Raw genomic sequence first — 230,686 nt, forward strand, 5'->3', positions numbered from 1 at the left:
CTTGGTCGCACGATCAAGCGTTATGCGGATGAGATATTTACGCTCGGTAGCGAACTAGCCGAAGTCGCGCGGGGCAGACCCACGGGGCGACCGCATCGACTGTCAATCGGTGTATCCGACGTGCTTGCAAAATTGATGGTTTATCGCCTCGTCTTGCCAGCACTCAAGTTGCCTGAAGCGGTGAAATTAGTTTGTCGCGAAGGGCATTTTGAGGATTTGCTGAAAGGGCTGGCCACGTTCGAACTTGATGTCATTCTCAGCGATGCTCCGCTCAGCCCCGGTAGTCCAATCAAGGCCTTTAGCCACTTGCTGGGTGAATGCGGCGTCACGATCTTTGGCACGGCAAAGTTAAGCCGGGCTTATCGGAAGGGATTTCCGCAGTCACTGAATGGAGCTCCGCTATTACTTCCCGGATCGCAGTCGTTGCCACGCCGTGCGCTGGACCAATGGCTGGACGAACAGCAAATTCATCCGCTCATCGCCGCGGAGTTTCAGGATACCGCGTTAATGAAAGTGTTCGGGCAAGAGGGAATTGGCCTCTTTCCAGCACCCTCCGCAATCGAAGCGGAGGTCTGCCGACAGTACTCGGTGAAAGTCGTTGGCCGCATCGACCAGGTCCGCGAGCGATATTACGCCATCTCGGTCGAACGCCGGCTCAAGAATCCAGCCGTGCTGGCTATCTCGCACGCCGCCAAGTCGGACGTCTTTCCGAGTAAAGTCGTTAGCCGCGTGAAGACTTCCTAGTATTTGCTGCGCTGTTTTGGGCAATCCCCGATAACTTGGCCGCAACTTGTAACCGTTCACACTTTTTTCAACTGATCTTGTTGGGTTCGGGGGTGGGTGGGTTAGCTTGTGGCCATCATGGCTGAACAAGCGGAAGTATCTGCCTGTCCGACGTTCCGCAAACCGGCCACGAAGCAAGCTCGCAACCTGGCCAATCGCTTTCACGAACATGGGCGAGAATACTTGCGCTTCATCACCACACCGGGCCTCGAACCCACGAACAACCTCGCCGAACAAGCCATTCGCTTCGTGGTCCTTGACCGCAAAGTAACCCAGGGACCCCGCAGTCTCGCCGGCCGCCAATGGTCCGAACGCATCTGGACCGCCATCGCCACTTGCACCCAACACGGCCGCAGCGTCTTCGACTTTCTCCGTCAATCGGTCGGGGCCTTCTTCAGCGACACCCCGCCGCCAACCTTGCTGCCAACCAATTGAACCGCCAGCCCTCAACACGCCAATGCTCAGGCAACGGTAGAAAGGTGTGAACGGTTACCTAGAATCCGCGTGCTTTGATCGCAGCTATTTATCTCTTAATATCTGGACGGTAGCCCTTGCCCGGTTGATAGCGCGAGGTCTTGTCTTTCTTGCGTAGCGGGCGGTTCGGTTGGGCACTGTTTTGGCCGGTGCCTTGCTTGTTTCCTGGTGAAGCATTGGCCGAACTGGTAGAGGGATTCGGCTTGCGACCGGGTTTGGTTCCTTCGTTGCGAGCGCCGCTGCCGGGAGCCTGGTGGACGTAGTTGCCCGCGAAGTTGCTGTTGGCGTCGGAGCGGCGCTTGAGGAGGGCTTCTTTCGGTGGTTTGCTGGAGATGAGGCTGTCGCAGCCATCGCCGACGAGGTCCATCCGCCCAGCTTGTCGCAAGGCCTCGCGAACTTCGAAGTAGTTTTCCGGCTTGAAGAACTGCAGCAACGCGCGCTGCATCTTGCGATCGCGCAGGGCCTTGGCAATTTGCACCGGTTTCTTCGTGAACGGATCGATCCCCGTGTAGTACATGGCCGTGGCGACATCGAACGGCGCGGGAATGAAGTCTTGCACCTGGTCGGGCTTGTAGCCGTTCTGCTTTAGGAACACGGCGAGATGAATCATCTCGTCGAGGCCGCTGCCGGGATGGCTGGCGATGAAATACGGAATGATGAATTGCTTCTTCCCCGCCTTGGCCGATTCCTTTTTGAACGCGTCTGAAAACATCTCGAAATCGTCCGTCGCCGGCTTGCGCATCAGCCCGAGCACACCGGGATCGACGTGTTCGGGAGCGACCTTCAAGTGCCCACCGACGTGATGCCGCGCCAGGTCGCGCATGTACTCGGGACTGCGACGAGCGAGGTCCATGCGAATGCCGCTGGCGACAAGCACTTTCTTGATGCCTGGCGTTTCGCGGGCCGTGCGCATCATGTCGACGAGGGGCCCGTGATCGGTTCCCAATAGTTTGCAAATCGTCGGATGAACGCACGACTGGCGGCGACAGACAGCTTCTACTTCGGGCTGCGTACACTTCATCTGGTACATGTTGGCCGTCGGGCCGCCGATGTCGCTGATGGTTCCTTTGAACTGCGGATCGACAGCCATCCGCTCGATCTCTTGCTGCACGCTGTCGGGGCTGCGGCTTTGAATGATCCGTCCCTGATGCGTCGTGATGCTGCAGAACGTGCAGCCACCGAAGCAGCCGCGCATGATCGTGACCGAGTCCTTGATCATGTCCATCGCGGGAATCGCTTCGGTGTACGAAGGATGGGGCCGCCGCGTGTAGGGCAAGCTGTAAACCACATCCATTGACCGTTCACTGATCGGCAAGCGCGGTGGATTGCAGACGACAGCCTGGCGATCGTGAAATTGCACGAGCCGGCGGGCGTTATACGGATTCTGCTCGTTGTGAATGATGCGAGTGGCTTCGGCAAACTTCGGTTTTTCGGCAACGACCTCTTCGTAGGTTGGCAGCACCAGGCAGTCTTCGGGCGGATTCTCACTGGCACCCAACGCATAGGCAATCCCACGCAACTCGCGCAGTTCCTTGACTGTTTTTCCCGCCGCGAAACCACGGGCGAGTTCTACAATCGCTTCTTCGCCCATGCCGTAAACGAGCAGATCGGCTTTGCAGTCGAGAATGATCGAGCGGCGGACTTTGTCGGACCAATAGTCGTAGTGCGCGAGTCGCCGCAGCGAAGCTTCGACGCTGCCGGCAATCACCGGCACGCCGGGATAGGCTTCGCGAGCACGTTGGCAATAGGCGAGCGTCGCGCGATCGGGACGCAGACCGATGCGGCCCCCGGGCGAGTAAGCATCGGCGTTGCGCACTTTGCGATTCGCCGTGTAGTGGTTGATCATCGAGTCCATATTGCCGGCGCTGATCGCATAGAACAGCCGCGGCTTGCCGAACCGTCGCCAGTCATCGACCTTCCGCCAATCGGGCTGGCTGACGATGCCCACACGAAAGCCGGCCGCTTCCAGCACGCGGCCGAGAATGGCCATCGCAAAGCTGGGGTGATCGATATAAGCATCGCCGGTAATGATGACGACATCGACTTCGTCCCACCCGCGTTTTTTGGCTTCGTCCATCGTCATGGGAAGCGCGGCGAACGGTGCCGGCTGCTTCTTCGGCGGCTGAGGCTTTTTGCCGGAACTCAATTGCAGCAATCCGCCCGACGAAGCTGGCGGCAGCATTGCCGGCGCGAGTGCTTCGAGCATCGTCCCCATCGCGCCGGGCGCGGGGCGGGTAGCGCAGGAAGACCCTAAGGAACCACAGCCGGAGGTAGAACAAGAAGACGAAGCAGCCCCAACAACGGGCAATTCGTGAGACATGAAAGAGCATTTTCCGCTCGCTCGTTGGTTCGCTGCCGTTACTCGCGAGGAATAACGACGTCCCTGAACTCTGAACGGCAATCAACAAGACGGACAAAATCCCGCCGCAGAATCCGCCGACTATCCTTAGCCTGGCTCGCTCTAGGGGGCACTGGTGAGGTCCATTCTACAGAGACACTGCCGCGCCCGGGAGGGGCAAAATGGAGCGAAGGAGCCAGAGTTTAGCGTCCAGGAATCAAGTTCTAAACAGTTAGCGATTCGTCACAGATTTCCCTGCCCCTGACCTCTAACCTTTAATCCCTTAACTCCCGCAACTTGCGGCAGCCATTGAACTAGCGAATAATGAACCGCCACGCCCGCTTCCACTCCCACGGGAACTTGGTTCCGTCTTTCTTTTGGAGAAGCCCGCCCGATGTCGAATGCATCTTTGCCTGCCGAAACGTCGCCCGAAAAGAGTCGCCGCAGTTTCCTCAAATCGTCCGCTGCTTTGGCGGTGGCTGGTTCGGTGGTCACAACCATGACCGGTGCCCGCGCGGTGCATGCCGCCGGCAGCGACATGCTGAAAGTAGCCCTGATTGGCTGCGGTGGACGTGGCAGCGGAGCTGCTGTCGACTCGATGGCGGCCGACAAGAACGCCAAGATCACGGTGCTGGCAGATGCGTTCGGCGACCGGGTCGAGATTGCCCGCAACGCGCTCAAGGGGCCACTCGGCGAACAACTCGATGTGAAGCCAGAGAATTGCTTCGTCGGCATCGATGCCTACAAACAAGTGATGGCCAGCGATGTCGATGTGGTCTTGCTCTGCTCGCCCCCCGGCTTTCGTCCGGCACATTTGCGAGCCGCAGTCGAAGCGGGTAAGCACGTCTTCTGCGAGAAACCGGTCGCCGTCGATGCTCCGGGCGTGCGCAGCGTATTGGAATCGAGCGAAATCGCGCGGCAGAAGAATCTCAACCTTGTCTCGGGTCTGTGCTGGCGCTATGACTACGGCGTGCGCGAGACGATGAAGCAGATTCAGGACGGGATGATCGGTGATATCGTCGCCATTCAAGAAAATTATCTCACCGGCGGACTCTGGCATCGCGGCCGCGAAGAGAAGTGGTCGGAGATGGAATACCAGATGCGCAACTGGCTCTATTTCACCTGGCTCTCGGGCGATCACAACGTCGAGCAGCACATTCACAGCCTCGATAAGGCAATGTGGCTGATGGGCGATAAGCCGCCGAAGCTGTGCTACGGCATCGGCGGACGGCAAGTCCGGACGGGTGAGAAGTGGGGCAACATCTACGACCATCACGCCGTCTGCTACGAATGGGACAACGGCGTAAAGTGCTTTGCCTTCACGCGGCAAATGCCGGGCTGCTTCAACGAGACCGAAGACTACGTCCTCGGCACCAAAGGCAAAGCCTCGCTGATCAAGCACGAAGTGACCGCTGGCGATACCAAGTGGAAATATCGCGGGCCGAAGCCCAGCATGTATAAGGTCGAACACGTTGAACTGTTCGGCGCCATCCGCGCTGGCTCGCCAATCAACAACGGCACTTACATGTCGTACAGCACGCTGCTTGCCATCATGGGCCGCATGGCCACTTACACCGGCCAGAACATCACCTGGGACATGGCCATGTCCTCGGTCGAAGATCTCACCCCGCGCAAGCTCGTCCTCGGCGATACGCCGGTCCCGAAGGTGGCGATTCCCGGCGAGACGAAGTTTTCGTAGTGGACTGAGACACTAAGTAGCCGCAGATCCGCGAGCTTGTCGATTCGGCAAGCTCGCATTTTTGTTGATTAGGCTGCAGGATTGTCTGCTCAGCACTTAGTGGTGAGCATTTCCATTGCCGACTTCCCCCCGCAGCATCCGCTTGGCGAGGCTGGTGCAGGCTTCGTCGTCGTTGTTCCATAGGCTGGCAAGCCAACCGTTGACGCGGCGGCGCGACAGGGTGAGCCAGTAGCGGCCCGTTTCGAGTTGCATCCGCAGCGGGCCATCGTCGCCGTGATGTTCGCGAATCGCGTAGTCGAGGCGATTCAGCACGCAACTGCTCGCGTAAAGATCCGTTGCCACGTCGGCAATGCGAGCCAGCTGATACTGCCGTTCGACAACCTCTTTCTGATGCGTGATGAGGAGCCGTTCGACATTCGCGCCAAGGGCGGAAATTTGACTCGACAACTGATGGGCATCGGGCTCGAGTTCGGCGCTGCGAACGGTGATTGTCGGCGAAGCGAGCAGCGAACCGATCTTTCGACCGCCGAACCGCGCGAGCTTCGTGAGCTTGCCGAGCGGATGGTAAATGGCGTGCAGAATGCTTTCCAGTTCCAGGCCGACGTCGCGCATGCCAACCAGCGCGCTGAAGCCACGCAATACGTCGTTGGCTCCTTCGCCAATCGTGTTGATTCGCGCGTCGCGCACCATGCGTTCCCAAGGCTGATCGGTGAAGTAGGCCAGCCCGCCGTGGAGCTGGAATGTATCGTTCAGCGCGGTCCACAGCAGTTCCGTGGCGAATACTTTGAGCATTGCCGTCTCGAGCATGAAGTCGCCATGCCCCGAGTCCATCAGCGCGGCCGTCTGGTAGGTACACGATTCCATCGCGAAGGTCGCGGCCTGCATGAAGGCCAGCTTCTGTTTGACAAGTTCGAAGTTCGCCAGTGGCTCGCCGAATTGCACCCGCTGCTTCACATGCGCGAGAGCGCCAGCGACACAGAACTTCGCTGCGCCAGTGCAACTGGCGCCGAACGTGGTACGACCGTAATCGAGCACGGTGAGCGCCACGCGCAGGCCCTTGCCGAGTTGCCCCAGGACGTTTTCGCGCGGGACATAGAGGTCTTTGAAAGCCAGCCGACTGGTGGCGGTTCCGCGGACCCCCATTTTCTCCATCCGTTTTTCAACCACGCTGAAGCCTGGCATGTCAGGCGTGACGACGAAGGCAGTAATCTTCGAATCACCACCTTTCGGATCGGGTGTGCGGGCCATTACGGTTAGCACTGTCGCGATGCCGCCGTTGGTGATCCAGCGCTTCTCGCCGTTGAGCACATAGCCTTTGCCGTCAGCGGTTGGCGTTGCCGTCGATTGCACATTCGCCGCGTCGCTCCCCGCTTGAGGCTCGGTGAGCGCGAACGCGCTGATCCATTCACCGGTCGCCAGTTTGGGCAGATACTTGTTGCGCTGATCCTGGTTGCCGAACAAAACGAGTGCCCGCGGACCAATCGAGTGATGCGCGTTCACAAACAGGGCCGTGCTGCCGCAATGGCCGCCGAGAATTTCCAACACGCGGCAATAGCTGGTTTGCGACAGCGACAAGCCGCCGGCACTTTGCGGCAGACAGGCGCCTAGAATGCCGATGCGCCCCAGGCCGTCGATCACCGCTTGCGGAATCTCGGCCTGGCGGTCGATGGCGACAGGATCGATCTGTTCGCGACAAAACTGCTGCAATTGATTCAGCAGAATCGGCACTCGCTGGTCGGGCTCACGCACAGGATAAGGAAGGAGCGCCTCGCGTCGATACTCACCAAAAAATAGCCCCTTGGCAAAACCGGGCTCCGCCGGCTCATGACCAAGGATTTCTTCGGCTTGCTTGATCTGCTTTTCACGGTCAACAGCGCTCATGGGGCACTCCTTGCGATCGATCTCGTTGGTTGCTCTTGCCTGCTAACATCATACGGGCAAGTGGGCCAAAGTCACTGCCCGAAACTGGCAGGTCAATCTCACTCGGCCGGTTTGTCCGCGCGCACGACAAGCACTGCGTCGTGCCGATCATCCAGGGACCAGTCTTCGACGAAATAACAGTTCTTCAAATAGTGCCCTTTGCATTCTTCTGGCGAAAACCGACTACCTAACTCTCCCGGCTGCAGCAAGAAATCGCGAGGAGGCTTTTCGTGTTTCGTCAAATTGATCGTCGTCGGTTGAATCATGACAAACACGCCGTGCGGCGAAAGTGCATCGACCATAAGTCGTGGTGTCGGTCGCCACAGGTAACAGATCGAAACAATCAGATCCCAGGGGCCAACGGGAAGTCCGTGGCGTTCGAGATCGTGCTCGATGGTGGTGATTTTCACACCTGAGTCGGATGCGCGTCGCTGGGCAACTTGCAGCCCCACTGCTGAGACATCGGCCAACGTCACCTCGAACCCAAGTTTCGCCAGCCAGATAGAATGCCGCCCTGCGCCGCCGGCAACATCGAGTGCACGGCCGCGCGTGGGTGGTAGCCAATCAACCAGACTCAGCAGTGTCGGCGAGGGATTGCGCGGCGCAAACGCGGGGTCGCTATACTTGGCATTCCATTTCTCTCGATCTTCGGCAGACATGCGCGCCCCTTTATTTTAACGGCCTCAATTGGCGACTTTGCCGCTCGCGATTGATCCACTGCCACGCGGGCGAAGACTGCTGCAGGAAGCGAACGAGTTGCGTTGTCGAAACGCCCAGTTGCGTGGCAGCAGCTGATAAATCGAACTCGTGCGCGTTCGCACAGTCGAGAGCTTCGGCCAGTAGCGCGGGAAAATCAGCATGCTCGTCGCTGATCGTTAGCTTGCGCCCCTTGGCCCGCGACTGCCAAAGCAAGCTCGGTTGGGTTGGCAATGGATACGGCTGTCGCACGCTCAGTGCCAAGGCCAATCGTAGGCGGAAGATGGCCATGCTCTTATTTTGAGCCTGACTCCGGCGCTCGCTGGCCTCGGTTCGCACCCCCGTCGGACGATGCGTAACCACGACGGCCGTCTCAACTTTATTGCGATGCTGCCCGCCTGGCCCACTCCGCCTGGTGGTTTGAAACGAACAAGCTGACAAAAGCTCGTCTTCGCTAAGTGCGGCGGGATGCGTCGTGGGCTGAGGCTCGGGCATTTCGTTCCCGCTGCGGGGGGCGGCAAATGTTAAACTGCCAAATGTAACCCACGTGCCGACAATTGCGAAAGGAAACTACTCATGCCGGAAGTCACCATTCGCGTTCGCGAGCACGGGCCGCTGGTCGTCACCGGCGACGTGAAACTTGTCGATGCAGCGGGTAATCCAATCGAAATACCTGCAGGTAAACCAAACGTGGCACTCTGCCGCTGCGGGGCATCGCTTAACAAGCCCTTCTGCGACGGTGCGCACAAGACTTGTGAGCATTTTCTCCACAGTTTGGGCATTGCCGCTCCAACACCGGAGTAGCTGGGTGTGAAGTTACGCTTCGTCACCGGCAAACAAATGACAGAAGCTTTCGTAGCGGCGAACATCGAGCCGGCCATCAGCGACTGCGTCTTTCACCGCACAGTCCGATTCGTGCTGGTGCGTGCAATTGGCAAAACGACATTGGCTGACGTAAGGGCGCAGGTCACGGTAGTAACCGGCCACTTCCTCGGGTACGACATCCCATAACTGAAACTGTCGAATTCCCGGTGTATCGACTACATAGCCGCCCGCTTCGAGCGGAATCAGCTTGGCAACCGTGGTCGTATGTCGCCCCTTTTCGTTTTCCGTACTGACGCGGCCGACCTTGAGTTGCAGCCCCGGCTCGATCAGATTCAGCAGCGAGCTCTTACCGACGCCGCTCTGCCCTGCCACAACGCTTTCCTTCCCTTTCACCAACCGACGCAGGCGATCGACGCCGAGCCCTTGCGTGGCCGATAGCAACAGCACTTCGTATCCCATTTGACCGAACACACCCGCCAGCGGTTGCAAGTCGGCGGGATCAACCAGGTCGACCTTGTTAATGCAGATGATCGGCGGAATCTGCATCCGCTCGGCCTCCACAATCAGGCGATCGATCAGATTCGGCTTGAGGGCTGGCTCTGCGGCACTGGTGACGATCAGCAACTGATCGACATTCGACACGAGCACGTGCTGGCGGTTGCGACTAGTGCGACAGACAATGGTCCGCCGCGGCTCAACCCGCTCGATCACGCCCTCTTCTGGCCCCGATTGTGCGAAGATGACCTGGTCGCCAGCCACCACCACATGCCGTAGATCGGTACTCAAACTCTTGAGTACGCCGCGCGTGGAACATTGAAAGATTCGACCGTCGGGTGCCTGCACCACACTCGCCAGGCCATGGACGCTCAACACGCGACCGGGCATGGTCGCTGCGTCGGCCTGTGGTTGCACGGCAAAACCAGCTTCCGAGGTTTCGGCATCGTGCCCGACGACGGTCCTGCGGCGCGTGAGATCACCCTTGCCGCTGACTCGCTCTTCTTTCACCTGGTCGTCGGCCAGATTCTCTTTGAGAAAATCCCGTGTGAGATCGCCACGGCGCACCCGTCCCTGGTGATTTTTGCGGAAGTCGGTCCGAATTTTTCGTTTGCGCTCGGTCATACCTGCCCGTTGACGGAAGATGTTGTCTCCCCTTCACTTTGGACGATCCCGTCAGTGAAAGCAACGCCCCACCGCCGCCCTTGTACACCAGCGACGATTTGCTAAAATCCGTGCTTCCCGGCTCCGTAGCTCAACTGGTCAGAGCATCTGACTCTTAATCAGAGGGTTCTCGGTTCGAGTCCGAGCGGAGCCACTGCAAAGCCGCCCACCAGCAATGGTGCGCGGCTTTCTTTATGCGCGTATGGTAAGCAGAAACTACCGGACCAGGATCTAACGAGCTACCGGCGTTTCTGGTTTCTTCTCGACGATGAACGAGAGGTCGCCGCCGGCGCGCATGGTAATGAGGTAAGAAGCGCCCTTTTGCAACTTGATGGAGAGGGCCAGGCCGTGGGCAGCGCGAATGCCGAGATCTTCGGCCAGCTGTTTGTTGTTGGCGATGTTCCAGAAGTCGCCCCAGATTTTCTTTTCGAGATCGGTCATTTGGCTGCCGCGGGCATACGCTTGGGGGCGCGTGCCGACTTCGTCGAGCGGAAAGCCATCGGCGGGCTGTTGCTTATCGCCAAAGATGCGGTGAAACAGAATGAGCGAAGTGCCTCGTTCGAGGTCGGCGCGCTCGATGTACTTGTCGTCGAATTTGACAATCCAATTGTCGACGTAGACCTGCTCGCCTGGGATGCGAAACTCGCGCGGCGTGTCGATGGGCTTGCCTTTGTCGTCCACTTCGACAAACTCCACAAGCGAAAACGTCTGGCCGCTACTTTGATCGACCCCTTGATCGAGGACGGTTAGCCGGGCAAGTCGATAGTCGACTTTGATGAGCGCCAGGGTTGTTTCCAGGCGTTCGACATCTTTATTGAGCGTGTCGATTTTGACGACTTGCTCCTTGATCGTGCCATCCTTCACGACGAGTTCGGCTTTTGCAGCGTCCAGACCCTTCTTCGTCGCTTCCAACTGTTCGTTAGCTTGAAGCAGTTGCTTGGCGGCGATTTCGCTCTTGTTGAAGGTGGTATAACCGAACCAACCCGCCACGCCAGCAGCTGCGAGGACGACCGTGGCCAGTACCGTGCGAATAAAACTGTTGATCGTCGACAGATTTTCCATCGTAGACGGCATGACTAAGCTCCCGTACCGAGAAGTTGGCGGACGGCAGCGGCAATATCCGGCTGACGCATCAGGCTCTCACCTACCAGCATGGCATCGACGCCAGCATCCTGCAAACGTAGCACATCCTGCCGGGTGAAGATGCCGCTCTCGCCCACGAAGACGCAGTCGAGGGGGACACGCTGACGCATTCGCAAGGTCCGATCTAAGTCAGTCACAAACGTGCGTAAGTCGCGGTTATTCACACCGATCAACTGGGCTCCGGCTGCGAGGACGCGGTCGAGATTTTCTTCGTCGTAAAATTCTACGAGAGGAGTCAAACCGAGTTCGATGGCTTCGTTATGAAGTTTGCGCAAATTGCAGTCGTCGAGACACTCGGCAATCAGCAGCACTGCATCGGCTCCAGCCGCCCGAGCTTCGAACAACTGATAGGCGTCGAGAATGAAGTCTTTGCGCAGGAGCGGTAAGTTCACTGCCGCGCGAATCTGCCGCAAGTATTCGAGACTGCCTTGAAAAAAGTGCTCGTCAGTGAGCACACTCAAGCAGGTGGCACCGGCCGATTCGTAAGCCCGGGCAATTTCGACCGGATCGAAGTCTGCCCGGATCACACCTTTGCTGGGGCTCGCCTTCTTTACTTCGGCAATCAGTTTAATAGGACCGCTCGCTGCGAGCGCCGCGAAGAAGTCGCGGCGCGGCGGAGTATCAGCGGCGGCAGCGCGAACTTCCGCTTCCGGTCGCGCGAACTTGGCAGCCGCGATTTCTTTCCACTTCTGAACGACGATTTTTTCGAGAACGTTGGTCATGCGATTAGATGTAATACATCCCTTCGCCTTGCTCTTTTAATTGTTGCACCAGATCGGCAAACGAGATATCGCTGAGCATGTCGCGCTCCTGGCGCGCCACATCTTGCCAACGATGGAGCAGAATCTTGGCCGTGGCCGAAGGATGTTCGGCGAACGAGCGGATGGTCCCAGATTGGCTATCGACAACCGACATCACATCGCCGAGGGAAATCTCGCTCGGATCACGGGCCAACTGATAGCCACCCGCTGCGCCGCGCGTACTATTCACGAGTCCGGCGCTCTTCAGTTGCAGCAGAATTTGCACGAGAAAACGCGAGGGAATGCCGTGAGAATCGGCAATTTCGCGAATGCGCACCGGTTCGCCGCTGTCGTGACGCGTGGCCAACTCCAGTACGGCGATGCAGGCGTATTCAGTTTTGGCCGAGACAATCACTGGGTATGCAACCCGCATTCGGTCTTGGCCAGGCCGCTCCAGCGACCGGCCCGTTCGTCTTCACCAATGCCGACCGCGCGCGTGCAGGGCCAGCAGCCAATGCTTGTGTAACCCGAATCGTGCAGCGGGTTATAAGGAACGTTGTGCTGGGTAATGAAGTTCCACACCAGCTTCTTCGTCCAGTTTGCCAATGGACTGATCTTCACGAGGCCGAACTTCTTATCCCAGCCTACGATGGGAGCCTTGGCGCGGTCGGGGCTTTGGTCGCGGCGAATGGCGCTCGACCACGCATACATGCCGAGGGCCGATTGCTGGAGGACTTTGATTTTGCGCTCGAAGCAGCAACGATCGGGATCGGTTCGATAAACGGGACCACCGTTCGCTTGCTCGAATTGTTCGACGGTCAGTTCCGGCTTTTTCAGTTCGACTTCAATACCGTACCGGCGTTTGATCTCTTCCCGCAGTTCGAGTGTTTCTTTGAACTGATAGCCGGTATCGAGATTGAAGATCGGCGTCTCGGGCGCGATCTCGGCCAGCATGTGAATCAGGACCATGCCTTCCGGACCGAAGGCCGTCGCCATCGTGAACTTAGGAGCATAGTGCTCGACCGCCCAGCGCAGGATCTCTTCGGGCGAAGACGATTCCAGTTGCTGGCTGGCAGCATCGAGTTCTGCTTGCAATTCCGACGAATAGGCCAGCTTGCCTTCGGCTGTCTCAGCGGGCGGATTCAACACGCGCAGCGAGGGCTTCGTCGAAGTTAGCGACATGGTGGATAACGATGATCTGGACAACGCAAGACTCATATAGGTGGTTCCCGGGGCTCGAGTCTCCAACCTCGGTTGCGGGGCAATGATACGAATGTTGGTCAATAAAGTCAACAATCGATTCTCGCCCACCATTTCATCGGTTGCGGTCGTAACACTTCTGCACGATGGACATTCAGGCGGAGCAATTATTTGGGCAAAATGCCAATGACTGGTAGCGCAGGCGAAGACTGCGGCACGCTAAAACAGATTTGCTAGCGGCTTAAGGCTCTTCATCGAGCCATAAATGGTCACTTGTGGCACGCGGCGGACCATTAGTAAAGTTCTGTCGATAAGGGCGGAATATCTCGCGTCCGACGGCATTTTGGCCCCTTGGACGCCGGTTTCGCGGCCGATAGAATATCGCAAAATTACTCAGTTGCCAACCTTCTCGGAGACTTGTCATGGCGGTTCGTGTCGCAATCAACGGTTTTGGTCGCATCGGCCGCTTGGTTTTCCGGGCGATGGTTGAACAGGGGATCGTCGGCAAGGACGTCGAAGTAGTCGCCGTCGGCGATATTGTCCCGGCCGATAACCTGGCTTACCTGCTCAAGTACGACTCCATCCAAGGTCGCTTTGGTGGCGAGTTCAGCTCGAAGAAGTCAGCTGCTGACAAGGCTGAAGACGATGTGTTGGTCGTCAACGGCAAGGACATTGCCGTTGTCAGCGCCAAGTCTCCTGCCGAATTGCCTTGGAAGGCCATGAACGTCGATGTCGTCATCGAATCGACCGGCCTCTTCACCGAAGCTGAAAAAGCTAAGGGGCACATCACTGCTGGTGCCAAGAAGGTCATCATCACCGCCCCCGCGAAGGGCGAAGACATCACGATCGTGATGGGTGTGAATGATGACAAATATGATGCCAAGGCCCACAACATTGTCAGCAACGCCAGTTGCACGACAAACTGCCTCGCACCGCTCGTCCACGTGCTTTTGAAGGAAGGCTTCGGCATCGACGAAGGTCTGATGACCACGGTTCACTCGTATACCGCCACGCAAAAGACCGTGGACGGCCCAAGTAAGAAGGACTGGAAGGGTGGTCGCGCTGCCGCTCAGAACATCATTCCCAGCACCACCGGTGCCGCTCGCGCTGTGGCTCTCGTTTGCCCCGAAGTGAAGGGCAAGCTGACCGGCATGGCCTTCCGCGTGCCGACCGCCACCGTTTCGGCCGTCGACTTGACCGTGAAGACCGTCAAGGAAACCAGCTACGCCGAAATCGCCGCCGCCTTCAAGAAGGCCAGCGAAACCTACCTCAAGGGCATTCTCGATTACACCGAAGACGAAGTCGTCAGCAGCGACTTCATCCACTGCAAGAGCTCGTCGATCTTCGACAAGGGCTCGGGCATCGAACTCAACAGCAAGTTCTTCAAGATCATCAGCTGGTACGACAACGAATGGGGTTACAGCAACCGCGTTTGCGACCTGCTCAAGCTGATGATCAGCAAAGGCCTGTAAGCCGTTGGTCGATCGCTAATCACTAAAACAAAAGCCCGGCTGAAGCATCTTCAGCCGGGCTTTTTCGTGAGTCGAATTCGAATGGGCTACTGAACGTTGCTGACCTTAGCCCAGAACGGATGCTGGCGGTCGCCGCGCGTGCGCACATCTTCGAGCAGCACGCTCACATCGGGTTGTATATTCTGGAACCGCTTGCCGCGGATACTGACGAATGGCTTGGCGTTGAAATTGATCATATCGGGCGAAAGCCAAACGGTGATCTTGGCCGCCGAACTATCGACGGAGATTCCGTTCGTCGGCAAGATCGAAGCCTCGACCTTCGTCGCGATGACGCCGCGGCCTGGTGGCCACTGGATCGGCAGCACCATCCCCACGGGAGGCATCCGGTCCATTTCGACGTACCAGAAAAAGTTATCCCACGGCCGCAACGTGTTCGCGGCGAATTTCTTGGGAAAGAAATTGCGCTGATGCAGATTCATCCATTCGAACAGGTTTTGAATCTCATCGTGAAAGTGCTCGTGTCCACGACCCTGATATTGCACGACCAGGGAATCGTAACCGACATACTTTAAGTAGCGTTCCCAATCGGGCGAGTTGTTCTGCCACTTGTCGCCGTCCTTCTCACCGCACACAAAGTACATGGGCAGGTTACGACCATTTTCGGAGTAGCGCGAAATGTACTTGTCGCCCCGCGCGACAATCGGCATCACGCCCGCCCAGAGATCGGGATGAGCCAGCCCGATGTCCCAGGCAGCATCGGCCCCCATCGAGTGCCCACTGAGAAACACCTGGTCGGTATCGACAGCAAACCGTCGGCTGGCATCGCGCAGAGTATAGAGCACGGCAGCGTGTTCGCGGGCTGAGTATTCGTATTCGCGTTGGTGTTCGCGTGTCCAAACAGGCGCGATGACGATGTAGCCATGACGCGTGGCCTGACCATATCGCATGGCTGCTGTGCCCGAATGCGGACCAGCCCACCAATCGACTTGTTGCAGCGGCGTCGTCCCGGCACCATTGAGCGAAATCACGCAAGGATACCGCCGATACGGATCGTACTCGGGCGGCAGTTGAACGTAGTAATCAATGATGGGATCTTCCGAGAGCCCAGGTGTTTGTATCTTCAGCAGGCCGGAGATTCCGTTGACGGTAGCTTGGGCTCCGACGGGTGTGCCATCGCGGTCATCGACTGGCTCTGGCAGCAGAACCTTGTTCACTTGCAGCGCGCCAGGGGGAGCGGGACGGGCCCGCAGATCGCGATTCAAGAGATCGAGCGGATTGCCCTTGGCACCGGCGGCTGGCGGGATTGCGGCCGGCGCGGGCGCAGCTGGTGCCGGCGCAACGGGAGCAACGACTGGAACAGCCGCGGGGGCAGCGGGCTTTTCCGGTTCGGTTTGAATGTCTGTCTTGGGTTTGGGGTAAGTTTCGAGTGGCGGCTTCATGTGAGCCAGGATCTTGGCGATGTACTCGGGAGTGCTACCTTCCAAGCTTTGTATTTCGGCTAAGATCACATCGCGATCGGCCTTGCGCCGCGCGAGCAGATAGGCCCGCACTTTATCGCGGACCTGCACCAGCGAAAGAGTGACCGCCAGATTATCGATGCCGCTGCCGCTCCCCATCAGCCAACCGCTGATGGCGAGTGACAATTTTTGCTCGGCCGAAGTCTTGTCGTCGTCGGACAATCGGAGGTAGTCCGCCATGCGCGCGAGCGAATGAATGTTCATTTCAGTCGCAATTTCGTTGCATATTGGCTGGACACGATCGCGAGTGGCCTGCGCTTTGATTTGTGAGGCATGTTCACTCATCAGCGCTAGGACTCGTTCTCCTTTGGCTTTGACATCGTCGTATTCCGCGAGCATGTCGCGCGCTTTGAGCTGCGACTCGCCAGCCACGCCTTCAGCCGGATAATTCGTCAGCATGCTGATGGCCAATTGATGCTGCCCCGCATCGCGCCGCAGCTGAATTTCTTTCAGCAGCATGTTCGCGCCGGTTTGACGCAACGCCTTCACCTGATCCTGCAAGTTGGCCAGGTTCGGAAAGTCGCGAATGATCGCTTCGAGTTCGGTGCGAGCATCTTGAATGCGTTGAGCTTGCAGATAAAGCTTGACGATGCTCAGCCGCTGTTCGGGGTTCTTGGGATCGATGCGGTGCATCAAGATTTCGCTGAGCGTCTCGCGCGGGATCGACGTTGTCGCAACCTGCATCGACCAAACGTACTGATAACTGCCGCGGGTCAGCGCTTCGACCTTGGTATAGCGCGGCGTGATCTCGGTGATTCCTTGAATGACGTCGATGTTTCCCTTATTGCCCGCCATGGTGAAGATGCGGCGGCCGTACTTATCGAAGGGGGTGACCTTCACAATTGGACCGACCGAGGCGATGCCCGGGCCAGCTGACGCAACGGCTTGCTGCAGTTTGATTCGCTCGAAACTGCTGAGGGGCGAGTCGCCGAAGGTGAGTACTTGCTTTTGGCCGACGAAGACGCGGCGGAGATCGTCGTCGATGATGACGATCTCTTTCGTTGCCACATCGCCCACCGTGTTGCCCTGCAGCGGATTGGCTCCGAGATTGCCGAGCTTGTCGACCTTGCCTTCGATACGCAGACCGTTCTTAAGCGTGATGACTTCTGCCAAAACAGATGGTGGCGAAATGTAGAATGACACCATCAGCAGGACAAGAAGTGTCCGCTGGGAGAGACGACGATCGTGCATTGCAGCCACTCCTATCGGCTGAGAGACAGCCGGCTAATCGACAAGCCCGCACGATTCTATTGTGACCGGTTGGGAAGGCAAGTCAACGTAAGTCGGGAGTTTGCCGGGCGGAAACAAATGCAGCCGCGACATTCCGTCACGGCTGTAAGGGTTAGTTAAGTCGTCGTGCAAGCACCGACTAGTCGTTCTGTTCGCGAACCATCGGTTCGAGAACCTTCGTGTTGCGCTCTACGGCGATGACTACGGTCCGTTGTTCGACGCCATCGGCACTGCTCGAGACAACAGGCAGAACCTGCCGCTTATCGGGCATGCTCAAGCGAATCGTAAAGCTGCCGTCGGGACGGAGCTTGACGGGTTCGCCAGCCAGAGTGACGCGAGCATCGGGCTTGGTGGCACCGAAGACGATCATTTCGGCATCGACGTTGAAGCGGAAGTCGCGATGCTTGTTGATAACCCGATCGGCACCCACGCCAAACTGATTGCTCGAAGGCGGAGTCATCGGCCGTTGCAGGCGTTCTTCGAATAGTTCCTGCAATTCACCACTGGAGCTTTCTTCCGAGTAGCCACCGCTCATCGCGTAGACCTTCTCGTAGTTCTCGGCAATGTCGCTCCAGTTTTCGTCGATCGCGTCGGAAGTGTCCGGAGGCGGCGTCGAAACCGAGTTGCTACGACAAATCGAAAAGAACTTGCCGTTGGTCGCGATGTAACCGAGATCAGCCCGGTAGCTGTGCGGAGGATTCGGCACATCGATGTACCAATTCGTCACGCCGCCGTGGACATCAATTTCGCGAACCACACGTTCAGCGGTGCTGGTTGTGGTGCCGCCATCGACCTCCATCAGACGCAAGATCGGTCGTGCTCCGTGCCATTGTTCGGCCAGGGCAGCTTCAGCGCGTTTCACGCTGACGCGAGTCACCTGCCACGAAACCTGCAGCCAGTAGGGGTCGCGAACCATCAGCACCAGGCGATCCTTGTCGGTACCCTTCTTGGCGATGGTGCCGGCCTTGGTGTAGGCCGTCGACAAATCCTTTAACCGTTCACGGAAGGCTTGCTGCTCGTGAATTCTCTGGCTGATTTTTTCTTCGCGCTTGGTGGCAACTGGCTTGGCCTTGCTATGGGGCTTATGCACACCATTGGAATGCGCGGCGTGGGCCTTGCCGTTGGTGGGGCGCGGTGGAGCCTTAGGAGCTGGCGATTTTGGTCCAGGTGACTTCCGATTGGCCGAAACACCTTGAGGTTTAGCGACGATCGACTTCGGAGCGGGCTTTGCCGGCATTGACTTGGCGGCCACAGCTTTGCCAGAAACCGCTTTGGCTGCAACCGGTTTGGCAGCAACCGGTTTCGCAGCGCTGACTTTGGCGGCAATGGCCTTGGGGGGTGCCTTCTTCGGCTTCGATTTGCGCAGGAGGGCCTTCACCAGGTCGTCCTTTCGCATCGACTGACCAACGGTTACACCGTTCTTCTTGGCGAGGCGCGTAAGATCTTTTAGCGATTGGCTTTTCAGCGACGAAGCAGTGGTAATCAAGACGCTAACCTCCATCCTTTGCCCCAACGCGTGCCACTGAGTGGTTACAAGCGTCGGGTTCTGGTGTTCAGCGCCATCCATGACCGGTCAAAACCAAGCCGACCAACGACGGAACTTCAATCCCGCCAAGCTTTAACGTCATTGGTCGTCAGACTGCCCATCTCCTTGACGGCAGCTAGCAATACAAATCGATTCGGTGGAATTCCGTAGACCTTGTCAAGAGCCTAACGGACTGCACCCGGTGCTCAGCACCGATTGTCAGAGTCCCATCGAACCTGCTCTCTTCAATGTAATTGAACTCCCCCCAGACTGCAATCTCCCCGAACTCGGTTGTAAGCGTTTGTGGCGGATAATCTTCCCTCGTGTCACGGTGTCGTACCTACAGGACGCATTATCGGAATTTAAGGGCGCTGCTATCACAACAGATCACCACTTGTTGATGACTTGCTGATTTGAGCCGGGAGTTCACTTCTTTTGGTCAAATCGCGAACCTTCTGAATGTTCACAAGTCTTTACTATTAAGATGGTTGCAGTCCTGAGGTCGGACTTTGTGAAAAATTACACGAATTACCCCTCCTGGTCGGTTGACCATTGCTACCACCGTCGTTACATTTAGCCTCTTTCCCCAGCCGCTTAAGGAATTGTCATTCCACGGCACGTCCCGTTGGTTCCAGTTTCAGTCGAGCCTGACGATCGCCTACCAATTATCGCGCCCCTTCCCGCTCTTCTCCCAAGCGGTGTCTTGTGCGTCCCTCTGATGCCCAAAACTCCTACGGCGAGCTGATGCATCTGGCTGTTTCGGCCAGTTCCATCGCGGTGGGGATGGTGGTTCCCGGATTGATTGGTTGGTACATCGATGGCCGGCTCGGAACGCAGTTTTGCGTTCTGGTTGGAATTGGGCTGGGGGTAGTCGTTGGCACCATTCAGTTGCTCGCTTTGGCTAAACGTGGGTCAAAGAAACGAGCTCCTGACGAGGATCCTGATCGTGACGCAGGCACGTGAAGCTGCTGCTCAGCCGGTCTCGCTCTTACGAGGTTGGGTCAGCGCGTGCGCGATCTTCAGTGGCTTCGTGATCTTGGCTCTGGCCGGTTCGCTCTTTATTGCCTGGCTGCTGGGCGGTAATCGCTTCTTTTCAGGGGCAGCTGTTGGCTGGGCGCTCTGTTGGGGCGCAGCGTTTTTCTCTTTGATCTTGGTCCTGCTGGGCAAGCAACTGGGCCAAGGCCTGGGGGCTGTGCTCTTCGCCATGATGTTCCGCATGATTCTGCCACTGGCAGCTGCCATGTACCTTGTTAATCAATCACCCTTTTGGGTTGATGCATTCTTGTTGCCGTTTCTGCTGGGTAACTACTTTCTCGCTTTGTTTGCCGAAACTGGCCTGGCAGTTCACCTACTGGGCGGCACTTCGCCCTTGGTGAAGAAGCCGCTGGCACCTGCGGGCGATGCCACAGCGAGCGAGTTGGCGGGCAAGCTTACTCCCTAGCGAAATTCAAGTTAACGCTACGGCGTTCAAAAAAACCTATGGCTGATCCCATTCTGCATATCAAAGACGCGTACTTCTTCGAAGTTCCGAAGGTCTTGTGGCCACGGACTTTCAAGTCGGCCGCTGACGTGGCGGAATTGAGCCCGGTGTGGGTTGAACTCGATGGCCAATTTCAAGACTTCGAATTCCATAAACAGTACCATGAACTGACGCACAACTTGGGCGTCGTCCTGCCGCCCGAAGAAACGGCCCATCACGATTGGCACGAATGGGCACACGGCGACGCTGCCCATCACGGCAAGCCCTTCGATGAATTCCTCAAGGCCAAGTACGACGCAAAAGTTGCGGAGTTCAATACGTGGAAGGCCAAGCAAGTTGCTCTGGCCAAGCGGCAGCCAGCGAGTACGCGATCGGAAGCCGTGCGCGATGCTAATAAGTACACGTTTGAACAGTTTTTGAAGTCGGGCGATAACGTCCCCGGCGATTACCATGCCTACATGCTGAAGTATGGGACCGATCCGGCTTTTCCTGCAGCGTGGGAAAAAGCGAAGGCGGCCATCGCGACGCAGGGCGTGAAAGACTTCGTCAAGTCGGAAGAGAAAGAGTTTCAGTGGAGCCCCGAGAAGCTCGCTGGGTACAGTAACAATCTCTCCGGCAAAATCTTGATTCCACAGCCCTTCGGTCGGTTGCGCAATCTGCACGAGCGCGAATCGGGCGTGACCATTTCGAAGTACATGCTGATCGAATTGGCCGTCGGTTTGATTCTGGCCATTCTGTTCAGCTGGCTCGCTCGCCGCGTGATTAAAGGCGGCGCACCCAAGGGGCGAATTTGGAATCTGCTGGAAACGTTCGTGGTCTTTATTCGCAAAGAAATCGCTGAACCGGCCATCGGCGGCGGTCACCACGACGAACATCATGATGAGGGCCATGCGCATGGCGACCATGCCGAAGTAAAGCACGGCCACAAGGTCGACGCGGCCGGCAATGCTGTCGCTCTTTCGCATGATGACCACGCTCATGGTGCCTATCCCCATGCCGGGCCAGGCCATTCGACGAAACCGGGTCACCACGAACATCACGTCAGTCCGGCCACTCGTTTTACACCGCTCCTCTGCACAATTTTCTTCTTTGTGTTGGGTTGCAACCTGGCGGGCATGCTCCCCTGGGTCGGCGCGCCAACAAGTGCTTGGGGTGTGACGTTCGCCCTGGCTTTAATCACCTTTGCCACCGTCGTAATTGCTGGCATGGGCGAATTCGGATTCATTGGCTTCTTTGCCAATCAAGTGCCGACCATGGACATGCCCTGGTACATGGCAATTGTCATGAAGCCCGCCATTTTCCTGATTGAAATTCTCGGTCTGGTCATCAAGCACGCTGTGCTTTCCGTACGTTTGCTCGCCAACATGGTGGCCGGTCACTTGGTGCTGCTTGCCATCATGGGTGTGGCTTTTGGTGCCCAAGCTGCCATGACCTTCACCGCGCCCGATGGCACGGTGGGCGTGATGTGGTGGGTGGCCGCCTCGGCAGCTGTCGTTGGGTGTGCCTTGCTCAGCATGCTCGAATTGTTTGTGGCCTTTTTGCAGGCTTATGTGTTTACGTTGCTCTCGGCGCTCTTCATTGGTGCCGCGATCCACAAGCATTAAAGCTGATTTTGATTTCCCTTTCCTGGTAACGCATATTCGTTTCTGTTCAAGGAGTTTTGTTGTGAAGAAGACCGCTCTGCTGACCGCTCTGTTTTTCGCTCTCGTTCTTTGTGCGACGCCTGGCTTCGCTCAAGAAGCTAAAGAACTTGTCGAAAAGGCCCCGCTGATCCGTTTTGACCGCTACTTTGGTGCTGCCATCACCACTGTGGGTGCAGCCATGGGCATCGGCAAGTTGGCCAGCTCGGCTCTCGAAAGCATGGCCCGTCAGCCTGAAGTCGCCGGCAGCATTCAAACCGCGATGATTATCGCCGCGGCTCTGATCGAAGGTTTCACCTTCTTCGCACTGGTCGTTTGCTTCCTCGGTACCTAAGTATCGGCGGCAGTTAGCGTCGCTGCTTTGTCTGCGCTCTTTGTGGGCCCCAGGATTGGTTAGCCATGTTGCGAAAGCTTTGTTTGTCGGTAGTCGCTTTGTTCGCCGTCGTGGCCGTTGTGGGTGGCACGCTGCAAGCTCAGGAATCGAAAGAACCTGAAGCCAAGTCAGCTGCTCCCGCTGAGGCTGGGAAGGTCGAAGCGAAGAGTGAGGAATCGCCAGCCGAGAAGAAGGCTGACGACCACGGCCACTCACATGCTGCTGGCGGCGATCATGCGCACCACGATGAGTTCGACAATACGCATGCCAATGCTTCGGCCGGCTTGAAAGCCCCGCAGGAAATGCGGTTCGATCTGGCAATTGCTACGTTCGTCATCTTCATCCTGTTGCTGGTGTTGCTTGCCAAGTTTGCCTGGGGACCGATCATTTCGGGCCTCGACAGCCGCGAGAGCCACATCGCCAGCATGATCGATCAGGCGCGGCTAGCTCAGGAGCAGGCAGAAGCTCAGCTTCGTTCGTACGAAGCGAAGTTGGCCGCTGCCACTGAGGAAGCTCGGCAGATTGTGGGACAGGCTCGCACCGATGCCGAAGCAGCTAAGGATCGGATCCTGGCAGAAGCCAAAGATGCGGCCACCAAGGAACGCGAACGCGCCATCGACGACATCACCATTGCCAAGAATGCAGCCCTGCAGCAAATTGCCGAGAAGAGCGTGAACACGGCCATTTCACTCGCCAGCAGCATCGTGCGGCGCGAGCTGAAGCCCGAAGATCACGACCAACTCGTCACCGACGCTTTGGGCAAGTTTTCCAAGTTGAACTAGTTCGCTCCGTCTCCGACACGATTCGTCTCGTTTGACTTCACTGCAGCAAGGCACCACCTCCGATGGCTGACACCGAGCAGTCCGAAAGCACGTTCGACGCAGGCCGCGAGAAATTGGGCTTGGTCTACGCCAAGGCGCTATTCGGCGCGGCGGAGTCGAGCGGTAAGGTGGCTGACGTGCTGGAAGAACTCGAGTCGTTTCAAACCGACGTGCTCAAGAAAGTGCCCGCGCTGCGAATGACCCTGTCGTCGCCACGAATCGCACTCGAAGAGAAGGTCGCGCTGCTCGATAAGGCCTTTGCCGGCAAGATGAGTGGCGTACTGCTCAACTTCCTCAAGGTCCTCGCTCGTCACAACCGTTTTGAATGCCTCGCCGACATCCTGAAGGCCTATCGCAAGCTGCAAAGCGAAGTGCTGGGCCAGATCGAAGTCTCGATTCGTGCTGCCTATCCCCTCAGCAATCCGCTGCGGGACCGAATCGCGGCCAGACTCGGCGAAGTACTCAAGCGGAAGGTCACGCTCAACGTACAGATCGATCCGGAATTGCTCGGCGGTTTGGTCGTCCGCATTGGCGATACGCTGTACGACGGCAGTGTGTCGTCGCAACTGCAACGGATGAAAACGGTCGCCCTGCAGCAAACGTCGCAGGCCATTCGCGATTCGCTCCCGCGCTTCACCGCGACTTAATCTGCTCCCCCCAAATTACAACCATTCACGAACACGAATAGCTCGCACAACTAGAACATCCCACGACTGGTCAGCAGTTCCCTTCGATTCGAAGCAAAACTGAAGTCAGTCGATTAGAGGTTTGCCATGAAATTTAATGCTGATGAGATTGCCTCGGTCATTCAACGCGAGATCGAGCACTACGAAAGCCAGATCGACGTTCGCGAAGTCGGCACCGTGCTCGAAGTGGGCGACGGTATGGCGCGAGTCTACGGCCTATCGAGCGCCATGAGCGGCGAAATGGTCGAATTCCCCTCTGGCGTTCGCGGCGTGGTGTTCAATCTCGAAGAGAGCAGCGTCAGCATCGCCGTGCTGGGTGACTACCTGGCGATCAACGAAGGGGACGAAGTTCGTTCGCTGGGCAAGCTGCTTAGCGTGCCGGTCGGTGAAGCCGTCATCGGCCGCGTGGTCGATCCCCTCGGTAACCCGCTCGATGGCAAGGGCCCGATCGTCACCACCGAGTTCCGCAACGTCGAAGGTACCTCCCCCGGTGTGGCCGAACGCCAACCGGTGAAGGAACCGCTGCAAACGGGTATCAAGGCCATCGACGCGATGACGCCGATTGGTCGCGGACAACGCGAACTCATCATTGGCGACCGCAAGACGGGCAAGACGACGATCGCCATCGACACCATCCTCAATCAAAAGGGGAAGGGTGTTAAGTGTTTCTATGTGGCAATTGGCCAAAAGGAATCGTCGGTTGCCAATGCTGTCCGTGTGCTCGAAGAAAAGGGTGCGATGGAATACACCACCGTCGTGCTCGCCGGTGCAAGTGCTCCTGCTGCGTTGCAGGTGTATGCTGCAGCAGCGGGCACCGCGATGGCTGAGTTCTTTATGTACAAGGGCGAACACGCTCTGATTGTCTACGACGACTTGTCGAAGCAAGCTCAGGCCTATCGCCAGATTTCGCTGCTGGTGCGTCGTCCGCCGGGGCGCGAAGCTTATCCGGGTGACGTGTTCTATAACCACAGCCGTCTGCTCGAACGTTCTTCGAAGATGTCGAAGGAACTGGGTGGTGGTTCGCTGACTTCGCTGCCGATCATCGAGACGCTCGAAGGCGAAGTTTCGGCCTACATTCCGACGAACGTGATCTCGATCACCGACGGTCAGATTTACCTGCAGCCCGACTTGTTCTTCAAGGGTGTGCGCCCGGCGATGAACGTCGGTATCTCGGTTTCTCGCGTGGGTGGCTCAGCTCAGATCAAAGCCATGAAGGCGCGCGAAGTGGCCGGTGGTTTGCGTCTGGCCCTCGCTGCGTTCCGCGAACTGGAAGCCTTCGCTCAACTCGGTACCGACCTCGACGCTGCCACGCAGAGCAAGCTCGACCGCGGTTACCGAATGGTCGAACTCCTCAAGCAACCGCAGTACTCGCCGCTCGACGTCATCGACCAGATTCTCGTCATCTACACTGCCAACGCTGGCGGTATGGACGATGTGCCGATTAATCAAGTGCGCCGCTTTGAAACCGAATTCCTCGCGTACATGAAGGATCAAAAGTCTGCCGCCCGCAACCTGCTGGCTGAGAAGAAGGAACTAACGGCCGAGGTGAAGGACGCGATCAATGCAGCAATCGCCGACTTCAAGAAGCTGTTCAAGAAGGTCTAATGATTCAAAACCGCCCCCGCCCCTGCGGCGGGGGCTCACCGGTTTTTGCACTACTGCGGGTGGCGCAACAAACTTGTGCAAAAGCCGCTAAACCCCCGGCACAGGGCCGGGGGCGTGACACAGTAAACATTTTCGAAACTAGAACGTCATGGCCAAAGCGCGGGCACTCGATAAACGCCGCAAGTCCATCCGCAATATCCGCAAGATTACGCGGACGATGGAATTGATCGCCACCGCGCGATTCAAAAAGGCGATGGACCGGGCCACTGCAGCCACGGCCTACACCAAAAAGATTACCGAAGTCGTCGCCGGGCTCGCCAAGGCGGGCCTGCAAGTCAGCCATCCGCTGCTGGAAGCACATCCCGAGACGAAGAACGCGACGCTGCTGATTCTCACCGCCAATCGTGGTTTGTGCGGCGGTTACAACGGCAGCGTGCTTCGAGCCGGTCTGGCTCGGCTCGAAGAATTGAAGCGGTCGGTTCCGAGTGTGCGAGTCGAAGTCTCGGGCAAGCGTGGTCTCGCGGCGTTCAAATTCCGTAAGTTGAACGTCGACGAAAGCTATACAAAGTTCGAAGATCAACCGAAGTTCGAAGATGTCGAGGCGATCGCCAATCGCTTCCTCGAAATGTACATCACGGGCAAGATCGACCGTCTGGACGTCGCCTACGTCAAATTCATCAGCAGCTCGCGGCAGGTGGCGGTAGTCGAAACATTGCTCCCGTTCGATTCTCTGGCGGTTCCCGGTGCAGCCAGTGGTAAAGACGCGGCAGGCGGAGCCAAGGCCACCGGCGATGTGATGTACGAATTCATGCCTTCGGCCGAAAGCATTTTGGAAGAAGTGGTACCGGCCAGTTTCCGGGCCAAGCTGTTCAAATGCTTTCTCGATGCGGCGGTCAGCGAACAGATCGCCCGCATGGTCGCCATGAAGTCGGCCACCGAGAACGCTTCGGAAATGATCAAGTCTTTGTCGACCACTTACAACCGCGCCCGCCAATCGCAGATTACGGGCGAAATCATGGAAATCATCGGCGGTGTCGAGGCTCTCAAGAAGTAACCCTACCGGGTTCGTAGCCTGCTCCTCCTTCGCACACATTTAAACAACGCAATCGATTTTAGTAGAGCAAACACATGGCAACTGCAACCGCTCCCACCACGAACGTCGGCCGCATCACTCAAGTGATCGGTGCGACTTTCGACGTCGAATTCCCCGAGAATCAGATGCCGGCCATTTTCAATGCCGTCACGGTCACTTCGAAGCACAAGGGAATCGAGATCGACATCACGGGCGAGATCCAGGCCCAAATCGGTGGCGGTCGCGTTCGCTGCGTGGCTCTCGGGAGCACCGAAGGTTTGTTTCGCGGCATGGAAGTGATCGACACCGGCGGCCCTGTGAAGGTGCCCGTTGGCGATTGCACGCTGGGTCGCGTGTTCAACTTGCTCGGCAAGCCCATCGATGGTCGCGGTCCTGTGAATGCGACCGAACATTGGGCCATCCATCGCGATCCGCCGAAGCTCACCGACCTGTCGTCGAGCGTCGAGCTGTTCGAAACCGGTATTAAGGTCATCGACCTCCTCACTCCGTTCGTCCGCGGTGGTAAGGCCGGTTTGTTCGGTGGTGCCGGTCTGGGTAAGACGGTTATTCTCACCGAACTTATCGCTCGTATTGCTTCGAAGCACGGTGGTTACTCGGTGTTTGCCGGCGTCGGTGAACGAACTCGCGAAGGAACCGATCTGTGGCTCGAAATGCAAGAGGCCGAAATTGGCAAGACGGGCCGGCACGTGATCGACCAGACCTGCATGGTGTTCGGTCAAATGAATGAGCCACCAGGTGCTCGTCTCCGAGTGGCGCTGTCGGCACTCACCATGGCCGAATACTTCCGCGATACGACCGGCAAAGACACGCTGCTGTTCGTCGATAACATCTTCCGCTTCTCGCAAGCGGGTTCGGAAGTATCCGCGCTTCTCGGGCGTATGCCTTCGGCGGTGGGTTATCAACCGACCCTGGCGACCGAAATGGGTGCGCTTCAAGAACGGATCGCTTCGACCAACAAGGGCGCTATCACGTCGGTACAAGCCGTTTACGTTCCTGCTGACGATCCGACCGACCCTGCTCCGGCCACTGCGTTCGGCCAGCTCGATGCGTTCCTTTATCTCGAACGTTCGATCTCGGAAAAAGGTATTTATCCTGCGGTGGATCCGCTCGCATCGTCGAGCCGAATTCTCGATCCGCAGGTGGTGGGCGAAAAGCATTACGCGGTTGCTCGTCGCGTGCAGACCACTCTGCAACGTTATCGCGAATTGCAAGACATCATTGCAATTCTCGGTGTGGACGAATTGTCGGAAGAAGACAAACTCGTCGTGCATCGTGCCCGCCGCATCGAACGCTTCCTCTCGCAGCCGTTCTTCGTCGCCGAAGTCTTCACCGGTAAAGCTGGCGAATACACCAGCATTGCCGATACGATCCGTAGCTTCGATGAACTCTGCAGCGGCAAGTGGGATCACCTGCCGGAAGATGCATTCATGTATGTCGGCCCCATCGAACAGGCCGAAGAGCAATACAAGAAGTCGCTGAAGAAGTAGGATTCAAAACCGTAGCTGGATTCGCCAGAATTCAGTGAGCCCAGGTACATCTCGGAATTCTGGCGAATTCCGCTACTTGTTTTGTTATCAGACTCGCTATGGCCAAGATGTTGCAAGTCGTCGTCGTCACGCCGGAACAAACGGCCCTCGAACAAGAGGCCGAGTTTGTCGCGCTGCCGCTGTTCGACGGCGAAATCGGCATCGCCGTGGACCACAGCCCGCTAATCGGTCGCCTGGGCTTTGGCGAGATGCGGATTAAGACTGGCGGCAAAGAGCTGCACTACTATATCGACGGCGGCTTCGTGCAAGTCGTCGATAACGTGGTCTCAGTCCTAACTAACCGAGCCGTTCCCGCCGCCAAGCTCGACGTGACCGTTGCCCAGGCGGCGCTCGTTACCGCCCAAGCCAAGCCCGCCACCACCGACGAACTGCTCGCCCTTCGCGACCGCGCCATTCTTCAAGCCCGCGCTCAAATCCGTGTGGCAAAACACGCCAAGGCATAGGCATTATTGCCTGCAAAAGAGGCGCAGAAGTTTGACGTAACTCGGAACCGCCCTAATCGGGTGGTGTTCAACAATTCGACTCTTTTTCGGCCGTGATCGTCAATATTTCTCGGCAAAAGCGCAAATTACCACCCATTAGAGTGGGTTGATAATTGGACATTTAGGACGTGCTGGCGACGCGATTACAAAAGTTACGTCGACGCGCTACTAAGTGACGCCAGTACTCTCAGCAGTGCCCGAATGCTGGAACCAGATGTGCCGATTCCAGTAGGCATCGTCAAGCTTAGGGAAGTCGGTGCGGAGGTGGGTGCCACGAGATTCTTCTCGTGCCAGGGCCGCTTGGATCATCACCCGCGCCAGGCAGAGGAGGTTCTGCAGTTCCCAGCCGGCGACGTCGTTAAACTGTCGCAACAGTACATAGCGCCGCCATTGATCGACGGCTTCTAAAGCTTCCTGCAAAAGTTCGGCGGTGCGACGAACGCCGCAAGCCCGCCACATGAGGGCTTTGAGGCTGTTGCGAATGTCGGTGACGTCGAGCGGTTCTTGCGACTCGATCGAATCGGCCAGCGGGGGCGACTCGATGGGAAAGACGCGAAAGTCGCCAGGCATGGCAAGGGCTGACTGCGACGCTCCGTGCCCCGCATGCGCGCCGTAGACCAGGCCTTCGAGCAGGCTATTCGAAGCGAGCCGATTCGCACCATGCAAGCCTGACGAGGTTGCCTCTCCCGCAGCCCACAGACCAGAGATGGTGGTCCGTCCGGCCAAATCGACTGTCACACCCCCAATCATGTAATGTGCCCCGGGGCGAACCGGGATCCGATCGCGGGTGATATCGAGCCCGAACTGCTTGCAGGCGGCAGCGATGCCAGGGAAACGTTCGAGGGTGAACTGGCGATCGAGATGGGTCACGTCAAGATAGACGCAAGGATGCCGCGTCTTCTCCATCTGCGTAACGATGGCTTGCGAGACGATATCCCGCGGCGCGAGTTCCAGACGCGGATCGTACTGCGACATGAACCGTACGCCGTCGCGGTCGACCAACTTGGCCCCTTCACCCCGAATGGCCTCGGTGATCAAGCTGCGGCTTCCTCCCGCGATATAGAGGACCGTCGGGTGAAACTGCATGAACTCCATATCGCGCAACTCTGCTCCAGCGCGATAGGCCATGGAGTGACCATCGCCAGTCGCTACAGAGGGATTGGTTGTTTCGCGATAGACCTGCCCCGCGCCCCCGGTGGTGAGAACTGTTTGCTTCGCCCAGACCAGCATCTGGTCGCCGTGGCGATTGGCAACGATGGCTCCCTGGCACGAATTCTCGTAGGTGAGCAGATCGATGGTGAAGGTGTTTTCCCAAATCCGCACATTGGGGAGTGCGATGGTATGTTCGGCCATGGCCCGCATGACTTCGCGGCCGGTCATATCTCCCAATGCATGGACTATGCGGTTGTGGCTGTGCCCCCCTTCACGGCCAAGCAAAATGCGGCCAGCTTTCTCGTCGAACTTGGTGCCCCATTCAACGAGTTCGGCAATTCGCTCCGGCGCTTCGCGGACGACCATGTCGACGACACGTTTGTCGCAGAGCGAGCCGCCGGCTATGAGCGTATCGCTGACGTGATCTTCAAAACGATCGATCGGGTCCATGACCCCCGCAATTCCCCCCTGGGCATAGTTGCTGTTCGATTGCAGCAGGGCGTCTTTGGTGACCACCAGCACCGACAGGCGAGGATCGATCGCATTCGCCGCCCGCAACCCAGCCAGACCACCGCCAATAATCAGCACATCGGCGAAGAAATGAGGCAACCGACGCGGAGTGAAGGAAACCAAATAGCGAGGCGTTACGGGCATTGCGCTGTCAATTCGTAGAGGGCAAAGAAGAGGATTACCCGTGCGGGAGGTTCAGCAACCCTGCACTGTACGCCGGTGGGATCGGGAAGGAAAGTCTCGCCTGAGTCGCGACCTATTCCCTGGACGATAGCGAAGATTAAAATTGCGTCTTCTAACGATTTTGCTGCTTGCGTCAGGCATGGCACGGCGGCCCCGCGGGCGAGTACACTACAGCCTCCTCTAATCGGCTGATGCCTTGCTCGCCAAAACCGCGGCAAGCTGAACTCGCGCTGGTGGTTGCGCGAGTGCGCAGTGCTCGTTTTGGCGATCGCACTCTTGCCAGAAGTCTGGCTGGCCGATGGTATTTTCTGGCATTGTTCGGCACATCATCCACCTCTCCCAATCCTCTCCCCAACTTTTTGACCGACAGGTCCCGCGACCGCCCTGAACCATGAAAAAGATCAACAAGCTGCTTGTCGCTAACCGCAGTGAAATCGCCATCCGTGTGTTCCGCAGCGCTCACGAGTTGGGCATTCGGACGGTCGCCATTTATGCCCACGAAGATCGCTACGCACTGCACCGCTTCAAGGCGGACGAAGCGTACCAGATTGGCAAACCGGGCGAGCCAATCCGCTCGTATCTGAACATTGCCGAAATCATCGCCATTGCCAAGCAGCACGAGGTCGATGGCATTCACCCGGGCTACGGTTTTCTCTCGGAAAATCCCGAGCTGGCTCGCGCGTGCCATAAGTCAGGCATTATCTTCGTGGGACCGCACGACGAAGCGCTGGAAAAACTCGGGGACAAGACTTTTGCCCGCAACATTGCCCAGCAAGTGAATGTGCCGGTGCTCAGCGGCAGCGATGCCATCCCAAACGCGCAGGATGGCCTGAAGAAGGCCACCAAGATGGGCTTTCCTATTATCCTCAAGGCGGCCCACGGCGGCGGCGGGCGCGGCATGCGGGTGGTTCTTAAGGAATCTGAATTTGTCGGGGCCTTTGAATCGGCCCAACGCGAATCGATGTCGGCCTTCGGCAGTCCCGATGTCTTCATCGAAAAATACATCACTAGTGCCAGCCACATCGAGGTACAATTGCTCGGTGACAAGCATGGCAATTTGCTGCACTTGTACGAGCGCGATTGCTCGGTCCAACGGCGGCATCAGAAGGTCGTCGAAATTGCGCCGGCACCACTGCTCGATCCGAAAGTGCGCCAAGAGTTGTGCGATGCAGCGGTAAAGATCGGCAAAGCTGTTCGTTACGAGAACGCGGGGACCGTTGAGTTTCTGGTCGATCGCGATACGAACCAGTTCTATTTCATCGAGGTCAATCCGCGGATCCAGGTGGAACACACGGTCACCGAAGAAGTGACTGGCATCGACATCGTGAAGTCGCAACTGCTGATTGCACAGGGAATGCTGCTGAGCGATCCCGAAATCGGGCTGCCGTCGCAAGAAGGGGTAAAGTGTAACGGCTTTGCGATTCAGTGCCGCGTGACGACAGAAGACCCGGGCAACAATTTCATGCCCGATTATGGCCGCATTGCCCACTATCGCTCGGCAGCGGGTATGGGCATTCGTCTCGACGCCGGAAGTGCTTTCAGTGGGGCGACCGTGAATCCGTTCTACGATTCACTTCTCGTGAAAGTGAGCGCCCGCGGCCGGCGATTCGTCGATGCGGCGCGGCGCATGGAACGCTGCCTGCAAGAGTTCCGTATTCGCGGGGTGAAGACAAACATCCCATTTCTGATTCAGCTTATTACGCACCCGACGTTTCTCGCGGGCACCTGCACGACCCGGTTTATCGATCAAACGCCCGATCTGTTCCACTTGCCACGGCGGCGCAATCGCGCGACGAAACTCCTCACCTACCTGGGCGAAGTGATCGTCAATGGTCATCCGCTGGTGAAAGGTTTGCCCAAAGCGACTCGCCGCTTGCCCGCGCCGGTTCCTAAGCTGGAAAAAGGAACGACGCCCCCGCCGGGAACCCGCGACAAGTGGAAGGAACTCGGGCCCGCAAAATTTGGCGAATGGGTATCGAAGCAGAAGCAACTCTTTTTGACCGATACTACGTTCCGCGATGCTCACCAGTCGCTGCTGGCCACGCGCATGCGCACGAAGGACTTGCTGAACATTGCCGAGGTGTATGCTCACCAGGCAGCGGACCTGTTTTCGCTGGAAATGTGGGGCGGGGCAACGTTCGACACCACGATGCGGTTTTTGAAGGAGTGCCCTTGGCAGCGCCTTGCTGACATGCGCGAGAAGGTGCCGAATATTCTCTTTCAAATGTTGTTTCGCGCCAGCAATGCCGTGGGCTACGCCAGCTATCCGGACAATGTCGTCCGCGAGTTCTGCAAAGAGGCCGCCGATGCGGGGATGGACATCTTCCGCATCTTTGATTCGCTCAACTGGGTGCCCAACATGAAGGTGGCGATGGAAGCCGTCCTCAAAGCGGGCGGCCTCTGCGAACCGGCCATCTGCTATACGGGTGACATCCTCAATCCGCAGCGCAACAAATACAGCCTGCAGTATTACGTCGACTTGGCGAAGGAACTGGAATCGCTCGGCGCGCACATCCTGTGCATTAAGGACATGGCGGGACTTTGCAAGCCGTACGCGCTGGAGTTACTCGTCAAAACGCTGAAGCAGGAAATCGGCATCCCGATTCACTTCCACACACACGATACGAACGGCATGCAAGCTGCGTCGATCATCAAAGGTTCGGAAGTGAAGCTCGATGTCGCCGATGCTGCGATGGCTGCCATGTCTGGTGGCACCAGTCAGCCCAACTTAAATGCAATCGTCGAGGGACTTCGCTTCACCAAGCGTGATACTGGCCTGAGTGCAGATGTGCTCAATCGAATCAGCGACTACTGGCACGCGGTGCGTGAGTTCTATCTGCCGTTCGACAGCGTGATGCCGCCGGCCACGGCCGAACTGTATGAGCACGAAATGCCTGGCGGCCAGTACACGAATCTGTTCCAGCAAGCGCGGGCGATTGGCCTTGCCGATCGCTGGACGGAAATCTGCAAGATGTATGCGGAAACGAACCAACTGCTCGGCGATATCGTAAAAGTCACACCGTCGTCGAAGGCGGTCGGCGACCTGGCATTATTCCTGGTGGCCAACGATCTGCAGCCGAAAGACATCGTCGAAGGAACTCGCGATTTTGCATTCCCCGAATCGGTCATCGATCTGGTCGGTGGAATGATGGGGCAGCCGCCGGGAGGTTTCCCCAAGGCGGTGGTGAAGCGAGTATTGCGTGATCGCAAGCCGATGAAGGGGCGTCCCGGTGCAACTTTGCCCCCCGCCGATTTAGATGCGGCCACCACGAAGGTGAAGGGACTATTACTGCGAGATCCGTCGCGGCGCGAAGTTCTCTCCCATATCCTTTATCCCAAGGTGTTCGAAGAATTTGCCAATCACCAACGAATCTATTCCGACACGAGCATCTTTCCGACTCCGGTCTTTTTCTTCGGCCAGGACACTGGCGAAGAAATGGCCATCGATATCGAAGAAGGTAAGACGCTGATCGTCAAGTTCTTAAACATTGGCGAACCCCATGCCGACGGCAAACGAACCGTCTTCTTCGAGTTGAATGGGCAACCCCGCGACGTGACCGTGGTCGACAAGTCGCTCGAAGGGGGCAGTAGCAAGACAGTGAAAGCCGATCCTGCGAACAAGCAGCAAGTCGGAGCGAGCATGCCGGGCATGATTGTGTCGGTTGCCGTGAAAGTCGGAGACACAGTTGCCAAGGGACAGAAGCTGTTGTCGCTCGAGGCGATGAAAATGGAAACCACGGTAATGGCGGAAGGAGATGGCAAGATTGCCGAACTCTTCGTCAAGCCAGGCACACGTGTGGAGACCGGGGACTTGATGCTAACGTTTGCGTAATGCCAGGAACGAGACTCGGGGACGAGGAAGAGATGAAACGCGACAGGTTCGACCTTCCCCAGCTGGCGCGCAGTGGACTTATTGAGCGGCTGGAATTTCACCAGTCGCTCGCCAGCACTAACGACCGCGCGGCCGCACTGGCTGCTGAAGAGTGGTTGGCTTGCCCCGCACTCGTGCTCGCTCAGGAACAGACGGCTGGGCGTGGCCGTGGCAGCAATCGTTGGTGGTCAGTTCCCGGCAGTCTGATGTTCTCGCTCATCATTTCAGGCTCGCCAGGAGAGCTAGGTCCGGCACAATGGCCGGGATTTTCGCTCGTTGCCGGCCTGGCCGTTTGCGAAGCATTGGCCAGCCACTGCCTGGCCGCAGACATTGCCGTGAAATGGCCAAATGACGTCTACGCCAACGAGCGGAAAATCTGCGGAATTCTGATCGAGTCACCGGCTCCAGCGCGGGGCAGGATGATCGTAGGGATCGGGGTGAATGTGAACAACTCTTTTGCCGACGCGCCGGAAGAGTTACGAGATTCGGCCACCGCACTTTGCGATGTCGATGGCCAACCGCATGACCTTACCGACGTGTTGCGCAGCATCCTCGGCAGCCTCGACCAACGGTGGCAGCAATTGCGCGAACAGGGTTTTTCGTCGCTTCGCCAGGAATGGCGAGATCGCTCGCTCCTTACGGGACGGATCGTGCAACTGCAAGCAGGGGCGCAGCGGCACACAGGACGCTGCTTAGGCATTGATGACGACGGGGCTTTGCTCCTGCAGACCGAGCGCGGTCGGCAAAGTTTTCACGCGGGGAGCATCGTCAGCTTCGAGTAGGTTGCGCGTGTTCACCAACTGCGCAAGCTTGAACGGTTCACTGCCAGCATGGATTGGCGCGAATCACGGGAGTGCCAACCATCGCGAAGTGTTTGCCGAAGAGGCTCAAAAACGCCTGCATTTCCGCTGGTTCTTACGTGGAGAGTTGTTTGGCATAGTCTTTGCTTTAGTGCGGCTTGTCAAATGGAGAGGACGACGTGGCCTCTCACTACAATGAGCATTCCAGCGGAGCAAAGTCATGGGCAGCAAAGCAATTTGGGCATTTTTCTGGGTAATCGGCGTACCTCTACCGGTGCTAATCGTGCTTTACTTCCTGACCGGTGGCGGCTGTAGCTAACGCCGGCTTGAAGATGACCGAGGCACTCCGCTCAACTGTGGATCATGCCTAATCGAATTGGAAACCCAGCTCCCGGAGTTCTTTCTCACGGGAATTGAGGATGGGCGTGTACTTCGCCTTGGCTGCAGAAATATTGGCACGCGCCAGGCCGGTGAAGTTGTTTTCGTCCAGCAGAAAGATCGGTTTCACGCAATCGTGGGCCAGCTTGAGCAATGCCAGCTTCTCCTTATCATCAGTGGACAGATTTGAGAGTTGCAGCGCGACGAGGTGCAATGCGTCGCGCAGCGTTAATGTTCCTTGCACCAGATTAATGATCTGCCGCGTTTCGACATTCGGCCTGTTGTCGAACTTGCCGGCCAAGATTTCTTCCAATAGCGTTCGATTTACCTTCTCAAGCAGTGCCCGAGTCTCTGCATCGACCGTAGCATCGTTGGCAGTCAAAGCTTCGCGAAATTTGGGCAAGCAGGCGAGTAACTCCTTTTTTATTGTTTGATTCTTTTCAGGACCTGCGGGAACAGAGATCAAGCTCTTGCTGACCACATCCGTCGCGCGGCGTTGCTGGTCGGCAATGAAGTTGAGCAAGCTGGCGTTGGCAATTGCCTTGAGTTGTGGATCGGCAATGGATGCCACGAGTGCTGCCGCCTCTTGTTCGTCTTCTTTGCTGCCCAGCAGCAGTGCGCACATCAAATAAAGCTTGGCAGCTTCGTTTTTGGCAGCGTCATTCGACCGCCAATGGGCGTGGAGCGGTCCCGACGAAGGAAGCCAACGCTTCAATTTCTGCTGATCTTGCGGGAAGGTGGCGTTCGATTGGCCCACTAGCAGCGAGAGGGTGGTGATGGTGAATTTTTTAGGATCGGCCGCAGCTGCGGCGAAGATCGCGTCGGTTGAAGTTTTTGCTCGTTGCTGCGCGGCCGACTGTTGAACAGCGGGTGTTCCTTCGTTCGACTTCCGCATCAAGGCTACACGGATTTCCTCCACTTTGTAGTAATTGGCCTCAGTCGTGCCAAGATCGGTGGCAATTTGCGCGGCCTCAGCAAAGTCGTTCTCAGCCATCTGCAACAGCTCGTCGGCTTTGGTGGGTTGATAAGCAATCAGGGCGACCTGCGAGGTGGCGCGCCAGTAAAGGGTCTCGGCCCGTAGGCGATTGCGAGCCTTCGCCTCATCCAGCGAGGTGGTCAGGTGCGCGACTCCACGTTCCAGAATCGCGGCTCGGTTTTTCGCTGATAACCCCGAGAGAAAATCACGCCCGTAGCGACAAAGACAGCGACCCAGGTGCATTTTCGCTCGGGCTGAGATTCGCTCTTCCTGTTCGGCGAGTTGAATGCCGGTCTCAAATGTATCAACCGACTGCTGATAGTACTCCGACATTCCCAAATAAAAGGCCATGTCTTCGTAAGCATTGCCCAGCGCATTGTGGGCGTTTTCCTGCTGCGTCCGTCCAGGCATGCGCACGGCTTCGAGCGCCGTCGCCGAAGCTTGCTGCAGATGAAACGCCTTGGTATTCGGCGGCGGCGTCTTCTGCGCCAAGAGTGCGGTGACTTCACTGGCTTCTACTTTGGAAATCCAGAACGCGCGGCGCAAGTGGGCGTCGCTCAAGCCTTCCAGGCAGACTGCGCGAATCTCGAACGGATCGTTGTTCTTGGTCCCATCAAGCACCAACTGGTAACGGCGAATGGCCTCGTTCGAGAGTCGGAGTTGCTGCGCTTGAACTGTCTGTTCGTGCGCTTGGTAGCGGCGTACGTATGCACCAAGAGAGAGCATTCCCAAGTTGCTCGATTTGCCGTCGGGATCATATTGGTCGACGATTTGCGAGATCAGTTCGGCCCGCTTTTCCGGGTCGATATCGGTCGAAGGCAACTCAATCAGGGTACGACCAAAGCCGACCACATAATTGATGTAGTCTGGCTGGCATTCGCGAGCGCGGCGAAAGGCATCGTGGGCGAGAACCAGTGCGACGGTCGTTGTATCTCGCTTATCGACCTTGCGAAGCGGATCGTGTACCACCACTTTGTTGTCGCGTTGCAAGAGCCGACCCTTGGCACCCCAGATTGCTCCGAGCGCGAGTCTAGCCTCGGGGGTCGTCTTCGTCGACTTGCTGAACGAAGGATGGCTGACGATTGGCAGAACCAGGTTGCGAAAAATTCCGCCATCATCCGTTGTTTGAGCACTATCGAACTGAAAGAACCGCGGTTCATTCCCTTCGCGGGCAAACAGGATGCGTTGGAAAGCGAGAATGATCTGGGGTGGCAGGTCTCTATCTTGCGGAGCCAGGCGCAAGTTCGATAAAGCCTCGACATAGTCCAGCAGGAGGAGCCGGTTTTGCGATTGCAGAAGTTCGCGGGTCTTGCTGTCCTGCTGGCAACGGCGGGCAAGCTCACCCACCTTCTTCCAATCTGACTTCTCGGCGTGGGTGGCTTCGACAATGGCCGACACGGCGAGCAGAGCGTTCGTTTGCAAGCCTGCTTTGGCAACGACGGTTTGCACCTCTTCCAGTTGCGTCTGCGCACTTAGGTTCAGCACGTGGAATTGCAGAATGTCGCTATCGTCCTTGCCGAGGGCCGAGAGGGCGATGCCGGAGAGGATGTCTCCCGCGGCTTGCTTTCGCCAGCTCGTTAGCCACGCGGGAGTTTCAGTCTGTTTGAACATGGCGAGCACAATCTTGCCGGCATCGTCGCGGTCGAACGACTTGCTGCTGCTGGCGAGCAAACGGGCGCGGAGGAATTCGCCGTAGCCAGCAAGGTAAGAATCGGTTTCTTCCAATTCTTCTAGCGTGGCGCGAATGCGGGCCAACCAGCCGCGGCGCTGGTTGTCATCTGGCTTGGGAGTGGTAAGCAGTTCGCATTCGATTCGCACCAGTGCAGGCAGTGGGCGGTTTTGATCGGCTGCCTGATCGAGCCGGTCGATAATTTTTTTCACCGCGGCAGGTGAACCAAGGTCGGCTGCGAGAATGCCGGTAAGCGTCAAATTGTTGGCATCGGCTCGCCAACGATCGAAGTTTTCGTCAAGCGCCAGGTCCTCGGTGGGCTCCAGGCTCAGTTCCTTAAGTGCCGGAATCGCGGCATCCACCCAGACCGGATTCTGCTGAGCGCGGTCGAGCAACCGCTTCATCCATTTCGCTCCGTGCCGCGAATCGCGCACTCGCTGCACAAAGTCCTTGAGCGCGACCTCGGGTTTCTCCTGCGGATCGGCAAAGCTGACGCTCAAGCTAAGATCTTTGAGGTCGGCGGCTTCGGCCGAGTCAAGCTTGTAATCCAGGGTCAGCAGCTTGTTCAGATCGGCCCAACTGGCTTGAACAGCCAGCAACTGTTTCTCGCCAAGCGTTTTATCTTCCAAATGCTTGTTCAGCCGGTGGCGGAGCAGATCGAACGTCTCAAGTTTGCCGCACAAGGCCGTGACGGCGGGGAAAGCCGCCTCGGGAATGGGCTCCGCCCAGTCGCGAATTTCGTTTTTGAAGCGCTGCCGCAGGTCTTTGAGCGCGTTGATTTCGGGGATCGAAAACAGCGAATCAGACGTCTCTTGTAGTTGAGCCAGTCCGCCGTCGGTGTAAATGATGGTGAGGTAAATGGGCTCTTCGAAAAACGACGGTTGCGAAGCTTTTAGTTCGCTGAGAATCAACAGCCGGAGCAACTGGCCGCGGATGATTGCCTGGCGATCTTGCTGCAGGCGATTTGCGAGCAGTGCATCGAGCGAGCGTAGATTCTGCTCATGGTTGGGCTCGGGATGCTTGAATGCTAGGTGTAATTCTTCGAGCTTGATCGCGTGCCAGAACTCATCTTCCTCACTGAGCGATTCCTTGGCGACGGCCAGCATTTGCGCCAGGCTTGCCTTCGCCTTCTGAAAATCTTCGGGCGACACTATAGCTTTGCGCTCAGCAATCACCGTGCGCAGCGATTCCTTCAGATTCGGCGGCACCCGCCGATCTTCGATCGAAGCTTGCAAAGCACGCGCCCACAAAGCTCGTTCCCAAGATGCCAGGGCCTCTTGAGCCGGCGCACTATTCGGATCGAGTCCACCAATGGCAAGTGTCTTGCGTTTGGCAATCAACTGCAGGTAATAAACACGCAACTTCTGTAGGTCGCTCAGCGGTGGCTGTGGATCGGACGGCAACTCGTCGATTCGACGACCGATGGCGTCCTGCACTTGCGCGTCTTGCAAGGCATCTTTGCCCCCCAATTCCGCCCGCGCCCGCCCAATGATTGCGTCGTAGCGCAGCGAGTTATCGTCCGGCGAGAGTCCCGGAAAATCTCGATAGAGCGATTCAAACTCGCCTAAAGCATCGGCGTGTTTCTCGTCCATTACTTGGCGTTCGGCAACACGCAGCCGTCGTTCAAATTCCTTGGCATCGGTGGAACGAAAGCTATCGATAATACTGAGCATCCGGGCTTGAATATCAGGATGCGTAGCTGCGGCGGCGAGAAGTACTGTAACGATCGCGATGATCGCCAAAACGAACTGCACCATGGCAAATACGCTCGAGCGTGAATGTTCGGCCTTGGTCAGCTGTTTGACGAACTCGCCGCACGTGGAATAGCGGTCGTTCGGGTTCTTGAAGAGGGCCTTTTTCAGTACCGCACGTACGGCCCGCTTGGGCACGAACTTTAAGTGATGGTTGCCGCTTTCCTTGGCACCATAAACGGCCGTCGCTGTATTGCTGACAAAGGGCCAGCGCCCCGTGCGCAGTTCCACATAGCTGACGGCTAACGAATACTGGTCGCTGGCCGGGCACGGACGATTGTTAATTGCCTCTGGCGCGGCATAGGGCAAGGTAAACGCGTTGGTAGTTGCGCGCATGTCTCCCAATTCGCTGGCTAAGCCATAGTCGCAGACCTTGGCCACGTCGCCCACCAGCATAATGTTCTGTGGCTTGACGTCGCGATGCACTATTTCGCAGCGATGAAGATAATCCAGTCCACGGGCTGCTTGCTCCATATAGGGGAGCACTTCATCGGCGGGGAGCGAGGCCAGCAGGTCGTCTTCCGCGTCCGGTTTCGGAGGATGTTTGTCGAACGCCGTGTGCGATCCAGGCGAAGTATCTCCCTTGGCATCGATGGCGGTGACACCACGGCGGGAAACTTTCGACAAGGTCTTGTGATTAAGCTCGGTTGTGTGTTCTCGTTGACGATCGTGCAACGTCTTGTGGCCCAGTTCCATTGCCACGACGAGCCAAATCGCGCTGTTGTTGATCTCTTCGGTCGTGTCTGTCAACCGTGATTGCTGGAAGGTATCGCGAACATTGAAGGCAGTGTCCCCTTCGCCGCCGGGCATCATCGTGCCGGCCAGCGGCGTTAGCTTGGCAGGCTGCGTTTTTGCCGGCTCCGTGGTGGCAGCCAGGTTGCCGGGGGCTGAGCCGGCTTTGTTGAGCGGCGAGATTTGAGTATCGAGATTGACGTTGCCCGGCGTGGCGATAATGGTGCCATCGCGATCAAGCAGCCAATAATCGATTAAAGTGAGCAGATTGCCGTGCAGAATCTTGCGGTCTTTAATCAACCGCAGCGCACGGAATTCCTTCTTGCCACCCTTCTGCTCCAGATTGACGACTTTAAGCGCCCGCTCGAAACCGTTCTCGGTCACGGCTAGCCAAACCACGCCGAATGTGCCACGCCCCAACTCGCGAACTAGCCGATAGCCGGGGACCGGCTGATCGCCAATTTTGAAGCTGAGGGACATTCGAGATGGTGCCATGAGCTGACTCGCGGGCGACAGCCGAGCTGACGCGTCGGGCAAAAATCCTGGAGGGGCTAAATCCCGCGCAACATCCGTGTGGGACAAGCCTTAGGACAACATAAGCCATTCAGCCAAAAATGGCAATTGAAAGTCTCGCTAGCGAAGCGCAAATTCCGCGTCTACGAGGGCGTTTTTAGCGGGCCCGGGGCGGCAGACCCCAAAGCTTGTTAGCGTGCGAAGGGCGAATTTGTTACGTCGCCGGTTTGCGCACCAGCCGCAGCGCTATTATGTGAGGGGAATGCGCTGGCCGTCATAGCCCATTTCGATGCCAGGCGGGAGTTTGGCGTTGGTCTCTGCATGCCCAAGTTCGTGGCAAATGTGCGTGAAGATGGTCCGCTTGGGACGCAGTTGCTGGGCAACGGCAATTGCCTCGTCGACACAAAAATGAGTGACGTGGGGCCGCCAGCGCAGGGCATCGATCACCAGCACATCGAGCCCCTGCAATTGGGCCATCGTATCGCCGGGAATGTGATTGGTATCGGTGCAATAGGCGATATTGCCGACGCGAAAACCGAGCACCTCAAACCGCGGTCCGTGCTTCAGCCGCAAGGGAATGACTTCGGCACCCAGCAGCGACAAGGGTTCCAGATCGAGGGGGCGAATCGACAACTGCGGCGCTGCCCCTTGATGAGTGTGCTCTTCGTGAAAAGCATAGTCGAACGCGCGGCGAATGCGACGCTCGACCGGCTCTTCGCAATAGAGGGGAATTGGATGCCCCAGGTAAAAGGGGAACAGCCGCAGATCGTCGAGCCCAAACAGGTGATCGGCATGCTCATGTGTATAAACGACCGCGTGGACAATGCCGACGTTCTCGCGGAGCAACTGAAAGCGCAGATCGGGGCCCGTGTCGATCAGCAAATTTCCTTCTGGCAAGCCGATTAGAGCACTGGCTCGCGTCCGCTTGTCGTGCGGATCGGTACTTAAGCAAACATCGCAGCCGCAGCCCAGTGAAGGAACACCGACGCTCGTGCCAGTCCCCAGCAGGATGAACTGGCCGCGAATATCGGTGGTAAGAATCGTTTTCACTGGCGAAGGACTATAAGCTGGGAATGAGAGATTCGAGGCGGTCGGTTGTTTACTGTGAGTTTCGCCCTGCTCGAGACATTGATGCAGTTAATTTGAGAGTCAGAGTCGATTCGCAAGATTGTCAAATATTCGCTTCGTTCTGATAGTGGGAAATTACTTTTTGGCCGGAGTAGGCTGCGGGTCGCCAAGTTTGCTCTCGAAGCTGAACCTGGCTGGCTCGCTCCGCTTGATCAGGTAATCGTCATTCAACTTATCGCACGACCAGAGCAGGCCGCGGCTGATAAAATTCAAGAAGACTGGATCTTGCATTTCGCTGCTGTAATGACCAATGGTGGTGCCGAAGACGCGCCCCTTGCCATACGTGTTCGTCCAGATGCAAACGTGATCGCTTTTGGTTTCCGGGCTATGGGCATGTGCGAGCGGCGTGCAGTTTTCCCAAATCTTGGCGATGTGATACAACTCGCCGGCTGGCGTTTTCCATTTTTCACCAAAGCCCGCCATGATTGGGCTATCGGCTTTGAGATTGATGGCTTCAAACGGAAAATGTCCGCCGTGCCTGTGCGACGTGACCCCGATAAACTTGAACCACTCGTCCGTTTTGTCGCGGTAACAGTGCATGGCGCAGTGAATCACAATCGCCGGCTTTCCTTCGCGATGTGGCTTGAGGATCTTTTCGGTGAAGCCGGGTTCCTTCACATCGGCAAAGCATTCGTTGTGGATCACAACATCGTAAGGGTCAGCCCAGCCTTCCTTTTCGTAGATCGAAACCTTGTGGTTGGTGCTCTTACCCCCTTCATGGACGATGGTGAATTCCGTCTTCGCGTGGTAGGCAATTCCCTCGCTCAGAATCAGCTTTTGCCGTTCATAGTCGTGACAACAACCACCGGTCACCAGCAGCACCTTCAGCGGTTTAACCTCATCCTTTTTCTCTTGTGCCTGTGAAGTACCAGGGAGCAGGCACAACCCGTTGACGAACAGAACCAACAACGCAACGAAACCAGCAGCTCGCTGAAGAGGTAGAACGGCAGGCATAGTAGCAAACTCCCAAAAGTGACGATGAAGGCAAGTGCCCATTGTAGCGGTGCAGAACGTGGCAGCGGAACGAGGTTCCATCAGCCATCTTTGAGTTTGGGCCGAATGAGCCAGTCGCGCAGGCGGTCGTATAGCCAATACTGCAGAAAAAGTAGCAGGAGCGGCCCGATAATCACGATCGTTTGGGCAATGCGTGGATCGCGCCTGCTGCTGGACCTGATCTCTAGCCACGATTGATAGGCAATGGAGACGGCAAGTGTGTTGAAGAGCAGAAGCACTCCTGTAATCGCGAGAATGCCCAGCAGATGAGCACACCCGAGTTGCAGCACGGCTGGAACCTGCCGGGAATTGCTCCGCTGAGTCTCGACGCGCGGCTGATTGGAGTCATTGGCCATTAGGGCTGGGCCCAATAGTCGAAGACGATCACCTTTTCGCGCCGGTCTTTCACCACTTGCACATAGGCCGTATGCGCAGGGTGCTTCAAATATTCGTCGCGCCCCGCTTCATCTCGAAACGTCACGACAAAACAGTGCGTGAAACCTTCGGACTTCCCTTCTGGGCTGACGTTTGTTCCCATTTCGAAGTCGATGATCTTATCGATCTTTTTGGGGAGCGCCGCAAAGGTATCGCCCACTTCCTGAATCTGGGCCGGAGACATCTCGGCTTTGAATTTGTACATCACGATGTGCCGCAGCACTTTGGCATCTTTCGCCGGAGCTTGGGCAGCAGCCATGGTGGAACCAGCAAGTGCAAGTAAGGCGGTGAACAGACAAACAAAGGTAGGTAGTTTCATGAGATCGCCGGGAAAGTGCCAAGAATAGGGTTCGTCAAAAATTAATCTTTTGTAAGTCGTAGGCAATCGAAACTGGCAGGTCCAGGTCGTTGCGCAGTTCCAGTCCCAGGGGATCATCATCCTCAGCCATCGGGTTGATGTGAATGAGAACCAGTTTTTTCACTGCTGCCGCGCGGGCCACCGCCAATACCGGCGACAAGCAGCTGTGACCGGTCTTTAAGGCCATCTCTTCTTGTCCATCGGGAAAGTAACATTCGTGAATGAGCAGGTCGACGCCACGAATCTCGTCGATGTAGGGCGAATCGGCTCGTGCCGTGGTGTCGGTCACGTAAGCCAGCGAGCGATCGGGCCAATCCAATCGATACCCAAGCGAGCCACCGGGGTGCTCCAGCGGAAAATACCTTAATGTTCCGCCGCCTGAAGTATCACCCCCAATTTTCAGCGGGCCGGTGAGAGGTTTGAAGGTGAGCGGAGGCATGGCGGGAAACAGTGGCCGGGCAAATAAGTGGTCTTGAACGGCTTGCAGATGCGTGGAGGTTCCATGCACCCGCGTCGCTTGCAAGCCGGATTCATGAGCCACATCGAACAGAAACGTCAGCCCGATCACATGGTCGAGATGAGCATGCGTGACGAAGACATCGAGTTCGGCGGTTTGCAGCCAATCGCGCACGCGAAAGAAGCCGGTGCCAGCATCGAGCACCAGGCCAATTTCAGGAAACATCAAACACGCGGTGTGACGTCGCGCGCTGGGATGATAGCCGGTGGTGCCGAGAAGAATGAGTTGCATCGCCGGTAAGTCTAACGAACTGCTGAGGCAAAGCAACGAGTTCTGGCCAGTTGGAGGGGTGCGCGTAAGCAAGGAGAACCTTGACAAGATGTCGTTGCAGCGCTAGATTGCGCGGCTTGTATTTTGCGCGGGGCATTTGCGCGCAATGTCGTTTCTGGTTTTTCTTTACGTCCGCGGCACTGTTGAGTTTTGCATGACCGAGCCTTATCGCGTCGACCTGAGTCAATTGGCTCGCGACGTCAACCTGCCAGCGGAAAAAGTAGAGCGAACCGTAGCGCTGCTCGATGACGGCAACACGGTCCCGTTCATTACCCGATACCGCAAGGACGAAACCGGCGGTCTCGACGAAGAACAAATTCGCGAAATTCAAGGCCGTGTGATCAAGCTGCGAATGCTCGCCGAGCGTAAAGCGACGATCCTCAAGTCGATTGAAGCTCAGGGCAAATTGACCCCGGAACTCGCCGAGCAGATCCAGAATGCTCACACGCCTAAGCGGCTTGAGGATCTATATCTGCCGTTCAAGCCGCGCAAACAGACGTTGGCAACCATCGCCCGCGAGCGCGGGCTGGAACCACTTGCGCGCGAAATTCTGGAAGCTGATCCGGCGGCTGCCGACCTCGACAAACGGGCTGCCGATTTCGTTTCTGCCGATAAACAGTTGAACTCCATTGGCGATGTACTGCTCGGCGTTGGTCACTTGCTGGCGGAGAAGTTCGGTGAAAACCCCGAATTGCGCGGCCGGTTACGGCGAATTTTTCAACGCAGCGGCAAGCTCGTCTGCACCAAAATTGAAGTGGCTGAACCGTCCGCAGCAGCCTCGTTGCCAGCAGGCGAAGTGTCGGCCGAAGAACAGGTTGAGCTTGAAGCTTCAGCTGTCATAGTTGCGGCTGACGAAGAATCTGCGACCGAGGTCGTCGAGACACTGCCTGCTGAAACGTCGGCTGTCGAAACTGCGACCGCTTCGCTTCAGCAACCTCCACCCGACAGTGATCTGCCCGTCGATCCGGCCCTGGCACCGGAGCAAGTAGAAGATACCTCGTCATCGGCCACTTCTGCCGCGATTGACATTGTGGCTGCTGGCGAAGCTGCGCCTGCTGGCGATGTACTCCCAACAGGTCGCTTGTTCGAGAAGCCCGCCGCGCCGCTGGTGGCTCCCGATGTAAAGTCGCAGAAAAAGAAGAAAAAAAAGAAGAAGAAGAAGGTCGTCGCCGAAAACGCCTTCAAGGATTTTTATAGCTACGCCGAGCCTTTGGCCAAGATTCCGCCCCATCGCATTCTGGCGATCAATCGGGGCGAACGAGCTCGCGCGATTCGCGTCAAAGTCGAAGCCGATGTCGACGCGATGACTGCCGAAGCGGAACAATTCCTGGTGCCCGCCGACCATCCGCACGCAGTGTTTCTGAAGGGTTGCGTCCGCGATGCTTTGCAGCGGCTAATTCTGCCTAGCTTGGAACGTGAAGTTCGCCGCGAACAAACGGATCACGCCGAAGAGCACGCCGTCGATGTGTTCATTCGCAACCTGCGCAAGTTGTTGCTGCAGCCACCGACCCATAGCCGCCGCGTGCTGGCCGTCGATCCGGGTTTTAAGAGTGGCTGCAAGCTTGTTGCGCTCGATGAGTTCGGCAACGTGCTCGGCCACAGCATGATGTACGTGATTGGCAAAGACGACCGGCACGAAAAGGCTCGGACCCGTCTGGCCGACATGGTCAAACAATACAACGTCTCGGTCATCGCGATCGGCAATGGAACGGGTTGTCGGGAAACCGAACAACTGGTGGCCGACGTTCTGGCGTCGGAGTTGAAGGACCGGGACGTCGCCTACGTGATTGTGAACGAAGCGGGCGCGAGCATTTACAGCACCAGCCCGCTGGGGCGTGAAGAACTGCCGCATCACGATGCACTGCAGCGCGGAGCGATTTCGATTGGCCGCCGGCTGCTCGATCCGCTATCGGAAATGGTGAAGATCAATCCGGCGAACCTGGGTGTGGGCTTATATCAGCACGATATGAAGGCCAAACATCTGAAGGATTCGCTCGACGCAGTAGTTGAATCGTGCGTGAACTTCGTCGGCGTGGACGTGAATTCTGCGAGTCCCGCGCTCCTGCGGTATGTCTCGGGCATGAACGCGCTGACCGCTCGCCGCGTGTATGAATATCGCCGCGAACATGGCCCATTCAAGAACCGCGAACAGTTCAAAGAGGTGCCCGGATTTGGGGATGCTACGTTCGTGCAGGCGGCCGGGTTTTTGAAGATCATCGGTGGTGAGAATCCGCTCGATGCGACCTGGATTCACCCAGAAAGCTACGAAACGGCCCGCGTTGTCCTGCATAAGATGGGGACCGACGAAAACGAACTGGCTAAGGTCGTGCCTGCTCCGCCGCCGAAGCCGCAGAAGAGCGAATTCGGCGCTTTGCCTGAAGAGAAATCAGCTGAAGGTCAGCCCGCGGAAGTTGCAGTCACTGAAATGCCGATGGCAGACGGCATAACGGTCGAAACAACTGCGCCAGTGGAAGCAGCGTCATCAGAACCAACCGCTGCTGCTGCGGTTACTGAACCGGTTGTTCCTGCCGCGCCCATGGTGAGTGAACCTGGCGAGAATACGGCCGCGAGTTCGTTAGCAACAACAGAGCCACTCGTTCCTGTCGAAATTTCTAACGAGCAGCCTTCGGCGGGATCGGCAGCAGATGCTGTTTCGCCACAGCCGGTGAAGAACCGGATCGCAGAACTTGCGGCCCAAGTGATCGTCGACCAGTTAGCTGCCGAGTTGAACACCGGCACACACTTGCTGCGCGACATTTTGAATTCGTTCAAACGTCCGGGCCTCGATCCGCGCGAAAGCTTTCCCGCGCCGGTCTTCCGCCGCGGCATCATGAAGCTGGAAGACTTGCAACCTGGCATGGAACTGCAGGCTTCGGTGCTCAACGTGGTCGACTTCGGTGTGTTTGTGGATATCGGCTTGTCGGACAGTGGCTTGATTCACATTAGTCGTCTGGCCGACCGTTACATTCGCGATCCACACGAAGTGGTCGGCGTCGGTGACGTGCTGAAAGTCTGGGTCGTGGAGGTCGATAAGAATCGGCGTCGCGTCTCGCTGACGGCAATCGCTCCCGGAAGTGAAAAACCTCAACGTCCGCCGCGCGAGCGCGGCCCACGTAGGCCCCGGCAAGAAGGTGCTCCGCAAGGAGGCGCACAAGGCCGTGGACCGCAACCAGCCGGAGTCGGCAGTGGCGAGCGTCCGCCAGGTCAGTTCGAACAGCGACCAGCTGGCGATCGGCCAAACGATAATCGTCGGCGCGACGATCGTCCCCGAGGCGATGGTAGGCGGGATCAAGGTCCACCTCGCGAGGGGCAAGGTGGTGGTCAACGACCATCGCGTCCGCCGCAAGGTCGGGGACGTGGACAAGATCGACGCCGCGATGAACCGGCCCAACCACGCGTGATCGAGCGGGCTCCCACCAAACCCAAGGTAGAGAAGCCCATTACCAAGGCCCAGCAGGAGGGGCGCGCACCGATGCGTTCCTTCGGCGACTTGCAGCAGTTCTTCGAGAAGAAACGCCCCGGCAAAGATGGCGAAGGGGACTCGAAGAAGTAGTTCGCGGCAGTATTTGCCGCGAAGTATGGCACCCAAGCCGGTTCACTATTGAAACGGCTGTTTTGGGGGGTGATAAAGTCGCATAGCTCTCGCGACGATTGGGAAATAGTCTGTTAGGCTTCCAGGTCTCTCGTGTTCGAAGGACTTCGACCACACCTAGGCGACTTCGTCTCCAGAGCGACTCTCCGCAGCATTCGTTGGTAACCAATCACCGTTCTGCAGGCTGGGCGCTGAATCGTTCGGATGGCTCCAGGCGCGCGACATTTCGTTCAGGTTTTGCTCTTTGGCATCACCTATTTAGCCTTCATTGTGGCAGGGCACGCCCTGTCGTTTCCGGAACTCCAGTTCGCCACGTTCTGGCCCGCGGCTGGATTATTTTTAGCCACACTCGCGCTCTGCCCCCAACGACATTGGTGGCAGTACGTGTTTCTGGCGACGGCGCTGAACATCGCCACCGAACTAGTTTTGTTCGAGCAGCCAGTGTGGCTGGCTTTGGTGTTCGCCCTGGCCAATGGATTTGAGGCTTGTTGCGGAGCGGCGTTACTACGCTGGTGCCATGGTGGGCCGGTACAGTTTCTAAAGTTGAGGCATGTGCTCGAACTGGCGGCGGTGGCCCTGCTGATGCCGCTCGTGGGGGCTGCCATCGGTGCCTATGGCTTGCTGCGTAATGATACCACGGTTAGTTTCTGGCGCACCTTTCAACTATGGTGGCAGGCTGACTCGGTGGGCATCTTGCTCGTCTGCCCGGTGCAGATTGCATTTGCAAATCTGAAAACCGGCCGCCTTACAGTCCGCGGTTTCGGCAAGAACTTCAGGCTTGCCGAGGCGGCTTTGGTGCTGACGCTCACCATTGCAGTGGCGTCGATCGCTTTTGGAACCAGCACGCCGTCGGTGGCCTGGGGCTTGATCGGACTGATCTATCTGGCACCGTGCCTGGTCTGGGCCGGGTTGAGGCTGGGCCGAACCGGCGCGGCTGTCAATTCGGCGGTGGCCGTAGTTATTGGCTTGTTCTGTACGGTTCACGGCTTAGGGCTGTTTGCAATTTCCTCTCCGCAGCCGGACCTGCAAGCGCTCGCATTCCAGTCATTCACTCTGGTCGCAATGCTAACACCGATCGTCTTCGCAACCGTGATCGACGACCGTCAAGCTGTCGAAGAACAGCTGCGATACAACCTTAACATCTTGCAATCGGTGCTGAACAACACGACAGATTTGATATACGTCAAAGATAGGGAAGGCCGGTATCTGTTGATGAATCAGGCCGGGGCCGATTTGATTCATCGATCGGTGAGCGACATTGTCGGGCGATTTGACTACGAGATTATCCCCGCACACCTGGCCGATGGTGTCAGGCAGCGCGACCAGTTGGTATTTGCAGCCGGCCATGCCCTGACGTTTGAAGAGACCGCTCAATTAGAGAATCGCAAGTATTGGTTTTTGACGACGAAGAGCCCTTATCGCAACACAGCAGGTGAGATTGTCGGCCTGGTGGGCTTGTCGCGCGACATTACCCAACGCGTGGAACAACTGGAAGCTTTGGCAGAAAGCGAGCGCCGCTATCGCACTTTGGTGACTTCGTCAAACGTTGGTATCTACGAGACCGATCGTGACGGCCTGTGTAAGTATCTCAATCCGCGCTGGGCGGAACTCACCGGTCGACCTGCGGATTTTGGAGAAGAACACGGTTGGGTCGAGTGCTTGCATCCAGCTGATCGAGAACCGGTGGCGCGCGCTTTTCAGCAAGCGCTTGAACTAGGTGGAAATTTCGAGATGGAGTATCGCTACCTCACGCCGCAGGGGCAGATCACTTGGGTCTATGGCACCGCGGTGCCGATTCGAGATGAGCACGGTGTGGTTACCGGCTACCTTGGCAATGTGATCGATATCTCGGACAAGAAACGCGTGGTGCTCGAACTGCAAGCCAGCGAAGAACGGTTTCGGCGCATGGCGGACTCGGCACCGGTGCTCATCTGGACGAGCAATACCCGAGGAGAGTTCACCTATTGCAACCTGCGTTGGTTCGAATTCACGGGACGCACGTTGGAAGCAGAATTGGGGCGAGGCTGGCTCGACCATGTGCAGGACGAAGATCGCGCCGCCTGCGAACAAGCCTACTCAGAAGCTGCGGCGACGCAAAGTTCCTTTCGCTTAGACTATCGCCTCCGCCGGAACGATGGCGAATATCGCTGGATGCACCACGAGGGAACGCCCAAACTCCTGAGTAACGGTGAGTTTCGCGGATTCATTGGAAGTTGCTTCGACATCACCGACCAACGTCGCGCGACGGAAACTTTGCTTCGCGCGAAGAGTGAACTTGAACGCCATGTGGCCGAACGAACAGCCGCCCTGCAGGTAGCAAACAACCAGTTGCACGAGGCTCTGGTGGAACAGGCTCGGGCTGAAGAGCGATTGCAGCAACAGCAGGCGCAGCTGGCGCATGTATCGCGTTTGAGTGTGATGGGCGAGATGGCTGCAGGCCTCGCGCACGAAATCAATCAGCCGCTGTTCGCCATCCAAAACTACACGGCGGGGATTCTCCGACGCTGGTCGGGGCCCGATGATTTCAGCCCCGAACTGCGCGACATCCTGGCCCAAATCTCGCAAGAATCCAATCGTGCCGCGGAAATTGTGCGGCGCGTGCGCGTGTTCGCACGCAAGCAATTGGGCGAACGTGCCTCGCTGTCGCTCAACGGCGTCGTGCAGGAGGTATTGCAACTTCTCGCCAGCGAAATCCGCAAGCAGCATGTCGAAATCAAGCTCGCCTTAGCTCCGCACCTGCCTACAGTGCTTATCGATCGCGTGCAGATTCAACAGGTGCTCGTCAATCTCATTCGCAACTCGCTCGACTCGATGGAATCGCTGCCGGCCCGTTTGCGGATCATCACGATCAGCACATATCTCGGCGCGGACGAAGTTCATTGCCAGGTGAACGACGCAGGGCCGGGAATTTCAGCAGAAGTCAAACAGCGGCTGTTCGAGCCGTTCTTTACTACTAAACGATCGGGCCTAGGGATGGGCTTGTCGATCAGTCGGTCGATTATTGAAGCGCACGGAGGAAGCCTGCAAGCCGAACCAACGACTGCCGGGGCGGCATTCCATTTTTCAATTCCTTTGCTTGAGGATCAAGCTGATGACGCCAGCCACAGTCACGCAGACAGTATTCTTGGTTGATGACGATCCGGGTGCATTGCGTTCGCTATCGTTCCTGATCCAAACCGACAACCTCAACGTCGAGAGCTATCAGTCGGCCCAGGCGTTCCTAGATCAATTCGACATGGAACGCTCCGGTTGTCTGGTGGCCGACGTGCGCATGCCGGAAATGTCGGGGCTCGATCTGCAGCGCATCTTGCGCGAACGGGGCTCGCAGATTCCAATCATCTTTTTGACCGCTCACGGCGACCTCGCTGCCTGTCGTCGCGCCTTTCGCGACGGCGCAGTCGACTTTCTGGAAAAGACGCAACTGGACGATCAAGCGCTGCTGAATCTAATTCGCACTTCGCTCGAGCGCGACCTAGCTGCCCGCAAAGCGAGCCGCGGTCAGCACGAACTGCTTCCCATGCTGCAGACTCTCACCGATCGCGAACGCGAAGTAATGGACCGACTTGTTGCCGGCCGAACCGTCAAACAGATTGCCACGGAGTTTGACGTCAGCATTCAGACGATCGCAAAACATCGGACCAAGTTGTTGGAAAAGTTAAAGGTTGAAAATGATATCGAATTGGTCCGAATGATCCTAGGCGTCGCGGCCACTAAGTAGCCATAGACAACAACGCCAAACGGGTGGTTTTCGCTGTCATGGTTCGTGCGTGCCGTGACATGCGCCCGGACAACCGACTGGCTTGTGGCCTAAATGTGCCAAACGGTGATAATTTCAAGTCTATTGCTGCACGATTAGTGGCGATATTTATTCTCAACAGTCACCTCGCACCTGATGATGACGCGCTGGATCTCCGCCGGGATTCCTGGCAGGAAAAACCAGCGTTCGCACAGAGGTGCCTTCCGGGCTCTGGTGCTGCCCCTCCATCCCGGTTGGCACCTCCCTTGGTTATGCTGGGGAGATGCTTACGATCGGTCTTATTGGCGGCATTGCGAGTGGCAAGAGTGCCGTCGCGCAAGCATTCGTTAAGCTTGGGGCCGTGGTGCTCGATGCAGACCGTGCCGGGCATGCAGTTCTCCGCGAACCGCCGGTCATCGCAACCCTCGTTGATCGCTGGGGGCCAGGCATCCTGACGTCCGATGGTCAGGTTAGTCGCTCGGCTGTTGCCAAAATTGTATTTGCCGAGGGAAGCGAGTCGGAACGACTGTTTCTCAATCGGCTGACTCACCCACTCATCGCCGAAAAGTTGAAAACAGAGTTGAATTTGCTTCAGAGCGAAGGACATCCGGCTGCGATCCTGGACGCGGCCCTCTTGCTCGAAGCGGGTTGGGATCGGCTGTGCGACCGGGTTCTGTTTGTCGATGCCCCTCAGTCGGCCAGGTTGGAGCGTGCGAAGGGCCGTGGCTGGGATGCCGCGGAGTTAGCGCGTCGCGAAGCGACCCAACTTCCACTGGGCGAGAAGAAGCAACGCTCGACCGCGGTGATCGAGAATGGCGGCACCTTGGACGACTTGAATCGACAGGTCAAAGCGTTTTGGCTGGCCTGGATTCCGACCGACGTTAACTCGTGATGCGATCACGGTTCTGCGGAACGTGAAGATTCAGTGAACCGCCCTCTGCTGATCGGTGCCGACTAGTTACCGGGCACTGATCGGATAGAATCGACGAACAGAGGGTGATTCCGCTAGTCTGCATACTTCCCCGATACTACTTCTCTGAGCTTGTGTGGGCATGGATTCAACGCAACCCGATCGCTGCTGGGTAGGATTTGACCTCGGCGGCACGAAGATGATGGCCACCGTCTTCGACGAGCAGTTTCGCCCGCTCGGCCGCAAGCGCCGCAAGACCAAGGGGGCCGAAGGTGCCCGTCCCGGCATGGAGCGCGTGATCGAAACGATTCACGATGCCTTGCGCGAAGCGGGGCGTTCGCCGCAGCAGTTACGTGGCATCGGTATTGGCTGCCCGGGCACGGTCGATTTAGAGCGAGGTGTCATTGTCGATTCGGCAAATCTCGGCTGGAAGAACGTTCACGTTCAAGAAATTCTGCAGAAGGAATTCGACTGCCCGGCCGTCGTGCTCAACGACGTCGATGCTGGCGTGTATGGCGAATATCGGTTTGGCGCGGGGAAAAGTGCCCGCTGCCTGATCGGCGTCTTCCCGGGGACCGGCATCGGCGGCGGCTGCGTGTACGACGGAGTGATTATTCGCGGACGGACATTGTCGGCCTTTGAGTTTGGGCACATGCAGGTAAATCCGAGTGGCTTGCAATGCGGCTGCGGTCGTATCGGCTGTCTCGAAACCGAAGCAAGCCGGCTCGCCATTTCAGCTGCGGCGGCGATGGCTGCTTTTCGCGGCGAAGCCCCTTATCTGTATCAACATGCTGAGACCGATCTGGGCAAGATTAGAAGTGGCGTCTTGGCGGCAGCGATCAAGGCTGGCGACAAGTCCGTCGAGCGAATTATTCAGCGCGCCGCAAGATTGATTGGCCAGGTCGTGGGGGATACCGTAAACCTGCTGGCTCCAGACATCGTGGTGCTCGGCGGTGGTCTCGTCGAAGCGATGCCGGAACTCTTCGTCCACGGCGTGGAAGAAGCCGCGCGTGCGCGGGCTGCCCCACCCTATGCCAAAAGCTTTAAGGTGGTTGTGGCCAAACTGGGCGACGATGCAGTCGCTCGCGGCACTGCTGCCTGGGCCGAACATTGTTTTGGCGCCGCACCAGTTCCCGCGTAATCTCGTGGCCCAATCTCCTTGGTTTTCGCCATGACTTCCCCCATTTCCGAAACTCCTGTACCGGCTCCTGCTGCCCGCGGCGTGAAGCCAGTCGCGGTGATCGATATTGGTACGGCCGCGATTCGCATGGCGATTGCCGAAATTACGGCCGCCGGCGAAGTCCGAAATCTCGAATCTTTGTCGCAAGCTGTTAGCTTGGGGCGCGATACGTTTACGCGTGGGGCAATCGCCAAAAGTACCATTGAAGATTGCGTACGCGTGCTGCGCAGTTATCGTCGCATTCTGCGCGAATATCAGATCGAGTCGGCCGAGCAGATTCGCTGCGTGGCGACCAGTGCCGTGCGCGAAGCAAGCAATCGCCTGGCCTTCCTCGATCGCGTTTATATCGCGACCGGCTTGCAGATCGATTCGCTCGACGAATCGGAAGTGAATCGAGTCGCTTATCTGGGTATTCAGCCGCTCATCGCCCGCGATGAACAACTGAGCAAGTCGCAAGTGGTGGTGGTCGAAATCGGCGGCGGCAGTACTGAACTGTTGCTACTCAAAGGTAGCGACGTGGTATATGCCCACACCTATCGCCTGGGTTCGCTGCGTCTACGCGAAACACTCGAAGCTTTCCGCGCGCCGACTCAAAAGCTGCGCAACATCATGGAGAATCATATTCAGCGGACGGTGGAAGAAATTACTGAGACTGTAGCCATCGAAGGGGCTGTGAAATTGGTCGCCATGGGGGGCGATGTCCGCTTTGCGGCCCGCACGCTTCAGCCAGGCTGGGATGGAAAGCATCTCGCACGGCTCAAGTTATCGGCACTTGAAGATCTGACAAACAAGCTGCTCGGGCAGTCAGAAGATAGCCTGGTCCGCAAGTATCACCTGACCTATCCCGAAGCTGAAACCATCGGCCCTGCGCTGCTCGCCTATGTGATGCTCGCCCGGCAATTGCAGTTAAAGGAGTTGCTGATCACAAACCTCACACTCCGCGACGGCTTGCTGCTTGAAATGGCCGCCGGTGCGGGCTGGTCGAAAGAATTCAGCAAACAGATCGTGCGCTCGGCCATGGATTTGGGCCAACGATACGATTACGACGATGTTCACGCTGGGCATGTGGCCGCGCTCTGTTCCACGCTGTTTCACGAATTGCGCGAGGAGCATCAACTTTCGCCGCGGGCCGAGGTGATCTTGTGCGTGGCCGCGCTGTTGCATGAGATCGGGCTGTTTATCAGCAATCGTAGCTATCACAAGCATTCGATGTATCTGATTCGCAACAGCGAACTCTTCGGTCTCGGTCGCAAAGAGCAACTCCTGGCATCCCTGGTCGCGCGTTATCACCGGCGTGCTTCTCCCCAGCCCACGCACGAAGGATATGCCACGCTCGATCGCGACGAACGCGTGGTTGTGGCCAAACTGTCCGCGATTCTGCGAGTCGCCATCGCGCTCGACGAGTCGCGCAGTCAGCGGATCCACCAAATTACCTGCTCGCGCGAAGATGGCCGGCTGGTCATTTCGATTCCGCTTGTCGAAGACTTATCTCTGGAACAACTCGCGCTGAAGCAGAACGGTTCGCTGTTTGAAGAAGTGTTTGGCCTCCCCGTACTGCTGCGGATGGCTCGCAAGTAAAGGTCCGTCCTCTCATGACCGAATCGAACTCAAAATTCTTCAATCGTGAACTGAGCTGGCTGGAGTTCAACCAGCGCGTGCTCGACGAGGCTACGGATGACACCACGCCGCTCCTGGAACGGTTGCGGTTTCTGGCGATCACGGCGTCGAATCTCGACGAATTCTTTATGGTCCGCGTTGGCGGCCTCAATTTGCTGATCGAACAAGGAATCACTTCGCCCGATCCGTCGGGGCTGACGCCGCAACAACAGATGAAAGCAATCACGGTTCGAGCACATCAGTTCGCGCAGGACCAGCAAGGAATTTTTAAGGACGTAGAAGCGAAACTGCAGGAGGCAGGCATTCGCCGACTGCGCGGCAGCGAACTCACCGAGCGCCGCCTGAAATCGGTCGAGCAAGTTTTTGAAAGCGAGATCTTTTCGGTTCTCACCCCGATGGCCGTTTCGCCGGGGATTGAGTTCCCGTTAATTCTCAATGTCCATTTGCACCTGTGCGTGCAATTGAAGGCCGATCCCGCGACGCCACAGCAACCGCGATTTGCATTGATACCGCTCGGGCGGACGCTGAGCCGGTTTCTCACGGCGGGTGCCGAGCGCGGCTATTCGTACGTGCTGCTCGAAGATGCCGTCGCTAAATTCCTCGACCGGTTCTTTCCGGGCGAAACGATTGAAGCACATGCTGCGTTTCGCATCACGCGCAATGCCGACTTCAGCTTGCGGGACGACCTGGCCCCCGATGTGATGCTCGGCATGCAGGGGATTCTTACGGCCCGCAAGCATGGTCAATGCGTAAGACTGGAAGTAGCTGCCGACGTTCGTCCCGAGATGTTGGCCTTCTTGCAGCAATCGCTGGAAGTTACCGATGACGGTGTGTTTCGCGTCGAAGGCCCACTGGAACTTTCGGGCTTCATGTCGCTGGCCGACTTGCCCGGCTTCGACGCGCTGCGGAATGAAGCATGGCCGCCGCAACCTTCGCTCGATATCGAACCGGGTGCGAAACTGTTCGACATCATCGCCCGCCGCGATGTGCTGCTGTATCACCCTTATCAATCGTTTGAGCCCGTCGTGCGTTTGGTGCAGGAGGCGGCAGTCGACCCCGATGTGCTAGCGATTAAACAAATTCTGTATCGCACCAGCCGCAACAGCCCGATTGTGGCTGCGTTGGCCGAAGCGGCGCGGCGCGGCAAATATGTCACGGCCATTGTCGAATTGAAGGCTCGGTTCGACGAAGCCCGCAACATCGAATGGGCTCGCAACCTGGAAGAAGCGGGCGTACAGGTGATTTATGGCGTGAAGGGACTGAAGACGCACGCCAAGCTGTGCATCATTGTGCGGCGGGAACCGCACGGCGTGCAGCGGTATGTTCACATTGGGACAGGCAACTACAACGAAATGACGGCCCGCTTGTATAGCGACGCCAGTCTGCTCACCAATAACGAAGAGCTAGGGGCCGACGCGGTCAGTTTTTTCAACGCGATCACCGGTTACTCGCAGCCCCAACGATATCGCAAGATCGAAGCGGCACCGACGGGCCTGCGCACGCGTCTGCTGGAACTAATTGAAGGGGAAACGCGGCGGAAGAAGGAAGGGCAGAAGTCTCTCATTGATGCCAAGATCAATTCGCTGGTGGACCCCGAGTTGATTTCGGCCTTGTATGCCGCCTCGCAGGCGGGTGTCAAGATTCGGCTGAACATTCGCGGCGTTTGTTGCCTCAAGCCGGGGGTGGAAGGACTGAGCGAGAATATCTCGGTAATCAGCATTGTTGATCGCTATCTGGAACATGCCCGCATCTTGCGTTTTCATCATGGCGGCGACGACCTGGTGTTTATCTCGAGCGCCGACTGGATGCCGCGCAATTTGGATCGGCGCATCGAGTTGCTCGCGCCCATCGAAGATGCGCAGTGCAAACAACGGCTAATTTCGATTCTGGATACGTACTTCGACGACACCGTGAAATCCCGCCAGTTGAAGGCGGACGGTTCTTACGTCCGGCCGAAAAAGGCGAAGACCAAGCGCCGTCGCAGCCAGGAATTGCTGTATGAAGATGCGCGGCAGCGCGTGAAGGAAGCAGAGCAATCGCAGCGAACCACGTTCGAACCTCATCGCTCAGCGACCGCAGCGGGCTGATTTCGCGGCCGATTGTGCCCGTAGTTTAACGAACATCGATTGACCAACCATGAAAACCTTGTTGCTACTTCGACACGCAAAATCGAGCTGGAAAGACTCGGACTTGGACGATCACGATCGGCCGCTAAACAAACGCGGCAAACGCGATGCGCCACGTATGGGAAAGCTGTTGCTCGATGAAAACCTGCTTCCCAATTTGATTGTCTGTTCGTCGGCCAAGCGGACGCGGCGCACGGCGGAACTGGTGGCCGAGGCGAGTGGCTATCGCGAAGAAACCCGCATCACTGGCGATCTGTACGAGGCCTGGGCCGACCGGTTGCTGGCGATCATCAATGCCTTACCAGCTGAGGCGGCGCGGGTGCTGTTGGTGGGTCACAATCCGGGGCTGGAAGAGTTGCTCGAAAGCGTGACCGGTAACTATCGCCCACTGAGTACCGCGTCGCTCGCCTGGCTGGAGTATCCTGTCGAACATTGGCGGGAAATTACCAGAGAAACAAGGGCAGAATTGAAGCAACTCTGGCAGCCGCGCGAATTAGAATAAAGTGTCGTTTGGACGCTTGTTTTGCACCCGACTCCGACCAACGCTGTTTATGCCGAAGCTGGACCGCATTCCCGCCGCCGCTCGCGCCAGTGCGCCCGTCGATCGTCTTGCGCGCGAAGTGGTCAAACAGCGGGTCCGCGCAGTGGTCAGTTATTGGCAGAAGGCAGCACAGCGGAAGTCGCCGCGAGTTGAGGATATTCATCAACTGCGAGTCTGGTCGCGGCGGTCGTTGGCAGCGCTACAGTTGTTCGCCTCAGTCCTGCCGCCGGAGCCAATGGCCGATCTCGCCAAAATACTGAACAAGGCCCGCAAACGCGCCGGCAACGCCCGTGATTGCGACGTGCTGAAGCGAACGCTCGATAAGCGGGCCCGCAAGCTGTTGGCCGAATTTCTGGTGGTGCTGAAGCAGCAGCGGCAAGAAGCGGCAGACAAGCTGCGGCACGCATATGAGAAAAAAGTGAAGTCGGGCCACTTGCGCGACTGCTGTAAAGCAGTGTTGAAAAAGCCATCGACGGCAAACAACGGCAAAGTTCATCCGCAACTCTCGTTTGGCCCCTGGTTCCAATCGCAGTTCGACAAAGTAACGGAACCATTCGTCAAGCAACTGCGGGTGAGCAAGCCGGCTCAGCGCAAGATTCATGCCCTGCGAATCGAAGGGAAGCGGGTTCGCTACGCGCTGGAGATTGGCCTGCCATCGCTGCCCAAAACCCAGGGGAAGCAGCTGTATGCGGCCCTCGAAGGATTGCAGCAACAACTGGGTGATGTTTGCGACGACCTGGCGCTCGCCGCCAAGTATCGCGAGTTGGCCGGTGAACTGAAGGCCGCTGATCGCGCGGCATTAAGGGACACGAGCGAGCAGCACGACCAGCAGGCTCAGGCAGGCTTTGCGAAGTTCGCCCGCTGGTGGCAGGCCCCGACAGGAAGAAAAAAGCTGCTGAAGTTACTCGCGGCAGTTACTTCCCCAAGCAAAAATTCGCCCACGGCAGCCAAGCCTGCTCAACGGCGAAAAAGCAAACTAAAATAAGCCATCAGCACTGCTAGGCCTGCGATCAATCCCAGCAGCAGCACCCAGGCCAATTTGCTCTCGTGTTCCTGCTCTTCCACACGCAGGGGCGGCGTATAGCCATCGCCAAAATCGTATTCGCAGCGATGGCAGCGGCGATAGAACCGTAGCTGGGCGACATCGTCGCAGTCGGGGCAGAACCGCAAAGCTTCGGCCTGCTCATCGGGCTGATAGGCGGTCGGAAAAAAATCGGTCGCGTTGCCACACACGAGGCATTCGGCTTGCCGGCTGGCCCCGCACTCCGGGCACTTTGGCCAAATTTCGATTATCTCTCCCTCGGTGGTCATCGTCAGCTCGGCAGGTGGTGAAGTGCGGTTCAGGCCTAGGTATAGAACCGGCTGCCAGTTAGGACAAGCTCACAATGGGCCCACGGAAAAAGCCGCTCGCTGCCGGTGCCTGATAGCGGATATTGAGGGCCGCGGCAGAGATCGATTCCTTCTTCTCGTGAGCAGCGCGGCAGGCAAAATCCAGGATGGTCGAAGTCAGCAGTGTGCGCTCGACCGGGTATTGAGGCACTCCGCTTGCCAAAAAGCGTTCGATGTGCCACGTCAGTGGATTGAAGAACGCGGCCCCCGGCGGCGCGGGCAAATAGAAGCAGGACGAAACGGGCTCTTTCGAACCCTGCAGCGTGCCGGCAAAGGCAAACTCCGAAACTTGTTCGATGATGTTGATTGCCGCGCCCCGGGTGCCATCGTTGTATTCGATGAGAATCGCCTGCGGGTGCCGAACATTTTCGCGAATCGGGCCGACATTCATGCTCGCACAGCGCCGTACGGCAGTCTGGAGCAGATCCCACGACCAGCGGCCAGCATCGCCGGCCTTCCAGACGTCGGCACCTTCCAGCCAGGTCACTTTCTTCACACCCGTTTCGCCACCAGCTCGGCGTTCGAGCATGCATTGCAAAGTTTCGAGCGCATGAAAGAAGTAGATCTCCGGCACTCCCCGGTCGAACCCGAAGACGCACAGGCCGTCGGTGAACTTGGTCCCTAGTGGCGGCTCGATTTCCGGCATCCGCCAAGTCACCGGCAGCGACGAGCCAGCCATCAGGCCGAACTTCATGTCCTGCGCGGTGGCCACCATGGCGGCGGCCTGTTCGTGGTCGTAGCTCAGGTGCTTATCGACAAATACCGGCACGCTGCGGCCTGCCTTACGAAACGCTTTCACAATCTCGGTGAAATACTTGTAGCGTGGATAAAGCATCTGCTGGCGCTCATTCACGGGATAGTCACCGTGTTCGATGATTAGCACCACGCCATCAATGTCGAGCTTGTCGCTACTCAGCAACGTCTCTTCGACCGTCTCGCACAGTTTAATGCCATGTTCCTGGCAAAAGCTGCGGCTCAGGTCTCCCTCCGGGTACTGGTCGTTGAACATCCGCACCACTTCGACGTTGGGCTGATGGTGAAAGCCATCGACGGGATAACCGTGGACCAGGCGACCCACGATGTGATAAGCGTGGGAGCGAAGGCGAAAGATCGAGTTAATCGCCGCCACGCGCAGTCGCCGGGCAGGTTTGCCAGCTGGCAATTGCCCCTCCGCTGCTTTGGGCGCGGCCACTTGTCCGGCCGCGGCGCCGGCGAGAGAGGTTCCGGCCATCGCAGCTGACGAAATTGTCAGAAACCGGCGGCGCGAAAAATCGGAACGAGGCTCGGGAGACGAGGCATTTGGCTGCATAATCGTTTCTTTCGGTAAAAGTTCGCCGTAGCGTAGCCGTCGCGGCAGAAAGGTTCAACAAAATCCCGCTGAAACCGACTTGCCGCGGTTGCTCTTTCGGGCGGTGTTGCTTACGATTCCGCCGTCCCTCTTGCCTGTCCCCTCTTCACGCCGCGCCCCGACTGCTCACTGCATGAAGCCCGTCAAATTCGACGATCAACTGGCTGGATTTCTGACTCTGGCAGCTAATCTCTGCCAAGAGCAGAACGCATCGGCAGTGCTGGTGCTGCTGCCCGGGCCGACCGATTGGGATGCGCTTAAGGAAGTGCTCGACGGCCGCAAGATTGTAATTACGGCCGATAAAGCAGAAGAAGTTGAAGGGGCCGCCGAAGCGGGCCTGCAGACCATACTGCTCGATATGTCGGAAGCGCCGGTCTTCGAGCGCCTGACTCAGGCCCTGCTGACCGGCGTGGCGCGCGAAATCCTCGCCCCCGGGGCTGGCGTGGTTGTGGCCTACTCAGGCTTCGATTCCGCGATGATCGATTCCATCAGTTTCATTCGTCTGGACGAGCATCTCGGCCGGCTGACCGCCCGCGACCTTCGTCAGCTGGAGACAAGTGTCCCCCTCGATACGCTCAAGGTCGTGGTCGATCTGGCTGTTGAAATTGGTCGCGAGGGGCGCGAAGGGAAAGCGGTCGGCACGATGTTCGTCGTCGGCGATACGCGCAAAGTGCTGCAGCACAGTCAGCCCGCTGGGTTTGACCCCGTGCGCGGCTATCCACGGGCCGAGCGCGACCTGCATGACCCGCGCGTGCGCGAGGCCATTAAAGAAGTCGCCGTGCTCGATGGCGCCTTCATCGTTTCGCCCGAAGGGCTGGTCGAAAAGGCTGCCCAACTGGTCGACGCACCGTATGCCGACCTCACGGTCTCCAAGGGGCTCGGTGCCCGCCACTGGGCTGGGGCGGCCATCAGTAAGGCGACGCACGCAATTGCGATTGTGGTCAGCCAATCGAGCGGTACCGTTCGCATTTTTCAGGTGGGCGAAGTAATGCTGCGGATTGAACCATTTCGCCAGGCCATGAAGTGGAAGGAGTTCGAATACGAACGTCCTTCCGACGGTGAGTAAAACGTCATGCAAGTACGCCTCGCCAATCTGCACGACGCCACCGATGCCCGCGCGGTCGTCGAACTGCTCGACATGTACTCTCAGGACGAATTTGGCAGCAGTGCCCCGCTCTCGCCAGCAGCCCGCGAAAACCTTATTCCCGGCCTCATCAAGCACGGCGGGGCGCGCGTTTTTTTGGCAAGCGACGACACCATCGCTCAGCAACCCATCGGCCTGGCGATCTGCCTGCTGGGTTTCTCGTCGTTTCGAGGCGCTCCGCTACTCAACATTCACGATATTGCCGTTTCGCCCGCGGCTCGCGGCCACGGTGTGGGTACAGCCCTGTTGCTGGCCTTGGAAGAAGACGCCAAATCGCTGGGTTGCTGCAAAGTGACGATGGAAGTTCGCAGCGACAATCACCGCGCTCAGGCCGTCTATCAGCGGGCCGGTTATCACGGCAGCCAGCCCGAAACCTGGTTCTGGTCGAAAAGCTTGGGATAGCGCAGTCCGTCAGGACAAGCCAAACTCCGCCAATAGGCACCGCGGCACACCGATCTCAACAACCTGAACTGCTCCCAGGTACTCGCTGGCTGCGGGATTCTCAAAACCCTTCTTGGCCGCGACGAATGTGCAGGTCTGATCTGCGCGAATAGTCGGTTCGGCAGGACGGCCGGTATCGCAATCGAGCCCACTGGGGAGATCGACGGCCAGGACTCTGGCTGACGACAAGTTCATTCGCTGAATCAGCGACGAATAGGGCGGCTTAGGATTGCCCGTGGCACCGGTCCCGAGCAGTGCATCGACAATCCATTCGGCACCCTGCAATGCTAAATCGAGATCGGCACCAGTCACCTGGCCGTTGATGATCCTAATCATCAGACGGCTCTTGGCAGCAATCTGATAATTCGCCAGCGCGTCTCCTTGTAGTTCCGCCGGATCAGCGAGCAGCAGCAGGCGAACAGCGATTCCCGCTGCATCCAAATGCCGCGCGATCACAAACCCATCGCCGCCGTTGTTTCCCTTGCCACAGCAAATGACAACTGGCCCGCGACAACCGGCGGCGAGCAACGCATTCACGCATCCCCGGCCCGCATTTTCCATCAGCACGAGGCCCGTGATGCCAAACTCGGCAATCGCCCGGCGATCGACGTCGCGCACTTGGTCGCGGCTGAGTGATTTGGTCATGCGCTACGATTTCCAATCGCGGACTACTTCCGCTTGGCTGCGACGATCCGCTTGTGTCCTGCTAGATCCTTGATGACATAGGCGGGCTCGAAGTTGCCATCGCTGGCCACGAGGTCGACCACGCGGTCGGCGATCATGGGGCTCAGTTCGAGCGCGAGTAAGCCGCCGGAGACTAATTGGGCCGCAGCTTGCGGAATCAGTTTGGCGATTAACTCGGTGCCGATGGGACCGGCTACGAGAGCGGACGTTGGTTCAAAATCTTTCACGGTTTTGTCGAGCTGCTCGAACTCGCTGTCGCTGACGTAGGGCAAGTTCGCGGCAATCGCGAAAAACTGCTCGGCCGGGTCAATCCCGCTGAGTAGATCGCCGACGCAGGTCTTGACTCGCGCATCGACCCCAAGACTCGCGGCATTCTGCCGAGCAATCTCTACGGCCGCGGGGCTCTTGTCGATGGCGAGCACGGTGCTGGACTTGGCGTGTTTGGCAATCGCAATCGCAACGATCCCACTACCGGTACCCACATCGGCCACATGATGGGGCGCGAGTTCGGGAGTGGCCTTGATGGCGTCGAGCACGGCCATCACCAGGTGCTCGGTCTCGGGGCGGGGGATGAGTGTATCGCGCGTGACGGTGAAGTTGAGCGAATAAAATTCTTTCTTGCCGACGATGTACGCCACCGGCATGCTCTGGACGCGCTGCTTGACGAACTCGCGAAACTTCGCCCGCTGCTCGTCGGTGACGACTTCGCCAAACCGCGTATAGAGTTGAATCCGCTCGCAGCCCAGGGCGTAGCCCAGCAGAACTTCCACCTCTAACCTTGGCTGTTCAATGTTCTGCTTTTTAAAGTAGTCCGCGGTCCACGTGAGCAGCCGATTGATCGTCCAGGCTTCTTCGGTGCTCATGTATTCTCATCCGTGACTGATATTAAAGCCCGATTCGGTGGGCCTCGCGATGCTCGGCTCACCCTACGGTTCGCAGAGATTAATCCAACCCACCCATCATGCTGCGGAGGGCGTTGCGGTCGTGTTCGATGAGCGCATCGGTAACGGGCTGCAAGTCGCCGTTGATGATCTGGTCGAGCTTGTAGAGTGTGAGACCGATGCGGTGGTCGGTCAGGCGATTTTCCGGGAAGTTATACGTGCGAATTCGTTCGCTGCGATCACCGCTGCCGATGAGCGACTTCCGTTCGGCGGATCGCTTAGCTTGCTCGCGTTGCTGATAGAAGTCGTACAAGCGACTCTTGAGAATGCGCATCGCTTTGGCCAGGTTTTTGTGCTGGCTCTTTTCTTCCTGCATGAAGACGGTGATGCCCGTTTCGTAGTGGGTCAGCCGAATCGCCGATTCGGTCTTATTGACGTGCTGACCACCGGGGCCGCTCGCGCAAGTCTTGTCGATGCGGTACTCGTCTGACTTCAGATCGACTTCGACGTCTTCGACTTCGGGCAGCACCGCCACGGTCGCTGCCGAGGTATGCACACGCCCTTTGGCTTCGGTCTCGGGGACTCGCTGCACGCGATGGCCACCCGATTCGTACTGCAGTTCGCGGTAACAGCCTTCGCCTTCGAAGGTGAGTATGACTTCTTTGAAGCCACCCATTTCCGTGGGCGAAGCTTCCATGATTTCCATTTTCCAGCCGCGCTTGTCGGCGTGCCGCTTGTACATCTGGAACAAGTCGTGCGCGAAGAGGGCTCCTTCGTCGCCGCCGACACCCGCGCGAATCTCCATCACGCAGCGATAGCGGTTGGCGTCGGCACCGCCAACGGTCATGTCGAGCAGTTCGCCCCACAGCTGTTCGCGATGCTCGCGAATGGAAGGGAGTTCGGCTTCGGCCAGTTCTCGTTCTTCTTCGTTCGGGCTGGTGAGCATGCGGCGCAGCTCTTCGATTTCGGCTACGAGCTGCTTGAAGCGGCGATACTTACTGGCCACTTTGGCAATCGAACCATGTTCGCGCGCGATGGCGGCGAACTTCGCTCCTTCGGCGAGGATCACCGGATCGGACATTTGGTGTTCGAGTTCTTCGAACCGGGCCAGACTTTTTTCGAGATCTTCGCGCATGACAAGCACCTACTTCAATCAGAAAGCAGGGCAAGAAAGAATCGCGGCAATTGATTGTACCGCGGAGCCAGCGGATTAGTTCGGCGCTGGCATTCCCACTTCGCCCCGACCCACAAAGACTGCTGCCGGAGTGCAGCGAGTCTGATCCATCGACACGACGGGCGGGGGCTGGTAGCTACGATTCGTCGCTGACGGGGGCTGCCTTCTTCTTGGCGGGCTTGGCCAGGCTGGCGTACGAACCGGCTTGGAACTTGTTTTGGAACTTCTCGATACGGCCGGCGGTATCGAGGAACTTCAGCTTGCCGGTGTAGAACGGGTGGCAGGCATTGCAGATGTCGATCCGCAATTCCTTCTTCGTGGCCCGGGTCTTGAACGCGTTGCCGCAGCTGCACGACACGGCGCAGTCGACGTAATTGGGGTGAATGCTGTCTTGCATGGCCGTAAGTCCTAACTGGATTTGCCGCACGCCTTTGCTGCGTGCACGAATAGCATCCGCTGGATGATTGCAGCGGAAACATACCAATATATCGGTCGCTGGCAGGGTGAACAAGTGCGGAATGAGGGCCGGACTAAACATCCGTTGCGACGTTGCGAACGAAACGCCGTTAAGGCAAGTAACAGCAGAGGTTCATACAGCGGGCGCAAAAAACAACACCCGCTGCTGAGATTCAGGAGCGGGTGTTGAAAATATTACGATAGCAGGTTCGAATTCGAAGACTCTAATCGTAGACAATTATCAGGTGCGTCGTAATGATCGCAGCTTAACGACCGCCGTAGCCACCACGGCCACCGCCGCCGCCGCCACCACCGTAGCCGCCGCCACCGCCACCTCGGCTGCCACCGCGACCGCCGCCACCGCCGCCGTAACCACCGCCACCGCCGCCGCCACGATCTTCACGTGGGCGAGCTTCGTTGACAGTCAATGGGCGACCATCGTGTTGCTGTTCGTGCAGGCCTTTGATGGCCTCACGGGCAGCGTTATCGTCAGCCATTTCGACGAAGCCGAAACCCTTGCTGCGACCAGTGTCGCGATCCTGAATCACCTGGGCGCTACGAACTTGGCCGTACGCCGAGAAAAGCTCTTCAAGCTTCTCGTTCGTTACGCCGTAACTCAGGTTCCCGACATACAACTTCATTGCCACCGCTCAACTCCTGACAAAAAACTTCCGGTCCTCGCTAACTTTCAGGACCGATGAAAGGGACCGATTCATGGTCCGCCAAACGGAACAGGCGATGGGAGCAGCTACAGATTCGACAGAACCAACGCTACAGCTTTCGTCGACCAATTGGCCAACGGCAGTTATACACCTGACCGCCAAAGAAATGCCAGCGTCATTTTGCAGAAATTTACTAAAATCTCCCCCGCCTCGGTTGACTTCCTACCATAAGCTACCTAGACACGTCTAAATAACTGCCCTTAGTTTGGGAGACACTTGTTCCAGGGCATTCATGACGGCCAGGACCACATCTTCTCGCCAGGCCGGGGCGATCACTTGTACCCCCACGGGCAGCCCAGCACTTTCCGCATCGACCGCCATTGCCTGCTGTAAGACGCGATCACGACTGAGTTTACGGGCATTCTGCTCGGTCGCTGCCACGCTCGTTACGGGAGTTACGCCAGCGGGCCAACCCAGCAGGTTGGGCAAGAATGCGTAGCTGGCGGCCGACATCAAATCGATGGCCTTGGTGTGCTGAGGTGCTGGCAAGGCATGGGGCGGAGAAATCACAGTGTCTAGCTGTTTATTTTCCAGCAGCGAACGGAATTCTTGCCGCAGCGCATCGCGCTGGCGGACGAGTTGCCAGTATTCATCGGCCGAGCGGGGTCGCGCCGCCTGAATCAGCCGGCTGAGATAACCTTGCCCCAGCATTTTCAACGTGCCCACAACCGCCGCGCGCGAGACTCTGCTCAAACCGCCAACTGTGAGCATTCGGCTGATGCGCCAATCGAGTTGACTGCTTGCGGCGATTCGCCGCAGGTCGGCGCAACCGTCGGCTTCAATCAGACCAATATAGAGATCGAGAATCTCTTCGCCGCGCGGGAAGTGTAGTTCTTCAATCGTGGCTCCCGCATTGGCAAGCGAATCTGCTGCCGCTCTGGTCGCGCGCTGAAGGGCCGGCGAAGGACTGAGATAGCCGTCATCGAGCCACAGCCCGATGCGCAGCTTGCCGATGTCGACTGCGCGATAGTCGCGCCAAGGCCAAGGGACAATTTCGGGCAACGCCTGGTCATCGGAATAATCCGCCAGCACGCGCATGGCCAGATCCAAATCGGCGACCTGCCGCCCCAGTGGCCCGACGGAACTTCGCATTCCTTCGAAGCCCCGAAAATTGCTCTGAGTGCCGGCGTTGGGCAAGCGTCTTGCCGTCGGCATCAGTCCAGCAATACCGCAAAAGTGTGCGGGCAGTCGAATGCTGCCGCCCAGATCGTTGGCAAGTCCCAGCGCCGATCCACGCGCTGCGATGATGGCCGCTTCCCCACCGCTGCTGCCGCCGCAAGTACGAGCGAGATTCCAAGGATTGTTCGTGCGTCCATAGACCGGATTGTCGCACTCGTGCATTGCCATCAACTGTGGAACATTCGTCTTACCCAGCACGATTGCGCCTGCGCGCTGCAGCCGCTGCACAAGCGGACCGGTTTCGGTCGAGACCTCGTGTTGCAGTGTCGACAGGCCGATGCTCGCCGTAGAGCCGGCGAAGTAAAAGCAATCCTTCACCGTGATCGGCACGCCGGCGAGCGGTCCAAGCGTTTCGCCCCGCGCGAGTCGTTCGTCGATGGAAGTGGCTTCGCTGAGGGCCTGCTCGAAGCGTTGCCAGGTGAAGGCGTTGAGCTGCGGATTCACTGCCTGGCAGCGAGTTACAAAGGCCTGGCAGACGTCCTGGGCCGAGATCGATTTCGCCGCGATGCGCCGGGCGATTTCCGCGGCGCTCCAGTCGATCATCTCGCCAGTGATTTCGCCCGTCGCTGAAGACACGGGCTTAGCGGTCAATCTTCGTCAGCCCCGGTACGGCCTGTTGCAACTCGGCAATGCCGTCGTCCGAGATGCCGGCCACGAAGGTGACCACCAGATGCTTCAAGTTCTTCAGTCCGTGCAGTTCTGCCAGACCAGCATCGGTAATCATCGTATTGCCTAAGTGCAGGTACTCCAAATTCTCAAGCTCCTTGATGCTCGCGAGTCCCATGTCGGTGACTTCGGTCTTATCGAGATTCAGCCGCTTGAGATTCTTCAACTGACCAACGGCTGGCATGTCGGCATCGGTGAAGCTGGTCTGCCACAAGTTCAAATCGACCAGCGCAGGCAATTGAGTGATCGCTTCGAAATTTTTGCCCACGCCGATGACCGATTCCGACAGATCGAGTTCTTTCAGCTTCTTCAGCGGTACCAAATGCTGCATGCCGTCGTTCTTCACGGCCGTTTCGCGCAGGCCCAGGATCTCGAGGTTTACAATCGTGCCGACCGACTTCAGCCCGTCACTCTTCACGTTGACGCAGCCGTACAAGTCGAGTTCTTTCAGGTTCGGGTGCCCTTCGAGATGGACGAGGCCGTCTTTGCTGACCGAAGTTTGCACCAGTCCGAGAACCTTCAGTTTCTTGAGCTTGCCAATGTGCTCCATCACGCGGTCATCGAGGTTGCTGCGGCCATAGAGCTTGAGCATTTCGAGATTCTCGAGGCCGGCAAGGGGGGCGGCCCCTTCGGAAGTGACCAGGTTGCAGTCGGTCAGGTCAAGCGCGACCAATTGTTTCATCCCGCCGATTGCCTTGAGGCAGTCGTTGTCGAATGCCGTCTGGGGGGCGCGAATCTTCTTCAGCGTTTTGCTTTTGGCGAGGGTGACGTAAGCATCAGCGCGAAAATCGGTCTTCTTCAGGTCAAGTTCTTCCAGCTTAGGAATTTCGATCAAGATCGCAGCGTCTTCATTCTTGACGTCGCTCTGTTCCAGGCGAATGACTTTTAAGCTGGGGTGCCCTTTGAGGTGGGCCAGCCCTTCGCCGGTAATGCCCCGAACTTCGGCCGAGAGCACGGTCACGTGGGGCAACTTTGCCAGGTGTTTCAGATCGTCGTTGTTCCCTTGCGTAAGGGCGACTTCGCCGACATTGCCAGCCTTGTCCATTTTCAAGGTCGCACCGGCCGCTTTGAGGGCATCGATCGCAGCTGGGTCATCCTTGGCTGCTGCAGTTGCGCCGGGAGTTTCAATTTCCGGTGTTTGGGGGCCACCGTTGGCCGGTTGCTTGGGTTCGGGGGTCGGGCAGCCCGTTAGCAGGAAAGCCGAACCCACGCTCCACACGAGCATTGCCACCACCGCCAGATTTGCCCTACTCATCGCCCGCTTCATGATGACACCCAGATCCAAATCGTGATCGAAGCCTGCCCGCAAAATCGCCCGCAGCCCAACTAGACAGAGTACCCCGATCCACCCGCCGCGCGAAGTGCCGCCAACACAGTCGCGGGGAGTCCTCAGCCTAGCATTACCAGCGAAGTTCTGGCTCAAACAATTCCCTCCCGCCTTTGACCGAACTAGTCACGCGGACTGCATCTAATGTTTGCAGGGTGTTCATTTTCAATTCCGCAGTACGTGCATGCGATTTACGCAAATACTCGCGCATTAGTCCATCGCAAGTGCCAAGTTATCGATTGACATTCGAGGCCCGAGTGGGCACTTATCAACGGCGGCAAGTGCTTCGCAAAAAGTCTTTGACCGTGAACATGGATTGGAATTTGGTCGTGCAAACAGGAAATTGAATTTGGAAATTTCCGTTATGTCGGGAAAGGTTGGGTGGACCTATTTCGTTACCAGGCAAGCAATTCGGCGAGATGTGTTCTGATTGCGCAAGTTGTGGATTATGGAAATTTATGGCAGCCATCGTCATGCGGGGCGAGTCGCAGTTGGGCGGCGCTGAGCTGACTGCGTCTTTGCCGTTAACGGGCCCCTGACGGTCCACTGGACCGTTGCCGCAACGGCAGGGAGACGTCGGGTAGTTTTTCAACAAACAGGATGAAAACCACACCCTGCAATTACGACGCAAGTTGTTGCTCGCGAGTCACTTGCCGTCAGCCCCCAGACCAGACCCGTGTTGAAAAATGGCCCTTTCGGCCATTGTTGGGGTCGAGAGGTCGAATCGCGGCTGCAAATTGGCTCCCACTTAGGCCGCTTTGGGAGCCACGACGCGTTGACGAGATAGCAAACATCTGGTACAAGATTTGATTCGCCAAAAAGATTGATTCTGGCGCGGACAAGACAACAAGCGGCAATTAAAAAGGCAGCAAGCATGGGTGGCACGATCCATCGGATGAAGGAACTTCGGCAACGTCGGCATCGCAAGAAAAAGCTGGCCGTGCTCAAGCGTCGGGCGGCTAAGGCCAGCCCTTCGGAGAAGGCAGTTCTGGCTGCGAAGCTGCGCCGCATGACTCCGGGTGCCGAAGTGATCATTGCGACCATGGGCCTGGAAGAAAAGCGCTAAGCTGATTGGCAATGATTGCTGGGCAGAAACTGCCGCAGTGTGATTTGCCAGTTTGTCTGCCTCGCGCGGCAGTTAGTTGCCGCGCTCAAGGGACTACCCGTAGCCAAGGTTTCTCTCGCTAGGACTTTATCGATGGCCGCCCATCAGACGCCGACTCACGACGATCACTTTGACGAATCGGAAAGCAACCAGCACCTGGCCGACGATTCGGAAGCCTGGAATGGCGTGACAGGACTACTGCTGTTCATTGTCTCGATTGGCCTGTCGCTGGCCATGCTCACGCTTTATCTTTCGCGCAATCCGTAGTCGGCACGGCCGGGACTTCCATCTTCGCCACGCGGGGCGCGAAGTAGCGGTGGCGAATGAATTCGACGATCGCAGGCAATATCGAGACAAAGATAATTGCCAGGACGACCACCTCGAAATTCTTGCTGACCCATTCGATGCGGCCAAACCAGTAGCCCGCAAAGGTCATACTCAGGACCCAAAAGATTCCGCCTGCGACGTTGTAGATTAAGAAGCGGCGATAATCCATTTGCCCCACGCCGGCGACGAACGGGGCGAACGTTCGCACGATCGGAACAAAGCGGGCGATGACGATGGTCTTTGGTCCGTAGGTCGCAAAGAACTCTTGTGTCTTTTCTAAGTGCTTGGGATTGAGCCAGCGCGAGAGTTTGCCGCTGAGAACCTTCGGCCCCAAGTAGCGACCAATGTGGTAGTTCACCGTGTCGCCCAGAACCGCGGCGATGGAAAGCAACAGGCAGACGATGCCGACGTTCAGTCCTGAGTCTGGGTTGGCTGCAATGGCACCGGCGGCAAACAGCAAGGAGTCGCCCGGCAGGAACGGCATAATGACGAGGCCGGTTTCGACGAAGATGATGGCGAACAGAATACCATAAGTCCACACGCCATAGTCGGCTGTGATTTTGATCAGTTCATCATCAATATGTAAGAAGAAGTCGATGATCTGCTGCACGACTGCGATCCTATTCGGTTGACTGCCAACGGTCCAAAGTTGCGCGTCCCGCGCTGGCCCACCGCAGTATAGGTTTTTCTCATGATCGTCCCCAGGCGAATCAGCCCGCACAATCGGCACGGATGGCACAATTGCGGCAGAACATCATTCTTCCTTTTTCGCGCCGATCTGTTCGACGCCAACCTGCGGACAAAACTTGAGCATCAGGCAGTCGTTGCACAACGGTTTGCGAGCCTTGCAGATGCGGCGGCCGTGGTGGATTAACCGATGCGAGAAATCGATCCAATCTTTCTTTGGCACGATTGGCATCAGATCTTTTTCGATCTTCACGGCGTCTTGGTTGGTAGTCAGGCCCAAGCGATTGGTCAGTCGCGTGACGTGGGTATCGACGACGATGCCCGACGGAATGCCGAATGACGTGCCCAGGACAACGTTGGCGGTCTTGCGCCCGACGCCGGGGAGTTGCACCAGTTCTTCGAGCGTACGCGGAACTTCGCCGCCGTGTTTCTCGGCCAACTGCTGACAACAGCCCTTGATGTTCTTCGCCTTCATCCGAAAGAAGCCGGCGCTTTGAATAGCTTTCTCCAGCTTGGCGATGGGCAAATCGACGATCGCCTGCGGCGTGGAACACTGAGCGAACAGTCCCTTGGTCACAATGTTCACGCGCTCGTCGGTACATTGAGCCGAGAGGATCGTCGCGATGAGGAGTTGGAATGGGCTATCGTGAACGAGTGCGCATTCGGCGTTGGGATATCCCTGCGCAAGGGCCTTCACCACTTTGGCGGCCTGGCGTTTGGTTTGGGCGACGGGGGGCGGAGTCATAAATGGCCAGCAGTTTTCGACGAAGCAGATTCAGCGCAGGTAAGGCAAACTTTAGTTGACCATCATAGCGAAATCGCTCATAACGAACGCGTGCCACGATAACGGCCGGACGTTGGGGCTGACGTCCGCAGGAGGCTAAGGCGATGAAATCTTTCCGATGGCAATTTCTACCAGCGATCAAGTCGCTGACAACTGCGTTTCTGGTCTGCGCCGGCATGCTTAGTACGCGTAGTGCGGCGGCGCAGCAGGTGAACGTCGGCGGGCCATTCAACACTGTTGGCCACGGCTTTTATGAGAGCATCGGCACGCGTTGGGGCGCACGTGGCCCGGGTTGGTTCTTCAACTTTGGCGGTGCACCGCCACCGGCCTTCGGTGGTTTCGATCCCAATGCGGGAGCTAACGTTGGCGGCGGCTTTCGAGCCGGGAACACGAGTGGGTTCTTCAACCTGAATGTCGGCCAAGGTGCCAATTCGACGATGGTTTCCCAGACGCCGAGCGTCACGATTCCCAATGGCGGCAACGGCTACTTTATTGACGGCACGTTTCGCCCCTTCGTTACTTCAATCATTCCCGTCGTCGGCGATCAATCCGATCCCAGCCCGCTCCGCGAACGCCTGCGAAGGTTACAAGAGCAACAAGAGGCCAGCCTTACTTCACCGGCGAATGCACCTGCTCAAGCCGAAGTTGGTGGTGGCGGAGTGGCCCGGCGAAGCACGGCCGAGCGCGGCGACCTGAGTGTGGCGGAAATTAAGTCCGCTGCGAATGCGCAGGGCAGTTCGCAGGATGAAGAGTTGGCCGCGATTCTTGAAAAAGCCAGGGGTGCAGAAGAAGCAGGCAAGGCAGGAGTCGCCCGCATCTACTATCAGATGGCCGCACGCCGCGCAACCGGAGAGCAGCAACAAAAGATCCTGGCGCACTTGCAAACTTTGCCTCGGTAGTACCTCCCCCTCGTTTATTCTTGCCACGAGTTCCCTTCATGAACAAGTCGCTGCTGCTACTGGCGATGCTTCTGGTCGCGCCGGTGGCCAGCCCGTTGATGCCAATAATTGCCCGAGCTCAGCAACCCAACGACGCGTTCCCGTCGGTGGCAGCAGCCATTCGAGCGCTCGGTGCCGATGAGTTTCAGACTCGCGAATTGGCCAGCCGCTATCTGTGGTACGCGGGTGCCGCCGCGCAGAAAGATCTCGAGCTCGCAATTAAGCACGACGATCCCGAAGTTCGCCTGCGCGCCTCGTTGGTCCTTCGCAAAGTCCGTCTGGGAATTACGCCCGATACTCCGGCAGAAACCCAGCAACTAATCAACCGTTTTTACGACGGTGACCGCAATGGCCGGCAGCAAGTCATTAGCGAGTTACGACAAAAGGGTTCTTACACAACCCTTTTTGCGCTGCTGCAAGGCGAGACCGACGCAGCCAGTCGGCAACTTTTTTTCAGCACGATGCAAGCCGATATGCAGCGCCTCGCGCCACAGATGGTGGCCAGTAGCGATTGGTCGCTGCTCGAGCAATGGCTCGACCTGGGCAAGGCCACCGAAGCCGGACAGGTCCATTTCATCACCTATGCGTTATTGCGCGGCAAGTTGAACGAGGAAATTAAGCGAGTCGAAGACGAATTGGAAAAGAGAAGAGATGATTCGGCACTCGTGAATCGACTGGCACTCATGTATCGCGCCGGGGGGAATGATAAGAAGGCGCTCGAAGTGATCCAGCGCGGGCCCAGCGATGCAAAATTGGTCGTGGCCATGTATCGCGAGCAAATGCAATGGGACCAAGCGCGGGCGAGTATCTCGCCACTCCCGAACAAAGTTCCGCGTGACACAATGGCCGACAGCGCCTTGCAAGCAGCCTTGGCCCGTTTGAGCGGCAAGGCCACAGACTCCCTCGAGGCAACACAAGCCTTTTCAAAGCTTGTCAAGACCGAAGACGTTTGGTTCGGTGCCAAGACACTGCTCTTGAATGAACGACCGCAACTAGCGCTCGACTTGCTGAAAGATGGTCTGCAGCCGATGGCTTTCGATTTGTTGTCACAGCTTCAGCAGCATCAAGAGGCCTTGGACCTGGCTGGAATCAAGGATGACACCAGTTTCAATCAAGCTTGGCTGAACGGGCTCACCGGGCAGCAGCCTGTCCGCACCAGCCGCTCGGTTGATCGCTTCACTTATGCAGTCAGCATCGCGGCGCAATTGCGAATGCTCGGTAAAAAGCAGCAGTACGATGATCTACGTGCCCTACTAGAGTCGACCGCCACCCTCGACGATCAGCGGGGGCAGTACTGGCATCAACTGGCGAGATTAGAACGACAACCAGGACGGCAGCAGGAACTGCTGCATTTGTACGGTCGCGGCGTAGCTCAGAATCCCCAGAGTGTTTGGTCGCAGCTATTCGGCAAGAAGTTTGCCCGCGCTCAAACGTGGTGGGAAGCTTTGGATGCAGATGTGAGATGGCAGGATCCACAGGAGCGATTGAATGCAGTGGCAGTCTCCATGCAGCCGGCGACCTTTGCGCGTCATGTTGAAGTCGATTGGCCAGCAGTTGAGAAGCACGTCAGTGCCAAGGCGGATAATCTGGGCACTGCGGCAGCAGTTCGTGTACGGCTGCATGCTGCCCTTGCCGAGGCCTGGGCCGCGCGCAGCGACAAGCTGCGTGCCGAAGAACACTGGAAAGCAGCCGTCGCGGCCGATCCCACAACGGCTACCGATTACGGTGACGTGCTACTCGCCGAGCAACGTTGGAACGAAGCAGCGACTCAGTATCAGCGGGCCTACGAACTGAATCAGGGGAATTCGCTTGCACTTTTTTTGCAGAGTGTCGCCTTGATACGGGCTGGGAAGGAAGCCGAAGGGAAAAAGTTACAGTCGACGGCAAGCCTGATGGCCCTCGATACCAACGCTCGCTATCTCCTGGCCACCGCTCTGCAAGATCGTAACCTGCGAGCGGAAGCTCTGGAGCAGTGGCAGCTATTGCGAAGGACAGGCGGTCCCGACCATTCGTACGTGATGATTGCCAATCAGCACTTGGGCAACCTCATCGCCGAGAAAGAGCCGCTGGCTGCCGCCGATCATTGGGAGCAACTCCGCTTTCACTTGCTCAAACCTGCCCTAAATCTGGTCGAGCAATCTGGCTATTTAAATCTGGCTGTGTCGCTGCACCGGACGCGAGCCCGCGGCCTGCTTTCGGCAGGTGACAAGGCTAAAGCGCTCGAGGAGTTGGCCATTTGCGAGGCCATGCTGCCGGGACATATCAAATTGGTCGAAGACTTTACTGCCCCACTCCGGAAGGCCGGAATGGAGCAAGAGGCAGATGCGTTGTTTGAACGGACGTATCAGGTCTATCAGCAGGGAGTGAAGCAGTTTCCCGAGAGTGCGGCCCTGCACAACCAGGCGGCGTGGACTGCGGCAATTGCCGGACGCCGCTTGGACGAAGCATTGGCCTTTGCCCAGAATGCGGTCAAACTGGCCCCCGAGAGTGCGGCCTATGCGGATACGCTTGCCGAAGTTCACTTCGCCCGTGGCGATCGTGAGCAAGCATTAACCTGGGCACGTAAGGCGGCGTCGCTTGCGCCCGAAACAAAAGCATACGATGAACGGCTGCAGAGTTTTTCCACCCGAGAGTTGCCGGCTGGTAGTCGCTGAGCGAATTCGTCGTCGAGTTGAGAAATGGACCAAGAATGGATTTGAAACTAACGGGAGACACCGCGCTCGTGGTGGGTGGAGCGAGCGGCATAGGGCTGGCCATCGCCCGCGCCTTTGCCCGCGAAGGAAGCAATGTGCTGCTTTGGGACCGCAGCGCCGAAACACCGGCTCGCGCGGCGGAACTGGCGACCGAATCGAGCACGACTTGCCTGGGACAGATTGTGGATGCCACTGACTTTGTGCAAGTGAAAAAAACAGCAGCTGAGATCAACGCTTCATTCGGCCAGATCCAGCATGTTGTCTACGCAGCGGGGATGGGTTCGGGTAAATTCGGATTTCCGTTTTGGAAGTTAGAGCCGAGCGACTGGGACCGGGTGCTGCGAGTGAACTTGCTCGGAGCCGTGAATGTCGCCCATGCCCTCGCGCCCGGTATGGCGGAGCGGCAGCAAGGGACTTTTCTTTTCATTTCGTCGGTCGCCGGGCAAATTGGTTCCCAGACCGACCCACCCTACTCGGCCGCCAAAGCAGGGTTGATTAACTTTGCCCAGGCTGCTGCCAAGGATCTTGCGCCCCATAACGTGCGAGTGAATACCATCTGTCCCGGCATGATTCAAACACCACTCAACCGTGCCGTCTGGCAGGCCTGGAACGACCAGCAGCCAGCAGATGCCAAACGGGCGTACGATGATTGGGCCGGCGAGAAGGTCCGCAGCGTAATTCCGCTCAAACGCTGGCAGACTCCCGATGACATCGCCGCCTATGCCGTCTTTCTCGCCTCCTATCAGGCCCAGAACATCACGGGGCAAACACTCAACGTCGATGGCGGCTGGGTAATGCACTGGTGACCAAGGAGATGCGACTCGCAACTTGCAAAGAGCCAGCATAGAGTGGTGATATGAGCACATCATTTCCAATTCCGCTTCCCTCCAGCGAGGGCCTGACCTCGGTCGGCACACTCGGGGAACTGGCAAATCGATTCGGTGATTTGCCACTGACGAGAATTTGTTTCTCACCGCTACCTGGTCTGGCCACCGGAGAGGACTTGCTTCGACTTCGTGCTGAGCAAGGTAAACGCTTTGAACTTGTTGACGGTACTCTCATTGAGAAGGCTATGGGTGCATACGAAGGATTGTTGGCGAGTTGGCTGGTCACGCAATTGCATATCTACCTGACGACGAATCCGATCGGAATTGCTTTCGGCGATGGCACTCCTTTGCAGCTCGCACCCAAGTTGATTCGCCTTCCCGACTGCGGATTTATTGCCTTGGATCGCCTGCCGGGTGGCGAGTTTCCAATTGACTCTCCTACTCCACATATCGTACCCAATCTGGCCGTCGAAGTAGTAAGCGTCACCAATACGCGAGGCGAAATGGAAGCTAAAATGGCCGAGTATTTTGGCCACGGCGTACAAGAAGTGTGGTACCTTTACCCCAGAACCAGGCAATTATTTCAGTTCACTCCGGGTACACAATTTCGAGTAATCGAGATTGACGAATCGATAACAACGGAGCTCCTGCCGGGGTTTTCGCTAAGCATGAAATGCCTCTTCAGTCCTCCTGGCAGACCCAAGCTGTAAGTCAATGACGGTGTTACACCCAGAGCTACCGCTCAAAGCGAAACACTTCTGCATCTGGGTTCGGTCGGCCGAAGTAGAGATCGGTAATCACCTGCGAAGCAATCACACTAAACGTGATGCCATTTCCGCCGTAGCCGAGGGCGAAGTAAGCGCGCGGCCGATCGGGCGGTGAGCCGATGTAGGCAAGTCCGTCCTTCGTTTCGGCAAAGGTTCCCGCCCAGGCATAATCCGGAACAAATGTTGCCCCGGGAAACAGTTCTTGAAAACGTTCCACTAACTTCTCAACCTTTCGGTCTACTAAGCCATCGCGCTCATGATCGTTCGAGAAGAGGGTGTCGCCACCGCCGATGAGCGCGCGGCCATCATCAGTACGCCGAGCATAAAAATAGGGGCGTGCGGTCTCCCAGAGCAGGCATTGGTTGGGCCAGCCGGGAACCTCTCCCAAGGGTTCGCTGATGACGGCATAAGTGCTATGCAATTTGCCGGCCGATTCCCCTGCTAGAAAGGGCTTCGTCGCGTAACCGGTGGCGTAGACAATCTTGTCCGCTATGATTCGCCCCGTTTCGGTAACGAGCGTGACGCACGAATCTGCTTCACACACACTGACCACTTTGGTTTTCGCATAAGCGCGCAAGCCTTGCCTGACTGCCGCGCGCAGAAGTTCGCGCGTAAAGCGATAAGGATCGATTTGCGCATCGCCGCGTGACAAGATTGCTCCGGCGGCCTGAAGTGTCGAGATTTCAGCCAGTTGTTCGCGATTCAGAAACTCGACATCAAAACCGACCTGGCGGCGCAGTTCGCACTCGCGTTCGAGACTGCTGCGGTGCCAAATGCTGGAGGCAAAATAGAGGCTCTCGCGTCGCGAGAATCCGCAATCTAGTTCGAGCTCCCCCACCAGTTGTTCGATTTCATCAATCGCGGTTAACCCGCGACGATACGCGCGCACTGCATTCTGCTCACCAACCTGGTCGATCAATTCTGCTAACGGCGTATCGACCTCATATTGCAATAATCCCGTACTGGCCGCGCTGCTGCCGTGACCAAATTCGCGCTCATCCACTAAGACGACGTCCACCCCCTGCGTCGTAAGTCGGTAGGCAGCCAACGCCCCGGTAATCCCTCCCCCAAGTACGACCACGCTACAGCGCACATCACCCGAGAATAGAGCCTCGCTTCCAATCGAACGGGCGTCGCAGTCGACTGCGAGCCAGTATGGTTTGCCAGTGCGCAATTTCACGGTGCAACTTCTCGTTAGTAGGGCTCAAGGAACGAATGTTGCCGTCAGTGCACGCGGCATGCCGAACGCCGGTGAGTGCTGAGAAACTGAGGCGTCAGCTTTGCCTGACCACAGCCACTGTACGGTAGACGACACAAGGTAGATTCAGTGGCTTGAGGTTGTCGCCGCAAGAGGGCCCTGATTACAATGGCTCTCGAATTGAATGTCTCGCAGGGACTGCGAGTTACGTCCACAGAACTGGATGAAACTGCGCGCCCCGGAGATTGATTGTGAAACGACTTACGTCGCCGTTTCTTCCCCAGCGACCTTCTCTAGATCAGCATCCTCCGCGCACTGCGGAATGCCCTCTCAGTCCGTTCTCACTGCAATCCGTTTCTGCGCGCTCGACAGTGCGGTTTACGTACCACATGCAAGCTTGAGCAGTCGACGAGCAGACACGCCCCGCCTCGTTAATTTTATCAGTTGCATTTCAAATCATCGCTTGCTCATCAAGGATTCTTTCATGGTTGCTTCACTGGAAACCACGCAAGCCATCGACCTCCCCGTTCTGCTGAATGCAATGAGCGCGCTCAAGCGGGGCGATTTTTCGGTCCGGTTGCCGCACGATTGGACCGGAGCAGCTGGCAAGGTCGCCGATGCCTTTAATGAAGTCATCGAGTTGAATGAGCGCATGGCCCGCGAACTCGAACGGCTGGGGCGAGTGGTCGGTAAAGAAGGAAAGCTGACGCAGCGAGCTTCGCTGGGCGATGTGCGCGGCAGTTGGGCCGCTTCGATTGATTCCGTCAATGATTTAATCGGCGACCTTGTACGCCCCACGCGCGAAACGGCTCGCGTGATCGGTGCCGTGGCTCAAGGTGATCTGTCACAGACGATGGCGCTGGAGCTTGACGATCGTCCGCTGCAGGGCGAATTCCTCGGCACGGCCAAGACCATTAATAAAATGGTGGATCAGCTCAGCTCGTTCGCGTCAGAAGTGACCCGCGTGGCTCGTGAAGTGGGTACGGAAGGCGAATTGGGTGGGCAGGCCCAGGTGAAGAACGTCGCCGGTACTTGGAAGGATCTTACCGATTCGGTGAACTCGATGGCCGGTAACTTGACCGGCCAGGTACGTAACATTGCCGAAGTGACGACCGCCGTCGCGAATGGCGACTTGTCGAAGAAGATTACCGTCGACGTGAAGGGTGAGTTCCTTGAATTGAAGAACACCATCAACACGATGGTGGATCAGCTTCGCTCATTCGCCTCGGAAGTGACCCGCGTGGCCCGCGAAGTGGGTACCGAAGGTCAGCTTGGTGGCCAAGCGAAGGTGGAAGGAGTGTCCGGTACTTGGAAGGATCTCACCGACTCGGTGAATTCCATGGCCAGCAATCTCACGGGGCAGGTGCGTAATATCGCCAACGTGACGACTGCCGTCGCCAAGGGTGATCTCTCGAAGAAGATCACGGTGGACGTCAAAGGCGAGTTCGGCGAACTAAGTAATACCATTAATACAATGGTCGATCAGCTTAGCTCGTTTGCTTCGGAAGTGACCCGCGTGGCTCGCGAGGTGGGCACGGAAGGTCAGCTGGGTGGGCAGGCGAAGGTGGAAGGAGTTTCAGGTACATGGAAGGATCTCACCGACTCGGTGAATTCCATGGCCGGTAACTTGACCGGCCAGGTGCGTAACATCGCGGCGGTAACGACGGCCGTGGCCAACGGTGACTTGTCGAAGAAGATCACGGTCGATGTGAAGGGGGAAATTCTCGAACTCAAGAACACCATTAATACGATGGTGGATCAGCTTAGTTCGTTCGCGGCCGAAGTGACCCGCGTGGCCCGCGAAGTGGGTACCGAAGGCAAGCTCGGTGGCCAAGCGAAGGTGGAAGGTGTGTCCGGTACTTGGAAGGACCTCACCGACTCGGTGAATTCGATGGCCGGTAACTTGACCGGCCAGGTCCGTAATATCGCGGCCGTCACGACGGCCGTGGCCAATGGCGACTTGTCGAAGAAGATCACTGTGGACGTGAAGGGGGAAATCCTCGAACTGAAGAACACGATCAATACGATGGTCGATCAGCTTAGCTCCTTTGCTTCGGAAGTGACTCGTGTGGCTCGCGAAGTGGGCTCGGAAGGCAAGCTGGGCGGACAAGCTCAGGTGCGCGGTGTTGCCGGTACGTGGAAGGATCTCACCGACTCGGTGAATGGCATGGCCGGTAACCTCACGGCTCAAGTGCGTAACATCGCCGAAGTGACGACCGCTGTGGCGAACGGTGACTTGTCGAAGAAGATCACCGTGGACGTGAAGGGTGAATTCCTCGAACTGAAGAACACCATCAATACGATGGTGGATCAGCTTCGCTCGTTCGCCTCGGAAGTGACCCGCGTGGCCCGCGAAGTGGGCACCGAAGGCAAGCTGGGCGGACAGGCTCAGGTGGAAGGTGTTTCCGGTACGTGGAAAGATCTTACGGACTCTGTGAATTCCATGGCGGGCAACTTAACCGGCCAGGTCCGCAATATCGCCGCGGTGACGACCGCCGTGGCGAATGGCGACTTGTCGAAAAAGATCACCGTGGATGTGAAGGGTGAAATTCTCGAACTCAAGAACACCATCAATACGATGGTGGATCAGCTTCGCTCCTTTGCTTCGGAAGTGACCCGCGTGGCCCGCGAAGTGGGCACTGAAGGTCAATTGGGTGGTCAAGCTAAGGTGGAAGGTGTGTCGGGAACTTGGAAGGACTTGACCGACTCCGTGAATTTCATGGCCAGCAACTTGACTGGCCAGGTGCGTAACATTGCTGCGGTGACCACGGCCGTGGCAACGGGCGATTTATCGAAGAAGATCACCGTCGACGTGAAGGGTGAATTTCTCGAACTGAGTAATACGATCAACACGATGGTCGATCAGCTTGGCTCGTTTGCGGCGGAAGTGACCCGCGTAGCCCGCGAAGTGGGTACGGAAGGAAAGTTGGGTGGTCAGGCCCAGGTGAAGGGTGTTTCCGGTACTTGGAAAGATCTTACCGACAACGTGAACTCGATGGCCGGTAACTTGACCAGCCAGGTGCGCGGTATCGCCAAGGTTGTGACCGCGGTCGCTAACGGTGACTTGAAGCAAAAACTGACGGTGGAAGCGAAGGGGGAAATCGCGGCGCTTGCCGATACGATTAACTCGATGATCGAAACGCTCGCGACGTTCGCCGACCAGGTGACGACCGTGGCTCGAGAAGTGGGTGTCGAAGGAAAGCTCGGTGGCCAGGCGAAGGTGCCGGGTGCAGCCGGAACCTGGAAGATGCTCACCGAGAACGTGAATCAACTCGCGGCGAACTTGACGACTCAGGTCCGCGCGATCGCCGAGGTGGCTACCGCCGTGACCAAGGGTGACTTGACTCGCTCCATCACCGTGGAGGCTCTCGGTGAAGTGGCGGCGCTCAAGGACAACATCAACGAGATGATTCGCAACTTGAAGGACACCACGCTCAAGAACAGCGAACAAGACTGGTTGAAAACGAACCTGGCGAAGTTCAGCCGCATGTTGCAAGGCCAGCGCGACTTGACGACGGTCGGCCGCATGATTCTGTCGGAACTCGTGCCGGTGGTGGGTGCCCAGCAGGCCGTCTTCTACGTCCATGAAACGGTCGACGATCAGCCCCAACTCACCTTGCTGGCGAGCTACGCCGATCAAGGACAGGATGCTTTGGGCAAGCGAATTGGCATCGGCGAAGGGCTCACGGGTCAGTGCGCATTGGAAAAGCAGAAGATCCTCGTCACCAACTGCCCGCCCAACTACTTTCACGTTTCATCCGCGCTGGGTGTCGCCGCACCCAAGAGCATCATCGTCCTGCCGGTTATTTTCGAAGGTGAACTGAAGGGCGTGCTCGAACTCGCTTCGTTCGAGCGTTTTAATCCGACCCACCAGGCATTTCTCGATCAGCTTACTGAATCGATCGGTATCGTGCTCAACACGATCGAAGCGAACATGCGTACGGAAGGCCTGCTCAAGCAGTCGCAATCGCTTGCGCAAGAGTTGCAAAGCCGGCAAGAGGAGTTGCAGAACACGAACCAGGAACTCGAAGAGAAGGCCGGTCTGCTCGCGCACCAAAATCAGGAAGTGGAACGAAAAAATCGCGAAGTGGAACAAGCCCGCCAGGCTCTCGAAGAAAAGGCCAAACAGTTGGCCCTCACTTCGAAGTACAAATCAGAGTTCCTTGCGAATATGTCGCACGAGTTGCGAACGCCGCTCAACAGCTTGCTTATCCTTTCGGACCAGCTGAGCAAGAATGCGGAGAACAACCTCACGTCGCGGCAAATGGAGTTCGCCAAGACCATTCACTCCAGCGGCAACGACCTGCTGATGCTGATCAACGACATTCTCGACTTGTCGAAGATCGAATCGGGCACGGTCATGGTCGATGTCGGCGAACTGCGGCTCAGCGACCTGAACAGTTACGTCGAACGGACCTTCCGCCACGTCGCCGAAGCCAAGGAAGTCGAGTTCAGCATCGAGCTCGATCCGCAATTGCCGAAGACGATGCTTACCGACGCCAAACGCCTGCAGCAAGTGATCAAGAACCTCCTCTCTAATGCGTTTAAGTTCACGCATCAAGGGAGGGTTAAGCTCACCGTGAAGCCGATCGCTGCGGGCTGGAACACCGAGAACGACTTGCTGAATCATGCCAGCGGTGTGCTGGCCTTCGTCGTTACCGACACGGGCATCGGTATTTCACCAGACAAGCAGCAGATCATTTTCGAAGCCTTCCAGCAGGCCGACGGCAGCACTAGCCGCAAGTACGGCGGTACTGGCCTCGGTCTGGCGATCAGCCGCGAACTATCGCGACTGCTCGGCGGCGAAATTCGTCTTACCAGCATTCCGGGCAAGGGAAGCACGTTCACCTTGTTCCTGCCACAGGCGTTTGTCCCACAAAAGCTTTCGCGCAAGGCCTCGACAGAACGAGTTTCCGACGACTCCCTCACACACATTCCTGCGAATCTGGTTGCTCCGCCGCGCGAGCAACCAACTGAGCTGCTGGAGCCGGAAGTTTCGCAACTGGTCAACGAAGTGGGTGATGACCGCAACACCATCCAGCCAGATGACGTAGTCATGCTAATCGTCGAGAACGACTTGAACTTTGCCCGAATCTTGTTGCAGGCCGCCCACGAGCGAGGGTTTAAGGGGTTGGTGACTTCGATGGGCGCGGCCGCGCTCACCATGGCCCGCGAATATCGTCCTACAGCGATGACGCTCGACATCTGCTTGCCAGATATCAACGGCTGGCGAGTGCTCGAGCGTTTGAAGAACGATGCGAACATCCGGCATATACCGGTATGGATTGTGTCGACGGAAGAAATACGAGAACAGGCTCTCAGTTCGGGGGCTGTCGAGTTCTTACCGAAGCCAATTCGCACTCAGGATGATCTCAACAAATTCATGGACACCGCCAGCGAATTCACCCGGCAACGGACTCGAAACATCTTGCTGGTGGAACGAGAAGCAACGGCGCAAAACGAAGTTCGTCCGCTCATCGAGCAGGATGATTTGCGTGTGCAGCACGTCACCAGCAATCGGCAGGCGCTGGCGGCACTGAAAGCGGGTGAATACGACTGCCTGATCTTGAGCGCGCAAGTCTGCGATGTTTCGTTGAGTGAAATTGCTGCTGAAATTGCCCGCACACCCGCGCTTGCCAGACTACCGATTATCTACCGCACCGATGTCGTTCCTTCGGCAGACAACCAGGTGGCGCTACGCGAGCTTGGCCGTAGCCGCATCGTCCGGGCAGCATTTTCTGCAGAGCTACTGCTCGATCAAGTGGCCGCCACGTTGCACTATCCGTTAGCCAAGCTAGCTCCCGACAAGCGAGAAGTGTTGCGGAATCTGCACGATTCGGACGGCGTGCTCGAAGGGCGCAAGGTACTCATTGTCGACGATGACATTCGCAATATCTTCGCGCTCTCCAGTGTGCTGGAATGGCGCAACATGCAAATTTACTCGGCTGAGACGGGCAGAGATGCAATTCAAGTGCTGCAGAACCATGCCGATATCGACATCGTACTCATGGATATCATGATGCCCGAAATGGATGGCTACGAGACGATGCGCGCTATTCGCCAAATTCCGCACCTTAAAAACCTTCCCATTATTGCGGTGACAGCCAAAGCGATGAAAGGAGATCGCGAGAAGTGCATCGAGGCCGGGGCTTGGGATTACCTTGCCAAACCGGTAGACTCGGAGCAGATGTTAGCTGTCATGCGCGCATGGCTCAGACGGCGCGAAACTGCCGGACAAGAAATTGAAGCACGGGCGGCCACGTAATCGCTAACTCTTGGATGACTTACATGATGCCACCAGGCTCTGATGCAGCGCCAGCGGGACAGCCGCCCAGCGAAAGAGTGAACGTGCTGATCGTCGATGATCAGCCCGATAAACTTCTTTCGCTTGAAGCTGCGCTTGCCAGCCTGGGGGAGAACATCGTACTGGCGAAGTCGGGGCGCGATGCACTGCGACGTCTGCTGGAGCACGATTTTGCCGTGATCCTGCTCGACGTGAACATGCCGGACATGGATGGCTTCGAAACCGCCGCGCTGATCCGGCAACATCGGCGCTGCACCCATACCCCCATCATCTTCGTCACCGCTTTTGGCGACGACATGCACACCGCCCAAGGTTATTCCTTGGGGGCGGTCGACTATATCCTGTCACCAATCGTGCCCGATATTTTGCGCACCAAGGTGCGCGTGTTCGTCGACCTATTCCGCAAGACGCAGGAGATTGAGCGGCATGCTGAAGCTCGGGTCAACCTCGCGCGCGAGCAGGCTGCCCGAGCTGCGGCGGAAGATTCCAATCGGCAGTTAAATTTTCTGTCCGAAGCTTCGGCCGCGATGACTCGTCATTTAAGCACAGACGCCACAATCGCCGAAATCAATCGAGTTGCGGTGCCATTTTTGGCAGACTTCAGTGCCATCGCCTTGCTGGATGAGCAACACCAACTCGGTAAGTGCGACGCAGCTTGGGCGACGCCCGTCGGCAACTTGAGTTCAACTCGTGATGAACTTTGGCAGCGGCTCCCGGCACAGCTGCGCGGTTCGATTAAAGAGGCAATTGACAATAGTCAGGCACGGTTGGGCCGCGCGGGGTTCGTGCGGCAAATCACGATTTCAGCGGCCGACATTACCGGCGATCAAGGAATTGGCGGAAATCCGCTCCACGTCTTCGCGATTCTTCCTCTTAGTGCCCGTGGGCGCACCATTGGCGCGTTGGTCCTGGCAAGCAACTCGCTCGAAACGACCACAGCTGTGGGCCACTTTCGCCTGGTTGAGGATTTTGCCAATCGGGCCAGCATCGCTATCGACAACGCTCGCCTGTATGAGAATGTGCGCGAACACGATCGCCGCAAAGATCATTTTCTCGCGATGTTAGGCCACGAGTTGCGGAATCCTCTCGCGCCGATTCGCAATGCGGTCGAAATCCTGCGTTGTTCAGCTCAAGTACCGGGGACCACGACCGATACTGGCTCGATCCAAGCGCGTGAAATGATCGAACGTCAGGTGGCGCACATGACGCGGCTGATCGACGATCTGCTTGATGTCTCCCGGATTGCCAGCGGCAAGATTCAATTGCGACGAGAGCGCTGCGACCTGACCAAGATCGTTAAAGATACGCTCGAAGATTATCGCTCGGTCGTCGAACAGAGCGGCTTGCAGCTGACGTTGGAACTACCGCAGCAGTCGTTGTGGATTCAAGGCGACCGGACGCGGATGAGTCAAATTGTTGGGAACCTGATTCACAATGCACACAAATTCACTGACGAAGGGGGGCAAGTCCTGGTTCGTCTGCTTCCCGAAACGGATGGACGCTCGGCGCTGCTGACGATTCGCGATTCGGGCATTGGCATGGATCGCGAAACACTCAGTTCAGTCTTCGATGCCTTCTCCCAGGCCGATCGATCGCTGGAACGAAGTCGTGGTGGGTTGGGGCTGGGGCTGGCACTTGTCAAAGGGCTCGTCGAGTTGCATGGCGGCGCAGTTTGCGTGAGCAGTGAAGGCTTAGGACGGGGGACCGAGTTTCGCGTGCAGTTGTTTCTCGATCAATCTGTCGTCGCTTCCCAGCAGTCGGCACCGCGGGCAACAACGAAGGGAAAGTCTTGCCGAATCCTGATCATCGAAGACAATTTGGATGGCGCAGAAAGTATGCGATTGCTCCTGCGTCACCTGGGGCATGAGGTAAAGGTTGCTCATACCGGTCCGAGTGGTCTCGCTGTCGCAACCGAGTGGTCGCCCGAGGTGGTGCTGTGCGATATCGGCTTACCTGGTGGGATGGATGGTTACGCCGTCGCGCGGGCGTTGCGCGAAGAGACTCATCTCGACGGTCTCCTGCTCATTGCACTCACCGGTTACGGAAGGGACGACGATCAGCGCCGCGCTAAAGAGGCGGGCTTTGATCAACACATGACGAAGCCCGTCGATTTTGCCGTGCTCCAGCGCACGCTCACTTCGTTCAGTCATTTGTGCCAACGGTAGCGCGGTCTCCACAATTGTCCGCTAGCAACTGCTTCATATCGCTGAATTACAATTTGGCAGACTTTAGGGGTTGTAGCGGTCTTGCTGCCGATATTCATTAGGACCGACGAATTTGTCGCTCACTTTTGAAATATCAACTATCGGCGAGATTGCCATGCGGTCCATCCACGCTTTGCTAGCAGTGGCAATTGCCAGCAGCACCTCCTTACTAACTGCCAGCGGGCAACCAAACTATCCGACTCCTTTTCCGTCTGGCGAATTGCCAGTGCAACAGTATTCGGCGCCGCAGCTTCCGGCTCAGCCTGATCCCACACCCTTGGCTGCTCCTTATCAGGCACCCGTCGACGCTGAGGTCGCCAGTGAACTAACACTGGCCGACAGCAGTGCCGATCTGGCGGCCACCTTAGCTCCTGCCGATCCTACTGCCACGCGACTAGCAGCGCTTGAGAAGGAGATGGAAGCGCTGAAGGCCGCCTCCAAGAAACTGCCGAACGTCACAATCAATGGCATCGTGCAAGCCGATGCAGTGGTATTCCACCAGGATGCGGCAAGCCGCGCTACGTTCGATCCAATCCTGAACGAGCCGATTCAAAATGGTGCCGACTTCCGCCGCGTGCGTTTAAGCGCGAAGGGCGCGGTTGCGGAGAATATGAACTACTTCGTGCAGATGGACTTCGGGTTCTTCGGCCGGCCGACATTCACCGATGTGTGGATGGAGTGGACGAACTTGCCCATACTCGGAAATGTGCGTGTCGGGCAATGGAAACACCCCTTTTCCTTGGAGGTCGTCAGCAGCTTTCGCTATACGACCTTTATGGAACGTTCCTCGCTGTTTCAGGCCTTCACGCCGTTTCGCCACATCGGCATTGGCTTCTACAACAACTCGGAAGACTTGAACACGACGTGGGCTGGTTCCTTGTTCCGTACAGGACAGGATCAGTTCGGAGGATCGTTAAGTACGGATGGTGGCAACGGTCTTGCCGGTCGCTTAACCCACTTGCTGTGGTACGACGAACCAGCTGATGGACGCTATTACTGCCATATCGGCGGCGCTTATTACTACAATTCGCCGCCGCGCGATCTTGTTCGCTTCCGCTCGATTCCCGAGATCTTCGTCGGTGAGTTTGCGCCAGGCGCGGTGGGCACTTCCGGTCAGGCAGTCCCCGGTGCCTTCAATGGAACACCATTCTTTGTCGATACTTTGCTTCTCGATGCTCAGAGTGTGAATACGTTCGGTGTCGAAAACCTGACCGTGCATGGTGCGTTCTCCTTTCAGGCCGAAGCAATGGCTGCCATCGTCGACCAGACCGCTGGCGGCACCGCGACGCTCGCCGGCATGTACATGCAGGCGGGCTATTTTCTCACCGGCGAGCATCGGCCCTATGATCGCAAAGCGGGAGCCATCGACCGTGTAAAACCGTTTGAAGACTTCTTCTGGGTCAACACTAACAGCGGTAGATGCTGTGGACTGGGGGCCTGGGAAATCGCGGCTCGTTGGTCTTATATCGACCTAAACGATGGCACGATTGTCGGTGGCGAAATGAGCAACCTGACCACGGGCGTCAACTGGTACTGCAACCCCTACTGCAAAGTGGTCTTCAACTTCGTTCACAGCTGGCTCGACTACCGGACTGGAGTCCAGAGCGAAACCAGTGCCTTCGCTTTGCGGGCCCAGATCGACTTCTAAGTCGCTGCAGAGTGCTGCCTGAGAAACAAACCACTGGAAACTACAGAAACAGCTACTTCCACTTTGGGTTGCGTTTCTCAAAGAAGGCAGTGAGCCCTTCGGCGGCCGCTTCGGTGGTGCGCGCGGTGGCACTCATGGCTGCACCGGCTGAAAGTTGAGTCAGCAACTGCTCGCCGATATTTTCGTAGATCATACGCTTCGTCAGTTGAATGGCCTCAGGTGCCGATTGAGCGATCTCCTTCGCCAGTTCGTGGGAGCTCGCCCAGATGAGATCGTCCGCGACGATCTCATGATAGATGCCTCGCGACAAAGCCTGCTGCGCTTCAATGGTATTGGCCCGCAGCAGCAGATGCGTGGCAGCGCCCCCACCGATGCGAAAGGCCAAGAGTGGTGAGACAATACCCGCGACAATCCCCCGCTTGGGCTCCGGCAAGCCAAACATCGCACTAGCAGTAGCCACGACCAGATCGCTGGCCAGCACCAGCCCCGCTCCCCCCGCCATCGCGGGCCCATTGACCGCGGCAATGATCGGCTTGGGAAACTGCAGCATCTGCTCGATGAGCTCGCGGTATTGCAGACTGTCGCGGTACCACTGCTCTTGGGCATCGGGCTGCGAAGCGGTCTGCTGCATCTCGGCGAGATCCATGCCAGCGCAAAAAGCCGAACCAGCGCCGGTCAGAATGACCGCGCGCACTTGTTTTTCGCCATGCAAATCGGTGAAGGCCTGCGAGATCTCCGTCAGCATTTGCCTGGTCAGCGCGTTACGCTTCTCGGGCCGACTGAGAATAATGGTTCCGCTGGGGACGTTCTTCTTGACGATGACGGTCATGATGGGCAGCTGGGCCAGGCCAATGGATACTCCGGCGATCTCACGGGGAATCGCACCAACGCAAGTTTAGTCGATGACCGCGGCACTGAGCAGCCACGCGTGCCAACTCTGCTTGCTGTTCAGGGTAAGTTCAACGACCGCCGCGGATGCGGGGCGTGGGTGAGTTCGACTGACTTTTTTCATCCTAGATGTTCAACAGGCAGCCTCTTATTTGAACACCAAACGCTCGGAAACTCGTGAGTTACGTCATCCACTGTTCAATTAAGGAACCCTTAATTGAACACCCCCCGTTTTGAGGCTGACGCGTCCAGCCATCGCCCAAATCAGCTCACTACCTGGCTCCGAATTCATTTCGCTTCAGCCACAAGGCTTCGCTACAATGCCGGAAGGTTTTCCCACCATTCAATCCTCTCTCCAGGAAATGATCATGAACCATAAGGACCGCTCGGGTTGCTCGGATTGTGGCTCTGTAGACCGCCGCGACTTTTTGCGCACGATGGGCACCGCTGCCCTCGCCACGGCTGCTGTGCCGATGTTGGGCAACAGCGTATTTGCCGCGCCAAGTCCGAAGAGTGGTGCAGAAACGGTGGCTGCCGAATTGTACAAGTCGCTGTCCGACGAGCAGAAGAAAGCGATTTGCTTCGATTTCGATCACGAATTGCGCAAGAAGATCAACGCCAACTGGCACATCACCAAGCCGAAGATCGACGACTCGTTCTACACCAAGCAACAGCGGGCGATGGCGGAACAAATCGTGCGGAAGGTGACTTCCGAAGATGGCTTCCAACGATTGCTGAAGCAAACCGAATACGATGACGGTGGTCTGGGCGCGTATAGCATGGCCATGTTCGGCAATCCTGACTCAGGCAAGTTCCAATGGACTCTGACCGGTCGCCACCTCACGTTGCGCGCCGATGGCGATAGCGTGGATAAAGCGGCCTTTGGCGGTCCACTCATCTATGGTCACGGTGAAGAAGATACCAAGGAAAACCTCTACCACTATCAGACCAAGCAAACCAACGAGGTCTTCAAAGCACTCGACGCCGCGCAAGCGAAGAAGGCCTTGCTGACTGCTGCTCCTGGCGAATCGGCGGTGCAGGTTCAAGGTGCAGCTGGCAAGTTCCCGGGCATTGGCGTGGGTGAACTTAGCAGCGATCAACAGCAGTTGGTCGAAGCGACACTCAAGGTGCTGCTGGCTCCTTATCGCGCCGAAGATGCCGACGAAGTAATGGCAATGCTCAAAGCCGATGGCGGCGTGGGCAAGTTGCACATGGCCTTCTACTCGAACAACGACCTGAACAAGGACAACGTTTGGGATATCTGGCGCGTCGAAGGTCCGTCGTTCGTCTGGCACTTCCGCGGAGCGCCGCACGTGCACGCCTACATCAACATTGCTGCCAAGGCCTAATTGGGTGGGCCTTCAATCACAGGCTCGTCGTCAATATTCAAGTCTGGCAAAGCGCGTCGCAGTCGCGCTTTGCCGGCGGATGAAATTTGAGTACCACTCAAGAATATTTTCTGGCAACTCTGCAGTTGGCTTAATGTGGGGATGGCGTCATCCGTAAGCTTCGTGCGCGATAGGTCCAGAATCTCTAAGCGCGGCCACTGCGGTAAGTTGATCAGCGCCGCATTGCCAATGTCGTTGCCAGCCAGGCTAAGCCACTGACAATGTGGCAGAACTGGCAAGCGCAGCAAACCGGCGGAAGTGACTTGGGTATCGTTGATATGCAACCACTGCAACTTGGAGTCGGTGCTGACTTGCGCGGCGCAATCGTCCGAAAAGTTCGTGTGCGCTATTTTCAACACTTGCAAGTTCGAACGCGCGGTTAGTTGCCGCAATCCAACGCAGGAGAAATTGCTCCCTTCGAGATCGAGCCACGCTAATGCTCGAAGTTCTGCCAGTCGCTCGAGTGCGTTCTCCGGCAGTTGACAGCGGTTCATTTCGACCAATTCTAGCCGCCGTAGTACGCTCAACTGCCGCAAGTCTTGGTCAGTTACGATTTGCCTTTGCAAATGCAACTCTTGCAAGTTATGTAGCCGGGTCAGCAACATCACGACTTCAGCACGTTGACTCGCCAGCGCTGGCGATGAGTAGGTGGCTTTGGTAATGATCTCGAATCCGCTCGGCTCCAACCGATAGCCGGCTTGCCGCAGTTGCCAGAGGAGTTGCAGATCTTCGAGTTCCAGCACGCGCACCGATCCATTCTCGGGCAGATATGCGGCGCGTGACACTTCAGCTGCTTCGCCGGTTGCTGACTTGATGAAGTAGCGATCGGAAATGCCCCAGCGCGGATCGGCAATGTGAAGTCTTTCGCCGGGCTTCGCCGTCCGCTCAAAATGCTGAATAAACAACCGGGGCGAATCGGGAAATGGGACCGTCAGTCCAGTCCAGCCGTCCAGGTGATGATAAGAGTCAGCACTAATATGAATCGCCCGCGGCATGTTCCCGCTGTACAGGACAAATGCCAGATGCGGATTGAGCAACCCGACGTAGAACAAGGCGGGAGAAAACAACAGAGTTGCGATGACCAGTTGCGTTGGCCAGCCGCTATCTTTCCAATTCAGACGATTGACCGACGATTGCCTGAGCAGCACGTAGGCCGCAACTGCCGTTGCCAAATTCCACGGCCACACACTCTCGTTGAAATTTCGCACCAGCGGCGAGAGCAGCAATAACAGTCCCAGATGCAAGGCCACCGCAGGCCAGACGGCAAGTCGCGGTGCGAACATGGCGAGCAGACCGACCGCAGTCTCAAACAGAGCAACGGCGATGGCGAACGGCAAGTGCCAGGTGTCTCCATCGAAGCCGCACTGTTCCAGAAACCACCAGGACTGATAGCCGTACCACTCGGGCGATAAGAACTTATGAAGTCCGGCCCATAGCCACATACTGGCCAGGTACCAGCGAGCGAGATACGCAGTTCGTTCGTTCACGCAGCCCAGCATGAGCACCGCCAGCGAAATCACTTGGGGCTGCAACCGCAGTTGATCGGCAAGCATGGCAATACCGAGCAGCGTCAGGTGCGCGGCAACTCCCAACCGGGGCCAGGCCACCATTGCCAACAGCGTCAAGAGCAGCGGAATACCGAACGAAATTTCCGGAAACCAAATCAACGGCAGCAGCGGCGGGGCTGCGCGCACGTTCCACACCGGCCAACTCACCAACAGGGTGGCAGCCTGGCAAACGGCCACGAAGAGGAGGAGTGAGTAGTTCTCGACCGACCGCGACACCTGCTGGTACCAACGCGCGAACGCCCCCGGCACATGCTCCGAGTGTGCATTGACTCGTTGAGTTGTTCGCGGTCGGGCCATGAGAACAATGTACCCTTTGCCAGGCTGAGCGACCCGTAATACGCCGCGCAAAGTCAGCTCACTCGGATTGTTCTCGTGGTTCCGCCTGTAGCGAACGTGCCGGTCTGCGAAAGTTTCCTATGTCCCACCGCGGGTCGCTGACGAAATCAATAGTGAGGAAGTCCAGCCAGGGAATGGCGCATCCGTATCAGTGACGCGCGAGAATCCCCATGTCTGCCTTAGCTCACGAACCAGCTGTGATTTTGATCATCGACAACGATCCAATCATGCTGACCGGCATCGCGGCCGTCCTCAACATGTCGGGCTACGAATGCCATTGTGCCCGCAATGCGCAGGCGGCCAGGAAGGCGATCAAGTCCCTGGCTCTCGACCTGATCGTTTGCGACGTCGACCTTGGCCCCGAGAACGGCCTCGAGCTGTGCCGCGAATTGCGGCAACTGCCGGGCATCGAAGACGTGCCGATGATGTTCATCTCGGCCGCCCAAGCTCCCGATATTGTGCGCCGATCGCACGATGCGGGTGGCTCGTACTACCTCCGCAAGCCGTTTGATCCCGAAGTGCTGATTGAACTCGTCAGCAAAGCTTTGTGGATGCCGCACCTCGTACAGTCTCGCGTGGCTGCCATGCCGGAACCCATCGCCGAACCTGCACCGGCGACGCCAGTCGTACCACGCTCGAACCTTCGCCACGCGCTCAGTGGCATTCGCATGCCAATGGCATAAAGCTCACCATCGCGCCGCGCGGCGACCTTCGCTCGCTCGACTTTGCCGCGTGTGCTCGGTGCGCCACGCTGCCTGATCGCTTGAGAGCAGGGTTATCACAGTTATCGCGCGCGTGCGCTGTATGGCTGTTGTGCTTGCCGATGCGCGGGCTCCTTGCGCGCCGCGCATGCCCATCGTGCCGAAGTCACCGGTGAATCTCGACAAGCCTCGGATACTGCTAAAACCTGTCCTACCGCTAGCACCGCCGCGCAGCAATCTTCTACCTCTACTGAGGTAAACGATCCGATAGCGAGTTTGATGCTAGTACGCAGATTCGTCGAGCCACATACCGCTCCAGGTAGGCTTGTACGAATGGTACGCAAAGCATCGAGCAATTGGATTCTGCAATCTTCAAGGTTCAAGGAGGACCTAGACCATGCATGCTGCGTGGAATGTTCGTCGTTTCTTGCTGCCTATGGCTGGGGCCGTCTGCTGGACGAGCCTGAGCTTGGCAGCGGAACTTCTCTCACCGCCCAAACCGCCGCCGGATAACGACGGCCTGGAACTGGCGCAATCGAGTCGAGTTGGTCCTCGCCCTGTTTTGATTGAGGCTGCTGATGAACAAGAACCAATCGTGCTGCAACCCGCTGAACAACCCACGGTGTCGCCAGCAGAGCCCCTCGCTCTCCAGCCAGCCGACCCGCAGCCAATCATCGAGCAACCCCTCGTCGACTACCCCGAGTACTTGCCGCCACCCATCATGTATGCGCCGGCCTGCGACTCGGTAGTCATGCCGAGTTGCAGCACGCCGCTCTATGAGACCACCCCGGCCTGCGAAGACTCCTGCTTTTGCAGCTGCGTCCCCACTTGGACCTTTCGGGCCGAAGCACTGATCTGGGATCGTACCGGCGGGGCCAATGTGCCCCTCGTCGTGGCCCCAGTGGCTGTTTCCACTGCTGATCTCGATAGTGGCTGGCGAGCAGGCCCGCGCTTGACCGCCATTCGTCACGGCATCTTTGGTTCGTGCTGGGATGCAGAAGTGAGCTACTTCGGCATCGATGGCTGGAATGGAACGCTTGCCTTGGCGGATATCAATGACTTACAAACGACTCCCGTGTTACTGTTCCCGGGCGTGACCCCGGGAACGTTGAACTACACCTCCGACCTGCACAGCTTCGAATTCAACCTGCGTCGTCCCCACAACGATTGGGTCACCTGGCTGGTGGGCTTTCGAGCCGTGCAAGTGAACGAGTTGTTGGCAGTCGATCTCGGTGGAGCGGGGCAACAATCGTTCGACACGATGAATCATCTGTATGGTGTGCAAGCGGGACTCGACCTGCGCGTCGTCGACCGAGGGACTTGGTATGTCAACGCCGTCGGCAAGGCCGGCATCTATGGCAACTCGGCCAATCTGAATGCACGCTCCGCGGGAATTGCTGGCTCACTCCCTCTGATCAACTCGACCGGCAACCAAACCGCCTTTGTTGGCGAAGTGGGCGTTACGGCGGGCTATCGCCTGACGGAGCGACTAAGTCTGCTCGCTGGCTACTCAGTCTTGTGGGTTGATGGGGTGGCGCTGGCCCCCGACCAATTGGCGGGAACGAATGTTACCACGGGCGCAAGCGTGCTCGACGCCAACGGCAGTCTGGTCTATCACGGGGTGAACTTGGGCTTGGAATACGGCTGGTAATTGCAAGCAGAGTTCCCCGCTAACAACTTAGTCCCTGGCGCATCCTCGGCAACGCTCTCCGGTTGCCGAGGATTTTTTGTTTACTAGCAGAAATTAGTCGGCCACGACTCGCCAGAGTTGACGCGTTGACCGGGACGGTAGAATACCGACATGAGATTCTCCTTCGCAGACGCGGCGCTCATCGACTCAGCAGTGCAACTGGCAGCGGCGCTGCAGCAACGGGCGACCGAATTGCAGTCGCCCGCCGAGCGCAAGCAGCAAGCCGAGCTTGACCGAATGCTTCGTCATCCGGCAGATAAAGCCACCCTGGTCCAACTGACCGATCAGGCCTTCCGCTCGCACGCAGCCGCGCGAACAGCCGAGCAGTTCACTCACATTCTCGATGTCCAGGGAATTCCTCGCTTCTTTAGCCCGCTCGACCAGGCGCTCTTGCGCGGCTTTCAAACCTTCGGCGGTTGGCTGCCGACTGTTACCGTGCCACTGGTGAAAGCGCACTTGCAGCACGAAACGGCCAACGTCGTTCTCCCAGCTGAACCGGAAGTGCTGCGCGAACATCTGGCAGCCCGCCGCGAACAGGGAGTGCGGATGAATCTCAACTTCCTCGGCGAATCGCTGCTGGGCGAAGAAGAGGCCACGCACCGGCTGAACAAGTATCTCGAGGCGCTGCAGACACCCGAAGTGGAAGTGTTGTCGGTCAAAATCTCGACACTCTATTCACAAATTCTGCCAATCGCCCGCAAACACACATTGCAGCAACTGTGCGACCGGATGGAGCTGCTCTATCGCCAGTCGACCAAGTCGCGATACCTAAGGCTCGATGGCACCGAGGTGCCGAAATTTGTCTATCTCGATATGGAGGAGTATCGCGACCTCACCCTGACGGCGGCAACGTTCATGCGCACGCTCAGCCGGCCGGGACTGGAACACATCAGCGCCGGAATTGCGTTGCAAGCGTACATTCCTGACTCCTTTGCAATGCAAAAGCGGATTACCTTCTGGGCTCGCGATCGTGTGGCCCGCGGTGGAGCCCCCGTGACGATTCGCATCGTCAAAGGGGCCAACATGGAAATGGAACGGATCGATGCCGCACTCCACGATTGGCCGGCCGCACCGTTCCAAATCAAAGCTCAAACCGACGCCAACTACAAGCAAATGCTGCGCTACGCGCTGCGACCGGAGAACCTTTCCGCAGTGCGTGTGGGCATTGCTTCGCACAATTTGTTCGACGTGGCCTACGGTCTGGTACTGTCCGCCAAGACAGAAGCTGGCGATCGCGTGCAGTTCGAAATGCTCGAAGGGATGGCCAATCATCAGCGCCGCGCGTTGCTCGAACGGACGCAGCAGCTGCTGCTCTATGCACCGGCCTGTCGCAAAGAGGAATTTCTGAACGCCATTGGTTATCTCATCCGTCGACTCGACGAGAACACGGGCCCGGAGAACTTTTTAGGTCACGCTTTTCGACTAAAGGTGGGCAGCGACGATTGGCGGATGCTGGAGCAAAGTTTTCGCAGTTCGTTTCACATGCCGCTCAGCTCGCGACCACACCGCAGTCAGAATCGGCAGGAGCAAGAGACTGACGAAGCATTCCTGCAGCCCAAACAAGAGATTCGTTGGAATGAATTCGACAACGAGCCCGATACGGACTGGTCACTCCCTGCCAATGCGAAGTGGGCTCAGCGGATTGTGCGAACTGACGACAGCGAACTGGAACTAACCACACTGCCGATTGTCGTGGCGGGGCAGGAGATCATCGATCGCGAGTCCAAGCATTGCTTGAACCCCTCGCGACCGGGCAAAGCAGTCTGCACTTACACGCTGGCCAATGAAGGCGATGTGAATAGTGCGGTCGAATGCGCGAAGCAAGACCGCGCGGGCTGGCGCTCGTTGAGCGTCGCTGAGCGCAATCAGATGCTTGGTCGTGCGGCGGCAGAATTACGCCGTTCACGCGCCACGCTCATGCATACCGCGCTCGTCAACGGCGGCAAGATCATTACCGAGAGTGATCCGGAGGTTTCCGAAGCGGTCGACTTTGTGGAGTTTTACCGCGCGAGTGCTCGGCGATGGTTCGAGCTCGAATCGGTGCAGGCCACTCCCTGTGGAGTTGTCGTTGTAGTTCCCCCGTGGAATTTTCCGATTGCGATTCCCTGCGGAGGAGTGGCCGCAGCACTCGCGGCCGGCAACACGGTGATCTTGAAGCCTGCCTCCGATACAGTTCTTGTTGCCTGGGAACTGTGCCAATGCTTTTGGCGAGCAGGAATCTCGCGCAAGACGTTGCAATTTCTTCCCTGCCCTGGCAGCGGTCCCGGCAGTCAATTGGTGAGCCATCCGGACGTGGCAGCTGTGATCCTCACGGGGGGCACCGACACCGCGCTGCGCATGCTGGCAAAGAAGCCCGATCTGCGACTCTCGGCCGAAACGGGTGGCAAGAACGCGACGATTGTCACGTCCCTTTCAGATCGCGAACTGGCGATCAAACACGTCGTGCAATCGGCCTTTGGTCATGGCGGGCAAAAGTGCTCGGCCACGTCGCTGCTGCTGCTCGATGCCGAGATCTACGACGATGCGCAGTTCAAGCGGATGCTCTGCGATGCCGTCGAGAGTCTGCACGTCGGCTCCGCGTACGAGTTGCACTCGCGCGTTGGCCCCCTCATTCATGCGCCAGCAGGAGCGCTCGAAGAAGCATTAAAAACGTTAGAGCCCGGCGAAACGTGGGCCGTGATGCCGCGGCGAGTGGGTGACAATCCGAATCTCTGGTCACCCGGCGTGAAGTACGGCGTGTTGCGCGGCAGCATCACACATCGCACCGAGTTCTTTGGCCCACTGCTGGGGGTGATGCGATTTGAAAGCCTGGACGAGGCCCTCGAATTGGTAAACGAAACGGGCTATGGACTGACCAGCGCAATTCATAGTTTGGACGATCGCGAAATCGATCTCTGGAAAGCGGGCATTCGGGCAGGGAACCTCTACATCAATCGTGGCACTACGGGTGCGATTGTTTTGCGGCAGCCGTTCGGCGGCATGGGTGCCTCGGCAGTTGGCCCAGGCCTGAAAGCGGGGGGGCCGAATTACGTCGCTGCCTTCCTGGACTTTGTTGATCGAGACTCAGCGGTCGCGACTGCTGAAGCTCCGTTACACAATTCAAACCTGGCGGACTTGCTTCATAAGTTGGATCCCCGCCAGGCAGATAATCGACGACTAAGACGGGCCATCGCCAGCTACGACTACGCCTGGCAACACGAATTCGCGCGCGAGCACGATCATTTTCGCCTGCTTGGTCAAGATAATATCCGTCGCTATTTGCCGCTGACAGAAGTCTGCGTGCGCGTGGTGACCGGCGACACGCGGTTCGATGTGCTCGCACGAATTGCTGCCTCGCGAGTTACGGGCGCACGGGTTGTGGTCAGCCTGGCTCCGGAGTGCGAGGAAGAGTGGAGCGAGCAACTCGATCGATTGACCGAGTCCTGGGCTGCGGGAATTGAGACACTCACTGAGACCGACGACGACTTGATTCGCAATCTGGAACAAGTTCCCGATGTGCGACTGCGATACTCGTGCCGGGAGCGTGTGCCGCTGGCGGTTCGGCAAGCAGCGGCGCAAGTGGGCCGCTGGATCGCCGATGTTCCCGTTGTTAGCGAAGGTCTGATTGAACTGTTGTGGTATGTCCGCGAGCAAAGCATTTCGTACGATTATCATCGCTACGGCAATCTTGGCACGCGGGCCGCGGAACCCCGCCGCGCACTACTTGGTAGTGACACAGTCTTACCACCAATCGGGGAGCGGCGAATTGATTAGCCCGTTGCCCGGTGGCGGATTCCGGCCCAGAATACGGCCTGCAATTACTGAATAGCCGAGATTGAACCATGCTTATTGCCAATCGATTCTTATTCCTCGCCTGCGTAGCGTTCTCTCCGGCTTTGTTGGCCGCGGAGCCGGCAGCCATTAAAAAGGCCGATGAGTTTCCGCTGGAGTTTCGGATCATCGATCCGGATCACCAGAAGAACGCGGCGGCCAAAACCATCGAAGAAAAGTTGCCGCCCCTCATTGTCATGTTTCCTGGTGGCAAAACCGCAGACAAAGTCGATGCCACCGCGCCGATTGGCCGACTTGAGGGTTTTCGGGGCAAGTCGAAAATGCTCCCCGAATCGAACGATGATCCCGGTCTGCCCGTTTTGCTATACGGACTTCGCTTTCATCAGCGCAAAGGAGAAGACGGCAAGCTGGCCGGCTATGACGTGGAACTGCAAGGGGAGTTCAATGCCGTGAAGGTTCCCGCCCCGCGCGAAGCGATGGAAGATTTCCTCGCCGGCAAAAAGGCCACGTTCGTTCTCGAATCGAATCTGCAGTACGGCATCATCGCCACGCAATCGAAGACCAAACTCGAACTTTTGCGCAGCGGCGATCAGATCTTCATCTTTTCCGTCGAAGGGGATTTCACTTTTCGCGAAGCATTTACTTTCTACAAAAGCCCCACGCTGAAGACGGAAACGCCGCCTGCTCGTAAGTATCTGTATTACGGCGAACGAGCCAAGCTGCCAGAGTTGCGAATTCTGTAAGCCAGCGTGACGAGACAGCACCGCTAGCGTTGGGCCGGCATTTTTGCCCGCATAATCCTCACGAACGGTAAGGTTTGCGCACGATGAAAAGCTTAGCGATCGAATCGATCGACAAGTTTCGCGTTCATCGGGCAGAAATCAACGTTCATGACTTACTCGCGCCTTCTGATTCTTGCGCTCGTCATTGTCGCCTGCGGCGTGCAGCGCGCGAGTGCGCAGCTTTTGAATCCCGGCGAACCAACGCGGGCCGGCACTTTTGGCGGCTCTTCGGGCTTTGGGAGTGGTGAAGTCGGCACATCGATGCTCGGTTCGATGTACAGCGGCGACCAGACCAACGATGCTTGGGGACCACAGCAAGCGAAACCGACTGGACCGAGCTGGGGCAACAACTCGGGCAACAGCTTTTGCGCTGATTGCAGTTCGATCTGGGACGAGTTGACATTTTTTGCGGGCATCGATGGCTCGAAGCAACCACAAGACTTTGGCGTGAACGCCAACTTGGGCGCACAGTTCAATGCGAACTGGGGTATCCCAGTTTGGAAGGACTACGGCATTGGCCTGCAAGTGGGAACGGGCCTGGTGGCGACCGGCAACACACTGCAATTCTTCGAATTCATTGGCGAGCCGACAGGCCGCACCCAAAGCTACACCACAATCGGCATGTTTCAGCGCACCCAAAACGGCTTCGCTTATGGATTGGTCTACGACTTTCTCTACGAAACCTCGTACGACTCCTTCGCGCTCGGCCAATGGCGCCTGCGCGCTTCCTACGACTGGGGGCCTTGCGATCAGTTCGGCATCACCGCGAATATCGCCAGCCTGGAAGATACAGGAATCATTGGCGGTTTTATCCCAGTCACGCTTCGCCCCATCAGTCAGGCAACCGCTTACTGGCGTCATTACTGGGAAACTGGCGCGCAAACCTCCTTGTGGCTTGGTCTTTCTGAAGGTCACGCCGAGCATCACTTGATTGGCGGCCCAGCACCGAATCAAGATGATACGCTTGTGATCGGTGCCGACATGCTCGCGCCCCTCAGCGATCATTTTGCACTCTATGGCGAAGTCAACCTGATGATGCCCACCGATACGGGCACCGTCGATGCCTTTGTTGGCATTCAGTGGTTCCCCGGTGGCAATGCCAAGGGAGCTCGGCGCGGTCGCTATGCGCCACTCCTCCCCATGGCAGCACCAACGTCGTTCAACGTCGATCTTCAGCCCTAATTTCGCGCGGTCAAAGCCCTTAACAGCAGGGAACCGGATCGAGCGCGGTCGTTTGCGGCCGCATCTTGCTTGATCCGCGCTACGCCCGGACTTAGAGTACAGCTTGCTGCTACTCCTCTCCGATTCTGCCCCGGCCAATCGTCCCACCTATCGCACTGCTGAGGTTCTGCCGATGCGCTTGTTCGCTCGTTTTGCCGCTGCCTGGCTCGTTGTTACCTTTGCCACGGTTTCACTTGCTCAAGATTCCAAAGAAAAAAAAGAGCCACTACCGAGCACCGAAAAACCCAAGGCGGACCAACCCTTCAAGCGTCCGGAGACGGAGTTCAACTGCCGCTTTACCGAGCAGAAGATCGAAATCGACGGCCTGGGTACTGATTCCGCCTGGGAAACTGCCGATGTCATCGACGCCTTTCATCTCCCGTGGCTCGGGGCGAAAGCGCGCGGGAGCAAGACCGCCACGAAAGCGCGGCTGCTGTGGGACCGCGACTATTTGTACTTCCTTGCCGAGATGGAAGATCACGATCTGTATGCCGATGTGAAAGACAAAGACGGGATGCTGTGGAATAACGACGTCTTCGAACTTTTTTTCAAACCAGCTGAAGACAAGCCCGGCTACTACGAGTTTCAAGTGAATGCCGCCGGGGCGACGCTCGATATGTTCTTGCCTCGACGTGGCACCGGGGGCTATGCGCGCTACAAAGACGACGGCAAGTTCGATTTTCCCGCGAAGGTCAAACTCAAAGGGTCGCTCAATCGCTGGACCGACAAAGACGAAGGATGGTCCGTCGAAGGTCGCCTGGCCTGGGGAGACTTTTTGCGCACCGGTGGCCGGCCCGAGGTGAATGAAATTTGGAAGTTCGCGCTCTGCCGCTACGACTACACGGTCGAATTTGAAGGCCCCGAACTCTCAACCATCGCTCCGCTGAAACAGGCCAACTTTCATGCCCACGAGAACTACGCGTCACTCAAGTTTCTGGGCCCGCAACAAGAGCCGGCCGGCAAGAAGCTCGGCATTGATCCTGCCAAGTTCAAACCGCTGACCACTTCCAAGGTCGTTGGCTCGCCCGATCCGCCCCTCCCTTATCGCGCGGTCAAGGCTTATCCCAAATTGCCGATGACGTTTCCCATTGGTGCGAAACTGATTCCCGGCAGCGATACGATGCTCGTTATCGCCCAAAACCGCTCGTCCGGGCCCTCGGTTATCAATCGCTTTCGCGATAGTGCCGAAACAACCGAACTGATCGAGTATCTGCCTGTGCCCGGTACGGGCACTGCTTACGGGATGGCGTTCCATCCTAAGTTTGCCGAGAACGGCTACATGTACCTGGGCTGGAACGGTTCGATCGACAAGAGCAAGAAGATGTGCCGCGTTACTCGGTTCAAGCTGGATCCGAAACCGCCGCACGCGATCGATCCTGCCTCGGCGCTCGAGATCATTGCTTGGGAAAGTGACGGCCATAACGGTGCCGACGTCACGTTTGGGAACGATGGCTTTCTGTATGTCACCAGTGGCGATGGGACCAGCGATAGCGATACCAACATTGCTGGGCAAACGACCGATACGCTCCTCTCGAAAGTGCTGAGAATCGATGTCGATCATCCCGAGGGTGACAAGCAGTACTCGATTCCTAAAGACAATCCTTTCGTCCAGCGTCAAGAATTTCGGCCAGAGACATATGCCTATGGACTGCGCAATCCGTGGCGCATCACGACCGACCCGGTGACTGGGCACATTTGGGTTGGAAACAATGGCCAGGATCTGTGGGAGCAGGTTTATTTCGTCCGTCCGGGCGATAACTACGGCTGGAGCGTCTATGAAGGGGGCAACATTTTCTATGCCGAGCGGAAACTGGGCCCCGATCCACACGTGAAACCAACGGCCGAGCACCACCACAACGAAGCTCGGTCCTTAACGGGTGGCGTCGTCTATCACGGCTCGAAGTATCCGGAATTGAAAGGTGCCTATATCTATGGCGATCACTCTACGGGCCGCATTTGGGCCATCAAGCACGATGGCCAAAAAGTCGTTTGGCACAAACTGATCGCCGATACGACCTACAACATTTCGGGCTTCGCGCTCGACAGCAAAGGCGAACTTCTGGTGCTCGACCATCGGAGCAACGGCGAAGGGGGCATGTATCATCTCGAGCCCATCCCCGCGGAAACCGTCCAGCAGAACTTCCCCCGCAAGTTGAGCGAAAGTGGCCTGTTTCAAGACGTTGCCAAGCACTCGATGGTCGACGGCGTTGTTCCCTACTCCGTCAATTCCCCCCTCTGGTCCGATGGTTCGCACAAAGAACGCTTCATTGCGATTCCCGCCATCGAAGGGCGCGATATGAAAATCGAATTCAACACGGGGCGCAGTTGGAAGTTCCCCGACGATGCCGTGCTCGTCAAATCGTTCGCGCTCGAAACGACTGCTGGAGACCCAAAGTCGCGCCGCTGGGTCGAGACTCGCTTCATGGTCAAGCAGGAAGGCGAATGGGCCGGATACTCGTACCGTTGGAACGAAGCGCAGACCGATGCCGAGTTGGTGGAGGCAGGCGGTGCGGACCAGACGTTCGAGATTCGAGTGCCGAAGTCCAGTGAGTCGCCCGCGTCGGTTCGTCAGCAGAAGTGGCACTATCCCAGCCGGACGGAATGCATGGTCTGTCATAGCCGGGCTGCGAACTTTGTGCTCGGGCTGAGCGAGTCGCAAATGAACCGCGAGCATGACTACGGCGGCGTGGTCGATCATCAGTTTCGCGTACTGGAGCGGTTGGGGATGCTCAAGATCGCGGCGGCAAACGAGCCCACGGTTCGATTTCGCGAGCAACTCAAGACCGCCGGGCTGGCCGATAAGGACATCAACGATCATTTTCGCAAAGCGGCTGATTCCGACATGCAACGTGCGGGAAAGACTACACAGAGCCTGTTCGTGAAAGATGTCGACGCTTACAAGAAGCTGCCGAATCCGTACGACGAGACGGAGACTCTGGATGCCCGCGCGCGGTCTTACTTGCAGTCGAACTGTTCGCATTGCCACATTGACGCGGGTGGCGGCAACTCCCAAATGCAATTGGAATTTAACACCGATCCCTTCAAGATGAAGCTGATTGGTGAGAAGCCGCTGCATCACAAGTTCGATCTTAAAGATCCGCTGTTGGTGGCTCCCGGCGAACCGGACCGCAGCGTACTGTTGCATCGGCTGGCAAATCGCGGCGAGAAGAGCGGGCAAATGCCGCAGCTAGCGACGTACCTGGTTGATGAGGCTGCCGTGAAGTTGTTCCGGGCGTGGATTGCCGAAGTGAAACAACCCGAACCGCCCAAAGTGGAGCCACCGAAAACGGTACCAGCAAAAGTTGAGGCACCAAAAGCTGAGCCAGCGAAGCCGGAGTCGGTGAAACCAGAACTTCCCAAAGCGGCCCCGGCCAAGTAGTTGCGGAAATCTGGTCGCCAAGGTGCAAGACGCGACGGTCAGCGGTAACAATATCAGCGGGCTAACGAGCGGAACTGCTGGAAATGGTTCTGTTCGTAGCGCTGACTGACTTCGCTGACCGGACAGCAGATTTTGGAAACCACGCTCGCTCCCATCGATTGGCAAGCGGCGCTCGCGGTGCATGACCGTTGGCTGCGCACCGTAGTTCTTGCGCGCGTCCAAGAGCCGCAGGCGGTCGACGATGTGATGCAAGAAGTCGCCCTGGCTGCGGTTCGGCAGGCTGCCCCGCTGGCGGATGTGGCGAAGTTGGCTCCCTGGCTCTATCAGTTGGCGGTGCGTCAGTCGCTGTTGTATCGCCGCAAGTGTGGTCGCGGTCGCCGCCTGCTTGCTGGAGTATTTGAGCGAACCCGTGAAGCTCAGGTTACTGAACGCTCGCACCCTCTCGCCTGGTTATTGGCGGGCGAACGGCAGGCACTGGTTCGCCGCGCGCTGCAAGTGCTGCCCGCCCGCGATGCCCAGATTCTGCTCCTCAAGTACACGGAAGATTGGAACTACCATCAAATCGCTGGCCACTTAGGCTGCAGTCATTCAGCGGTAGAAACGCGGCTTCATCGGGCCCGCCAGCGACTGCGCACCGCGCTGTTGCAATTGAATTCGGAGATCATGACATGAGTGAATCGACTTCGCTGCCGTTGAACTCGATCACCTTCGACCGCCTCGTCGATGGGGAACTTTCGCGCGAAGAGTATCGGCAACTGCTGCAAGCGCTCGATCAACATCCCGCAGCCTGGCGACAATGTGCAGAAGCATTCTTGGAGGCGCAAGCCTGGCGAAGCGATTTCGAATCGATTCGCACTCCGCCGGCAGCAAGTGTAAGCCAGCCTGTCGTTGCTCCCGAGAAGAAATCACTGCTGCAGAAGGATTGGCTGCGGATGCTCTTGGTGGCAGCAGCGAGTTTTCTGCTGGCATTTGTCGCCGCGCAGGCTTATTGGCAGTCGACGGCGGGCACTACGAGTGCGCCCATCCCGCCACAACTAGCGGAAACGGGCCCCGCGGAAAACTCACCGCAAAGTGTTCCGACAAAGACCAATTATCGCCCGGTCAGCAGTGTGAATCTGGCGGTCAATCGAGCAGGGCAGGAGAACCCCGAGTTGTTGCAGGTGCCGGTGTTTGAGCCCGCGGCAGCCAACGACCTGCTGAGTAATTCGCGTCCAGCGTTGCCCGACGATCTGCTCGAAGCACTGACGGCGGAAGGACACCAGGTCGATCGCCAGCGCAAGCTGGTGCCGATTGAACTCGACGATGGTCGCCAGATGATGCTGCCAGTCGAAGGCTACCGCATTGTTCCGGTCAGCCGGCCGAGTTACTAGATTTTTTGTCTGTTGTCGCAAGAAGAGGGCTTGGGCGGCAACTGTTGTTCGGATGAGTCGCCGCGGTCGACTCGGATTCGTCATTGCAAGGATGTCTGTCTTCGCTCAAGGAGTTACTCGAATGAAAAAGACCAACTATTGGACGGCCGGTTTGCTGGCCGCCGCGCTCGCATCTTCCACCACCTTCGCGCAAGATGCCGAAGGGGTGAAAGTAAAGATTCGCGCTACCGCCGCGCCGGAAGGGACTGTCACGATCGTTGAAGAAACAGACACCGAAGCCAAACCGACAGAAGGGAAAGAGACGACCAAGCCGCGCAGTTCGCCCATCCGCGACCGCGTCCTTAGGCTGTATCAACAGGCTACCGAGAAGGTCGGTGATGAGCCTGGCGAAGCGAATGGCTTCAAGATGCTCGGCCTCAACGTACCCACGAGTGAATACTGGATTGGCGTGCAGATAGAACCGCTGCCGGAGCAATTGCGCAAGCATCTGTCTACCAAGCATGGCATTCTTGTGGCGCTCGTTTTCCCCGAGAGCCCGGCAGCCAAGGCAGAGTTGAAGACCGACGATATTCTGTTGCAAGCGGGCGATACCAAACTCGAAACCGGAGCAGACTTGATCAAGGCAGTCGACGCCGCCAAAGAGGGTGAGTTGCTATTCACACTGCTCCGCGAAGGGAAAGAGACGACGGCAACGATCAAGCCGATCAAACGCGCGGCTGTCAAACTATCGACAACCAAGACCGCCCCTGCCGGTCATGCCGAACGTTTGGAACGCTTGCGTGGCGCTCAGCAACAGTTCGAACGCGCGCTCGAAGCGCTGCGGGCTGAGACTGCCAATGAAGGGCCGGAAGCGATTGACCTGATGATGGTTCGTCCGGGGGCGTTCATGTTTGGCGCTTCAGCTACGAAGTTGCCCGATGACGTGACCATTCAAATGACGCGGGAAGGAAACCAGCCGGCGAAGATTCACGTCAAGCAAGGGGACAAGTCGTGGGATATTACCGCCGATAAACTCGATGAGTTGCCCAAGGAGCTTCGCCCGCACGTGCAGTCGCTCTTGGGCGGTATGTCGGGCTCGGTGCAATTTGCCCCCGCTGTCGGTGCCACGCAAATGTTCAGTGCGCGCGTCCCTCACGGCATGAATCTTACCGTGCCGGCGGCACCCGGTGCTGTTCCCGGTGCGCCCGCTGTTCCTTTCAATGTGCAAATTGCTCCCGGAGCACCGCCCGCCATCGGTTTCAGTACCAAGGCTGGTGCGGCCAACATGCCGCATTTCTCTGGTGCTTGGACCATCGCCCCACCCCTCAGCGCGCTGGACGCAAAAGTCGATCAGGTGCTGAAGAAACTCGACGCGCTGGCCAGTCCCGACCTGGAGTCGATGAAAGCGGAACTGAAGTCTCTGCGTAAAGAAGTGGATGAATTGCGCAAGTCGAAGAACGAATCGAATTCGCCCACGAAGGAGTAACTTGGCGTTTTTTGGCGGCCGCCGCGGTCCACTGGAGGGCCGCGGAAGCGGAGCAAAAATCTTCCCAGCAACGCGATTCAACCTGCTAGCGACACCTTATCCCCTTCCCGATTGTTACCACCTGAATCGCTCAAGTGCTTATTCGCCTTAGCGTGTCGGAAATCTGCTTCCCGACCCTGGGCGCGATTCAACTCCGTGGTACGTTGAGCCCTTCGATTTTCTCCGAACTCGTCGCTCCTCTCCCTCATCGGAAGCGACGAGATTATCGTTTGGGCAAGCTCTGCTGGAAGGATATACGCGCGTGGAACGGCTGGATGCGGCGGAGCAATCCGCGACCGAAGGATCACCGGTTGAACAACAGGACCTGCTGACGGCGGAACTTGTGGCCGCTTCGCAACCCTTCGTGGGTCAGTGGAATCGCCTCGTCAGCACGACGAATTGGGACAAGGGGCGAATCATTCTCGATTGGCGACAAGCTCTGCTCGCGCAAGAAGCGATCGTCACCGAGTATTCCGACGAAGCCTGGGCCCGCCTGGTCGGTGGTGTCACCGGTCAGCACGTCGGTCGCCTACGCCGCGTCTTCCAGCGGTTCGGGGCCACGCAGCAGCAGTATGCCGGCCTGTTCTGGAGCCATTTTCAGGCCGCGCTCGATTGGACCGATGCCGAAATGTGGCTCGAAGGAGCCGTGCAGCAAAATTGGTCGGTCTCGCGGATGCGCGAACAACGCTGGGAAACACTCGGCGCGGTCGCGGCTGACAAGCCACGCAGTGAAGACGTCGTCACCAACGAGAAGGACGAAGACTTCGAACCGGCCCGCAATCAAAAGCCCGAAATCTCCGCCAAGTACGAAGACGTGAATGCGGACGTTACCGGCCCGCGGCACGAGGGTTCCGACTTTGGCGACGAAGGCTCTGGGGGCTCATCGACCCACGGCGCGTATGCCGATCGCGATCAAACAGCGGGAACTGCGACCGCCGAGCCGATCGACCTCGTACGGCCATTTGCCAACTTGCCGGAACTTCCTGACGATTTGAACGATGCTCTCGAGCAGTTCAAGCTCGCGATCCTGCATCACAAGACCGACGGCTGGAAGGAAGTTGGGCTCGAGGACGTGCTCCGTTCGCTCGACGCCTTGAAGGTGCTCGCGACGGCACCTTCACCCGAGAACGCGCCGTTCTAATTTGCTATCGACTGGCTTTGTACAGGTTCAGCGTGATGTGCGCCTGGCCTTGATGATGTCCTTCGTGCCAGTTGAGAATGTGCAGCACGTCTAGAAACGACAGTTTGCGTTCGGCAAGTGCCGGCGGCATCCAAGTCAGCTGGCTATCGTCGAAGGTTCTTAAGGTCGCCAGCAAGTGCTGGCGACTATCGAGCAGCACCTGGCGAATTTGCGCGGCCGTGGGAATATCGTCGTCGGGCGTGCTGCCACCTTTGAAGCGCGGCACTAGTTCCGCATAAGCGGCCTTTTTGTCGGCGAGTCGTTCGGTGGCAAACAACTCTTCCGTAATGCCAATGTGCATCAATTGCCAGGCGATGTGCGCGCGGCCGGGACCGGGGCGATAGGCGAGCGCACCGTGCAGTTCGGCATCGTGCTCAATTTTGTCGAGCAGGGCCAAAGTGCGGGTGCGGTTGAATTGCATAGCGGCCAACAACCTCTCAACAGTCGACATGCGTGTTCCTTTCCGGAGATCCGCTTATTCCACTTCCGTGATTGTCGCCGCAGCGCGGCGCTCTTCGATTTTTTCGAGTTCAAGGTCGGCTTCTTCCGCCGTCTTGCGCCCATAGGCCACTTCCAGCATCAGGACTGTTTCGTCGGACAGGCCGATGCGCTCGGCAATTTCCATCGCCCGTTGATAGCTGGCCCGCGAGACGAGCGGAATGTAATACGTTCCCCAGAATCCCGCCATAGCCGCGGCAGCTAAAACCCCCAGTCCGACTGCGCCATCCGTTCGTTTCTCGGCCAACGAGATGATGCAGCCAATCACGCCCGCGACAAAGCCAACAAACAATCCCGCCCGCAGCCAGGCAACCAGAATGCTTTTGAAGCTCATGGGGAGCTGCACGCCGCGAAACTCGTCGCCGTGCTCTTCGAGAATGAAGTACGATCCGGTGGGAATGAGCGGCACATAGTTGACGTGAAAAAACTGCGTCGAGACGTGGCCAATGCGTGGCACTTCGTCCACTTTGCCCATCAGCTTCGTTCCGAATTGCAAGGCCACGGCGTTATTCCTGCGAGTGTCGAAGGTAATAGCACTGATTCTATCGCACGCAGGATGGAGCGCGGGAGGTTGGGCCAGAAGATCAACGCAACCCCCGCGCACCTGCCCCTCGTCCCGTGGTGACAAACCGCTACAATCGCATGATATCTGCAAGCATCGCTGGCTCTCTCTGCTGGCACCATGATCGGGCCGGAAGGCCTTAGTTAGGACGACCACATGCGAGTCTGGCCGGGACAACCTTATCCGCTGGGAGCTACTTGGGACGGTCGCGGGGTGAACTTCGCCATCTTTTCGGAGAATGCCACCAAGGTCGAGCTGTGCTTGTTTCCTTCCGTTAAAGGGAAGGGAGAATCGCATCGCATCACTCTCCCCGAACAGACCGACATGGTCTGGCACGGCTACTTGCCGGAAGTGCTGCCGCGGCAGTTATACGGCTATCGAGTGCATGGGCCATACGAACCACACAACGGCCATCGCTTCAATCCCAACAAGGTGCTGCTCGATCCCTACGCACGGGCCATTGGTCGCACCACCAAGTGGCACGACTCGCTGTTTGGTTACGAGATTGGTCATGCCGACGGCGATTTGTCCTTCGATGCGCGCGATAACGCCAAGTACGCGCCGCTAGGGGTCGTCGTCGATCCTGCATTCACCTGGGGGGCCGATGCGCCGCCCCGCACCCCCTGGCATCGCACTGTCATTTACGAAGCGCACGTGACGGGCCTAACCAAGCTTCATCCGCAAGTGCCGGAGAAACTACGCGGCACATACGCCGGGCTCGCGAGTGAGCCGATGATCCGTCACATGAAGGAACTCGGAGTGACGGCGGTCGAACTGATGCCCGTGCATCATCACCTGGAAGATCGCCACTTGCTCGAAAAAGGTCTGTCGAATTACTGGGGCTATAACACGCTCGGTTTTTTCGCGACGGAGGCTTCGTACTCCGCCAGCCGTGGCAGTTCGGCCGTGCGCGAATTCAAGTCGATGGTCCGCGCGCTACATGCCGCTAACATCGAGGTGATTCTCGACGTCGTTTACAACCATACGGCCGAAGGGAACCAGATGGGCCCGACGATGTCGCTGCGAGGCATCGACAATGCTTCTTATTACCGCACGGTCGGCGATAACCAGCGTTATTACATGGACTACACCGGCTGCGGCAATACGCTGAACATGCGTCATCCGCGCGTGCTGCAGTTGATTATGGACAGCTTGCGGTATTGGGTGCTGGAGATGCACGTCGACGGCTTCCGCTTCGATCTGGCCAGTACGCTGGCGCGCGAACTGCACGAAGTCGATAAGCTCGGCGCGTTCTTCGACATCATTCACCAGGACCCGATCATTTCGCAGGTCAAGCTGATCGCCGAACCCTGGGACTTGGGCGAAGGTGGTTACCAGGTCGGTAACTTCCCTGCACAGTGGACCGAGTGGAACGGCAAGTATCGCGATTGCGTCCGCCGCTTCTGGCGCGGCGACGGTGGCGCGATGAGCGAATTCGCCACGCGGTTGGCCGGCAGTGCCGACTTGTATGGCCACAGCGGACGCAAGCCATACGCGAGCATTAATTTTGTCACGTGCCACGATGGTTTCTCGCTGCAAGACCTGGTGAGTTACAACGAGAAGCACAACATGGCCAATGGCGAAGATAATCGAGACGGGGCCAACGACAACGAGAGTTGGAACTGCGGCGCCGAAGGCCCCACCGACAATCCCGAGATCCTCGCGCTCCGCGAGCAGCAGAAGCGAAACCTGATCGCCACGCTGTTGCTCTCGCAGGGTGTGCCGATGATTCTGGCCGGCGACGAATTGAGCCATTCGCAAAACGGCAACAACAACACCTATTGCCAGGACAACGAACTGACCTGGCTCAACTGGGATCTGAACGACGAGCAAAAGCAGTTTCTCGATCTGGTTCGGCGGGCGGTCCGCCTGCACGCCGAACAACCGGTGTTGCGTCGGCGAACGTTTTTTCGTGGTCGTCCGCTGCGCGGCTCCGAGATCAAAGACATCACGTTCTTCGATACGGTCGGCAACGAAATGTCGGACCAAGACTGGAATGCCGGCTTCGTCCGCACCTTGGCGCTGCGCTTGGCCGGCGATGCAATTCCTGAAACCGACGAACAGGGGAACCCAATTTTTGGCGACACACTGTTGCTGCTGTTCAATGCTCACTCCGAGGCGGTCGGCTTTCAACTGCCGCCACGAGCCAGCAACAGCACGCCGTGGGAGATCGTGCTCTATACGTCGACCAATCCGCCCGAAGCAGTCGCCAATCCAGAAGCCGAGGCCAAGCTCACCATTCCAGCACGCAGCCTCGCGGTGCTGCGTACCGCCCGCATCGAAGTCGAACCAGTGGGAATTCCAGCGGCAACCGTTCCGATTCCGATTCCACTCGCCGAAACAACGCCGCCGATCACACCCGTGATCCCCGAGCCACCTCCTACGCCGCCGCCATCGGCGTGAAATAGGCTGGCATTCACTTTCCGTCAGGTTTCTGCCCCGGCGCGCAGGTGGCGCAAGACCGGGAAAGGAGTGACAGGCCGGAGGCTTGTCCCACGGTTAGATCACCCGCTACCGATGCGACTATTCTGCCAGCAACAGTTGAATCTGGCGGTAAACCGGCGAGAATGCAGGCACGCGTGTTGGCAGGTAGAGGCGGGAGTGTTCCACGAATTGGCGGGGATTGATTAATTCAACCACGTGTCCTGTTCGCAACGGCAATTCCAGAAATATCGACGTAACACTCTTCTGGACAGCAGGTTGCAACTTAAACACGCTGTGCCCCAGCCGCGACAACACCAGTCAAACAAATTCGTTTCGGAACTTTCCTCACAGCAGCCGCGTCCAAGGCGATGACAACGTGACGCACGACGACGGACACTTAATCCAGGCAACCTTGCGAGGCGACTCGCAAGCCTATGGCAAACTGGTGCAAAAGTACCAGGACCGGTTGCTCACGGCTTTGGTGCACGTTTGTTCGTCGCGACACGAAGCGGAAGATGCCTTGCAGGACGCGTTCGTGCAGGCCTATCTCAAGCTTTCGTCATTCGCCGGAGGAAGTGCGTTTTACACTTGGCTGTACCGCATTGCTTTCAACACGGCCATCAGTCGGCGGCGAAGACGAAGGGATGAGAGTTCGGTCGAACAGAATCGCGAACTGACGGGCGAGGAGCCAGAAGACGACGGCGAAGGGGTGGATGAAAACCTGCTTCGCCAGGAACGAGCGGTGCAAGTGCAACGAGCCTTGGGCAAGTTGAGCGACGAACACCGGGCGATCCTCGTGCTGCGAGAAGTAGATGGCTGCGATTACGACCACATTGCCGACATTTTGGAATTGCCGGTGGGAACGGTTCGCAGTCGGTTGCATCGAGCACGGTTGCACTTGAAAGAAGAGTTATCCGCGATCCTGCAAGCCGAGGGTAGCGAAGACGGATACGGATGAGTTGAACAGGCAACGAGTGAAAACGACAGATCGGCCGATGCCGGTCGATAACAGGCGGAACCTAAAGGATTAACGTTCCCTTCAAGCCGAGTGATGAGAGCGAAATGAAAAGTTCGATCCACGATGAACGCATCAGCAGCTATCTCGATGACGCTTTGCCAGAAGCCGAACGAGTGGCGTTTCAGACTCAGTTGGCGCACGATCCGACGCTGCAACAGCACGTCTCCGATCTGCAGCAGCTGCGACGAGACGTCGCGACGTTGCCGCGTTTCTCGGTGAAAGAAGGCTTTGCCCAGCGAGTGGTCGCAGCTGCCTTGGCAGCCAAAGCTCACGAAGCGAAAGCAAACGAAACCAAAGTCGCTCCGGCTCAGCGGCCCAGCACAACTCGCCGCCTGATTGTGGCAGCTCTGGCAGTGGCCGCTTCGGCCGCCTTTGTCATGGCTTCGCTCCCTTGGCTCCATCGCGGCGATGAACCGCTGGCCAACAACGGCAACCCCGTCGTTGCCCAAGAAACCAATCCACTTTCAGCCGTCGTCGCCGCTTTGCCCAGCGATGACGAAACCCTGATTTTGCGAATTCGCTCGCCCAAAGACCTGGCAGCGGGCAAGTTACTACGCGAAGCCTTCGCCCAACAAGGAATTGAGAAGCGGCGTCCTTCGGACACAACGGTTCGTGGCCCCGCGGTTGGCAATGCCTATCGCAATCAATTGCGGAACGACACGACCATCGATCGGAGCCAGCTGACCACAGCAGCCGATGCGCTGTACGTTGAAATGTCGGCCGAAGAATTGGAACTCGCCCTGAGCGAAGTTGCCAAGCCGAATGAAAAAGTAGAGTTTCACCCCGCAGGGCTGCTCGCCGTTGCCGCCAGCACCACCGGTGGCAAGGGAGTGCAAGGGGCAGGTGAATCTGAGGCGGTTAAGGGTGGCCAAGCCACTTCGCAGGAATTCATCCAAGAACTGAGCCCCAGCTTGTTCCGCCTGCAGAAGACACCGGTACAACCTAGCAGCACAAACAAGACCGCAAAGGAAGTTGCCCCCGGTCGTAAGGTGCGGGTGCTGATTCTGATTGAAAACGCGGAGTAGGTGGCGGCTCCTCGAATTCATCATGTGTGGGAAACCTGAAGCCTCAGCGAGGAGAGCGAGCGGGACGCACGGAAGCATATTTCTCTCGTGATTCGTTGGGATGACGCAGGTTGCGCAATTGAACTCGGCAAATCGAATGGTCTGGCAACCACGACGGCTCTTCACCGCGATCAGCACGCGCCTCGCTCACGCTTCGGGTCTCCTCAAATACGGCAAAACCGAGTGTCAGCACCCCGACATCATGCTGGCGTGATCGTCTCCTTTTTTTCGCGGTCGTGACCAGACGTGTCACGCGCTGAGCATCTAATATTCAACAGGTGCTCTTTCTCAATTTGGTAAGTATAGCGCGATCATTGCGCATATTGTCTACAGTTGTTTGTCACGATGTCTGGGCATCTTGCCGGCTCACTGCCGCGGGGTTTGAGCGAAGTTTCCCAGCGGATAATGGAAACTTTCCGTTAGCCCGTCATTGCCTGAACAGTGCGATGCCCGATCACGCGGCACTCGGATAATGGAAATTGAAAAGTGAGGTTTCCACATCGTGGCAAGGACTTAGGGCGAGAGCAGTCGGCACAATCCCTTGGCACGCCGATCGTTACGAGAAAATGGAAACTTTGCAAATCTCTTCACTTAGCGGAAATTTCCTGTTTGCCGTATTACGCGAACAGTTCGATGCTCGATCAGGCGGCACCCGGATAATGGAAATTGAAAACGGAGGTTTCCAGGGTTCGGTAATGACTTGCGTCGAGCGCATAGTGCGCAAATGTCTGGCAGCACACTTGTTACGAGATAATGGAAACTTCTCGCGCAATTGCACTTAGCGGAAATTTCCTGTTCCAGTTGGTTTGCGGCGTTCTCGGGAGGAGGGAAAGCTCCCCTTGTGCGATTTACTTCCCTTCCTTCTTCACCACACTGATTTTGATCGGCGGGCTGCTGTAGGTGGTCTTCATGACGAAGTTCAGCGAGACGTGGGCCATGACGACGCTGATGTGATTCTCGACCGGCGGGGCGTCAGCGGCGGCTTTGACGGTGACAAAACCGGTGGTCGCTGAACCGGCCAGCAGGGTCTTCGCCTGCTTCTCGTCGAGCGTGACGCCCGGCGGCAGGGAGTCGCCAAAGCTGCTGGCCAGGTGGCGATAGAGCATGTCGAGCGTGACGTTGGCCTTGAATTCCGGGCTGCGGTCGATCGTCACTTCGATCTTTTGCGAACTGCCTTGCTCCAGCTTGATCTCCTGAGTGCTGACGGTGACGCGGCGAATGTCGCCATTGTCGGTCACGGCGGCAAAGTGTGTTTCGACCGGCCAGTGCCCACGACCACCACCGGGCTGATAAGTCTCTTGATAGGGCCGTCCGACAGCGGTGAGTTCCAACTTCGTGCCATCGGCCTGCTCATGCACGGCGGTGCCGGTTACCTTGAGCAGGCTGGTGCCAAACTCGGCATCGTCGTCGGCTTCCAGCACAATGATCGCGTCAAGCGATTTGGCACCTACTTGAATGCGGCCACAAGTGGCGGTGACACCGGGGGGCAATCCTTCGACCGACAAATCGACGGGGCCGGTGAAACCGCCCTTCCGTTCGACGCGGCAAAACAGCACGCTGCTTGAACCGCGCGGAATCTGCGTTTTGTCGGTATCGAGATACAGCTCGAAGTAGGGAAGACTGCGCGTAACCGTCAGGAAATACGGAAAGCGATCACCGCCCCGCAGATGGACATCGCGAATCTCGATGAAGTATTTGCCGTCAGCGGGTGCGACCCAGTTTTCAAGCCAAGAGTCGGAGAAGTTGCGCTTGCCGATTTTCAGGTCATCGCTGAGTTGCAGCTGGGCCCCTTTTTCGTTCAACAGGCGAAGGTGCGAATCGAGCTGCGAGTTGCGGCGGCGCGAAATAACCTCCAGCGAAAACGCTTCTCCCTTTTTGGCTTCGAAGGCGTAGTAGTCAACGTCTCCTTCACTATCCATGCGACCATTGACGCCCGCCGGAACGGCCATCAACTGAGCTTTTTCTGCACTGTTGTTGTCGCCGGCTGCCTCGAGTGCCAAGGGAAGATCGGTCACTTCGACGGCGAAGGGGGTAGTGGTGCGATCATCAACTTTCGCCACGAGCCAATGTTCGCCCAGCGGCGCATCGGCTGGCAATTGTACCGAGAGAGGTTTGTCGGAAAGTAAGAAGCCAGCTCCTCGCACGTCGGTCGTGGAATTACGAGCAACAGCCAGGGGGAAGACATTTTCGACGAAGGGCTGCGGACTCACTTCGATTGCATACTCCCAGTACTGATTGCCCTGGTAGCGAACATCGCGAATCTCGAGCACATAGTCCCCCTCTTGGTCAAACTTGTGAGCGATAATCGGATCTGCACGGAAGTAGTTATCGTTGGCGGCAATCGTCACACCGGCCGCGTTACGGAGCATCAAAATGGGATCGCAGTGTTGTTGCAGATCGTGAATCTTGTCTTGCAAGCGACCGGCGCGAACGTGAAAAGTAAGTGCCTGGCCGGCGGTTGCATGAAACTTATAGAAGTCGACATCCTCGGCCTTTTCCACGACGCCACAGATGGTCGCGGGAATTTGCACAACGGTGGCTTTGTCGATAGTGTCGTTATTGCTTCCTTCGCTGGCGACAGGGCCAGTGCCAATGACGAGTTGACCAACGGTACTCACGCCGAGCGGTGCGACCACGCGAACGTCACGCACGCCGGGCAACGCATCGGGGGCAACATGAAACCGGACCTTTAACTGCTCGACGGCCTTTTTAGCGGCCTCTTCGGCAGAGAGTTCGGAAGGAATAACTTCCCCCTTCACTCCCTCGCCACTGACGAGAACCTGATAGGCCCCGTACATGGTGTAACGCGATGCGATGGTGTGCTCCGACGCTTGACCCACGGTCGCGGCGATGGGCTTAATGCTCATCAGCATGGGATACGAGGCCTGACCGAATGCCGCAAACGGAACAAGCAGGAGCAAGCCAATCGCAGCAACGGAACCGCGAACGAACCGACGATGCTCGCATCGCATGGCACCAGACTCCAAGCAGGCGGGAAAGGAACGCCCTGGCAACGAGAGTTGCCAATGGCGAAAAGGTGGGCACGCTTAGTTTAGTCGGTCCAGCGTGGATGTGCCAAGCAGAAGAGAGTTTCAGTCCTTAACGACAGCCTATTGATCCTGCAGCACAGCTGCATAGACCGCGTTTTGCGGGTCAAGCTCGCAGGCTCGTTGCAAGAAAGGGCGCCCCTCGGCCTCGCGGCCGGGCCAATCGCTCAAGAGCATCCCCAGCGCGTGCTGGGCTTCGGCATTCTGCGGTGCTAGGGTCAAGCATTCGCGCAGGTGAGTTTCCGCCGCGGAACTCTCGTTTTGCGAAGCCATGATTTCGGCCAGGCGCAAGCGAGCGGTGACGCTCTTGGGACTGCTGGCAACGATGGATTGCAGCTTGGCTTGCGCTTTCTCGACGTCACCCCGTTCCCAAGTGCTGACAGCCGCTTGAATGCCCGCTTGCTCGCGTTTGAGTTCAAACGACTGCACCGCTTCGGCCTTGCGCTCTTCATACGTTTGCGCAGGTGGGCCCGCTAGGTTGGTTCCGAACAAATTCTGAGGTGACCACGCGGCGCAGCCGGCAACGAGTGGCAGAGAGCAGGCCACAAATAGCAGGGGTAGTTGAAGCGAGAGTTTCATAGTCGTTCGCTTTGGCGTTACGGCAACCGAGTGGCTTGTTCGAGCGGATCGTCGATAATCACATCCGGGCGCGGACGTTCGAGCGTCTTGAGCGAGCCGGGTTGTCCGTCATCTTGAATGGCCTGATAGCCCGTTTCATCGCCAAAACCTTCGGGCTTTTGCCATGGCACTCCTTGTCGCGAGTAATCGCCAATCGGATGTTGCCAAGGATAAAGCCCGCGCTTCAGGTATTGGTGAATGCTTTCATCTTCGAACCCGCCCGCAGCGACGATTTCGTTCCGCTGGTTAATCGAATCGCGATTGAGCGGATCGTAGTGAATGGCGAGGTTCACTTGTCGCATGGCCAGGTCGTAATCCTGAGCGTTGTACGAGGCCCGTGCCTTGCGGAGCCAATGATTGCCGTAGTTACGGCGAGCGATGGGGCTCATCTTGTCGAAGTAGACGCTCTGCCGCTGAGTGAACTCGTTGCCATATTTTTTGCCTTCCTGGCACATTATCGGATCGGAGATAATCCGCGGCGTGATCAGCACGATCAGTTCGGTACGGTCTATGTTTTCGGTCTTTTGCCGGAAGGCAGGTCCCAGAAACGGCAAACTACCAAGGTAGGGGATTTGATTGGTCGTGGTTTGCAGGTCTTCGCGAATCAAACCGCCGATGACAACCGTGCAGCCATCGTTGCACATCACGTTTGTTGTGACTTGCGTCACCGCTTTGTTCGGCAGAGTCATGCCTTGTTCAACGGTCACCGACCCAGTGGAGAGTTCCGGGTGTACTTCCATGCGAATGTTGCCGTCGCTGCTGATGAATGGCCGCAAGCGGAGCAACGTACCAACATCCAAAAAGTTCACGGTCTGCGTCGAAGAGCTTTCTGTCACAGTCGTGCTGACATAGCCCAACTGCTCGCCGATTTGAATCTCGGCCCGCTGCTTGTTGAGGCACATCAGTCGCGGCGAGGCGATGACGTTAGTATCGCCGATGGTTTCGAGGGCGTTGATGAAGAGCGACAGGTTGCCATCGAGATAGCCGAACTTCAAACCACCTTCGGTTACGTCGATCGCGGCCAACGTGGCGAGCGGACTGCCGGAGATGAGTCGGACGTTGTTGTTCGCGCGGAGCGCCTCGAAATTGACGCCCATTTTGTAAGTGTCTGACAATTTAACGCTGAGGATCATCGCTTCGATCGAGACCTGCTGCGGCTTCACATCGACATCGAGAAAGATCTGGTCGATTTGCTTCAGCACCGCTTCATAATCGCGCACGATCACGACATCGGTTCCCGCTAGGTTGTTGCCACCGGTCTTGGCTTGATCGGCCGGAATGTCGACTTCGGAAGGAGACGAGACGGTGACCTTGCCCACTTCGGGGGTGAGCAGCGACGTGAACAGCATCTGCAAGTCGGCCGCTTTGACGTAATTCGGGCGGTAGACGCGAGTGACAACGCGATCTTCGGTTTGATCCATGGCGGCGAAATCAGCTGGTGTGCCAACGTAAATGATTTGGCCTTCGCGCCTGGCGATGTAGCCCGTCGACTTTAGGATTGCTCCGAGCGCGGTTTCGAGATCGACACCCGATAGCGAGGCGGTCACGGCGCCGGAGACGCTCTTGCTGGCCAGAATATTCAAACCGCCTTGCTGGCTCAGCAGTTCGAGGACTTCGCGGATGTCAGTATTTTGCACATTGATCGTCAACTGATCGTCGCCCAATTCGCGGCCAATGCGCGGCGCTTTCGGGGTCGGCAATGGTTCGGCCGGTGGCAATTCCAGCGCAGGGGGCGCAGCAGCGCGCGGCAGGGGCGGCGGTTCTTCAGTGGGCAACTGACGCGCGGGCGGAAGCTGCTGGTCTTGCAGGTTCGAGAGAATGTCGTTGAGGTACCGCTGCTGCTTTTGAGAGTTGCGGTCGAGGAGTTCGATGCTGTCTTGCAGTTCGTCAATCTGACCGTTCACGGCGCGACGATAACTGGCCAACTCTGGCGAGACGCGAGGCTGGGTCGCGGCGAGTGCTTCGGACCACGGATTTTCAGCCGCTGGTGTCGGCTGATGAGGCGGCGTCTGGGCGGGAGTGGGCTCAGTTCGCGCGGCAATCACTAGCGTAGCCGCAGGAGTTTGCTGTTCGAGCACATCCGGCAAGCGCACAGGCTCAGACTGCGTTAACGCCAACGCGATGGCCACGCCCAGCCCAACGGCAGCACAGGCCCCCAAGATCATGATTCGTAGTGCGTTCGGCATGGTCGTCCTTGACCTCTTGGCAGACTTTGTTAGTTGCGTCCGCGCGAACTATTCCTGCCGCACGTGGTCGCCCGGCGAAAGCTTCGGCCGGAGTCGTTCGATGCGGTAAGTTTTGCCCTGATGCGTTAAATCGATTCCTGACTCGTCGATACCGACAATCCGCAACTCCAGGGCGGGCTTGCCATCTTCGCCGCCAAGGGAGAGTTGATCGTTGATTCGATAGACGGTCCCGCGGATTACCACGGCGTGCCGCTTGCCCAGCAAGATGCTTGAGATCATCACACCCGCGAGGTGTTCTTTGTCGACCGTTGGCTCTGGCGTTGCCACTTGCGGCGTGTGGGGCAGAACCGGCTCAGTCGAACCCACTTCGTTTTCTGTCTTGGGCGGTTCACGCAGGCGGCTGAAGGGGTTGGACCAACTAACATGATGCGTGGCGGGGACCATCATCTGGTCGGTAGCAATGGCCTGACGGACGTGTTCCCAGCGACCACTATCCGTGGCTGGATGTGGGACCGCCTTCGCTAGCACAGGATCGTCGGTGAGAATTACTTGACTGACTGCGATCGAGTTCGACTTGGCTTTTCCCTTGCCCCACTTAAGGACCAGCGGCGCCCAGAAGTAGAGCGCAACCAGCATCATCAGGCCCAGCGCGCCCGCTTTTTGCGGGCTAGCTGCCAGATCGCGTTTTAGTCGTTTTAGCAGTTTGTCTAGCTTCACGGCTTTGCCTGGTTTGCAACGAGTTGGGGAGCGCGGCTGCGCTTAGATCTATTCATCGGTTAAGTTGACTTTGCCGAACCGGAATTTTCGGCAAGGTCGGCAAAAATCGTCAAAGTCATCTCAGCCCGCAAGGTTTGTGCATCTTCTGAGGCGCTGCTGACGGTCAGATTGGTGATCCAAACTCGGTGGGGCATCGTTTCCACCCGTTCCAGGAAATCGAAGACCTGCTGGAAGTTTCCCTCCAGCGCCACCGAAATCGACTGCTGTGCCACCACTTTGAGCGGTACCATCGGCTGCGGGTCAAATCGCTGAATGATCACTCCCGCTCCCCGGGCGTGCTGGGTGATGGCCGATAGATTGCGCCCCACATCACCAGCCCGCGGAGCTTGCTGGAGCCAATTAGTCGTGGTTACTTCAATATCCCGCTGCCGCTGCAGGGCCTTCTCGATCTTGTCGCTCATCTTGGTTTGATTCGAGACGTACTGCATCAACTCATACTTCTTCGACCTGAGTTTCGTTGCGTTCCGCTGGGTAGGCAGGAATATGAACAGCGTATAAAGGACCGCCAGCGCAGCCACGAGACCGGTCACTGCCCACGACGGGAGACTGCGGGCGGAAGTAGTTTTCGTTTTGATCATGGCTTAGTTGCCAGCCTCCTCGACGAGGCGAGGTGTTAGCGTCGCGGCTGAGCTTGTGTTCCGCACTTCTTTGGATGGAATTTGCGAAATCCCGAATGTGTGCTTGGCCTGTGCCACGAACACTCGATACCTGGCGCTGGCAATCAACAGGAGGAACGGAATCACAAATGCAGCGAACATCGCAATCCCGAGGGCCCACTTGCCCAGCGAGCTTGGTCGCGTTTCTGGCTCCGGCTGTATGCGGATGATGTTCATCGCAGTGCCTCTTCACGAAACGTTGCTGTGGCGGGGGGCACTTGGTTGACCAGCGGACCACTGGGCCCATCGGTTAGCCCATGCCCCGGCCTGGTACTGAGTTGCAGTTGAAAGACGACCAACGAGTGTGTTTCAAGTTTGCGCGTCTCGAGTGAATTCAGTCGGGCCTCCACAATTAACGGATGCTGCGCGAGAGCTTCGAGATATCCATGCAAGGTCTCGACTTCTCTTGCCGTGCCTTCGATCACAACCATCACTCGTTGCGAATCGTGCGAGTCATGCAGTTGTTGGAGGTCAGCAATCGCCGGATGAGGCTGAGCGACGTTCTCGCTCCCTTCGGTCGATGCAGAAACTGCAGATGCCTTCGCCACCAGAGACTCGGCAATGCGGATGCTGGAGAGTTCGATATTGGGCGGGAGTGGATGCACGACGGCAGCAAGGATTTGCGTCCGCGGCCACGGATGACGCAGGAACGTGTATAGATTCGCGCTGTGGCTGAGCGTGGCTACCTTTGTTTCAATTTCCAAGAGGTGCTGATCGAGTTGGCGCACCGTGGCAACCTGCGACTCAAGGCGCGTGACTTCGTGCTTGATGCGCTGAACGTTCAAGAACTGCAAACTAGAAGTGGTCACGACAATGCCACCAAACAAGCACACGACGAGTGCCCACCACCAGCGCACGCGGCACTGCTTACGCCGCTCGCGGTAATGTTCTGGCAAAAAGTCGATGGCTTGCATTGCTTAACCTACTCGCTAGTTCAACTCGCGCAGAGCGAGACCTGTGGCAACATCCCATTGGCCCTTGCGGCCCAGATTGGGAACCGTCGGAAATGAACGAAACGGATCGCTCAGTTCGCACTTCACGTCGAGGTGGCGCCCCAGCGATTCAAGTAGCTGGGGCGTGGATTCACCACCGCCGAGTACCATTCGCACCAACGGTTGGCCGCGAAAAGTCACGCTGTGATAGCGAATACACATCGAGAGTTCGCCACCGAGACGCTCGATCACCGGCCGACTGGCCTCGGCCACACTCCGGGCCACTTCAGGATCCTGCATATCGCTGCGACGATCTCCGTTGTGCTTGCGAAGCAGCGTCGCTTCGCTCGCGTCCATTTTCAGATGCCGCGCGATGGCAGCATCAAAATGCGAGCCCCCAATTTCGATGTATTTGACAAACAGCATCTCATCGCCCTGGGCGATCACGGCAGCAGTGCGTGAATAACCCACGTGTACAATGAGCGCTCGTTCGTTCTTGTCGTCTTCGCGACGAAACTGAGCCGCATAGCAACGGGCCAGCGCGGCGGGTTCCACGTCAACGGCAACCGGATTCAGCTTGGCTGTTTCGACCATCTGGAGGGTTTGCTGCAATACTGTTCGCTGACAGGCGAAGACAATCACCTCTCGCAGGGTTGCATCACCCTGGCGAACATCGGCCGCTTCGACAAAACGCAGTTCGGCCTCGTCGATGCCGAAGGGTAGTCGTCCCGCAGCTTCCTGTGCCACAAGGCGGTGCATGTGCGCACCCATCTCGCGCGGCACGCGAACGTTCTGCAGAAACAGCTGCCGATCGCCGAGACAAACGACCACTTCGCGCCCACGAAAAGCCCGCCCTTCGAGCGCTTTGGCCAAGCCTTCCGACCAGCGGGCAATATGTTGTTCGAACGAAGTGTTCGGCTGAATCGGAGGCAACTCCCATCGACAAGCATCAATCAAGTGCAGGCGGTCAGCTGACAGCTGCACGAGCTTGATGGACCGTGCGCCGAGGTCGACGCCGACGGGTCCGCATCGATGCTTGCCAAGCCAGCTAATCATGGATCGTTCTTCAAGGGAGTGAATGTGAAAAGGTACTTACCGGAGTGAACTCAACGCGGCCAGGCCCGTGGGAGCAGTTCCCGTGAGGGGATCTATTTCAGCGATGCCGGTGGCGGCATTCACTCGTACAGCGATGTATCGCCGACCAGCACCTTGCCCAGCAGTGAGCCAGATCAATGTGTTCTCGGGAATGCTCGTACCACCCAGTGCCGTGAATGTGAGTTCGGTAAGCTCGGTGGTGCTGCCGGTCGCACGCTTCGCTCCCAGCAACTGAACGTAGCCCGAACCAATCGGTAGGTGATCGATGCGGGTTGTCTGCTGCGCGACCGTATCTCCAGGGGATTTAAAGGGAGATGTGGGGAGCGCGTGCAGCAGCGTGTTTGTTCCGCTGTGTGTTAACTGATAGCGATTTTGGGCGGGCTGAAGAGTCAGGCGATACTCTGAACCATTCGAGATCGCTAGATTGCGCGCATAGTCGATGTCTGAGACAATAACCTCCGCTACCGCCTGCAATTGATCGATGGAAGTGGCCGTTAAATAAGGAATCGCCATCCCGGCCAGAATGCCAAGAATAGTTACGACCACCAGTACTTCTAAGAGCGAGAAGCCCGCGGTCAGGCTGCCCAAACAGCGACCAGTCACCCGCGATGAAATCGCGGGCTTAGTGGTTTGGTCAGCGCTGAGGTGTCGCAGTGGCATTGGGCTTTGTCGTGCCGCGGAGCAAACTGTTCTGCTCCTTCAGCAATTCCTTGATCTCGCGCAGTTCGCGAATCATCTCGTTGCGTTGGTCGATTGGATTAGCAAACGGCGGCTGTCCGCCCTGAGGCGCGGCACCGCTGCTGCTATAAAACCCTAGCACGTACAAACCAACGCCACCGGCAATGACCAACGCGGAACAGTTCGGAAGTTGGAATTTCATGGCACAATGCTCCTGATTCCTACTGGCGGAATATTCCGGAGAACCATTCAAAGGAGCGAAATCAGCTCGCTTCGATAACGATCCCGGCCAGGGAAACTTACTGCGCCCGCATGAAGAAGCCGATTCAAAATGCGCGCAAAAGCTCCGCCCAAGACGGGACTTTCGGCGTTTCGCCAAGATAACGCAAGAGCGTTTTACAAACTGGCAAGTGGGAAATGCACCTTGCCGGAAGGAATTCTGAGTGAACAACCAATGTGGCTTGCACTACGTCAAGTGCTAGTTCATATCGCGGACAACGCCGATGACCACACCCAACACCGTTGCATCGGCGACATAAATGGGTGCCATGCTCGAATTGGCAGGCTGCAAACGAATGCGATTCCCCTCGGGATGCCAATACTTGAGGGTGGCTTCGTCATCTTCCGTCTGGGCCACGACCATTTGCCCCGGTTGGGCGGTCTTTTGTTTTTTAACAACCACGTAATCGCCATCGGCAATTTGAGCTTCGATCATCGATTCGCCCCGCACTTGCAGAACAAACACGTTTTTGCGCGTGAACATTTGGCCGAAGTCGACTCTTTCGGACTGTTCCCAAGCGAGTGTCGTTGGACCGGCAGCAACGGCACCGACGAGTGGCAAGCCACGTGTTTCTTCGAGCAGTTCCGGCGCAAGTTCGATTGCCCGAGCTACGGCTCGCTCTTGCTTGCGAACGCGGTTAAGCAACCCCTTTTTCTCCAGCGCTCGCAGATGACACATCACACCATTGGGCGAGCTAATTTCGAAATGCAAGCCGATTTCACGTACGGTGGGTCCATATCCGCGCGTGCTAACCTGCTCGCGAATGAACTCAAACACTGCCAACTGGCGTTTGGTAAGTTGATCGGTCATCGACATGGGAGGCGTCCTTATTACCGTCGATTCGCGGAGTGAGTTACCTATTGCAATCGGCGATTGTAATATACGGCTGTACACTTTCAATAGCATTTGTACAGGAATGGAAACTTTCTCCTCGATCGACTGACGCGCCGCCGCCAGGAGGAACTCAACGTTTGTTGCGGGGTTGAATGTTTCGTGAGCGTAGTGCTGAGCAGTTTTCGGAACGGCTCGATTCGAGGCGGTTGCGGGCAGTGTGGCAGAAGCTGGGACCTGCGGTAGACTGAATCTTGGCGATTCCCTTGAATTAAAACCGAACAGTACGGATCGCTGCCCACTCGAACACCGAGGCAACAGAGGAGAAGGCGTGTCGCTTAGTCAAACTCAGCCACTGTCTTACGAACAAGCTGACCCCGATGTGCGCTTGATGCTTCAAGTGCGCGCGGGCAACGCCGCTGCCTTCGAAGAACTCGTGCTGCGTTACCAAGGCCGACTGCTGACGGTGCTTGAACACCTGGTCAACAACCGCGAACAGGCCGAGGACTTGGCTCAGGAAGTGTTCTTGCGTGTGTTTCGCGCGCGCGAACGGTACGAACCGGGGGCGAAGTTTAGCACCTGGCTGTTTACCATTGCCAACAATGTGGCCAGCAATTCCCTCCGTTCCAAATCACGACGCAAAGAAGTGGGAATGCCGTCCCGCCCCGGAAACAGTGACTCGGCACCCATGCAACTCGATCAATTGGCCCTCGCCGCCAGCGGTCAGTTGCCGACGCGCGCATTGGACAAAGCCGAAGCAGCTGAAGTGGTTCAATTGGCACTCGAGTCGCTCAATCCTCGCCAACGAATGGCGTTGCTGCTGAGCAAATTCGAGGGGATGAGCTATCAGGATATTGCCGCAGCGATGGAAATGACCGTGCAAGCCACTAAGTCCCTGCTGTCGCGAGGACGCGAGAATCTGCGCGTAATTTTGGCTCCCTATTTCGAGAGTGGTGTGCGGCCGGGTGAATTGGCTGCCGCCGATGCAGAAGATGTCGTTTAACTGTTGCCGATAAATGGTCTTCTCCTATGAATGTTGAACGTACCCAACTCGATGCGGCCGTGGTCGAGGAAGAACTCGTCGCTTACCTCGACGGCGAACTAGAAGCCGCCGACCAGGTGCGCGTCGAACGCCGGCTCGCCGATGATGTGGCATATCAGCAAAAACTGGCCCAATTGCAAAAAGCTTGGGATCTGCTCGATATCCTTCACAAAGCCGAGCCAGACGTCGAGTTCACGCGTTCGACCGTCGAGATGGTTGCCATTCAAGAGGGTAAAGAGGCGGAACAGTTGCAAGCCGCTGCCGAGCGGCGAAAAGTTGCCTGGTGGATTGGAGGGGGGCTCGCGGTTGCACTTTCGGCCGCCGCCGGATTTGTTGTCGTGCAGTATCAGCTGCAAGCCCCTGAACGGCAGTTGCTGCGAGATCTGCCGGTGATTGAGCGAGTCGATCAGTATCGCCACGTCGAAAGCGTCGAGTTCTTGGAGCGATTGCGTCAGGAAGGCCTGTTTGCAGGAGAGGGTGAAGATGCAATCTAGCATGCGGAAATTTGCGACTGGAGTGATGCTAACTGGTTTACTTGCATGCGCCGATCCGAGTTCCGTGCGCGGCGAACCAACCACGCGTGAAACACTCGAAAAGCTCACAGCAGAAGAGAAAAATGTCTTACTGCAGAAAAAAGAACGCTTTGAAGCGATGTCGGCCGAAGAGCAGGACCGCATGCGGAATCTGAACGCGGCAATTGCTTCGTCCGACCATCGTGAGCAACTGCATAGCACGCTCGATCGCTATCACGAGTGGCTGAAAACCCTCACCACCAAGCAGCGCGCAGACTTGCTCGAACTTTCCTCGGACCAACGAATTGGACGGATCAAGGAACTGATGCAGGAGCAAGAACGATCGCGTCTGCGAGACTTAGGCGGGAAGCAATTGCCGGAAGCCGATATTGATGCCATTTTCAGCTGGCTCGACGAGTTCATGAAGGCTCACGAAGAACAATACATGGAGCGACTGCCGAAGGACTACGCGGATAGACTAAAAGGACAGGAGGAAGTAGCCCGCCGTCGCAGTTTGATGCGGGGCATCATCATGCGCGGGCCCCGCAGTGATTTCCCAATGCCGATTCGCGACGACCTCGAGCGACTACTGCCGACCTTGTCTCAGGCAACGCGACTGGCGCTCGAATCGGCGAAAACGCCGGACGAGAAGCAGATGCTCGCGCGGCAGTGGATTTTCACTGCCATGATCAGCAAGGTTCTGCCGCAAGTGAGTGACGAAGAATTGCAAAAAGTCTTCAAAGAAATGCGTCCCGACGAGCGCGAGCGATTGGAGAGAAAGTCCCCGGAAGAAGCCAAACGCGAACTCACCTGGCGCTTTCATTGGCAACAGTGGCCAAGCCGTGAGGGCTGGCGCGGTGGAATGGGCGGCCCTGGATTTCCCGGAAGTTTTCGACCCGGCATGGGCGGTCCCGGCGGTCCAGTTTCAGCTGGTCCCGGCGGTGGACCTCCAGGACCGGAGCGAAAGGGCTCGGAGCGAGATGGTTCTGATCGCGGTCCGGGTGGTCCGGGTGGTATAGAACGCGGTCGGGGCGGTCCCGGGCGAGGTGGTTTTGGTCCCAGTGGCGAACGACCGCCGCCGAGTAAATTTAAAAATGGCGAGCGCCCTGCTCCCGCTGTTGCGCCACCGGCTGAGAATCCTGCTGATAGCCAGAAGGGTGAGCCTGCGCCACTTCAGCCCGAATGAGTCGCCAGTGACAAGTCGGCAGTAATGGGCTGATGGGACTGACTTCGAGAGCGATTAACTGCAAGGCCGAGCGATCTTCAAGCGACGGCTTGGCACGCGAGCCGCTCAAGCGGGGGGCGTTCAACAATTGGGTTAATTGTTGAACAGTGAACTGCGTAACTCTCGGGTTTCCGGCAGATTGGTGTTCAACAATGAGGGTGAAAGTTGAACATGTAGGATGAAATTAGCCTGCGACCAAGTGGCTAAGCAGCTTGATTTTCGGGCGACGCGACGGGAAACTAACAGTTGAGGATAACTGCCTCCCACTCGAGTTGCTGAGCCGGTGATTCCCACCTTAGATACCCCTCCCTCGCCCAAGCCGCTCGGCGGTTCAGGCTTCGCAAGTGATGACCCATGTCGCTGACTGCTGTTGAAACGCTGAATCGTGAATTCTTGGAGATTCGCTGCCGCATTCTCGATCTGGCCGCGATGCTGGATCGGCTTGAGCGCTCGGATGATACCGTCGCTGACGATCCCAGGCTAAAGCGGATTCACGAGGCAATCGACCTACTCACCAAGTCGGCCAGCAGAAACTCTTCGAGTGATCGAGCGGAGCAAGTGCAGCTCACATTTTCTCGCCCTTACGACAGCGCCTGGCTACAGAACCTCAAGGTCAGACCTCGCTGAACAATCTCGCCGCACCGCTGGCACTCACGAACTAACTTCGCAGATTGATCGACAATAGCTATGGATTACATCGACCCGCATATTCACATGGTTTCGCGGATCACCGACGACTACGAAACGCTTGCCCGCATGGGTTGCGTGGCACTCAGCGAGCCCGCGTTTTGGGCCGGCTTTGACCGCGGCACCGTCGATGGCTTTCGCGATTACTTTCGTCAACTGACCGAAGTCGAACCGAAGCGTGCGGCGCAATATGGCATTCAGCACTTCTGCTGGCTCTGCATCAACGCCAAGGAAGCCGAGAATGTCAGCCTGTCACGTGAAGTGATTGCCATGATTCCTGAGTTCATCCACAAGCCCAACGTGCTGGGCATTGGCGAAATCGGGCTCAACAAGAACACTCGCAATGAGGCGATTGTGTTTCTCGAGCACATGGAACTGGCCATTCAGTACGAACAGCAGATTCTCATTCACACCCCGCACCTTGAAGACAAGTTTCAAGGCACCCGGATGATTCTGGATATGCTCACCAGCGATCGTCGAATCGATCGCAACCGCGTGTTGGTGGATCACGTCGAAGAACACACGGTGAGACATGTACTCGACGAAGGCTTTTGGGCGGGAATGACTCTCTATCCGGTAACCAAATGTACGCCATCACGCGCGGCCGACATTATCGAAATGTATGGCCCCGAACGCCTGATGGTGAACTCGGCCGGCGATTGGGGACCGAGTAAGCCTACCGCGGTTCCTGATTTCATCATGGAGATGCGTCGTCGCAAACATCCTGAAAGCCTCATTCGCAAGATCGTGTACGAGAACCCACTGCAGTATTTCAGCCAGAGTCAGGGATTTCGATTTACGCCGCGGGATGCCAGCGAGACGGTTGATGCACGCTGATGACTGATGCAGTGCCGCCGCCTGGTTTCTCGCAAGATCGTATTTGGTCGCATTTTCAGAATGCGGATCCTGACGCGTTTGCTGCAGCTAAACCAAGGCTCGAACACATCATTCGGTGTATTGCCAGGCGATCGTCTTCCAGTCGACCTGTGGTGCTGAATGTTGGTGTCGGCAACGGATTGTTCGAGCAACTCGCCGTAGCACTGAACTGGGACGTTCATTCGCTCGACCCCGATGCGGCTGCCATTGAACGACTTCAAAACGCTGGAATCGTCGGACACACCGGTTATATCGAGCGGATGGAGCTAGCGAGCCACACATTCGACGCTGTCGTTGCCTCCGAAGTCCTTGAACACCTGAATAACGAACAGCGAACCGCAGGCCTGTCGGAAATTGCGCGCGTGCTGAAACCGGGGGGCTGGTTTCATGGTACGGTCCCTTACAACGAAGATCTCAAATCCGGAGCTGTTGTTTGCCCTTGTTGTGGAGCATTGTTTCATCGCTGGGGGCACCAGAAGTCGTTCGATCTCGAATCATTGCGAGCTGAACTAGCGGCCAACTTTACTGTCCGCGAATTACGGCGAACCGCTTTCGTTTCGTTTAGCGATCGCGGTGTTGGAGGCAAGCTAAAATCCGCAGCGCGGTTGCTTCTCGCCCGCTGGGGACAAATGATTGCGTCCCCTTCGCTCTATTGGGCTGCTACGACTACTAAGTAAGCGACTCTGCGGAGAATGCGATTCGCAGGCGAGTTGCCCTATAGCGGCTGGCAACGCATACTAACTGGTGACAGACGTCTCGCGAACTTCGAGCTTCCCCAGCCTGTTCCGCCCCTCCTGTTGCACTTCATTCATGACCGAATCTCCCGGCGAAGTTTCTGCCGAACCCGATCTGGTCGGGCGTCGCCTGGGCGATTACCAATTGCTTCGCCGCTTGGGGCGAGGAGGAATGGCCGAGGTCTATCTTGCCCAGCAGATCTCGCTAGAGCGGCAAGTTGCATTCAAAGTGCTCCGGCAAAACCTGGCCGCGAACGAAACCTATGTCCGCCGTTTTCATCACGAAGCGCAGGCGGCTGCCAAACTGGTGCACGCAAACATCGTACAGATTCACGAAGTGGGCTGTGTCGACGGTGTACATTACATCGTTCAGGAGTACGTACCGGGGCGAAATCTCAAGCAGTTGCTGACTCATCGTGGCCGCCCCTTCGATGCGCCCCAAGTGGCACTGATACTTAGGCAAGTTGCAGCTGCGCTGCAAAAAGCTGCGGATGAGGGAATCATCCATCGGGATATCAAGCCCGAAAACATCATGCTCTCGACCTCCGGAGACGTGAAGGTGGCAGACTTTGGCCTCGCCCGCATTGCAGCGGGGAGCGACAAACTCGAATTGACGCAAATCGGCATGACAATGGGGACGCCGTTGTACATGAGTCCAGAGCAGGTTGAAGGTAAGGCTGTCGATCCCCGCAGTGATCTCTATTCCCTCGGCGTAACCGCCTATCACGTGCTAGCTGGTCGACCTCCATTCGATGGTGACTCGGCCCTTGCCGTGGCCGTACAGCACCTTAAGAACGAACCCGTTCGGTTGGAATCGCTGCGCCCCGATGTCCCCTCCGGTCTCTGCCGCATCGTCCATCGACTTCTCGCCAAAAAGGCGGACGAACGGTATCAGCGCCCCATCGACCTCCTTAAAGAACTGCGCAGCCTGAAGATCGATGGCCTGGCCGACGACTGGCTCGCTGATATGCCTTTGTGGGGCCTCGATTCCGTCAGCAACACCCCGGCATTGAACGCAGCAACGCAACAACTTTCGCGTGCCATGCTGAAGCAGGCAATGAATCGGAGAAAGGGATCTGGTTGGCTCACCGTGATGGGCCTCGTCGTGCTTGCCTTCGTGATCGGCTCCGTCATTGCCTGGACACAGTTGCCGCCACCATTACTAGTCGCTAGTAACCTGCCAACAACGGTCGTGAAGAAGTACGAGACCATCGACGAGCAATATGGAGCGGCTCTGCTGGCTCAGAATAACACCGAGCAATTGTCCAAGATCGAACCTGCCTGGAAGGCCGTCTGGGAGTACTTTCCCGCGGGCACGAATCCGCACCGCCAACGACTGACACGCCTGGCCAAGGGGCGTCTGGCCAGTTGGTATGTGCAGGAAAACCGCTTTAGCGAGGCATACACCCTTTATCATGAACTCGCCAGCCTGGAGGAAACCGAAAGCGAATTCCGGCTGCAAGGTTTGGCCGGCGAAGCTGTCGTGCTCGATCGGCAGGACCGGAAAGATGAAGTGCGCGAGCGGCTTCCCACTCTGAATCTGAATCGCGCCAAACTCTCTGGCCTCGACACTCAATTGCGCGATCAGGTAGAGGCACTCTTCAGCAAGTACAAAGTTGAACCGTTGCCCGCAACGAAGACTTCTTAAGTTTGCACGTGCCAACGATCAGGCAGCGCGACGCATCGGAGTTTGGGGAACTAGTGTCGAGATGACGTGCGCGAGGCGGCCGTTACCTGAGTAGACCTTCACCTGGTTTTCTTCGACGAACCAGATAGCATGGCCACCGTTGCCGACAAAGCGACGACCGCAGTAGTTGCCACCCTTAATGAGAATGCTCTCGCTGAACTCGGTGGGCTGCGGCATGTTCGCGCGGGCAAAGGCTTCGGCAACAAGCAAACGCACGTGCTGGGTCAATTCCGCATGAGGCATATACGCAACCACCAAACCGCAACCCGAAGGATTCTTCACCTGAAAGGCAGGCCTGCATCCAACATCGGCGTAGTGACAGCGGCATATTCCGTTTTCATCACCTGTTCGACAACCTTCGCCCAGCTTACGCATAGTAACGTCAGACCTTAGCTATCATTCGGCCTATAGCGATGGCGTTCTGCCGGTGCATGACACCTCCTGGCAGCGGTCGATCTTGCTAACAGAACCTGCCGCGAGACTTGCCCGAAGTGCCTTATTTTGGCCCGGAGAAACCTCATGTCCGACGAAGTGCCCGTCCGCCTCGAAGATCTGCAAATCGACGAAATTCAAGAGTTGCTTGAAGAAGAAGGTATTGAAGCCACGGTGGAACAAGTGCGGATGATTACCGCCTTTGTCACCAGCGTTGGTGGCTTGGAAAACGCGCAAGGACTCTTCGACGAGATTCGCCAGCTCCGACCGGCGGCATAGGGCTCGTCGGCAAGTTAGTCAAAAACTCGCTGGCCCTCAGTCATGAGCACCATGCCAGGACTACGGCAAGAGCGGCTTCAACTCCGTCATCCCATCCTCGCCTACTGGATAAAGCGCTTGCTGCTGAGTCAGTTTTTCGACTAGCAGTGCCATCATCCGCTGAAGTTCAGCAGGCTGGGACTTCGCCACATCCTGCGACTCAAACGGATCCGTCTTCAGGTTGTAAAGCTCGTATCTCTTGGTGCCGAACTTCTTGCTCGGCGGATAGTGATAAATCACTTTCCAATCCCCCTGCCGCAAACTGGTGAAGTACTCGCTACGATGCGGCGAGTGGGGAAAATGCATCAGGAACGATTCCTCCCGCTTGGGATCTGCTTTGCCGCTGATCAACGTTGCCAGCGAAGTACCGTCGACCTTATGGCCTTCGGCGCTCTTCACTTGTGCCAATTCAAGGATTGTCGGAAAGAGATCGTAGACTGCTGCCGGCTGCGGCTGAATCTTGCCAGTTGCAATGGGCAATTGCTGCTGAAAGGCGTTCTTTGCATCCGCCTTTCCCCAGGCAGCAATAAACGGCACCCGCATCCCCCCTTCGTAGTGCGTTCCCTTCTTGCCACGAAGTGGCGCCGCACAGGCGACGTCATGTTCGGGACCAAGCGGAGCATCGGAGCCGTTGTCACCCAGGAAGACCACCAGCGTATTCTCGGCAACGCCGAGGGCATTCAGTTCGTCGAGCATCTGTCCCAGCGACTGATCCATTCCCTCGATCAACGTGGCAAAGGCCTGTGCGTTGGCGGGCTTACCCGAGTTGGCATAGTTCGCGGCAAACCTCGGATCCGAATTGAAGGGCGAGTGAACCGCGTAATGGGCAAAGTAGAGAAAGAACGGCTTCTCTGCTTTGACTGCGGCGGCCACTTCGCGTTTGGCCTCGCTGGTTAGAGCGTCGGTGAGAAAGGTATCTGTACCGTGATACTTGTCTAATCCGAACACCGCATTTCCGGATCTCTTGCCGTTCTTGTTCGGCAAGCTGCCGTAGTTCTGCTTGCCGTAGTAACTACCCGGCGAACCAATAGCGCGGCCAGCAATGTTCACATCGAAGCCAATGTTCTTCGGATCCTCACCTTCGCTTCCATTGGGGCCAAAATGCCCCTTCCCGACATGAATTGTGCGATAGCCGGCCGACTGCAGCAGTCGCGGCAACGTGACATCGTTCTTCTTGAGCCCGGCCCAATTCCAGGCGGGTGGTCCCGAGGGGCCGCGGTTGTTGTTTGCAGGGCTGATCCACTGCGTCGTTCGATGCCGCGCGCCGTTCTGCCCCGTCATGATCGAGCAGCGCGTCGGCGAGCAGACGTTCATGGCATAAAAGTTGTTGAAGCGAATTCCCTGCTTGGCCAGTCGCTCCATGCTCGGGGTGCGGTAGTAATCGTTCAGCGGATAGCGCTTCGGTTCGCCGGCAGCGTCTGTCAAGAAAGGAACCGAGGTATCCATGATACCCATGTCGTCCACAAGCACGACCATGATATTGGGCTGCTTGGGACTCGCAGCTTCACTAGAAACCGCAAACGCCGCGATGCCAACGGCTAAATGCAAAGCAACAGTCAACATTAAATGGGGAGATCGCATGGAAAGAGGTCTCTGATGAATTTTGGTTATTGAACGACCTACTTCGGCAAGCCAACCAGATCGGCAGGCAAAGTTGGCTGATCCTTGGCGCGTTCGGCCTGCAGCAACTCTCGGAGTTTGGCAACTCGCTCTATTTCTTCGCCGGCGAGATCCTCTTTCTCGTAGGGATCGGCAGCGATGTTGAATAATTCCGGTTTGCCCTCTCTGCGCGCAATCAATTTCCAATCTCCGTGACGCAACGAGGCATTCCCAGCGTTCTGGGCAATGTAAATAACGCGGTCCTTCACCGCAGCCTGCCTCCCCGTAATGGAATTCCATTGATCGACCCCGTCCCAGTTCAAGTCCGCTGCAGGCTGGTAGCTGACGACTGTCGCAATGGTGGGAAACCAATCCACCGCGTGCATCGGGGTGACATGCTTCCCCGGCTTTAGTTTGCCAGGCCAATTTACGAATGCACAAACGCGTGTGCCACCTTCATACAGAGTAGCCTTTTGACCACGCAGCGGGTCGTTCTCACTATTGAGCGGTGAGTGCCCGACTTCACCCACATAGGCATTCTTGAGCGACTCGATCCCGCCGTTATCACTGGTGAAAACAATCAGTGTATTGTCTCGCTGTTTGGTTTTTTCCAGGGCGGCGACGAATTGGCCAATCTTCGCATCAAGCTGCGAGACCATGGCCGCCATTCGCAGCCGGGAATCCTGTTTTTCCGGATCGTCGTGGAACTTCATCCCTGCATACAACTTTTTGTATTCATCGGGTGCATCGACGGGCGTATGTACGGCATGAAAAGGGACATAAACGAACCAGGGGCCTTTGGCCTGCTCAATTCGCTTGACGGCTTCTGCTGCTACGAGTTCGGTGGCGTTCCCTTCTTCATGAAACAGTTTGCCATCGCGGTGCCAGGTGTCTTCGTAGGGCCCTTTACGATACTTGTGCGTCCAAGGATCAGCTGCACCGGTTAACGTGCCATACCCGTGCTGAAAACCGAACACGTTCGGCCCCCATTCGGGCTTAGCCCCGAGATGCCACTTGCCCGTTTGCGCCGTTGTATAACCCAGCGACTGCAGCGCAGAAGCCAGCGTAACCGTTCCCATGGGCATCGCCCGCAAGTTACTCGGCGCCAGCGCGTGCGGACCAAACCGGCCAGGATATCGGCCACTCATTAGTGCGGTGCGGGTTGGCGTGCAAACGGGCTGTACATAATGCTGGTCGAGTTCGATGCCGGTCTTTACCAACTGGTCCATGTGCGGCGTCTTGCTGAAGCCACCGTGCCAACCCACGTCGCTCCAGCCCAGATCGTCGGCAAGTATCAATACTATATTGGGTACGCGGCCAGAAGGTTGTATCTGCTCGGCAAAAGCTGGCGAAAACGGCAGGCAGAACGAGCCGGCAGCAACGATTAGCGTAGCTAATCTGTATAGTAAACGCATAACATATCCAGGCGACGGAGAGGGTGATCAGGCCGGCCATGGGTTTCCTGCGGGTACGACCGACGGAGATAGTATCGGGCCGGGTAAATGCATGGTCAACTTAGTACCAATCGCAGATTTAACCGACGACTTTACCGCAGGCGAAGGTCCGGAATGTCGAGTAACTCAGCACATCGAAACGTGCCGCGACTCTGCGACTAAGACTCGAACAACTCCGGGATCGGTGCGCCGCCGCGGACGATCATCACCGGGCGACCGCTCGGCGTGTGGTATTCTTTCTTCGAGTCGATACCCAGCGCGTGGAAGTAACTGGCCGCGGCATCTTCGGGCGTGTACGACTTGCCAGCCGGCTCTTCGCCGTCAGCGTTGGTTTGGCCGACGACGCGGCCCCCTTGGATGCCGCCACCGGCCATGATCATGCTCATGCCACGGGCCCAGTGGTCGCGGCCGGCGTTGGGGTTCACCTTCGGCGTGCGGCCGAACTCGCCGGTACACCAAACCACCGTGTCTTCCATCAGGCCGGATTCCGACAGGTCTTCCATCAGCGCGGCCACGCCTTGGTCGAACGGCGGCAACATCTTGTTTTTCAGGTTTTCAAAGTTCTTGGCATGCGTGTCCCAACTGCCGAAGTCGAGCGAGACGCAGCGCACCCCAGCCTCGACAAGTCGCCGGGCCAGCAAGCACGACTGACCGAACGGCGTGCGGCCGTAGCGTTCGCGTTGCTTGTCGGGCACGCTGTTGATATCGAACGCTTTACGCGCCGCCGTGGAGTGCAGAATCTCGTAGGCCTGCTGATAGAACCGGTCCATGCCGTCGAGTTGCGAGCTGACGAGCGACGCGTTACGGAATTTCGAATCGAGCCCCTGCATGAGTTCAAAGCGAGCGTCGATGCGCTTCATCGTCAGACCGCCTGGCATGGCCAACGCACGTACGTCAAAGTCGGGGGAATTGGCGTCGGAGCCGACCGAGAATGACGTGTAGGCGACGCCCAAATAGCCGGCCGTTTCGACACCACCGTTGGTACGCGAGATTGGCAACGACACATAGGGGGGAATGCCCGCCGGTGCCACGTGTTCCTTTGCCACCACGGAACCGATATTTGGGTATTCGAGCGACGCAATGGGCCGGTTGCCGCTGCGCATGTATTGTTGCCCTGGCGCGTGGGCGGCTAACGTGTGGCAAACGTTGCGAATGACGACGTATTTATCTGCCTGCTTGGCCATGTGCGGCAAGTGCTCGCACACGTCGAGTCCGGCGACGTTCGTGTGGATCGGCTTGAACTCGCCGCGGACGTAGTCGTGTTTCGAGTCAGGCTTCATGTCGAAGGTGTCAAGATGCGACTGTCCGCCCGGCAGATAGATGAAGATGCCATTCTTGCCGCGACGTTCTGCAGGCATGGCCCCAGTGGCTTCCCAGCGCAGCAAGTCGGCCAGGCCGAGACCCAATGAGCCGACGGCCCCGGCTCGAAGAAAATCGCGGCGTCGTAATCCATCGCAGTAAGTTCGTTTGGTCATGGAAATGATGTCCTCAGTACGGTATTTGGCCGCGGAGTGTGTGCCCGCAAGTTTGCACGCGGGAGATGCCCCGTGAACAGATCAATTAGTGAATAAACACAAACTCGCGGAGGTTGAGCAAACTCCAGAGCACGTCTTGCATGCCCGTCTGACGCGACTCGGCTCCCTTTACATAGGCCAGGGTCCGCTCGCGTTCGTCGTCCTCCGGCATTCGATTCAGCGTGCTCAGATACAACTCGTCGACGAGCTGGGCATCATCGGGGATTTGCTTCACCAGTTTCGCGAGATGTCCCTTCGCAGCAGCGATTTTTTGGTTTATGTCGACGTCGTTCAGCAGATACATGGCCTGCGCCAAGCCAGTCTCAACGCTGCGCTCGCAGTCGCAAACTTGCGTTCGCAACGGCCGGCCGAAGATGCCCAATACGTATTCCGGCCCGCCACCGCGCAATCGCGACAGCGCCAAGTTGATGGTCTTCGTTCCCTCGGGCGCGTTGGTCTCGTCGTACTTGTCGCTGCCGCCGGTGGTTTGATTGATCGCATCCATCACCACCTCGGCCGGCATGCGGCGGAGCAGAGCATGCGAAAAGTTCCTCTCGTCGAGCTTGTTGCTCTCGTTGGGTTCCCAAGAGAGTTGATATGTGCGGCTGTTCATGATCCGGCGATGCAGATGCTTTAGGTCGAAGTCGTGCGCGACAAAGTCTTGCCCCAGCCAATCCAGTAGTCGAGGGTTCGACGGCGGGTTGGCCGCGTTCAGATCGTCGACCGGGTTCACAATGCCCCGGCCGAAATAGTGCCCCCACAACCGATTGGCAATGGCCCGCGAAAAGTAGCGATTGTTGGGCGAGCGCATCCACTGCATCAGCACTACACGCGGGTCTTCCCCTTGGCGATAGGGAACGTCGTCGCCGGCCAACAGCTTCGGCGGGTTCTTGCCGATCAGCTTCTCAAGGTCATTGTCCGACTGTAGTGCTACTTCGAGATACTTGAAATCGTTCTTGCCGATCTTTGGCAGCCCCTTCGGTTCGTCGCCGGGCGTCCCCTTCGACACTACGCCGAAGAACCGCGTGAATCCGTTGAAGTCGGCCTGCGTCCATTGATCGAACGGATGCTTGTGGCACTCGGCGCACTCGAGCCGGATGCCCAAGAAGGCATAGGCTGATTGTAGGGCCATGGTCTTCGACCCGTTCGTGGCCTTCTTCCAGAACATATCGTTCGTCCGGCGGGCGGCGTACGTGTCTTCGTCGAAGCCCTTGGTGATCTTCTTCAGAAGCGTAACGTATTCGTCGACAGTCTCCTTCTCGCTGCGCCCCTCGCGGGTCGTGGCTGTGATGAACCCTTCGACGATCTCGTCGTACGGCACGTTGCGCTGCAACTTGTCCCGCAGCCAGTTGTGCCACAGCCAGCCGGTTTTCTCGCGGGGCTGCGGCGTAAAGCGATTGTCGTTGCCCGTCCAATCGGAAAACTTCGTGGCCCAATACATTGCGTACTCGGGCCGATCGAGCAGACGGTTGATGAGTTCGGCCCGCTTGGTTTTGCTCTTGTCGGAGAGGAAGGCTCGCGTCTCGTCGGCCGTCGGCAGCGTGCCGATGGCGTCGAGATGGGCGCGGCGCAAGAACGTCGCATCGTCGGCCAAATCGCTAGGCCTGATGCCGACCTTGCGGAGCTTGGCCGCGACGAAATTATCAATGGGATTGTTTGCCAAATACTCGAAATCTGCGGTGCCGTCGGGCGTCCCTTCGAACGGCACGATGAACAGCGACGTGACAACGGCACCCGCGTAGTTGGCCACTACGGCCGTGTCGCCCGGCCCCTTTACCGTGACGCGGCCCGTCTCGTCGACGTCGACGACCGTTTCGTCGTTCGTAGTGAACACGGTTAGCGGCGTCACGTCCTCTTGAGTGCCGTCAGAATACCAAGCCGTTAGCTTCAGTTGGGCCGTATCACCGGTCGACTTCTTTAACGACGCTTCGTGTGGAGTCAGATCGACGCGAACAAGCTTGGGCTCAGTCTCGGCATCGTACTTCGCGCCCGAGGCGATCCATTGTTCGAACAAGCGATACTGCCAAGTGTCGGGCTCGAACAGTTTGCCTCCTTCGTGATCGACGCTGCCGCTAGGCTTTCTCAGCGCCAAACTCTTGGCTGGCTTGCCCGGCACGACGCGCGGCCCCTTGCCTTCGTCGGTCGTCAGTTCGGCAAAGTCCATCGCCGAATCGTGACCGAACAAACTGAGGCGGAACCCATTCTGCCCTTGAAACGAACCGTGGCACGCCCGATTATTGCAGCCGACCTTGCCCATCAGCGGCACCACATGGCGACTAAAATCGGGCACGTCTGTCGCACTCGCTTCACCCCAACGAACGTCGACGCTGGAAACCGCGGTCGCTTTGTCGACAGATTTGCCGGCGCCTGTGGCCGTGGGCTTGGCCGCTTCACTGGTCGACGACCACACGAGGCACGCCGAAGATAACACGAAGAGAACGGATCGAATCCGCGCAGGGAAAAGTGTCGACATTCCAACAGACTCCGCGAAGGGGGCAGGTGAGCGACGCTCCGTCTAATTCGATCACTCTCAACTTGGCAGGGAATCGTTCGATCAGGGTTTTCGTCGAGGCAGGATTTCGTCGGCTGAGAAGCGGTTAGGGATGCCGGTCGTCGCCTTTTCCCGCCGATCTTGCAGCATCGGAGGCAAAGGGGGAGGCAACGCGTTCAGCACTCGGCGTCATAGTATCAAGAGTCGTAGATGGAGACAAATATTGGCTGGAAATGAAATTTTGCGCTATTTAATATGTCACGACATTCACTTTTAGGTCACATCCCGTCCCGCCTTGGTATCTGTGCAGTGGCTTCTCCGCGAGTCGGGCGTTTTAGCGACGCCATAGGGTAGAGCGAAGGGTCGCACATCCGCATCATCGGTCTTACTTCCTGTGCTGTGCACCGCCTTGGGTCCGCCCGACGCCTGCGAAAAACTGGCATCTTAGCGGTCCGAATACGCGCAGAAGTTTTTTAGAATGTCGACCACAATGCGGGTACTCAGTTGGCGCGGTTCACACCGAGCGGTTGGCTGAGCAAACGATTGTATGTACGCGAATTGGAGAATGATACAATCCGCCTGCTACATCGGCTCGCGGTGAGCTGGCCTTGGCCGAAGACTGACATCGGCCAGATTGCAATTCAATGAGTCCTGACATCGGCCCCATTTATTCTTCCCTCGCAATACTGGAGAACGAATTCAATGGATTACCTGCGATCGCTTACCCGGATGTTGCTAACGACATTGCTCGTCGTATGCCCTGCCGCGGCTGCGGAGTTGCCGCAACTTCGCGATGTTCACGAAGCGGTGCTCGACACGCTACGCGATGCGCCGAAGTCCGCATTTCCGGCCGAGGGTATTCCGCTGCGGCTTTCGGCCCCGGCGGCTGCCGACGTGAAGACGTGGCACTACCGAACCGGCGTGCCGCTGGGATTGGGTGCGCTGAAGAAGGGGGACCGCGTCGAGTTGTTCCGTGGCGATCGCCAGATTCCCGTGCAAACCGAAGTGCTGGCCGTGTGGGGGCCGAAGGACAGCGAGTTCGGCGATGCGGTGAAGTGGCTGGGAGTGGATTTTGTCGATGCGGCCGTGTCGGGCGAGTCGCCCGAGTACCGTTTACGGCTCGCAAAGGCGGCCGATGCCGAATCGGCGCTGCACATCGCCGAAACGGCCGATGCAATCACCGTCGACAACGGTCGCCTGAAGTTCACGATTTCCAAACCCGGCTCGCCGCAGGGGTTCAATCTCTTTCAAGCCGTGGAGGTCGACGGTAAGTCGGTGATCGCCCCAGGCAGTCAATCGGGCGCGTACTTGGCCGATGGTGAAGGACGCGAATTCCGCGCGGCCCACGACGCCACTGCCGAGCTTCGTATCGAGATGCAGGGACCGCAGGTAGCTGTGATTCGCGCTGAGGGCTGGTTCGTGAATCCCGACTTCGTCGTCGCCACTCCGAAGGGCGAACCACAGGCTCGACCAAAGGGAGGCTTCTGCCGATTCGTGACGCGTCTGTATGTCGCAGCCGGTCAGCCGGAGATTCGGATGCAGCATACCTTCGTGCTGACCGAGGATTCGCAGAAGACGACCTACGGCGACATCGGTTTCCGCTTGCCGCTCGCACAGGGTAAGTCAGCCGCGCAGTTCGGCGGAGTGGAAGGGACGTTTACCGAACCAGTTCACCTACTACAGAAATCGTGGGACGCTTTCGACGTGGTGGCCGGCGGCGAGACCCGCGCGACGGGCAAGGCAGCCAAAGGCTGGGTACGGGCCGGGAATCTGGGCTTCGCGGTCCGCGACTTCTGGCAGAACTTTCCCCTGGAGCTCGAAGTCAACCCGGCCGCAGGCGAATTGGCCGTTCATTTCTGGCCGAAACATGGTGCTCCGCGCATCGAGACAAGCGAAACCCTCAACGACGACAATGCCTGGCGGTTGCCGTTCGCGCATTCGGGCTACAAGCTCGACTTCCGAGTGCCCGAGGCGCTGAAAGACGCCAAGCAGTTCAAGGCTTTGCACGCCGGCGGATATGCCCCGAAGATGTACCTGGCGAACGCGATCGGCATTGCCAAGACACACGAGTTGCTGATCAATTTCGACGCGGGACGCGACTTTACAAATCGCGCGGCCGTCTTCGTGGCGAACTCGCAAATCCTTCCCAGTTCGGAGTACATCGCAACGACAAAGGTCTTTGGCCCCATTCCGGCGGCTGATGCCAAGCAGTATCCGCTGATCGAACACCGTTTCAACAACAGCATGAAATGGATCATTCGCAGCAAAGACGCGTTCGGCAGTTTCGGAATGTGGAACTACGGCGACGTCCAGATGATGTTCCTCACGAAACACGGCATCGTGTGGCCCGACTACCGCCGGCTTTGGGGAGCAACGCACTACAATAACGCGCGGGTGGCATGGTGGCTGGCCTGGCGCAGCGGCGATCAGGAAATCCTGCAGCACGCCCGCCGCGAAACGCAGCATCTCATCGACGTCGATCATTGCCACTGGACCAACGACTTCTTCACATCGCTGGAGCAACAACCGACCGACAGCGCTCGCAAAGCCGTCGGCGGTCTCTGCGATTACAAAGGCGTGGTCCATTGGCACGCCGGCTCCGACGGTGCGTACAACGCCTGCCTCGATTACATGTTGTACGACTACTACTTCGCCGGCAATCGTCGGGCTTGGGACGTGGCGCAGGAGCACGGCAACTACATCACCCGTACCGCCTCGCAGAACATCGGTCGCGGTGCCGCCGGACAGTCCGACACGTTGGTCGAGTATTACCAAGCCACCTGGGACCCGAAGGTGGGCGAGAAGTTGCGAAATCACGCGGCGAGGATCATGGCCACGCCTGCCGACAAGCACGACGATATGCTCGACTGGACTCCCTGGTTACAGCGGTACTGGGAACTTACGCACGACCCGGCGGCCCGCGATTATTTGCTCGACTGGGTCGAGAACCGCGGCGGCGGACGCCTGTATCTCGACAGCTATGCCTACTACATGACCGGTGATCGCAAGTACGCCACGCGCTGTGCCCAAACGATCCTCCGCAACTCGCTGACCACGGCCGTACGCGACGACGACTTCGACGGAACGATCGGCCGCTTTTGGAAGAGTTGGACCGACGGCGTGACAGCGGAACTGCTGTCGCTGGCCGCCGCCCGCTCTACGGAAGTGAAGCTGGCGGATTTTCAACAAACCGAGTGGCCTTACTGGGTCGGTTGGAACGTCATGTCGCCACCGACGTTCTCCCGGAGCCTCGTCGAAGGCTATTTCGGCGGGACGTTCCCCTGGCCCGATCAAGACCATTCGCGGATCACGGCCATCATTCATCACGACGGCAACCAGCCGACTCCGCTCTGGCTGGGGAGCATTCAACAAGATCCGCGCGGCGTGAGCTTTCGCGTGAACGCACCCGATGGTTCGATCGTCGATGAGTTTCTTCGTCCCGGCTACTGGCGCGTCATTCAAGGCAGCTCGCGCGAAGGCCCGACGGCCATTCGCAAGACCTGGCCCCCCAAGGTCAAGCCTGGCGACGTGGTGCAGATTGAGGGTCGCGAGTTCACGGTGAACAAGTACAGTCAAGTCGTCATCGAGTCGCAACCGCTCGAAAGCCCGGAAAGCCTTTACGCCCTGGCGTCGCGCCGACTCGTGCTGAACGAAAAGCATCCGCCAGGCTTCTACACAGTCACCTACGACGGCACCCTGATTCAGCCGGTTCCGCTGCTGCCGCCCGATCGGAAAATCTGGCTGAAGATAGGCGCCGAATCGACGATGACCCTATCGGGATTTCAGTTCTTCTACGTGCCGAAAGAGGTGGAGCAGTTCGAACTCAGCTTTTTGCCTGGTTACACCCGCGACCGGTTTGACAACAAACTGGAGTTGGCGGCGGGGGCGATTCTCAACCCCGACGCCGTACCGGTGGCACCGATCCGTTGCGGGTTGGAGACGCGCCCGAACGTCATCCGGATCGACGTCCCACCGGAACATCGCGGCAAGACCTGGAGCATCGCAGGAACAGGCTACTGCCTCGTCGCCATGAAAGGCGTGCCCCCGTACATTTCGCCTTCGTTCCAAACGTTTGAAAACGAGCCGCGCTTGCCGGTGATCGCACAGCAAAAGTAACCGAGATCGCACCGGTTAAGTCCCCCAACCATCGTGAGAATTGAATTGTGATGCGACTACTGCTTTCCTTACTGGCTGTCTGAATATCATTCACCAGGTGTTTGCCATAGCGGATTGGGTGTACGAGCACGTTGTTTTAATTCAGAGTGTTGTTTGACAACGTCCGCTTGAAGTTTGGAGAGATCCTGGTCCTCCTGGCCTTGGCGTTGGCTCAGGTCGTAAAGCTGGGTACCAACTCGAGGTGAGGGGTCAACACCTTTCCAGCTATTTTGCCGCGTACATTGGGAAAAACCGCCATCATGCAGTTCCCAATAAAAGGCTTCGTGTATAGACTTCGAATCTCCAGATAAGACTCGCAAGAGATGCACGCCATCCAAATTGCGGGGCCTCTGCCAAGCTTCGGCCAGTTCCATTGCCGTGGGGAAAAAATCCCAAGCCGCGGTTGGTGTCGAAACGATGATGCCGGCGGGAAATCTACGTCCCCAAACGATCATGGGAGCACGAATCCCACCCTCGTACAGGGTTCCCTTGCCACCGCGAAGTCCACCGGCGCTGCTGAAGAAACGAGTTACTTCATTGTCCGGCGGACCATTGTCGCTAGTAAAGAAGACAATCGTACGGCGATCGAGTTCGAGACGCCGAATAGTCTCAAGGATTTCGCCGACGTATCCATCCAACCGACGAACGACGTCTGCGTAGCATTTCTGGTCTTCAGTCCAGGGGCGGTTCTTAAAAGGGGAATCTTTAGGAAGCGCCGTAAGCGCTGCTCGGGGACTCACGAATCCCACATGCAGAAAGAACGGCCGACGACGATTTTGCTGCATAAACAGAATTGCCTCGTCCTTGAAGAGAAAATCCGCCAGCGTATTGGGATGCTCTCCTAGATTTGCTGCAATGTCCACTCGCTGTCCGTTGCGATAAAGAAACTTGGGATAAGCAGTTTTGGCATGTTCGTTGTTCAAGTAGCCGTACGAATAATCGTAGCCTTGTGAATTAGGAGATGCTTCAGGAGTATAGTCTCCTAGTGCCCAACGGCCGATCATGCCTGTCGTGTAGTTCGCTTGCCACAAAGCTTCAGCGACGGTAAAAACTTCGACCTTTTGGACCTTTGGTGCATCGCCCCTTATTGCACAGTGACCGGTGTGCAAACCCGTCAAAAGCGAACAGTTGCCAGGAACCCCCACACTGGACCCGGCGTAGTATTGCTCAAATCGGACCCCTTGAGTCGCCATCTTGTCGATGTTCGGCGTGCCGATTTGCGTCTGGATGTCGACCTTCGAGTCGCAACTCTTCAGCTCCTTTTCGAGATCGTTGGTGTGCAGCGCATCTGTAAACGACGGTCGAATAGTGCAGCGCGCGGCGGAGCCGATGGTCGGTCGAAAAGTGCAGCGCTAGCCCTGCTCGTGAGAATCCGTAAGGCAGATTTGAGGCTTCCCAGCGTCTCAAGCCTTACGATCCGCGAGCGTAGCCCATGCTGCGAGATATGCATAACTGGACCGAAATCCGTCGTCTTGTCCTGACCGAGAAGAAATCCAAACGAGCGGTTTGCAGGGAATTTTCCCTTCACTGGCAGACCCTCGAAAAGATCCTGCAGCACCCTGAGCCGCCCGGTTATCGACAACGTCTGCCCCGGGAGCGGCCCAAACTCGATCCGTTCCTGCCGATCATCCACGAGATCCTGGAGCAGGACAAAACGGCGCCCCGCAAGCAGCGCCACACCACTAAACGGATCTTCGACCGCCTGCGTGCCGAGCATGGCTACACCGGCGGGATCACGGTGGTCGGCGAGGTCGTGCGGGAGTGGCGAACGACCACGGCGGAGGTGTTCTTACCCTTGTCGCATCAACCGGGCGAAGCCCAGTTCGACTTCGGCGAAGCGGAGGTGGTGCTGCAAGGCATGCCGACGAAAGTCGCGTACTGCGTCATGTCGTTGCCGTACAGCGACGCGTTCTTCGTGCAGGTCTTTCCTCGCGAATGCACCGAGACGTTTCAAGCGGGCCATCAGCGGGCCTTTGAGTTCTTCGGCGGCGTGCCCCGCCGGATCAGCTACGACAACAGCCGGATTGCTGTGGCCCGGTTCGTGGGGAAACGGGGTGACACGCCGACGCGTGAGTTCCTACGGCTGCAGAGTCATTATCTGTTTGAGCATCACTTCTGCCTGGTGCGACGGCCGATGGAGAAGGGGCATACGGAGAACCTCATCGGTTTCGCGCGGCGGAACTTCCTGGTGCCGGTACCACGGACCGGCAGCCTGGAAGTGCTGAATGCCGAACTCGAGCGGCAGTGCTGTGAAGATCTGGAACGCCAGTTACGCGGACAACCGGCGAACAAAGCCACGTTGTTGGCAGAGGAGCAGGCTGCGTTGTTGCCGCTGCCGAAGTCGGGCTTTGAAGCGCGGCGAGTCGAACCGGCCCAGGCCAACTCTCTTTCCTTGGTTCGCTTCGACGGCAACGATTACTCGGTGCCGACGCAGTATGCTCATCAGAAAGTGACCGCAATTGGCGGCCTGGAGGAAGTTCGGCTGGTCGTTAACGACAAGTTGGTTGCCCAGCATCCACGCGACTGGTCGAAGGAGCAGGTCCATTACAACCCGCTGCATTACCTGGCACTCTTGGAGCGGAAGCCAGGGGGCTTGGACTTCGCGAAACCCCTGGAAAACTGGGGCTTGCCGGACTGTTTCGATCTCCTCCGGCGGCGTCTGGAAGCAGATGGCGGCGCACACGGCCGCCGGGAGTTCATCAAAACCTTGCGGCTGCTGGAGACTATCTCGCTGGCTGCATTAACTGCGGCGATTGAGCGGGCACTGGAGATCGACGTTCTGGCCGTCGATGCGATTCGGCTGCTCGTGCAGCAGGGACTGGAAGAGCCGACGCGGTGGTTTCGGCTGGACAATCATCCGCATCTGCAGTCGCACTCGATCCCTCCTCCCAATCTCCTGTCTTACCGTGAACTGACCTGCGCGCTGACGACGGGAGGTGTGTTATGAAATCTCTCGAAACCAAAAGCACGGTGCTGCTCAAGCATCACTTGAAGGCCCTACGGTTGCCGTCGTTCCTGGAGGGCTGCGAGAAAACGGCCCAGCGGTGTGCGACGGAGAACGTCGATCATCTGGGCTTTCTGCTGCAACTGTGTGAGCTGGAGTTACTCAACCGTGAGAAGCGTGCCAGCGAGCGGCGGCTCAAGTCAGCGCGCTTTCCCAACCTGAAATCGCCTGGTGATTTCGACTTCGCCGCCCAGCCCTCGCTCAATCGCGTGCTGGTGGCAGAACTACTGCGGTGCGAGTTCGTGGAACGCCGCGAGTCGGTGATCTTTCTCGGGCATCCGGGCACGGGGAAGACGCACCTGGCCATCGCGCTTGGCATTGCCGCCTGTCAGCGGGGCAAACGGGTCCGCTTCTGCCGCGTGACGGAACTGATCACGCAACTTATGGAAGCCCGAGAAGAACGGACGCTGCTGCGGATGAAGTCGTCACTAGCCAAGTTCGATCTGCTGATCCTCGATGAGCTGGGTTACGTCCCCGCCAGTAAGCTGGGCGCGGAGTTGCTCTTCGAGGTCATCAGTAGCGCTTACGAACGCCAATCGTTGATCGTGACCACCAATCTGCCGTTCGAGCAATGGACCGAAGTCCTGGGCAGCGAGCGCCTGACCGGCGCCGTGCTCGATCGGCTGACACACCGCTGCCACATCCTCGAATCGACCGGCGAAAGTTATCGCTTGCAAGACGCGCGGCGCCGCCGCAAAGGATCGCGCCCGAAACCGGCGACCTCATCCTTGTCACCCGCCGATGAAACGGCAGAATCCTAGCCGTCGTTACAACCGTCGCAATCCTTCCTCCTCCGGAGGAGGAAGGATTCTTACTGGAATGCCCCAACACCCTGATTTAGACTGAGACCCTTCCCCACCTCAGCGCCACACTTTTCAACCGCCGCGCGCTGCACTATTCGACCGTCGTTTACACCATTCGCCAATTTGAATCGACGTCGCAGCCGAGGAGTCATCGGTAACGATCCACAGCGTTGCAATGCCCACACAAAACTCCTATCTGGGTGTTCTTCCACCCAATGGCGCGGTTCGGCAGCATGAAAACGAACGTTGAGTAGCGGCGTACTCAGGAAAAAAATGATTGGCGTGATTAAGCCATTCAAATGGGGGGATTTGGTGGTGGGTAGTCGAAGAGTCGTTCAGGTAGAACCATCGTCAGCCGAAAGACGATCGGAGGCTGTGGCAATTGTCCGGGCAATACCTCAATCAGTCGTTGGGCTAACCTGACCCCCGGTTGGCAGGTTGGATAGGCTGATCGTCACTGTGCACTGCGGTCCCCCGCAGTCTGGGAGCAGATTCTTACACATCGTATAGGTGAATGCAACTGGTTTAACCGAATAATCTACTCATTTCGAGGTGGTTTAATAGCGAGTTAAGATTGTGCTTAAAATTGTCACTGGCTGGGAGGTAAGCACGGCGATCAGAATAACGCTCCTGAATGGTATGCAGTTGTTCACTTGCGGTCTGACCATTTGTAAGAAAAAATCTGGAGTGGCGCTGCGGTCGAAATGGCTGTCTCAAAAGTTTCGAGCCTGCTTGGCTGAGACGAAATGAGCCTAGAGGGAAACTGCTCTTTTAGGTGGCTTACGCCTGATGGCTGCGAGTCCTCGGTCTAGCCATATGACGGCAGAATCAGCCAATAAACATTGCGCTTTCAGGTAGCGGATGTCACGGAAATTGCACAGTGACTTTTAACGAAGGCGTCCCCGGGCACCCACACGGTAGGAAGTTCAGATATGCCCCTACCCGGATGCGGTGAAGTGCCACGAAAGCAATACTCGCGAACGCAGCACTTTCGTAGGCTGGCACTCTTTGGTAATCGCCCGCCAAATCAAACCGCGATTTTGCAACGCATCTGGCGTTTGATCATAAGTGGCAAGTTGCCGCCATACACGGGCGTGCTTCGGTTTTTGCTTGCGCTGCTTGTGTTGACCCATTATGTCTTGTTGTGCGTCCTCGCGCTCCGTTGCGTGGAACAGGCGTGGCAGGTTGCCGTGGCAAGCGATTATTCGACGTGGGTTTCCGTATTTATCGCCGGTGGGTGGCTTGTTTTGGCCCTGCTCTTTTCACATCGGTTTTTTTCGGCAATGGCGTCCCTACTTACCGCACATCACGATGCGACGGACGAACTTGTGGAGGGGACTAAGCTTGATCCACAGCGGCAGGCAGCGCTGTTTCAGCATGTCGCGGACGTCGCACGCCGGATTGGAGCACCAGTCCCGCACGAAATCTGGATCTCCGCAGAAGCTCGCTGCTTTGCGTTCGAGCAGCGGCACTTTAGTTTGTCGACTCATCGCGTTTTAGTTTTAGTGCTTGGCCTGCCCCATTTGCTCATTTTGCGCGCCGATGAACTTGCCGTAATCGTTGGGCATGAACTTACCCATTTTCGGCAACAAGACACAACTCTTGCCGTGTTTTTCTTTCGATTTTCGCAGTCACTTCGCAATTCGCTTGTACGTGCAGGCAAGAGCCCTATTTCCTGGCTTAACCCTGCAATCGCGATTGAATGGATTAGTTATCAAACGTTCACACTGCTGATCGCGCCGGTGCAACGGGGACAAGAAATTGCGGCCGACTGCCGTAGTGCGGAGGTCTTTGGAGGTGACGTTGCTCGACGGACGCTCCTTCAGGAGTGGTTCGTCGCCAATCGCTTCGACGCCTTAGTTGAGCAACGAATCGAAGATTCCCGCATTGGTAGGAGCAGCGACACCCGCACAATCTACGAACAGTTTAGTGAGGAATGGAAGGACGTTACCGTCCGCGCGCAACAATTCCTGAGAGATCGTTTAGAGCACCTTGAACGAGATTACTACTGGGATTCGCACCCTGCACTAAAAGATCGCCTTCTTGCAGTCTCCGCCTATCCTAACTTCGGTGCAGACCCCAGCGGCCCCGCCTCCGATCTAGTCGGCAGCATTCCCCATCTGCTCGAAAGCCTCGGCCAGAATTCACCCGCGAATGAATTCGATTCGGCGGTTCCACGTCGAACGATCATGCTACGAAGTCCGTAGGCTTTTGGATCACGGTCAAAGGGCTGGGCGAGCTGGCCTAGATTTAGCTCCGCTACAGCAAATGCCATTCGTACCTCAAATCGCCGTTTCCAGCGCAGGTCGCGGCATAGGATGTGCATTTCACGGACTTTGTCAGCGAAGCGATCGTGCGTGATGCCGGCCGGCAAGTCAAACATCAGTTTGTCGACGGCATACATCGTTTGCGTGACACGCCGCCGAACTGATCGCTCATCAGTCAAGGCTCCGCTAAGTTAGCGGATTGCTCAGATCGGTCTTCAAAAAGTCAAAGAGGAAAGCAGCGAGAGAAAGTTCTCCGCGCGGATCTACGAAGGGGCGCATCATGATTGTCGTGTTGATGGGAGTCTCGGGCTCAGGTAAGACCACCGTCGGTAAGCTGTTAGCCGCAGATCTTGACTGGCAGTTCGTCGACGCCGACGACTTCCACCCAACAGCAAATGTTGAAAAGATGCGTCACGGTTTGCCACTAAACGACGATGACCGGCTTCCCTGGTTGAACTCGCTGCGCGAATACCTCGAAGGTGCTGACAGTCGCGGCAAGAGTTTAGTGCTTGCCTGTTCGGCTCTTAAGCACAACTACCGCGACTATTTAAGAGCGGATCGGCCCGAAGTGGTGCGGTTTGTATACTTGCACGGTAGCCCGGAATTGATCGCTAAACGACAAGCGGAACGCCGAGGACATTTTATGCCGCCAGGACTGCTGCAAAGTCAGTTCGAAACTTTAGAGCCACCCGTCGATGCCATTCGGGTCGACATTACCCCCGCTCCCGAAATCATCGCTGAACGAATCTTGCGTGAACTGCAACTGCGAGAGGCAGCTCCACCTTAAGAACGTTGGAGAGATTTACAGAATTTGAAGGGAGTCATCAGTTCGACTCGGTCGTCTCTCGACCGACCCGCAATTGATGTCCTGCCGTCGCTGGCCTCGGATCAGGATGACTTAAACGGAAGTGTCAGTATTGGCTCGCTGTGCAGAGCGGCGACACAATCCGATTGGCTCTCGGTTATCGCTGGCTCACTCCTGTTGAGTTAGAGAAGTGTTGCGGTAGAGAAACGCATCACTGGTGAGCAACGAGATGAGTAGAGCGTCCATGCTGCCGCCGCCGTCTATGTAAGCACGGTGCGCCGCCTGAAGCACGGGGGCGTCGTTCAGTGTTTCATTCCGGCCCATCCAGAAGCGGAAAGCGTGGCGGACGAACACTTGTTCAGCACGTTCGCTTTCCGCGAGCCTTTGAATCAGCTCGATGGCATTCGTAACTTTTCCGTCCAGCGCATGGTCGCCGGAATCGATGATCTCGCCCGTGGTGTCGACGGCTTGGTCGAGTTCCGTGGTCCGGTACAAACCCGCGTGGTTGTACATTTCGAATGGCAGCCCGAGCGGGTCCATCTTTTTGTGGCAACTCCAGCAGTAATTTTCTCTGGTGACTCGCATCCGCTCTCGCAGGGTGTTTTTTGGCTCATCGGGCAGCATGGCATCGACGGTGATCGGTACGTCGGGAATGCCGCCCCCCAGCAGCCGTTCGCGAATCCACTTACCGCGGCGAATGGCGTGATTATCCATCGCATCGGAGTGAGAAACGAGCCAGCTTGGATGGGTCAGAATGCCGAGGCGTTGTCCTTCAGGAACTGTGGCGAGGATGCGGTCTGGCTGCATGGAACCACTGCCGAAGCTCCGCCGGCTGACGCGAACGAAGGTTTTTGGGCCGGACAAATCGGCTTTGGCGACATTCGGGTTTTCGTTCGTTCGCTTTTTCTGCTTGGCGGCCTTCTTCTTCTGCGCTGGCTCTTCAGCGGTCTTTTTCGCTGCAGCCGCGGCGGCCGACTCTTCCTTCGACAGGCGTTCGCCGAAATAAACTTCGTCGGCCTTGGTCGCGACGACCTTGCTCGTGGTCAGCAACTGCCGGAAAACATCTTTGTCTTCCTCAAGGATGAGTTCGATTAAGCGATCCGTGCTCGCTGCGGCGTCGAACATGGCGCGGTAGTGGGCGTCGCCTTGAGCGCTCGCGCCCGTTTCCGCCAGTGCCTTCGTATCTTTGCAAATGTAACCAGCCTGGTCGTAATCGAAATAATCTCGGAAGAATTGCAAGACGCGCGGCTTGCGAATGCGATCATCGGCCAGCATGCGCTGAACCTCTCGTTTGACATCCTCCCGCGTCCGCATGCGCCCATCGACGATCGCCTTCTGTAGTTCTTCTTCCGGCTTGAGATATCGCAGGGCGTGATTGATTGCCAACCCCAGTTCCCAATCCTGGAGCATCACACGACCGTACTCGTCTGGTTTGCCGAATGCACAGAGTTCCGGTCGAAAGAGTGCATCGCGATCGAGGAAAATAGCTGACAGGCCGAGGACTGCACCGTCCTTCTTGCCTAGTTTTTCGATCGATTGCTTCACGATTGCGAGGTAGTTGTTGGATTCCGTTTCTGTCGGCTGCCGGAACGTCAACGCTTCAAACAGGTAATCCACCGCGGCACGCAAACGCTCGTCGGTGACGCCATCTTCCTTCATCAGGTCATGCACGGGAGTCAGTGGCTGCAGGACTTTGGTGCTGTAGACCAGGCTCGTGGGCAGACCGCGCTGGTCGCCGACGAGTTTGTAGGTCTTGGGATCGTCGGTGATCTGTTCAGGATTGGCGATACTGAGCGGACCGTACGCCATATAACGAATGATGTCCTTGGCCACGTCCATAATCTGCGTCGCTTCGGCGCTGTTGACCGAATAGAAGTGCGGATAGTTCTCGAGCCCGTGATTGCGAGCCGATGCCAAAACGGCGGGGACGCTCTTAACCGCCGTCGCGTAGGCCACGGTCCCACCCTGCCACTGGATGATGTTGTCCGTACCGAAGTAGAGCTTGAGCTCGCCGCCGTGGTTGGTCGGAACGGCATCGCCATGCGTGCGCAGTCCGGGCTTGGATGGATCGAACGTCGGCTCCGTGTTGATTAGTTCATTCAGCCGCGTGATGTGTTCCTGCGGCGTCACCCGCCAAAGGCGAGCCGGTGAAGAAGTCGGTGCGAGCTTGATGCCGGCGGGCAAGGGACCGAAGAGCAGGCTGTGATCGACGAAATTGCCTTTGTCTGGGTCGAGGTGCGCGCGGAACCCGCCCTTGTCGCGCAGCACGCGTGTCAATTCGCCGACAATCCAATCAGAAAACTGCAGCCTCGCAATCACGTGGGGCTGGTCAGCGTCTTTGGGGGGCATTTCCTTGAGCGTGACCTGCGCCCAGATTGCTTTCCAAGTTCCGGAATTGACTTCATCCACAGGGCCTAAGTCGTGAAGCGAGAGCTTTCCTTCAGGATCTGTCTGGCCATGACAGTCCACGCAGTGCTTGGCAAGAAACGCCCCGGCAAAGCTGTTGAAATCCTTGTTAACGGTTTGACCGGGCGTGTAAGTCTCGGCGGCACCTGCCGACAATAGTGCGCAGAACAGTACGAAGGCCAGCGGTGTTACGTGACTTTGCATGAAATATCCCGTAGACGAGCCACTCCGTGACTCGCAAGTTTTAGCTACTTCCCAGCGGTTCATTGCCTAGCACGACGATGGACGAGTCACGGAGTGACTCGCCTACGGTTAGGCCAGCACTTCTTGGAGCGGACCGGTTTGGTTGTCGAACTTTCGGGCCAACTGTTCGGTCATGTTGAAACGCTCGACATTCTGACCTGCAGCACGCAGGAGCGTCGCATAGAGCGCGTTGATCGGCCGCTTGCCGTCCAGTCGCGTAAAGCAGCCGGTTTTGAAGATGCCGCCACAATTGCCCAGCAGCATGACCGGCCAGTTGGCCCCGCTGGTGTGCTGTTTGTCCGCGTTGTTGCTGGTGTAGACAATCAACGTGTTGTCCATCATCGTGCCGCTCCCTTCAGGTACACCCTCAAGCGCTTCCATGATCCGCACCAGCATGCGGGTGTTGTATTGACGGATCTTGATCCAGATCGGATTGCCGGGCTGTTGCATGTGCCCCAAATTGTGCCCTTGTTGCTCGATTCCCAGCCCTTTCCAGGCACCGAAGATCTCGCCGCGGCCCGACCCAATCGTCAGCGTGTTGGTAATGCCCGCAGCGAGCGCCGAGATGCCGAGGTCCAACAAGCAGTCGTGCCAATCGGTTTCGAACTGCGGCTTGGTGTAGCGCTCGTCGACCTTCGGCGCGAACTTTTGCAGGTGGGCGGCGACCGTGTCGAGCCGATCACGCAGCCCGTTCACGTCCTTGAATCCCTGCACAAACTGTCCGTAACGCTCCTTGTCTCCGACCGGCAGAGATTCGCCCTTGGCGGCGGCCAGCCGTTCGATCTGATTGAGCACGTTCGAGCGGGCTTCGTGCTGCTGCCGGATGTCGCCGGTGGAGATGCCGCCGTACAGCATCTGATAAAGATGATTCGGATTCGAGTGCATGAAGATCGGCTGGCCAGCGCCACTGGCAGACAGCGTGGCAATCGTTGGCTTGGACGTCATGTTCTCCATCGAGTCCATGCCGATGCACAGATGAGGCAGCAGCGTCGGCGGCAGAACCTTGCTCAGTTCATAGTCAATCGTCGCAGCGCTGGGCGGAGTGCCGTCACCTCCGCGAAAACCGCCGAGCGCGCCAAAGAAGGCGCTGTGCGATGGGCTGGTGTGCAAACCGTGCAAGCCGCTGATGATGTGGAGCCGTTCCTTGTACGGCTCGAGTGCCTGGATGGGCTCAGGTAGCTGAGCCTTGGCCAACGAGCCACTGGTGGTCATCTCGCTGGGAATGCAGGTCGCTGGATCGAAGCCCTGATTTTGCAGGAAGAAGACGATTCGCTTCGGCGAACCGCTCGTCGCAGGCGAACTGCTCTTCGGTGAGGCCAGGAGGGCCTCGGGAAGCAGCGAGAGGCCCGCACCAGCAGCTATTCCCTGCAGCACGTTTCTGCGGTTCAGCATGATCGATCTTTCAGTAAGAGTGCCGCGTGGGTTTTCAATCGCAGCAGAAGTAAATGAGAAATACCCCATGGACTCACGCGCATCACCAATTGAGATGCTCGAAGTCGAGGCTTTATTTGGCACCTGCTCTAGTCGACGTAAGTCACCAGTGCTGTCCGCTGCAAACAATCCAACTTGTCCATTTATTACCCGCTACATCGGGTGGTTTACGTTGAAAATCATCGGCAAAAGTAAACCTTCTGCTTCGGGATATTTGAACACCCCTCAATATTACTATTTCTCAACTTACGTCAATCGATGCAGCACATGGGCGTCACTCTAGTTCACTTCAAAACAATGTCCCTAAGCGAGACGCCACCATCTCTGAGACCTGCCAACTGTTTCTCTGGGCAACCTTTAGGACGAAACCGTTGAGTCACTTCACCAGGAACTCCGTCCGCTCCTGGGCCATTTCCGCTTCCCACGCAGCCAGGCGGTCCTTGAGGTCGGCGAAAACCGTTGGGTTCTGAAACGAGACGTCGTGCCGCTCGCCAATGTCACTCTCCAGATTGAACAACATCTCGACGTTGCTGTCCTGAATGTACTTCCAAGGACCATGCCGGACGGATTTCTGTTGACGGGCGACTCGATCGATGCGCCAGCAAAGTGTGCGCGTCTGGGCTGATTGTTCATCGGCCAAAATGGGGAGCAGATTGATGCCGTCAAAGGGCCGATCCACGGCCGGTTTCGCGCCCGCGATAGCGGCGAAAGTGGCACTCAAATCCATCGTGATGCCGACCTGATTCGTGACTTTGCCCTGAGGCAATCGGGCAGGCCAGCGCATCAAGCAGGGGACGCGAATGCCTCCTTCCCACAATGTGGATTTGTGATGAAACAGCGGGCTATTGTCTGAGTACCGTTCGCCGCCATTGTCGCTGCTGAGCACGAACAGTGTGTTATCGAGCACTCCCTGCTTCTCTAGTTCGGCCAGCAGCATGCCGACGCCTTCATCCACCTTCTCGACCATCGCGGCGTAGGTGGGGCGATCGCCATGGTACATATTGGCTTTCGTGACACTCGGCAGCGGCCGCCCCGGGGGCTGATACGGGCAATGCACCGCCAGGTGCGGCACGTACAAAAAGAACGGTTCTTTCGCATGCTTGCGCACGAAATCGACGGCGCGGCGATTAATCAGATCGGTCAGATAGCCTTCTACTTTTACCGGCTTCATACCGTCGCGCAGCGCATAGGTCCCGTCATAGTACGAGTGCGTGTAGTAATCGGAGTGGCCGAGCAACTCGCCGAAGTACTCGTCGAAGCCATGCTTCGTCGGGTTGTATTCGTCTTTCAAGCCAAGATGCCACTTGCCGAAGGCCCCCGTCGCGTAGCCGGCGGCTTGAAGCATCTTTGGCAACGTCGGAATGCTCGTCGGCAGTCCCAGTCCGTGGATGTCTGTTTCCGGAACCCAGGCGTCTCCTTTCCGCCGAAACGATTCGGCAGAGAACCCCATCGCCCATTCAAACCCGACGCGCTGCTGCCAGCGGCCGGTGATGAACCCACACCGAGTCGGAGTGCAGACCGGCGCATTGGCATAGAAATCAGTGAATTTCACTCCTTCGCGAGCTAGCCGGTCGATATTTGGTGTGCGAATGTCCTTGGCACCGTAAGCCCCGCAGTCGGAGTAGCCAAAGTCGTCAATCAGAACGAAGACAATGTTGGGCCGGGAAATCGTTTCTTTATCAGCCGCATGCGACACTGCGGTCGAGATAGCAGCGAGTAAGGCCAAGACAATGCACGCACGTAGTTTCATGATTGATTCCCGCTGACGCTAAGTAGTGATGCCTGTTGTGCCGGCAAGATTACTTCGCGGCCAGTCTCGCCTTGCAGAAGAGTTCGATTCCTAGCCAGTATGGTCGCCCATCAGGAATCTGATTTCAATGTTGCACTGCAGCCTGGATAGCTTCGGCTACCGTTTTGTTGCCTGTGACCTGGTAGGCATCCCACGGGCCATCGGCGCTCCCCGCGGGCCAAGTAGTGGGATCGGCGTAGAGGTCATCGGTATCTTTGTATTGCTGCTGCAAGCGAGCCAGTTCCGCTCTTAATTCAGTGAACTTGGCAGCCACGGCCGGCTGCTGCGCATCGGCCGGAGAGTGCAACAGATTCCGCTGCTCGTGCGGGTCAGCAGTGAGGTCGAACAGCTCATACGCATCTTGCTTCCAGTAGTGGATCAGCTTGTGCGTAGCCGTGCGCACACCGAGATGGGCCGCCGTATTGTGGTGGCCGGGGTCGTGGTAATAGCGGTAATACATCGTGGTGCGCCAGTCGGCGGGCGACTCGCCACGCAGCAGCGGAGCGAAGGAGCGGCCTTGCATGAACTCAGGCACGGGAAGACCGGCGAGATCAATGAACGTCGGTGCCAGATCGATATTCGCCACGAACTGTGCGGGGACGCTCCCTTTGGTAACGCCCGGACCACGAACAATCAGCGGCACGTGCAAACCGGGCTCGTACATGAACCGCTTGTCGTACAGCCCCAAATCTCCCAGATACCAGCCGTTGTCGGCGGAGTAGATGACGATTGTATTTTCCGCCAGCCCGGCCTCGTCGAGATAATCGAGTACCTTGCCTACGCCGTCATCTACGCCCTGCACACAGCCCAGATAGTCGCGCATGTATTTCTGGTATTTCCATTGCACGAGTTCCTTGCCGGTGAGTGTCTTGCCATCCACTTCCAGTTCCGTCGGGCTGGTGTTCAACCACTTCTGCAAAGCAGGACCCTTGAGGTCGGCAGGAGGCATGAGCTTTAAATCACGGCGTGTGAGATTGCGAGCGACCGTTTGCTGGTTCTTGGGAAGCGCGGTTGGCCGCGTGGCGTAGTCGTCAAAGAGTGTTTCCGGTTCGGGGATGAGCTTGTCTTTGAACATCTCGAGATGCCGCTTGGCAGGCTCCCACGCGCGATGGGGAGCCTTTTGATGCAGCATCAAGAAAAAGGGCTTGTCCTTCGGCCGCGTTTTCATCCATTCGATGCCTAAGTCGGTCGTGATGTCCGTGCAGTGCCCTTCGATGGTGAGCTTCTTCTTTCCCGGCAGCAGGAACTGCGGATTCCAGTACGCTCCCTGGCCGGGCAGCGCGATCCAGCGGTCAAACCCGGTAGGATCGCTCCCCAGGTGCCACTTGCCGATCATGCCGGTGTGGTAGCCGCCGGCTTGGAGGTGCTTCGCTGCATGGTCGCGGCCGCCGTCAAAGCGATTGAAGACCGGGACGCCGTTAAGATGCGAATACTGCCCCGTGAGCAGTGTCGCGCGGCTGGGCGTGCAAATTGAATTCGTGACGAAGCTATTGGTAAAGCGAGCGCCCGCCTTGGCGAGGCGATCCAAGTGCGGCGTCTGGTTCACCTTTGAACCATAGGCGGAGATAGCATGCTGCGCGTGATCGTCCGAGAAGATGAACAGAATGTTGGGCTTATCGGCAGCAGCCAACACTTGCCCGCACAACAGGCCGATAAGTGCGAAGAAAGCGAGCGTCGATTTCACAGTTGTTCTCTCCTGGCCTGAATCACGCGGAATGTAATTTTCGCGCACCCATCATAACTGCAAGAACGACTTAATTGGTCCCTTTTGATCGATGTGATATTTCGCGAGACCGGTATCCAGATCGCCATAGTGGGGAATCGGGTTGCCAAACGCGTTGAGAATGGTCGTGTACCAATTGCCGAGCGTCTTGTGTCCTGGTTGGCCGTAGTTTGGCATGCGAATGTAGCGGCGGGCGATATTTAGCGGGCAATTGCGACCCGAAAGTACAACGAACGGAAACTCCAATCCCACGCTGTGGTGCGTTTCGCCGCTATCCGGGAAGTACAGCAGCATGGTGTTGTCGAACATCGTGCCGTCCCCTTCACGCACGCTCTTGAGTCGCGTCACGATACGATCGACAAGCGTCATGTGGTATTGCTCGCAGCGGGAGCGAATCTCCTCTGCAGGCACGCCGCCCATTGCCTTGCCGTGGCCGATGTCGTGCATGTTGACCTTCTCGGTCTCTAAGCCCGGAATGCCCGTGTAGTGATGGCCAAGTTCATCGATGGTGAAGGCAACGACGTTCGTCAAACCTGAAATTAGTGCAGCCAGCAAAACCTCGACGTGCCCGGCTTGCCGATCCAGCGTGGTCATTTCATCGTTTAAATACTTGTCGGCTAGCTTAGGTGTGTGTTGCCGCAGTACTTCGGTCATGAGATCGACCCGGCGATTGCGCTCCTGAACGGCATCGAGGGCGTCCGAATATCGCTTGAGTTTGGCTTGTTCGGCCCCAGCGACCGTGCTCAGTCGGCTAGCTTCGTTGCGGGCCACAAAATCGAGCACCTTTCGTTCGAGTTGATAGCGGATCCGCTCGTCTGCGTTGGTCGCCACCGACTTGAAGAGTTCTTGCAGTGCCACGCGCGGCGAACCGAATGCATAATTCGGCTGTTGAGGACCGCGCGCAGAGAACCCCTGGGCGATGCCGTTCAGGCTGCCGCGCGGATTGCCGCCATCGAGCGGAAAGCAGGCGAGTTCGATGTGCTCAAGGGGCGAGGGAAACATCTTCGCCAATTCAAAATCGACAGTGGCCCAACGAATGGAACTCACACGTTCGTTGGCTTTGAAAACGCCGAGCGAAGAGCACCACGAGTGATGCCCGGTCGTGCACATCTTGCCCGACAACCCCTGCAACAGTGTCAAATTCTCCTTGTGGGCGGACAGCGGACTCAGCCAGGCCGGCAGATCGTGCTTGTCGAGATCGACTTCGAACCCAGCCTTTTGTTGTTCCTTGTCCTTCAGTTCTTTCGAGAACGTTGGCGGCACCAAGACACGGGGAAACAAACCGTTCCCGCGATGCAGAAAAATGAATCGCATCGGCGGTTTTGCTAACGCAGTATCGGCGAGCAAAGTCTGCGGCAGGAGCGCCAAGGCACCTGTTCCCAGCAACGCTTGCGTGTTGAATTGCCGGCGAGTCGTTGTCATGGCTGATCCTGGATTGGTTTGCGGTAGATGAATGAGTCAGAAGTTAACAGCGAAACGACGACCGCGCGAAAACTGCCGTCGCTCGACACATACGCTTGATCTGCATCGATCAAGGTTTGCGCGTCGGAGGGCATTTCATTGCGGCCCAGGAAGAACCGGAAGGCATGACGAATGATCGATTGCCGGACTCGTTCCGAGCGCGCGAGCCGATCGATCATTTCGAAGGCATCTGGCACTTCGCCGTCCAAGTTGGCGTCGCCCGTGCCGCTGAGCACGCCGCTGGAATCGATCGGGCTGGTCTGGTAAACATCGGCGACATCCTTGCCGTTTCCTTTACGAACCAGGTTCTCGGGATGCTCCCGACTTTCCTGGGTACGGAAGCGGCCGAAGTCGTCGAAACTCTCAAACGGCAGCCCGAGTGGGTTCATGTGCTGATGGCACTTCCAACATTCGGTGTTGTGCGTCACGATCTCGACTCGTTGGCGAAGCGTTTTGTGCGGATCGTCCGGAACCTGCGCATCGACGGTAATTGGCACGTCGGGCACGCGGCCGGCGAGGAGTTTCTCGCGAATCCAGCGACCACGTCTGATCGGATCTGTATGAAAATTGCTCGAATGCGCTACGAGCCAAGCAGGATGCGTTAGCAATCCCTTGCGATTCGCAATTTGGAACGGCTGCTCGACGGGATAGCTCCAATACATGGGCTTATCGCTAGGCTCTTTGTAACGGTCGGTTTCTACGCCGATATAACGATCGCGCGTGGGCAACGGCGGCAGGCTATAGCTCTGCGAATGCGTATAGGAATAGCCGTGGGTGAATGGTCCGCGCGTGAAGGGGATCGTGCCGCGGCCAAAAGTGTCCTGAAAGTAGTACATGTAAGACAGGAACGACCGTTTTTGCTTCCAAAGCTCTTTCTCGCGAGCGTCGATGATCTTCGCGGCACCGAGCAGTTGCCGATGGTCCGCCATCACTTGCTCGGGTTCGGTCTTCCACGGAGTCCCTTGCAGTTTTTCATACACCTCTCGCCATTCAGCGATGCAGGCTTGACCAGCCTTGGTGTCCAGGTTGTGAAACACGAAGAATTGATCGGTCGTAAGCAGGTTTTCAAAGACCTTTTGATCCTGGTCCAGGCACCAGATCACGAGCTCATCCGCTTCCTGAATTAACCAGCCAGGCGTGCCGGTGTGCCCGCGATCGGCATTTTGATAATAGCCGCCGCTGCGGGGACTATCCTTGAAAACCTTCAGCGCGCCGGTGTAGCCGAAGAACTCGCGAAAGAAGCGGACCAGCTTCGGATGCGAGACCACGTGCGACTGGATGTGTTTGCCGTTCAGCGACGGATCGACCGGAGCCTGAAAATAAGTTTTATCGGCCAGTAGTCGCTCGACTTCACGGCGATAGTCCTCGCGCGTGTTCAGCCGACCTTCGCTCGCTGCCTGAAGCAAGATGGCATCTGGCCCGCGGTCACCGAGCGCATAAGCGATCGCAAGACTGGCCTCGCGCGGGGCAAGTCGAACGCGGCCATTTTCGTCTGGTTGGCCGGCGCCGAATTCCAACCGGTAGAGAAACTCGGATTCCAAGAGGACCGTCACCAACATTTGCCGCAGGCCGGCGGAGTTGCCGCCAAGTTGAATGGCATCGCGCGTCAAGGCGACATACTTTCGCAACTCATCTGCCGTCGCCGCACGCTGCAGCACACAAGCAAATTGGCTTTGAATCGCCGCTGTGAGTTCCGCATCCGTGGGCGCTTCATTCTTGAGGACGATGGCCTCCAGGGCTGGGGGCGTGGTCTTGGGGTACCAGCGGTCGCGGACATTTTCGAATTCGTTCGCATCCAGTTCCCCGTGTTTCACACGCGCGGCGCGGAGTTGCTTATCAGCGATCCACTGAGCGTTGCCCAACATCACCAACAAGGTTCCTCCATCGAGCGTGCCCTGATCGTAATAGCGCACTCCCGATTGATCTGGCAAGACAAAGGGATTGGTCACTCCGGCAAACCCCTGCAACCGAAACGAATCTCGTTCGCGTCCTTGCAATTGAAATACGTCCAGTACGCGCTCGGTGAAAATCTGCGGGCTGACCAGCCAACGGCGAGCAGGAGTAAACGCCGCAGCCTTGACCTTGCCACCAAATAAGAGCTCGTGCTCGACATAGTTGCCGTAGGCAGGATAGCGGAGCTTTTCATCGAGTTTCGAAGCGCCATGTTTTCGCAATTCGCCGCGGAGCCAATTCACGAGCGAAGTTCGATCCTCTTCGCTGGGTTGTCGCGAATCGGTCGGCGGCATCGTGCGGAAGAACAACTGATCCTGCACTCTGTTGAGCAATTCCAGTTGTTCGCTCGTCTCCAGCGTGACTAGTTTGGCTAGATTTATGTCCGCTTCGCTCGTTTCATTTCCATGGCATTCGCCGCAGTAGCGCAGGAAAGCCTGGCTTACGTGCGGCGGAATAGCGATGCTCTCTTGTGCCTGCGCATGCACAACCGCTGGAAGCAGGGCCAGGCAACACGCCAACAAGAAGTATGAATATCGCATTGCAGTTTGCCTACGCTTGCGCGCAGGCTGCGGTGGAGGTGCGGAGATTCCGGGCGTCGGTCCTTCTCAAAATAGCGGAATTGCAAATCGTTTTAGCGACAAAATAGCATGTTTTGACGACAGGCTTCGCACTTCGCCGCCGAGCTTAGCTACGAACCGCTGATGCATTTGCTGGTGTTGAACGGCCGCTCCATTACCTGACCGGACCGGACGGCGAGGAGATCATGGTAGACAAGACATTCGCATTTCGACGTTGCAGCGACGGGAAGTTGCGGCTGTGCGTACTCAAGTCAGCGTTACCATTCGAGCCGGCCAATTAAGCGAATGTGCAGCCCGCCAACACGGCTCGACGCTCCTTCGACGAGCCACTGAATCACCATAATCATCCATGCACAACGAATGTCGAGGCTACGGACATTTGACGAGCATTGGGGACGACCGGAGTTTGGTAAGTGGTGGCTAAGACCGACTTAGCTTAACGCAAGCGAGGCTGCGATTTCAGATCGGGATCCCACAGTACCGGCAACCTGTGGCCGCGAGCGGGCCCGACAGATAAAAACGGCCGTTTTCACGGTGCTTTTTCGAGCGTATGTACTTCGCTGTCAGGCACTTGAAAAAATTGCGGAAGCAGTGATAATCGGGATCTCGGCTTTGAATTAGCGAGGCCGAGTGATTCGAGCCAGAGTGGCGGAATGGCAGACGCGCTGGATTCAAAAAGAAATCGCAGCACCACCACCTCTGAACGCCGTTTGGCGTAGCTTGTTCGCGCAGTTGAACTTGTGGCGAACCCTCTTAAACCCCGCCATCTTGCCATTCCCAATTTGCCCGTGAATTGCCCGTAGGGCATTTCGTGGACTGCGGAAGAACTCCGAGGCCGACGCCCTTTGAGCGTTGGTAACTTCGAAGCTTCGTCCCCATTTCACTGGAGGTGTTGGCATGAAGGCTTGGATTCAACGGAAGAAAGACGCGTATCATCTTCGCGTCGTGATAGATGGAAAGGAGCACCAGAGATCGCTGGGCAAGGTTAATGCAAATTCCGCCCAAGCCACTTTGGGGACTGTTTGCGGTGTGATTGATCAGGTCGAGCGTGGCCAACTTGCGGTGCCGTCAGACGTTTCTCCAATCGAGTTCATGCTGAACGGCGGTAAACGGGCAGCTCCCACACTCGCAAAACTTACGATATCGGAAAGTAAAGGCTTGTACCTCGCCAGTGAAAGCGAGGAAGCGGCTGTGACCTATCTTGGGTCGCAAACCACGCATGTAAACGACGGTCGAATAGTGCAGCGCGCGGCGGAGCCGATGGTCGGTCGAAAAGTGCAGCGCTAGCCCTGCTCGTGAGAATCCGTAAGGCAGATTTGAGGCTTCCCAGCGTCTCAAGCCTTACGATCCGCGAGCGTAGCCCATGCTGCGAGATATGCATAACTGGACCGAAATCCGTCGTCTTGTCCTGACCGAGAAGAAATCCAAACGAGCGGTTTGCAGGGAATTTTCCCTTCACTGGCAGACCCTCGAAAAGATCCTGCAGCACCCTGAGCCGCCCGGTTATCGACAACGTCTGCCCCGGGAGCGGCCCAAACTCGATCCGTTCCTGCCGATCATCCACGAGATCCTGGAGCAGGACAAAACGGCGCCCCGCAAGCAGCGCCACACCACTAAACGGATCTTCGACCGCCTGCGTGCCGAGCATGGCTACACCGGCGGGATCACGGTGGTCGGCGAGGTCGTGCGGGAGTGGCGAACGACCACGGCGGAGGTGTTCTTACCCTTGTCGCATCAACCGGGCGAAGCCCAGTTCGACTTCGGCGAAGCGGAGGTGGTGCTGCAAGGCATGCCGACGAAAGTCGCGTACTGCGTCATGTCGTTGCCGTACAGCGACGCGTTCTTCGTGCAGGTCTTTCCTCGCGAATGCACCGAGACGTTTCAAGCGGGCCATCAGCGGGCCTTTGAGTTCTTCGGCGGCGTGCCCCGCCGGATCAGCTACGACAACAGCCGGATTGCTGTGGCCCGGTTCGTGGGGAAACGGGGTGACACGCCGACGCGTGAGTTCCTACGGCTGCAGAGTCATTATCTGTTTGAGCATCACTTCTGCCTGGTGCGACGGCCGATGGAGAAGGGGCATACGGAGAACCTCATCGGTTTCGCGCGGCGGAACTTCCTGGTGCCGGTACCACGGACCGGCAGCCTGGAAGTGCTGAATGCCGAACTCGAGCGGCAGTGCTGTGAAGATCTGGAACGCCAGTTACGCGGACAACCGGCGAACAAAGCCACGTTGTTGGCAGAGGAGCAGGCTGCGTTGTTGCCGCTGCCGAAGTCGGGCTTTGAAGCGCGGCGAGTCGAACCGGCCCAGGCCAACTCTCTTTCCTTGGTTCGCTTCGACGGCAACGATTACTCGGTGCCGACGCAGTATGCTCATCAGAAAGTGACCGCAATTGGCGGCCTGGAGGAAGTTCGGCTGGTCGTTAACGACAAGTTGGTTGCCCAGCATCCACGCGACTGGTCGAAGGAGCAGGTCCATTACAACCCGCTGCATTACCTGGCACTCTTGGAGCGGAAGCCAGGGGGCTTGGACTTCGCGAAACCCCTGGAAAACTGGGGCTTGCCGGACTGTTTCGATCTCCTCCGGCGGCGTCTGGAAGCAGATGGCGGCGCACACGGCCGCCGGGAGTTCATCAAAACCTTGCGGCTGCTGGAGACTATCTCGCTGGCTGCATTAACTGCGGCGATTGAGCGGGCACTGGAGATCGACGTTCTGGCCGTCGATGCGATTCGGCTGCTCGTGCAGCAGGGACTGGAAGAGCCGACGCGGTGGTTTCGGCTGGACAATCATCCGCATCTGCAGTCGCACTCGATCCCTCCTCCCAATCTCCTGTCTTACCGTGAACTGACCTGCGCGCTGACGACGGGAGGTGTGTTATGAAATCTCTCGAAACCAAAAGCACGGTGCTGCTCAAGCATCACTTGAAGGCCCTACGGTTGCCGTCGTTCCTGGAGGGCTGCGAGAAAACGGCCCAGCGGTGTGCGACGGAGAACGTCGATCATCTGGGCTTTCTGCTGCAACTGTGTGAGCTGGAGTTACTCAACCGTGAGAAGCGTGCCAGCGAGCGGCGGCTCAAGTCAGCGCGCTTTCCCAACCTGAAATCGCCTGGTGATTTCGACTTCGCCGCCCAGCCCTCGCTCAATCGCGTGCTGGTGGCAGAACTACTGCGGTGCGAGTTCGTGGAACGCCGCGAGTCGGTGATCTTTCTCGGGCATCCGGGCACGGGGAAGACGCACCTGGCCATCGCGCTTGGCATTGCCGCCTGTCAGCGGGGCAAACGGGTCCGCTTCTGCCGCGTGACGGAACTGATCACGCAACTTATGGAAGCCCGAGAAGAACGGACGCTGCTGCGGATGAAGTCGTCACTAGCCAAGTTCGATCTGCTGATCCTCGATGAGCTGGGTTACGTCCCCGCCAGTAAGCTGGGCGCGGAGTTGCTCTTCGAGGTCATCAGTAGCGCTTACGAACGCCAATCGTTGATCGTGACCACCAATCTGCCGTTCGAGCAATGGACCGAAGTCCTGGGCAGCGAGCGCCTGACCGGCGCCGTGCTCGATCGGCTGACACACCGCTGCCACATCCTCGAATCGACCGGCGAAAGTTATCGCTTGCAAGACGCGCGGCGCCGCCGCAAAGGATCGCGCCCGAAACCGGCGACCTCATCCTTGTCACCCGCCGATGAAACGGCAGAATCCTAGCCGTCGTTACAACCGTCGCAATCCTTCCTCCTCCGGAGGAGGAAGGATTCTTACTGGAATGCCCCAACACCCTGATTTAGACTGAGACCCTTCCCCACCTCAGCGCCACACTTTTCAACCGCCGCGCGCTGCACTATTCGACCGTCGTTTACACCTCAGGCTGCAGAACGAAGCAGCCTTCTTCGCGGAATACCAGAACGAGCCGCTCCCCGAAGCGGTTCCGTTCTCTACTCTCCTCTCTGCAGAAGAGATCGCGGCCAAGCTTAACCGGCTGCCGCGAGCCACGGTTCCGAGCAGCTGCACGCAGCTTACCGCGTACATCGACGTCCAAGGCAACCTGCTCTACTACTTGGTCTGCGCATGGACCGAAGACTTCTCGGGTTACGTCATCGACTACGGCTGCTATCCGGACCAGCGTCGCGACTACTTCACCCTGCGCGATGCCAACCCCACGCTCCTGTCCGTGGCACCTGGCACCGCTCAGGAAGGTGCGATCTTCGCCGGCCTGCAAGGACTGACGGCAGACCTGCTCGGCCGCGAATGGCAGCAGGACGGTGGTGGCATCCTCAGGATCGGAGCCTGCTTGATCGATGCCAACTGGGGCGCTTCGACGGATACGGTGTACGAATTCTGTCGCCGCTCGACGTTCGGCGGTGTGCTGATGCCGAGTCACGGGCGGTACGTCGGCGCCGCAAGCGTCCCCTTTGCCGAGTACAAGCGGCAACCGGGTGAACGCGTGGGCCACAACTGGCGGATCCCAAGCACCTACGGCAAACGCGCCTGCCGCCACGTGACATACGACACCAACTACTGGAAGACGTTTGTGTTTGCCCGCCTCACGGTAGCCATGGGCGACCGCAGCTGTCTGTCGATCTTCGGGACAGAGCCCAACCGGCACCGACTATTATCTGAGCACATCACCGCCGAGTACCCAGTCACAACGCAGGGCCGTGGAAGAACGGTGGAAGAATGGAAAGCTCGCCCCAACCACCCCGACAACCACTGGTTCGATTGCCTGGTGGGGAATGCGGTGGCTGCGTCCATGCTCGGCGTGCATCTGGAAACGGGGACCAAAATCGAACGGAAGCGAATCTCGCTGCGGGAATTGGCTGAACGACCGACGGCACGGCAACTAGCGGAGCAGACGGCACGGAAACAAGCGACCATCCCCGAGCACATGCGGCGGCGGTGAAATCCGGACTAGTCGGGATTCTTACCGCAGGATCTGCGCCAGCGCATCGACGGCCTAATGCACCGCCTCACCGCAACTGACTTTGCAGTCCTCCTGGGCGTTCTTGGCAGGGCTAACGTCCCACCGCGTTGAACTTGCGACGATTTGAATTCCTGCGTCCTTGGGATGTATGATTACTTCGGTTGTTGCACCACTTTGACGAGTTGATACGCCGTGCGACGCTGGACGCAAGAATGCCACCAGGGGCATTGTGCGTAGCGGCACTCGTCCGGCGAAGGTATTTAGCGTATGGCTGACGTCGGTGCGATTACGTTGTTGTTGCGTCGGATTCGCGACGGCGAGCCTCAGTTGATTGATGAGTTGGTGGCGCAAATCTATCAGGGTTGTGTTCAACGAGCTCATCTCCTAAGACGAGGCGAAAGGCCAGGGCATACCCTCCAATCCCACGATTTGGCTGACGAAGGATTGATGAGACTAATTCAGGGAAATGAAGTAACCAAAGCCGCTGATCGCGGCCAGCTATTTTGGGCTTTCTCTCGCGCAGTTCGGCAGGTCTTGGTGGAACATGCTCGTCGGCGCAACGCAGGAAAACGAGGTGGTGACGCGGTGCGCGTGCCGCTCGACGAGGTGTTAGACTCCTTGCAGCAGAAGTGCCAGAGTGACGTCGTGAATCTTGACGAAGCCATTCAAGTTTTGGCGAGGGAATATCCAGAAGAAGGTAAAGTCCTCGAAATGCATTACTTTGGGGAGTATTCTCTGCCCGAGATTGCTCAATCACTGGACGTATCACTATCAACAATCGAACGGCGGCATCGATTTGCCAAAGCCTGGTTGCGCGACTGGTTGAAGGACCAATCGATCTAGCTGCGAACCTTCCCGAGAGAATGCGAATGTCGCCTGTCACGCAAGCCAACGATGTACGCCGCTACTTCGATCTGGCAGCCGAATTGCCAATTGAAGATCAGCAAACGTTCCTGGCTCGGGAATGTGGCGATCCAATTGTTCGGCGTCGAGTTCTGGATCTGCTCGCAGTTGATCAGATTTCAGCAGCCGACCAAACCACCACTGAGCAACAAGTTCCGCAAACTCGCAGCGATAGCCAACCGCGCCCTGCGTTGGCCGTGCCCGGCTTTGAGATCGTCGACCAACTTGGCGAAGGCGGGATGGGAATCGTATTCTTGGCACGGCAAATTTCGCTCAAGCGTTGGGTCGCCTTGAAAATGGTTCGAGCCGGCACCTATGCCGATGCGAAAGTCTTATCCCGGTTTCAGTCGGAAGCAGAGGCCGTCGCGCAGCTGCAGCATCCACATATCGTCCAGATTTACGACATCGGCAGTATCGATGGCCACCCGTATTTTACGATGGAGTTCATCGACGGTCCTACGCTGGCTGCCCGCATCGCCGGTCGTCCGCAGCCCGTCGAAGAAGCGATTTCGACGCTCATCGCGTTGTCGCAGGCCATTCAATTCATGCACCAGCGAGGCATTCTCCATCGCGATCTGAAGCCGGCCAACGTGTTGCTCGCTTCGAGTGGTCCTAAAATCGCCGATTTCGGCCTCGCCAAAAACCAATCCAACGAAGCTGGGTGGACTCAAACGGGAGCTGTGTTTGGCACACCGGGATATATGGCTCCCGAACAAGCAAGTGGGAACCACGAGGCAATTGGTCCCGCCACCGACGTTTATGCCCTCGGTGTCATCCTCTACGAAATGCTCACCGGCACGATTCCCTTTCGTGGTAAGACGACCGCTGAAACTCTCGAATTGGTTCGTAACCACGATCCGGTTCCTCCCTCGAGGTTTGGTCAACGACTATCCCGAGACTTGGAAACGATTTGCCTCACGGCACTCGCTAAAGAACCGCAACGTCGTTATGCCTCGGCGGCTGCGTTTGCGATCGATCTGCAACTACTGCAAGCGGGCGAGCCAATTCGTGCACGCCGCGAAAGAGTTACTGACAAAATTGTCCGTCGACTCAGGCGCTCGCCGGCATTCTATGGAGCGATTCTCATTGCAGCCTTCGGATTACTATTCGCCGGTGTCGCCGGCTGGAACAACCGGCAAACTCAAGCAGAGAATCGCCTGCGCCAGACAATTCAGGAAAGGCTCGCAGGCGACGATTTGCTCGAAACCGATGTCGTTGCACTGGAGAAGCTGATCGGGCAGCTTGCAGAGACCGCGCCAAGTGACGGATTGAAGCACCGAGATGCTCTTGGTCGGCGGCTAGCTGAGCTGATCACGGACCATCTGGGTCACGAGCGGCTGGAGAAAGCCGATTTCGCCGCAATCGAATCGAAACTGAAACTTCTGAAAAATCGCCTCCCATCTGTCGCCGATGAGTTATCGATGCGCATGAACGAGCGCCGCGTGCAGCTGCAGCGCGTGGTGGAATTGCAGGCTCCCTTTGCTGAGATCCCGCCAGTCTTGAGCGGTACACATCTAGTGACCACCGACGGGACATTAACAAATGATCCGAAGGATTCCAAAGGGAGCGCCGTCGTATTGACGACCGAACCCTGCATCGGCAACTTGCGTTGCGAGGTAACGCTTTGGCTTGCTAATCCGCAGGAACCCTTTAGCGCTGGGATTCTGTTGAACGCACATCAAGAGGGCACAAAGTCCCATGCGTTCGTCGTGACACGTGCCGGCCAGGTAACCATGGCTTCCATTGTCCGAAACGGAGTCGTGCAACGGCAGATGGAAATTCAACTGTCGAGCCCCATCCTGCGAATTATGGCTGAACGAGACGGCGAGACCCTCGCGCTCCAAGTCTTAAGTAACGACCAACCACTCGGCAAACTGACGTTTCAGGATGTGTTTGCAATCGCAGGAAGCAATGCAGGAAACTTTGCGATTGCATGGCCCCGTCGTGCTCGATTAGAGGCATTCTCTGCGTGGCGACAATCTCTATCGTTCGCAGCCAGTTCACTCGAACGCGGTGACAACGAGTACGAGCATGGAAACTTCAAGGTAGCCGTCGAGGACTATCGGCATGTTGCCGAAACCAATCAAGACTCAAGAGTGCGAGATGAAGCGAAATACAAGGAAGCGTTATGCCTGCTGGGCCTTGGAAACGAGCATGAAGCGGAGCGTTTATTCACGGGCATCGCAACTGGCAGGGGAAATCCACGCTGGGTCCTGCTTGCCCGAATTCAACTCGTGATGCTCTGCGTGCAGGCTAATCGCGTGGACGAAATGCAGGAGTGGCTCGAATCGCTCAGGGCTGAGTTTGGCCTCGAACAGATCGCATCGCTTGTGCCTCACGCAACCCGGATGCGTATCAGGGATGCGTACCGAGTTTCCGGCGGCCTAGAGTTCCTCCGGCCCGACCCAAAGCGCACGACCAAATTGGAACAAGGGATACTCCTAGATGAGCTGTGTGATATCACGATCGCGCAGCGCTATCTGACGCAACGAATGCTGTTGCGCGCGTATCATGCTGACGGCAAGTATGCGCAGGCGCTCGAATTGGCCGAACGGATGAGCAGCGAATTTGCGCAGATGGATGACCCCCACTTTTACGAGGAATACATGTGGCTGCTTTGCCTGCAGGACCGTGTCACGCAGGCGAAAAAAGCTTCCGCCGATTGGTTGCGTAAAGGGCATCAGGACCAGGTTGCGCTGCTGGCTGCAGTTCGCCTGGATGTCAAACTTGGAAACTGGGATCAGGCCGCGGCTCGGATCGATGAGTATTTCCTGCGATTTCCACAAAGTGATTCTTCTCATCCCAATGACGTCGGGGCTGCTTGGCTGATGCGCGGGCTCTTGCTGGACCGTAAAGGCGAAACAGATGCGGCGCGGCAGACCTGGCGAAAGGGTTACCTTGCAATGAAGGAGGCCGAGCGACACTGGGAGCACCGCTCACACAATCTCCATACCTTGTACAAGGTAGTGCTTGGATCTTTAAGCGATTCCCTTTCCGATGCCGACGAAGACGTGATTGTCACGTCGGTCGTTTTTGGTGGCAACACGGCATTTTCCGTACTGCGAGGAACATTTCAGTTGCCGGCAGGCTCTTTGCGGAAAGCTTGGCAAACTTCGCGGGGCAAAGAGGCCGCGATGGATCTGGGTTTCTTTCGCGTCGGTTTCGACGATCTCTTCCAAACGTCACTCGTAGTGGTCGCACTCTCTGTAGCGTGCGACGGAATTCACGAGGAAGCTTGGTCGCCTGACCTGGAAGAGCATCTTTGGCAGGCGGGCCGCTCCTTGGTTCAAAGTTTCCTCGCTGGGAAACACTCCACAGCTCAACTGTTGCAGCTTGCGCTGGCTTGGAAAGGAAACACCTCCGTTATTGGCTGGAGTGGCATTAGCCCGTCTCTATCGCCAGTGATTCGAGGTCCATTAGCACTTGCTTTGGGCCACCGCTTCCAGAAGCTGGGGCGAGTCCAGGATAGCCGGATGTTTTTTGAGTCAGCTGCCGCCGATGCCATGACGACCAACAACGACGAATTGCAGAGGTTAGCCGAACAGGGGCGTCAGCAGACTATCCCAAAATAAGATGGTGTTCTTTCGAAGGCTGCAATGAAGAAAGAGAGCGGTGAGGCCTGCCTCACCGCTCTCTGTGGCTGCCCCAACAGTCACAAAACTAGAGTTTGGCTGCAGTCACATTGTCTAGGTACGTGCTTTCCTGCATGCCCGCACCGGGGACTAATACCTGAACTAGGTACTTCGCGTAGGCGGGCTTCACGAGCGATCGTTGCGTGTTCAAGCTGAACCCGATGCTGTGGTTACCGGTCGCAAACGATTTTCCTGCGATGTTGGTCGATCCGATCAGCTCAGATCGCGCTCCGGCATTCAGTGAGGGAATGGACGACCAATAAAAATCGGCTCGAAACGACGCCGTAATTTGGCGGCTATTCGTCAAAGTAGCTCCGCCCAAAATCTTCTTTGTGCCCCCATTCGGATTGTAGCTGGGCACTACCCCTTTAAGATTCAAAGTCGCACTGCTGGTCGCGGCCGAGGCGACCGACATTACGGGAGCAGCACTCTCGATCTCACCTGTCACACAGGGCTCAATCGCTGGCGTACCGGACGGATCCTGTGCAGCAGCATCGTCATCGATGATCGAGCCTGTTGCCTCGTTCCGAATCAGAGTCGCCCCACGTGGATTCTGAAGTTGCACTATAAATTGTTCGTCGTTTTCGGCAACCGTGTCGCCGAGCACCCGAACACGAATCGACTTCGATTGCTCGCCCGGCGCAAAGGTCAGCGTACCAATACCGGCGAGATAATCTTGGCCGGCCTTGGCGATTCCAGTCGCTGGCGAGGTGGGTTGCAGCGCCGCACTTGTCTTGAAACTAACAGTAATCGGAACCTCGACAGGCGTTTGTAAATGAACCACAAACGTGGCATAGCCCGTGGCTTCACTTCCCTCTGACACCTGAGCATCAAGAATCTCTAGGCCCGGCTGGACGCGTAACGGGTTGATTGTTTTCACTTCGCCGCTGGTGACAGTCACAGCTTCACCCCTACTCTCGTCCGTCGCATGCCAGCCAGCGGTATTTGCTAGACGAAGCTGATAGACGCCCGGCGTAAGTCCCTCGAGGGTATAGAATCCTCCGTTTTCATCAGAAATAGCGACGGGTTCGTCGAAATCAAGATTACCATTATCATTGACATCGACAAACACTTGCTGACCGGCAACGCCGTTGCCCCACAACGTGTTGTAATCGTGGACAACTAGCCCACTGATGGAAGCGTTGCGATAGCCCCCGAAGAGGATATCTCGGATTTCATCTCCTTCACTCAACGAGATCATCTGGCCGCTGGCACCTTCGGAGACCTGAGTTCCGGGCGCGAACAAAGCACGCAGAATGTATTCGCCAGCGGAAATGTCTGCGAATTGAAATGCACCATTTGAATCAACGTCCGAGAATGCTTCACCTGCATCGAACTGGCAGTTCTGATTGATATCGAGATAGACCTGACCTGGGAGCGCCTCTTCGTCTCGATCACGCATACCGGATGCGTTTCGATCGTGATAAACAGAGCCCGCTAGTGCGCCACCGGGACGAATAGCGATGTCGGCACAGGCCGTCGTCTCCCCTTCCGCGAGTGTGACCAGAATGGGATCTGACGCGTTTCCAACTTCGCGCACGAGGTGTTCACCAGCGGTTAACTGTAACTCGTAGTTACCCGCTGCATCGGTACGAGCAGAGGTTTCGCTTGGGTCGGCGATTCCATTCTCATTATCGTCGGCGTAGACCGTTCGGTCCCTCAGACCAACCTCGTTTGGATTCCGCAATCCATCCAGGTTCAGATCCCGAAAGATGGTTCCGCTCACATTCCCGACTGGCAAGTCTGCGGTGCTGTGGATGCCGAGCAGAATGTTCCCGAGTTCTTGAGAGTCAAAATGTCCCTCCTGCGTGGTTTCCCAACCGGGGCGATCGACCCGCAATGGGTATACTCCCGCCGGCACTCCGAACAGCCCGAATACACCTTCGGCACCGGAGTAGCCGAAGGGCTCGTTCACGTCCTGAACAAGATTGTTGTTTAGGTCGGCGTAGATCTTCGCGTTGGGTAGCGACCTTTCATTTAGATCGAGCACGCTGTTTCCGTTAGCGTCATCGTAAATTCTGCCAGTTGCCAACAAGCCCGCCGCACTATGGTTAGAGTCCGGGAACGTATGGGCGGAATCTTCGTGAGTTGGGCCCGGAGCTGCCAGCAATGCTTCCGTCAAGCGGCAGACTTCCATGCTCTCGGCGAGTGGTACAGGCCCATAGATCGCAATGCCCTCGGTATCGCTGGTTAGAGGAGACGCTGACATTAGATCTCGGGTCTCAAGTCGTTCGATCACCAACGATTTGCGACTGGACAGTTGGCCCTTCGAAATGGAAATTGTCGGCCGAAAGGACACTGGTCGGTAGCTGCGGGACATAAGTGAATTCCTGGAGTGTTTGACATTGAGCCATCGCCGGAACGTCCGGCAATCAAGTCGGCGTCAAAACGCACAGAAACCCTTCACAAATTTTTTTCTTTCCTGCAAAACTGGCCTAGGTCAACAGACCCTTTGGCAACGTCTTTCTGGCGACGGCGGACGCTAAGTCGATTCTGGCCACTGGAGCAGATCGACCGGAAGGTGAGGCCGTGGGCGTGGTGCGACGCCCTCGAACGGATCGGAATCGACTTTGTCTAGCCATACTCGGCTGACACTTCGGAAGTTATCTAGCATACTTCGCGCCGTTATTGAGTTTGATTCCTCCTTCCATCTGGCAACTTGAGCAGTGACCGCCGCGCATAAACCGCCTGCAGCGTTCGTCCAGTTCGCTCGGCTACCTTAGCCGCTGGCAATGTGCGAAGCAGTTCGAGCTCCTTTGCTGACCAAGGAACTCTGGGAGCGGGTGCTAAGTCGCCACGAGCAGCCCAGGCCTTCCTCGCCGCTGACATCTTGGCACGTGAGGCAGCGAAGTGTTTTCGGCCTGTGTTGACCCGGCGAAGAATCTCGATAACGTAAGCCGGCCGTGGCTTGCCTCTCTTGGCTGCTGCAATCTTTGCTCTCCGCTCGGGAGACCTGGCAGACGGTGCGATTGCTTTCATGAATGCGACAGCGCGTTCTGGGGTCGAAAGTGCCCGGTATAGTGAGTTTAGTTTTTGCAAACTAGCGCTGAAAGAGATTCGCGAGGCCGGTCGAGTTTGAAAAAAGTCGGCGAAAAACGAAAGCCGGGTCTGGTGACGATCCTTGTCCTAAGTCTAGGAGGCCCTTGTTCATACTGCACCGAACGCCTGAGAATGATAATTTAACCCCTCCGACAGGGCAGGAACTTGCTCATCGGCACTAGCTATTGTCCTTTTTGCAGCTAATATCAGACCCACCGATTTCTCCTGCCTCATCGGCAGATTCCGCCTCTGCCGACCCACCTTCCCGAGCGAGAAATCAGACAAGTCCTGAGCCGCCAACTTGTCGCGGCCATTCTTCTTTTGTTCGGATGATCCGCCTCATGCTCGACCGCACCAAGTGGCTCTGGAATCGCTTCTTTTCACGTAAACAATCGATCTCGAAGTCGGCCAGCCCCAGCCGGCGTCGTCGCGCATTTTTAGAACCACTCGAAGACCGGCGAGTGCTTGCCGCCAACTTCGCCGAGTTTATCGATCCCAAACCCAGCCCAGGCAATCAATTTGGCCAATCCGTGGTGACACTTATTACGGGTAATGTCGTCATCACCTCCCCCCGCGATGATGCTGGGGGGACCGACGCCGGCGCGGTCTATCTATTTAACGGTTCCACCGGTGCGCTCATCAGTACACTGCTTGGCTCCCATGCCAACGACCAAGTCGGCAGCCAAGGAGTAGCTGAGCTCGCCAATGGTAACTTCGTGGTCCATAGCCCGAATTGGGACAACGGCGCGATCGTTAATGCCGGGGCCGTCACCTGGGGGAATGGCGTCACGGGGATATCAGGCAATGTTTCGTCCACTAACAGCCTCGTCGGAAGTACGGCCAGCGATCAAGTCGGAAACGTCAGTATCCGAGCGCTGACCAACGGAAACTATGTAGTTCAAAGCCCGTTTTGGAACAACGGCGCAGCCAACGATGCTGGGGCTGTCACCTGGGGGAATGGCCTCACGGGAATCGTGGGGGCCATTACTTCCGCCAACAGCCTCGTCGGAAGTCAGGGCGGCGATAGAGTCTCCAGCGCCACGGTGCTGACCAATGGCAACTATGTTGTAAGTAGTCCGAGTTGGGACAACGGCGCGACCGCCGATGTCGGCGCAGTCATCTGGGGCAATGGCCTTACGGGTACCGTGGGAACCGTTTCTGCTGCCAATAGCCTCGTCGGTACGCAGGCCAGTGATCGAGTCAGTTCAAACGGTGTGACGGCGCTCGCCAACGGCAACTATGTGGTAGCCAGTGATGAGTGGAACAATGGCGCGACCGCGGATGCCGGGGCCGTCACCTGGGGGAATGGCTCCACGGGAATCGTGGGGGCCGTTTCTTCCGCCAATAGCCTCGTCGGCACTCACGCCAGCGATCAAATCGGCAGTGATTTCATCGTTGAGCTGACCAATGGCAACTACGTAGTAAGAAGTCCGAACTGGGACAACGGCGCGATCGCTGATGCCGGGGCCGTCACTTGGGGGAATGGCCTCACGGGAACCGTGGGAGCCGTCACGACTGCCAATAGCCTCGTCGGCTCCAAGGCGAGCGACCAAGTCGGCAGCAGCTCGGTGATGGCGCTGACCAATGGCAACTATGTAGTCGCGAGCTTCAACTGGGACAACGGCACCACCGTGGATGCCGGGGCCGTCACTTGGGGGAATGGCCTCACGGGAATCGTGGGGGCTGTCACGGCAGCCAATAGCCTCGTCGGCACTAAGGCCAACGATTTCGTCGGCGTTGGCGGCATCACCGCGCTGGTCAACGGCAACTATGTGGTCAGTAGTTCGAGCTGGGACAACGGCACCACCGTGGATGCCGGGGCCGTCACTTGGGGGAATGGCAACACGGGAATCGTGGGGGCTGTCACGGCAGCCAATAGCCTCGTCGGCACTAAGGCCAACGATCAAATCGGTAGCTCCGTCAACGCTGTGACGGCGCTGACCAACGGCAACTATGTGGTAAGAAGTCCGAATTGGGACAACGGCGCGACCGCCGATGCCGGGGCCGTCACTTGGGGGAATGGCAACACGGGAACCGTAGGGGCTGTCACGACCGCCAATAGCCTCGTCGGCACTCAGGCCAACGATCGAGTCGGCTCCATCTCCGTGACGGCGTTATCCAACGGCAACTACGTGGTGAGTAGTTCGAGCTGGAAAAACGGCGCGATCTCCAATGCCGGGGCCGTCACCTGGGGGAATGGCTCCATGGGAACCGTGGGAGCCGTCACTACCGCCAATAGCCTCGTCGGCAGCCAAACCAGCGATTCGGTCGGCCACGATGGCGTGACGGCTTTGGCCAGTGGCAGCTATGTGGTCCGTAGCACCTTCTGGAACAACGGCGCGACGGCCGATGCCGGGGCCGTCACTTGGGGCAATGGTCTCGAGGGAATCGTGGGGGCCGTTACTTCCGCCAATAGCCTCGTCGGCAGCCAAACCAGCGATCAAGTCGGCTCGGGCGGCATCACGGCGCTCGCTAATGGGAACTACATAGTCCGCACTCAGAACTGGGATAACGGCACAGTCGCCAATGCCGGGGCCGTCACATGGGGCAACGGTGTTCTGGGGGTCAGTGGCGTCATTAGCGTTGCCAATAGCGCGATTGGAGACGCCACCTCCACAAGTCTGACCATCCCGGCGACGGACGATGTCAACGACACGTTCTTCGGTCGCTTTGCCGTGGCAGGAGGGGACAGGATCCGTGTCGGCTCCCAATCGAGCGGCTTCAGCCCGGCGGCGACCTTCACAGAGTTTATCGACCCGAATCCTGCCCCCGGCAATGGATTTGGCACGTCGGTCGTCACGCTGGCTACGGGCAACGTCGTCATCACCTCACCGAACGATGATGCAGGGGGGGCGAACGCCGGCGCGGTCTATCTGTTTAACGGTTCCACTGGTGCTCTGATTAGTACGCTGCTCGGTTCCCACACCAACGACCAGATCGGCAATGGCGGCATCACGGCGCTCGCCACTGGCAACTTCGTGGTCCGTAGCCAGTTCTGGGACAACGGCGCGATCACCAATGCCGGGGCCGTCACCTGGGGGAGCGGCGTCACGGGGATTTCAGGTACTGTTTCGTCTGCCAACAGCCTCGTCGGCAGCCAAACCAGCGATCAAATCGGTAACGGGGGCGTAGTGGCGCTGACCAACGGCAACTACGTAGTTAGTAGCTATGCCTGGGACAACGGTGCAATTGCCGATGTCGGGGCTGCCACGTGGGGGAGTGGCGTCACGGGGATCTCAGGTGTCGTTTCGGCCGCCAACAGCCTCGTCGGCACCCAAGCCAGCGATATCGTCGGCGATACCGGCAGCAATAACACCATCATTGCGCTTACCAATGGCAACTACGTGGTCAGTAGCCAGTTCTGGGACAACGGCGCGAACAGCAATGCCGGCGCCGTCACGTGGGGCAATGGCCTGACGGGAATTTCGGGGGCGGTGACTTCCGCCAATAGCCTGGTCGGCAGTCAGACCCAAGATGAAGTAGGCATCAACGGCGTGACGGCACTGACCAATGGCAACTACGTGGTCAATAGCCAAAATTGGAACAATGGCGCAATCGTCGATGCCGGGGCCGTCACCTGGGGAGACGGCTTCAAGGGGATCACGGGGATCGTCACCTCTGCCAATAGCCTGGTCGGCACGACAGCCAACGATCGGCTCGGTGGTGGCTCCACCGACGTAACGGCCCTCGCCAATGGCAACTACGTGGTAAGTAGCGATAGCTGGGACAATGGCGGAATCGTCGATGCCGGCGCCGTCACGTGGGGCAATGGCTTCACGGGAATCGTGGGGGCCGTCACTTCCGCCAATAGCCTCGTTGGCACTCACACTAGCGATCGAGTCGGCATCGACGACGTGACGGCGCTGACCAATGGCAACTATGTGGTCAGTAGCCATCTCTGGGACAACGGCGCAATCGCAGATGCCGGGGCCGTCACGTGGGGCAATGGCCTGAGGGGAGTCGTGGGGGCGGTGACTTCCGCCAATAGCCTCGTCGGCAGCCAAGCCGGCGATCAAGTCGGCAGCCAAAGTGTGTATGTGCTGACCAACAGCAACTACGTAGTACGTAGTCTGAGTTGGAACAACGGCGCGATCGCCGATGCCGGGGCCGTCACTTGGGGCAATGGCTTCAGGGGGATATCAGGTACCGTTTCGACCGCCAATAGCCTCGTCGGCAGTCATTCTAGCGATAACGTCGGTAGCTTCGGCGTGGCGGTGCTCGCCAATGGCAACTATGTGGTCAGTAGTCATACTTGGGACAATGGTTCAACTGTAGATGCCGGAGCCGCCACCTGGGGCAATGGCCTCTCGGGAATCGTGGGAAACGTTACATCCGCCAATAGCCTCGTCGGCACCCAGGCCAATGATCAAGTCGGCCAAGGAGCGACGGCGCTCGCCAATGGCAACTACGTAGTACGTAGTCTGAGTTGGAACAACGGCGCGACCGTCGATGCCGGGGCCGCCACCTGGGGCAATGGCCTCACGGGAATTGTGGGGGCCGTCACTTCCGCCAATAGCCTCGTCGGCACGACAGCCTCTGATTTTGTCGGCTCAAACGGCATCACGGCGCTGACCAACGGCAACTACGTGGTTCTTAGTCAGAACTGGGATAACGGCGCGATCACCAATGCCGGGGCCGCCACCTGGGGGAGCGGTGTCACGGGGATCGCGGGGGTCGTCACCTCCGCCAACAGCCTCGTCGGCAGCCAAACAGGCGATGTAGTTGGCTCAAGCGGCGCGACGGCGTTGACCAACGGCAATTACGTGGTTCGTAGTCCGGGCTGGGACAACGTCGCAATCAACAATGCCGGGGCTGTCACCTGGGGGAGTGGTGTCACGGGGGTCACGGGGATCGTCACCTCCGCCAACAGCGCGATCGGAACATCTGCCTTTACCAACCTCTCCGGCATTGTCGTGGACAATGTCAACACCTCGTTTTTCGGCCGGTTTCTGACGGAGGGAGGGGGTCGAGTTCGGGTGGGATCGCAAGTCACCGGCTTCGCGCCCCCCTACTCGGCTCTGGTCTCCATTGTGAATGACGGCGACGCTGCGGAAGCTGCCACGCCCACGAATGGCAAGTTCAAAGTGGAACTAACCGCAGCCAGCACCACCGACACGATTGTCAGCTACACCGTGCAGGTCGCGAGCACGGCGACGGACGGAACGGGAACGGGCGACTACGAAACGCTGACCGGCTCGGTCAAGATTTTCGCCGGCGACCTGTCGGCCGACATCGATGTGCTCGTGCATGACGACTCCCTCGTCGAACTGGCCGAATCGGTCATCGTGAAGATCACCGGCACCGACAACGCCAACATCACGGTCGATACCGGTGCTGACGAAGCGACGGTGACGATCACCAACGACGACTCGGCGGTGGTCAGCCTCGGCAGCCCGACGATCACCGAAGGGGGACAGCTGGCGTTCAGCGTGACGATCAACAACCCGGTGGACGTGGCGGTGACGGCCAACCGCAGCACGGCCGACGGCCTGACGAACCCGGCCACGACGGCCGACAGCGACTACTCGCCCCTGACCAGCACGAGCGTGCAGCTGTTCGCAGCCGGCTCCACGGCGGCCTTCACGATCAACGTCGATACCGGCCCCGACAGCAAGGTGGAACTGGACGAGCAGGTCCGGCTGATTCTGGATACCTTGAGCGTGGGAGGACGACTCGTCACGTTCGACGGTGCTGGGGCCACCCTGACCGGCGTGGGGACGATCACCAACGACGACTCGGCGTTCACTTTCACTTCGCCGGCCGCAGTCAATGCCGCCGAGAATCAAACGGCCGTCACCACGGTGGTTGCCTCAGACGCTGACCTCCCTGAGCAGACCGTGACCTACACGATCACGGGTGGCGCCGATGCAGGGAAGTTCAGCCTGACGAGTGGCGGTGTGCTGACCTTCCAGGCCGCACCGAACTTCGAACTGCCAACCGATGCTGGTGCCAACAACGTCTACGAGGTCGAGGTCACGGCCAACGACGGCAACGGTGGGCTCACGATCCAGACGATCAGTGTGACGGTAACCGACGTCAACGACGTGCCGGTCTTCACCTCACTTGCCACGGCTAGTGTGCCGGAGAACCAAACGGCCGTCATCACGGTCGCCGCCAGCGATGCGGACCTGCCAGCTCAAACGGTGACCTACACAATCACCGGTGGCGCCGATGCCGGGAAGTTCAGCCTCACCATGGGTGGCGTGCTGACCTTCCAGACAGCGCCAAACTTCGAATTGCCTACAGACAGTGGTGCCAACAACGTCTACGAGGTCGAGGTTACCGCCAATGATGGCAACGGTGGACTCACGATCCAGTCGATCAGTGTCTCGGTGACCGACGTCAACGACGTGCCGGTCTTCACGTCACTCGCCACGGCCAGTGCCGCCGAGAATCAAACTGCCGTCACCACGGTCGTTGCCAGCGATGCAGACCTGCCCGCTCAAACCGTCACCTACACAATCACCGGTGGGGCCGATGCAGCGAAGTTCAGCCTCACCACGGGTGGTGTGCTAACCTTCCAGACCGCACCGAACTTCGAACTGCCGACTGACGTTGGCACCAACAACGTCTACGAGGTCGAGGTCACGGCCAACGACGGCAACGGTGGACTCACGATCCAGACGATCAGTGTCACGGTGACCGACGTCAACGATGCGCCGCTCTTTACTTCGTCGGCCACGGTCAGCGTGCCGGAAAATCAGACAGCTGTCACCACGGTGGTGGCCAGCGATGCGGACCTGCCCGCTCAAACCGTCACCTACACAATCACCGGTGGGGCCGATGCAGGGAAGTTCAGCCTGACGAGTGGCGGTGTGCTGACCTTCCAGGCCGCACCGAACTTCGAACTGCCAACCGATGCTGGTGCCAACAACGTTTACGAGGTGCAGGTCACCGCCAACGACGGCAACGGTGGGCTCACGATCCAGACGATCAGTGTGACGGTAACCGACGTCAACGACGTGCCGGTCTTCACCTCACTTGCCACGGCTAGTGTGCCGGAGAACCAAACGGCCGTCATCACGGTCGCCGCCAGCGATGCAGACCTGCCCGCTCAAACCGTCACCTACACAATCACCGGTGGGGCCGATGCAGCGAAGTTCAGCCTCACCACGGGTGGTGTGCTAACCTTCCAGACCGCGCCGAACTTCGAACTGCCAACCGATGCTGGTACCAACAACGTCTACGAGGTCGAGGTCACGGCCAACGACGGCAACGGTGGGCTCACGATCCAGACGATCAGTGTCTCGGTGACCGACGTCAACGACGCACCGGTCTTCACTTCACTCGCCACGGCCAGTGCCGCCGAGAATCAAACTGCCGTCATCACGGTCGCCGCCAGCGATGCGGACCTGCCAGCTCAAACGGTGACCTACACGATCACCGGTGGGGCCGATGCAGCGAAGTTCAGCCTCACCACGGGTGGTGTGCTAACCTTCCAGACCGCACCGAACTTCGAACTGCCAACCGATGCTGGTACCAACAACGTCTACGAGGTCGAGGTCACGGCCAACGACGGCAACGGTGGGCTCACGATCCAGACGATCAGTGTCTCGGTGACCGACGTCAACGACGCACCGGTCTTCACTTCACTCGCCACGGCCAGTGCCGCCGAGAATCAAACTGCCGTCACCACGGTCGTTGCCAGCGATGCAGACCTGCCCGCTCAAACGGTCACCTACACAATCACCGGTGGGGCCGATGCAGGGAAGTTCAGCCTCACCACGGGTGGTGTGCTAACCTTCCAGACCGCGCCGAACTTCGAACTGCCAACCGATGCTGGTACCAACAACGTCTACGAGGTCGAGGTCACGGCCAACGACGGCAACGGTGGACTCACGATCCAGACGATCAGTGTCTCGGTGACCGACGTCAACGACGCACCGGTCTTCACTTCACTCGCCACGGCCAGTGCCGCCGAGAATCAAACTGCCGTCACCACGGTCGTTGCCAGCGATGCAGACCTGCCCGCTCAAACGGTCACCTACACAATCACCGGTGGGGCCGATGCAGGGAAGTTCAGCCTCACCACGGGTGGTGTGCTAACCTTCCAGACCGCGCCGAACTTCGAACTGCCAACCGATGCTGGTACCAACAACGTCTACGAGGTCGAGGTCACGGCCAACGACGGCAACGGTGGACTCACGATCCAGACGATCAGTGTCTCGGTGACCGACGTCAACGACGCACCGGTCTTCACTTCACTCGCCACGGCCAGTGCCGCCGAGAATCAAACTGCCGTCACCACGGTCGTTGCCAGCGATGCAGACCTGCCCGCTCAAACCGTCACCTACACAATCACCGGTGGGGCCGATGCAGGGAAGTTCAGCCTGACGAGTGGCGGTGTGCTGACCTTCCAGGCCGCACCGAACTTCGAACTGCCAACCGATGCTGGTGCCAACAACGTTTACGAGGTGCAGGTCACCGCCAACGACGGCAACGGTGGGCTCACGATCCAGACGATCAGTGTGACGGTAACCGACGTCAACGACGTGCCGGTCTTCACCTCACTTGCCACGGCTAGTGTGCCGGAGAACCAAACGGCCGTCATCACGGTCGCCGCCAGCGATGCAGACCTGCCCGCTCAAACCGTCACCTACACAATCACCGGTGGGGCCGATGCAGCGAAGTTCAGCCTCACCACGGGTGGTGTGCTAACCTTCCAGACCGCACCGAACTTCGAACTGCCGACTGACGTTGGCACCAACAACGTCTACGAGGTCGAGGTCACGGCCAACGACGGCAACGGTGGACTCACGATCCAGACGATCAGTGTCACGGTGACCGACGTCAACGATGCGCCGCTCTTTACTTCGTCGGCCACGGTCAGCGTGCCGGAAAATCAGACAGCTGTCACCACGGTGGTGGCCAGCGATGCGGACCTGCCCGCTCAAACCGTCACCTACACAATCACCGGTGGGGCCGATGCAGGGAAGTTCAGCCTGACGAGTGGCGGTGTGCTGACCTTCCAGGCCGCACCGAACTTCGAACTGCCAACCGATGCTGGTGCCAACAACGTTTACGAGGTGCAGGTCACCGCCAACGACGGCAACGGTGGGCTCACGATCCAGACGATCAGTGTGACGGTAACCGACGTCAACGACGTGCCGGTCTTCACCTCACTTGCCACGGCTAGTGTGCCGGAGAACCAAACGGCCGTCATCACGGTCGCCGCCAGCGATGCAGACCTGCCCGCTCAAACCGTCACCTACACAATCACCGGTGGGGCCGATGCAGCGAAGTTCAGCCTCACCACGGGTGGTGTGCTAACCTTCCAGACCGCGCCGAACTTCGAACTGCCAACCGATGCTGGTACCAACAACGTCTACGAGGTCGAGGTCACGGCCAACGACGGCAACGGTGGGCTCACGATCCAGACGATCAGTGTCTCGGTGACCGACGTCAACGACGTGCCGGTCTTCACCTCACTTGCCACGGCTAGTGTGCCGGAGAACCAAACGGCCGTCATCACGGTCGCCGCCAGCGATGCGGACCTGCCAGCTCAAACGGTGACCTACACAATCACCGGTGGCGCCGATGCCGGGAAGTTCAGCCTCACCATGGGTGGCGTGCTGACCTTCCAGACAGCGCCAAACTTCGAATTGCCTACAGACAGTGGTGCCAACAACGTCTACGAGGTCGAGGTTACCGCCAATGATGGCAACGGTGGACTCACGATCCAGTCGATCAGTGTCTCGGTGACCGACGTCAACGACGTGCCGGTCTTCACGTCACTCGCCACGGCCAGTGCCGCCGAGAATCAACAGGCTGTCACCACGGTCGCCGCCAGCGACGCCGACCTTCCCGCTCAAACTGTCACCTACACGATTACCGGTGGTGCCGATGCCGGGAAGTTCAGCCTCACCACGGGTGGCGTGCTGACCTTCCAGGCAGCACCGAACTTCGAACTGCCGACCGATGCTGGTGCCAACAACGTCTACGAGGTCCAGGTCACGGCCAACGACGGCAACGGTGGACTAACGATCCAGACGATCAGCGTGACTGTGACCGACGTCAACGATGCGCCGGTCTTCACCTCACTCGCCACGGCCAGTGTGCCGGAGAACCAAACGGCCGTCACCACAGTAGTTGCCAGCGATGCCGACCTTCCCGCTCAAACTGTCACCTACACGATTACCGGTGGTGCGGACTCCGGGAAGTTCAGCCTCACCACGGGTGGTGTGCTGACCTTCCAGACTGCACCGAACTTCGAACTGCCGACCGATGCTGGTGCCAACAACGTCTACGAGGTCCAGGTCACGGCCAACGACGGCAACGGTGGACTAACGATCCAGTCGATCAGTGTGACTGTGACTGACGTCAACGATTCGCCTGTTGCCAATCCGAATACGGCCAGCACGACGGAAAATGCGCCGGTTACGACCGATGTCATCGCCAATGACACTGATCCGGATACGACGGACGTGCTGAGCCTGGCTCCGGGTTTCAGCATTGCTTCGGCGACGTTCGATACGAACAACTCGCCGATCACAATCAGCACGGCCACGGTCACCCAGAGCGGCAACTCGATTGTCTTCGATCCGGGCACGGACTTTGATTTTTTGCCTGCCGGGCAGACGGCCACGGTGCTGATTAATTACACCGTGCAGGATGACAATGATCCAGCCCTGACGAGCAGCAGCACATTGACGATCACGGTGAACGGCGAGAACGATGCGCCGATCGGCAATGTTGATTCCTACACAACTGCCGAAGAAACGCAACTGACCATCGCCGCGCGGGGTGTGCTGGAGAACGATACGGATGTCGATTTCGGTACGACGCTAAATGCGCATTCGTTCACGCAACCGACCCATGGTGGGGTCGCATTGAACGCCAACGGCTCGTTCACCTACACGCCCTTCGCAAATTACTACGGGCCGGATAGTTTTCGCTATCGAGTTACCGATGGTATCTCACCAACTTCGCTCATCACGGTCACACTCGATGTCACCGCTACCGAAGATTATGACTTTGGCGATGCGCCGGCCAGCTATGGCGTGGCTTCGCACTTCGAAGGAGCAGGCTTCACCGGCGGCCCAGACAACTCGGGTCCGCTGCTCGGCACGCGCGATTTCGAAGCTGCAAATCAGGCCTCGCCCAATGCCAATGGCGATGATTTGAACAGCACCGACGATGAAGATGGCGTATCGTTCAGCGCAACCACACTCGTGCCGCGGTTCAATACCACCATCACCGTCAACGCTTCCACCGCGGGCAAGCTGGATGCCTGGATCGACTTCAATAGTAACGACCAGTTCGATCCAGCAGAGAAGATTGCCAGTGGGTTAGCTGTAGCGGCCGGCAGTAACACGCTCGTTGTGCAGGTGCCGGACAGTGCCGTAGCTGGAATTACCTACGCCCGCTTTCGCATTAGCACTGACGGCAGTGAGTTGCCCACCGGCCCCGCTACAGACGGTGAAGTTGAAGACCACCAACTCACCATTCAGGCCTTGCCGGTCGGTTCGGCTCAGGTGATCGACGATCCAGAGAACCCTGGCCCGTTGAACCCCGATGTGCTCGTAATTAACGGCAACGAGAATGTCAGCGATGCCATTGTCGTGCGGGCAAAGAATGGTATTGCAACAGTTTACATCGCTCCGACCGTATCGATTGGTTCTTTCCCGCTGTCCTCGTTCGGTCGCATCGTGATTTTTGGTCGGAGTGGCAACGATTCGATCGTGATTGAATCGACGACGACAAACCCAATCACCAAGCCCAGCACGATCTATGGTGATGCTGGCAGGGACACTATCTCTGGCGGTGGTGGGCCGGACATCATCATCGGCGGCGATGGCAACGATGTAATGGCGGGTAACGCGGGCGACGATACGTTCGTTGGCGGTGATGGTTACGATACCATGTCCGGCGATGCGGGTAACGATACCTTCGTTAGTGGCCTGGGCAACGACAAGATTGTGGGTGGTGCAGGCATCGATACGATCGTCGAAATGACCGGCTCCGCGATTGTCTCGGCGACGAGCATTCGTGTGGGGTTATCGGCCGATTCGTATAGCCAGATCGAACGGATCGAGTTGAAGGGGACAACGGGCCCCGAAAGCTTCGTCTTCAGCGGAGTGACGGCCAGCGTGACGATCGATGGTCAAGGTGGCGGCGATACGGTGTCTTACACGGGTGACGGCAACTTCGTGCTGACCGATGCACTCCTCACGCGCACTTCGGGCACGACAACTGCGACGGTGAATATGAATGGCATCGTCTCGGCGACGCTCACCGGTGGTTCATCGACCAACAAGTTCACCGTGACCGACTGGACCAAGCCGCTGAACGTTATTGGCGCTGGCGGTACCGATACGATTGAATCGACGGGGAGCACTGGCTTCGTGTTATCGCCGACGTTGCTGCAGCGACCGAGTAAGCCCAACGTGACGATCAGCACCATTGAGAATGCAGTACTCACTTCGGTTACAGGCGCGGTGGATAGCACCTTCACGATCGACAACTGGGCTGGTACTGCCGACCTAAAGGCAGATGGCGGAGTCGATACGCTGAAAGTGACAGACAACGCCTCGTCAATGACGTTGAGCAGTACGACGCTCACGCGGACTGGCCGCGGGACAATCAAGCACAGCGGCTTCGAGGCTGCTGAACTCAAAGGTGGCACCAGCGCAAACACGATCAACGCCTCAACCTTCAGTGGGAACTTGATTATCGATGGGGACGCCGGCAACGACACGCTGACCGGTGGCAGTGGCCCGACGACCCTCATCGGCGGCATCGGCAACGACAAGCTCACGAGTGGCAACGGCACATCAACACTTTACGGTGGTGACGGCAACGACACTCTCACCAGTGGCAACGGAGCAGCACTTCTATTCGGCCAAGCCGGCAACGATACGCTCACCAGCGGGAAGGGAATTGCTGTCCTGGTGGGCGGTACCGGCAACGACACGCTGAAAGTTGGCGCGGCCCCTGTCGCCGGAACGATTGGTCACGCCATCCTGATTGGCGGTGCTGGTAATGACAAACTTACTGGCGGGAGTGGGGCCGACGTACTCATCGGTAGCGCTACTAGCATTGACAGCAACGATGCCGCACTGATTGCCCTTTTGAACGTCTGGAACACCGATGTTCCTTATTCCACCCGCGTAGCCAACGTCACCGCGCAACTGGGTGCTCCGGTGACTGGCGATTCAAAGATCGATACGATGCTCGGCGGCACCAGCACCGATCTCTTCTTCGCCGAACTAGGCGAGACCTTGAGTGACCGCATTGCCTCCACAGAAACCCGTGTCAACGAAGCATAGTCGTAGCGCGTTGCCTAGCGACAAAAGTCAAAGCTATGGATGAGACATTTGCACAATTGCTGGTCGACTATGAGCAAGCAGTACTTGCTGGGCGGAGCGGGGCGTTTCTAGTGAATAGGGAAGTCCCGGTCCCTCAGCTCCAGGCATTCCAACCGATTCGACCAATCATCGAACGGTTAGTTCGGCTTGGGCCAGGCTGGGATAGCCATAGGCAAACATGCCCTCCGACTCGACTTGCCACTGGTTCGGCCCAGTTTGCACGTCCAACTGAGGCTGGACGCTAGTTGGCATCTTTGCGTCGCTTCGGGGGGGGATCCAGGGATCGAGTACATTCACCGCATGGATTCAACTTCTTAACTGTCTGCGATCTCGTACTGCAACCAGGGCAGCATGGTTGAATGTTGGTTTCGGCCAAAGCTTACCCCCGGGCAGTACACCCATTTATGGGATGTTCTAGAGTCAACCTGCGAGCATCAGGATTTAGTTGATAAGTTGAGAATGCTAGCGCAGGAATGGGGTGTATCCCTGGCAATTCATCATCTGAATCAACGAGAAACCCTTTGCCCAATCTGAGACGAAAAACAGAGAGCGCAGTTAGTAGGAGAGTCCCGACCAGGGAGGCCTACGAAGTAGGCGAGAAGAACGTTCTTTCAGTGTGCCATCGGCAATGGCTCAGTACCGCAACACCACGTCCACATACAACCGGTCGCGCAAAATATCGGCAGCGCCCGTGAGCGGAAATTCATAGCCCAACCCCAGTTCCCAGTGTTCTGTCGGCTTCCATTTGCCGCCAACGACTCCGGTGACGAAGTCGTTGCCGGCCACGGTCGCCGCCGGTAAGTTGAGCAAATCTAAACCACCGATGTCACCAGTGAAGCCAGCGCCGCTGTTGCTCAGGTAGTGAAACCAGTTCACGCCAGCGACCGCATACCAGTTTTCGCGGACTTCGTAATCCCACTGGTTTGACCAATACCACAGCTGCGTGCCTAGGAAATTGTCCGCCGGCAACCGCAGCCCGGTTGCGCTCAGCCAGTGCCCACAGTCGCCCAACTGGGTTCCGCCGGACAAGTAGATATGAAAGTCACCGCCGCCGGGAGGAGGAAGCGGTTGGGCAGACCCGGGAATGAAATACGTCAAGCCAACCGTCAGGAGCCGTTGGCATTCCACATCGCGCACAAAGTTGTACTTCACGCCGATGGGGACGGAGAGTAATCCCGCGGGTCCGCCCGGCTGATTGACGTTGATGTTCGCCAGCCGCGCCATCACGACACTCCACCGTTCGGTGAGTCGGCCGCGCAGCTGCAATGCTTCCACTTGCAAATCGCCGCCGCCAATCGCCGCGGGCAGATTGTTGTCGAGAAAAATGCCCCGTACTTCGGTTAGCGACCGGGGGTCTTCGAAGTAGAACGGATTCGAGAGCGGGCTGACAAACCGTTCGAAGCAGTGATCGCTGGGCAGCAATCCTAGCCAGCGGTTACAACACGAGAGGCAGTCTGTGCAGCAGTCACCTGATTCGCATTCATCTGCACAACACCCCGGTGGTTGTGAGCAGCCACAATCTTGGCCGCTAGCCTGGCTGGCGAAGCTAATCGCTAGGATGAACCAGAGGAAAAACCTGCCAGTAAGCGATTTGCGCACGAGGGCACCTCGAGAAATCCGTTCCGTTTCGTGTGCCCCACGCAGTACCTCATCGGCGGTCAGAACTTGTCACTCCCTCGTGAGCGGTTGTGGCAAAACAGGTCGCGCTGTCGGTAGAGTCGAACCTTGAATATCTCACCCGCGTCGTAATTCACTCAAGTTTCCAGCCTACGCATTCTGCAGTCCGCCGTGAGGTTCAATTTATGTAGCCAACCCAAGATGGTGGACGCGCGACGATTGGCGTCAGCTGTCGAAGTACCTTGCCACCGAGCTTCTGTGCAAACTTCACTTGACGAACCCGTTCCTTCGGCGTGAACGTGATGCGTTTCGGCAACTTCGACCTGAGAATCTGGTTCTCGACCTTCAGGTATTTGACCTGACGGGCCAGTTCTTTCTGCGTGGCGCCGGCGATCACGAGCAAAAGGGACTGAAAGACGTTGGTCATCGAATTACACTGGATTTGACGCAGCGAATGATGGGAGTGCATTCTTTTTTGCACCCCGGGGGCACCATCGGCCATCTGAAACGTATATCGCTTTCGGTGGAAGTGCCGGATCGATGTTGCTGAATCGCATCTGAGAGCGCGATGGGATCATGCGACGCTAGAAATTCTCTTGGTGCCACGGTTAACAGCCCATCTTCACAGACGGCTTTCGAATCATTCTCGAAGCTGTTAACCCGAGTTCAAATCTCGCGATTGGGGTATCCGGCCGAACTCTCCTCATAACTGCTTAACACAAAACCGCGTCCCAATCTGAGACGAAAAACAGAGAGCGCAGTTAGTAGGAGAGTCCCGACCAGGGAGCGGGGTGTCCCATCCCAAGCGATTTTGTCTGGAGAGTTTGAGCAAAAGACTACAGCCGCCGAGGCGTAAGTCTCTCAAGCCGCCCTCAGAGCATAGTGCTTGAGCCGCCCGCCCAGTCGCTCGCGGCAGACGATCCGCAGCTTGGTCTCGTCGGTGTCGCTGCCTGTGGTTTCCGTCGTCTGGTGATTCACCGGTGGCTCATTCCCCAACGACTGGTGCGGCCTTTCCTCGTGGTAATGCTCCACGGTTTCCGACACCAGATGGTCCATGTGCTGCTCACCGAATACGACGAAGTGATCCAGGACTTCCTGCTGCAATGTCTGGATGAACCGCTCGACGTAAGCGTTGGTGTTCGGGGACCGAAACGCCGTCTGTTTCCCTTCCGCCCCCGCCGCGTCGAAGATCGCGTCAAACGCTTTCGTAAACTTCGTGTCCCGGTCGTGCATCAGTAGTTTGGGCGGCAGCTCGATCTGCTTGGAATGTTCCAGGAACGCGACCGCCTGCTGTTTCACCCACGTCTCATCGGGATGAAATGTCGAAGGGGAAATCCACACACGCCGTGTTTCCACGTGCAGAAACACCAGCACGTACAAATCCCGAAACCCCTTCATTGTCAATGCACTCTTGGCGAAGAAGTCACACTGCCAGAGCGTCCTGGCGTGCTGGGTCAGGAACTCGTCCCACGTCCCCTCACCTCGCTTCGGCCCCGGATCGAGACCGTGCTCCTTGAGGATGTTCTTAATCGTGTTGCGTGACGGCGGCGTGATGCCGAGTTTCTTTAATTCCCCAATGATCCGGGTGTAGCCCCAGTCGTTTTCGCGGGCGAGTTTCAGGATTAGTTCGCGGATCTCGGCATTCGTCTTGGGGCGGCCCCGCTTCGCGACCGTCTTCTTCACGGTCTGGTTCAGCGCCCGAATCCAACGACGGAGTGTGTCCGGATGAACAATCGACACCAGTTCGTTGATCGCCGATCCGAGCTTGGCGGCAAACTTCGCCAGCCGGTTCTTCTCCTTCTCGGTTACGATGACCCTGGAGGGCAGCTTGCTCCGCAGGATTTCGTTCTCGACTTTGAGGTAGCGGACCTGCCGGGCTAGCTCTTTCTGGGTCGCGCCGGCGATCAGCAGCAACAGGGGCTGAAAGAGGTTCTTCATCGTGGTAGACTCACAGAACGCTGGAAAACAGGGGTGATCTATTATTTGCACCCCACTGAAATCCCGTGAAAGATCAAGGTCGTGCGGAAGCGTCCGCCGCTTCCAAGTGGCAGTCGGCCTGTAGCAGTTAATCCAGTTGGATGGCACGAAATGCCCGTGGAGGTGGAAAGGAACTGTCTTCGGAATCAGATGGAGTCACTTCGGTCTCCAGCAGGGCTCGGAGTCGTTCGAGCGCTTGGTTTTCTTCTTCCAGCTCACCCAGGCACTGGTTCAAGAGGGCACGCAGCACATTCACCTTCTCTTGGTCACCCTCGATTCGCGTGACGGGCCGGAGTCGCCGCTCACTGAAGAACGCCACAACCAACTTGTCCGGGCAATTCTCTAACCACTCGACGAATGAAGTGGGCAGTCGGTTGAGGATCGCCAGGTATGTGCTGATGACTGGCTTGCTGACGCCAAACTTTTTCGCCGCCTGCTGGTAACCCAGGACCTCAGGGCGTTCGAGAAATGTCTGGTACTTGCGAGCCACCTTGACCGCGTTAACCACTTCGCCCTTCCGGACGCGAGTTCGCAGTCTCCGAGCGGTTTTGGGCTGTTCTTCAGGCGGTTTCCCGACCTTCAGCACTGGAGCATAATCGACGCGAACCGTGTGGTAGTCGCGACTTATGCAAAGTCGCTTTTGGCCGTTTCTGGACCGACGGGGGACCTGCACGGGGAGCTAATCCGGTTTGCGGAAATACCGCCGACCGTTGGGTTTACGCACAACGCCGAGAGTTCTATCTCTCGGCGTTTGTCGTTTACCGCAATCGCCGCAACGACTTGCGACAACTCGCCTCGCGGTGAGAGTTCTCTGTTTCCAACCCGAGAACCTCGGCCCTCGTCGATTTTGCTCGACCTCTCGCCCAAACTCTCGCGCTCTCTGGTTAACAGGCGCAACGGGTTAACAACCCGGTTGCTCTCGCACCCCGAAAGCAACCGGTTCGGAACTTTACCCAAACCCCCGCAGGATTTTAGTCTGCTTCGGCGAACCGTGTGGCCCGTGGAGCAACTGCGGCAGGCCGTCAAGCGGTTCATCGTGGACTGCGCGCAGGACGCACCCGAAGGGACCGCATGAAATTGTGGGCTATTGCACTTGAGGGTTCGGAACATGCGAACTGTGCACGCCATCGCCAAATTCTACTGGAATCGTGCGCTGCTGCGCGTCACAACATTTGGGACTTTTGTGCGCGAGTTCTCGCCACCCAATCCAAAAAAGGGGGGCTGGCCGGAAATACCACCTAGCGATTCTGCTTCAGACCCTTATTGCCGTAACGCGTTGTCCTCATTCAAGAACGGGCATATCGCATTCACCCATACGTGGGGTGGCGAGAACTCGCGCATAAAACTCCATAATGTCGTGACACACAGCAGGGTTGATTATTGAGGGATGACCTCAACCACCCGGACCCAGCGCCGGTATGATCATCGCCTGTGAGAGATGGTTTGCAACAGCAAGAACATCGAGGCGGCAGTCGGGTGCGGAGTACCCCGATCTACAGCGCGAGGCTGGCTCGCACCGAGGGCGATGATCGAGTCCTGGTGGCGCGTGCTCAAGCATCAGTGGCTGTACCTGAACAGGCTCGATACCCGGGCAACGGTGCAAAAGCTCGTCGCGTTCTACGTCGAGCAGCACAACAAGCATCTCCTGCATGCCGCGTTTCATGGCCAGACACCCGACGAGATGTACTTCGGCACGGGCGCAGACATTTCCAAACAGTTGGCGGCTGCGAAAGTCGCGGCTGCGAAAGTCGCGGCTGCGAAAGTCGCGGCTGCGAAAGTCGCGGCTCGGCAAGCGCGTCTGGCGGGCAATCGGGCCGTCCGCTGCCAGAGTTGCAGCGAACCAGTGGCCATCAGCAACTGACGCCGGTCGAACGATGGAATCGGGCGAAGTTGGGTACCGGTGCGCGCGAACGGCTTGAAAGGTGCTCCGGCCAGCGGACAAGCCGTCGTTCCGAGGAGTGTAGCCGCGATTCTCTTGCCCGGACTCGCACATCTTTTGGCCTCCCGCACCCAAAGTGGCGAGAACTCGCGCAGAAAACTCCCAAATGTTGTGGTTGTCAGCACGGTGGAACTGAAATCTGCCAACTAATGACGCGGATGTATCGTGGTTCAAATCAGTTTGGCTACTGTGAAAAAAGCACAGTCTTCCGCCCGCCACTCATGATGGAATGTTCAAATTCTGCGAGTAGTCTCTTTATTAACGCAACTCTCGATCAAGACTCCAGATAATTGCGTGTCCGCTAGAGGAAGGCGAGCACGAACGACTGAAATTGGCGGAGCTCGACCCTCGATGCCACAGGCAGCTTCGTCTGTGCGACCAGCCAGCGACATTCTCTCACCATTTGGATCCTGCCACTCGAAACTTGCGGAGCGTGTGCGATGCCGGTAACTGTCACCAGAACTAGTCTGCAGGTTCAGAATTGGAATGGGAGTATTAACAAAGCGACCGACATCGTGGGGATGAATGGAGTGGGGCTGAATATTGAGTTGGAGGCGCACGCTTCAGGTGGAGATGAATTGCCGCCTTCGATCAAAGTACAGCTCGAGTTCAAAGAAGCATCGCAGGCTGGGACAGGCAAAGCGTCGTGGTCCGGCAAGCCTGTACTCGATGTTCCTCGGCATGCCTACACTTCCTACTATCGTTTTGACGTACCCTGGCAGATTTGGTCGATGTTGGGCGTGGCCGAGGGACGCAGAGAATTTGCGACGGTCGTTCGTTACAGCAGCGATGATATGAAAGCAACCGCCGATGGTGCGTTTCGCAGCCAACTGGTGTATGGCAATTGGGCCGATCGAGGAATGGCGCAGCAGAGCCTGCGAATGTCGAACAACTCGGGTGATGCCAGGCTGAGGCGGCCTGATGCCAAGCAATTAATGCTGGCTGGAGGTGTGGAGATTCTCGAAATAAAAGTCCTTCCTCAACCTCACTTGAAAGTGAAAGACGGAAGCACGTATTGCTTTATGCGCAGCCCAGCTGACGTTTTCTTTTACACGGGTCACGGTTTGGGTGGAAATCTGGTGACCCATGGTGGACCGGGTGAAGGCCTTCACGATGACTTTATGACTCCCGAGGAGTTGCTGCAGGCTTGGACTGTGACCAATCCCATTCTCGGACCCAAGTCGCTAGACGTTGATGTGCTGATCATCAATGGCTGCAGCGTACTGAATTGCGATGACAAAGATGGTACTGGTAAAAAATGGGCTCGCTTACTCATGAATCAAGAGGGGCCCCTGTATTCAATTCTGGGCTATCGAGATGGAGCGCCTGCCGACAGCAATGGTGGACACGCAGTTGCCGCGGCGATGGGCAAAGCGATCATTGGGAACCTCGACTCGAAGTGGATGGCCTATGCCAAAACTTGGTTGGAAATCAACAAGCAGAATCACAAGCATTACCGACCAACAAGTTCCAATTACAGCCTGGCCAACGCTTGTGCCATCGATCTGAACGGCTACTGGTATTTAGAAGAACTGGACGATGAACTGCACATCATTGGCCCGAAGAAGTTGCCCAAGTGAGTCTAGGGTGTCTGAGGAATGGCAGAGGTCGCAACTAGTTTTCACCGACGAATGCCTGCCCAATGAAGCCGCCCAAAAGGAAGCGGCGAAGTTGGTTTCATCGAAGTTTCTAAAATTTACACAGCTGTGCATAACGGCTGACCTACTCGCTGGTGATGCCGGAGCGGGTATTAAATTCTGAAGCATTCTGCTGCTGGTGATGCCGGGCTGAATGAAACCGATAGAGGTTTCGTCCCATGGCCAGCCACCTATTCAATGAGTGGAAACAGCAACTGCTGCGCGACTATCTCGCCAGCACCGACGATATCCGCATCGCGCTGCTGATGACCCTGCTGCGCGTCACAACATTTGGGACTTTTGTGCGCGAGTTCTCGCCACCCAATCCAAAAAAGGGGGGCTGGCCGGAAATACCACCTAGCGATTCTGCTTCAGACCCTTATTGCCGTAACGCGTTGTCCTCATTCAAGAACGGGCATATCGCATTCACCCATACGTGGGGTGGCGAGAACTCGCGCATAAAACTCCATAATGTCGTGACACACAGCACCGCGGACTTCTAAAATCAGGCGATTCATGAGCTGATCGCGTCCCTCGCCGAAGTGGGATGCAACGTTCAAGCAATCACTGTGCAGCTATCTTTCCCCCAGTTATTTGCATCCGATCTGAAGTAACGTAACGCCCAAACGCTGCCAACCTGTTTGCGCGTTGAGAGGATGACTCCGTACCTCGGGAGACCCCACACTGCACTGAGGTCCGTTCCCTCGACTGAACTCAGCTTTCTGCTGAACAGACGCAACGGAGTAAACACTAGGTTTGCTCTCGCACCCCGAAGGCAAAACCGGTTCGGAACTTTGCCCAAACCTCTGCAGCAGCCTTTTAGTTGGGCTCACGCTGCGCAAGAATTGCTAGTACTTCAGATCGATCGGATTCGATTCCTTGACCGCGGCTAAGGTTAACTTGACCGCCGCGCAAGATAATAAGTAGTTATCCCGCAGATGAAAATCGCCATCGCAATCATCGTCGTCGTAGTCGTCGTAACGATCGTAGTCGTGATCCTTGCGAAGCGGCGATCGCCTGATGCCGAACTGACGCCGGCGAAGAAGATCATGCCAGCGACACAGGTGATGCCTCCCGGCGAGATCTCCTACAGCCAGTTAGACATCACCGAGACCTTTGGCGACAACGAGCGACTCAAGTCAGATGAGTGGATCTCGACATCCCCGCTGAACAAGATGACGCCCAAGGGTGAGGCAAGCGGGTTGCCTCCGGCAGACGCCACCGCTGACGAGGTCTACGCAGTAGCGGATAAAATGTCACGGATTCGGGAGTCCATCTCCATTCCGAACGACGGTGTCTACTGCCCGATCTGCCACATTGCGAACGTCCAACTTGGGAAACTCCGCTCGCCATGTCCAAAGTGCGGAAGACCATTGCTAAAATTTGGGTGGGATTGATAGCGAGCGTAGTACGGGAGCAAATAGGTGGCGTCGGTCCGTCCGCGGTATAACCAGACGCTGGAGTGGACCGAGCCCGCGGGCAAGCTTCTGTTGGATCGAGAATGCATGCTCACAAGGCCAACCGGTTTCAACCCGGTTGCTCTCGCACCCCGAAAGCAACCGGTTCGGAATCTTGCCCAAACCCACGCAGGAGTGCTTTGGTCGACCTGGTTTGCTTATCAATTGACGTGCTGAACGCGCATCACACTTAATGTACTCAAGATAGATCGCGTTCTTCACTTGCTCGCGGCCCAAATTATCTTGGCGGCTGCGCAAGCCAATGAGTATTTCGGCGGAGGGTACACACATGGCGCATCCGATGGACTTGCGAGAGTTGCTAGAGGCTCGAGATGGTCGACCGACCGAATATCAGGCAGCTCGGAAGATCGCCACCTTCGCCGTCATCCCTGCGGCAATGGTTGGCCTGCTCGCCGGCACCCAACTGGTTGACATAGCCGATCCCATAGGAAGACTTCTGTGGGTCTGCACAGCGACCGCGTTGGTATCAGGCTTCGGCATCGCGTTTCTGGTGTTGGGTGTCTACTACCTGTTTGGCTTCCGACCGCTCGCAGTACTCGCGGATGCACTGGTGGGCGGTTTCATTGGCCTGCTCTGCGGGGCGGCGTTAACCATGTCTCTCATTTCGCTCAAGGTTGTCCCTCGTGCTTATTCGCTGTGCCCGCTGGTCTTGATCCCGTTTGGTGCCGTCGCCGTTCCGCTCTTCCGAGCCTGGAGGGGAGCGACTCGCGAACGCGAAACCGTAGGTCAGGATGCAGCGTCCGAGGCGGTGAAGGGGAGCCGCGAATGAGGCGGATTTTGAGATCACAGTTTTTCGAGCGGCGGCGATTCTCTAAACGGTGTTGGAGGCAAACCACAACGCAGGTGTCGGCTAAATGCGAGACCATCCGCCCTAGGACCATCGAGCCGTGGGTGGTCTCGAAACCGCCGCCTAATTCCTGTGCCGTTTTAGCCGTTCCACAGCATCGGTATGCAATGTCAGGCTGATCGATTCCCCTTGTGGATCGAAGCGGACTTCCTTCAGAACATTCTTCAAGGCTTTAACTTGCTGACGCTTGTCGAGGTGGGACCACACTGACATGAATTCCTGCGAGGTCGTTGCGGAGGTCAGTGTGTCACGCACGAACTCCTCGATCTCGAAAGCAGAAATCCCCACATCCTCGCAAGGCGGCCGGCCGAATGCTCGTGATCGGCAGCGGTAATATCGGTAGCGCAAGGTCTTGTAGCCGGAAATACTGGGGCTCATTCCCCGTCCGCACGATCCGCAGATCAGCAATCCGCGCAGCGGCCACTCAATCGCTGCCGTGGTTCTGCCGGGAGGACGCGAACGCCGCGAGGCGATGGCCTGTCGGATCTGCTCAAACACCGCGGGGGAGATAATTCCTTCGTGTAGGCCCGGAAGCGTGCGCTGACCGTATTGAAATGGGACTTTACTTTTTAATCCAGCCGAGATCGACGAGAAAGCTGTCGGCTTCAGCGAGGGTCTTGTCGTAATACTCGGCGCGACGAAAGAAGGTGTGTTCCGCACCGTCGTAGCCGACCAGTTTGCACGGCCGTTCTGCCTTCTTCATCGCACTCTCGAACGCGACGACGGAATCGTAGGGAACCGTGGTGTCCTCCTTGCCATGAAGGATCAGGGTCGGCGGCGTGTGCGCGCCGATGTGATGTGCCGGCGAGATCACCTCTACCTCCACGCCAAATCGTTTAACGCTGAGCTTCCCAGGCCTGACCCCTGTGGGTTGCCAGCCCGCGATGGGAGCGAGCGTGGTGGCGGGGTTGAAGAGGATCATGGCGTTGGGACGTTCGTCGCTGCCCAAACCAGTGATCGTGCCGGTGGCGGCGGCGAGGTGACCACCGGCGGAACCTCCGGAGGCGGCAATCTTGTCCGGATCAATGCCGAGACGCTGAGCATTTTCCCGAACCCAGGCGATGGCCGCCTTGGCGTCTTTCACGCATTCCACCACCTGCACATTGTGCCGGGACTCCACGCGGTAGTCGGCTGTGATGGCAATCATGCCGCGATTGGCGAAATGCCGGGCCTGCTTCTCGAACTGGTCCGGTGAACCCCCATGCCAACCACCGCCAAAGAAGAACACAATCGCGGGCTTCGGCGTCTTGGGGTCCGATTCCCCGAAGATCCAAAGCTTCAGCTCGGTGGAGCCGATCTTTCGGTACGTCTCAACGCGGGCGTCTTTCAATATAGGAGGATAAGAAGACCGAGCGAAAAGCGGCGCGGCGACGAGGCAGAGCACGAGAAAGACGATGGATTTCCGAGGGTATCGGTGTTGAAGTATTGGAGTTGGGTTCTGTTCACGATCATTCATGGTGGTCCCTCGGGTTTGTTGCCAGTGAATTTACGTTGGCGAGTGTTGGGGCTTGCGGCTCACGGGGTAGTCGGTTTCGGCAGCGCGGGTTCAATGCTGGCAACCACTTGTTTGGCCAGCACGGCGGAACCTTCCGGCAAAAAATGCACGTTATTGGAGAGTTGGATCTCCTTCAATTGCGGCAGTGCGAACTCGTAGAGTTCGTTAATCGCGACGCCATGTTCGTCCATGATCTTTCTGGCGATGGCGTTGTAGGCGAGGACATCGCTGTTTTTGCGACCGGGTTTCAAGTCGCCGTCCGGCACGGGCGTTGTGGCGCACCAGATCAGCTTCGCGTTGGTGGCCTTAAGTCGGCTGACCAGTTCGCGGAGGTTTTTCTCGTAGTCTTCGGGAGACACAAAGTTCTTGCCGTCAGTGCCGAACTTGAGATCGTGGAGACCCCAGTTGAAATGGATCAAATCCCATTTGCCGTCACCGAGCCAGGCCTTCAGATTCTCCAAACCTTTGGTCGTCTGCCCGCCGTTTGTCGGGATGCGATGGACGTTGGCCTTGCCCGCCAGCAGCTTCTGCACTTCGGGTGTGTAGCCTTTGGAGATGGAGTCGCCGATGAGCAGCACGCGTGGCAATTTCGGGTCGCCAGCCGGCTGGCCGCGCTTTCGAGCATGGGCGGGCCCCGCCAAAAAAACGGCGAGGACTAAGGGGATAATCAGCGCAAAGAGTTTCATGGTTCTGGGTTTCATTGTTGGGCTTTTGATTTTCTCTTCTGCTTGGCTTTTGGAGCCCTACTTATCATCGGTATCACTGGTCTTTCAACATCACGAGGTTCGCTTCCGCAAACGCCTGGCCCATGAGCGCGAACGTCTTCGCGCAGCCGAGGTAGTGATAGCCAGCGTTGGAGGCTCCGCGCGTCCACTTGGCGGCCTCCTCTGGCGAGATCACTTCGGCTTCATACTTCTTGAGATATTCCTTCTGCTGCGCGTCGGTCATGGTGCCGTCCTTGTTCGGGCCATTCTTGCCTTTGTTTTTGAGAGTGGCGGCCATCGCTTTGATTTTGCCGCGTTTTTCATCAATGGCCGCAAGTTCCTCGGCCCAGAACGGCGCGGTCTCCACGGCGGCAACGTTTCCTTTGAACTCCGGTAACGCCGTCGGCGCAGCCATCGCCTTGCGGAAGGCGATCGTGCTTTCGTTGGCCTTCAAGCCGCCAACACCGAGCACGCCGATGACGAAGGGCATTTTCGGCGCGGACAAATCCTTGCGTACATCGCGGATGAAGTCTGCCATCCACTTGCTGTAATTCGTGTAGTCACGCGTCTTGCCGTCCTGGCCTGTCGGATAAGTGTTGCCGTCCACGAGGTCGTTGAAGCCTTGCAGCCACACGAAGCCCGAGATTTCGTAGCCAGCCGCAGGGTCATAAGCCGGGCAGACGCGCTTCGGGTCTGCGAGCACTGATTTCACATGCTCGACCACGTAGCGGTAGAAGCGTCCGGTCTCCTTTGCCTTCAACGCTTTCTCAGCGGCGATGTCCTTCCCCTGTTTCTGCATTTGTGCGAGCTGCGCCTCGTTGAACTCGTAAGGCCCCGCGCTCGGCGGGCGAAACTCGGTGTTCAGGCTCCTGCCGCCCCACGCCGTCTTGATGATGAGCACAGGTTGCTTGAGCGCGGCGTCCATCGTGAGGCCAAAGGTAAATTCCGGGCCGATTTTCCCGCCGTCCTCCGTCGGCTTATCGCCTCGCGCGCCGAAGCCTGCGGTGAGCTTGCCGATTCCCTCGCCATTGGCGCTGCCGTCATACCTGCCGGTGAGATAGGAAATCCAGACATGATCGCAAACGGCCGGATTTCCGTCCGCTCCACGCATCATTTTCAAGAGCGGCGTTGTCGCCTGGTCGTCGCCAATGTAATCGAAGGCCTCAACCTTCGCGTGACCCTCCATGTTCGACTGCCCGGCGAGGATGAAGACCTTCAACGGCTTCGATTCCGCAGCATCCGAAATCGCCGTCACAAAAAGTATGGCAAGTAGCGAACAAAACAGGTTTGGCATTCGTCTCATGATTCAGTTCCTGGTTCTGTGTTGATGCGGGCGGCTTCGGCCACTCGACTTGGATTGTTCGAGAAGTGCTTTCAGTTCGGCGACGATCTCGGGTTGTGCGGCAAATTGGTTCTTCGTTTCACCGGGGTCGGTTGCGAGGTTGTAGAGCTGGCCAGTCGCTTCGGGAACAGCGTCCGGGATGATGAACGGCTTGAGGCCGGGGTTGTTCTCGTAGCGATTGCCGCCGGAGCCGGTGTGATCGAGATACTTCCAATCTCCGCGACGGATCGAGAGCGTGCGTTGTCCACTGAAGGCCTGCTGGAGCAGATAGGGGCGGATAGGCGCGTCGATCTGGCCGAGTAAAGCGGGCAGTAAACTGAAACTGTCTTCTGCTGCGTTCTCTGGCAGCTTCACATCAACGATAGCGGCGACTGTCGCCATGACGTCCGTGAGACTGGTGAGTTGCGAGCTCGTGGTGCCGGGTTTCACCTTGCCGGGCCAGCGGACGAGAAACGGAACGCGATGGCCACCTTCCCAACCGTCGCGCTTTACGCCGCGCCACGGTCGCGCACCATCGTGCTGATGATCGGCACGCATGTGGATGACGCTGGTTGTCTCAGGGCCGTTGTCACTGGTGAAGATGATCAGCGTGTTGTCGGCGACGCCGAGTTTTTCCAGCGTGGTCATCAGTTCGCCGATAACCCAGTCGAGCTGGTGGAGGAAGTCGCCATGCGGGCCAGCCTTTGTTTTGCCCTGGAACTGCGGCGCGGCGAACGACGGCAGATGCACGGCCTGCGCGGAATGAAAAAGGAAGAACGGCTTACCCGGCGACTGGCGAATGTGCTGCTCCAGGAACTTTCGGCTCTTCTTCAGAAAGACGAGGTCCACTTCCTCCATCGGGAAGTCCGGCGCGATGAGACCAGCGCGGCAATCGTTCGCATAGGCATGCTTCGGTAGCTTCGACTTATCAAGGCCCTCCGTCGGTGGCACCGGCACGCGGTCGTTTTCGATGAATGCATACAGCCAGTCGGTTGTCGGGCAGCACGCCGTTCCGAAGAACGATTGAAAGCCATGATCGACAGGCCCCCCTTCGATGCGGCGCGAGAAATCGACTTGCCGCACCGCCTCGACGCCGTTGCCGCGCACCGGATGATCGGCCTTGTCGAAGAACGTCATCCCGACATGCCACTTGCCGACGCATGCGGTCGCATAGCCGTTGTCACGCAGCAGCTTCGGCAGCGTCAGCCGCCCCGGCGCGATCAGCGAAGGCCCACCGACACCGGTAAAGACCGTCCCGCCATTCGGCACGCGGAAGGCCATCTGTCCCGTCATCAGACTGTAGCGCGTCGGCGTGCAAACCGTGCAGGGACTATGAGCATCGGTGAATTGCATCCCGTCGCGCGCAAGACCGTCAATGTGCGGCGTGGCGACCTTGGACTGGTCGTTGTAGCAACGCACATCGCCAAAGCCGAGGTCATCGGCGAGGATGAGGAGTATGTTCGGCTTGTCAGCGGCGAGGGAGACACCGCAAAGGGAGCAGAGGACGCAAAGCACGTTGAGGATGTATTTCATGGCTCTGTAGTCTCAACGGCTTTCGATGACGAAGGCAGGGCGCGAAAGGACGGCTTTGGCGCGTGCGCCGTAGTAGTCCGATCGCCAAAAGTCCTTCAGGTCGTCGGAGGTGATGAGTTGGAGGCCGGGGGTGGCGACAGCGGGATTGCAGAGGATGTAGAGATTCTCTGCAGCGATGTAGCCACAGACGCTCAGCGTGTGGCCCGCGAAGCCGCCGGAGTATTGCGGGCCAATGTATTTGAAGTCCACAACAACAGGCCGGCCTGCATCGAGTTCGCGTTTCAGCATGGCTGTGGCTTCATCAAAGCCGGCGTCGTCGGGCGTGAAAGTGATCAGCTTCCAATGTTGTCCGATTTTTGCCGAGGCATCCAGCAAGTGCCACCAGTCGGTGCCAGTGCCGAGCGGTGACGGGCAGAGTTTTTTGAAATCCCAGCCGCTGATTTTCCCGCCCTGAAAGCGCGCGAAGGTGGCGCATGCCGTTGAGCCGCAGTTGTTGTAGCCTTGGTGAATGTGCGGCATGTGCACGAACGCGAACTTGCCCGGCTCGGCTTTACGCTGCCGGTATTCGATGAGCTTAAGGAGGTCAGCACCCTGCTGCGCGGAGGCGTTGCCAGACGGCTGGGCCGGATGCCCCGTGGCTTTTGTTGGGTGAAGTTGTGCGGCTTTGGTCCAATTCGCTTTTGCCGCGTCGAGTTCGACGGCCTGAAATTGCATTTCGCCGAGCACGATGAGACCGCACGGGTCATTCAACTCCGCCGCGCGCTCGGCGAGCCGACGCGCCTCCGCCGCATCGGGCGCGACGCCTTCGCCGGAAAGCAGTGCCATCGCCGCCGTTGACGCCGCGCGTCCGTGGCCTTTGGCAGCGGCCTTTTTCCACCAGTCGAGCGCCTTGGCGCAATCCTGTTCCGTGCCCTGGGCGCCGTAGTAGCACTGACCGAGGTTAAAGGCCGCCTGCTCCGATTGTTCTGCTGCCGCCTTGAAGTAGCCGAAAGCAACCTCCGGCCTGCGCTTCACCACCGCGCCGCGCAAATAAGCAAAGCCGACGAAATCCAGCGCATCCGCGTGCCCTTGGTCTGCCGCTCGGTGCGCCCACTGCATCGCTGCCGCATCGTCCTTGGCAACACCCTTGGCATCGCGGTATCGGATCGCCAATGAAAGCTGCGCTGCGGGATGGCCCTGCTGAGCCTGTTCTTGCAGATGCTCCAAGGACGGCTCCGCCGCAGTCACCAGGGTGGCCAACAGCATCACGAGGAGGGTAAAAACGGGTTTCATCGTTGTCGAGATCACGGGAAATCTCCGCATGCACTGGATCAGGAGTCGATCCAAGCAGGGAAATGTTCCTATTCTATCAACAACGCCGGGCTCTATCTATTTGTCATCTGTCACGCAGCACGCAACTCCTTCCACATCCGCCGTTGCTTTCTCCAGCACGGCGTTGCCGCGATCGGCCTCAGAAGCTTCTCCGCAAGAGGCGCACGACCTCGTCCGACAGCCGGTAGCAACAGAAGTTCCTCCTGCAGATCTGGCGCCAGACAGAGCAAGTTCATGATCTGCGTGAGCCGCGCCCGTGATACATGCCCGAGCTGCGCCAACTCTGCTTGGTCGCTCGCTACGCCGTCGCGGATCAGTTGGTCGAGGCGAATGGCGAGGGCCATGAGCTTGGCAACACGAGGAACACGAAGAGGCGCATTGGTAATGTGAGGCACGTCACACTTGCGCTTAGTCGGCTTTTTCCGAAAACTCACGTTCCTGATCATGCTGCATCGTCCTTTCGTTTCGTGAACTCAGTCCCGAGCGTCTGAATGCCGCTTGGCCGGAAAGTGATCGAGATGTTTCCTCCATCGCTGTCGTAGGCCACCCGTTCGACCAGGAGTTCAATGATGCGAGCCTGTTCATGCGGGGCGAGGCAATCCCACAAGGATTCGAAATCTGCGAGGGCATCTGCGACCTCGTCCGGATGGACCGGTCTTTGATCGAGCGCCGCCAGTTCGCCGTCGATTGTCGACAACCTTTGCTCGGCGGACTGAATGCGTTCGTGGGTGTTCGCGAATCGTGCGTCGCTGGGGCGGGCCGTCGCCGCCAATTGCGCTAGCTCAGCGTGGCCCCTCCGTAAATCGTTCAGCAACTCAGAACGTTCTGCATGCAGTTCTCGGGACTGTGCGTCGGCCAGTTGCCGGGACTGCTCCAGCGTTTCTCGGATCAGTTGCGGATCGCGCCCGATGCACTTGATCTCGTTGACCACCAAGCGCTCAATCTCCGCGGCGGCAATCGACGGCGAGGGACAGACCTTCCAGCCGCGCTTCTGAGCTCGGTTGCAAACGTAGTAGCGGTAGTTGCGATTGTCCTTCACCGAGTAGGAATGGCTCATCCCGCACTGGCAGCTTCCGCAGTACAGCAATCCCCGCAAGAGAGCACCTTGCTTATTGCGAACGCCCCGGCCACCAGTGCGACCATTCTTCTCCAGCAGCGATTTGGCCCGTTCGAAGACGGCATCGTCCACAATCGGCTGATGCTCGCCACGATGAACTTCGTCCTTGTAGCGGATCTTGCCAATGTAGGTGACGTTCGTCAGCAGCTGGTAGACAGAGGCTTTGTCGAACGAGCGCCCACCTCGCACCGTCCCTTTACCGGTGGTCCAGCTCTTTGTTTGCCAGCCGCGGGACTCGAGTTCCTTGGCGACCGCGAGCATGGACTGGTGTTCCAGGTACAACTCGAAGATCTGGCGAACCTTCAGAGCTTCGCCCGGATCCACAACGAGCTTCGTGTTCGCCACGTTGTAGCCAAGCACCGGCATCCCTCCCGCCCACTTTCCCCTGCGCCGGGCTGCAGCGATCTTATCGCGAGTGCGTTCGCTGATCATTTCCCGTTCGAACTGTGCGAACGACAGGAGCACGTTCAGGATCAAGCGGCCCATGGACGTGGCCGTGTTGAACGCCTGGGTCACGCTGACGAACGAGACTTTGTGCTTCTCGAACGCCTCGATGATCTTCCCGAAATCCAACAAGCTGCGGCTGAGTCGATCAACCTTGTAAACGACTACGCAATCGACTTTGCCTGCTTCAATATCCGCCATGAGGCGACGAAGCGCTGGCCGATCCATGTTGGCGCCGGTATATCCGCCATCGTCATATTGGGTCGGCACGCCGACCCAGCCTTCGTGCTGCTGGCTCTTGATGTACGCCTCACCTGCCTCGCGCTGGGCGTCCAGCGAGTTGAACTCTTGCTGCAGACCTTCTTCCGTCGACTTGCGGGTGTAGATCGCACAGCGAATGGTCTTGGGGCGAGACGGTTTCTCTTTGGTGCGGCTCATCGGTCACCCCCATTCCGCAGTCCGAAGAAGTGAAATCCGTTCCAGTGCTTGCCGGTAATCTTCTTCGCCACCGCAGTGAGCGACTTGTGGCGCTCACCTTCACACTCAAAACCCTCGTCCAGCACGATCACGCGGATCGTTCGACCCTTGTACTCACGCTTGAGCATGGTGCCGGGCAACAACTCGGTGCTGACGCCGATCTTTGCGGCAACGGTCGTTGTCAGTGCTTCCGCGTCTGGCGTCACTTTCGGCTTGCGCGGCGCTGTGACGCGCAGGTCGGCATCGTTGGCCAATTCTGCGGCGCGGCGGCGAGCTCGCTCCGATAGATCGCCCTCGGCGTTGGCCTGCATTCGCCAGGCGATCCGCTTGATCAGCCACTCTTTGTGCCGACCGTTGGTTTGTTCGCCGAAGACGTCGGCATACTTGGTCCGCAGTTGATCAACGGTCATCCGCTCCATCGCGGCGACCTCTTTGTCAATGTTCAGCATGTGTGCTCCTTGGTTCAGGCACTCTCGGGACCGTTAACCGGTGTGGACACTGAGCACGGTTTCCGCGGGAACCTCAAGGCCCTCGGCCGAAGATTCGAGAGGAATGTTGTCTGGCATCGGATTGCCAGATAGGCGGCGCCGTTGTCTCAGGCGAAGCAATCCGCGGGCGAGAAGTTGGGCGACTTCGAGACGACGCTGGTCGGGCGTGAGATCGTGGGGTCGGTCGAAGAGCATGTGGCCTCCGTGCAGAATCCGGACTAGTCGGGATTTCACCCCGACAAGTGATTGCCGCGCTAGGTGACCCTCTGGTTAACTAAGTACTGCGGCGAGAGGAAAAGTGTGTCAGCGGAATTCACGATCATGGCGGAGCCAAAGTTTCACTTTGAGACAATTCCGTTACCGCTCAATGACGGGACGTTTGTCGATCTGGCGACGGAAGCTGATCAAAGGTGGCTTCGACTAGAGCAAAGCGCTTATCGCGCGGCAGGCAATCACTATTCGGCACTTTACCACCTCAAAGACGGCCGCTATCTGCAGGTGAAATACCAAGTTCACAGATGGGACGGTAAGGGTTGGATGTGGTCACATTCCGAAGTTGGCTTTGGCGAGTTCCATGGCCAGCCCCAAGTTGTTCACCCGCTTTATGCGGCCGGAGTTCTGATTGAATGGCAGGAGGCCTTGCCAGAGGACCTACGGAATGCACGCGCTGAGGCAATGAAGCCCAAGCCGGAGCTTCCGCCGCGACCGCTGTCACATTGGTGCGCTCGAAACGATCGATTCGAGGGTCGGCGCATCACGAAGCCTGATAAACCATTGCTGGTCAAGGTAGTGCTGCAGGAACTTCTCTACTTTGCTGTCGAATTCTTGTTGGTCGTTCGGCGTGGATTCAAACGCTGTGAGCACGACGAACAGTGTCTACTTTTCCTCGAGTCCCAACTTAACAAAAGGTACTACGTCGATCCGGAGAAATGGGTGGGGGATCGAGACACGGTTCCGCCCGCGAGCTTCCGGGTTACAGAATTGCCAGAACTGAAAGACGCAACCGGTGTGCGATTCGCGATTGATAGATTGTCAGAACTACTCAAACCGGTGATCGGGAAGAACAGCGCGTTTTGGGTGCCGCTTGCGGATCCCGATCTGCCTACTGCCGCGGAAGCCGAAGCATTTCCCGGTGAAGTGGACGCGCTCCTTCCAGATCTCGAAATTGCAGTTGGCGAATTGCAAAAAGCGGTCAACTATTGGATTGAAAAGGCAAATGCACCCGCACCGACGCCTCCACCTGCACCGCGCCGCGTTTTAAAGGAGCCCAGTAAGGATGACTTCACGGCCTACCGTGTCTGGGCAGCTACGGGTGCCACGCACGATGTGGTAACGGAGACCCTGGCCAAGGTCCACAAGATTATTCGTGTCCGCGGTACGGTTACAAAGATGATCAAGCGGGTATCAGATTGGCTTGAAGCGGGGAATGTTTTGCCGCCGCTCCCAGCTCGACAGAAGCGGTCTAAACCGATGGATCCCAGCAAAATAGACATGGGGAAAAAGCAGGGAAAAGGTAAAGCGAACGATGACGATGAAGAGCCAGAAAACAAGTAATTTGTGCGCGTCGTAAGTCGTTACTGCACCGGGATGTGCGCATGGTTTTCGGTGCTCCACGCGCACGTGCGCCGGGGAAAAGAAAGGTCTTCCTTTCTTCCCCGGAGTCGCTCGGATGCACGCATTAGCTGGTTGGTCTCCCTCGCTTCCTCTTACTGACGATGATGCCTTGTTGATTCAGCAGAGGTTCATTCTGCGCAAGGTTCAAACGAGCAGTCGTTACTGGCCCCAGCCAGTCGACACGGAGGGCTACGCACAAGAACTGTTGGCTTATGTGCTGGCCCGGCTACACCGGTTTGATCCGGACCGGGGGCCGGCCGGTCTCTTCATTAGCCGACTCGTTGATCAGCAGCTTGCGGTGATCCGCCGGAAGCACCTCCGGCGTAAGGACCGTCCCCGTGGCGGCGAGAACGGCGACGTGCTGCCCGGGCTGCGAGTAGTACCTGGCCATGACAACGACGATCTGGCCATCGATCTTAGGCAGGTACTGGCAACGCTTACGCCCGAAGAGCGGAATCTCTGCCAATGGGTATCAGAGCAGTCCAACACACGTGTTGCCGAACAGTGCGATGTCTCCCGCAGCACCCTGTACCGACGCCTCAGGGTGATTCGTCAGCGCTGCGAAGACCAAGGTCTGGCCGAATATCTGAAATAACCTGGCACACTTGGGCGTGAGCCGCAGTACTTAATAACCAGAGAAATCACCGGTACCGAAGGACAAACATGCCAGCTCAACATTACCGCTATGAGTTCAGCCACGATCTCGCCATCGAAGATGTCGAAGCCAGCCTCTTGCTCGCCATCATGGCGGCCGAGTCACTGTTTGGTGAATCACAGACGCGGCTCGAAGCACGCCATTTTTTAGACGTTGATCAGCGGGCCTGCATCGTCGATGTGTCGACATCGGTCGGCGACAGCTTCAACAAACTGTTTACCGGGTTCCTCACGCGCGAGTGTGGGCCCGATTCGTTTACGGTGCGGCCGGTGCGATCTGCGGATCGCAGCACCGCATAAGGAGTTCCGCACTGCGGAAGGCAGGGATGAGGGAAGCAAATCATTGCATTGCCGATGCTGTTCGGTTCCTGACGACGCTGTTCGAGCCGCAGGATATTGTTCTCTACCGTCCCATCGAAACTTGGGAGGAGAACGGCAAGAAGTGCTCGAAGACACTCTTCAAGCAGACGTATCATCGCGTCGCCACGCCGGACCTGGTGGGATACACCGTTGAGCAGCTGCTCGCGGTTTCCGAAGCCGAGAATGCCAATGTGTTCTTCGGGGTCGCACCGCGATTCGGGGATAAGGGGCGGTTCGATCTGGCGTGGCAAGTCCGGACCGTCCGCGCAATATGGGTCGACATCGACAAGATCACCGCCGAGGAACTCGCGGAGCGTTTGGCGAATTCAGAGTTGCCGCCGCCTTCCATTTCTGTCGCCAGCGGCAATGGTTACCACGTGTATTGGCTGTTGAGCGAGCCCTACTTAATCGACGATGTTTGCGATCCTGCCCCAGTTGAAACTGAGTGGATCCGGAAGGACGGCAAGAACAAGCCGAACAAATACATCATCGATGCCAGCGGCGAGCGGATCGAGCTCACAAGTCGCGCTCTCCTGCCCAAGCTGAGCCCCAAGGCACTCCACCTCCAGGACGTCATGAAGGGGCTGGCGTCGAAACTCAGCGGCGACCATACGCATGATTTGTCCCGAATCCTGCGAGTGCCCGGAACGCTCAACCGCAAGAACCAGCGCAAGGGTGCCGCGCCAGTTCCTTGCCGGCTGGTCGAGTTGCATGCCGACCGACGTTACTCGGTATCTGAGTTCGAACATCTAGCGGCCTGTAGTCCAGACCGCGAAAAGCGGGATGCGGTCGCCAAGATGCCGCTCCCCGCGAAACGTAATCTCTCGGCGTCGAAGCAGGACGAACTTGCTGCCGCTGTTGTACGGGCACGCTTGGCGAAGAAGGGGGACCGGAGTGCAGCAGACTTCTCCGTCTGTTGCGAAGCGATTCGCAATGGCGTGCCCAAGGAAGAGTTCTGGCCCCAGGTTGCTGACGTCAGCAAGTTCCAGGAACGCGGCCGGGACTATTTCGAGCAGACCTGGGAAGCAGCGGCCGACGAGATCCGCCTGGAGTTATACGAGGAACTGAACGGCAGCGACGACGAATCCGAGGAAGACGGCGACAATGGTGTCGTTCCGAAGGTTACTGCGCAAATTTGCGAAGAGAATCACTTCGCCCAAGACCAGGGAATGAAGCTGTATCGCTTCGACCACGGTGTCTATCGACCCAAGGCTGAAGAATACGTTCGCCGGCAAGTGAAGCGAGTTCTGCAGGATTGGGGCAAGTCACAACTGTGGACGCCAACGCTGGCGGAGCAGGTGATCGAATACATCCGCGTGGATTCACCTGTCCTCTGGGAAAGCCCGCCGTCGGACGTACTCAACGTGCAGAACGGACTGCTCGACATCGCCACGCGCCAGCTCAAGCGGCACCAACCGACATTCATGTCGCCGGTTCAATTGCCGGTTCGCTTCGATCCGGCGGCGACTTGCCCGAGCATCGACTCATTCGTCGCCGACGTGTTTCCTGTGGACGCGCGTGATCTGGCGTGCGAAATCCCCGCCTATTTGATGCTGCCTGACAACTCATTCCAAAAGGCGATTCTTCTCACAGGCGCGGGAGGTAACGGTAAGTCGACGTACTTAGCAATGGTGTCGTCGTTCATCGGTAGTTCGAACACCTCGAGCATATCCCTGCACAAGCTGGAGTCGGATCGGTTCGCAGCTTCACGCATCATGGGGAAACTAGCCAACATCTGTGCTGACTTGCCGACCGAGCACTTGGCCGGGACCAGCGTGTTCAAGTCCATTACCGGCGGCGACAAAATTACCGGGGAATACAAATTTAAGGACAGCTTTGATTTCACTCCATTTTGCCGGCTTGTCTTCTCGGCAAACTCGCCACCGCGCTCAACCGATTCATCTCAGGGATTCTTCGAGCGATGGCTCGTCATCCCATTCGATCGCTCGTTCCGCGGTTCGACGGAAGAAATATCGCGCAAGGTTCTCGACGCCAGGTTGTCTTCTCCGGCCGAGTTATCCGGCTTGCTGAACAAGGCACTCGACGCCTTGCCACGCATTGCCAAACAGAATGGCTTCACTCAGTCGGAAAGCACGCAGGCAGCTTGGAACGAATTTCATTCGACCACTGATCCGCTCGCCGGCTGGCTCGATCGCGCCACAGTGGAGTCTAGCGAGGCACTGGTTCCTAAGAAGAAGTTGTTGATCGCCTTCAACGACTACCTGGGAACATTGGGGCGGCCGGGAATGCCCGATTCGGCATTTGGCAAATCGTTAAAAAGGCATCGTCCAGCGGTCGAGGCGAAGCAACGCACTTTAAGTGGGGAACAGCAATGGTGTTATGTCGGAATTGGGTTAGCCGCACAGTGAAAAACAGGTTCACAGGGTTCACAAGGACACCAGGGAAACACCTATCTAAACTAATCACGCGACCTTTGATAATCAGAGATGGAAGTGAGGGGTGCTGGGGAAATAACAGATTGGATAACCCTGGTGTCCCTGTGATGCCTGTGAAGTCCCGTTGCGGGCTATTCACCGACCCGAACAACCAGTTCCAAGCGGCCATCGCTCTCGACGGCGCTAGTCTCGATCAGGTGCCCTTCGTCCAGGTCAACGATGGCCGAGTCATGCAACAACCGCCGGGCTGCTTCCCGAGCAGTCTTGCCGCCGTACCCGAGCTCCGGGCTATGAGCCAGGCTGGCCGACCAATGGCCATGCGTCTGCGTTATCACAACGTGCAGCTCTCTGTGCTTCATTCAATCACCATTCTCAAGAACGGAATCTGAACATGCAAATTGAACCCCAGTCGAATCATGACGTCAAACATCCGACCAGTCAGTGCATCGATTGGTACAGCGAGGGCGAGACGCGCGTTGTACGAGTCGATGGTGTCGAGGTGCGGATCCGATTCATTGGTCGGAAGGGGCGGCGAGGCCGGATTCTGGTGGAGGCGCCGGCGGGGGCGGTGATTGAGCTAAGCACGGCACGAAGCGGAAACGAGGGCTGTTTCTTTTGAGTTCAGGATGTCGTACAAGACTTTGGCCACCTTCGATACAGAGATGGCCGGGACAAACTTCTAGCAGGTTCATCGAAATTAATGCTCCCTGTCGATCTCGACAGAGAAGTCGATTATTGCCTTGAGACTTTGTTCCTTCAAATCCTCTCCAGACTTTCCGTCAACACGAACAACAATGTCGTACAGGGCTCCGGTGTTAGGGAATGCGAACGAGTGCAATAATTCGCCCCCAAACAGCTCGTTATTTCGGATCTCGCTCAGCGATGCCGCTTTGACCGACAGAATTTTGCGGGTATCGCCTTCCGGTAAACTAAACACTCGGATTTGTCGTGATGACTGAATGTGGGTTGCCCCCCTATAGCTGCGGTCATTTTCACACTCTCTCGTGCCAAGTGTGATCGCGAGCATAACATGACGCTGATCAGACGATACAGCCAACGTGTAGCTCAGATCGACGGCCGTCCAGTCATTGCTAAATACTTCTTGATCGTCACGGATCAAGCGGGCATCTTGACCTGTCAATTCAACGGGAAGTTTAGCAATTAAGACGGTTTCCTCGCACTTCTTTCTTTTGGTCACGATTTGGCCAGCGAATTCCGCGGTGCGGTAGTCGGCCATAGGTTCGTTATCAAACGCGAAACGCACTTCAAATGAGATCGGAACGGCAGCGGTTTGGGCATCAAACACGACTGTATCCGCCAGGAATTGGTTTACATTGTTGAGGAAGGCTTCGGGACCGCCGGTAACGGTTGCCCCCAAAACGGGACTTGCCTTACCGCCAATAATGACGGCCTCTGCCTCCATCGAATGAAATATCCTCTTTTGTTCGTCGTCGAGGTGGCCGTCCACCTTGAGTCCAAACCCGCTCGCCTGAACTCGCAATGTCCGTTTCAATTCTTCTTCGGTCGCCGCTGCCGACAGCACGATCACCGCACGGCGCCCGTACTTCACGCTTCGCACAAAGCCGATCTCCCCGTATTCCTTCATCTTGCTCAAAATATACTTCGCGAGAATCGGATCGGCATCCAGCGAAGTAGCCGGCGACATACCATCAATCTGGGTAATGTCGGCAACGATCGTGTAATAAGCCTCCGAGAGACTCAGCACGGCAAATGAACGCCGTTCGGAGCCAACCGCTTTCCTGCTTGCACTGAATTGAACTCCCCATCCACCGACAGACAACCCGGACTCGCTCAGTGCTTTTTCCAGGCTAGCACCATACGTAATTTTCAAACTCGACTTCTGCGCCGGGCGTGTGAGTTGCTGAATGATCGGCGCGGCCGCCCGTTGAAAACCAAAAAAAGTACCATCATGAACGAAGGTGGTCCTTTTACTTTGTGCTCCGACTAGTACTGTCGGCACTTCGGCCATCGGTGCCTTGCCTTGCACGGGTACAAACCTTCCTTCCCGCAGTGGCCCGACAAAGATGCGTGATCCCGGATATACAAACCCATCGTCGTTACCGAAAAGTACCCATTCCCGGACCTCCGTCATGGTGTTGGAAATCTGCTCCTCAACCGTGAGGTAGTATTTTCCGTCCTTGACCTCCTTGATCACCGGTGTTCTGCTGGTCGGCTTCGGCGTTACGGCCTTAGTTGGGCGATGGTGCTTCAGAATGGTTTGTAGCTCCAAATACTTGGAGCTACTCGTCTGCGGAGTATCAGTAGAAACTGCTTGCGCAGCCGACCCTATGGGTGCATCTGAAGGCGGCAGCTCAAACGCAAATACACCAGTTGCCAGCGACAGGCCAGCGAGTGAAAAAAAAGCTCGGCGCTGTACGGTTTGGCAAGACAGTTCTTTCATATTGGGAAGGACCATATCTACCCAGCCGTTACGATTGAAGAGTGTCATGTGCAAGACTCCTGATCAGGACGGATCGATTGGACTGAAGTTGGTCCGAGTTGCTCGAGCCGTCACAATAAAAAAGGCCGCCAAAGGGCGGCCTTGCGGACAAAGTTTTTATTGGCGTCAAGTCTGCTTATGCCACATGTGTTCTCGGTCGGTGAACACATTAGGGTCACCCACCCCGCAAATGGCATTCACTTTTTGCAACCGACTCTCACGAGAAGTCTGCTTGTGGCAGATCGAAATAAGTTCGGCGTAAGCCTCATCACGATCTAAGCCAGATACGGTTACATCGGCGTGCCGCGACGCGGACACATCGACAGATGCAACTGTATTAATAGCTAGCAAGAGAACAACCCCAGAATAAAGCAGCCACCACACTACAAGCATGAGAGATGGCTCGCGTGCAATTCGCCTAGCAAGTGTGTTCTTAGTTGTCCTCTCGTCAATTTCGATGCACTTCGCCTTGGCTTCGTACTCGCGGTCAAAAATTGTCTGATCCATAGTAGCGAGTCGGCCCCGAATCACGTTGATGCTTGCTTCGCGGTTCTCCGGATCGGATTCCGTCAGCAACCATGCTACCAAGGCTTTCAGCGGCATCTTCGCGGGCACTAGCGGTCCTAGCAAGGACGCTCGGTGCCGCAAATCTTCTGCCGTGAAATCGTCTGGTTTCGACTTTTCCGCAGCCTCGGCGAACTCAATTGACTCGGGCGAGATATCACTCTGGTTAACCACCTTCTGAACCGCTTTCTCCGAGACAGCGATTGCCTTGCGCTCGCGATCCTTTAGGAACTCGTCGTAGGTTTTACCAAGCAACTCCCCTGATCGACGTGCCCGTTGTTGGTGCAGGCGAATTTCCTTTGCTTCGAAGTCCCATTCGCGGCGGTCAGAAATATAGTTTGGGCGGTCATGGCGGTGACCTTCGAGTTCAGCAATTTGTTCTTCCAGTGACAAATCGGCGGTAGTGCAAAAGGGCGATTCGTTTGCACGCATGTGTTTAACTAAAAATGCCCATCCCGCATTGTAGATATCTCCCCACCGCAGAATAATTTGATCGTGCCACGAATTTGAAAGCTTGTCGGCCTCACGAAGTGCCGTTCTAAACGCGAATTCGTGAACGCACCTAAGAAGGTGTAAGAATAGTTCCTTGCGGGCCTGGCCAATTACGGTGTTGTCAAAAAGAGAGCCACATTCGGTGCAAACGGATTCATGCATCCTGTTTAGCATCTCTTTAAGTTGCGGGATTGTGCGGCGAACCTTACCTGGCATTTCAGAAGTCCTTAAAGAGGGGTGTTTGAGCCACGGGTTTTGTCGAGCCAGTTTTTCAATCGAGGTACCAACTCCAGTTCAGTTGACAGCATGTCTGCATATTCAGGTTCAAGTTCAAGCAGCGTCACCCATACCGTGTCGAGCGTCCCATCATTAGCGAAAGCGGGTAGGTCCCGGAGAACTTTTAGCCCCATGGCTCGGTGCTTTTCGCTCCCTTCGAGTAAAGAGGCGATAGCATAATTGGACCAGAAGCCTTGGTTCCGGGGATCAATCACGATCGCATTTGTGACATACCTCAGAGCCTCGGCGTATTCGCCTTCAACTCGCAGATAGTGCTCGCTGATATTGAAGTTTGAAACCGCCTCCATCCAAGAGTTGGTACCCTGGACAATTTCCAACGCGTCGCGGTCGCAAGAAACGCTTTCCTCAAAGTCGTTTGTTGCAAACATCCACAACCCACGCATTGTTGCAACTGCCCATTCCGGGCATGGATGGTCGCCGGGGCCTTTCCGGATGAAGCAATCCAGCTTTTGCTCAATAATTGTTCGCAGTGTTGTTTGTTCGGAAGGACCGCTACTTACGAATGCCTGAATTAGCTCGATCAGTTCAGTCTGCGCCGGCGTCTTTGTGTACAACGCCAGAATGAAGAAGTGGCGTGGGGGTTCGCCATTTGTGGCCGCCCAGTCGATTGCGCTCGCAATTGCGCGATCGACCAAATCGTCAACCGGTTGGTGGTTCATGTTTACCTCGATGAAAGGGGTTGTCTGCTCATCTGCCATATTAGAGCAGTCACGAGCCGCCGTTGCGGACAGATTTTTCTAAGGTATTCCCGTGGTTGGATTTGCGGCGCTCCGTGAGTTCCTCGGCTCAATCCGATCTCAGATACAACGCTGCCTTGGTTTCAGAGTTTCAAAATGGATCGCGGGTTTTAAAGATCTCATTCTTCGCATTCAACCCCCGCGCGAAGAAAGTCCCGCTAGCGTGACTTACTGTGGTACAATACCACCACAGCGATCGACGCGTTCTCTGGTCCGTCGATCCGCCGCCTGGGATACCCGGGCCGCACTCCGCATCTCGGAGCAACCAGCACTCACGTGCTCAAGGTATGCTCCGATGCAAATCGAACAGTGGTTGATCGACCGCGTTAAGCCGTACCCCAACAACCCCCGCGTCAACACTGACGCTGTCGCGGCAGTTGCGGCTTCGTTGAAGGAATACGGCTGGCGTCAGCCGATTGTGGTCGACCAGGACGGCGTGATCATCGTCGGGCATACTCGCTGGAAAGCGGCCAAGAAGCTCGGGTACACCGAAGTCCCCGTGCATACGGCGACCGATCTCACGCCGGCGCAGATCAAAGCGTACCGGATCGCGGATAATCAGACGGCTAACATCGCCGAATGGGACAAGCAGTTGTTGCCCATCGAACTGGCCGATCTGCAGGAGATGGATTACGACCTCACGCTGCTCGGCTTCGACCAGGACGAGTTGCAGAAGCTGATGGGGATCGAGGTCGCGGAAGGCCAGTGTGATCCTGACAGTGTCCCAGCGCCGCCCGACGAAGCGATCACGAAGCCTGGCGACCTGTGGATCCTTGGCAATCATCGACTGCTCTGTGGTGATAGCAGCAAGCCGGAACAGCTCGATCGTTTACTCGATGGCGCCCAAATCCATCTGGTGAACAGCGATCCACCGTACAACGTCAAGGTGGAGCCTCGCAGCAACAATGCTATCGCTGCGGGACTCAGTTCGTTCGCTGGTCCGAAGCATCACCAGTCGCTCGATGTGGCTCGTCATCCGGGTAAGGCCAAACCGACGCAGAAGAAGCTCCGGGCGAAGGACCGTCCACTTGCCAACGACTTCGTAACGGACGAAGCCTTCGATGATCTGCTCGATGCTTGGTTTGGCAACATCTCGCGTGTGCTGCTTCCCGGCCGCAGCTTCTACATCTGGGGCGGTTACGCCAACCTCGGTAACTATCCGCCGTTCCTCAAGAAGCACGAGCTGTACTTCAGCCAAGGCATCATCTGGGACAAGCAGCACCCGGTGCTCACGCGGAAGGACTTTATGGGCGCGTTCGAAATCGCTTTCTACGGGTGGAAAGAAGGCGCTGGCCACACGTTCCTCGGGCCTAACAACGCGACCGATCTCTGGCATGTGAAGAAGGTCAACCCGCAGAGCATGGTGCATCTGACCGAGAAGCCGGTCGAGCTTGCAGCACGGGCGATGCAGTACTCGTCACGACCGGGTGAGAACGTGCTCGATCTGTTTGGTGGCAGCGGTTCCACGCTGATCGGTGCGGAGCAGACCGGACGCAACGCGTACCTAATGGAACTGGACGTTCTCTATTGTGACGTTATCGTCCAGCGCTGGGAAAAGTTTGCCGGGCGGAAGGCAGAACGGGTCGCGTCCGCCGAGGTGGCCGCTTGAACGCCACACTTCGCAACACGGGCGGCCGGTCGCACAGTCCCGCCGTTGTCCCCATAAACGAAAAAACGCCCCAACGTGGCGAACGTGGGGCGTCGTGGGGCCAAGTCTGGCGGAGTGGGCTATCCGTTGAACGCAAAGTTGCCGCGGTCGGTCTTCTTGAACCGGGCTTCCTTCCCCTTCGTCGTGATCTCCCGCAGGATGGCGCTGTAGAGCGTGGCGTGCGGCGTCTTGCCACCGGGGCTCGTCCAATAGCCCTTCGCGGCGATGGTTTCGATCATCGCCTTGGTGTTCATTGGTTCTTTGGTCTCTTCGAGGAGCTTGGCGGCAGCGTCCAACGCCGACATCTTCTTCTCTTTCGCAGGCTTGGCCTTGGCAGGCTTCTTCGCTTTGACCTTCGTGCCCTGCGGCTCCTTGCATTTCGTACAGAAGCGTTCACCGTTCTCGTCCGTCCATTCGTGGTCGCCACCCTTGGGGCAGGTAACGATGGGCTTGGTCGCGGGCGCTTCGGGCTTGGCGGCGGGTGCCTCGGCCTTTGCCTTCTTCGCTGGCTTGGCCTTCACGGTCTTAGTGGCTGGCTTCTTCGTGCTGGACTTCTTGGACATCGTCGTTCTCCGGATTCGCAATGGATTGGCTGCCATCGTCAGGCCCGGCGAACCACCGCCGAGCTACGCCTGCGAAGGCGTTTCGGCTTAGAAACCAAGTTCGTCCATCTGCTGGTTGAAGGTCTTCACTCCGATCATGTCGAGCAGCGTGCTGCGGAACCACAGCACCTGCTGCACCGCTTGTTCGCCTTCCGGTGTAGTAGCCCGGATCGATCCCGCGGGCTGCAGCGCCATCACCAACGCCGCCACTCCCTCCGGCGAAAGGTTGTCGCGAATCACCTTCTCGAAGGCCTCTTGGTCCACCGCGCCGCTCATTCGTTCTTCGCTCATCGTTCGTTCTCCGGTTCGTGGGTAATCCGTCTGCTGACAGACACACATGAGCCATGGAATCGGGAGAACATCAAGCGGAATATGACGACAGATGCGCACAATAATGTGAATACATTATCATCTGTAGCGCACTACATACTGCACTGTACGCCACGACTATATCAGAACATGACGCCCGGAATGTGCGTAAAACTAGGCGAATACTGGTGGTTTTTCATAGGTACTTCCAGGCCGGCTCCCCCTAGCGCGCGGTCCGTAAATAGGGGAATTTTGGCAAGAGTGGCGTTATTTTCCGGCGGTAAGTAAGAATGCGCGCTAAATAGCGCCAAACACGGGGGAAACAGGGCATCGGCGCAACTTTGACCTCGGGGACGGGCCTTTCGGGGCCAATCGAGGGTAAGCGGAAACTGACACCGAATAGCGCCAAACACGGGAAATACTGCAGGTCAGTGTCAAAAAGGCATAGAAATCGAGGGTAAGCGGAAATGAGCGCCGACTCCAACACCCCCAAATCAGCCTCGGAAGCGGCCGCCCAGCGGGAAGCGGCAGCTGCCTACAAGAAGGTTTTGTCGGGCGAATCCCTCTCGAATCGCGAACAAACGGCGCTGAAGAAGTTCGAACGGGATAAGGAAGAGAAGCTCCGCTGGCAGTACTACGGCAAGATCCCGCAGAAACATTGGCGGGAGATGTCCGGGCGCCAGACGAAGGTACTCCACGAGCAAGCTGGTCTTTACGGCCTGCCCTTCGGCGGCGCGAACATCTGCCTGCCGGATGTGGTGCTGGCACTTCATAACTTCCTGGCCGCCAATGCCCGGAAGTTGGCAGCACCGGACGACGAACTGATGCAGTCGGGAGCGAATAGCCCCGCGCTCGAACGCTACCGCGAAGAACGGGCGACACTCGCCAAACTGGAAAGGCAGGAACGGGAAGGGACCTTGCTCCCTCGCGATGAAGCGCGGGATGGTCTGGGCCGGATCGCCACGCGGCTGCGCGCCGCTGGGGAACTGCTTGAACGACAGTTCGGTCCCGAGGCACGCGAGATTCTCGATGAAGCCTTGAGTGATGCAGACCGGGAGATCGAACAGGTCTTTGGAGGCACGGATGAGTCCGATCCTCAATGACCTGCGGTGGTGCATCTCCCGGGCACGGGCACCAAAACTGCGCACCATGCGGCAGTTTGCCGAGGAAGAGATCGTCATTCCGGACGGTCCCTTCGAAGGGAGACGGTTCCGCTGCGATCGCCAGCCCTACACCGCGCTCTGGCTCGATGCGGTCGATTCGGGGAAGTGGAGCCGGTTCGTTGCAACCGGACCCACGCAGTCGGGAAAGACGCTGTCGTGCTTCGTGCTCCCGCTCCTCTATCACCTGCTGGAGATCGGCGAGACGGTAATCTGCGGCTTGCCCGATATGGATATGGCCGGCGACAAGTGGCGCGAAGATATCCTGCCGGTCATTGAGCAGTCCCGGTACCGAGATCTACTCCCACGCAAAGGTGGCGGTAGTCGCGGCGGACGTGTTGATGCCTTGCAGCTTCGCAATGGTGCCACGCTAAAATTCATGTCGGGCGGAGGCAACGACAAAAGCCGGGCCGGTTTCACCTCACGGGTGGTCGTCATTACTGAGACGGATGGTCTGGACCGGCCGGGGGCTGCCAGTCGCGAGAGCGATAAGGTCACTCAGCTCGAGGCACGCACACGGGCCTACGGTAGTCGCAAGCGGATCTACATGGAATGCACCGTCAGCACTGAAGAAGGTCGGACCTGGCAGGAGTTCGATAACGGCACCCACAGTCGGATTGCACTTCCCTGTCCCCATTGCAGGCACTTCGTAACTCCCGAGCGTGAGCATCTCATCGGCTGGCAAGCGGCCGACACCCAGACCATGGCGAAGAACCAGGCTCGGTTCGTTTGTCCTCAGTGCAGCGAGCCGTGGACCGATGACCAGCGGCGGGAAGCAAACGTGCGGGGCCGTCTTCTGCATGGCGATCAGTCGGTCGATGAAAACGGTGTTGTCACCGGGGCAGATCCTGAGACGGATACCTTGGGCTTTCGCTGGTCCGCGGTCCACAATCTGTTCCTCGGTGCCGGGGATGTGGCCTCCGACGAATGGCGCGCCAGTCGAGCGACTGAAGAAGAACTGGCCGAACGGGAGATGCGCCAGTTCGTCTGGTGCATTCCAGTTGAGGCCACTAAGTGGAACCAGACACCACTGGCCGTAACCGAACTGGCTGCTCGTCATGGCAGCTGGGCGAAGGGGATCATCCCCGCAGATGCCAGGTTCCTGACCGCGGCCATCGACATCGGCAAGTATCTGACGCATTGGGCGCTGATTGCTTGGCGCGAAGGAGCGACCGGGCACTTGGTCGACTACGGGCGTCTTGAGGTTCCATCTCAGGACCTCGGTGTCGAACAGGCGGTCATGGTGACTCTGCGGCAGTTTCGCGATCTCGTCACCAACGGCTGGCCAAAGCTTGGCACCGATAAGCCGATGATCCCCGATCAGGTCTGGGTCGATGCTGGGTATCAGACCGACGTTGTCTACGCCTTCGTGCGGGAGTCGGGCAATCGCTTCCGACCGGCAGTCGGCCGTGGTGCCGCACAGCAGCGCCGCCAGAACTATCACCAGCCGACGCAGGCAACGAATACGGTCCACCACATTGGCGAAGGGTTTCATCTTGCCCTGCAGCAAGCGGCGAGCGTTTACTTGGTCGAGGCCAATGCCGATCACTGGAAGACCTGGGTGCATGCGCGCTTGAGCACTCCCCTCACGAGTCCTGGTGCGTTGACCTTCTACCAGGCAGGTCCGCACGAGCACTTGGCGCTGGCCCGCCATCTAACCGCCGAGACGAAGGTCGAAGAATTCATCGCGGGTCAGGGCGTGGTGACGCGGTGGGAACGGATTCGAAAGGACAATCACTGGCTCGATGCGATCTACAATGCCTGTGCGGCGGGCTATCTGGCGGGAGCTCGATTGATTGCCGAGCAACTACCGGAGCAGTCCCGAAGGTCTGCGGTGATCAGTTCTGGCCATACGCGAAGGGACGGCAGTCCGTGGATTGATCTCAGTCGGTGGCGGGGAATTCGAGGGAGCTAGGGTGGAGATGAAACGGTCTTAACTTTACCGATTGCTCGTCGTAGGCTGGGAAAGTCATTAGCCACGAGGCTCAGCCAATGATGAATTTGGACACATCGGGCGAACGGCGGTGAGTCGGGCCTGCCGACACCGCATTGAATGCCAATCAGCTTGATATCTTCGGCGACCCACAGGTCATTTGGCCCGATCCTGGTAATGCCTTGCCACAATCCACAACCGCTCATGCCCTTAGGATTCGGCAACGTCCCGTCACCGCACTTCAAATCCTCATGCCTGTCATAACGAAATACGATGTCGCGCGACTTTTTGAATGGGAATCGCGAGTCTTCCAAATCGCCCCATTCATCAGCGGCAAGTAGAGGAAACGCATAATTGATTGGCTGAAGGTCCACATTGCCCGACTTTGACATCCTGTGATTGTGTGGTGCTTCACTCCAATCTGGATATCCCCACAAAAATGAATTGCGTCCCGGCTGCCCTCGTCCGAAGTTGCAGATTCGATCGATCTCAATTGCTTGGTGGCCTAGACTTTCCGATGTACCAGGGACAATTGCGATGTAGCCCACGTCCATCTCGCCATTCACATTTACGCGCAATACCGACTTACCCGCTTCCTCCACGCGAGTAATTCCTTTGCGTGCCAACAGAACTTGCTGCGGCATGGCAGTTGGACACAAATCTTCTTTTAGAACATGGCCGCATGTCGCTATGAATTCTTGATTGCCGATTCGGACGAATACGCCCGTTCCCTCACGGCAATTTCTTCTTTCAAGTACGGCATAACGCAATGAACGTTCAGCAAGATTGTGCCAGATCGCGTCAAACTCGCTTCGATGCTGATCAGATTGAGCTCGTGTTTCAAGCTCACGATTCAAAAACCGTAGGACGGCAGCAATTTGGCGATCACTGACTAATCGATCTCCGGACAGAAAGCTGTTAAGACGCTTCCGATTGACGCGGCAATAATAGGCGACCGAAGAGACTGGGAGGCGAGTTTCACGCAGCAGTTTTCGGATTCTCCGTGCGGCAGGCGAGAGAGGCAAATCAGGCCCTTTCACTGACTGTTAAGGTGGATTGCACACCGAACACGGTGAGTAACTTGCCTGTGCCCGGCTGAGCGATATCGGAATGCGGCTCTTGGAAAGATGGCGGCAGCCGCCTCGATGGTATTTCTCGCCAGTTGTCGTCACGTAGACAGTCACCGTCATCTCAGTAAACGGAGCTTGCAGAGGCACCATGCTTGGCATGGGTAGCGCAGGAATGGAAGCTGCCGCATCACTCTTTCCGCTGCGGAAATCCCAGGGAGCGATTGGCCGAGAATCTCGCCAAAGACCTATCGCTTGATCGCGGGCCAAGTTTTCTGCAGCTGCGAGATTTTGGTCGGTGCTATACTTCTTGTAATGCCACGCCATCCCCTCGTTGACCAATTCGAGGTTGATGTGCCTGTTCCCGAAATACACATGGCCTAGCGTGCGGCCATATTTATCTGTCTCTTTCCACTCAACGCGAACCACCTTACCGAACACTTTCTCGGAAAGCGTTTTTTTGGCCTGAGTTCCGAATGCTTGATGACTCTCCGGCGCGTCGATCCCTTCCAGGCGGATCGTGTAGTTTCCCTTTTCTTCATCGATGAGTTTGATCGTATCGCCATCTGTGACGCCGACTGCTTTACCTAGAGCAACCTTCCCGCCAGGCAAGTACGTCGGTGGAAACTTGACCGTGTGGAGATATGCCTGGTCCGCAGCGCTGAGCTTACCGAGCGGGAGCGTGAGCAGCTTCCCGTCTTCGCGCTGAAGTTTTGCCTCGTTTGAATCCCACCTTGCCGCGACAGCGATAACGCTGAATTGCCCCGTGTCGTCCGTCCATTTCCGAAATATGTCGGGAAGTTGTTGAGGAGCAACTTGTGCAGGTTCGGCTGAGAGTGGGACATCGACATCTGGAATAACCGCAACAGGTGCCGGCGGCAGGGCGCTTTTTATGACAGCCTTGTCGCTGTAATCCGTTGTGGGACGGAACTGAAATGTCGCTTCGGCAGTAGTAGAGGGAACGGCGGCGGCCTTGACCGCCGCCCTGTGCTTTATTTCCGTCTTCTGGGGCGAGGAGAGAGATTTAACAAATGCAATTGGGCCGCCACAGCAGAAGCCCACCGCGCAAAGAACCACGACGGCTGAGGCCGTTAGAGCAGAGCTGGCTTTTGTTCGACGCCCCATTAAATGCACCTATTGAGAGGGTGTATTCTGTTCGTCGTAGGGGTGCCTGTCAAACTTTACGGAATGGCACCGTCAAGTTAGCCGAGGATTTGAGCGAGCGCATTAACGGCCGAGCGTGCTGCTTCAATACCGTGAGTACCGTTTTTGGGCCGCGATTGCAATCTTCCCACCTGCGATGGATTAGCGATCGACTCTCATCTGGTTGCCATTCAGATGCATAACAGGATAGCCGTCCATCCTGCATAACCAGGATGTCGCAGCGAATCATTTCATTTTGCGGCCCTTCTCCCATCCGGCAACTTGAGCAGGGACCGCCGCGCGTAGACAGCCTGCAGCGTTCGCCCCGTTCGTTTGGCAACTGTTGCAGCCGGCAATGTGAGGAGAAGTTCAATCTCCTTCGCAGACCAAGGAACTCTGGGGGCGGGTGCTAAGTCGCCACGAGCAGCCCAGGCCTTCCGCGCCGCTGACATCTTGGCACGTGAGGCAGCGGAGTGCTTTCGGCCAGTGTTGACCCGGCGAAGAATCTCGATAACGTGAGCCGGCCGCGGCTTACCCCGTTTCGCTGCTGCAATCTTCGCCCTTCGCTCGGGAGACCTGGCAGTCGGTGCGGTCGCTTTCACGAAGGCAGCAACGCGTTCCGGTGTCTAATGCTCGACGCGTATCAGCCGATTGCCTTCGGTATCTTCAACGCCGAGCGCTCGGCGCCATTTCCAGACAGCGCTTGTGCCCACGCCCCACCAATGCTTGATTGCGGGCACTGCCTCTTGGCGCACTGACCGGGCAAGATCACCAGTGAGCACGAGCGACAACGCCGAGCCCTTCTTCCCGACCGGCCAAGGGATGCGACCGTCTGAGATACGAAAGATGGTCACCTCGCCGCGGGCTTCGCAGTCGACCTTCTGGCCGATCTTAAAGCAGGGCGATTGATAGGGGCCGAATCGCAGTTTGGTGGGATCCACTGGCATGAGCCAGATTCTAATTTGTGCCCAGCCGCTTTTCTCGCTACCTATCCATCCGTACACTGCCGGCATGGACTGCACTCAACTCACGACGAAGCAGCTCGAAACGCTCCTTGAGCAATTGGAACCCGGCCGCCAATACCTCATGCGGCTTGAACAGCACGTTCTGAAATCTGGCTTCCCGGTTGATGACCCGCTGCGGATAAAAGTGCTTGACCTTAGAGAGCGGTCGTGCGAGGTGCACAAGTTGATTGAGCGGTTGATTGCAGCACGTCGCGGGCACTGGCTCGGCAGCACGTGGACGCCGGGCAAGGATGACCCGCCAGAGGCTAAGCAGGACTAATACGCTGAGCCGCAGGCTGAGCTACAGCCCGCAATCAACCCCTCGCCCGGTGTCAACTGATACCGGGCTTTTTCGTGTTTGCCAGGCATGTTTGCCAATTCGAGGGTGGAAGTCCCTTATCCAACCTGATGGAGGTGAAGGATCAGCGAAGCGCAAGGGCGTCGCGGTGACGCGGGGTTTGAAGGAAGCGTGGAGCAAAGTCGCGGCCTGACGCACAGGAATCGGATCGTAGGCAGTACCGGTGGGACGAGCCGCCACGAAACGGCGAAGTCCTCCATCCATCGAAGGCCGGTGCTGTAAATCCGGCGGGCGTGCGACGAAGGTTGTCAAACTTAACCTGGGAGGTCTGGCGTGTGTTTGGGAGGAACAGCCTTGCTGCTGCGACCCGAACTGATTGCTTCGCAAGGAGCGATGACCGCACGTCAGAAGTCAGCCGAGGGCATAGTAGGCGGGTGCCGCCGATCCGCTTGAGCGGGACACTGACTCGAAAGAGCAGAAACGGCCTGGGCTCACACGATCGTCGCGGTCCGTCCGAAGGCCCGAACGGTACCTCGTGCTAAACGAGGTAAATGGAGTGGCAAGTAAGTCCGAGAACTCATGGGCAGCAAACGGCAGAAAAACCAGACGCAGCAGACACAACTGCTGCTGGCCTTTGCGGGGGAAGCTGGGAGTGAATCTCCGAGCGCCCGCGACGAAGGGACCGTGCTGTCTGCGGCGAACTTGAGCACTGAACGCCCGACAGGTAGTGATCGGTTGATGGAGTGCATCTGCGACGCATCCAATCTCAACCAGGCGATTGCGAAAGTAATTGCCAACGGTGGCGCTCCCGGCGTGGATGGAATGCGTGTGACGCAACTCGAAAAGTATTTCGAGCGTCACCGCGACCGGATCGTCGGCGGGTTGCTCGCTGGGACGTATCGGCCTCAGCCGGTAAAGCGTGTGGAGATCCCTAAGCCCGACGGTGGAGTGCGTAAGCTTGGCATTCCGACGGTGGTGGATCGCGTGATCCAGCAGGCGATTCTTCAGGTGCTTTCACCGCTCTGGGACGCGACGTTTTCGGAGCACAGTTTCGGCTTTCGGCCGGGCCGGTCGGCTCACCAGGCAATCGCCCAAGTCCAGCAATATCTGGAGGAGGGGTACACCTGGGTCGTCGATTTGGATCTGGAGAAATTCTTCGACCGCGTGAACCACGACGTGCTGATGAGCCGCGTGGCTCGGCGTGTGGAAGACAAACGACTGCTGAAACTGATTCGTGCCTTCTTGAACTCGGGAGTGATGATTGAGGGGCTAACCGAGGCGACTCCGGAAGGAACGCCGCAGGGAGGCCCGCTCTCACCGTTGCTCTCGAACTTGCTGCTGGATGAACTGGATCGCGAGCTTGAGTCTCGCGGCCTGCGTTTCGCCCGCTACGCCGATGACTGCAACGTGTACGTCAAAAGCCAGCGGGCGGGACAACGTGTTCTGCAAAGCGTGACTCACTGGCTGGCCACTCAGCTCCGGCTGACAGTCAACCAGACGAAGAGCGCCGTGGACCGCCCTGGGAAACGCAAGTTCCTGGGGTTCACGTTCGCCTCCAGCAAGAAGCGGAGCATCGCACCTTCATCGCGAGCGAAGTTCAAGCAGCGAATCCGGCAACTGACCAAACGTAACCGGGGCTCGTCCTTGGAACGCGTGGTCAGCGAACTGCGCAGTTACTTGCTGGGTTGGCGAGGCTACTTCGGCTTCTGCCAGACCCCATCGGTGCTGCGTGACTTCGACAGTTGGATTCACCGTCGGTTGAGATGCTATGCGTGGAAGCAATGGCGGACTGGCCCACGCCGGTTCGCTGAACTGCGAAGGCTGGGAATCGGCAAAGACCTTGCCGCTCAAACCGCCGGCAGCCGCAAAGGCTACTGGCACCTCAGCCGCAGCCCCGCGCTGGGAATTTCGCTCACCCGAGCGTACTTCGAGGCGCTGGGCCTTCCGATGCTCTCCCCAACAACCTGAACCACCCGTTCACCCAGCCGAACCGCCGCGGTACGGACCCGTATGCCCGGTGGTGTGGGAGGGGCAGAGCCGAAAGGCTCTCCCCTATCCCGATTTCATCACCTTTAGCCTGAGTAGGCATCATGCACCACGAGAACGAGACGGAGAGATGTGGTCCTACAACGTCGATAGCCTTAGTCGTCATAGTGAGAGGTGATGAATAGCGAGCGTTACATTCCATCGCAGGACTAGTGTCCGAACATGTTCAAGCAACTGATCGTAGTCATTGGAAACGTCCATAATCAGGCAAAGTTCGGAGTACTGAGCTGGTGTTAGGCCGGGGAGGAATGATATCTCGATAACGCTGCCGTTGGCGCGAAACGAGACGGCAGACGAAATCTGAGCGCGGTCCACTAGGTATTTCCGGGATTTGGTCCGGCGCATACAAAAGCCCCCAGCGGGTCAGGCACTGGGGGGCGTTAGCAGCAGGGGCCGCTCCACCGCTAACATCACGGAATGTTTATCGGTTTCGTGAACGATTTGAACGATGCTAAAAATTCGCCTTCGGCAATGCCAGGCTTTATCGTGCGCCGGTCTTAAATCTCCAATTCCTGCGGGCAAAGGCGGACAGTTATTTCGTGTCTGTCCCAAATTCGATAACCGTGGCGAATGACGGAGCGCGGTAATACCAGTGGACGGTATCAAGAAAGATGTCAGCCACAACGACCGGGACAGCGCGACGCGAGTCAGCGTCGATCAGTTCGACACGAAACTTATCATCGCTCAGCGGAGTCCACTCGGCGGTAGCATCTTTTGTATAGCTTGCCATGCCTAAGTATGGCCTATGCTCGAAACAGACGGCTGTGATACTTTCACCGGCCGAACAATCCCTACCATTAGTCTTAGTCGCACAGTCTTACCTGCGACAGATTGACGCCCCTCGATTGTGTGGCAGAGTTACTTGTGGTGGCATGGCACAGTGTCACAACGTGAGCCTGGTTGTGTTGGCTTGGTATGGCCGACGCAATCAGGCTTTTTCTACGCGCGCAAAGAAACGATCCCAGCACCGGCAGATACTGCGGCTGAGTGCATCTCGACTGGGCAGAGCCTTGAATTAACAACTACCGGCGGGGACTCGCCAGAACCGATGATCTTACGTTTCGCCGATTGACACACCCAGCTTGCACGTAAGAGTTGATTTGCGGCGGCATTCGAGGTTGCCGCCACGATGCCTGATTGTGACGACGCTTGCAGGTGAGCGTTGCAGTCAGGCTTTTTCGTGAGCGCAGGTAGGCATTTCCCCGTTGCTAAGAGCGCGGGTGTCACCGGAGCATGCTCTTCGCTTCCTGAGCCCATTCTTTCTGCAGGCGACGGTCAATATCAGCGTCTGGGCTTGGGGCACGACGCCAGGCTTTGACCCGCCTACCTTCACCGGCACTATGCGCGTCACGATCACCCAATGAAACGCCCTTGCCACTGCGACAGTTGCCAGATTGACGAACCGTGGGTTCGACGACGCGATTGCCGCGTCTGCTGGCTCTACTGGAATGACTCGCGATACGGAGCATTGTGGGGGCGTGTTGCATGTGGCGGGATCGTCGCAAAGAGCGGCGGGCCGGGCACCGTGCTCACCGCCGTTCTCAAGAGTATCGGCGTCAACGAGATGCCTGGATGCAGTTGCAGAGCGCGGGCTCAGCAGATGGATCGCTGGGGCGTAGAAGGTTGCCGAGCGAATATAGAGACGATCTACGGCTGGATGGAAGAAGAGCGAGCATGCTGGGGTTGGGCCAAGAAGATTAGAGCAGCAGCCGCGGCATGCTCGACAGGGCTCGCGTTCCGTTTGGATACTGCCAGACCACTTAGGAGTTTGGTCGATTTAGCGATCGAGCGGGCATATCTGAACCGAACGGCCTATTGATGGTGACGCTCAACGAAGCGCTGCTCTTTGGCCGTCCGATGATTTTCAACACCGATCAAGGGTCGCAGTTCACCAGTTGCGAATTTACCTCGCGGCTGTCGCAGTCGTCGATTGCGATCAGCATGGACGGCAAAGGTCGCACGATGGACGGCGAAGGTTGTCGGCGGCGAGACAGAATAGCCAACCAGCTTTCGATGGCGTTTGAAGCTGGTAGTTATCGATCCTGCAGCGTGTCGCCCTCTTTCGCGTTGAAGTTGTTGAAGACGTCGCGACGTCTGCGAACGCCACCGGTGACATAGGTCTCGAGGATGAACAGATCGGTACCGGTACCGCCGTTGAGCGAATCGACGAAACCATCCTGACCACCATCGAGCGTGTCGTTGCCCGCATCGCCGAAGAGCATATCGGCACCATGTTCGCCCAGCAGTTGGTCGTTACCACTCCCACCGTACAGGTAGTCGTTGCCAACCCAGCCGAAGAGTTTGTCGTTGCCGGCGTCGCCATACAGCGTGTCGTTGCCATTATCGCCGTACAGGGTGTCATTACCGTCGTGGCCTTGCAACAGGTCGTTGCCATCAGCTCCTGCCAAGAAGTCGTCGCCAGTGAAGCCGAAGAGTTTGTCGTTGCCTTCTTGGCCCCACAGATAGTCGTTGCCGTCATCACCATTCAGGTCATCGTCGCCGAGGTTCCCTTCGATTCGATCATTGCCCGCTCTGCCGCGTATGTTGTCGTTGCCGCCTTGGCCGAGCATGAGGTCGTCGCCGTCACCTCCATCGAGCGTGTCGCGGCCATCCTCGCCATAGATTTGATCATTGCCGGCACCGCCGTAGATTTCATCGTTTCCTTGACCACCCCCAATGAAATCGTTGCCCCCGTTTCCCTGGATCCAGTCGTCACCTTCATTGCCGTACATCGTGTCCGCTCCACTGCCACCGTACAGCTGATCGTTGCCCGCTCCGCCCCAAACAATGCCAGTGCGGTTGGTGTTGTTCGTCC

General features: G+C 57.6%; 168 protein-coding genes, 1 tRNA gene, 1 other RNA gene and 2 pseudogenes (2 of these 172 running past the window's edge). 88 read left to right on the forward strand and 84 right to left on the reverse strand.

What is annotated here, in order from left to right:
- Both nhaR and ETAA8_RS18235 read left to right on the forward strand, forming a co-directional pair.
- On the forward strand, nt 1–744 hold the 3' portion of the coding sequence (nhaR, locus tag ETAA8_RS18230) for a transcriptional activator NhaR (protein WP_145091396.1). 192 nt of this gene lie to the left of the window's left edge; the window shows 744 of its 936 coding nt (coding positions 193–936); its start codon lies beyond the left edge, outside the window; the stop codon is at nt 742–744.
- Nucleotides 745–852: 108 nt separating this feature from the next.
- On the forward strand, nt 853–1,218 hold the full coding sequence (locus ETAA8_RS18235) for an IS66 family transposase (RefSeq protein ID WP_261343560.1): 366 nt from the start codon (nt 853–855) through the stop codon (nt 1,216–1,218).
- A gap of 88 nt (nt 1,219–1,306) precedes the next feature.
- Here ETAA8_RS18235 and ETAA8_RS18240 read toward each other — a convergent pair whose 3' ends face one another.
- A complete protein-coding gene (locus tag ETAA8_RS18240; protein WP_202921067.1) occupies nt 1,307–3,463 on the reverse strand; it encodes a YgiQ family radical SAM protein in 2,157 nt (718 codons plus the stop codon).
- Nucleotides 3,464–3,989: 526 nt separating this feature from the next.
- Between ETAA8_RS18240 and ETAA8_RS18245 the strand changes: the two genes are divergently transcribed.
- On the forward strand, nt 3,990–5,294 hold the full coding sequence (locus ETAA8_RS18245) for a Gfo/Idh/MocA family protein (RefSeq protein ID WP_145091402.1): 1,305 nt from the start codon (nt 3,990–3,992) through the stop codon (nt 5,292–5,294).
- Between the two features lie 96 nt (nt 5,295–5,390).
- On the opposite strand, the gene ETAA8_RS18250 is transcribed toward ETAA8_RS18245, so the two are convergent.
- From ETAA8_RS18250 to ETAA8_RS18260, 3 genes are all read right to left on the reverse strand, one after another.
- Nucleotides 5,391–7,175 (reverse strand): acyl-CoA dehydrogenase family protein, encoded by a 1,785-nt coding sequence (locus ETAA8_RS18250; protein WP_145091405.1) that lies wholly within the window; start codon nt 7,173–7,175, stop codon nt 5,391–5,393.
- A 98-nt stretch (nt 7,176–7,273) separates the two neighbouring features.
- A complete protein-coding gene (locus tag ETAA8_RS18255) occupies nt 7,274–7,873 on the reverse strand; it encodes a class I SAM-dependent methyltransferase (RefSeq protein WP_145091408.1) in 600 nt (199 codons plus the stop codon).
- A gap of 10 nt (nt 7,874–7,883) precedes the next feature.
- Nucleotides 7,884–8,405: a peptide chain release factor family protein gene (locus ETAA8_RS18260; protein ID WP_145091411.1), complete on the reverse strand. Its 522-nt coding sequence runs from the start codon at nt 8,403–8,405 to the stop codon at nt 7,884–7,886.
- An 81-nt stretch (nt 8,406–8,486) separates the two neighbouring features.
- On the opposite strand from ETAA8_RS18260, the gene ETAA8_RS18265 reads away from it, so the two are divergent.
- A complete protein-coding gene (locus ETAA8_RS18265) occupies nt 8,487–8,714 on the forward strand; it encodes a CDGSH iron-sulfur domain-containing protein (protein WP_145091415.1) in 228 nt (75 codons plus the stop codon).
- A 12-nt stretch (nt 8,715–8,726) separates the two neighbouring features.
- Here the strand turns inward: ETAA8_RS18265 and rsgA are convergent, their stop codons facing one another.
- Complete coding sequence (gene rsgA, locus ETAA8_RS18270) at nt 8,727–9,854, reverse strand: ribosome small subunit-dependent GTPase A (RefSeq protein WP_145091418.1); 1,128 nt, start codon at nt 9,852–9,854, stop codon at nt 8,727–8,729.
- 119 nt (nt 9,855–9,973) lie between these two features.
- On the opposite strand from rsgA, the gene ETAA8_RS18275 reads away from it, so the two are divergent.
- Nucleotides 9,974–10,047 (forward strand) — tRNA-Lys (locus tag ETAA8_RS18275).
- 77 nt (nt 10,048–10,124) lie between these two features.
- Here the strand turns inward: ETAA8_RS18275 and ETAA8_RS18280 are convergent.
- Genes ETAA8_RS18280 through ETAA8_RS18295 form a run of 4 tightly spaced genes read right to left on the reverse strand, consistent with a single transcriptional unit; the run spans nt 10,125 to nt 12,958 of the window.
- Nucleotides 10,125–10,967, reverse strand: coding sequence for a hypothetical protein (locus tag ETAA8_RS18280; protein ID WP_145091420.1), 843 nt, complete (start codon nt 10,965–10,967; stop codon nt 10,125–10,127).
- A gap of 2 nt (nt 10,968–10,969) precedes the next feature.
- Nucleotides 10,970–11,758 (reverse strand): indole-3-glycerol phosphate synthase TrpC, encoded by a 789-nt coding sequence (gene trpC / locus ETAA8_RS18285; protein ID WP_145091423.1) that lies wholly within the window; start codon nt 11,756–11,758, stop codon nt 10,970–10,972.
- 4 nt (nt 11,759–11,762) lie between these two features.
- Nucleotides 11,763–12,209, reverse strand: coding sequence for an RrF2 family transcriptional regulator (locus tag ETAA8_RS18290; RefSeq protein ID WP_145091426.1), 447 nt, complete (start codon nt 12,207–12,209; stop codon nt 11,763–11,765).
- Complete coding sequence (locus ETAA8_RS18295; protein WP_238397415.1) at nt 12,188–12,958, reverse strand: phosphoadenylyl-sulfate reductase; 771 nt, start codon at nt 12,956–12,958, stop codon at nt 12,188–12,190. The genes ETAA8_RS18290 and ETAA8_RS18295 overlap by 22 nt, the downstream gene beginning before the upstream one ends.
- Nucleotides 12,959–13,398: 440 nt before the next feature.
- Between ETAA8_RS18295 and gap the strand changes: the two genes are divergently transcribed.
- Entirely contained in the window at nt 13,399–14,448 is a 1,050-nt protein-coding gene (gap, locus tag ETAA8_RS18300; protein WP_145091432.1) for a type I glyceraldehyde-3-phosphate dehydrogenase, read from the forward strand.
- An 86-nt stretch (nt 14,449–14,534) separates the two neighbouring features.
- Here the strand turns inward: gap and ETAA8_RS18305 are convergent, their stop codons facing one another.
- On the reverse strand, nt 14,535–17,156 hold the full coding sequence (locus ETAA8_RS18305) for a peptidase (protein ID WP_145091435.1): 2,622 nt from the start codon (nt 17,154–17,156) through the stop codon (nt 14,535–14,537).
- Between the two features lie 178 nt (nt 17,157–17,334).
- Complete coding sequence (locus ETAA8_RS18310) at nt 17,335–18,681, reverse strand: DUF4912 domain-containing protein (protein ID WP_238397416.1); 1,347 nt, start codon at nt 18,679–18,681, stop codon at nt 17,335–17,337.
- A gap of 985 nt (nt 18,682–19,666) precedes the next feature.
- Between ETAA8_RS18310 and ETAA8_RS18320 the strand changes: the two genes are divergently transcribed.
- The 9 genes from ETAA8_RS18320 to atpC all read left to right on the forward strand — a co-directional run bounded on the left by ETAA8_RS18320 (nt 19,667) and on the right by atpC (nt 28,408).
- Nucleotides 19,667–20,161, forward strand: coding sequence for a hypothetical protein (locus ETAA8_RS18320; RefSeq protein WP_145091441.1), 495 nt, complete (start codon nt 19,667–19,669; stop codon nt 20,159–20,161).
- Nucleotides 20,162–20,199: 38 nt separating this feature from the next.
- Nucleotides 20,200–21,804: a F0F1 ATP synthase subunit A gene (locus ETAA8_RS18325; protein WP_145091444.1), complete on the forward strand. Its 1,605-nt coding sequence runs from the start codon at nt 20,200–20,202 to the stop codon at nt 21,802–21,804.
- 61 nt (nt 21,805–21,865) lie between these two features.
- Nucleotides 21,866–22,174 carry an ATP synthase F0 subunit C gene (atpE, locus tag ETAA8_RS18330; RefSeq protein WP_391484793.1) on the forward strand — a complete coding sequence of 103 codons (309 nt, stop codon included), beginning with the start codon at nt 21,866–21,868 and terminating at the stop codon, nt 22,172–22,174.
- Nucleotides 22,175–22,239: 65 nt separating this feature from the next.
- Entirely contained in the window at nt 22,240–22,995 is a 756-nt protein-coding gene (gene atpF / locus ETAA8_RS18335) for a F0F1 ATP synthase subunit B (RefSeq protein ID WP_145091447.1), read from the forward strand.
- 62 nt (nt 22,996–23,057) lie between these two features.
- Nucleotides 23,058–23,681, forward strand: coding sequence for an ATP synthase F1 subunit delta (gene atpH / locus ETAA8_RS18340; RefSeq protein WP_145091450.1), 624 nt, complete (start codon nt 23,058–23,060; stop codon nt 23,679–23,681).
- Between the two features lie 126 nt (nt 23,682–23,807).
- Nucleotides 23,808–25,325, forward strand: a complete 1,518-nt coding sequence (gene atpA, locus ETAA8_RS18345) for a F0F1 ATP synthase subunit alpha (RefSeq protein WP_145091452.1) — start codon at nt 23,808–23,810, stop codon at nt 25,323–25,325.
- 148 nt (nt 25,326–25,473) lie between these two features.
- On the forward strand, nt 25,474–26,379 hold the full coding sequence (gene atpG, locus ETAA8_RS18350) for an ATP synthase F1 subunit gamma (protein ID WP_145091455.1): 906 nt from the start codon (nt 25,474–25,476) through the stop codon (nt 26,377–26,379).
- A 74-nt stretch (nt 26,380–26,453) separates the two neighbouring features.
- On the forward strand, nt 26,454–27,905 hold the full coding sequence (gene atpD / locus ETAA8_RS18355) for a F0F1 ATP synthase subunit beta (protein ID WP_145091458.1): 1,452 nt from the start codon (nt 26,454–26,456) through the stop codon (nt 27,903–27,905).
- 98 nt (nt 27,906–28,003) lie between these two features.
- Complete coding sequence (gene atpC, locus ETAA8_RS18360; RefSeq protein ID WP_145091461.1) at nt 28,004–28,408, forward strand: ATP synthase F1 subunit epsilon; 405 nt, start codon at nt 28,004–28,006, stop codon at nt 28,406–28,408.
- 207 nt (nt 28,409–28,615) lie between these two features.
- On the opposite strand, the gene nadB is transcribed toward atpC, so the two are convergent.
- The gene (gene nadB / locus ETAA8_RS18365) at nt 28,616–30,253 is read right to left on the reverse strand and encodes an L-aspartate oxidase (RefSeq protein ID WP_145091464.1); all 1,638 of its coding nucleotides are present in this window, start codon (nt 30,251–30,253) and stop codon (nt 28,616–28,618) included.
- Between the two features lie 430 nt (nt 30,254–30,683).
- Here nadB and ETAA8_RS18370 point away from each other — a divergent pair, with 430 nt between their 5' ends.
- Complete coding sequence (locus ETAA8_RS18370) at nt 30,684–34,124, forward strand: pyruvate carboxylase (RefSeq protein WP_145091467.1); 3,441 nt, start codon at nt 30,684–30,686, stop codon at nt 34,122–34,124.
- Between the two features lie 32 nt (nt 34,125–34,156).
- Nucleotides 34,157–34,945 carry a biotin--[acetyl-CoA-carboxylase] ligase gene (locus ETAA8_RS18375; RefSeq protein ID WP_202921069.1) on the forward strand — a complete coding sequence of 263 codons (789 nt, stop codon included), beginning with the start codon at nt 34,157–34,159 and terminating at the stop codon, nt 34,943–34,945.
- A gap of 385 nt (nt 34,946–35,330) precedes the next feature.
- Here ETAA8_RS18375 and ETAA8_RS18380 read toward each other — a convergent pair whose 3' ends face one another.
- The 6 genes from ETAA8_RS18380 to ETAA8_RS18405 all read right to left on the reverse strand — a co-directional run bounded on the left by ETAA8_RS18380 (nt 35,331) and on the right by ETAA8_RS18405 (nt 44,644).
- Nucleotides 35,331–40,964, reverse strand: coding sequence for a protein kinase domain-containing protein (locus tag ETAA8_RS18380; protein WP_145091474.1), 5,634 nt, complete (start codon nt 40,962–40,964; stop codon nt 35,331–35,333).
- Between the two features lie 267 nt (nt 40,965–41,231).
- A complete protein-coding gene (locus tag ETAA8_RS18385; RefSeq protein ID WP_145091478.1) occupies nt 41,232–42,032 on the reverse strand; it encodes an MBL fold metallo-hydrolase in 801 nt (266 codons plus the stop codon).
- A 153-nt stretch (nt 42,033–42,185) separates the two neighbouring features.
- The gene (locus ETAA8_RS18390; RefSeq protein ID WP_145091481.1) at nt 42,186–43,064 is read right to left on the reverse strand and encodes a ThuA domain-containing protein; all 879 of its coding nucleotides are present in this window, start codon (nt 43,062–43,064) and stop codon (nt 42,186–42,188) included.
- An 80-nt stretch (nt 43,065–43,144) separates the two neighbouring features.
- Nucleotides 43,145–43,459 carry a hypothetical protein gene (locus tag ETAA8_RS18395; protein WP_145091484.1) on the reverse strand — a complete coding sequence of 105 codons (315 nt, stop codon included), beginning with the start codon at nt 43,457–43,459 and terminating at the stop codon, nt 43,145–43,147.
- Complete coding sequence (locus tag ETAA8_RS18400; RefSeq protein ID WP_145091487.1) at nt 43,459–43,857, reverse strand: Dabb family protein; 399 nt, start codon at nt 43,855–43,857, stop codon at nt 43,459–43,461. Before ETAA8_RS18400 ends, ETAA8_RS18395 begins: the two co-directional genes overlap by 1 nt.
- A 34-nt stretch (nt 43,858–43,891) precedes the next feature.
- The gene (locus tag ETAA8_RS18405) at nt 43,892–44,644 is read right to left on the reverse strand and encodes an MBL fold metallo-hydrolase (protein ID WP_145091490.1); all 753 of its coding nucleotides are present in this window, start codon (nt 44,642–44,644) and stop codon (nt 43,892–43,894) included.
- Between the two features lie 145 nt (nt 44,645–44,789).
- Here ETAA8_RS18405 and ETAA8_RS18410 point away from each other — a divergent pair, with 145 nt between their 5' ends.
- The 9 genes from ETAA8_RS18410 to ETAA8_RS18450 all read left to right on the forward strand — a co-directional run bounded on the left by ETAA8_RS18410 (nt 44,790) and on the right by ETAA8_RS18450 (nt 59,370).
- On the forward strand, nt 44,790–48,236 hold the full coding sequence (locus ETAA8_RS18410) for a Tex-like N-terminal domain-containing protein (protein WP_238397417.1): 3,447 nt from the start codon (nt 44,790–44,792) through the stop codon (nt 48,234–48,236).
- Nucleotides 48,237–48,479: 243 nt separating this feature from the next.
- Nucleotides 48,480–51,407, forward strand: coding sequence for a PAS domain S-box protein (locus tag ETAA8_RS18415; protein WP_145091493.1), 2,928 nt, complete (start codon nt 48,480–48,482; stop codon nt 51,405–51,407).
- Entirely contained in the window at nt 51,367–51,993 is a 627-nt protein-coding gene (locus tag ETAA8_RS18420) for a response regulator transcription factor (protein WP_145091496.1), read from the forward strand. Before ETAA8_RS18415 ends, ETAA8_RS18420 begins: the two co-directional genes overlap by 41 nt.
- A 301-nt stretch (nt 51,994–52,294) precedes the next feature.
- The gene (gene coaE, locus ETAA8_RS18425; RefSeq protein ID WP_145091499.1) at nt 52,295–52,903 is read left to right on the forward strand and encodes a dephospho-CoA kinase; all 609 of its coding nucleotides are present in this window, start codon (nt 52,295–52,297) and stop codon (nt 52,901–52,903) included.
- Between the two features lie 160 nt (nt 52,904–53,063).
- Nucleotides 53,064–54,062, forward strand: a complete 999-nt coding sequence (locus tag ETAA8_RS18430; protein ID WP_145091502.1) for an ROK family protein — start codon at nt 53,064–53,066, stop codon at nt 54,060–54,062.
- Between the two features lie 30 nt (nt 54,063–54,092).
- Nucleotides 54,093–55,679, forward strand: a complete 1,587-nt coding sequence (locus tag ETAA8_RS18435) for a Ppx/GppA phosphatase family protein (protein ID WP_145091505.1) — start codon at nt 54,093–54,095, stop codon at nt 55,677–55,679.
- Nucleotides 55,680–55,693: 14 nt separating this feature from the next.
- Entirely contained in the window at nt 55,694–57,805 is a 2,112-nt protein-coding gene (gene ppk1, locus ETAA8_RS18440) for a polyphosphate kinase 1 (protein WP_145091508.1), read from the forward strand.
- 49 nt (nt 57,806–57,854) lie between these two features.
- On the forward strand, nt 57,855–58,346 hold the full coding sequence (locus tag ETAA8_RS18445; RefSeq protein ID WP_145091511.1) for a SixA phosphatase family protein: 492 nt from the start codon (nt 57,855–57,857) through the stop codon (nt 58,344–58,346).
- 49 nt (nt 58,347–58,395) lie between these two features.
- On the forward strand, nt 58,396–59,370 hold the full coding sequence (locus ETAA8_RS18450; RefSeq protein WP_145091514.1) for a CHAD domain-containing protein: 975 nt from the start codon (nt 58,396–58,398) through the stop codon (nt 59,368–59,370).
- On the opposite strand, the gene ETAA8_RS18455 is transcribed toward ETAA8_RS18450, so the two are convergent.
- The gene (locus tag ETAA8_RS18455; RefSeq protein WP_145091517.1) at nt 59,343–59,696 is read right to left on the reverse strand and encodes a hypothetical protein; all 354 of its coding nucleotides are present in this window, start codon (nt 59,694–59,696) and stop codon (nt 59,343–59,345) included. The genes ETAA8_RS18450 and ETAA8_RS18455 overlap by 28 nt on opposite strands.
- A gap of 58 nt (nt 59,697–59,754) precedes the next feature.
- Entirely contained in the window at nt 59,755–61,005 is a 1,251-nt protein-coding gene (locus ETAA8_RS18460; RefSeq protein WP_145091521.1) for a hypothetical protein, read from the reverse strand.
- A gap of 250 nt (nt 61,006–61,255) precedes the next feature.
- On the opposite strand from ETAA8_RS18460, the gene ETAA8_RS18465 reads away from it, so the two are divergent.
- On the forward strand, nt 61,256–62,188 hold the full coding sequence (locus tag ETAA8_RS18465) for a DNA integrity scanning protein DisA nucleotide-binding domain protein (RefSeq protein ID WP_202921070.1): 933 nt from the start codon (nt 61,256–61,258) through the stop codon (nt 62,186–62,188).
- Between the two features lie 6 nt (nt 62,189–62,194).
- The gene (locus ETAA8_RS18470) at nt 62,195–62,668 is read left to right on the forward strand and encodes a GNAT family N-acetyltransferase (RefSeq protein ID WP_145091527.1); all 474 of its coding nucleotides are present in this window, start codon (nt 62,195–62,197) and stop codon (nt 62,666–62,668) included.
- Between the two features lie 9 nt (nt 62,669–62,677).
- On the opposite strand, the gene ETAA8_RS18475 is transcribed toward ETAA8_RS18470, so the two are convergent.
- The 7 genes from ETAA8_RS18475 to ETAA8_RS18505 all read right to left on the reverse strand — a co-directional run bounded on the left by ETAA8_RS18475 (nt 62,678) and on the right by ETAA8_RS18505 (nt 69,724).
- A complete protein-coding gene (locus ETAA8_RS18475) occupies nt 62,678–63,352 on the reverse strand; it encodes an NAD(P)H-hydrate epimerase (RefSeq protein WP_145091530.1) in 675 nt (224 codons plus the stop codon).
- A gap of 23 nt (nt 63,353–63,375) precedes the next feature.
- On the reverse strand, nt 63,376–64,254 hold the full coding sequence (prmC, locus tag ETAA8_RS18480) for a peptide chain release factor N(5)-glutamine methyltransferase (protein ID WP_145091533.1): 879 nt from the start codon (nt 64,252–64,254) through the stop codon (nt 63,376–63,378).
- Nucleotides 64,255–64,333: 79 nt separating this feature from the next.
- Nucleotides 64,334–65,407, reverse strand: a complete 1,074-nt coding sequence (gene prfA / locus ETAA8_RS18485) for a peptide chain release factor 1 (RefSeq protein ID WP_145091536.1) — start codon at nt 65,405–65,407, stop codon at nt 64,334–64,336.
- A 175-nt stretch (nt 65,408–65,582) separates the two neighbouring features.
- On the reverse strand, nt 65,583–65,843 hold the full coding sequence (rpmE, locus tag ETAA8_RS18490; RefSeq protein ID WP_145091538.1) for a 50S ribosomal protein L31: 261 nt from the start codon (nt 65,841–65,843) through the stop codon (nt 65,583–65,585).
- 325 nt (nt 65,844–66,168) lie between these two features.
- Nucleotides 66,169–66,543: an RNA recognition motif domain-containing protein gene (locus tag ETAA8_RS35615; protein WP_145091541.1), complete on the reverse strand. Its 375-nt coding sequence runs from the start codon at nt 66,541–66,543 to the stop codon at nt 66,169–66,171.
- A gap of 267 nt (nt 66,544–66,810) precedes the next feature.
- Entirely contained in the window at nt 66,811–68,379 is a 1,569-nt protein-coding gene (locus tag ETAA8_RS18500) for an amidase (protein ID WP_145091544.1), read from the reverse strand.
- 4 nt (nt 68,380–68,383) lie between these two features.
- Nucleotides 68,384–69,724, reverse strand: coding sequence for a leucine-rich repeat domain-containing protein (locus tag ETAA8_RS18505; RefSeq protein WP_202921072.1), 1,341 nt, complete (start codon nt 69,722–69,724; stop codon nt 68,384–68,386).
- A gap of 946 nt (nt 69,725–70,670) precedes the next feature.
- Here ETAA8_RS18505 and ETAA8_RS18510 point away from each other — a divergent pair.
- Nucleotides 70,671–70,862 (forward strand): DUF6800 family protein, encoded by a 192-nt coding sequence (locus tag ETAA8_RS18510; protein WP_145091551.1) that lies wholly within the window; start codon nt 70,671–70,673, stop codon nt 70,860–70,862.
- Nucleotides 70,863–70,994: 132 nt separating this feature from the next.
- Nucleotides 70,995–71,168 (forward strand): hypothetical protein, encoded by a 174-nt coding sequence (locus ETAA8_RS34730; protein WP_202921073.1) that lies wholly within the window; start codon nt 70,995–70,997, stop codon nt 71,166–71,168.
- Here ETAA8_RS34730 and ETAA8_RS18515 read toward each other — a convergent pair.
- Entirely contained in the window at nt 71,140–71,838 is a 699-nt protein-coding gene (locus tag ETAA8_RS18515) for a DedA family protein (protein WP_202921074.1), read from the reverse strand. The two genes, ETAA8_RS34730 and ETAA8_RS18515, sit on opposite strands and share 29 nt — an antisense overlap.
- A gap of 144 nt (nt 71,839–71,982) precedes the next feature.
- Nucleotides 71,983–72,660, reverse strand: a complete 678-nt coding sequence (gene nth, locus ETAA8_RS18520) for an endonuclease III (protein ID WP_145091554.1) — start codon at nt 72,658–72,660, stop codon at nt 71,983–71,985.
- 143 nt (nt 72,661–72,803) lie between these two features.
- On the opposite strand from nth, the gene ETAA8_RS18525 reads away from it, so the two are divergent.
- Genes ETAA8_RS18525 through ETAA8_RS18540 form a run of 4 tightly spaced genes read left to right on the forward strand, consistent with a single transcriptional unit; the run spans nt 72,804 to nt 77,867 of the window.
- Nucleotides 72,804–73,598, forward strand: coding sequence for a hypothetical protein (locus ETAA8_RS18525; protein ID WP_145091557.1), 795 nt, complete (start codon nt 72,804–72,806; stop codon nt 73,596–73,598).
- A gap of 38 nt (nt 73,599–73,636) precedes the next feature.
- Entirely contained in the window at nt 73,637–76,291 is a 2,655-nt protein-coding gene (locus ETAA8_RS18530; protein ID WP_145091560.1) for a tetratricopeptide repeat protein, read from the forward strand.
- A gap of 35 nt (nt 76,292–76,326) precedes the next feature.
- Nucleotides 76,327–77,136, forward strand: a complete 810-nt coding sequence (locus ETAA8_RS18535) for an SDR family NAD(P)-dependent oxidoreductase (protein ID WP_145091563.1) — start codon at nt 76,327–76,329, stop codon at nt 77,134–77,136.
- Nucleotides 77,137–77,186: 50 nt separating this feature from the next.
- The gene (locus ETAA8_RS18540) at nt 77,187–77,867 is read left to right on the forward strand and encodes a Uma2 family endonuclease (protein WP_145091566.1); all 681 of its coding nucleotides are present in this window, start codon (nt 77,187–77,189) and stop codon (nt 77,865–77,867) included.
- 25 nt (nt 77,868–77,892) lie between these two features.
- Here the strand turns inward: ETAA8_RS18540 and ETAA8_RS18545 are convergent, their stop codons facing one another.
- On the reverse strand, nt 77,893–79,104 hold the full coding sequence (locus tag ETAA8_RS18545; protein WP_145091569.1) for an NAD(P)/FAD-dependent oxidoreductase: 1,212 nt from the start codon (nt 79,102–79,104) through the stop codon (nt 77,893–77,895).
- A gap of 502 nt (nt 79,105–79,606) precedes the next feature.
- On the opposite strand from ETAA8_RS18545, the gene ETAA8_RS18550 reads away from it, so the two are divergent.
- From ETAA8_RS18550 to ETAA8_RS18560, 3 genes are all read left to right on the forward strand, one after another.
- Nucleotides 79,607–85,387, forward strand: a complete 5,781-nt coding sequence (locus tag ETAA8_RS18550; RefSeq protein WP_145091572.1) for a HAMP domain-containing protein — start codon at nt 79,607–79,609, stop codon at nt 85,385–85,387.
- A gap of 23 nt (nt 85,388–85,410) precedes the next feature.
- The gene (locus tag ETAA8_RS18555; RefSeq protein ID WP_202921075.1) at nt 85,411–87,591 is read left to right on the forward strand and encodes a response regulator; all 2,181 of its coding nucleotides are present in this window, start codon (nt 85,411–85,413) and stop codon (nt 87,589–87,591) included.
- 154 nt (nt 87,592–87,745) lie between these two features.
- Nucleotides 87,746–89,278 carry a porin gene (locus tag ETAA8_RS18560; protein ID WP_145091578.1) on the forward strand — a complete coding sequence of 511 codons (1,533 nt, stop codon included), beginning with the start codon at nt 87,746–87,748 and terminating at the stop codon, nt 89,276–89,278.
- Between the two features lie 52 nt (nt 89,279–89,330).
- On the opposite strand, the gene ETAA8_RS18565 is transcribed toward ETAA8_RS18560, so the two are convergent.
- Entirely contained in the window at nt 89,331–90,107 is a 777-nt protein-coding gene (locus ETAA8_RS18565) for an enoyl-CoA hydratase/isomerase family protein (RefSeq protein WP_145091581.1), read from the reverse strand.
- Between the two features lie 427 nt (nt 90,108–90,534).
- On the opposite strand from ETAA8_RS18565, the gene ETAA8_RS18570 reads away from it, so the two are divergent.
- Nucleotides 90,535–91,515 (forward strand): DUF3500 domain-containing protein, encoded by a 981-nt coding sequence (locus ETAA8_RS18570; protein ID WP_145091584.1) that lies wholly within the window; start codon nt 90,535–90,537, stop codon nt 91,513–91,515.
- On the opposite strand, the gene ETAA8_RS18575 is transcribed toward ETAA8_RS18570, so the two are convergent.
- Nucleotides 91,512–93,419 carry a leucine-rich repeat domain-containing protein gene (locus tag ETAA8_RS18575; protein ID WP_145091587.1) on the reverse strand — a complete coding sequence of 636 codons (1,908 nt, stop codon included), beginning with the start codon at nt 93,417–93,419 and terminating at the stop codon, nt 91,512–91,514. The two genes, ETAA8_RS18570 and ETAA8_RS18575, sit on opposite strands and share 4 nt — an antisense overlap.
- Nucleotides 93,420–93,628: 209 nt before the next feature.
- Between ETAA8_RS18575 and ETAA8_RS18580 the strand changes: the two genes are divergently transcribed.
- The 10 genes from ETAA8_RS18580 (at nt 93,629) to ETAA8_RS18625 (ending at nt 109,017) form a co-directional block, all read left to right on the forward strand.
- Nucleotides 93,629–94,141: a response regulator gene (locus tag ETAA8_RS18580; RefSeq protein ID WP_145091590.1), complete on the forward strand. Its 513-nt coding sequence runs from the start codon at nt 93,629–93,631 to the stop codon at nt 94,139–94,141.
- 415 nt (nt 94,142–94,556) lie between these two features.
- Nucleotides 94,557–95,810, forward strand: a complete 1,254-nt coding sequence (locus ETAA8_RS18585; protein ID WP_145091593.1) for a BBP7 family outer membrane beta-barrel protein — start codon at nt 94,557–94,559, stop codon at nt 95,808–95,810.
- Between the two features lie 150 nt (nt 95,811–95,960).
- On the forward strand, nt 95,961–99,602 hold the full coding sequence (locus tag ETAA8_RS18590; protein WP_145091596.1) for a bifunctional proline dehydrogenase/L-glutamate gamma-semialdehyde dehydrogenase: 3,642 nt from the start codon (nt 95,961–95,963) through the stop codon (nt 99,600–99,602).
- A 68-nt stretch (nt 99,603–99,670) separates the two neighbouring features.
- Nucleotides 99,671–100,363 (forward strand): hypothetical protein, encoded by a 693-nt coding sequence (locus ETAA8_RS18595; protein WP_145091599.1) that lies wholly within the window; start codon nt 99,671–99,673, stop codon nt 100,361–100,363.
- Nucleotides 100,364–100,510: 147 nt separating this feature from the next.
- The gene (locus ETAA8_RS18600) at nt 100,511–101,584 is read left to right on the forward strand and encodes a DUF6666 family protein (RefSeq protein ID WP_145091603.1); all 1,074 of its coding nucleotides are present in this window, start codon (nt 100,511–100,513) and stop codon (nt 101,582–101,584) included.
- A gap of 103 nt (nt 101,585–101,687) precedes the next feature.
- Entirely contained in the window at nt 101,688–105,002 is a 3,315-nt protein-coding gene (locus ETAA8_RS18605) for a PQQ-dependent sugar dehydrogenase (RefSeq protein WP_145091606.1), read from the forward strand.
- Nucleotides 105,003–105,134: 132 nt separating this feature from the next.
- Nucleotides 105,135–105,674 carry an RNA polymerase sigma factor gene (locus ETAA8_RS18610; RefSeq protein WP_238397418.1) on the forward strand — a complete coding sequence of 180 codons (540 nt, stop codon included), beginning with the start codon at nt 105,135–105,137 and terminating at the stop codon, nt 105,672–105,674.
- A complete protein-coding gene (locus ETAA8_RS18615; RefSeq protein WP_145091612.1) occupies nt 105,671–106,372 on the forward strand; it encodes an anti-sigma factor in 702 nt (233 codons plus the stop codon). Before ETAA8_RS18610 ends, ETAA8_RS18615 begins: the two co-directional genes overlap by 4 nt.
- A 121-nt stretch (nt 106,373–106,493) precedes the next feature.
- Nucleotides 106,494–107,837 (forward strand): PDZ domain-containing protein, encoded by a 1,344-nt coding sequence (locus ETAA8_RS18620; RefSeq protein ID WP_202921076.1) that lies wholly within the window; start codon nt 106,494–106,496, stop codon nt 107,835–107,837.
- A 301-nt stretch (nt 107,838–108,138) separates the two neighbouring features.
- Nucleotides 108,139–109,017: a hypothetical protein gene (locus ETAA8_RS18625; RefSeq protein ID WP_145091618.1), complete on the forward strand. Its 879-nt coding sequence runs from the start codon at nt 108,139–108,141 to the stop codon at nt 109,015–109,017.
- Between the two features lie 4 nt (nt 109,018–109,021).
- Here ETAA8_RS18625 and ETAA8_RS18630 read toward each other — a convergent pair whose 3' ends face one another.
- Together ETAA8_RS18630 and ETAA8_RS18635 are read right to left on the reverse strand one after the other, a co-directional pair.
- On the reverse strand, nt 109,022–109,507 hold the full coding sequence (locus tag ETAA8_RS18630; RefSeq protein ID WP_145091620.1) for a DinB family protein: 486 nt from the start codon (nt 109,505–109,507) through the stop codon (nt 109,022–109,024).
- Nucleotides 109,508–109,531: 24 nt separating this feature from the next.
- Nucleotides 109,532–110,056 (reverse strand): hypothetical protein, encoded by a 525-nt coding sequence (locus ETAA8_RS18635; protein ID WP_145091623.1) that lies wholly within the window; start codon nt 110,054–110,056, stop codon nt 109,532–109,534.
- 216 nt (nt 110,057–110,272) lie between these two features.
- Here ETAA8_RS18635 and glgX point away from each other — a divergent pair, with 216 nt between their 5' ends.
- The 3 genes from glgX (at nt 110,273) to ETAA8_RS18650 (ending at nt 114,583) form a co-directional block, all read left to right on the forward strand.
- Complete coding sequence (glgX, locus tag ETAA8_RS18640; RefSeq protein WP_145091627.1) at nt 110,273–112,519, forward strand: glycogen debranching protein GlgX; 2,247 nt, start codon at nt 110,273–110,275, stop codon at nt 112,517–112,519.
- Between the two features lie 397 nt (nt 112,520–112,916).
- A complete protein-coding gene (locus ETAA8_RS18645; protein ID WP_145091630.1) occupies nt 112,917–113,498 on the forward strand; it encodes an RNA polymerase sigma factor in 582 nt (193 codons plus the stop codon).
- Nucleotides 113,499–113,602: 104 nt separating this feature from the next.
- The gene (locus ETAA8_RS18650) at nt 113,603–114,583 is read left to right on the forward strand and encodes an anti-sigma factor family protein (protein ID WP_145091633.1); all 981 of its coding nucleotides are present in this window, start codon (nt 113,603–113,605) and stop codon (nt 114,581–114,583) included.
- Nucleotides 114,584–115,470: 887 nt separating this feature from the next.
- Here ETAA8_RS18650 and ETAA8_RS18655 read toward each other — a convergent pair.
- From ETAA8_RS18655 to lexA, 11 genes are all read right to left on the reverse strand, one after another.
- A complete protein-coding gene (locus tag ETAA8_RS18655) occupies nt 115,471–117,594 on the reverse strand; it encodes a PPC domain-containing protein (protein WP_145091636.1) in 2,124 nt (707 codons plus the stop codon).
- A gap of 138 nt (nt 117,595–117,732) precedes the next feature.
- Nucleotides 117,733–118,248 (reverse strand): tetratricopeptide repeat protein, encoded by a 516-nt coding sequence (locus ETAA8_RS18660; protein WP_145091639.1) that lies wholly within the window; start codon nt 118,246–118,248, stop codon nt 117,733–117,735.
- A gap of 17 nt (nt 118,249–118,265) precedes the next feature.
- Nucleotides 118,266–120,473, reverse strand: coding sequence for a type II secretion system protein GspD (locus ETAA8_RS18665; protein ID WP_145091643.1), 2,208 nt, complete (start codon nt 120,471–120,473; stop codon nt 118,266–118,268).
- A 48-nt stretch (nt 120,474–120,521) separates the two neighbouring features.
- On the reverse strand, nt 120,522–121,190 hold the full coding sequence (locus ETAA8_RS18670; protein WP_145091646.1) for a hypothetical protein: 669 nt from the start codon (nt 121,188–121,190) through the stop codon (nt 120,522–120,524).
- A 59-nt stretch (nt 121,191–121,249) separates the two neighbouring features.
- Nucleotides 121,250–121,828, reverse strand: a complete 579-nt coding sequence (gene pilO / locus ETAA8_RS18675; RefSeq protein WP_145091648.1) for a type IV pilus inner membrane component PilO — start codon at nt 121,826–121,828, stop codon at nt 121,250–121,252.
- Between the two features lie 3 nt (nt 121,829–121,831).
- A complete protein-coding gene (locus ETAA8_RS18680; protein ID WP_145091650.1) occupies nt 121,832–122,083 on the reverse strand; it encodes a hypothetical protein in 252 nt (83 codons plus the stop codon).
- Entirely contained in the window at nt 122,080–122,820 is a 741-nt protein-coding gene (locus ETAA8_RS18685) for a hypothetical protein (protein ID WP_145091653.1), read from the reverse strand. The genes ETAA8_RS18680 and ETAA8_RS18685 overlap by 4 nt, the downstream gene beginning before the upstream one ends.
- 15 nt (nt 122,821–122,835) lie before the next feature.
- On the reverse strand, nt 122,836–123,894 hold the full coding sequence (gene pilM, locus ETAA8_RS18690) for a pilus assembly protein PilM (RefSeq protein ID WP_145091656.1): 1,059 nt from the start codon (nt 123,892–123,894) through the stop codon (nt 122,836–122,838).
- A 36-nt stretch (nt 123,895–123,930) separates the two neighbouring features.
- A complete protein-coding gene (locus tag ETAA8_RS18695) occupies nt 123,931–124,593 on the reverse strand; it encodes a pilus assembly FimT family protein (RefSeq protein WP_145091659.1) in 663 nt (220 codons plus the stop codon).
- Nucleotides 124,568–124,813: a hypothetical protein gene (locus ETAA8_RS18700; RefSeq protein WP_145091662.1), complete on the reverse strand. Its 246-nt coding sequence runs from the start codon at nt 124,811–124,813 to the stop codon at nt 124,568–124,570. The genes ETAA8_RS18695 and ETAA8_RS18700 overlap by 26 nt, the downstream gene beginning before the upstream one ends.
- A 276-nt stretch (nt 124,814–125,089) precedes the next feature.
- Nucleotides 125,090–125,707 carry a transcriptional repressor LexA gene (lexA, locus tag ETAA8_RS18705; RefSeq protein WP_202921077.1) on the reverse strand — a complete coding sequence of 206 codons (618 nt, stop codon included), beginning with the start codon at nt 125,705–125,707 and terminating at the stop codon, nt 125,090–125,092.
- Between the two features lie 346 nt (nt 125,708–126,053).
- Here lexA and ETAA8_RS18710 point away from each other — a divergent pair, with 346 nt between their 5' ends.
- The 7 genes from ETAA8_RS18710 to ETAA8_RS18740 all read left to right on the forward strand — a co-directional run bounded on the left by ETAA8_RS18710 (nt 126,054) and on the right by ETAA8_RS18740 (nt 132,446).
- Nucleotides 126,054–126,725 (forward strand): RNA polymerase sigma factor, encoded by a 672-nt coding sequence (locus ETAA8_RS18710; protein ID WP_145091665.1) that lies wholly within the window; start codon nt 126,054–126,056, stop codon nt 126,723–126,725.
- Between the two features lie 26 nt (nt 126,726–126,751).
- A complete protein-coding gene (locus tag ETAA8_RS18715; protein WP_145091668.1) occupies nt 126,752–127,258 on the forward strand; it encodes an anti-sigma factor family protein in 507 nt (168 codons plus the stop codon).
- Entirely contained in the window at nt 127,248–128,462 is a 1,215-nt protein-coding gene (locus ETAA8_RS18720; RefSeq protein WP_202921078.1) for a hypothetical protein, read from the forward strand. Before ETAA8_RS18715 ends, ETAA8_RS18720 begins: the two co-directional genes overlap by 11 nt.
- 393 nt (nt 128,463–128,855) lie before the next feature.
- Nucleotides 128,856–129,128: a hypothetical protein gene (locus ETAA8_RS18725; RefSeq protein ID WP_145091674.1), complete on the forward strand. Its 273-nt coding sequence runs from the start codon at nt 128,856–128,858 to the stop codon at nt 129,126–129,128.
- A 60-nt stretch (nt 129,129–129,188) separates the two neighbouring features.
- Nucleotides 129,189–130,025, forward strand: coding sequence for a TatD family hydrolase (locus ETAA8_RS18730; RefSeq protein WP_145091676.1), 837 nt, complete (start codon nt 129,189–129,191; stop codon nt 130,023–130,025).
- Nucleotides 130,025–130,741, forward strand: coding sequence for a class I SAM-dependent methyltransferase (locus ETAA8_RS18735; RefSeq protein WP_145091679.1), 717 nt, complete (start codon nt 130,025–130,027; stop codon nt 130,739–130,741). Before ETAA8_RS18730 ends, ETAA8_RS18735 begins: the two co-directional genes overlap by 1 nt.
- Before the next feature lie 133 nt (nt 130,742–130,874).
- Nucleotides 130,875–132,446, forward strand: coding sequence for a protein kinase domain-containing protein (locus tag ETAA8_RS18740; RefSeq protein ID WP_145091682.1), 1,572 nt, complete (start codon nt 130,875–130,877; stop codon nt 132,444–132,446).
- 18 nt (nt 132,447–132,464) lie between these two features.
- Here the strand turns inward: ETAA8_RS18740 and ETAA8_RS18745 are convergent, their stop codons facing one another.
- Entirely contained in the window at nt 132,465–132,728 is a 264-nt protein-coding gene (locus ETAA8_RS18745) for a hypothetical protein (protein WP_145091685.1), read from the reverse strand.
- Between the two features lie 276 nt (nt 132,729–133,004).
- Here ETAA8_RS18745 and ETAA8_RS18750 point away from each other — a divergent pair, with 276 nt between their 5' ends.
- Nucleotides 133,005–133,196, forward strand: coding sequence for a hypothetical protein (locus ETAA8_RS18750; protein ID WP_145091688.1), 192 nt, complete (start codon nt 133,005–133,007; stop codon nt 133,194–133,196).
- Between the two features lie 60 nt (nt 133,197–133,256).
- Here ETAA8_RS18750 and ETAA8_RS18755 read toward each other — a convergent pair whose 3' ends face one another.
- From ETAA8_RS18755 to ETAA8_RS18770, 4 genes are all read right to left on the reverse strand, one after another.
- Complete coding sequence (locus tag ETAA8_RS18755; protein ID WP_238397419.1) at nt 133,257–134,711, reverse strand: sulfatase; 1,455 nt, start codon at nt 134,709–134,711, stop codon at nt 133,257–133,259.
- A 143-nt stretch (nt 134,712–134,854) separates the two neighbouring features.
- Nucleotides 134,855–136,249, reverse strand: coding sequence for an arylsulfatase B (locus tag ETAA8_RS18760; RefSeq protein ID WP_145091694.1), 1,395 nt, complete (start codon nt 136,247–136,249; stop codon nt 134,855–134,857).
- Between the two features lie 197 nt (nt 136,250–136,446).
- Nucleotides 136,447–137,763: a DUF1501 domain-containing protein gene (locus tag ETAA8_RS18765; RefSeq protein WP_145091697.1), complete on the reverse strand. Its 1,317-nt coding sequence runs from the start codon at nt 137,761–137,763 to the stop codon at nt 136,447–136,449.
- An 85-nt stretch (nt 137,764–137,848) separates the two neighbouring features.
- Nucleotides 137,849–140,275, reverse strand: a complete 2,427-nt coding sequence (locus ETAA8_RS18770) for a DUF1549 domain-containing protein (protein WP_145091700.1) — start codon at nt 140,273–140,275, stop codon at nt 137,849–137,851.
- 720 nt (nt 140,276–140,995) lie between these two features.
- On the opposite strand from ETAA8_RS18770, the gene ETAA8_RS18775 reads away from it, so the two are divergent.
- Nucleotides 140,996–144,409 (forward strand): exo-rhamnogalacturonan lyase family protein, encoded by a 3,414-nt coding sequence (locus ETAA8_RS18775; protein ID WP_145091703.1) that lies wholly within the window; start codon nt 140,996–140,998, stop codon nt 144,407–144,409.
- An 86-nt stretch (nt 144,410–144,495) separates the two neighbouring features.
- On the opposite strand, the gene ETAA8_RS18780 is transcribed toward ETAA8_RS18775, so the two are convergent.
- Entirely contained in the window at nt 144,496–145,779 is a 1,284-nt protein-coding gene (locus ETAA8_RS18780; RefSeq protein WP_315851591.1) for a sulfatase-like hydrolase/transferase, read from the reverse strand.
- Nucleotides 145,780–145,880: 101 nt separating this feature from the next.
- Here ETAA8_RS18780 and istA (ETAA8_RS18785) point away from each other — a divergent pair, with 101 nt between their 5' ends.
- The 4 genes from istA (ETAA8_RS18785) (at nt 145,881) to ETAA8_RS18800 (ending at nt 151,309) form a co-directional block, all read left to right on the forward strand.
- Nucleotides 145,881–147,395 carry an IS21 family transposase gene (gene istA / locus ETAA8_RS18785; protein ID WP_145086469.1) on the forward strand — a complete coding sequence of 505 codons (1,515 nt, stop codon included), beginning with the start codon at nt 145,881–145,883 and terminating at the stop codon, nt 147,393–147,395.
- Nucleotides 147,392–148,213, forward strand: coding sequence for an IS21-like element helper ATPase IstB (gene istB, locus ETAA8_RS18790; RefSeq protein ID WP_145086466.1), 822 nt, complete (start codon nt 147,392–147,394; stop codon nt 148,211–148,213). The genes istA (ETAA8_RS18785) and istB (ETAA8_RS18790) overlap by 4 nt, the downstream gene beginning before the upstream one ends.
- A 974-nt stretch (nt 148,214–149,187) precedes the next feature.
- A complete protein-coding gene (locus tag ETAA8_RS18795) occupies nt 149,188–150,462 on the forward strand; it encodes a M48 family metallopeptidase (RefSeq protein ID WP_145091709.1) in 1,275 nt (424 codons plus the stop codon).
- A 340-nt stretch (nt 150,463–150,802) separates the two neighbouring features.
- Complete coding sequence (locus ETAA8_RS18800; protein ID WP_145091712.1) at nt 150,803–151,309, forward strand: gluconokinase; 507 nt, start codon at nt 150,803–150,805, stop codon at nt 151,307–151,309.
- Nucleotides 151,310–151,495: 186 nt separating this feature from the next.
- Here ETAA8_RS18800 and ETAA8_RS18805 read toward each other — a convergent pair whose 3' ends face one another.
- Nucleotides 151,496–153,937, reverse strand: a complete 2,442-nt coding sequence (locus tag ETAA8_RS18805) for a DUF1588 domain-containing protein (protein WP_145091716.1) — start codon at nt 153,935–153,937, stop codon at nt 151,496–151,498.
- 108 nt (nt 153,938–154,045) lie between these two features.
- The gene (locus ETAA8_RS18810; protein ID WP_145091720.1) at nt 154,046–155,368 is read right to left on the reverse strand and encodes a DUF1552 domain-containing protein; all 1,323 of its coding nucleotides are present in this window, start codon (nt 155,366–155,368) and stop codon (nt 154,046–154,048) included.
- Between ETAA8_RS18810 and ETAA8_RS18815 the strand changes: the two genes are divergently transcribed.
- Complete coding sequence (locus tag ETAA8_RS18815) at nt 155,367–155,690, forward strand: type 2 periplasmic-binding domain-containing protein (protein ID WP_145091723.1); 324 nt, start codon at nt 155,367–155,369, stop codon at nt 155,688–155,690. The two genes, ETAA8_RS18810 and ETAA8_RS18815, sit on opposite strands and share 2 nt — an antisense overlap.
- Nucleotides 155,691–155,783: 93 nt before the next feature.
- Here the strand turns inward: ETAA8_RS18815 and ETAA8_RS18820 are convergent, their stop codons facing one another.
- From ETAA8_RS18820 to ETAA8_RS18835, 4 genes are all read right to left on the reverse strand, one after another.
- On the reverse strand, nt 155,784–157,157 hold the full coding sequence (locus tag ETAA8_RS18820; RefSeq protein WP_145091726.1) for a sulfatase: 1,374 nt from the start codon (nt 157,155–157,157) through the stop codon (nt 155,784–155,786).
- Between the two features lie 124 nt (nt 157,158–157,281).
- Nucleotides 157,282–158,880 carry a sulfatase family protein gene (locus ETAA8_RS18825; protein WP_238397420.1) on the reverse strand — a complete coding sequence of 533 codons (1,599 nt, stop codon included), beginning with the start codon at nt 158,878–158,880 and terminating at the stop codon, nt 157,282–157,284.
- Nucleotides 158,881–158,931: 51 nt separating this feature from the next.
- Nucleotides 158,932–160,341, reverse strand: a complete 1,410-nt coding sequence (locus ETAA8_RS18830) for a DUF1552 domain-containing protein (RefSeq protein WP_145091728.1) — start codon at nt 160,339–160,341, stop codon at nt 158,932–158,934.
- The gene (locus ETAA8_RS18835; RefSeq protein ID WP_145091730.1) at nt 160,338–162,872 is read right to left on the reverse strand and encodes a DUF1588 domain-containing protein; all 2,535 of its coding nucleotides are present in this window, start codon (nt 162,870–162,872) and stop codon (nt 160,338–160,340) included. Before ETAA8_RS18835 ends, ETAA8_RS18830 begins: the two co-directional genes overlap by 4 nt.
- Nucleotides 162,873–163,808: 936 nt before the next feature.
- Between ETAA8_RS18835 and ETAA8_RS18840 the strand changes: the two genes are divergently transcribed.
- From ETAA8_RS18840 to ETAA8_RS18865, 7 genes and pseudogenes are all read left to right on the forward strand, one after another.
- A complete protein-coding gene (locus tag ETAA8_RS18840; protein ID WP_145091732.1) occupies nt 163,809–164,198 on the forward strand; it encodes a hypothetical protein in 390 nt (129 codons plus the stop codon).
- Nucleotides 164,199–164,274: 76 nt separating this feature from the next.
- On the forward strand, nt 164,275–165,789 hold the full coding sequence (istA, locus tag ETAA8_RS18845) for an IS21 family transposase (protein ID WP_145086469.1): 1,515 nt from the start codon (nt 164,275–164,277) through the stop codon (nt 165,787–165,789).
- Entirely contained in the window at nt 165,786–166,607 is an 822-nt protein-coding gene (gene istB / locus ETAA8_RS18850) for an IS21-like element helper ATPase IstB (RefSeq protein ID WP_145086466.1), read from the forward strand. The genes istA (ETAA8_RS18845) and istB (ETAA8_RS18850) overlap by 4 nt, the downstream gene beginning before the upstream one ends.
- Before the next feature lie 160 nt (nt 166,608–166,767).
- Complete coding sequence (locus ETAA8_RS18855; RefSeq protein ID WP_145091734.1) at nt 166,768–167,799, forward strand: terminase gpA endonuclease subunit; 1,032 nt, start codon at nt 166,768–166,770, stop codon at nt 167,797–167,799.
- Between the two features lie 288 nt (nt 167,800–168,087).
- Nucleotides 168,088–168,663 carry an ECF-type sigma factor gene (locus ETAA8_RS18860; protein ID WP_145091736.1) on the forward strand — a complete coding sequence of 192 codons (576 nt, stop codon included), beginning with the start codon at nt 168,088–168,090 and terminating at the stop codon, nt 168,661–168,663.
- 299 nt (nt 168,664–168,962) lie between these two features.
- Nucleotides 168,963–169,622, forward strand: a pseudogene (locus tag ETAA8_RS35920) (serine/threonine-protein kinase); the annotation flags it as partial.
- A gap of 297 nt (nt 169,623–169,919) precedes the next feature.
- A complete protein-coding gene (locus tag ETAA8_RS18865) occupies nt 169,920–172,295 on the forward strand; it encodes a tetratricopeptide repeat protein (protein ID WP_238397422.1) in 2,376 nt (791 codons plus the stop codon).
- An 88-nt stretch (nt 172,296–172,383) separates the two neighbouring features.
- On the opposite strand, the gene ETAA8_RS18870 is transcribed toward ETAA8_RS18865, so the two are convergent.
- Nucleotides 172,384–174,564 (reverse strand): Calx-beta domain-containing protein, encoded by a 2,181-nt coding sequence (locus ETAA8_RS18870; protein ID WP_202921080.1) that lies wholly within the window; start codon nt 174,562–174,564, stop codon nt 172,384–172,386.
- Between the two features lie 1,171 nt (nt 174,565–175,735).
- On the opposite strand from ETAA8_RS18870, the gene ETAA8_RS18875 reads away from it, so the two are divergent.
- On the forward strand, nt 175,736–188,662 hold the full coding sequence (locus ETAA8_RS18875) for an Ig-like domain-containing protein (protein WP_202921081.1): 12,927 nt from the start codon (nt 175,736–175,738) through the stop codon (nt 188,660–188,662).
- Nucleotides 188,663–189,334: 672 nt separating this feature from the next.
- Here the strand turns inward: ETAA8_RS18875 and ETAA8_RS18880 are convergent.
- From ETAA8_RS18880 to ETAA8_RS18895, 4 genes are all read right to left on the reverse strand, one after another.
- Nucleotides 189,335–190,123 (reverse strand): hypothetical protein, encoded by a 789-nt coding sequence (locus ETAA8_RS18880; protein WP_145091748.1) that lies wholly within the window; start codon nt 190,121–190,123, stop codon nt 189,335–189,337.
- Nucleotides 190,124–190,496: 373 nt separating this feature from the next.
- Nucleotides 190,497–190,820, reverse strand: a complete 324-nt coding sequence (locus ETAA8_RS18885) for a hypothetical protein (protein ID WP_145091751.1) — start codon at nt 190,818–190,820, stop codon at nt 190,497–190,499.
- Between the two features lie 359 nt (nt 190,821–191,179).
- Nucleotides 191,180–192,232, reverse strand: coding sequence for an integrase core domain-containing protein (locus ETAA8_RS18890; protein ID WP_202921082.1), 1,053 nt, complete (start codon nt 192,230–192,232; stop codon nt 191,180–191,182).
- A gap of 151 nt (nt 192,233–192,383) precedes the next feature.
- Nucleotides 192,384–192,803, reverse strand: a complete 420-nt coding sequence (locus ETAA8_RS18895) for a hypothetical protein (protein WP_145091757.1) — start codon at nt 192,801–192,803, stop codon at nt 192,384–192,386.
- 1,017 nt (nt 192,804–193,820) lie between these two features.
- Here ETAA8_RS18895 and ETAA8_RS18900 point away from each other — a divergent pair.
- From ETAA8_RS18900 to ETAA8_RS18920, 5 genes are all read left to right on the forward strand, one after another.
- The gene (locus ETAA8_RS18900) at nt 193,821–194,156 is read left to right on the forward strand and encodes a transposase (RefSeq protein WP_145091760.1); all 336 of its coding nucleotides are present in this window, start codon (nt 193,821–193,823) and stop codon (nt 194,154–194,156) included.
- Between the two features lie 518 nt (nt 194,157–194,674).
- Nucleotides 194,675–195,814, forward strand: coding sequence for a hypothetical protein (locus tag ETAA8_RS18905; RefSeq protein ID WP_145091762.1), 1,140 nt, complete (start codon nt 194,675–194,677; stop codon nt 195,812–195,814).
- A gap of 236 nt (nt 195,815–196,050) precedes the next feature.
- Entirely contained in the window at nt 196,051–196,374 is a 324-nt protein-coding gene (locus ETAA8_RS18910; RefSeq protein ID WP_145091765.1) for a hypothetical protein, read from the forward strand.
- Nucleotides 196,375–196,809: 435 nt separating this feature from the next.
- The gene (locus ETAA8_RS18915) at nt 196,810–197,268 is read left to right on the forward strand and encodes a hypothetical protein (RefSeq protein ID WP_145091768.1); all 459 of its coding nucleotides are present in this window, start codon (nt 196,810–196,812) and stop codon (nt 197,266–197,268) included.
- Nucleotides 197,269–197,617: 349 nt separating this feature from the next.
- Nucleotides 197,618–198,118 carry a hypothetical protein gene (locus ETAA8_RS18920; protein ID WP_202921083.1) on the forward strand — a complete coding sequence of 167 codons (501 nt, stop codon included), beginning with the start codon at nt 197,618–197,620 and terminating at the stop codon, nt 198,116–198,118.
- 141 nt (nt 198,119–198,259) lie between these two features.
- Here the strand turns inward: ETAA8_RS18920 and ETAA8_RS18925 are convergent, their stop codons facing one another.
- The 10 genes from ETAA8_RS18925 to ETAA8_RS18970 form a co-directional block, all read right to left on the reverse strand.
- A complete protein-coding gene (locus ETAA8_RS18925; RefSeq protein WP_145091773.1) occupies nt 198,260–198,694 on the reverse strand; it encodes a zinc ribbon domain-containing protein in 435 nt (144 codons plus the stop codon).
- 64 nt (nt 198,695–198,758) lie between these two features.
- Complete coding sequence (locus ETAA8_RS18930) at nt 198,759–199,652, reverse strand: alpha/beta hydrolase (protein WP_145091775.1); 894 nt, start codon at nt 199,650–199,652, stop codon at nt 198,759–198,761.
- Nucleotides 199,653–199,711: 59 nt separating this feature from the next.
- Entirely contained in the window at nt 199,712–200,377 is a 666-nt protein-coding gene (locus tag ETAA8_RS18935; protein ID WP_202921084.1) for an SGNH/GDSL hydrolase family protein, read from the reverse strand.
- Nucleotides 200,378–200,450: 73 nt separating this feature from the next.
- Complete coding sequence (locus tag ETAA8_RS18940) at nt 200,451–201,689, reverse strand: sialate O-acetylesterase (RefSeq protein WP_238397423.1); 1,239 nt, start codon at nt 201,687–201,689, stop codon at nt 200,451–200,453.
- A 12-nt stretch (nt 201,690–201,701) separates the two neighbouring features.
- Nucleotides 201,702–203,249, reverse strand: a complete 1,548-nt coding sequence (locus tag ETAA8_RS18945) for a sulfatase family protein (RefSeq protein WP_145091782.1) — start codon at nt 203,247–203,249, stop codon at nt 201,702–201,704.
- 12 nt (nt 203,250–203,261) lie between these two features.
- Nucleotides 203,262–204,536, reverse strand: a complete 1,275-nt coding sequence (locus ETAA8_RS18950) for a C39 family peptidase (RefSeq protein ID WP_202921085.1) — start codon at nt 204,534–204,536, stop codon at nt 203,262–203,264.
- 95 nt (nt 204,537–204,631) lie between these two features.
- Nucleotides 204,632–205,006 (reverse strand): hypothetical protein, encoded by a 375-nt coding sequence (locus ETAA8_RS18955; protein ID WP_145091789.1) that lies wholly within the window; start codon nt 205,004–205,006, stop codon nt 204,632–204,634.
- Complete coding sequence (locus tag ETAA8_RS18960; RefSeq protein ID WP_145091792.1) at nt 205,003–206,559, reverse strand: recombinase family protein; 1,557 nt, start codon at nt 206,557–206,559, stop codon at nt 205,003–205,005. The genes ETAA8_RS18955 and ETAA8_RS18960 overlap by 4 nt, the downstream gene beginning before the upstream one ends.
- Nucleotides 206,556–207,047 carry a DUF2924 domain-containing protein gene (locus ETAA8_RS18965; protein ID WP_145091795.1) on the reverse strand — a complete coding sequence of 164 codons (492 nt, stop codon included), beginning with the start codon at nt 207,045–207,047 and terminating at the stop codon, nt 206,556–206,558. Before ETAA8_RS18965 ends, ETAA8_RS18960 begins: the two co-directional genes overlap by 4 nt.
- A gap of 33 nt (nt 207,048–207,080) precedes the next feature.
- Nucleotides 207,081–207,281 (reverse strand): hypothetical protein, encoded by a 201-nt coding sequence (locus tag ETAA8_RS18970; protein ID WP_145091798.1) that lies wholly within the window; start codon nt 207,279–207,281, stop codon nt 207,081–207,083.
- Nucleotides 207,282–207,407: 126 nt separating this feature from the next.
- Between ETAA8_RS18970 and ETAA8_RS18975 the strand changes: the two genes are divergently transcribed.
- The 4 genes from ETAA8_RS18975 to ETAA8_RS18990 all read left to right on the forward strand — a co-directional run bounded on the left by ETAA8_RS18975 (nt 207,408) and on the right by ETAA8_RS18990 (nt 212,083).
- Entirely contained in the window at nt 207,408–208,640 is a 1,233-nt protein-coding gene (locus ETAA8_RS18975; RefSeq protein ID WP_145091800.1) for a hypothetical protein, read from the forward strand.
- A gap of 115 nt (nt 208,641–208,755) precedes the next feature.
- Nucleotides 208,756–209,295 carry a sigma-70 family RNA polymerase sigma factor gene (locus tag ETAA8_RS18980; RefSeq protein ID WP_145091803.1) on the forward strand — a complete coding sequence of 180 codons (540 nt, stop codon included), beginning with the start codon at nt 208,756–208,758 and terminating at the stop codon, nt 209,293–209,295.
- Between the two features lie 68 nt (nt 209,296–209,363).
- Complete coding sequence (locus ETAA8_RS18985; RefSeq protein ID WP_145091806.1) at nt 209,364–209,654, forward strand: hypothetical protein; 291 nt, start codon at nt 209,364–209,366, stop codon at nt 209,652–209,654.
- A 26-nt stretch (nt 209,655–209,680) separates the two neighbouring features.
- A complete protein-coding gene (locus ETAA8_RS18990; protein WP_145091809.1) occupies nt 209,681–212,083 on the forward strand; it encodes a phage/plasmid primase, P4 family in 2,403 nt (800 codons plus the stop codon).
- A gap of 158 nt (nt 212,084–212,241) precedes the next feature.
- Here ETAA8_RS18990 and ETAA8_RS18995 read toward each other — a convergent pair whose 3' ends face one another.
- The 4 genes from ETAA8_RS18995 to ETAA8_RS19010 form a co-directional block, all read right to left on the reverse strand.
- On the reverse strand, nt 212,242–212,469 hold the full coding sequence (locus ETAA8_RS18995; RefSeq protein WP_145091813.1) for a hypothetical protein: 228 nt from the start codon (nt 212,467–212,469) through the stop codon (nt 212,242–212,244).
- Nucleotides 212,470–212,807: 338 nt separating this feature from the next.
- On the reverse strand, nt 212,808–214,580 hold the full coding sequence (locus ETAA8_RS19000) for a thiol-activated cytolysin family protein (RefSeq protein WP_145091816.1): 1,773 nt from the start codon (nt 214,578–214,580) through the stop codon (nt 212,808–212,810).
- Between the two features lie 117 nt (nt 214,581–214,697).
- Nucleotides 214,698–215,843, reverse strand: a complete 1,146-nt coding sequence (locus tag ETAA8_RS19005) for a cytochrome P450 family protein (RefSeq protein WP_145091819.1) — start codon at nt 215,841–215,843, stop codon at nt 214,698–214,700.
- An 11-nt stretch (nt 215,844–215,854) separates the two neighbouring features.
- The gene (locus ETAA8_RS19010; protein WP_145091822.1) at nt 215,855–216,583 is read right to left on the reverse strand and encodes a hypothetical protein; all 729 of its coding nucleotides are present in this window, start codon (nt 216,581–216,583) and stop codon (nt 215,855–215,857) included.
- 373 nt (nt 216,584–216,956) lie between these two features.
- On the opposite strand from ETAA8_RS19010, the gene ETAA8_RS19015 reads away from it, so the two are divergent.
- Entirely contained in the window at nt 216,957–218,270 is a 1,314-nt protein-coding gene (locus ETAA8_RS19015; RefSeq protein ID WP_145091825.1) for a DNA modification methylase, read from the forward strand.
- A 119-nt stretch (nt 218,271–218,389) separates the two neighbouring features.
- Here the strand turns inward: ETAA8_RS19015 and ETAA8_RS19020 are convergent, their stop codons facing one another.
- From ETAA8_RS19020 to ETAA8_RS19030, 3 genes are all read right to left on the reverse strand, one after another.
- A complete protein-coding gene (locus ETAA8_RS19020) occupies nt 218,390–218,872 on the reverse strand; it encodes a winged helix-turn-helix domain-containing protein (RefSeq protein WP_145091828.1) in 483 nt (160 codons plus the stop codon).
- 23 nt (nt 218,873–218,895) lie between these two features.
- Nucleotides 218,896–218,960, reverse strand: an RNA gene (locus tag ETAA8_RS19025) — hammerhead ribozyme type II.
- Entirely contained in the window at nt 218,960–219,202 is a 243-nt protein-coding gene (locus ETAA8_RS19030) for a hypothetical protein (protein ID WP_145091831.1), read from the reverse strand. Before ETAA8_RS19030 ends, ETAA8_RS19025 begins: the two co-directional genes overlap by 1 nt.
- 485 nt (nt 219,203–219,687) lie before the next feature.
- Between ETAA8_RS19030 and ETAA8_RS19035 the strand changes: the two genes are divergently transcribed.
- Both ETAA8_RS19035 and ETAA8_RS19040 read left to right on the forward strand, forming a co-directional pair.
- Nucleotides 219,688–220,323 carry a hypothetical protein gene (locus ETAA8_RS19035; protein WP_145091834.1) on the forward strand — a complete coding sequence of 212 codons (636 nt, stop codon included), beginning with the start codon at nt 219,688–219,690 and terminating at the stop codon, nt 220,321–220,323.
- Nucleotides 220,304–222,295: a terminase gpA endonuclease subunit gene (locus tag ETAA8_RS19040; RefSeq protein WP_202921086.1), complete on the forward strand. Its 1,992-nt coding sequence runs from the start codon at nt 220,304–220,306 to the stop codon at nt 222,293–222,295. Before ETAA8_RS19035 ends, ETAA8_RS19040 begins: the two co-directional genes overlap by 20 nt.
- Here ETAA8_RS19040 and ETAA8_RS19045 read toward each other — a convergent pair.
- The 3 genes from ETAA8_RS19045 to ETAA8_RS19060 form a co-directional block, all read right to left on the reverse strand.
- Nucleotides 222,292–223,338 (reverse strand): hypothetical protein, encoded by a 1,047-nt coding sequence (locus ETAA8_RS19045; RefSeq protein ID WP_145091840.1) that lies wholly within the window; start codon nt 223,336–223,338, stop codon nt 222,292–222,294. The two genes, ETAA8_RS19040 and ETAA8_RS19045, sit on opposite strands and share 4 nt — an antisense overlap.
- A 21-nt stretch (nt 223,339–223,359) precedes the next feature.
- Nucleotides 223,360–224,505: a thermonuclease family protein gene (locus ETAA8_RS19050; protein ID WP_145091843.1), complete on the reverse strand. Its 1,146-nt coding sequence runs from the start codon at nt 224,503–224,505 to the stop codon at nt 223,360–223,362.
- Between the two features lie 644 nt (nt 224,506–225,149).
- On the reverse strand, nt 225,150–225,470 hold the full coding sequence (locus ETAA8_RS19060) for a hypothetical protein (protein ID WP_145091849.1): 321 nt from the start codon (nt 225,468–225,470) through the stop codon (nt 225,150–225,152).
- On the opposite strand from ETAA8_RS19060, the gene ETAA8_RS19065 reads away from it, so the two are divergent.
- Entirely contained in the window at nt 225,469–225,807 is a 339-nt protein-coding gene (locus ETAA8_RS19065) for a hypothetical protein (protein ID WP_145091854.1), read from the forward strand. The genes ETAA8_RS19060 and ETAA8_RS19065 overlap by 2 nt on opposite strands.
- 597 nt (nt 225,808–226,404) lie before the next feature.
- The gene (ltrA, locus tag ETAA8_RS19070; RefSeq protein ID WP_238397424.1) at nt 226,405–227,793 is read left to right on the forward strand and encodes a group II intron reverse transcriptase/maturase; all 1,389 of its coding nucleotides are present in this window, start codon (nt 226,405–226,407) and stop codon (nt 227,791–227,793) included.
- 610 nt (nt 227,794–228,403) lie between these two features.
- On the opposite strand, the gene ETAA8_RS19075 is transcribed toward ltrA, so the two are convergent.
- Nucleotides 228,404–228,601: a hypothetical protein gene (locus ETAA8_RS19075; protein ID WP_145091857.1), complete on the reverse strand. Its 198-nt coding sequence runs from the start codon at nt 228,599–228,601 to the stop codon at nt 228,404–228,406.
- A 1,115-nt stretch (nt 228,602–229,716) separates the two neighbouring features.
- On the opposite strand from ETAA8_RS19075, the pseudogene ETAA8_RS19080 reads away from it, so the two are divergent.
- Nucleotides 229,717–229,839, forward strand: a pseudogene (locus tag ETAA8_RS19080) (IS3 family transposase); the annotation flags it as partial.
- Between the two features lie 65 nt (nt 229,840–229,904).
- Here the strand turns inward: ETAA8_RS19080 and ETAA8_RS35725 are convergent.
- Nucleotides 229,905–230,686: the 3' portion of a calcium-binding protein gene (locus tag ETAA8_RS35725; RefSeq protein WP_315851574.1), read on the reverse strand. It continues 307 nt past the right edge of the window; only the last 782 of its 1,089 coding nucleotides appear in the window; the start codon falls outside the window, past its right edge; its stop codon occupies nt 229,905–229,907.

The organism is Anatilimnocola aggregata (assembly GCF_007747655.1).
Classification (GTDB): domain Bacteria; phylum Planctomycetota; class Planctomycetia; order Pirellulales; family Pirellulaceae; genus Anatilimnocola; species Anatilimnocola aggregata.

Excerpts from the sequence above, each read along its gene's own strand:
- ETAA8_RS18265 (WP_145091415.1), top strand. The coding sequence starts at position 8,487 with ATGCCGGAAGTCACCATTCGCGTTCGCGAGCACGGGCCGCTGGTCGTC.
- ETAA8_RS18535 (WP_145091563.1), top strand. The coding sequence starts at position 76,327 with ATGGATTTGAAACTAACGGGAGACACCGCGCTCGTGGTGGGTGGAGCG.
- ETAA8_RS18255 (WP_145091408.1), bottom strand. The coding sequence starts at position 7,873 with ATGTCTGCCGAAGATCGAGAGAAATGGAATGCCAAGTATAGCGACCCC.
- ETAA8_RS18465 (WP_202921070.1), top strand. The coding sequence starts at position 61,256 with ATGAAGCCCGTCAAATTCGACGATCAACTGGCTGGATTTCTGACTCTG.
- ETAA8_RS18565 (WP_145091581.1), bottom strand. The coding sequence starts at position 90,107 with ATGACCGTCATCGTCAAGAAGAACGTCCCCAGCGGAACCATTATTCTC.
- ETAA8_RS18435 (WP_145091505.1), top strand. The coding sequence starts at position 54,093 with ATGACTTCCCCCATTTCCGAAACTCCTGTACCGGCTCCTGCTGCCCGC.
- ETAA8_RS18730 (WP_145091676.1), top strand. The coding sequence starts at position 129,189 with ATGGATTACATCGACCCGCATATTCACATGGTTTCGCGGATCACCGAC.
- atpD (WP_145091458.1), top strand. The coding sequence starts at position 26,454 with ATGGCAACTGCAACCGCTCCCACCACGAACGTCGGCCGCATCACTCAA.
- ETAA8_RS19050 (WP_145091843.1), bottom strand. The coding sequence starts at position 224,505 with ATGGGGCGTCGAACAAAAGCCAGCTCTGCTCTAACGGCCTCAGCCGTC.
- ETAA8_RS18915 (WP_145091768.1), top strand. The coding sequence starts at position 196,810 with ATGAAAATCGCCATCGCAATCATCGTCGTCGTAGTCGTCGTAACGATC.
- ETAA8_RS18955 (WP_145091789.1), bottom strand. The coding sequence starts at position 205,006 with ATGATCAGGAACGTGAGTTTTCGGAAAAAGCCGACTAAGCGCAAGTGT.
- rpmE (WP_145091538.1), bottom strand. The coding sequence starts at position 65,843 with ATGCAAGACAGCATTCACCCCAATTACGTCGACTGCGCCGTGTCGTGC.
- ETAA8_RS18830 (WP_145091728.1), bottom strand. The coding sequence starts at position 160,341 with ATGACAACGACTCGCCGGCAATTCAACACGCAAGCGTTGCTGGGAACA.
- ETAA8_RS19015 (WP_145091825.1), top strand. The coding sequence starts at position 216,957 with ATGCAAATCGAACAGTGGTTGATCGACCGCGTTAAGCCGTACCCCAAC.
- ETAA8_RS18445 (WP_145091511.1), top strand. The coding sequence starts at position 57,855 with ATGAAAACCTTGTTGCTACTTCGACACGCAAAATCGAGCTGGAAAGAC.
- ETAA8_RS18985 (WP_145091806.1), top strand. The coding sequence starts at position 209,364 with ATGCCAGCTCAACATTACCGCTATGAGTTCAGCCACGATCTCGCCATC.
- glgX (WP_145091627.1), top strand. The coding sequence starts at position 110,273 with ATGCGAGTCTGGCCGGGACAACCTTATCCGCTGGGAGCTACTTGGGAC.
- ETAA8_RS18665 (WP_145091643.1), bottom strand. The coding sequence starts at position 120,473 with ATGCCGAACGCACTACGAATCATGATCTTGGGGGCCTGTGCTGCCGTT.
- pilO (WP_145091648.1), bottom strand. The coding sequence starts at position 121,828 with ATGATCAAAACGAAAACTACTTCCGCCCGCAGTCTCCCGTCGTGGGCA.
- ETAA8_RS18680 (WP_145091650.1), bottom strand. The coding sequence starts at position 122,083 with ATGAACATCATCCGCATACAGCCGGAGCCAGAAACGCGACCAAGCTCG.
- ETAA8_RS18660 (WP_145091639.1), bottom strand. The coding sequence starts at position 118,248 with ATGAAACTCTCGCTTCAACTACCCCTGCTATTTGTGGCCTGCTCTCTG.
- nth (WP_145091554.1), bottom strand. The coding sequence starts at position 72,660 with ATGACTCCGCCCCCCGTCGCCCAAACCAAACGCCAGGCCGCCAAAGTG.
- ETAA8_RS19040 (WP_202921086.1), top strand. The coding sequence starts at position 220,304 with ATGAGTCCGATCCTCAATGACCTGCGGTGGTGCATCTCCCGGGCACGG.
- ETAA8_RS18250 (WP_145091405.1), bottom strand. The coding sequence starts at position 7,175 with ATGAGCGCTGTTGACCGTGAAAAGCAGATCAAGCAAGCCGAAGAAATC.
- ETAA8_RS18325 (WP_145091444.1), top strand. The coding sequence starts at position 20,200 with ATGGCTGATCCCATTCTGCATATCAAAGACGCGTACTTCTTCGAAGTT.
- trpC (WP_145091423.1), bottom strand. The coding sequence starts at position 11,758 with ATGACCAACGTTCTCGAAAAAATCGTCGTTCAGAAGTGGAAAGAAATC.
- ETAA8_RS18585 (WP_145091593.1), top strand. The coding sequence starts at position 94,557 with ATGCATGCTGCGTGGAATGTTCGTCGTTTCTTGCTGCCTATGGCTGGG.
- pilM (WP_145091656.1), bottom strand. The coding sequence starts at position 123,894 with ATGATTAGCTGGCTTGGCAAGCATCGATGCGGACCCGTCGGCGTCGAC.
- ETAA8_RS18510 (WP_145091551.1), top strand. The coding sequence starts at position 70,671 with ATGGGTGGCACGATCCATCGGATGAAGGAACTTCGGCAACGTCGGCAT.
- ETAA8_RS18995 (WP_145091813.1), bottom strand. The coding sequence starts at position 212,469 with ATGAAGCACAGAGAGCTGCACGTTGTGATAACGCAGACGCATGGCCAT.
- ETAA8_RS18870 (WP_202921080.1), bottom strand. The coding sequence starts at position 174,564 with ATGTCAGCGTCTCCTCTAACCAGCGATACCGAGGGCATTGCGATCTAT.
- ETAA8_RS34730 (WP_202921073.1), top strand. The coding sequence starts at position 70,995 with ATGGCCGCCCATCAGACGCCGACTCACGACGATCACTTTGACGAATCG.
- ETAA8_RS19005 (WP_145091819.1), bottom strand. The coding sequence starts at position 215,843 with ATGCCAGGTAAGGTTCGCCGCACAATCCCGCAACTTAAAGAGATGCTA.
- ETAA8_RS18410 (WP_238397417.1), top strand. The coding sequence starts at position 44,790 with ATGTCGTTTCTGGTTTTTCTTTACGTCCGCGGCACTGTTGAGTTTTGC.
- ETAA8_RS18750 (WP_145091688.1), top strand. The coding sequence starts at position 133,005 with ATGTCCGACGAAGTGCCCGTCCGCCTCGAAGATCTGCAAATCGACGAA.
- ETAA8_RS18430 (WP_145091502.1), top strand. The coding sequence starts at position 53,064 with ATGGATTCAACGCAACCCGATCGCTGCTGGGTAGGATTTGACCTCGGC.
- ETAA8_RS18555 (WP_202921075.1), top strand. The coding sequence starts at position 85,411 with ATGATGCCACCAGGCTCTGATGCAGCGCCAGCGGGACAGCCGCCCAGC.
- ETAA8_RS18765 (WP_145091697.1), bottom strand. The coding sequence starts at position 137,763 with ATGACCAAACGAACTTACTGCGATGGATTACGACGCCGCGATTTTCTT.
- ETAA8_RS18715 (WP_145091668.1), top strand. The coding sequence starts at position 126,752 with ATGAATGTTGAACGTACCCAACTCGATGCGGCCGTGGTCGAGGAAGAA.
- ETAA8_RS18655 (WP_145091636.1), bottom strand. The coding sequence starts at position 117,594 with ATGCGATGCGAGCATCGTCGGTTCGTTCGCGGTTCCGTTGCTGCGATT.
- ETAA8_RS18470 (WP_145091527.1), top strand. The coding sequence starts at position 62,195 with ATGCAAGTACGCCTCGCCAATCTGCACGACGCCACCGATGCCCGCGCG.
- ETAA8_RS35615 (WP_145091541.1), bottom strand. The coding sequence starts at position 66,543 with ATGAAGTTGTATGTCGGGAACCTGAGTTACGGCGTAACGAACGAGAAG.
- ETAA8_RS18815 (WP_145091723.1), top strand. The coding sequence starts at position 155,367 with ATGATCGATCTTTCAGTAAGAGTGCCGCGTGGGTTTTCAATCGCAGCA.
- ETAA8_RS18375 (WP_202921069.1), top strand. The coding sequence starts at position 34,157 with ATGAAACGCGACAGGTTCGACCTTCCCCAGCTGGCGCGCAGTGGACTT.
- lexA (WP_202921077.1), bottom strand. The coding sequence starts at position 125,707 with ATGTCGATGACCGATCAACTTACCAAACGCCAGTTGGCAGTGTTTGAG.
- atpG (WP_145091455.1), top strand. The coding sequence starts at position 25,474 with ATGGCCAAAGCGCGGGCACTCGATAAACGCCGCAAGTCCATCCGCAAT.
- atpA (WP_145091452.1), top strand. The coding sequence starts at position 23,808 with ATGAAATTTAATGCTGATGAGATTGCCTCGGTCATTCAACGCGAGATC.
- ETAA8_RS18370 (WP_145091467.1), top strand. The coding sequence starts at position 30,684 with ATGAAAAAGATCAACAAGCTGCTTGTCGCTAACCGCAGTGAAATCGCC.
- nadB (WP_145091464.1), bottom strand. The coding sequence starts at position 30,253 with ATGCCCGTAACGCCTCGCTATTTGGTTTCCTTCACTCCGCGTCGGTTG.
- ETAA8_RS19060 (WP_145091849.1), bottom strand. The coding sequence starts at position 225,470 with ATGCCAGTGGATCCCACCAAACTGCGATTCGGCCCCTATCAATCGCCC.
- ETAA8_RS18390 (WP_145091481.1), bottom strand. The coding sequence starts at position 43,064 with ATGCCTGCCGTTCTACCTCTTCAGCGAGCTGCTGGTTTCGTTGCGTTG.
- ETAA8_RS18530 (WP_145091560.1), top strand. The coding sequence starts at position 73,637 with ATGAACAAGTCGCTGCTGCTACTGGCGATGCTTCTGGTCGCGCCGGTG.
- ETAA8_RS18940 (WP_238397423.1), bottom strand. The coding sequence starts at position 201,689 with ATGCCAAACCTGTTTTGTTCGCTACTTGCCATACTTTTTGTGACGGCG.
- ETAA8_RS19035 (WP_145091834.1), top strand. The coding sequence starts at position 219,688 with ATGAGCGCCGACTCCAACACCCCCAAATCAGCCTCGGAAGCGGCCGCC.
- ETAA8_RS18630 (WP_145091620.1), bottom strand. The coding sequence starts at position 109,507 with ATGTCGACTGTTGAGAGGTTGTTGGCCGCTATGCAATTCAACCGCACC.
- ETAA8_RS19030 (WP_145091831.1), bottom strand. The coding sequence starts at position 219,202 with ATGAGCGAAGAACGAATGAGCGGCGCGGTGGACCAAGAGGCCTTCGAG.
- ETAA8_RS18540 (WP_145091566.1), top strand. The coding sequence starts at position 77,187 with ATGAGCACATCATTTCCAATTCCGCTTCCCTCCAGCGAGGGCCTGACC.
- atpF (WP_145091447.1), top strand. The coding sequence starts at position 22,240 with ATGTTGCGAAAGCTTTGTTTGTCGGTAGTCGCTTTGTTCGCCGTCGTG.
- istB (WP_145086466.1), top strand. The coding sequence starts at position 147,392 with ATGAAATCTCTCGAAACCAAAAGCACGGTGCTGCTCAAGCATCACTTG.
- ETAA8_RS18840 (WP_145091732.1), top strand. The coding sequence starts at position 163,809 with ATGAAGGCTTGGATTCAACGGAAGAAAGACGCGTATCATCTTCGCGTC.
- ETAA8_RS18905 (WP_145091762.1), top strand. The coding sequence starts at position 194,675 with ATGCCGGTAACTGTCACCAGAACTAGTCTGCAGGTTCAGAATTGGAAT.
- ETAA8_RS18475 (WP_145091530.1), bottom strand. The coding sequence starts at position 63,352 with ATGACCAAATCACTCAGCCGCGACCAAGTGCGCGACGTCGATCGCCGG.
- ETAA8_RS18260 (WP_145091411.1), bottom strand. The coding sequence starts at position 8,405 with ATGCCCGAGCCTCAGCCCACGACGCATCCCGCCGCACTTAGCGAAGAC.
- ETAA8_RS19075 (WP_145091857.1), bottom strand. The coding sequence starts at position 228,601 with ATGGCAAGCTATACAAAAGATGCTACCGCCGAGTGGACTCCGCTGAGC.
- coaE (WP_145091499.1), top strand. The coding sequence starts at position 52,295 with ATGCTTACGATCGGTCTTATTGGCGGCATTGCGAGTGGCAAGAGTGCC.
- ETAA8_RS18775 (WP_145091703.1), top strand. The coding sequence starts at position 140,996 with ATGGATTACCTGCGATCGCTTACCCGGATGTTGCTAACGACATTGCTC.
- istA (WP_145086469.1), top strand. The coding sequence starts at position 145,881 with ATGCTGCGAGATATGCATAACTGGACCGAAATCCGTCGTCTTGTCCTG.
- prfA (WP_145091536.1), bottom strand. The coding sequence starts at position 65,407 with ATGCGCGAAGATCTCGAAAAAAGTCTGGCCCGGTTCGAAGAACTCGAA.
- ETAA8_RS18420 (WP_145091496.1), top strand. The coding sequence starts at position 51,367 with ATGACGCCAGCCACAGTCACGCAGACAGTATTCTTGGTTGATGACGAT.
- atpC (WP_145091461.1), top strand. The coding sequence starts at position 28,004 with ATGGCCAAGATGTTGCAAGTCGTCGTCGTCACGCCGGAACAAACGGCC.
- ETAA8_RS18745 (WP_145091685.1), bottom strand. The coding sequence starts at position 132,728 with ATGCCTCATGCGGAATTGACCCAGCACGTGCGTTTGCTTGTTGCCGAA.
- ETAA8_RS19010 (WP_145091822.1), bottom strand. The coding sequence starts at position 216,583 with ATGAACCACCAACCGGTTGACGATTTGGTCGATCGCGCAATTGCGAGC.
- ETAA8_RS18795 (WP_145091709.1), top strand. The coding sequence starts at position 149,188 with ATGCCCCTACCCGGATGCGGTGAAGTGCCACGAAAGCAATACTCGCGA.
- ETAA8_RS18290 (WP_145091426.1), bottom strand. The coding sequence starts at position 12,209 with ATGCGGGTTGCATACCCAGTGATTGTCTCGGCCAAAACTGAATACGCC.
- ETAA8_RS18615 (WP_145091612.1), top strand. The coding sequence starts at position 105,671 with ATGAGTGAATCGACTTCGCTGCCGTTGAACTCGATCACCTTCGACCGC.
- ETAA8_RS18805 (WP_145091716.1), bottom strand. The coding sequence starts at position 153,937 with ATGCAAAGTCACGTAACACCGCTGGCCTTCGTACTGTTCTGCGCACTA.
- ETAA8_RS18760 (WP_145091694.1), bottom strand. The coding sequence starts at position 136,249 with ATGCGTTTACTATACAGATTAGCTACGCTAATCGTTGCTGCCGGCTCG.
- ETAA8_RS18295 (WP_238397415.1), bottom strand. The coding sequence starts at position 12,958 with ATGTCGCTAACTTCGACGAAGCCCTCGCTGCGCGTGTTGAATCCGCCC.
- ETAA8_RS18505 (WP_202921072.1), bottom strand. The coding sequence starts at position 69,724 with ATGAGTAGGGCAAATCTGGCGGTGGTGGCAATGCTCGTGTGGAGCGTG.
- ETAA8_RS18580 (WP_145091590.1), top strand. The coding sequence starts at position 93,629 with ATGTCTGCCTTAGCTCACGAACCAGCTGTGATTTTGATCATCGACAAC.
- ETAA8_RS19000 (WP_145091816.1), bottom strand. The coding sequence starts at position 214,580 with ATGACACTCTTCAATCGTAACGGCTGGGTAGATATGGTCCTTCCCAAT.
- ETAA8_RS18620 (WP_202921076.1), top strand. The coding sequence starts at position 106,494 with ATGAAAAAGACCAACTATTGGACGGCCGGTTTGCTGGCCGCCGCGCTC.
- ETAA8_RS19020 (WP_145091828.1), bottom strand. The coding sequence starts at position 218,872 with ATGTCCAAGAAGTCCAGCACGAAGAAGCCAGCCACTAAGACCGTGAAG.
- ETAA8_RS18395 (WP_145091484.1), bottom strand. The coding sequence starts at position 43,459 with ATGGCCAATGACTCCAATCAGCCGCGCGTCGAGACTCAGCGGAGCAAT.
- ETAA8_RS18240 (WP_202921067.1), bottom strand. The coding sequence starts at position 3,463 with ATGCTCGAAGCACTCGCGCCGGCAATGCTGCCGCCAGCTTCGTCGGGC.
- ETAA8_RS18245 (WP_145091402.1), top strand. The coding sequence starts at position 3,990 with ATGTCGAATGCATCTTTGCCTGCCGAAACGTCGCCCGAAAAGAGTCGC.
- ETAA8_RS18405 (WP_145091490.1), bottom strand. The coding sequence starts at position 44,644 with ATGCAACTCATTCTTCTCGGCACCACCGGCTATCATCCCAGCGCGCGA.
- ETAA8_RS18550 (WP_145091572.1), top strand. The coding sequence starts at position 79,607 with ATGGTTGCTTCACTGGAAACCACGCAAGCCATCGACCTCCCCGTTCTG.
- ETAA8_RS18560 (WP_145091578.1), top strand. The coding sequence starts at position 87,746 with ATGCGGTCCATCCACGCTTTGCTAGCAGTGGCAATTGCCAGCAGCACC.
- ETAA8_RS18910 (WP_145091765.1), top strand. The coding sequence starts at position 196,051 with ATGGCCAGCCACCTATTCAATGAGTGGAAACAGCAACTGCTGCGCGAC.
- ETAA8_RS18945 (WP_145091782.1), bottom strand. The coding sequence starts at position 203,249 with ATGAAATACATCCTCAACGTGCTTTGCGTCCTCTGCTCCCTTTGCGGT.
- ETAA8_RS18935 (WP_202921084.1), bottom strand. The coding sequence starts at position 200,377 with ATGAAACTCTTTGCGCTGATTATCCCCTTAGTCCTCGCCGTTTTTTTG.
- atpH (WP_145091450.1), top strand. The coding sequence starts at position 23,058 with ATGGCTGACACCGAGCAGTCCGAAAGCACGTTCGACGCAGGCCGCGAG.
- ETAA8_RS18570 (WP_145091584.1), top strand. The coding sequence starts at position 90,535 with ATGAACCATAAGGACCGCTCGGGTTGCTCGGATTGTGGCTCTGTAGAC.
- prmC (WP_145091533.1), bottom strand. The coding sequence starts at position 64,254 with ATGAGCACCGAAGAAGCCTGGACGATCAATCGGCTGCTCACGTGGACC.
- ETAA8_RS18695 (WP_145091659.1), bottom strand. The coding sequence starts at position 124,593 with ATGCCACTGCGACACCTCAGCGCTGACCAAACCACTAAGCCCGCGATT.
- ppk1 (WP_145091508.1), top strand. The coding sequence starts at position 55,694 with ATGACCGAATCGAACTCAAAATTCTTCAATCGTGAACTGAGCTGGCTG.
- ETAA8_RS18965 (WP_145091795.1), bottom strand. The coding sequence starts at position 207,047 with ATGCTGAACATTGACAAAGAGGTCGCCGCGATGGAGCGGATGACCGTT.
- ETAA8_RS18920 (WP_202921083.1), top strand. The coding sequence starts at position 197,618 with ATGGCGCATCCGATGGACTTGCGAGAGTTGCTAGAGGCTCGAGATGGT.
- ETAA8_RS18460 (WP_145091521.1), bottom strand. The coding sequence starts at position 61,005 with ATGGCCGGAACCTCTCTCGCCGGCGCCGCGGCCGGACAAGTGGCCGCG.
- gap (WP_145091432.1), top strand. The coding sequence starts at position 13,399 with ATGGCGGTTCGTGTCGCAATCAACGGTTTTGGTCGCATCGGCCGCTTG.
- istB (WP_145086466.1), top strand. The coding sequence starts at position 165,786 with ATGAAATCTCTCGAAACCAAAAGCACGGTGCTGCTCAAGCATCACTTG.
- ETAA8_RS18590 (WP_145091596.1), top strand. The coding sequence starts at position 95,961 with ATGAGATTCTCCTTCGCAGACGCGGCGCTCATCGACTCAGCAGTGCAA.
- ETAA8_RS19065 (WP_145091854.1), top strand. The coding sequence starts at position 225,469 with ATGAGCCAGATTCTAATTTGTGCCCAGCCGCTTTTCTCGCTACCTATC.
- ETAA8_RS18380 (WP_145091474.1), bottom strand. The coding sequence starts at position 40,964 with ATGGCACCATCTCGAATGTCCCTCAGCTTCAAAATTGGCGATCAGCCG.
- ETAA8_RS18575 (WP_145091587.1), bottom strand. The coding sequence starts at position 93,419 with ATGGCCCGACCGCGAACAACTCAACGAGTCAATGCACACTCGGAGCAT.
- ETAA8_RS18525 (WP_145091557.1), top strand. The coding sequence starts at position 72,804 with ATGAAATCTTTCCGATGGCAATTTCTACCAGCGATCAAGTCGCTGACA.
- ETAA8_RS18685 (WP_145091653.1), bottom strand. The coding sequence starts at position 122,820 with ATGCAAGCCATCGACTTTTTGCCAGAACATTACCGCGAGCGGCGTAAG.
- ETAA8_RS18725 (WP_145091674.1), top strand. The coding sequence starts at position 128,856 with ATGTCGCTGACTGCTGTTGAAACGCTGAATCGTGAATTCTTGGAGATT.
- rsgA (WP_145091418.1), bottom strand. The coding sequence starts at position 9,854 with ATGACCGAGCGCAAACGAAAAATTCGGACCGACTTCCGCAAAAATCAC.
- istA (WP_145086469.1), top strand. The coding sequence starts at position 164,275 with ATGCTGCGAGATATGCATAACTGGACCGAAATCCGTCGTCTTGTCCTG.
- ETAA8_RS18800 (WP_145091712.1), top strand. The coding sequence starts at position 150,803 with ATGATTGTCGTGTTGATGGGAGTCTCGGGCTCAGGTAAGACCACCGTC.
- ETAA8_RS18860 (WP_145091736.1), top strand. The coding sequence starts at position 168,088 with ATGGCTGACGTCGGTGCGATTACGTTGTTGTTGCGTCGGATTCGCGAC.
- ETAA8_RS18975 (WP_145091800.1), top strand. The coding sequence starts at position 207,408 with ATGGCGGAGCCAAAGTTTCACTTTGAGACAATTCCGTTACCGCTCAAT.
- ETAA8_RS18835 (WP_145091730.1), bottom strand. The coding sequence starts at position 162,872 with ATGCGATATTCATACTTCTTGTTGGCGTGTTGCCTGGCCCTGCTTCCA.
- ETAA8_RS18650 (WP_145091633.1), top strand. The coding sequence starts at position 113,603 with ATGAAAAGTTCGATCCACGATGAACGCATCAGCAGCTATCTCGATGAC.
- ETAA8_RS18415 (WP_145091493.1), top strand. The coding sequence starts at position 48,480 with ATGGCTCCAGGCGCGCGACATTTCGTTCAGGTTTTGCTCTTTGGCATC.
- ETAA8_RS18450 (WP_145091514.1), top strand. The coding sequence starts at position 58,396 with ATGCCGAAGCTGGACCGCATTCCCGCCGCCGCTCGCGCCAGTGCGCCC.
- ETAA8_RS18980 (WP_145091803.1), top strand. The coding sequence starts at position 208,756 with ATGCACGCATTAGCTGGTTGGTCTCCCTCGCTTCCTCTTACTGACGAT.
- ETAA8_RS18990 (WP_145091809.1), top strand. The coding sequence starts at position 209,681 with ATGAGGGAAGCAAATCATTGCATTGCCGATGCTGTTCGGTTCCTGACG.
- ETAA8_RS18455 (WP_145091517.1), bottom strand. The coding sequence starts at position 59,696 with ATGACCACCGAGGGAGAGATAATCGAAATTTGGCCAAAGTGCCCGGAG.
- ETAA8_RS18875 (WP_202921081.1), top strand. The coding sequence starts at position 175,736 with ATGCTCGACCGCACCAAGTGGCTCTGGAATCGCTTCTTTTCACGTAAA.
- ETAA8_RS18810 (WP_145091720.1), bottom strand. The coding sequence starts at position 155,368 with ATGCTGAACCGCAGAAACGTGCTGCAGGGAATAGCTGCTGGTGCGGGC.
- ETAA8_RS18970 (WP_145091798.1), bottom strand. The coding sequence starts at position 207,281 with ATGCTCTTCGACCGACCCCACGATCTCACGCCCGACCAGCGTCGTCTC.
- ETAA8_RS18305 (WP_145091435.1), bottom strand. The coding sequence starts at position 17,156 with ATGCACGATCGTCGTCTCTCCCAGCGGACACTTCTTGTCCTGCTGATG.
- ETAA8_RS18820 (WP_145091726.1), bottom strand. The coding sequence starts at position 157,157 with ATGAAACTACGTGCGTGCATTGTCTTGGCCTTACTCGCTGCTATCTCG.
- ETAA8_RS18755 (WP_238397419.1), bottom strand. The coding sequence starts at position 134,711 with ATGGTCGTGCTTGTGGACGACATGGGTATCATGGATACCTCGGTTCCT.
- ETAA8_RS18930 (WP_145091775.1), bottom strand. The coding sequence starts at position 199,652 with ATGAATGATCGTGAACAGAACCCAACTCCAATACTTCAACACCGATAC.
- ltrA (WP_238397424.1), top strand. The coding sequence starts at position 226,405 with ATGGGCAGCAAACGGCAGAAAAACCAGACGCAGCAGACACAACTGCTG.
- ETAA8_RS18960 (WP_145091792.1), bottom strand. The coding sequence starts at position 206,559 with ATGAGCCGCACCAAAGAGAAACCGTCTCGCCCCAAGACCATTCGCTGT.
- ETAA8_RS18720 (WP_202921078.1), top strand. The coding sequence starts at position 127,248 with ATGCAATCTAGCATGCGGAAATTTGCGACTGGAGTGATGCTAACTGGT.
- ETAA8_RS18885 (WP_145091751.1), bottom strand. The coding sequence starts at position 190,820 with ATGGCCGATGGTGCCCCCGGGGTGCAAAAAAGAATGCACTCCCATCAT.
- ETAA8_RS18600 (WP_145091603.1), top strand. The coding sequence starts at position 100,511 with ATGACTTACTCGCGCCTTCTGATTCTTGCGCTCGTCATTGTCGCCTGC.
- ETAA8_RS18740 (WP_145091682.1), top strand. The coding sequence starts at position 130,875 with ATGACCGAATCTCCCGGCGAAGTTTCTGCCGAACCCGATCTGGTCGGG.
- ETAA8_RS18770 (WP_145091700.1), bottom strand. The coding sequence starts at position 140,275 with ATGTCGACACTTTTCCCTGCGCGGATTCGATCCGTTCTCTTCGTGTTA.
- ETAA8_RS18400 (WP_145091487.1), bottom strand. The coding sequence starts at position 43,857 with ATGAAACTACCTACCTTTGTTTGTCTGTTCACCGCCTTACTTGCACTT.
- ETAA8_RS18900 (WP_145091760.1), top strand. The coding sequence starts at position 193,821 with ATGATCGAGTCCTGGTGGCGCGTGCTCAAGCATCAGTGGCTGTACCTG.
- ETAA8_RS18595 (WP_145091599.1), top strand. The coding sequence starts at position 99,671 with ATGCTTATTGCCAATCGATTCTTATTCCTCGCCTGCGTAGCGTTCTCT.
- ETAA8_RS18280 (WP_145091420.1), bottom strand. The coding sequence starts at position 10,967 with ATGCCGTCTACGATGGAAAATCTGTCGACGATCAACAGTTTTATTCGC.
- ETAA8_RS18735 (WP_145091679.1), top strand. The coding sequence starts at position 130,025 with ATGACTGATGCAGTGCCGCCGCCTGGTTTCTCGCAAGATCGTATTTGG.
- ETAA8_RS18700 (WP_145091662.1), bottom strand. The coding sequence starts at position 124,813 with ATGAAATTCCAACTTCCGAACTGTTCCGCGTTGGTCATTGCCGGTGGC.